The organism is Arcticibacter pallidicorallinus (assembly GCF_003002875.1).
GTDB classification, from domain to species: Bacteria; Bacteroidota; Bacteroidia; order Sphingobacteriales; family Sphingobacteriaceae; genus Arcticibacter; species Arcticibacter pallidicorallinus.
The window spans coordinates 1-230,686 of sequence record NZ_PVTH01000004.1 but is presented as its reverse complement, the minus strand read 5'-3'; the positions used below and the strand labels follow the sequence as shown (position 1 = coordinate 230,686).

The 230,686-nt window shown below is 45.0% G+C and carries 193 protein-coding genes, 2 tRNA genes, 1 other RNA gene and 1 pseudogene (1 of these 197 cut by a window edge); 112 read left to right on the top strand and 85 right to left on the bottom strand.

What is annotated here, in order from left to right:
- The 3 genes in view from B0I27_RS08285 to xseB are tightly spaced (at most 7 nt apart) and all read left to right on the top strand, a layout consistent with a single transcriptional unit that may run on beyond the window.
- Window positions 1-2,535, top strand: partial view of a M16 family metallopeptidase gene (locus B0I27_RS08285; RefSeq protein ID WP_106292768.1) — the 3' portion only. It extends 285 nt beyond the left edge of the window; the window shows 2,535 of its 2,820 coding nt (coding positions 286-2,820); the start codon falls outside the window, past its left edge; its stop codon occupies window positions 2,533-2,535.
- 7 nt (window positions 2,536-2,542) lie between these two features.
- A complete protein-coding gene (gene xseA, locus B0I27_RS08280; protein ID WP_106292767.1) occupies window positions 2,543-3,868 on the top strand; it encodes an exodeoxyribonuclease VII large subunit in 1,326 nt (441 codons plus the stop codon).
- Window positions 3,869-3,870: 2 nt separating this feature from the next.
- Complete coding sequence (gene xseB / locus B0I27_RS08275) at window positions 3,871-4,077, top strand: exodeoxyribonuclease VII small subunit (RefSeq protein ID WP_106292766.1); 207 nt, start codon at window positions 3,871-3,873, stop codon at window positions 4,075-4,077.
- Here the strand turns inward: xseB and B0I27_RS08270 are convergent.
- The gene (locus tag B0I27_RS08270; RefSeq protein ID WP_106292765.1) at window positions 4,074-4,628 is read right to left on the bottom strand and encodes a hypothetical protein; all 555 of its coding nucleotides are present in this window, start codon (window positions 4,626-4,628) and stop codon (window positions 4,074-4,076) included. The genes xseB and B0I27_RS08270 overlap by 4 nt on opposite strands.
- A 71-nt stretch (window positions 4,629-4,699) precedes the next feature.
- The gene (locus tag B0I27_RS08265; protein WP_106292764.1) at window positions 4,700-5,137 is read right to left on the bottom strand and encodes a DUF6526 family protein; all 438 of its coding nucleotides are present in this window, start codon (window positions 5,135-5,137) and stop codon (window positions 4,700-4,702) included.
- A 139-nt stretch (window positions 5,138-5,276) separates the two neighbouring features.
- On the opposite strand from B0I27_RS08265, the gene B0I27_RS08260 reads away from it, so the two are divergent.
- From B0I27_RS08260 to B0I27_RS08205, 12 genes are all read left to right on the top strand, one after another.
- Entirely contained in the window at window positions 5,277-7,313 is a 2,037-nt protein-coding gene (locus tag B0I27_RS08260) for a BatA domain-containing protein (RefSeq protein ID WP_106292763.1), read from the top strand.
- A 15-nt stretch (window positions 7,314-7,328) separates the two neighbouring features.
- On the top strand, window positions 7,329-8,597 hold the full coding sequence (locus B0I27_RS08255) for a dihydroorotase (RefSeq protein WP_106292762.1): 1,269 nt from the start codon (window positions 7,329-7,331) through the stop codon (window positions 8,595-8,597).
- A gap of 5 nt (window positions 8,598-8,602) precedes the next feature.
- Window positions 8,603-9,277 carry a hypothetical protein gene (locus tag B0I27_RS08250; RefSeq protein ID WP_106292761.1) on the top strand — a complete coding sequence of 225 codons (675 nt, stop codon included), beginning with the start codon at window positions 8,603-8,605 and terminating at the stop codon, window positions 9,275-9,277.
- Window positions 9,278-9,862, top strand: a complete 585-nt coding sequence (locus B0I27_RS08245) for a DUF4199 domain-containing protein (RefSeq protein WP_106292760.1) — start codon at window positions 9,278-9,280, stop codon at window positions 9,860-9,862.
- Window positions 9,863-9,881: 19 nt separating this feature from the next.
- A complete protein-coding gene (locus tag B0I27_RS08240; protein ID WP_106292955.1) occupies window positions 9,882-10,832 on the top strand; it encodes a glycosyltransferase family 2 protein in 951 nt (316 codons plus the stop codon).
- Window positions 10,832-11,803 carry a glycosyltransferase family 2 protein gene (locus B0I27_RS08235; RefSeq protein WP_106292759.1) on the top strand — a complete coding sequence of 324 codons (972 nt, stop codon included), beginning with the start codon at window positions 10,832-10,834 and terminating at the stop codon, window positions 11,801-11,803. The genes B0I27_RS08240 and B0I27_RS08235 overlap by 1 nt, the downstream gene beginning before the upstream one ends.
- Window positions 11,800-12,588, top strand: a complete 789-nt coding sequence (locus tag B0I27_RS08230; protein WP_106292758.1) for a hypothetical protein — start codon at window positions 11,800-11,802, stop codon at window positions 12,586-12,588. Before B0I27_RS08235 ends, B0I27_RS08230 begins: the two co-directional genes overlap by 4 nt.
- Before the next feature lie 7 nt (window positions 12,589-12,595).
- Complete coding sequence (locus B0I27_RS08225) at window positions 12,596-14,095, top strand: GH3 auxin-responsive promoter family protein (RefSeq protein ID WP_106292757.1); 1,500 nt, start codon at window positions 12,596-12,598, stop codon at window positions 14,093-14,095.
- A 14-nt stretch (window positions 14,096-14,109) separates the two neighbouring features.
- Window positions 14,110-15,264, top strand: coding sequence for a 1-deoxy-D-xylulose-5-phosphate reductoisomerase (locus B0I27_RS08220; protein WP_106292756.1), 1,155 nt, complete (start codon window positions 14,110-14,112; stop codon window positions 15,262-15,264).
- 30 nt (window positions 15,265-15,294) lie between these two features.
- Window positions 15,295-16,617, top strand: coding sequence for an RIP metalloprotease RseP (rseP, locus tag B0I27_RS08215; protein ID WP_106292755.1), 1,323 nt, complete (start codon window positions 15,295-15,297; stop codon window positions 16,615-16,617).
- A 96-nt stretch (window positions 16,618-16,713) separates the two neighbouring features.
- Window positions 16,714-16,793 (top strand) — tRNA-Leu (locus B0I27_RS08210).
- A gap of 260 nt (window positions 16,794-17,053) precedes the next feature.
- A complete protein-coding gene (locus tag B0I27_RS08205; protein WP_106292754.1) occupies window positions 17,054-21,214 on the top strand; it encodes a hybrid sensor histidine kinase/response regulator transcription factor in 4,161 nt (1,386 codons plus the stop codon).
- A gap of 108 nt (window positions 21,215-21,322) precedes the next feature.
- Here B0I27_RS08205 and B0I27_RS08200 read toward each other — a convergent pair whose 3' ends face one another.
- Window positions 21,323-22,930 carry a RagB/SusD family nutrient uptake outer membrane protein gene (locus tag B0I27_RS08200; protein ID WP_106292753.1) on the bottom strand — a complete coding sequence of 536 codons (1,608 nt, stop codon included), beginning with the start codon at window positions 22,928-22,930 and terminating at the stop codon, window positions 21,323-21,325.
- A gap of 10 nt (window positions 22,931-22,940) precedes the next feature.
- Window positions 22,941-26,027, bottom strand: a complete 3,087-nt coding sequence (locus B0I27_RS08195; RefSeq protein ID WP_106292752.1) for a SusC/RagA family TonB-linked outer membrane protein — start codon at window positions 26,025-26,027, stop codon at window positions 22,941-22,943.
- Window positions 26,028-26,505: 478 nt separating this feature from the next.
- Here B0I27_RS08195 and B0I27_RS08190 point away from each other — a divergent pair, with 478 nt between their 5' ends.
- The 5 genes from B0I27_RS08190 to B0I27_RS08170 all read left to right on the top strand — a co-directional run bounded on the left by B0I27_RS08190 (window position 26,506) and on the right by B0I27_RS08170 (window position 34,708).
- Window positions 26,506-28,416, top strand: a complete 1,911-nt coding sequence (locus B0I27_RS08190) for an alpha/beta hydrolase-fold protein (RefSeq protein WP_106292751.1) — start codon at window positions 26,506-26,508, stop codon at window positions 28,414-28,416.
- Between the two features lie 36 nt (window positions 28,417-28,452).
- The gene (locus B0I27_RS08185; RefSeq protein WP_106292750.1) at window positions 28,453-30,969 is read left to right on the top strand and encodes a glycoside hydrolase family 95 protein; all 2,517 of its coding nucleotides are present in this window, start codon (window positions 28,453-28,455) and stop codon (window positions 30,967-30,969) included.
- Window positions 30,970-31,020: 51 nt separating this feature from the next.
- A complete protein-coding gene (locus B0I27_RS08180; protein ID WP_106292749.1) occupies window positions 31,021-31,875 on the top strand; it encodes a sialate O-acetylesterase in 855 nt (284 codons plus the stop codon).
- A 61-nt stretch (window positions 31,876-31,936) separates the two neighbouring features.
- Entirely contained in the window at window positions 31,937-33,283 is a 1,347-nt protein-coding gene (locus B0I27_RS08175; RefSeq protein WP_181276720.1) for a family 43 glycosylhydrolase, read from the top strand.
- Window positions 33,284-33,349: 66 nt separating this feature from the next.
- Window positions 33,350-34,708 carry a glycoside hydrolase family 28 protein gene (locus B0I27_RS08170; RefSeq protein WP_106292747.1) on the top strand — a complete coding sequence of 453 codons (1,359 nt, stop codon included), beginning with the start codon at window positions 33,350-33,352 and terminating at the stop codon, window positions 34,706-34,708.
- 51 nt (window positions 34,709-34,759) lie between these two features.
- Here the strand turns inward: B0I27_RS08170 and B0I27_RS08165 are convergent, their stop codons facing one another.
- From B0I27_RS08165 to B0I27_RS08120, 10 genes are all read right to left on the bottom strand, one after another.
- Window positions 34,760-38,482, bottom strand: coding sequence for a PAS domain-containing protein (locus tag B0I27_RS08165; RefSeq protein ID WP_106292746.1), 3,723 nt, complete (start codon window positions 38,480-38,482; stop codon window positions 34,760-34,762).
- Window positions 38,483-38,690: 208 nt separating this feature from the next.
- Window positions 38,691-39,104, bottom strand: a complete 414-nt coding sequence (gene mnhG, locus B0I27_RS08160; protein WP_106292745.1) for a monovalent cation/H(+) antiporter subunit G — start codon at window positions 39,102-39,104, stop codon at window positions 38,691-38,693.
- A gap of 1 nt (window position 39,105) precedes the next feature.
- The gene (locus tag B0I27_RS08155) at window positions 39,106-39,372 is read right to left on the bottom strand and encodes a monovalent cation/H+ antiporter complex subunit F (protein ID WP_106292744.1); all 267 of its coding nucleotides are present in this window, start codon (window positions 39,370-39,372) and stop codon (window positions 39,106-39,108) included.
- Entirely contained in the window at window positions 39,369-39,827 is a 459-nt protein-coding gene (locus B0I27_RS08150; protein WP_281260337.1) for a Na+/H+ antiporter subunit E, read from the bottom strand. The genes B0I27_RS08155 and B0I27_RS08150 overlap by 4 nt, the downstream gene beginning before the upstream one ends.
- Before the next feature lie 24 nt (window positions 39,828-39,851).
- Window positions 39,852-41,354 carry a proton-conducting transporter transmembrane domain-containing protein gene (locus B0I27_RS08145; RefSeq protein WP_106292742.1) on the bottom strand — a complete coding sequence of 501 codons (1,503 nt, stop codon included), beginning with the start codon at window positions 41,352-41,354 and terminating at the stop codon, window positions 39,852-39,854.
- Entirely contained in the window at window positions 41,351-41,707 is a 357-nt protein-coding gene (locus tag B0I27_RS08140) for a Na+/H+ antiporter subunit C (RefSeq protein WP_106292741.1), read from the bottom strand. The genes B0I27_RS08145 and B0I27_RS08140 overlap by 4 nt, the downstream gene beginning before the upstream one ends.
- A gap of 1 nt (window position 41,708) precedes the next feature.
- Window positions 41,709-42,122: a Na+/H+ antiporter subunit B gene (locus B0I27_RS08135; protein ID WP_106292740.1), complete on the bottom strand. Its 414-nt coding sequence runs from the start codon at window positions 42,120-42,122 to the stop codon at window positions 41,709-41,711.
- 2 nt (window positions 42,123-42,124) lie between these two features.
- Window positions 42,125-44,440, bottom strand: a complete 2,316-nt coding sequence (locus B0I27_RS08130) for a putative monovalent cation/H+ antiporter subunit A (RefSeq protein WP_106292739.1) — start codon at window positions 44,438-44,440, stop codon at window positions 42,125-42,127.
- 193 nt (window positions 44,441-44,633) lie between these two features.
- On the bottom strand, window positions 44,634-45,032 hold the full coding sequence (locus tag B0I27_RS08125) for a nuclear transport factor 2 family protein (RefSeq protein ID WP_181276719.1): 399 nt from the start codon (window positions 45,030-45,032) through the stop codon (window positions 44,634-44,636).
- Between the two features lie 240 nt (window positions 45,033-45,272).
- Window positions 45,273-45,935, bottom strand: coding sequence for a hypothetical protein (locus tag B0I27_RS08120; RefSeq protein WP_106292737.1), 663 nt, complete (start codon window positions 45,933-45,935; stop codon window positions 45,273-45,275).
- A 296-nt stretch (window positions 45,936-46,231) separates the two neighbouring features.
- Here B0I27_RS08120 and B0I27_RS08115 point away from each other — a divergent pair, with 296 nt between their 5' ends.
- A complete protein-coding gene (locus B0I27_RS08115; RefSeq protein ID WP_106292736.1) occupies window positions 46,232-47,269 on the top strand; it encodes an aldo/keto reductase in 1,038 nt (345 codons plus the stop codon).
- Between the two features lie 174 nt (window positions 47,270-47,443).
- Here the strand turns inward: B0I27_RS08115 and B0I27_RS08110 are convergent, their stop codons facing one another.
- Complete coding sequence (locus B0I27_RS08110) at window positions 47,444-48,079, bottom strand: DUF4468 domain-containing protein (protein ID WP_106292735.1); 636 nt, start codon at window positions 48,077-48,079, stop codon at window positions 47,444-47,446.
- A 164-nt stretch (window positions 48,080-48,243) separates the two neighbouring features.
- Between B0I27_RS08110 and B0I27_RS08105 the strand changes: the two genes are divergently transcribed.
- From B0I27_RS08105 to B0I27_RS08095, 3 genes are all read left to right on the top strand, one after another.
- Entirely contained in the window at window positions 48,244-50,277 is a 2,034-nt protein-coding gene (locus B0I27_RS08105; protein ID WP_106292734.1) for a M13 family metallopeptidase, read from the top strand.
- Window positions 50,278-50,352: 75 nt separating this feature from the next.
- Window positions 50,353-52,716, top strand: coding sequence for a glycoside hydrolase family 127 protein (locus tag B0I27_RS08100; RefSeq protein ID WP_106292733.1), 2,364 nt, complete (start codon window positions 50,353-50,355; stop codon window positions 52,714-52,716).
- Window positions 52,717-52,852: 136 nt separating this feature from the next.
- Window positions 52,853-53,170 carry a hypothetical protein gene (locus B0I27_RS08095; RefSeq protein WP_106292732.1) on the top strand — a complete coding sequence of 106 codons (318 nt, stop codon included), beginning with the start codon at window positions 52,853-52,855 and terminating at the stop codon, window positions 53,168-53,170.
- 17 nt (window positions 53,171-53,187) lie between these two features.
- Here B0I27_RS08095 and B0I27_RS08090 read toward each other — a convergent pair whose 3' ends face one another.
- The gene (locus tag B0I27_RS08090; RefSeq protein ID WP_106292731.1) at window positions 53,188-54,450 is read right to left on the bottom strand and encodes an MFS transporter; all 1,263 of its coding nucleotides are present in this window, start codon (window positions 54,448-54,450) and stop codon (window positions 53,188-53,190) included.
- 104 nt (window positions 54,451-54,554) lie between these two features.
- Between B0I27_RS08090 and B0I27_RS08085 the strand changes: the two genes are divergently transcribed.
- From B0I27_RS08085 to B0I27_RS08070, 4 genes are all read left to right on the top strand, one after another.
- A complete protein-coding gene (locus B0I27_RS08085) occupies window positions 54,555-54,989 on the top strand; it encodes a MarR family winged helix-turn-helix transcriptional regulator (protein ID WP_106292730.1) in 435 nt (144 codons plus the stop codon).
- A gap of 8 nt (window positions 54,990-54,997) precedes the next feature.
- Window positions 54,998-55,447, top strand: coding sequence for a GNAT family N-acetyltransferase (locus B0I27_RS08080; protein ID WP_106292729.1), 450 nt, complete (start codon window positions 54,998-55,000; stop codon window positions 55,445-55,447).
- A 62-nt stretch (window positions 55,448-55,509) separates the two neighbouring features.
- Window positions 55,510-56,082 carry a helix-turn-helix domain-containing protein gene (locus B0I27_RS08075; protein ID WP_106292728.1) on the top strand — a complete coding sequence of 191 codons (573 nt, stop codon included), beginning with the start codon at window positions 55,510-55,512 and terminating at the stop codon, window positions 56,080-56,082.
- Window positions 56,083-56,093: 11 nt separating this feature from the next.
- Entirely contained in the window at window positions 56,094-56,705 is a 612-nt protein-coding gene (locus B0I27_RS08070; RefSeq protein ID WP_106292727.1) for a hypothetical protein, read from the top strand.
- Between the two features lie 3 nt (window positions 56,706-56,708).
- Here B0I27_RS08070 and B0I27_RS08065 read toward each other — a convergent pair whose 3' ends face one another.
- Window positions 56,709-58,568 carry an Nramp family divalent metal transporter gene (locus tag B0I27_RS08065; protein ID WP_106292726.1) on the bottom strand — a complete coding sequence of 620 codons (1,860 nt, stop codon included), beginning with the start codon at window positions 58,566-58,568 and terminating at the stop codon, window positions 56,709-56,711.
- A gap of 101 nt (window positions 58,569-58,669) precedes the next feature.
- Here B0I27_RS08065 and B0I27_RS08060 point away from each other — a divergent pair, with 101 nt between their 5' ends.
- Complete coding sequence (locus B0I27_RS08060; protein WP_106292725.1) at window positions 58,670-59,140, top strand: Lrp/AsnC family transcriptional regulator; 471 nt, start codon at window positions 58,670-58,672, stop codon at window positions 59,138-59,140.
- Here B0I27_RS08060 and ung read toward each other — a convergent pair.
- Window positions 59,137-59,811 (bottom strand): uracil-DNA glycosylase, encoded by a 675-nt coding sequence (ung, locus tag B0I27_RS08055; protein ID WP_106292724.1) that lies wholly within the window; start codon window positions 59,809-59,811, stop codon window positions 59,137-59,139. The genes B0I27_RS08060 and ung overlap by 4 nt on opposite strands.
- A gap of 69 nt (window positions 59,812-59,880) precedes the next feature.
- On the opposite strand from ung, the gene B0I27_RS08050 reads away from it, so the two are divergent.
- Complete coding sequence (locus B0I27_RS08050) at window positions 59,881-60,432, top strand: hypothetical protein (protein WP_106292723.1); 552 nt, start codon at window positions 59,881-59,883, stop codon at window positions 60,430-60,432.
- Window positions 60,433-60,443: 11 nt separating this feature from the next.
- Here the strand turns inward: B0I27_RS08050 and B0I27_RS08045 are convergent, their stop codons facing one another.
- The 5 genes from B0I27_RS08045 to B0I27_RS08025 all read right to left on the bottom strand — a co-directional run bounded on the left by B0I27_RS08045 (window position 60,444) and on the right by B0I27_RS08025 (window position 66,134).
- On the bottom strand, window positions 60,444-60,656 hold the full coding sequence (locus tag B0I27_RS08045) for a hypothetical protein (protein ID WP_106292722.1): 213 nt from the start codon (window positions 60,654-60,656) through the stop codon (window positions 60,444-60,446).
- An 87-nt stretch (window positions 60,657-60,743) separates the two neighbouring features.
- Window positions 60,744-62,465: a lysine--tRNA ligase gene (gene lysS / locus B0I27_RS08040; RefSeq protein WP_106292721.1), complete on the bottom strand. Its 1,722-nt coding sequence runs from the start codon at window positions 62,463-62,465 to the stop codon at window positions 60,744-60,746.
- Window positions 62,466-62,524: 59 nt separating this feature from the next.
- Window positions 62,525-64,438, bottom strand: a complete 1,914-nt coding sequence (locus B0I27_RS08035) for an AMP-dependent synthetase/ligase (RefSeq protein ID WP_106292720.1) — start codon at window positions 64,436-64,438, stop codon at window positions 62,525-62,527.
- Window positions 64,439-64,538: 100 nt separating this feature from the next.
- The gene (locus tag B0I27_RS08030; RefSeq protein WP_106292719.1) at window positions 64,539-64,865 is read right to left on the bottom strand and encodes a HesB/IscA family protein; all 327 of its coding nucleotides are present in this window, start codon (window positions 64,863-64,865) and stop codon (window positions 64,539-64,541) included.
- A 75-nt stretch (window positions 64,866-64,940) separates the two neighbouring features.
- Window positions 64,941-66,134, bottom strand: a complete 1,194-nt coding sequence (locus B0I27_RS08025; RefSeq protein WP_106292718.1) for an IscS subfamily cysteine desulfurase — start codon at window positions 66,132-66,134, stop codon at window positions 64,941-64,943.
- 219 nt (window positions 66,135-66,353) lie between these two features.
- On the opposite strand from B0I27_RS08025, the gene B0I27_RS08020 reads away from it, so the two are divergent.
- The 6 genes from B0I27_RS08020 (at window position 66,354) to B0I27_RS07995 (ending at window position 71,196) form a co-directional block, all read left to right on the top strand.
- Window positions 66,354-66,602: a type B 50S ribosomal protein L31 gene (locus B0I27_RS08020; protein WP_106292717.1), complete on the top strand. Its 249-nt coding sequence runs from the start codon at window positions 66,354-66,356 to the stop codon at window positions 66,600-66,602.
- Window positions 66,603-66,666: 64 nt separating this feature from the next.
- Window positions 66,667-67,860, top strand: coding sequence for a putative sugar nucleotidyl transferase (locus tag B0I27_RS08015; protein ID WP_106292716.1), 1,194 nt, complete (start codon window positions 66,667-66,669; stop codon window positions 67,858-67,860).
- A complete protein-coding gene (gene tpiA, locus B0I27_RS08010; protein WP_106292715.1) occupies window positions 67,857-68,624 on the top strand; it encodes a triose-phosphate isomerase in 768 nt (255 codons plus the stop codon). Before B0I27_RS08015 ends, tpiA begins: the two co-directional genes overlap by 4 nt.
- 3 nt (window positions 68,625-68,627) lie before the next feature.
- On the top strand, window positions 68,628-69,464 hold the full coding sequence (gene prmA / locus B0I27_RS08005; protein WP_106292714.1) for a 50S ribosomal protein L11 methyltransferase: 837 nt from the start codon (window positions 68,628-68,630) through the stop codon (window positions 69,462-69,464).
- A 15-nt stretch (window positions 69,465-69,479) separates the two neighbouring features.
- On the top strand, window positions 69,480-70,850 hold the full coding sequence (locus B0I27_RS08000; protein WP_106292713.1) for a UDP-N-acetylmuramate--L-alanine ligase: 1,371 nt from the start codon (window positions 69,480-69,482) through the stop codon (window positions 70,848-70,850).
- Between the two features lie 4 nt (window positions 70,851-70,854).
- Window positions 70,855-71,196 (top strand): helix-turn-helix domain-containing protein, encoded by a 342-nt coding sequence (locus B0I27_RS07995; RefSeq protein WP_106292712.1) that lies wholly within the window; start codon window positions 70,855-70,857, stop codon window positions 71,194-71,196.
- Window positions 71,197-71,224: 28 nt separating this feature from the next.
- On the opposite strand, the gene B0I27_RS07990 is transcribed toward B0I27_RS07995, so the two are convergent.
- The 9 genes from B0I27_RS07990 to ffs form a co-directional block, all read right to left on the bottom strand.
- Window positions 71,225-72,343, bottom strand: coding sequence for an N-acetyltransferase (locus B0I27_RS07990; RefSeq protein WP_106292711.1), 1,119 nt, complete (start codon window positions 72,341-72,343; stop codon window positions 71,225-71,227).
- Between the two features lie 75 nt (window positions 72,344-72,418).
- Window positions 72,419-72,553 (bottom strand): hypothetical protein, encoded by a 135-nt coding sequence (locus B0I27_RS17800; RefSeq protein ID WP_281260335.1) that lies wholly within the window; start codon window positions 72,551-72,553, stop codon window positions 72,419-72,421.
- 164 nt (window positions 72,554-72,717) lie between these two features.
- Window positions 72,718-73,263, bottom strand: a complete 546-nt coding sequence (scpB, locus tag B0I27_RS07985; protein WP_106292954.1) for an SMC-Scp complex subunit ScpB — start codon at window positions 73,261-73,263, stop codon at window positions 72,718-72,720.
- A gap of 179 nt (window positions 73,264-73,442) precedes the next feature.
- Window positions 73,443-76,370: a sensor histidine kinase gene (locus B0I27_RS07980; RefSeq protein WP_181276718.1), complete on the bottom strand. Its 2,928-nt coding sequence runs from the start codon at window positions 76,368-76,370 to the stop codon at window positions 73,443-73,445.
- Window positions 76,371-76,375: 5 nt separating this feature from the next.
- On the bottom strand, window positions 76,376-77,146 hold the full coding sequence (locus tag B0I27_RS07975; RefSeq protein ID WP_106292709.1) for a LytR/AlgR family response regulator transcription factor: 771 nt from the start codon (window positions 77,144-77,146) through the stop codon (window positions 76,376-76,378).
- 53 nt (window positions 77,147-77,199) lie between these two features.
- Complete coding sequence (gene mqnC, locus B0I27_RS07970) at window positions 77,200-78,324, bottom strand: cyclic dehypoxanthinyl futalosine synthase (RefSeq protein WP_106292708.1); 1,125 nt, start codon at window positions 78,322-78,324, stop codon at window positions 77,200-77,202.
- 69 nt (window positions 78,325-78,393) lie between these two features.
- Complete coding sequence (locus B0I27_RS07965) at window positions 78,394-79,377, bottom strand: YpdA family putative bacillithiol disulfide reductase (protein ID WP_106292707.1); 984 nt, start codon at window positions 79,375-79,377, stop codon at window positions 78,394-78,396.
- A 58-nt stretch (window positions 79,378-79,435) separates the two neighbouring features.
- Complete coding sequence (gene fsa / locus B0I27_RS07960; protein ID WP_106292706.1) at window positions 79,436-80,098, bottom strand: fructose-6-phosphate aldolase; 663 nt, start codon at window positions 80,096-80,098, stop codon at window positions 79,436-79,438.
- 125 nt (window positions 80,099-80,223) lie between these two features.
- Window positions 80,224-80,321: signal recognition particle sRNA small type (ffs, locus tag B0I27_RS07955), an RNA gene on the bottom strand.
- A 282-nt stretch (window positions 80,322-80,603) separates the two neighbouring features.
- On the opposite strand from ffs, the gene gltB reads away from it, so the two are divergent.
- Window positions 80,604-85,124, top strand: a complete 4,521-nt coding sequence (gltB, locus tag B0I27_RS07950; protein WP_106292705.1) for a glutamate synthase large subunit — start codon at window positions 80,604-80,606, stop codon at window positions 85,122-85,124.
- A 2-nt stretch (window positions 85,125-85,126) separates the two neighbouring features.
- On the top strand, window positions 85,127-86,596 hold the full coding sequence (locus B0I27_RS07945) for a glutamate synthase subunit beta (RefSeq protein ID WP_106292704.1): 1,470 nt from the start codon (window positions 85,127-85,129) through the stop codon (window positions 86,594-86,596).
- An 82-nt stretch (window positions 86,597-86,678) separates the two neighbouring features.
- On the opposite strand, the gene B0I27_RS07940 is transcribed toward B0I27_RS07945, so the two are convergent.
- The 4 genes from B0I27_RS07940 to B0I27_RS07925 all read right to left on the bottom strand — a co-directional run bounded on the left by B0I27_RS07940 (window position 86,679) and on the right by B0I27_RS07925 (window position 90,859).
- Window positions 86,679-87,665, bottom strand: coding sequence for a hypothetical protein (locus B0I27_RS07940; RefSeq protein ID WP_106292703.1), 987 nt, complete (start codon window positions 87,663-87,665; stop codon window positions 86,679-86,681).
- 395 nt (window positions 87,666-88,060) lie between these two features.
- The gene (locus B0I27_RS07935) at window positions 88,061-88,597 is read right to left on the bottom strand and encodes an RNA methyltransferase (RefSeq protein WP_106292702.1); all 537 of its coding nucleotides are present in this window, start codon (window positions 88,595-88,597) and stop codon (window positions 88,061-88,063) included.
- A gap of 6 nt (window positions 88,598-88,603) precedes the next feature.
- Entirely contained in the window at window positions 88,604-89,755 is a 1,152-nt protein-coding gene (locus tag B0I27_RS07930; protein ID WP_106292701.1) for a galactokinase, read from the bottom strand.
- A gap of 84 nt (window positions 89,756-89,839) precedes the next feature.
- Complete coding sequence (locus B0I27_RS07925; protein WP_106292953.1) at window positions 89,840-90,859, bottom strand: LacI family DNA-binding transcriptional regulator; 1,020 nt, start codon at window positions 90,857-90,859, stop codon at window positions 89,840-89,842.
- A gap of 164 nt (window positions 90,860-91,023) precedes the next feature.
- Here B0I27_RS07925 and B0I27_RS07920 point away from each other — a divergent pair, with 164 nt between their 5' ends.
- From B0I27_RS07920 to B0I27_RS07905, 4 genes are all read left to right on the top strand, one after another.
- Complete coding sequence (locus B0I27_RS07920) at window positions 91,024-92,508, top strand: xylulokinase (RefSeq protein ID WP_106292700.1); 1,485 nt, start codon at window positions 91,024-91,026, stop codon at window positions 92,506-92,508.
- Window positions 92,509-92,514: 6 nt separating this feature from the next.
- Window positions 92,515-93,846, top strand: a complete 1,332-nt coding sequence (gene xylA / locus B0I27_RS07915) for a xylose isomerase (protein WP_106292699.1) — start codon at window positions 92,515-92,517, stop codon at window positions 93,844-93,846.
- A 177-nt stretch (window positions 93,847-94,023) separates the two neighbouring features.
- Window positions 94,024-94,833, top strand: a complete 810-nt coding sequence (locus B0I27_RS07910) for an EamA/RhaT family transporter (RefSeq protein ID WP_245925458.1) — start codon at window positions 94,024-94,026, stop codon at window positions 94,831-94,833.
- Window positions 94,834-94,972: 139 nt separating this feature from the next.
- Entirely contained in the window at window positions 94,973-97,756 is a 2,784-nt protein-coding gene (locus B0I27_RS07905; protein ID WP_106292697.1) for a PAS domain S-box protein, read from the top strand.
- 5 nt (window positions 97,757-97,761) lie between these two features.
- Here the strand turns inward: B0I27_RS07905 and B0I27_RS07900 are convergent, their stop codons facing one another.
- Entirely contained in the window at window positions 97,762-98,442 is a 681-nt protein-coding gene (locus B0I27_RS07900) for an arylesterase (RefSeq protein ID WP_106292696.1), read from the bottom strand.
- Window positions 98,443-98,491: 49 nt separating this feature from the next.
- Here B0I27_RS07900 and B0I27_RS07895 point away from each other — a divergent pair, with 49 nt between their 5' ends.
- The 11 genes from B0I27_RS07895 (at window position 98,492) to B0I27_RS07845 (ending at window position 109,189) form a co-directional block, all read left to right on the top strand.
- Complete coding sequence (locus B0I27_RS07895; protein ID WP_106292695.1) at window positions 98,492-99,190, top strand: ABC transporter ATP-binding protein; 699 nt, start codon at window positions 98,492-98,494, stop codon at window positions 99,188-99,190.
- Entirely contained in the window at window positions 99,187-101,727 is a 2,541-nt protein-coding gene (locus tag B0I27_RS07890) for an ABC transporter permease (RefSeq protein WP_106292694.1), read from the top strand. The genes B0I27_RS07895 and B0I27_RS07890 overlap by 4 nt, the downstream gene beginning before the upstream one ends.
- Window positions 101,728-101,774: 47 nt before the next feature.
- A complete protein-coding gene (locus B0I27_RS07885) occupies window positions 101,775-103,085 on the top strand; it encodes an MFS transporter (RefSeq protein ID WP_106292693.1) in 1,311 nt (436 codons plus the stop codon).
- Window positions 103,086-103,127: 42 nt separating this feature from the next.
- The gene (locus B0I27_RS07880) at window positions 103,128-103,856 is read left to right on the top strand and encodes a (Fe-S)-binding protein (protein ID WP_106292692.1); all 729 of its coding nucleotides are present in this window, start codon (window positions 103,128-103,130) and stop codon (window positions 103,854-103,856) included.
- Between the two features lie 105 nt (window positions 103,857-103,961).
- On the top strand, window positions 103,962-105,887 hold the full coding sequence (thrS, locus tag B0I27_RS07875; RefSeq protein WP_106292691.1) for a threonine--tRNA ligase: 1,926 nt from the start codon (window positions 103,962-103,964) through the stop codon (window positions 105,885-105,887).
- Window positions 105,888-105,901: 14 nt separating this feature from the next.
- The gene (infC, locus tag B0I27_RS07870) at window positions 105,902-106,477 is read left to right on the top strand and encodes a translation initiation factor IF-3 (RefSeq protein WP_106292690.1); all 576 of its coding nucleotides are present in this window, start codon (window positions 105,902-105,904) and stop codon (window positions 106,475-106,477) included.
- Between the two features lie 20 nt (window positions 106,478-106,497).
- Entirely contained in the window at window positions 106,498-106,698 is a 201-nt protein-coding gene (rpmI, locus tag B0I27_RS07865) for a 50S ribosomal protein L35 (RefSeq protein ID WP_106292689.1), read from the top strand.
- Window positions 106,699-106,768: 70 nt separating this feature from the next.
- Window positions 106,769-107,113, top strand: a complete 345-nt coding sequence (gene rplT, locus B0I27_RS07860) for a 50S ribosomal protein L20 (protein ID WP_106292688.1) — start codon at window positions 106,769-106,771, stop codon at window positions 107,111-107,113.
- 65 nt (window positions 107,114-107,178) lie between these two features.
- Window positions 107,179-108,099 (top strand): DUF72 domain-containing protein, encoded by a 921-nt coding sequence (locus B0I27_RS07855; RefSeq protein WP_106292687.1) that lies wholly within the window; start codon window positions 107,179-107,181, stop codon window positions 108,097-108,099.
- Between the two features lie 109 nt (window positions 108,100-108,208).
- Complete coding sequence (locus B0I27_RS07850) at window positions 108,209-108,847, top strand: peroxiredoxin (RefSeq protein ID WP_106292686.1); 639 nt, start codon at window positions 108,209-108,211, stop codon at window positions 108,845-108,847.
- A gap of 144 nt (window positions 108,848-108,991) precedes the next feature.
- A complete protein-coding gene (locus B0I27_RS07845) occupies window positions 108,992-109,189 on the top strand; it encodes a cold-shock protein (RefSeq protein ID WP_106292685.1) in 198 nt (65 codons plus the stop codon).
- 60 nt (window positions 109,190-109,249) lie between these two features.
- On the opposite strand, the gene B0I27_RS07840 is transcribed toward B0I27_RS07845, so the two are convergent.
- From B0I27_RS07840 to B0I27_RS07825, 4 genes are read right to left on the bottom strand one after another with little or no spacing between them, the layout of a single operon-like run.
- Window positions 109,250-110,431 carry a THUMP-like domain-containing protein gene (locus B0I27_RS07840; protein WP_106292684.1) on the bottom strand — a complete coding sequence of 394 codons (1,182 nt, stop codon included), beginning with the start codon at window positions 110,429-110,431 and terminating at the stop codon, window positions 109,250-109,252.
- Between the two features lie 7 nt (window positions 110,432-110,438).
- Window positions 110,439-111,698 carry an aspartate kinase gene (locus tag B0I27_RS07835; RefSeq protein ID WP_106292683.1) on the bottom strand — a complete coding sequence of 420 codons (1,260 nt, stop codon included), beginning with the start codon at window positions 111,696-111,698 and terminating at the stop codon, window positions 110,439-110,441.
- A complete protein-coding gene (locus B0I27_RS07830) occupies window positions 111,691-112,182 on the bottom strand; it encodes a GNAT family N-acetyltransferase (protein WP_106292682.1) in 492 nt (163 codons plus the stop codon). Before B0I27_RS07830 ends, B0I27_RS07835 begins: the two co-directional genes overlap by 8 nt.
- Window positions 112,183-112,926 (bottom strand): YggS family pyridoxal phosphate-dependent enzyme, encoded by a 744-nt coding sequence (locus B0I27_RS07825; protein ID WP_106292681.1) that lies wholly within the window; start codon window positions 112,924-112,926, stop codon window positions 112,183-112,185.
- Between the two features lie 40 nt (window positions 112,927-112,966).
- On the opposite strand from B0I27_RS07825, the gene B0I27_RS07820 reads away from it, so the two are divergent.
- Both B0I27_RS07820 and B0I27_RS07815 read left to right on the top strand, forming a co-directional pair.
- Entirely contained in the window at window positions 112,967-113,548 is a 582-nt protein-coding gene (locus tag B0I27_RS07820; RefSeq protein WP_106292680.1) for a DUF4296 domain-containing protein, read from the top strand.
- The gene (locus B0I27_RS07815; protein WP_106292679.1) at window positions 113,545-115,911 is read left to right on the top strand and encodes an endonuclease MutS2; all 2,367 of its coding nucleotides are present in this window, start codon (window positions 113,545-113,547) and stop codon (window positions 115,909-115,911) included. Before B0I27_RS07820 ends, B0I27_RS07815 begins: the two co-directional genes overlap by 4 nt.
- 1 nt (window position 115,912) lies before the next feature.
- Here B0I27_RS07815 and B0I27_RS07810 read toward each other — a convergent pair whose 3' ends face one another.
- The 3 genes from B0I27_RS07810 to B0I27_RS07800 form a co-directional block, all read right to left on the bottom strand.
- Window positions 115,913-116,446: a pyridoxamine 5'-phosphate oxidase family protein gene (locus B0I27_RS07810; protein WP_106292678.1), complete on the bottom strand. Its 534-nt coding sequence runs from the start codon at window positions 116,444-116,446 to the stop codon at window positions 115,913-115,915.
- 78 nt (window positions 116,447-116,524) lie between these two features.
- The gene (locus B0I27_RS07805) at window positions 116,525-116,824 is read right to left on the bottom strand and encodes an Rdx family protein (protein ID WP_106292677.1); all 300 of its coding nucleotides are present in this window, start codon (window positions 116,822-116,824) and stop codon (window positions 116,525-116,527) included.
- 6 nt (window positions 116,825-116,830) lie between these two features.
- The gene (locus tag B0I27_RS07800; protein ID WP_106292676.1) at window positions 116,831-117,280 is read right to left on the bottom strand and encodes a hypothetical protein; all 450 of its coding nucleotides are present in this window, start codon (window positions 117,278-117,280) and stop codon (window positions 116,831-116,833) included.
- A gap of 161 nt (window positions 117,281-117,441) precedes the next feature.
- On the opposite strand from B0I27_RS07800, the gene B0I27_RS07795 reads away from it, so the two are divergent.
- The 9 genes from B0I27_RS07795 to B0I27_RS07755 all read left to right on the top strand — a co-directional run bounded on the left by B0I27_RS07795 (window position 117,442) and on the right by B0I27_RS07755 (window position 125,459).
- Window positions 117,442-117,888, top strand: coding sequence for a protein-disulfide reductase DsbD domain-containing protein (locus B0I27_RS07795; RefSeq protein ID WP_106292675.1), 447 nt, complete (start codon window positions 117,442-117,444; stop codon window positions 117,886-117,888).
- 16 nt (window positions 117,889-117,904) lie between these two features.
- Window positions 117,905-119,608: a protein-disulfide reductase DsbD family protein gene (locus tag B0I27_RS07790; protein ID WP_106292674.1), complete on the top strand. Its 1,704-nt coding sequence runs from the start codon at window positions 117,905-117,907 to the stop codon at window positions 119,606-119,608.
- 70 nt (window positions 119,609-119,678) lie between these two features.
- Complete coding sequence (locus tag B0I27_RS07785) at window positions 119,679-119,858, top strand: histone H1 (RefSeq protein WP_106292673.1); 180 nt, start codon at window positions 119,679-119,681, stop codon at window positions 119,856-119,858.
- 149 nt (window positions 119,859-120,007) lie between these two features.
- Window positions 120,008-120,814, top strand: a complete 807-nt coding sequence (locus B0I27_RS07780; RefSeq protein ID WP_106292672.1) for a DUF2249 domain-containing protein — start codon at window positions 120,008-120,010, stop codon at window positions 120,812-120,814.
- Entirely contained in the window at window positions 120,811-122,094 is a 1,284-nt protein-coding gene (locus B0I27_RS07775; RefSeq protein WP_106292671.1) for a hypothetical protein, read from the top strand. The genes B0I27_RS07780 and B0I27_RS07775 overlap by 4 nt, the downstream gene beginning before the upstream one ends.
- Window positions 122,091-122,423, top strand: a complete 333-nt coding sequence (locus B0I27_RS07770; protein WP_106292670.1) for a metal-sulfur cluster assembly factor — start codon at window positions 122,091-122,093, stop codon at window positions 122,421-122,423. Before B0I27_RS07775 ends, B0I27_RS07770 begins: the two co-directional genes overlap by 4 nt.
- Window positions 122,424-122,519: 96 nt before the next feature.
- The gene (ric, locus tag B0I27_RS07765; RefSeq protein ID WP_106292952.1) at window positions 122,520-123,473 is read left to right on the top strand and encodes an iron-sulfur cluster repair di-iron protein; all 954 of its coding nucleotides are present in this window, start codon (window positions 122,520-122,522) and stop codon (window positions 123,471-123,473) included.
- Window positions 123,474-123,688: 215 nt separating this feature from the next.
- On the top strand, window positions 123,689-123,940 hold the full coding sequence (locus tag B0I27_RS07760; protein ID WP_106292669.1) for a YtxH domain-containing protein: 252 nt from the start codon (window positions 123,689-123,691) through the stop codon (window positions 123,938-123,940).
- A 133-nt stretch (window positions 123,941-124,073) separates the two neighbouring features.
- Complete coding sequence (locus tag B0I27_RS07755; RefSeq protein ID WP_106292668.1) at window positions 124,074-125,459, top strand: sensor histidine kinase; 1,386 nt, start codon at window positions 124,074-124,076, stop codon at window positions 125,457-125,459.
- Here B0I27_RS07755 and B0I27_RS07750 read toward each other — a convergent pair.
- Complete coding sequence (locus B0I27_RS07750) at window positions 125,456-126,772, bottom strand: chloride channel protein (protein ID WP_106292667.1); 1,317 nt, start codon at window positions 126,770-126,772, stop codon at window positions 125,456-125,458. The genes B0I27_RS07755 and B0I27_RS07750 overlap by 4 nt on opposite strands.
- A gap of 288 nt (window positions 126,773-127,060) precedes the next feature.
- On the opposite strand from B0I27_RS07750, the gene B0I27_RS07745 reads away from it, so the two are divergent.
- The 4 genes from B0I27_RS07745 to B0I27_RS07730 all read left to right on the top strand — a co-directional run bounded on the left by B0I27_RS07745 (window position 127,061) and on the right by B0I27_RS07730 (window position 130,784).
- Window positions 127,061-127,639, top strand: a complete 579-nt coding sequence (locus tag B0I27_RS07745; RefSeq protein WP_106292666.1) for a YceI family protein — start codon at window positions 127,061-127,063, stop codon at window positions 127,637-127,639.
- Between the two features lie 7 nt (window positions 127,640-127,646).
- On the top strand, window positions 127,647-128,216 hold the full coding sequence (locus B0I27_RS07740) for an NADPH-dependent FMN reductase (RefSeq protein ID WP_106292665.1): 570 nt from the start codon (window positions 127,647-127,649) through the stop codon (window positions 128,214-128,216).
- 219 nt (window positions 128,217-128,435) lie between these two features.
- On the top strand, window positions 128,436-128,720 hold the full coding sequence (locus B0I27_RS07735) for a hypothetical protein (protein WP_106292664.1): 285 nt from the start codon (window positions 128,436-128,438) through the stop codon (window positions 128,718-128,720).
- A gap of 492 nt (window positions 128,721-129,212) precedes the next feature.
- Entirely contained in the window at window positions 129,213-130,784 is a 1,572-nt protein-coding gene (locus tag B0I27_RS07730) for a calcineurin-like phosphoesterase C-terminal domain-containing protein (RefSeq protein ID WP_106292663.1), read from the top strand.
- Window positions 130,785-130,844: 60 nt separating this feature from the next.
- On the opposite strand, the gene B0I27_RS07725 is transcribed toward B0I27_RS07730, so the two are convergent.
- A complete protein-coding gene (locus B0I27_RS07725) occupies window positions 130,845-131,714 on the bottom strand; it encodes a UbiA family prenyltransferase (RefSeq protein ID WP_106292662.1) in 870 nt (289 codons plus the stop codon).
- A 40-nt stretch (window positions 131,715-131,754) separates the two neighbouring features.
- On the opposite strand from B0I27_RS07725, the gene B0I27_RS07720 reads away from it, so the two are divergent.
- Genes B0I27_RS07720 through B0I27_RS07710 form a run of 3 tightly spaced genes read left to right on the top strand, consistent with a single transcriptional unit; the run spans window position 131,755 to window position 134,670 of the window.
- Complete coding sequence (locus B0I27_RS07720) at window positions 131,755-132,858, top strand: type III polyketide synthase (RefSeq protein ID WP_106292661.1); 1,104 nt, start codon at window positions 131,755-131,757, stop codon at window positions 132,856-132,858.
- Window positions 132,851-133,546: a methyltransferase domain-containing protein gene (locus B0I27_RS07715; RefSeq protein ID WP_106292660.1), complete on the top strand. Its 696-nt coding sequence runs from the start codon at window positions 132,851-132,853 to the stop codon at window positions 133,544-133,546. Before B0I27_RS07720 ends, B0I27_RS07715 begins: the two co-directional genes overlap by 8 nt.
- Window positions 133,543-134,670 carry an NAD(P)/FAD-dependent oxidoreductase gene (locus tag B0I27_RS07710; protein ID WP_106292659.1) on the top strand — a complete coding sequence of 376 codons (1,128 nt, stop codon included), beginning with the start codon at window positions 133,543-133,545 and terminating at the stop codon, window positions 134,668-134,670. Before B0I27_RS07715 ends, B0I27_RS07710 begins: the two co-directional genes overlap by 4 nt.
- 5 nt (window positions 134,671-134,675) lie before the next feature.
- Here B0I27_RS07710 and B0I27_RS07705 read toward each other — a convergent pair whose 3' ends face one another.
- From B0I27_RS07705 to B0I27_RS07690, 4 genes are all read right to left on the bottom strand, one after another.
- On the bottom strand, window positions 134,676-136,034 hold the full coding sequence (locus B0I27_RS07705) for a TolC family protein (RefSeq protein WP_106292658.1): 1,359 nt from the start codon (window positions 136,032-136,034) through the stop codon (window positions 134,676-134,678).
- Window positions 136,024-139,128, bottom strand: a complete 3,105-nt coding sequence (locus tag B0I27_RS07700; protein ID WP_106292657.1) for an efflux RND transporter permease subunit — start codon at window positions 139,126-139,128, stop codon at window positions 136,024-136,026. The genes B0I27_RS07705 and B0I27_RS07700 overlap by 11 nt, the downstream gene beginning before the upstream one ends.
- Before the next feature lie 7 nt (window positions 139,129-139,135).
- The gene (locus B0I27_RS07695) at window positions 139,136-140,173 is read right to left on the bottom strand and encodes an efflux RND transporter periplasmic adaptor subunit (protein WP_219904997.1); all 1,038 of its coding nucleotides are present in this window, start codon (window positions 140,171-140,173) and stop codon (window positions 139,136-139,138) included.
- 102 nt (window positions 140,174-140,275) lie between these two features.
- Window positions 140,276-140,836, bottom strand: coding sequence for a Crp/Fnr family transcriptional regulator (locus B0I27_RS07690; RefSeq protein WP_106292655.1), 561 nt, complete (start codon window positions 140,834-140,836; stop codon window positions 140,276-140,278).
- A 163-nt stretch (window positions 140,837-140,999) separates the two neighbouring features.
- On the opposite strand from B0I27_RS07690, the gene B0I27_RS07685 reads away from it, so the two are divergent.
- Window positions 141,000-142,799 carry a mechanosensitive ion channel family protein gene (locus B0I27_RS07685; protein ID WP_106292654.1) on the top strand — a complete coding sequence of 600 codons (1,800 nt, stop codon included), beginning with the start codon at window positions 141,000-141,002 and terminating at the stop codon, window positions 142,797-142,799.
- 52 nt (window positions 142,800-142,851) lie between these two features.
- Here the strand turns inward: B0I27_RS07685 and B0I27_RS07680 are convergent, their stop codons facing one another.
- The 3 genes from B0I27_RS07680 to B0I27_RS07670 form a co-directional block, all read right to left on the bottom strand.
- Entirely contained in the window at window positions 142,852-144,072 is a 1,221-nt protein-coding gene (locus B0I27_RS07680; RefSeq protein WP_106292653.1) for a Bcr/CflA family efflux MFS transporter, read from the bottom strand.
- 153 nt (window positions 144,073-144,225) lie between these two features.
- A tRNA-Ala gene (locus B0I27_RS07675) sits at window positions 144,226-144,299 on the bottom strand.
- A gap of 158 nt (window positions 144,300-144,457) precedes the next feature.
- The gene (locus tag B0I27_RS07670) at window positions 144,458-144,877 is read right to left on the bottom strand and encodes a toxin-antitoxin system YwqK family antitoxin (RefSeq protein WP_106292652.1); all 420 of its coding nucleotides are present in this window, start codon (window positions 144,875-144,877) and stop codon (window positions 144,458-144,460) included.
- A 205-nt stretch (window positions 144,878-145,082) separates the two neighbouring features.
- Between B0I27_RS07670 and B0I27_RS07665 the strand changes: the two genes are divergently transcribed.
- The gene (locus B0I27_RS07665; protein WP_106292651.1) at window positions 145,083-146,087 is read left to right on the top strand and encodes an LLM class flavin-dependent oxidoreductase; all 1,005 of its coding nucleotides are present in this window, start codon (window positions 145,083-145,085) and stop codon (window positions 146,085-146,087) included.
- Between the two features lie 17 nt (window positions 146,088-146,104).
- The gene (locus B0I27_RS07660; protein ID WP_106292650.1) at window positions 146,105-146,854 is read left to right on the top strand and encodes an ROK family protein; all 750 of its coding nucleotides are present in this window, start codon (window positions 146,105-146,107) and stop codon (window positions 146,852-146,854) included.
- Between the two features lie 5 nt (window positions 146,855-146,859).
- Here the strand turns inward: B0I27_RS07660 and B0I27_RS07655 are convergent, their stop codons facing one another.
- Together B0I27_RS07655 and B0I27_RS07650 are read right to left on the bottom strand one after the other, a co-directional pair.
- Entirely contained in the window at window positions 146,860-147,918 is a 1,059-nt protein-coding gene (locus tag B0I27_RS07655) for an endonuclease/exonuclease/phosphatase family protein (protein ID WP_106292649.1), read from the bottom strand.
- A 113-nt stretch (window positions 147,919-148,031) separates the two neighbouring features.
- Window positions 148,032-148,721, bottom strand: coding sequence for a uracil-DNA glycosylase family protein (locus B0I27_RS07650; RefSeq protein WP_106292648.1), 690 nt, complete (start codon window positions 148,719-148,721; stop codon window positions 148,032-148,034).
- A gap of 36 nt (window positions 148,722-148,757) precedes the next feature.
- Between B0I27_RS07650 and B0I27_RS07645 the strand changes: the two genes are divergently transcribed.
- Window positions 148,758-149,759 (top strand): TerC family protein, encoded by a 1,002-nt coding sequence (locus tag B0I27_RS07645; protein WP_106292647.1) that lies wholly within the window; start codon window positions 148,758-148,760, stop codon window positions 149,757-149,759.
- An 89-nt stretch (window positions 149,760-149,848) separates the two neighbouring features.
- Here B0I27_RS07645 and pncB read toward each other — a convergent pair whose 3' ends face one another.
- Together pncB and purU are read right to left on the bottom strand one after the other, a co-directional pair.
- On the bottom strand, window positions 149,849-151,036 hold the full coding sequence (pncB, locus tag B0I27_RS07640) for a nicotinate phosphoribosyltransferase (protein ID WP_106292646.1): 1,188 nt from the start codon (window positions 151,034-151,036) through the stop codon (window positions 149,849-149,851).
- A gap of 6 nt (window positions 151,037-151,042) precedes the next feature.
- Window positions 151,043-151,882: a formyltetrahydrofolate deformylase gene (purU, locus tag B0I27_RS07635; protein ID WP_106292645.1), complete on the bottom strand. Its 840-nt coding sequence runs from the start codon at window positions 151,880-151,882 to the stop codon at window positions 151,043-151,045.
- Window positions 151,883-151,993: 111 nt separating this feature from the next.
- On the opposite strand from purU, the gene B0I27_RS07630 reads away from it, so the two are divergent.
- On the top strand, window positions 151,994-152,332 hold the full coding sequence (locus tag B0I27_RS07630) for a hypothetical protein (RefSeq protein WP_181276717.1): 339 nt from the start codon (window positions 151,994-151,996) through the stop codon (window positions 152,330-152,332).
- A 28-nt stretch (window positions 152,333-152,360) separates the two neighbouring features.
- Here the strand turns inward: B0I27_RS07630 and B0I27_RS07625 are convergent, their stop codons facing one another.
- The 4 genes from B0I27_RS07625 to trpS form a co-directional block, all read right to left on the bottom strand.
- Window positions 152,361-153,683, bottom strand: a complete 1,323-nt coding sequence (locus B0I27_RS07625) for a M23 family metallopeptidase (RefSeq protein WP_106292644.1) — start codon at window positions 153,681-153,683, stop codon at window positions 152,361-152,363.
- Window positions 153,684-153,853: 170 nt separating this feature from the next.
- On the bottom strand, window positions 153,854-154,615 hold the full coding sequence (gene kdsB / locus B0I27_RS07620) for a 3-deoxy-manno-octulosonate cytidylyltransferase (RefSeq protein WP_106292643.1): 762 nt from the start codon (window positions 154,613-154,615) through the stop codon (window positions 153,854-153,856).
- 28 nt (window positions 154,616-154,643) lie between these two features.
- On the bottom strand, window positions 154,644-155,258 hold the full coding sequence (locus B0I27_RS07615) for a deoxynucleoside kinase (protein WP_106292642.1): 615 nt from the start codon (window positions 155,256-155,258) through the stop codon (window positions 154,644-154,646).
- Window positions 155,259-155,276: 18 nt separating this feature from the next.
- Window positions 155,277-156,272: a tryptophan--tRNA ligase gene (gene trpS / locus B0I27_RS07610; protein ID WP_106292950.1), complete on the bottom strand. Its 996-nt coding sequence runs from the start codon at window positions 156,270-156,272 to the stop codon at window positions 155,277-155,279.
- 137 nt (window positions 156,273-156,409) lie between these two features.
- Between trpS and B0I27_RS07605 the strand changes: the two genes are divergently transcribed.
- From B0I27_RS07605 to B0I27_RS07580, 6 genes are all read left to right on the top strand, one after another.
- Window positions 156,410-157,135, top strand: a complete 726-nt coding sequence (locus tag B0I27_RS07605) for a lysophospholipid acyltransferase family protein (protein WP_106292641.1) — start codon at window positions 156,410-156,412, stop codon at window positions 157,133-157,135.
- 47 nt (window positions 157,136-157,182) lie between these two features.
- Window positions 157,183-157,476, top strand: coding sequence for an Asp-tRNA(Asn)/Glu-tRNA(Gln) amidotransferase subunit GatC (gene gatC, locus B0I27_RS07600; RefSeq protein ID WP_106292640.1), 294 nt, complete (start codon window positions 157,183-157,185; stop codon window positions 157,474-157,476).
- A gap of 36 nt (window positions 157,477-157,512) precedes the next feature.
- Window positions 157,513-158,274: an ABC transporter ATP-binding protein gene (locus tag B0I27_RS07595; protein WP_106292639.1), complete on the top strand. Its 762-nt coding sequence runs from the start codon at window positions 157,513-157,515 to the stop codon at window positions 158,272-158,274.
- Window positions 158,275-158,276: 2 nt separating this feature from the next.
- A complete protein-coding gene (locus B0I27_RS07590) occupies window positions 158,277-158,825 on the top strand; it encodes a cob(I)yrinic acid a,c-diamide adenosyltransferase (protein WP_106292638.1) in 549 nt (182 codons plus the stop codon).
- A gap of 80 nt (window positions 158,826-158,905) precedes the next feature.
- Window positions 158,906-159,127, top strand: a complete 222-nt coding sequence (locus B0I27_RS07585; protein WP_017258669.1) for a DUF2795 domain-containing protein — start codon at window positions 158,906-158,908, stop codon at window positions 159,125-159,127.
- 219 nt (window positions 159,128-159,346) lie between these two features.
- A complete protein-coding gene (locus tag B0I27_RS07580; protein WP_106292637.1) occupies window positions 159,347-159,499 on the top strand; it encodes a lmo0937 family membrane protein in 153 nt (50 codons plus the stop codon).
- Between the two features lie 50 nt (window positions 159,500-159,549).
- Here B0I27_RS07580 and B0I27_RS07575 read toward each other — a convergent pair whose 3' ends face one another.
- Together B0I27_RS07575 and queA are read right to left on the bottom strand one after the other, a co-directional pair.
- The gene (locus B0I27_RS07575) at window positions 159,550-160,224 is read right to left on the bottom strand and encodes a 2-C-methyl-D-erythritol 4-phosphate cytidylyltransferase (RefSeq protein ID WP_106292636.1); all 675 of its coding nucleotides are present in this window, start codon (window positions 160,222-160,224) and stop codon (window positions 159,550-159,552) included.
- Between the two features lie 7 nt (window positions 160,225-160,231).
- A complete protein-coding gene (queA, locus tag B0I27_RS07570; protein WP_106292635.1) occupies window positions 160,232-161,281 on the bottom strand; it encodes a tRNA preQ1(34) S-adenosylmethionine ribosyltransferase-isomerase QueA in 1,050 nt (349 codons plus the stop codon).
- Window positions 161,282-161,477: 196 nt separating this feature from the next.
- Here queA and B0I27_RS07565 point away from each other — a divergent pair, with 196 nt between their 5' ends.
- Window positions 161,478-162,725 carry an ABC transporter permease gene (locus B0I27_RS07565; protein ID WP_106292634.1) on the top strand — a complete coding sequence of 416 codons (1,248 nt, stop codon included), beginning with the start codon at window positions 161,478-161,480 and terminating at the stop codon, window positions 162,723-162,725.
- A 32-nt stretch (window positions 162,726-162,757) separates the two neighbouring features.
- Here the strand turns inward: B0I27_RS07565 and B0I27_RS07560 are convergent, their stop codons facing one another.
- The 4 genes from B0I27_RS07560 to B0I27_RS07545 all read right to left on the bottom strand — a co-directional run bounded on the left by B0I27_RS07560 (window position 162,758) and on the right by B0I27_RS07545 (window position 166,582).
- Window positions 162,758-163,732, bottom strand: coding sequence for a bifunctional heptose 7-phosphate kinase/heptose 1-phosphate adenyltransferase (locus B0I27_RS07560; RefSeq protein ID WP_106292633.1), 975 nt, complete (start codon window positions 163,730-163,732; stop codon window positions 162,758-162,760).
- Complete coding sequence (locus B0I27_RS07555; protein WP_181276716.1) at window positions 163,729-164,925, bottom strand: pyridoxal phosphate-dependent aminotransferase; 1,197 nt, start codon at window positions 164,923-164,925, stop codon at window positions 163,729-163,731. Before B0I27_RS07555 ends, B0I27_RS07560 begins: the two co-directional genes overlap by 4 nt.
- Window positions 164,926-165,334: 409 nt before the next feature.
- A complete protein-coding gene (locus tag B0I27_RS07550) occupies window positions 165,335-165,733 on the bottom strand; it encodes a hypothetical protein (RefSeq protein WP_106292632.1) in 399 nt (132 codons plus the stop codon).
- Window positions 165,734-165,805: 72 nt separating this feature from the next.
- Complete coding sequence (locus B0I27_RS07545) at window positions 165,806-166,582, bottom strand: XRE family transcriptional regulator (RefSeq protein WP_106292631.1); 777 nt, start codon at window positions 166,580-166,582, stop codon at window positions 165,806-165,808.
- An 89-nt stretch (window positions 166,583-166,671) separates the two neighbouring features.
- Here B0I27_RS07545 and B0I27_RS07540 point away from each other — a divergent pair, with 89 nt between their 5' ends.
- Complete coding sequence (locus B0I27_RS07540) at window positions 166,672-167,016, top strand: GIY-YIG nuclease family protein (RefSeq protein WP_106292630.1); 345 nt, start codon at window positions 166,672-166,674, stop codon at window positions 167,014-167,016.
- A gap of 48 nt (window positions 167,017-167,064) precedes the next feature.
- On the opposite strand, the gene B0I27_RS07535 is transcribed toward B0I27_RS07540, so the two are convergent.
- The 3 genes from B0I27_RS07535 to B0I27_RS07525 form a co-directional block, all read right to left on the bottom strand.
- Window positions 167,065-170,262, bottom strand: coding sequence for a DPP IV N-terminal domain-containing protein (locus B0I27_RS07535; RefSeq protein ID WP_425428134.1), 3,198 nt, complete (start codon window positions 170,260-170,262; stop codon window positions 167,065-167,067).
- Between the two features lie 47 nt (window positions 170,263-170,309).
- Window positions 170,310-172,760, bottom strand: a complete 2,451-nt coding sequence (locus B0I27_RS07530) for a penicillin-binding protein 1A (RefSeq protein WP_106292629.1) — start codon at window positions 172,758-172,760, stop codon at window positions 170,310-170,312.
- A 64-nt stretch (window positions 172,761-172,824) separates the two neighbouring features.
- Window positions 172,825-173,604, bottom strand: coding sequence for an amidohydrolase (locus B0I27_RS07525; RefSeq protein ID WP_106292628.1), 780 nt, complete (start codon window positions 173,602-173,604; stop codon window positions 172,825-172,827).
- Between the two features lie 127 nt (window positions 173,605-173,731).
- Between B0I27_RS07525 and B0I27_RS07520 the strand changes: the two genes are divergently transcribed.
- From B0I27_RS07520 to B0I27_RS07495, 6 genes are all read left to right on the top strand, one after another.
- Window positions 173,732-174,505, top strand: coding sequence for a queuosine precursor transporter (locus B0I27_RS07520; protein WP_106292627.1), 774 nt, complete (start codon window positions 173,732-173,734; stop codon window positions 174,503-174,505).
- A 122-nt stretch (window positions 174,506-174,627) separates the two neighbouring features.
- Window positions 174,628-175,434 (top strand): PorV/PorQ family protein, encoded by an 807-nt coding sequence (locus B0I27_RS07515; RefSeq protein ID WP_106292626.1) that lies wholly within the window; start codon window positions 174,628-174,630, stop codon window positions 175,432-175,434.
- Between the two features lie 22 nt (window positions 175,435-175,456).
- Window positions 175,457-177,463: a helix-hairpin-helix domain-containing protein gene (locus tag B0I27_RS07510; protein WP_181276715.1), complete on the top strand. Its 2,007-nt coding sequence runs from the start codon at window positions 175,457-175,459 to the stop codon at window positions 177,461-177,463.
- A complete protein-coding gene (locus B0I27_RS07505; protein ID WP_106292624.1) occupies window positions 177,460-179,622 on the top strand; it encodes a ComEC/Rec2 family competence protein in 2,163 nt (720 codons plus the stop codon). The genes B0I27_RS07510 and B0I27_RS07505 overlap by 4 nt, the downstream gene beginning before the upstream one ends.
- Before the next feature lie 261 nt (window positions 179,623-179,883).
- Window positions 179,884-180,192, top strand: coding sequence for a YgaP family membrane protein (locus tag B0I27_RS07500; RefSeq protein ID WP_106292623.1), 309 nt, complete (start codon window positions 179,884-179,886; stop codon window positions 180,190-180,192).
- 95 nt (window positions 180,193-180,287) lie between these two features.
- Window positions 180,288-181,649: an NAD-dependent succinate-semialdehyde dehydrogenase gene (locus tag B0I27_RS07495; protein WP_106292622.1), complete on the top strand. Its 1,362-nt coding sequence runs from the start codon at window positions 180,288-180,290 to the stop codon at window positions 181,647-181,649.
- Window position 181,650: 1 nt separating this feature from the next.
- Here B0I27_RS07495 and B0I27_RS07490 read toward each other — a convergent pair whose 3' ends face one another.
- Window positions 181,651-182,547: an aldo/keto reductase gene (locus tag B0I27_RS07490; protein ID WP_106292621.1), complete on the bottom strand. Its 897-nt coding sequence runs from the start codon at window positions 182,545-182,547 to the stop codon at window positions 181,651-181,653.
- 102 nt (window positions 182,548-182,649) lie between these two features.
- Here B0I27_RS07490 and cobA point away from each other — a divergent pair, with 102 nt between their 5' ends.
- Window positions 182,650-183,384: a uroporphyrinogen-III C-methyltransferase gene (gene cobA, locus B0I27_RS07485; RefSeq protein ID WP_106292620.1), complete on the top strand. Its 735-nt coding sequence runs from the start codon at window positions 182,650-182,652 to the stop codon at window positions 183,382-183,384.
- Window positions 183,385-183,455: 71 nt separating this feature from the next.
- Here cobA and B0I27_RS07480 read toward each other — a convergent pair whose 3' ends face one another.
- Both B0I27_RS07480 and B0I27_RS07475 read right to left on the bottom strand, forming a co-directional pair.
- Entirely contained in the window at window positions 183,456-184,475 is a 1,020-nt protein-coding gene (locus tag B0I27_RS07480; RefSeq protein WP_106292619.1) for a glycosyltransferase family 2 protein, read from the bottom strand.
- Window positions 184,465-185,349, bottom strand: coding sequence for a lysophospholipid acyltransferase family protein (locus B0I27_RS07475; protein WP_245925457.1), 885 nt, complete (start codon window positions 185,347-185,349; stop codon window positions 184,465-184,467). Before B0I27_RS07475 ends, B0I27_RS07480 begins: the two co-directional genes overlap by 11 nt.
- A 52-nt stretch (window positions 185,350-185,401) precedes the next feature.
- On the opposite strand from B0I27_RS07475, the gene B0I27_RS07470 reads away from it, so the two are divergent.
- Window positions 185,402-186,010 (top strand): WbqC family protein, encoded by a 609-nt coding sequence (locus B0I27_RS07470; RefSeq protein ID WP_106292618.1) that lies wholly within the window; start codon window positions 185,402-185,404, stop codon window positions 186,008-186,010.
- A gap of 123 nt (window positions 186,011-186,133) precedes the next feature.
- Window positions 186,134-187,483, top strand: a complete 1,350-nt coding sequence (gene mgtE, locus B0I27_RS07465; RefSeq protein ID WP_106292617.1) for a magnesium transporter — start codon at window positions 186,134-186,136, stop codon at window positions 187,481-187,483.
- Window positions 187,484-187,512: 29 nt separating this feature from the next.
- On the opposite strand, the gene B0I27_RS07460 is transcribed toward mgtE, so the two are convergent.
- Entirely contained in the window at window positions 187,513-189,642 is a 2,130-nt protein-coding gene (locus B0I27_RS07460) for an FUSC family protein (RefSeq protein WP_106292616.1), read from the bottom strand.
- Window positions 189,643-189,754: 112 nt separating this feature from the next.
- On the opposite strand from B0I27_RS07460, the gene B0I27_RS07455 reads away from it, so the two are divergent.
- Both B0I27_RS07455 and B0I27_RS07450 read left to right on the top strand, forming a co-directional pair.
- Window positions 189,755-191,011 carry a putative DNA modification/repair radical SAM protein gene (locus B0I27_RS07455; RefSeq protein WP_106292615.1) on the top strand — a complete coding sequence of 419 codons (1,257 nt, stop codon included), beginning with the start codon at window positions 189,755-189,757 and terminating at the stop codon, window positions 191,009-191,011.
- Window positions 191,008-191,760: a TIGR03915 family putative DNA repair protein gene (locus B0I27_RS07450; RefSeq protein WP_106292614.1), complete on the top strand. Its 753-nt coding sequence runs from the start codon at window positions 191,008-191,010 to the stop codon at window positions 191,758-191,760. Before B0I27_RS07455 ends, B0I27_RS07450 begins: the two co-directional genes overlap by 4 nt.
- Here B0I27_RS07450 and B0I27_RS07445 read toward each other — a convergent pair.
- From B0I27_RS07445 to B0I27_RS07435, 3 genes are read right to left on the bottom strand one after another with little or no spacing between them, the layout of a single operon-like run.
- Window positions 191,754-194,039, bottom strand: a complete 2,286-nt coding sequence (locus B0I27_RS07445) for a penicillin-binding protein 1A (protein ID WP_106292613.1) — start codon at window positions 194,037-194,039, stop codon at window positions 191,754-191,756. The genes B0I27_RS07450 and B0I27_RS07445 overlap by 7 nt on opposite strands.
- A gap of 11 nt (window positions 194,040-194,050) precedes the next feature.
- Entirely contained in the window at window positions 194,051-194,803 is a 753-nt protein-coding gene (locus B0I27_RS07440; protein WP_106292612.1) for a metallophosphoesterase family protein, read from the bottom strand.
- A gap of 1 nt (window position 194,804) precedes the next feature.
- On the bottom strand, window positions 194,805-195,548 hold the full coding sequence (locus B0I27_RS07435) for a nucleotidyltransferase (protein WP_106292611.1): 744 nt from the start codon (window positions 195,546-195,548) through the stop codon (window positions 194,805-194,807).
- 118 nt (window positions 195,549-195,666) lie between these two features.
- Here B0I27_RS07435 and B0I27_RS07430 point away from each other — a divergent pair, with 118 nt between their 5' ends.
- Both B0I27_RS07430 and B0I27_RS07425 read left to right on the top strand, forming a co-directional pair.
- On the top strand, window positions 195,667-196,047 hold the full coding sequence (locus tag B0I27_RS07430) for an SRPBCC domain-containing protein (protein WP_106292610.1): 381 nt from the start codon (window positions 195,667-195,669) through the stop codon (window positions 196,045-196,047).
- Window positions 196,048-196,053: 6 nt separating this feature from the next.
- Window positions 196,054-196,446 (top strand): (deoxy)nucleoside triphosphate pyrophosphohydrolase, encoded by a 393-nt coding sequence (locus tag B0I27_RS07425; RefSeq protein ID WP_181276714.1) that lies wholly within the window; start codon window positions 196,054-196,056, stop codon window positions 196,444-196,446.
- A gap of 5 nt (window positions 196,447-196,451) precedes the next feature.
- On the opposite strand, the gene B0I27_RS07420 is transcribed toward B0I27_RS07425, so the two are convergent.
- Entirely contained in the window at window positions 196,452-196,838 is a 387-nt protein-coding gene (locus B0I27_RS07420; protein WP_106292609.1) for a hypothetical protein, read from the bottom strand.
- 162 nt (window positions 196,839-197,000) lie between these two features.
- Between B0I27_RS07420 and B0I27_RS07415 the strand changes: the two genes are divergently transcribed.
- On the top strand, window positions 197,001-198,977 hold the full coding sequence (locus B0I27_RS07415; RefSeq protein WP_106292608.1) for a heavy metal translocating P-type ATPase: 1,977 nt from the start codon (window positions 197,001-197,003) through the stop codon (window positions 198,975-198,977).
- Between the two features lie 24 nt (window positions 198,978-199,001).
- Here the strand turns inward: B0I27_RS07415 and B0I27_RS07410 are convergent, their stop codons facing one another.
- The 6 genes from B0I27_RS07410 to B0I27_RS07385 all read right to left on the bottom strand — a co-directional run bounded on the left by B0I27_RS07410 (window position 199,002) and on the right by B0I27_RS07385 (window position 205,451).
- The gene (locus tag B0I27_RS07410) at window positions 199,002-200,021 is read right to left on the bottom strand and encodes an acyltransferase (protein ID WP_106292607.1); all 1,020 of its coding nucleotides are present in this window, start codon (window positions 200,019-200,021) and stop codon (window positions 199,002-199,004) included.
- 120 nt (window positions 200,022-200,141) lie between these two features.
- Window positions 200,142-200,588 (bottom strand): KTSC domain-containing protein, encoded by a 447-nt coding sequence (locus B0I27_RS07405; RefSeq protein WP_106292606.1) that lies wholly within the window; start codon window positions 200,586-200,588, stop codon window positions 200,142-200,144.
- A 142-nt stretch (window positions 200,589-200,730) separates the two neighbouring features.
- Window positions 200,731-202,014: a family 8 glycosyl hydrolase gene (locus B0I27_RS07400; protein WP_106292605.1), complete on the bottom strand. Its 1,284-nt coding sequence runs from the start codon at window positions 202,012-202,014 to the stop codon at window positions 200,731-200,733.
- Window positions 202,015-202,028: 14 nt separating this feature from the next.
- Window positions 202,029-203,156, bottom strand: coding sequence for an alpha/beta hydrolase-fold protein (locus tag B0I27_RS07395; RefSeq protein WP_106292604.1), 1,128 nt, complete (start codon window positions 203,154-203,156; stop codon window positions 202,029-202,031).
- Window positions 203,157-203,192: 36 nt separating this feature from the next.
- Window positions 203,193-204,266, bottom strand: a complete 1,074-nt coding sequence (locus B0I27_RS07390; RefSeq protein ID WP_106292603.1) for an esterase — start codon at window positions 204,264-204,266, stop codon at window positions 203,193-203,195.
- Between the two features lie 6 nt (window positions 204,267-204,272).
- Window positions 204,273-205,451, bottom strand: coding sequence for an esterase (locus tag B0I27_RS07385; RefSeq protein ID WP_219904996.1), 1,179 nt, complete (start codon window positions 205,449-205,451; stop codon window positions 204,273-204,275).
- 345 nt (window positions 205,452-205,796) lie between these two features.
- Here B0I27_RS07385 and B0I27_RS07380 point away from each other — a divergent pair, with 345 nt between their 5' ends.
- From B0I27_RS07380 to nrdF, 6 genes are all read left to right on the top strand, one after another.
- Entirely contained in the window at window positions 205,797-206,366 is a 570-nt protein-coding gene (locus B0I27_RS07380) for a hypothetical protein (RefSeq protein WP_106292601.1), read from the top strand.
- Window positions 206,367-206,394: 28 nt separating this feature from the next.
- Entirely contained in the window at window positions 206,395-208,557 is a 2,163-nt protein-coding gene (locus tag B0I27_RS07375) for a cation:proton antiporter (RefSeq protein ID WP_181276713.1), read from the top strand.
- 173 nt (window positions 208,558-208,730) lie between these two features.
- On the top strand, window positions 208,731-209,033 hold the full coding sequence (locus B0I27_RS07370; protein WP_146133101.1) for a glutaredoxin family protein: 303 nt from the start codon (window positions 208,731-208,733) through the stop codon (window positions 209,031-209,033).
- A 48-nt stretch (window positions 209,034-209,081) separates the two neighbouring features.
- On the top strand, window positions 209,082-209,402 hold the full coding sequence (nrdI, locus tag B0I27_RS07365; RefSeq protein WP_245925456.1) for a class Ib ribonucleoside-diphosphate reductase assembly flavoprotein NrdI: 321 nt from the start codon (window positions 209,082-209,084) through the stop codon (window positions 209,400-209,402).
- Window positions 209,399-211,489 (top strand): class 1b ribonucleoside-diphosphate reductase subunit alpha, encoded by a 2,091-nt coding sequence (gene nrdE, locus B0I27_RS07360; protein WP_106292599.1) that lies wholly within the window; start codon window positions 209,399-209,401, stop codon window positions 211,487-211,489. The genes nrdI and nrdE overlap by 4 nt, the downstream gene beginning before the upstream one ends.
- A 100-nt stretch (window positions 211,490-211,589) precedes the next feature.
- Window positions 211,590-212,573, top strand: coding sequence for a class 1b ribonucleoside-diphosphate reductase subunit beta (nrdF, locus tag B0I27_RS07355; protein WP_181276712.1), 984 nt, complete (start codon window positions 211,590-211,592; stop codon window positions 212,571-212,573).
- A 100-nt stretch (window positions 212,574-212,673) separates the two neighbouring features.
- Here nrdF and B0I27_RS07350 read toward each other — a convergent pair whose 3' ends face one another.
- On the bottom strand, window positions 212,674-213,189 hold the full coding sequence (locus tag B0I27_RS07350) for a plastocyanin/azurin family copper-binding protein (RefSeq protein ID WP_106292597.1): 516 nt from the start codon (window positions 213,187-213,189) through the stop codon (window positions 212,674-212,676).
- 179 nt (window positions 213,190-213,368) lie between these two features.
- Between B0I27_RS07350 and B0I27_RS07345 the strand changes: the two genes are divergently transcribed.
- The 8 genes and pseudogenes from B0I27_RS07345 to B0I27_RS07310 all read left to right on the top strand — a co-directional run.
- A complete protein-coding gene (locus tag B0I27_RS07345) occupies window positions 213,369-217,514 on the top strand; it encodes a hybrid sensor histidine kinase/response regulator transcription factor (RefSeq protein ID WP_106292596.1) in 4,146 nt (1,381 codons plus the stop codon).
- A gap of 263 nt (window positions 217,515-217,777) precedes the next feature.
- Entirely contained in the window at window positions 217,778-220,777 is a 3,000-nt protein-coding gene (locus B0I27_RS07340; RefSeq protein ID WP_106292595.1) for a SusC/RagA family TonB-linked outer membrane protein, read from the top strand.
- A 10-nt stretch (window positions 220,778-220,787) separates the two neighbouring features.
- On the top strand, window positions 220,788-222,407 hold the full coding sequence (locus tag B0I27_RS07335) for a RagB/SusD family nutrient uptake outer membrane protein (RefSeq protein WP_106292594.1): 1,620 nt from the start codon (window positions 220,788-220,790) through the stop codon (window positions 222,405-222,407).
- Window positions 222,408-222,462: 55 nt separating this feature from the next.
- Window positions 222,463-224,286, top strand: a complete 1,824-nt coding sequence (locus B0I27_RS07330) for a glycoside hydrolase family 2 protein (protein ID WP_106292593.1) — start codon at window positions 222,463-222,465, stop codon at window positions 224,284-224,286.
- A 9-nt stretch (window positions 224,287-224,295) separates the two neighbouring features.
- Entirely contained in the window at window positions 224,296-225,381 is a 1,086-nt protein-coding gene (locus tag B0I27_RS07325; protein ID WP_106292592.1) for an endo-1,4-beta-xylanase, read from the top strand.
- 5 nt (window positions 225,382-225,386) lie between these two features.
- Window positions 225,387-227,639 carry a glycoside hydrolase family 3 N-terminal domain-containing protein gene (locus tag B0I27_RS07320; protein WP_245925455.1) on the top strand — a complete coding sequence of 751 codons (2,253 nt, stop codon included), beginning with the start codon at window positions 225,387-225,389 and terminating at the stop codon, window positions 227,637-227,639.
- 15 nt (window positions 227,640-227,654) lie between these two features.
- The gene (locus B0I27_RS07315) at window positions 227,655-230,060 is read left to right on the top strand and encodes a glycoside hydrolase family 3 N-terminal domain-containing protein (protein ID WP_106292591.1); all 2,406 of its coding nucleotides are present in this window, start codon (window positions 227,655-227,657) and stop codon (window positions 230,058-230,060) included.
- Window positions 230,061-230,465: 405 nt separating this feature from the next.
- A pseudogene (locus tag B0I27_RS07310) lies at window positions 230,466-230,686 on the top strand (hypothetical protein); the annotation flags it as partial.

Here is a 230,686-nt window from a genome sequence, read left to right as displayed (position 1 = left end):
CTTGTCAGTTATTTGCAGAAGTCGGGAGTTCGATTTGGTGCTGATCTAAATGCGTATACCAGCTTTGACGAGACGGTATATCAGCTTCCCCTGCCTACAGATGATCCTCAGCTTCTAAAGAACGGAATGCAGATTATGCGTGACTGGGCGCAGGACGCTTTGCTGGATGCAGATGAGATTGAGAAGGAGCGGGGCGTTGTGCTGGAAGAAAAGCGACTTGGAAAAGGCGCCCAGCAGAGAATGCAGGATAAGTATCTTCCAACGATTCTTAACAGTTCCCGTTATGCGAACCGCCTGCCAATAGGCACTGACGAGGTGTTGAAAGGTTTTAAGGCCGAGACCATCACTCAGTTTTATAAAGACTGGTACCGCCCGAACCTTCAGGCTTTGATCGTTGTGGGGGATATTGACGTTGCACAGATCGAAAAGATGATCATGGATAAGTTCGCTGATCTGAAGAATCCGTCCAAAGAACGCAAGCGAATCGACTACAAGATTCCCCTGCTGAATAAAAATCAGTTTGTTGCTGTTACCGATAAGGAGATGCAGTACACGGTTGCTCAGGTAATTATCAAGCATCCGGAAAAAGAAATTAAGACGACGTCTGACCTTCGACATAATATCATACGTTCCCTTTATAATCAGATGATGGGTGCAAGATTTGGGGAGCTGATGAAACAGGCGGAACCACCGTTTCTGCAGGGTGGGAGCAGTATCAGCTCATTCCTGGCGGGTCTTGACGCCGCAAGTGCTGTGGTTGTAGCGAAACCAGGTGAGCTTGAAAAAGGCTTTAATGCCGTGTTTACCGAGGTCGAGCGTGTAAGGAAGCATGGATTTACAGCAACTGAGCTGGAGCGTGCAAAGGCATCGTATATGAGTGGTATGGAAGCTGCACTGAAGGAAAAAGATAAGACCAATTCGGCGTCTTATGTTCAGGAATACCTTCAGTTGTTTTTGAAGGGAACGGCAAGTCCGGGTATCGACTATGAATACAACTTTGCGAAGAAGGAAATTCCGCGTATTGCGCTAAATGAAGTGAATAGTCTTACCAGGCAGTACTTGACTGAAAACAACCGGGACGTGATTATTATGGCTCCGGATAAGGAAAAAGAGAGTCTGCCTACGGAAGCTAGGGTACGTTCATGGATCCAGTCGATCGCCGGTTCCAGTATTGCAGCATATGTGGATCAGGTATCGGATAAGCCGCTGATGGCACAGGCGCCTGTGGCAGGGAAAGTCGTTTCTGAGACGAAAAATGAAAAGTTGGGCTTTACCGAGCTTACGCTGAGCAATGGTGTAAAGGTTGTGCTTAAGCCGACCGACTTTAAGAATGACGAGATACTGATCAGTGCTTTCAGTCCGGGTGGTACTTCATTATATCCCGATTCACTGTATGAGACTGCCTCTTTCGCCAGTTCAATTGTGGCAAGAAGCGGTATCGCATCCTTCAATTCTATTCAGCTGCCGAAATTGCTAAATGGAAAGAGGGTGAGCGTAAGTCCGTATATTACTGAACGCACGGAAGGCATATCTGCATTCGCAGCCCCAAAAGACCTGGAAATCGCTATGCAGCTGATTCATCTTTATTTTACGGAGCCGAGGATGGATAAGGATATTTTCCAATCGACCATGCAGCAGCAGCGGGGCGCTTTGGCTAATCGGGCTAACGATCCGAACAGCGTATTTGGTGATACGATATCCGCGGTGTTGGGCAATTACAGTATTCGTAGAACCGGACCAAGCATTGAGAAGCTTAACATGGTTAGGGAAGGCAAGCTGCTTAATATCTATAAAGATCGTTTCGCTGATGCGAGCGACTTTACATTTACATTTGTAGGGAATTTTGAACTTGAGCAGATAAAGCCTCTCCTGGCTACTTATCTAGGATCATTGCCGTCCACAAGTCGTGTTGAGGAAGCAAGAGATCTCAATATCAACACACCGGAAGGGCTTATCACAAAAAAGGTATATAAAGGACAGGAGCCTAAAGCTACGGTACGACTGGTATTCAGTGGCTTTTATGAATATAATGAAGATAATAATAATCAGATTCAAGCCTTGGGCGAGGTTCTGCAGATTAAGCTGATTGAGCGCCTGCGTGAATTGGAAAGTGGCGTGTATAGTCCCGGGGCCAGAGCAGGATATAGCAAGTTTCCAAAAAATAGGTATTCTTTCACTGTGTCTTTCGGTTGCGGACCAGAGAATGTCGAGCGTCTGATTGCCGCTACTCTGGATGAAATCGAGAAAATAAAGACCAAGGGCGCCGACGCTTCAGATGTTGACAAGTTTCTTGCAGAAGAAAGAAGGACCACGGAGCTGCAGTTAAAGCAAAACAGCTTCTGGTCAAGTTACCTGAGCTCAGCCTATCAGCTTAAAGATGATCCTGAAGAAATCCTCACTTATCTGGATTCGTTAAAAAAGATCACTCCAGAGAGCCTGAAGGCAGCTGCGAACAAATATTTAAGCGGGAAAAATATGATCAAGCTGATTTTGCTTCCTGAATCTGAGACCGCAGTGAAGGCTAAGGCTAACTAGTTTTTGCATGAATACCTACCTTACCCTTCAACAGTTATTGCTTAACGTCCAGGGGCAGCTCCGTCAGGCTTTCCCCGGAAGTTACTGGATTAAGGCCGAGCTGGCAGGGGTGAGGCGTGTAGGAAGTCATGTTTATTTCGAGCTTATACAGATCAGTAGCGGGCAGAAGGTTGCGCAGATTAAGGGGACGGCTTTTTTTGGTGAAGGGACGCAGGCGATTCAAGCCTTCGAGCAAATCACAGGGCAGAAGTTTACAGAAGGGATTAAGATAGGGCTAAGAGCTTCTGTAAACTATCATCCTGTTTATGGTCTGAGCCTGAATCTCCTGGAGTTGGATGCGGAGTTGACCCTTGGGGGTATTGAACTTCAAAGGAAGGAGACTCTCGACTTACTATTGCGTAATAATTCAGCGTATTTATCGCTCCAAGACGGGGTGTACATTACGCCGAATAAGCGATTACCATTACCTGCCGTTATTCAAAAGGTTGCGATTATTACCTCACGAACCTCGGATGCCCATGCTGATCTGAAGCATTGTCTGAATACGAATGATTATGGCTACTGCTTCCATGCAGATCTCTATGAAGCGCTGGTTCATGGATATAGTGCGGCTGCATCTATAATGGATGCGCTTGTGAAGATCAAGACCTCCGGGGTTTGTTACGACATGGTTATACTCACGAGAGGGGGAGGTGCTCCTGCAGATTTTCTGCCTTTCGATAACTATGATCTGGCTTTGAGTATCGCATTGTTCCCAATGCCTATACTGACTGGTATTGGGCACCAGACGAATCAGGGAATTGCGGATTTTTTCGCAAGAGTTCATATGAAGACACCTACCATGGCGGCTCAGTTCATGATAGACCATAATCACTCGTTTGAAAAGCGTCTTAGCACGCTGTCAGATTCTGTCAACCAAACAGCCACCTCCCTGCTAACCGAAAAGAAAAACCGCTTTATCATGTTACAGTCCCGATTCGGATCGACGACGAGGGAAGCCCTTCAGCGTAAACGCTATCAGCTGCAGCATGTGCAGTCGGGTGTATATCCGGCGGCCTTTCGCCTGATTAAGAGCCTGAACTCGAAGCTCATGATGAAGTCAGCGCAGATCAGTTTTCGTTTGCCTTTTTATTTCGCCTCCACTCAGAAGAATCTCCTGCATTTGAATGAACATATACAGAGCCTTAGTCCCGATCGTCTACTGCGAAGGGGCTTTGCCATGATTCGAAAAGACGGTAAATATGTGATTGGAAGTGAATTGGGGGAAGGGGATAACGTTGAAATTATACTACACAAGCAGAGCTACGAAGCTGCTATTACAAAAAAAATATAGTTATGACCGAAGAGATGACATACGAGAGTGCGTTTGCAGAGTTGGATAAGATCTATCAGGAAATAAATAATGAAGAGGTATCGGTGGATGTGCTCGCGGAAAAAGTAAAGCGGGCGGCTGTGCTGATTAAATTTTGTCAGACCAGACTCCGCTCTACTGAAGACGAGGTGAATATTATAATATCCGGGATGCCGGGTGGGGGCGACTAGTCCAGAACTTGAACGGCCCGCATAAAAACGGTGTAGATTTCTCTCAAAAGGGCAGGGTCTGTGATCCCGGCTTGAATCTTTAGCTCCAGGAATGGAGCTTTCTCTTCGTTTTCTTCGAGGGCATAGTCAACGATGCCAAAGCTCAGATCCTCGTATGCGATTAGGATACGTCTTAGCTGATCATCAGCAAAAAGGGTAGCGGCTTTCAGTTCACTATTCGTTTTGACAATGAATTTTTCGTCGAACTCCAAATAACCCAGTACGGCATCCTGCATGCCGAAGAACTTGCCTATCTCATCAATAAATCCTTGTCTATGTATGGAGAAGCGAAATGCGTCGCGACCGTATAAGTACGAACTGAACGTGGTGTAAGCGCTTCCGCTTTCGAATCCTCCTCCGAGATCAATTCCTATATCGAGTACAACCCTGCGGCCTGCCTGATCCAACACTGCGTGATAATCAAGAAGGTCCTTATTTGTAATAAAGTCTGCGTTTACCAGCGACCAGATCTGATCTTCTGTTTCTCCTGAAATGATATGTTCTCGCTCCATTAAGTTCTTTTCTAAAGTAAACCGATATCTGTGGGGTTAAGTTTTGAGATGTGTCATATCTATATTAAAAACTAAACCCTCATGTGGTCTGGTTGCCAGTTTTGGATAGATTTCTTTATTGTTTTGGAGTCCAGGTCTTCTTCGAGGGTTCTTTCGATAAGCGCGACAAGTTCTGGATCCGATGCGAATCGTAATGCCGATAGCTGAGAGAACGACAGTTGGTTTTCAACCTGATCGAAAGGTGTGCCGGTCAGCTGAAAGTAGCGAAGACGCATCTCCAATCTTACAGTACGATTTTGATTCGTCAAGGCATAGTGCTGCCGGGTCATGTAAGACAGCCAACATACGAGTATCAGTACAGCAGTGATAAAAGAAAAGACTACTCGGTTTTCGCTGTCAGTGATCGTATAGTAGACCGCGGATATGATCAGTAGCAAAATTACGGGATAAAAAATGAAGTGGTGGGGGGCGTAGAAACGAATGTGATTGCTGATGTTCTGTTTTTCCATGTTGATGTTCGTTTTATGGTGTCTTTGCAGTTATTTCCGTTGCGAAAGTAAACATCCATATTTCATGGTACAACGTCTGGAGGCACGCAGGTGTTTCATCCTGATGGGAGATAGTCTTATTTATATGTATTTTTGACTGATGCGATTTCTTTTTCCCGAGTTTCTGTTTGCGCTTGGCTTGATTGCAGTTCCTGTAATTGTTCATCTTTTTAATTTCAGGCGTTTCAAGAGGGTCTATTTTTCGAACGTATCGTTGCTGAAGAAGGTTGAGCTAGAGACAACGGGGTCAAGACAGGTTAAACGCTACGCTTTATTGTTGTGTCGATCGCTCGCGGTGGCATTTTTAGTACTCGCTTTTGCACGGCCATATGTTGCTGATCATGAAGGTGCTGCTGGAGCTGATGCTAAGTATGTCAGCGTCTATATCGATAATTCATACAGTATGGAAGCTGTCAGCCGTGAGGGTAGCTTATTGGAAGAGGCAAAGAAGAAGGCTAAGGATATCGCGGCCGTATACGGCGCAAATACGAAGATTCAGCTCGTGACAAATGATTTCGAAGGACTTCATCAGCGGCTGATGACAAAAGAGGAATTTCAGGAGGCGGTCGATACTATTCGTATAAGCGCACGTAGCCGTAGCGTCAGAGAAGTGTTAGACCGGCAGAATATGTTGTTCAGCGGAAAGCCAGTTAATTCGAAAGTCGCCTATTTTCTGTCGGATTTTCAACGTAACCTCTGGGACGGGCAGCAGGTTGGTACCGACTCTTTGAGCCGCTATTCGTTAGTTAAACTTAAGGCTGAAGGTCTAACTAATATTTCAATTGATTCTTTATGGTTTGTGTCGCCACTGCATAAACCCGGGGGACCGGAACAACTGGTAGTTAGACTGCGCAATAACTCTGATAACAAAGCGGAGCAGGTAACCGTCAAATTGCAGGTAGGAGGTCATCAGAAGGCGCTCTCAAGCGTTGATATTGAAGGGCGGCAGGATGCTTTGGATACATTGGCTTTCAACTCGCCGGCGAGCGGCTGGCAGGAAGCAAGTGTAGCAATAGTTGATAATCCCTTTACTTTTGATGACCGGTATTTCTTCACTTATCCCGTCAGGGAATCCTTACCCATTCTCATACTTGACAACAAGGAACCAAACGTATATGTTGATGCAGTATATCGGTCCGAAGCGTTTTTTAAGGCGGAGCATACCGATGTGGGCCATGTAAACTATTCGTGGCTCGATGCCTATCCGATGGTTGTCTTACCTGGTTCGGCAAGCATCAGTGAAGGTCTGATTCAACGGTTGACAGAATATGTTCGTAAAGGAGGGACTCTGTTTCTTTTTCCTCCTTCGGAAGGAAAGCTGTCTGAGTTGGAAAGTCTTAGCTTGCGTCTCGGTATTGATAAACCATTGGGTAGGGTTGAAGAGACGGTTAAAACGGACTATATGGATCGTAGCCATTCGATCTTCAGAGACGTTTTTCAAGCGATACCCAGGAACATGGATCTCCCCGAAGCGAAATCGTATGTGCGGTATTCGGATATGATTAGAAGCAGTCGCCGGACTCTACTTAAATTTGAGAATAAGCATCTGCTTCTGGCTCAATACGCAGTAGGAGCAGGGCAGGTATTCTTGTCGGCCGTTGCAGCCGATGAAGAGAGTTCGAATCTTGTAAGGCATTCACTCTTTGTCCCAATTATGTACCAGTCTGCATTTTCCAGTCTTCGAGATCAGCCTCTCTATTATACCCTTGGGAAGGATGAACTAATTAACTTGAAGAGTTCGGATTCAGGTAGCAGGGAAGGACTTAGATTGAGGGATGGGGACAGCGAAATCATTCCCGATATCAGGCAAACAGAAAGCGGTGTCAGAATGTTTATCTCGGACCAGGTAATCCAGCCTGGAATTTACGATTTAACACGCGGTGACCGTTTAATAAGCAAGGTTGCTTTTAATATCAATCCATCCGAATCTGACTTAAGCTATTTGAGCGACGACATGCTTGAGAAAGTTTTCCCAGACGCGGCTTCGAAGCTGTATGACACAGCTGACAATATGTTGGCATCAGAAATAAAAGCCGAAAATTATGGTGTGCAGTTGTGGAAACTTTGTCTAATTTTATCCCTGATTTGCCTTGCTGCGGAAATCCTGCTCCTGCGTTATTATGGGCAGAAGACTTAATAGATTAACGATCAAATGAATACACTACTCTTTCGCTCAGCTACTCTTATCTATCCAAGCTCTGAATATCATAAAAAGTCTGTTGATGTATTGATTAAAGACGGTAAGATTGTGGAGCTGTCTGTGAATATTGACGCCAACATGGAGGGGCTGCAAGTAATAAACTCAGAAGGGTGCTACCTGGCTCCCGGATTTTTTGATCTTAACGCTAGTTTTGGCGAACCAGGTTATGAGACCCGTGAGGATCTGATAAGTGGAACCCTGGCAGCTGTTGCCGGTGGATTTACGGGATTAGCTCTTCAACCCTCTACCCATCCGCCCGTGCATTCCAAGTCGGAAGTTTCTTACATAGTAAATCGCAGTTCCAGCTTTCTGGCAGATATTCATCCTTTAGGTTGTATTAGTCAGGGAAGAGAAGGTAAGGACCTTGCCGAGCTCTACGATATGAAGCTTGCAGGAGCAGTCGCATTTACTGACGGTAACCGGCCGATAAATGACTCGGGACTTATGAGCAGGGCTTTACTTTATGCAAAGGGATTTGGCGGACTTGTATTTTCTTATCCTGAAGATAGCTCAGTAGCAGGGAAAGGTAAAATGAACGAAGGAATCGTTAGTACTTTTTTGGGAATGAAGGGTATTCCGAACCTTGCGGAAGAGATTGCTATTTCGAGAGATTTGTATTTAGCAGAATACAATGACTCGAGAATACATTTCAGCACCATTTCTTCAGCGGGAAGCGTAAGGCTGATCCGCGAAGCAAAAGCGAAGGGAACCCGTGTGACCTGCGACGTCGCGGCTCATCATTTGGTACTTACAGATGAGGTTCTGAAGGGCTTCGATACCAACTATAAAGTTAAACCGCCGTTGAGAGCTAAGGAAGATGTCGATGCACTTTTGGAAGGCTTAAGAGATGGCACGATTGACGCGATAGTATCGCAGCATACGCCGCACGAAATTGAGTTTAAAGATGTGGAGTTTGAAATTGCCTCGTTTGGAATCATAGGCTTGCAAACGGTTCTTCCGTTGGCGCTTAAAACCGGACTTCCGATTGAACTGCTGGTGGAAAAGCTAGCTGTAAATCCGAGGAAGATATTGAATTTGCCTTTACCGCCTCTGGAAGAAGGACAGGTTGCCAACTTCGTTCTCTTTAGTGAAGATTTGGAATGGGTCTTTGAGGCAAGCAGCAATAAATCTAAATCGGCCAATTCACCTTTTATGGGTCAAATATTAAAAGGAAGGGTTTTGGCCGTGTGTAACAATGAACAGTTTTATTATCAACAATAAGGACTATGGAAAAACAGATCGAAAAGGCAGTCAATGCCGCGTTAGCGCAATTTGAGAGTATCTCAGGAAAATCAGTTGGCGAGTTTCAGGACAAGATCAGTGCTGTCTTCGATTCTGAGAAAGGTTTTATGGAAAAGGTTGCGGATCTTGACGCCGCGTTTGACGATGAGCCATCGTTGGAGAACCTTCGGGAGGTGTTCTTTGATCTGCTGATGGTCAACTTCTTTTCAGAAGATGTGCATAAGCTGGAGGAAGACTATCTGGAGACTCCTGAGTGGGAGGAAATTGAAAACCAGACGATCGACCGTGGGACAGAACTGCTGAACGTATTACTTTATATTCAGGAGTGCGAAGATGAGGATATTCAGCCGGAGCTTGAAGACTTTTTGAAGGAGTTCCTGTTGGTTGATGAGGATGAGTTCCAGGATGAGCATCGCATCTATGAAGATATGATAGCCAACCAGGTACTTATGGAAAGTAATGTTGAGGAGATCAGCAAAGTTTCTGCAAGTTTGTCTGAAGAGTCTGAAATAGGAGATTTGTTTTATCCGGTGATGTGCTTCTTCCTACAGACCACTCCTGAGGATGATGAAGTCCAGGAGGTCATCAACTACAGTCAGGATCCGGAATTTGATGCTGTAGTCTACTCTATGTTAGTAGCGTTTAATGAAGGAGAATAGGTGGCCGAAATATCATTAGATCAGAGAGAATTGAAAAAAGGTGGGGCCATTAATGGCCTCATCTTTGGTATTATCGTGCTGCTTGCCGGAATTATATCGGTATATATGCTGGCAAATACAGCGCGTTTTGCCTTTGTTGTTGCAACGCCCTTAATTGTGTCATTACTGATACCCCTTGGAGCTGCCGTGTTTTTGACACTGAATTTGAGGAAACGGGTTGGGGGGTACTGGACTCTGAGGCAAGCAACAACAGGGCTATTTATCATGTTTATCGTGGCCTATACCTTTTCAACCGTGGGCAATTCTATTTTTTACAAAGTAAGCGGACCAGGGTTGAAAGCTCAGACCAAGGAAAACCTTATTAGAGTCACCACCTCGTTCCTGGAAAGTCAAGGAGCAAATCAGGATGAAATTGATGCATCATTGGAGAAGGTAAATGCCGGATTTGCGGAAGGAGCTGAGCTGAGTACCGGACAAATGGTTCAGGGATATTTGCAAGCTATCATAATAATTTTTGTAGTTGCGCTTATCTTTGCAGCGATATTTAAAAAAGAGCCTCCTGTCTTTATGAGGGCAGAGGACTAATACTATGTTGAACTCACATATGGATATATCTGTAGTCGTACCGCTATATAACGAAGAAGAATCTCTGCCAGAATTAGTTGAATGGAATCGCCGAGTTATGGAGACCCATAACTATTCTTACGAGATAATTCTGGTGGATGACGGAAGTACAGATCGCTCCTGGGAAGTAATAGAAGACCTGAAGAAACTACATCCGCACATTCGCGGGATTAAATTCAGAAGGAATTACGGCAAGTCTGCCGCCCTAAATGTCGGGTTTGAGGCTGCGCAAGGCAGGGTGGTGATTACGATGGACGCAGATCTGCAGGACAGTCCAGATGAGATACCAGGTCTTTACAGCCGAATCGTTGACGATAAATACGATCTTATTTCTGGGTGGAAGAAGAAACGGCATGATCCCATCACGAAAACAGTACCGACCAAGCTCTTCAACTCGGCTACCAGGAAAATGTCGGGAATCCACAATCTTCATGACTTTAATTGCGGATTGAAAGCTTATCGCCGGGAAGTGATTAAGAGTATCGAGGTTTATGGGGAAATGCACCGTTATATACCGGTGCTTGCGAAATGGGCTGGGTTTAAAAAGATAGGAGAGCAGGTTGTAGAACACCGTCCAAGGAAATACGGAACTACGAAATTTGGTCTGAGCCGATTTATAAATGGTTTTCTGGATTTGGTGTCTATCGTTTTTGTCGGGAAGTTTGGCAAGCGTCCTATGCATTTTTTCGGTGCTATGGGTGTTCTGAGCTTTTTTGCAGGAACCGTTATATCGGTATGGTTGATTGCTGAAAAGCTTTATGATATATCTCAGGGGCACAAGTTCAGAAACGTTACTGACCAGCCCTTATTTTTTATCGCACTCGTGGCCATAATTGTTGGTTTCCAGTTGTTTCTGACCGGCTTTGTTGCGGAACTTGTAGCGCGTAATTCGTCTGAACGTAATGCTTACCAGATAGAAAGAGAGGCCTGATGTTCTTTTCGATAATCATTCCGTTATACAACAGACCCCAGGAGGTAGATGAGCTTTTGCATACACTTACCCTTCAGACCTATACTCAGTTTGAAGTTCTTGTTATCGAAGACGGATCTGTCAAAGATGCCCGTGAAATTGTTGAGGGCTACCGGGATAAGCTAGATGTCCGATATTATTTTAAAGAAAATGAAGGACAAGGCTTTACTCGCAATTATGCGTTTAAACTAGCCAAGGGCGACTATTTTATTATGTTTGATTCTGATTGTCTGATTCCTTCAGATTATCTCGAGATCGTTTATCGTCATTTATTGAAATACCAGCTGGACGCCTTTGGAGGTCCTGATGCGGCGCATTCGTCATTCACTCCCGTTCAGAAAGCGATCAGTTATTCGATGACATCACCCTTTACGACGGGGGGTATCAGGGGTAACAGGAAGCGAATTGGTGGATCATTTCATCCGAGAAGCTTCAATATGGGGATTTCCAGGAGGGTATGGGAGGCGACGAATGGCTTTATTCTAACCCGTCTGGGGGAGGATATAGAATTCAGTATCCGCATACAGTCGATGGGCTTTAAGAGCGGCTTGATTCCTGAGGCAAAAGTATTTCATAAAAGGCGTACAGATTTTAAGCAATTCTACAAGCAGTTGCATTTTTTTGGACGTGCGAGGATAAATATTTATACATTTTTCCCGTCTCAGTTGAAAGCAGTCCATTTCTTTCCGGCATTGTTTACATTATTTGTTATTTTTACAGTGCTTGCAAACGCGCTAAGCATCAAACTGGCAGATGTATGCAATTTTCTGATTGCTGTATATATCCTGCTATTGTTCTTTCATTCATGGAATGCGAACAAATCAGCTAAGGTTGCGTTTTTAAGTATAGCAGCATCCTTTGTTCAGCTAATGGCTTACGGCTTAGGTTTTATGCAGGATTTTTGGAAGAGAATAATTCTTAAACATTCATGATTGAATTTCTAAAAGAAAGCACATTTGGCGTAAATGATGTAGTTGCAACGGCATGGAGAGTGCTGAAACGCCAATATTTCAAGGTATTAGGTTTGTGCCTTCTTATGTTTGTTATATTTAACCTCTCGGGCATTCTGGCCATGTATATCGGAGGATTTAACATTGGGTTGAGCATATTCATGATGTTAATCTTCATCGTTGCCTACTTCGGATTCCAGCTTACACTATTCAAATTTGTACTTCGGGTGCTCGATAAGCCTGATGAGGACGTTTACGTAAAGGACTCCTTTCCGACCACAAGGCAAATTCTGAGGTTTCTATTGGCTACATTTTATTTCGTACTCTGTATCCTTGTGGTTTATGGGCTTATCGTCTTAGTGATACTTCCGTTGGCCTATGTACGCATACCGATGGTTATTCTTACTCAGGTGGCAACGTCGCTGGGAGTGCTTGGTATCATTTTTACCTGGATACGGATTTCTTTTTTTCCGTTTTTTATTATAGACAGGAACTGCTCGCCGTTTAAATCTATCCGACTGAGTATGGCGATCACGAGAGGGAACTTTACAAAGTTATTGATGCTGCTGATGCTTCTTGCAATTTTTCAGGCGCTATATTTGAAAATTTACTCTGAGCAGGACCTGATTTCCGCTGCGATGATTAACCTGGTCAATTCGTTACTGATCATCCCTTTGTCGAGTGTGGCCATAGCGGTGGCCTATCGCCAGATGATGAATGAGTATCATGGAGAAGACAATCCAGGGTTAATGGGGAATATCATTTAATACATTTATGGGACTTAAGGCGAAACTTAGCAAGCCCTTTGCTGCGTTGGCAGTTTACCAAATTAATAAGTGGAAAAAGAGGTCAGTGGAAGTGCAACAGCAAGTCATGGCTACGCTTGTGGATGAGGCGCGCTATACTGCGTTCGGCAAAGATCACAACTTCGATGAAATTCGGACTTACGAGGACTTCAAAAAGAACGTACCTGTGCGTGATTATGAAGATCTTCGGCCTTATATAGAGCGGGTTGTAAAAGGAGAAGCAGATATATTGTGGAAAGGTAAACCTGCTTATCTTGCAAAAACTTCTGGTACTACGTCGGGCGTTAAATACATTCCCATTTCAAAGGAATCCATGCCTGAGCATATCAAAGCAGCGCGGAGTGCACTGTTAACTTATATACATGAAACCGGAAAAACTGATTTTGTAAATGGAAAGATGATTTTTCTGCAGGGGAGTCCGGTGTTGTCAGAGAAGCATGGCGTTGCTACAGGTCGGCTTTCGGGTATCGTTGCGCATCATATTCCGCAATATTTGCAAAAGAACCGGCTTCCGTCTTATGAGACAAATTGTATCGAAGATTGGGAAGAAAAGGTCGATGCGATTGTCGAGGAGACATTTTCTGAAGATATGACGCTTATTTCAGGTATACCGCCCTGGGTGCAAATGTATTTCGATCGATTGTCTGCGAAGGCGGGAGGGAAGAAGATAAAGGATATATTCAAAAATTTTAGCCTCTTTGTATACGGAGGAGTAAATTATGAGCCCTATCGGCAACGGATGGAGGAGGTAATCGGAAGAAAGATTGATTCTATTGAGACATATCCGGCTTCCGAAGGCTTTATTGCCTATCAGGATTCGCAGAATGAAAGAGGTTTGCTGCTTCTGACAAACGCCGGAATGTTTTATGAGTTTATTCCTTCGGAAGAATATTTTAATGAAAACCGACGCCGTTTGAGTTTGGCAGAAGTGGAGCTTGACACTAACTACGCTTTGATCCTCAATACGAATGCCGGACTTTGGGGATATAGCATTGGTGACACGATAAGGTTTGTTTCAAAAAATCCATATCGAATTGTGGTGACAGGCCGGATTAAACACTATATTTCTGCTTTTGGGGAGCATGTGATAGGGGAAGAAGTAGAGAGTGCGTTGCTGGAAGCGGCAGCAGAATCTCATCTGGAAATTACCGAGTTTACGGTTGCACCGCAGGTGACGCCATCCGCAGGTGAACTTCCATATCATGAGTGGTTTATTGAATTCGCTAGTCAGCCAGATGATTTAGTTGCATTTAGCAAGCAGGTAGACGAAGCAATGCAGAAGAAAAATATTTACTACTTTGATCTGATTAAGGGAAATATATTACAGCCGCTCGTTATACGTTGCTTGATTAAGGGAGCATTCCAGCAGTATATGAAGAGCGAGGGTAAATTGGGAGGTCAAAACAAAGTGCCCAGGTTATCAAACGATCGTAAGATTGCAGAAGGTCTGGCACCGTTTATTTTATAATAGAATTATTACACTTGAAACATATAGCAATATTAGGATCGTCTGGCAGCATTGGTACCCAGGCTCTTGAAGTGATCAGGGATAACCCTGGCCGGTTTAAAGTTTCGGTGTTGACTGCGGGGAATAATGCCGGGTTGCTTATTGAGCAGGCGCGGGAATTCAAGCCCTTACAAGTGGTTATTGGGGACGAGCGGAAGTACGACGAAGTACGTTCGGCTCTCGAAGGATTGGGGATAGAGGTTTTTGCCGGCGAGCAAGCGTTGACAGAAGTTGTTCAGCATCCCGTGATAGACGTGGTATTGACTGCTGTTGTTGGCTTTTGCGGTCTGAGACCTACTATAGCGGCAATCCAGGCTGGAAAACATATCGCTCTGGCAAACAAAGAGACCTTGGTTGTGGCAGGCGAGCTTGTGAATGCTCTGGCTAAGAAGTATCAAGTATCCATTCTGCCGGTGGATTCTGAACACTCAGCAATATTTCAATGTTTGCAGGGAGAGCAAGGGAATAGGATTGAGAAAATTTATCTCACCGCATCAGGGGGACCGTTCAGAGGGAAGAGTAGAGAATTTCTTACTTCAGTAACTAAGGTTCAGGCGCTTAAGCATCCGAATTGGGTTATGGGAGCTAAAATTACCATTGACTCTGCTTCTTTGATGAATAAAGGTCTGGAGGTCATAGAAGCTAAGTGGCTCTTTGACTTGGAACCGGCACAGATTGATGTTATTGTACATCCCCAGTCTATCATCCATTCCATCGTTCAGTTTCAGGACGGATCTATGAAAGCGCAGATGGGTTTACCCGACATGAAGCTTCCGATTCAATATGCACTTGGGTATCCTGACAGAATATTAAACACTTTTCCACGTTTTGATTTCTTGAAACATACTGAAATGACGTTCGAGCAGCCAGATCGCCGAACTTTCCGCAACCTTGGATTTGCTTTTGACGCAATGGCAAGGGGAGGTAACAGCCCTTGTGTACTTAATGCTGCAAATGAAATTGTTGTTCAGGCATTCCTTACTGATCGACTAGGTTTTCTGGAGATGAGTGACGTCATCGAAAAGTGTATGAGCGAAGTTTCCTATATTCGTGATCCGAATTTAGACGATTTCATTGAGACGGATGCGGAAACGAGGAAGTTTGCCAGTCAGTTGGTAACAAATTATTAAAGAATTATTCTAATAGATTTTATAAGTACTATGGATGGATTGGTTATGACGGGCCAGCTTTTGCTGGGCCTATCAATATTGATTATACTACACGAGGCAGGTCATTTTTTCGCAGCCCGTGCTTTTGGTATAAAGGTTGAAAAGTTCTACTTATTCTTTGACGCCTGGGGGTTTAAGCTTTTTAGTTTTAAGTATAAAGGATGCGAATATGGTATGGGATGGCTGCCACTTGGTGGTTACGTGAAGATCGCCGGAATGATTGATGAATCGATGGATACAGATCAACTTGCCGGCCCGCCACAGCCCTGGGAGTTCCGTTCAAAGCCAGCCTGGCAACGCCTGATTGTGATGTTGGGAGGCGTAGCAGTAAATATCGTTCTGGGAATGTTTATCTTCTGGATGCTTACTTTCAAAACGGGAGAGACCTATATCCCCAATGATAAGCTTGTCAGCGGAGTCGTTCCAGGAAAAGTAGGTAAAGCCATCGGAATTGAAACAGGAGATCGTATCGTTGCCGTTAATGGGGCTAAAGTGGTTAGGTTTGACGAAATAACCAGCTCCAAAGTGTTAATGGGAGGAGGCACCCTAAGTATATTAAGAAATGGAGAATCCAAGGATATACACGTTCCTGGAAATATCCTTGATGAAGTTGCTGATCATGGAGTAACTGAATTTGTTCAGCCCAGGACCTCAATAAGCCGTGTAGCAGAGGTACTGCCCGGCAGTAAGGCCGCGGCGGCAGGTTTTGAAAAAGGTGATAGCATATTGAGTGTAAACGGAAAGCAGATCACTTATTTTGATGAGTTCCAGCAACAGTTGATGGCGAGAAAGAACAATAAAATCAATGTTAATGTCTATCGCAATAGGCAGGTGGTAACTTTAATGCCTGTTGTTGGCGAAGAAGGAACTATTGGTGTTTCACTCGATATGAATGTTCCGACGGAAAGTCTGGATCATGGATTATGGGCTTCTTTACCTATAGGTGCTTCCAAGGCCTGGGGCATGTTCACGGACAATGCCAAAGGTATAGGTAAAGTTGTTACGGGGCAGGTTAAGGCACAAAAGGCATTTACGGGACCTGTAGGTATAGCCAATATGTTTGGTGCAGAAGTAAACTGGCTGAAGTTTTGGACCCTGGTTGGACTCCTTTCTATGGCTTTGGCATTGATGAATCTGTTGCCTATTCCTGCATTGGATGGTGGACATGCAGTTTTTCTAATTATTGAAATGGTAAAGGGAAGTCCGCTGAGCGATAAGTTCATGGAGCGTGCTCAGTTAGTAGGTTTTGTCATTATCGTTGCTTTGATGGTGTTTGTACTGGGTAATGATATTTTTAAATATGTGCTTAATTAGTTATTTTACTGAGTATCAAGCTGCTCAACATATTCTATTTTTTTGTTGTAAATATCAGGTGTAATAAATAGATTTGCATCCCGTTAACGAAGGAATGCCCAGCTGGCGGAATTGGTAGACGCGCTGGTCTCAAACACCTGTGGGAAACCGTGCCGGTTCGACTCCGGCGCTGGGTACGATTGACGATAGAGACCCCTCTTATTCATATTAAGAGGGGTCTTGTTATTTCTAGGGTTCTTGACTTCAGGTTTGGCGGAGCTTAAGAAGTTTGTTCGGCGAAAGAGAACGTTAAGAAGTGGATACTGGAGGTTAGTACGCATTGAAGTCAACCAGTTACTTCACCAATAAATAGCAAATTAATTCCAGGAGATCGTTTGGGGTTTTCTATGAGGATGTTTAACTTTATAAAAACCAGTTATATCGATAACACCTCTACATGTGGAATAAATTGTTTTCAATAAGGACCGCCCTATTGTCTTTGGGTTTGATCTTGTCTGCGCAATTGTTCGGGGCAAGACCGGATCTCAGCTTTACTACATTTACCTCCAGGGATGGCCTATCCTCAAATACAGTCTTCGCTATACATAAGGACCGTTTCGGCTTTCTTTGGATTGCTACCGATGATGGTCTTAATCGCTTTGACGGCACTACCTTTAAAGTTTACAGGCACGTTAATGGAAGTTCGGCATCGTTGCCTGCAAATCATGTAACGTCTCTTTTTGAAGATTCCGAAGGGTCTTTGTGGGTTGCGACAAACGGTGGTTCGGTTACTATATACGACCGTAATAGGGATGAATTTATCGAACTAAGTAAGTATAATCAAATCGCCTTGGGAGTTGCGGTTAACTCAGTGTCGGAAGATGGCAGAGGGAATATTTGGATTGCATCTTACAGTGGCTTATATGTCGTGGATCGGAAAACCCGCAAAATAAAAGCGGTTTATCAGTACAGCAATAAACGTGGCAGGCTGAACACCAATACCGTCACTTCTGTATTTAAAGATTCAAGAGGAACAATGTGGGTTGGGACCGATGCGGGTCTATATCGATACAACAGGAACAATGATAGCTTTACGAGATTCTTATATGCAAAAAACGGACCGGCAATTCAGTTTCCAGCGTTTGTTCTGTCTCTTAGTGAGGATAAGAAAGGACATCTTCTCGCCGGAACCCAGGGAGGGCTACATGTTCTCGGTTCCAAGGGGGAAATGATTAAAACGCTCAATAAGAGCAACGGTAGCCCCGCCGGAATTAGCAGCGATATTATTTATGCTGTTAAAGTCGCCAAAAATGGACTTGTATGGCTAGGAACAGAGGAGGGCCTGAATGTGGTGAGCATTGACAGTGGACTGGTCTATAAATACCGCGCAAATCGTCGTGACGAGAATAGTCTGAAAGCAAAATCTATTAGATCAATTTGCTTTGATGAACATGGAATCAGCTGGGTCGGTACGTTCCAGGGTGGCGTTAGTAAGTACGATCCCAATTTTACGCGGTTCAAACGTGTAGAAAGCAATCCTTTCGATTCTGAGGGGTTAAGTGCACCTGTGGTAACTTCATTTGCTGATTATCCGGGCAAAGGGGTATTTGTTGGTACAGATGGTGGGGGTGTTGACTTATTTAATCCCCTAAACGGCCATGTTTCGCATTTCTCCATTTTATCAAATGCCAACACAAGGAATAATAATGCGCTGTCGGTGCTGGCTCTTGAGATTACTAAAGATAAAAAGCTATGGATCGGAACCTTTCTGGACGGGGTACATGTAGTCGACCTTAACACGGGCAGTCGCCGACATTATGTCAAAGGAAATGGGCAGGCAGATCTGAACTTCAGCGATGTGTTTTGTATTCAGGAGGACAAAGATGGTTTCGTCTGGATAGGCACTAACGGAGGAGGTGTAAATCGCTATAATCCTAATACGGGCCGAATCGAGAAATTACTCAATAACCCGCAGAATGTGGAGGATGTGAATCATCCTTCGCACCCTGTTATCAGGGCGCTTACAGTCGATAGGGCCGGGAACATGTGGATTGGGTCTTTTGGAGGAGGTATCTCCCTATGGAACCAGTCAACAAAGAAGTTCAGTTTCTACACAAGAGAGAAGAGTGGGTTACCAACAAATTATATCACTACTATTCATGAAGATAAAAAGGGCAATATCTGGGTAGGTACTTATGGAGGGGGACTTAGCCTGTTAAATCCAAAAACAGGCCGATTTATTAGTTATTCGGAGAAAGATGGACTGGCAAATGATGTGGTTCAAAAAATTGTTGAAGATAAAAAGGGAAAAATTTGGTTGAGCACCAATATCGGAATAAGCAGTTTTGATCCAGTAAGCCATGTTTTCAAAAACTATACGCATCATAACGGACTCCAGAATAGCCCATTTGTTCTGGGGGCCGGCATTTGTTTACCGAATGGTGCCGTATTCTTTGGCGGACAAGAAGGATTTAATTATTTTGATCCTTCCATGCTGAGAATGAATCGCAACGTTCCCGCAGTAGTTCTCACAGATTTAAGGGTAAACAATGCACCGGTAACCCCCTCGGAAGATGGACCTATAAAGCAATCAATATTACTCTCAGAGCGAATAAACCTCAAGCATAAAGATAACTTTTCACTCAGCTTTGTTGCTTTAAACTATACAATTTCTGAGCAAAATAAGTATGAATATCGGCTCAAGGGTGTAGACAGAGACTGGATTCAAGCAGGGAAGGAGCATACCGCTTACTACACGAATCTTGATCCCGGCGAGTATATATTCGAAGTTAGAGCGAGTAACAACGATGGCATTTGGAATTTAGAAGGTCACTCAGTAATTATTCATGTTTCTCCTCCGTTCTGGCGCACTGTGTACGCTTATATTTTTTACATAATTAGTATAACAGGTTTGATCGTTTGGTTTCGTCATCGAGGGATCAAACGGTTGGAAGCAAAGTTCGCACTGGAGAAAGAGCGGATGGCGGCCAGGCAGCTTATCGAGCAGGAACGCCATCATGCGGAGCACCTTCATCAGATGGATTTAATGAAGATCAAGTTCTTGACTAATCTAAGCCATGAGTTTAGAACGCCGTTATCACTTATCGTCGGCCCTGTTGAAACACTGATCGATAAAATCAAGGAGCCTGCCTATTCCACTCAGCTCAACATGATTAAGCGGAATGGCCGTCGTCTCATGAACCTGGTGAATCAATTACTTGATTTTCGGAAAATGGAGGAGCAGGAGCTACGGCTTCATCTTTCAGGGGGGGATATTGTTTCTTTTATAAAGGATGTTGCTGATTCGTTCGGAGATGTCGCTTCGAGAAAAAACATATCTTTTACATTCTCATCTAGTGTTGCGGCTGTATTCGTCTTCTTTGACCATGACAAAGTAGAGCGTATACTTTTCAATTTGCTCTCAAATGCCTTTAAGTTTACGCAGGAGGCCGGTGCAATAACACTCAAAGTTGTAGCTGAAGAGCACCAATCACCCGAGGATAGGATAGTGTTGAATATGACTGTGTCTGATTCAGGAATCGGTGTTCCACAGGAAGTGCAAGAACGAATATTTGAGAGGTTTATTCAGCATGATCCGGGAACTTCTGTACTTAATCAGGGCACAGGTATTGGGCTGTCGATTGTGAAAGAGTTTGTTAAAATGCATGGAGGGACTGTACGCCTCGAAAGTCAGGTAGGGCGAGGAAGTAGCTTTATCGTGTCTATTCCGTTTAGATTACTTGATTCAGAAACACCATTGGATCCAGGTGAACAGCCTCAAATGACAAATCTGGATGAAGTACCAGATATTAATCACGAATCCGCTCAACTGCTATCAGAAGCTGGCACATCTGTGCTCGTTATAGAAGACGACGACGATTTTAGATTTTATATTAAAGATAATCTGAAGTCATTGTACAAGATCTATGAGGCAACCAATGGAAAAGAAGGCTGGCAAAGGGCTCTGTCCATGCATCCTGATATCATAGTTTGCGACGTCAACATGCCTGAAATGAACGGTATTGAACTCAGTAGAAAGATTAAGTCAGATAAAAGGACAAGTCATATTCCGATAATTTTGTTAACCGCTTCAACCGGCGAGGATGAGCAAATAAGAGGCCTTGAGTCAGGAGCAAATGATTATATGACCAAGCCGTTTAACTTCGCTGTCTTGAACGTTAAATTGAAAAATCTCCTTACGTTGAACCAAAAATTAAAGGAAACATATGCGAAGCAGGTTAGGGTGTCTTCGACAATTGCTGAAGTAGAGTCAGAGAACGAGAAGCTCATTAAAAGGGTACTTCTCTATATTGAAGACAATCTAAACAACCCGCAGCTTTCGGTTGAAGCCATGGCACGAAATCTTTCGATGAGTAGGGCTTCACTCTACAATAAGATCCTGGAAATAACCGGTATGAGTCCTGTTGAGTTTATCCGGTCTGTCAAGCTCGAAAAAGCCATTGTTTTGTTGGAGCAAAGCGATCTCTCTATCGCACAAATTGCTTACCATGTAGGATTTTCAACGCCGAACTATTTTGCCAGGTCCTTTAAGGCTAAATATAATATGGTTCCCTCTGAGTATTTAGCAAATCGAAGAAAGACGCAACCGACGGAGTAAGGCACTTGACGGCGTCGGAGGGCTTCATTACAGAAATTGCCGATAGCTACAAAAAGGGAAGGCGAGTGCGTTAACGCACTCGCCTTCCCTTTTTGATTTTCCGAAAATCTAATTGTTCATGGCATTGCCTGTGAGATTCTTGTTGTTATCCAGTTCGGCTTGAGGGAATGGATAGTAGGTGGAACGTTCGGTCCAGCCTAACTTCTTCAATGGCTCCAACCATTGAGGATCTGCAAATCCCCAGCGAAGCAAATCGAAATAACGAAGATATTCACCCGTAAACTCAACGTAACGCTCATGGGCAATAATATTTTTAATATTATTTAACCTCACCCCATTGATAGTGGTGTCTTTGGCAAGCAGACCGTCCACGTTAGGAATCGTACCTCGTGAACGCTGATACCATAGATGAGGCTGTTCTGTCGGAACGACGTTATTAGCCCGGTTTCTTACCAGATCGATATACGTTTTTGCTCCAGCAACGTCGCCTCTCTCATTAAGACATTCAGCATACATCAGATATACGTCTGAATATCTCAGCAAGCGGTCGTTGTTTCCATTGTCAATGTCTGGCACCTGCACATCCGGACAGTATTTCCTTGTACCAAATAAGTCTTTGTTAGTAGCCAGATTTTTAATCCAATCCTGATAGCTTGTCACTTTGCCATCCAACTGGGTAAAGTAAGCTCCATTTTCACACCAAAGAGTCATGAACTTTCTCGGATCTCCAGGTTCAAATTCATCGTTGGTCTTCTTATTTGGTGCGAGGTTCCACCAAGCACCTCCGGTACCGTCAAACATTCCGATTTCCTGCCAGCGCCATGAGCTGGAAATATCATCTCCCAACCATCCAGGACCGTTGAACATCTGAACTTCGAACACAGACTCGGCGTTGTTTTCTTTTGTTTCCAGAAAATTATCTCTGAACTGATCAACCAATCTGTATTCGTTGCTTTCGATAACCTTTTTAAGTTGTGCCTCGGCTGCAGCAAAGTCGGCACGCTGACCGCTTTCCAGAATAGGACGGTACATATACGCCCGGGCGAGATAAGCTTGTGCAGCTCCTTTTGTCGCTCTTCCAATCTGCGCCGTATTAGCATACAATGCACTTCTCAGGGGTAATAGTTCCGCTGCTTTGGTAAAGTCGCTGATGATAAGTGCATAAACCTGGCCCTTGGTTGAATTAGTTGGATAATAGTCTTCATCCGATGCAACGGGCTTATCAATCAGTGGCACTGTCTCGCCGAACATGGCGGCAAGATGCATGTAATGAAAAGCTCTGAGGAAGTGAGCTTCGCCTAAAAGTCGGTTCTTGCGTTCTTCATCAATAGTACCTTCAAAGTTTGTGATTCTGTCAATTGCAAGATTCGACGCAGAGACGCCGTTCCATAGATCTTTCCATGTTCCTGATGCCATTCCATCACTGGCGGGCGTATTATAGGTGTCCTGATACATCGGCTCCCATTTAAATGTATGATCAAAATCATCGCCGGGAGCAAGGAGTTCGTAATATAAAGATCGGCCATAGCCGCCCTGAACTCTCCCCACTATGGCTTGATAGGCCGGAATAACTGACGCTTCCAGCTGTTCAGCGGTTTTATAGTAAGTGTCCGTTGAAAGTTCCTGCGGATTTACGAGCTCTAGCTCAGGCTTACAGCCTGAGGAAAGGGCCAGGGCAAGCGATGTTATGTATGCAAGTTTTGTTACGTTTTTCATCTTTAGTCAATTAGAATGTGAACTGTGCTCCTAAGAAAAATTCTTTAGAATTCGGGAAGGTACGTCCCCAAGGTCTTTGGGCATCAATACCCCTGCTCAGGTTATATCTTGCATCATCTGAGCCAACTTCAGGATCATATCCGGAGTATTTCGTAAATGTTAGAAGATTCTTTGCTCCTACGTAAACGCGCAGGCGATCAATTTTCATTCTTCTTGTAACGTCTTCCGGAAGGGAATAGCCCAAATTAAGCGACTTCAGTCTCAGGTAAGAACCGTCTTCAATAAAGCGACTTGAAGCACGAAGATTCTGGTTCGGATCGCCAAGTATTGCTCTTGGAACATTGGTGTTGACGTTCTTTGGATAAACTGTTCTTGCGCCGGATACCGGGTTAGTGAAAACAACCTCTTCGGCTCTGTAACGATCAAGTGTTGTTGCAAAGTTGTTGTAATAGTGGTACATACCTTCACCCCAATATTTACTATTGTTGTAAATCTCGTTACCTTGAACTCCCTGCCATATCATGGAGAAATCCAAAGTTCCAAACCGTGCGGCATAACTTGCGTCGAAATTGAAGCCGTAGCTGAAATCAGGGATTGGACTGCCGATAAATGCTTTATCACGATCGTTCAAAACATTATCACCGTTTAGGTCATTAAATCTAACGTCTCCCAAGCCGGCTCTAGGAGCAAAGGCTCTGTCTTGTTGTAGTTGCTCCTGGGTAGTATAAAGACCGTTGCTTACATATCCCCAGAATTCTCCAATAGATTGGCCTACTGCAGTTCTGGTTACGTTTTCACCGCCAGGATTCACATTACCAAACAAGATTTCGTTGTCATTTCCGAGACTCAACACTTCGTTATCTACCAACGACAAGTTCGCTGAAGCAGAATAGCTGAAGTTGCGAATGGAGTTTCTATAAGTAGCAAGCATATCCCAACCCCGGTTACGCAGGCTTCCTGAGTTCAGAACCGGAAAGTTGTCGATATATCCAGCCACGTAAGAAATAGGAACGTTCACCAACATATCTTCCGTTTTCTTATCATAATAGTCTACGGTAAGTGATAATTTGTTGCCAAACATAGAAAGGTCTACTCCCAGGTCGGTTGAATATTGACTTTCCCACTTCACATTCGGATTGGAAGGTGTAAGGGGTAGTGCCCCTGTAACCATAACACCGTTTAGATAGTACCATACGTGGTCAAAGCTCACTGTTCTCTGATATTGGTACTGGGCGATATCTGAATTCCCAAGTAGTCCGTAACTACCTCTCAGCTTCAAGTCATTGATGAAGGTCACATTTTTCATGAAGTTTTCCTGACTTACGCGCCAACCAGCAGAAACAGAAGGGAAGTTACCGTATCGGTGCGTTTTGCTGAAATTTGCCGATCCGTCACGACGAAAGTTCAGGGTCATCAGATATTTACTGTCGTAGCTGTAGTTAAGGCGTCCGAGCATGGAATACATGGCAAATTGCCCAATTCCTGATCCCACTATTCTTGACGAAGACATGGTACTTAAACCTAGGATCATTAGGTCAGGGCTAGGAAGTGCTCTCGCACCTGCGTTGACCGACTTGAATCGCGATTCCTCAGAAGTGATACCGGCCAGAGCACTAAAGCTGTGCTTTCCTACCATCTTATCGTAAGATAAGGTATGCTCAAACAGCCATCTGTTATTTTGGTTGCTTGAAATGTTAAGCTCATCCGGGTCATGGTTTTGATACTGACCAACTGAGTAAGCAGAGATATAGCGGTCATCTCTGTATCTGTTTAAGTCTAATCCTAAATTGAACTTATATTTAAGGCCGGGTATAATTTCATAAGATGCCCAGATATTACCGTTAGCGAAAAAGCTTTCACTGTTGTTTTCGTTAAGATAAGCATTGGCCAGGGCACTCGCTACGTCTGTTCCGTTTCCTGCGCCGGCGAAACCAGTTGAACTGTTAGGGTCATAGAGCGGTAATGTGGACGACCATCTTTGAGCGTCAATGAGGTTTTTGTCGCTCCATGTCCGCTTGTTAAAACTCAACAAAACGGTTTCTCCAACTTTTAACTTACCCTTGGTGAAATCTGAGATAAACTGAGTACCGTAGGATTTTGAGTTGTCCCGAATCAGGATTGGCTTGTCTGTTGAATAGATTCCGTTGATGCGGAAGTTAGCATTTTCGCTACCGCCGCTAAGAGATAAATTGTGCTTTTGATAGGAACCGGTACGAAGTAAGGCATCAACCATGTTATATCCCTCGCCGATATTGGCGGGATTAGACAAAGCAGGAAGATAATCCGTCCTTGACGGATTTTGATTGTACATTTCTTCGTTAATAAGCTCTGCCAGCTGCTGACCATTAAGTGTTTCTACATTATTTGCGATGGTTTTTGTGCCACCATAACCAAAGTAGTCGATTTTAACAGGCCCTGAGGTACCACGTTTCGTGGTGATAAGAATTACACCGTTTGCTCCGCGAGATCCGTAGATAGCACTGGATGCTGCATCTTTCAAGATCTGGATGCTGGCGATATTATTATCGTCTGGAACCGCACCTCCGATCATTCCGTCGACAACGTATAATGGGTCAGTATTGTTAATCGAGCCGACACCTCGAATACGTATCGTTCCGGCGTTCACCTGTACTCCCGGTACGGTACTTTGCAAGGCAGCCTGAAAGCCACCAGGTACCTTCAGCAGGTCTTTCGTTTCTACTGTAGCAATGGAAGATGTAAGGTCGACCTTTTTCTGGGTTCCATAACCGATTACTACGACTTCGTCTAATGCTCTCTGATCTGCTTTAAGTTGAACATTAATGACAGTCCGGCCCCGAACCGCGATTTCCTGACCGGTAAAACCGATGCTCGTGAATTCAAGGGTAGCAGTTGAGGGAGATGAAATTCGGTATCTTCCCTGGGCGTCGGTCATCGTACCGATCGAAGTGCCCTTAACCTTCACGCTCACGCCGGGAAGAACACCTGACGTGTCGCTCACGGTTCCGGTAACGGTAGTTTGATTTCCCTGCGCCATTGTTTGACGGGGATATAGCATAGATATTGCTACTATAAAGAATGCTATAAAAGCTCCTGAGCTTGGTTTAAGTTTTAGCATAGTTTTGATTTGAGAATTAATTTCGATTAGTTAGTTTGCTTCATTGAGCTCTGAGGACTCCTTGTCTTTAGTGTCAACCATCACGGATAGCCACGGTGCCGCTAAAAATGGTGGCAATCGGGGACGTGATGTTGGCCGCTAAAAACAAGTACCTTTTCTTGCGAGCAAGTTGTTTAGGTTTCATGTCTAAATTGGTTAGTTTATATTGTTGGTTAGACGTATGTTGCACCGGTTAGTGAGTACAGATCTAAATTATCCCAACTGAAGAACCTTTATATGATCCTTATGTCCAAAAGAATAGGATAAATGTCTAGCGATCACGAATGGGGGATAAACTTATAGAAAAGGCCTTTTTGGACAAATCTGCTATTTTTTTAATGATTCTTATACCTTGTGAAGCTACCGATACTTTAGTTTTGATATTACGGCCTCTCAGAAGGACGCCGACTAACCTCTAAAATTGTAAACCGTTATTTGTATGAAGTATATATTTCTCTCTCTCTTGCTGTTATTTGGGTCACCCACAGTATTCTCCCAAACTGATGCAAAGCGAGCACCGGAAGGCTTTGATTCTTTGCGTCCGGAGATTCCGCACGGTAAAATTGATACTGTTTCCTACTCATCAAAAACCGTTGGTTCGGTACGCAAAGCTTTGGTATATACTCCTCCAGGTTTCTCAAAAAGTAAAAAATATCCGGTGTTATACCTTCTTCATGGCATAGGAGGTGATGAAAAAGAGTGGTTCAATAACGGCCAGCCTCATCTGATCCTGGATAATCTGTATGCACAGAAAAAGCTTCAGCCAATGATTGTCGTACTTCCCAACGGAAGAGCAATGAAAAACGACCGTGCCGTTGGCAATATTATGGATGCTGAAAAGGTTCAGGCTTTCGCTACGTTTGAGAAAGACTTGCTGAACGATCTGATACCGTTTATTGAAAGCAAATACCCTGTAATTAAGAATAGGGAAAACCGGGCGATAGCAGGACTTTCCATGGGTGGGGGGCAGTCTCTGAACTTCGGACTTGGAAACCTCGATAAATTCGCATGGGTTGGTGGGTTCTCTTCTGCACCCAATACCAAGACTCCCGAATTACTGGTTCCCAATCCGGAGGAAGCAAGGAAACGTCTCAATTTGCTCTGGATATCCTGTGGCGATAACGATAACCTTATTTCGTTCAGTAAGCGTACCCATGACTATTTGAGGAAGGAAAAAGTTCCTCATATATTCTACATCGAACCAGGTAATCATGATTTTAAGGTGTGGAAAAACGATCTGTATATGTTCTCGCAGCTCCTTTTCAAACCAGTAGACAAAACCTCATTCTCGAAATATACAGAGCTGGGTTTTCCCGCTTCGACCAATATCAGATCTGCCAAATACCCTCAGGTATTGCCAGACAGCCGTGTTTTATTTAAAATAAAAGCTCCGGAAGCACAAAAGGTGCAGATTGATCTCGGCAGAAAATACGACATGATAAAAAGTGATGACGGATTCTGGGAGGTTACTACTGACTCCATGGGAGAAGGATTTCATTATTACTCTCTGTTAGTGGATGGCGTTGCTCTTGCTGATCCGAACAGCGAAACGTTCTATGGGATGGGACGGATGGCAAGCGGGATAGAAATCCCTTTCGATGGGGGAGATTATTACGCGGAAAAGAACGTACCTCATGGCGAGGTTAGAATGAAGCGATATTTTTCCAGAATTTCCAGTTCCTGGCGACGCGCTTTCATTTATACCCCTCCTGGTTATGATCAAAACACAAGCGACAAGTATCCCGTTTTATATCTGTTACACGGAGGAGGTGAAGACGAAAGAGGTTGGTCAACGCAAGGCAAGACGGACTTAATCATGGATAACCTTATCGCAGCTAATAAGGCCAAGCCAATGCTTGTTGTCATGATGGACGGAAACGTTGGTCAAGGCGCGTTTGGCGAGCAGTCTCTGCGTGCTTTTGAAGGCGAATTGAAAGGGCTGATTCCATTTATTGAGAGCAACCACAGGGTAGATACGCGGCCCGGAAATAGAGCTCTGGCCGGTCTATCTATGGGCGGGCTTCAAACTCTTTACACGGGTATTAAGAACTCCGAACTGTTTCCTTATCTCGGCGTCTTCAGTTCTGGCTGGTTCTCCGGCCGTAACGAACTTTCCAGTCCACAGTATGATTTTATCCGGGATAACCATTCAAGTATAAATAGTAACTTGAAGGCTCTCTGGATTTCGATGGGCGGAAAAGAAGACATAGCTTATAATAACTGCAAAGAGATGATGTCAAAATTTGACGAGCTAAACCTAAAGTACACCTATACAGAATATCCCGGAGGGCATACATGGCCGGTATGGCGTAATAATCTCTATAACTTTTCTCAGGTGCTGTTTAAATAAGCACTTTGAGGTATTTAAAGCATCATTCGAATCAATATGTACATTTTCAGAAAGGCCAAAAGCCAGTTATTCATCTACCTTGGATTCTCCTTTTTTTTCTTAAGCTTGGGAACAAGCGCCAGCCAACCTGCGTCCGCACCGGGATCTGCAATGAAACTCTGGTATAATAAGCCTGCAGGTAAAGTATGGGAGAGTGCTCTGCCCCTTGGTAATGGCAAATTGGGTGCAATGGTTTATGGGAACGTTCAAACGGAAAGAATACAGCTAAATGAGCATACCCTTTGGAGTGGCAGTCCGAATCGCAACGATAATCCACTGGCATTGGACTCTCTGGAGACAATCCGCAGGCTCATCTTTGAAGGAAAACAAAAGCAGGCAGAGAATCTGGCGAACAAGGTCATCATTAGTAAACAGTCTCATGGACAGATCTTCGGACCCGCCGGCGAACTTCATCTGTCTTTCCCTGGACACGATAATTACACCAATTATTACAGAGAGCTCGATCTTGAAAGGGCAGTGGCCAAAACATCGTATACGGTGGCAGATGTCACCTATACAAGAGAGGTAATAGCCTCTTTTGCTGAACGCGTAATAGCGGTTCGGTTGACAGCCAGCCGCCCTGGAAGTATTTCATTTACAGCATCCTTTACCTCACCTCAACCGAATGTCAAAATTCAGACGCCGCATTCCCGGCAACTAACTTTTTCAGGCACAACAATCGATCACGAAGGGGTGAAGGGCATGGTGAAATATAAGGGAATTACGCATTTTAGTCCTGAAGGCGGCGAGATATCTTCATCCGACACTTCGATTACAGTCAAGAGTTCGAATGCGGTAACAATTTATATCTCTGTCGCTACCAATTTCAATAATTTCCAGGATATCAGTGGAAATGAAAATAACCGGGCAACTTCACATTTGACTTCTGCCCTGAGAATGGACTTTTCCAAAATCCTCAAAGGGCACATTTCTTCTTATCAAAAGTATTTTAACCGTGTAAAAATTAATCTGGGAGCCACTAATGTTTCCGAGGCATCGCTTCCGACCAATGAGCGGTTAAAAAACTTTAGTTCAGTTGTTGATCCCGAATTTGCTGCTTTATACTATCAGTTTGGCCGGTATCTTCTGATTTCATCTTCGCAACCAGGTGGACAGCCTGCTAACCTCCAAGGTATCTGGAACGGAAGCTTGCGTCCGGCATGGGACAGCAAGTACACCATCAACATAAACGCGCAGATGAACTACTGGCCGGCCGAAAAAACGAACCTGTCTGAACTGCACGAGCCATTTTTAAGGATGGTCAAAGAGCTTGCTGCTACCGGCCAGAAAACAGCAAAAGATATGTATGGAGCGCGCGGATGGGTTGCGCATCATAATACGGATATCTGGCGCACTACAGGGGCCGTAGACGGAGCATTCTGGGGTGCATGGACAAATGGAGGCGGCTGGACAAGTCAGCATCTTTGGGAACATTATTTATATACCGGAGACGTCGCATTTTTAAAGAGTGCATATCCCATACTAAAAGGGGCCGCCTTGTTTTATATTGATTACCTGATTGAACACCCCAAACTCGGCTATCTGGTTGCCAATCCCGACGAATCTCCTGAGAACGCGCCTGCGGCACACCAGGGTTCATCACTGGATGCCGGAGTAACGATGACTAATCAGATCATTTTCGATGTATTCAGTTCTACCATTCGTGCCGCCGAGCTGTTGAAAAAAGACAAAGCATTTATTGATACACTGGTGCGGACCCGAGATCGTCTTGCACCTATGCATATTGGTCAGCACGCCCAGATTCAGGAATGGTTAGATGATATCGATGATCCCAGAGATAATCACAGGCATGTATCGCATTTGTACGGGCTATTTCCTTCTAATCAGATTTCAGCTTATCGCACACCTGATTTATTTTCTGCCGCCAAGACTACGCTCCTTCATCGGGGCGACCTGTCTACAGGCTGGAGCATGGGATGGAAAGTAAATTGGTGGGCCAGATTACAGGATGGAAATCACGCATACAAACTGATTCAAAACCAGCTAACACCTGTAGGAGTGAACAGAGGGGGCGGCGGTACATACGATAATCTTTTTGATGCGCATCCGCCTTTCCAAATCGATGGTAACTTTGGATGCGTGTCAGGCATGACTGAAATGCTGATGCAAAGTGCGGATGGTTCTGTTCATCTTCTCCCGGCTGTTCCCGACGTATGGCGTGCTTCTGGTTCGATCAGCGGCATCAAGGCTGTCGGAGGTTTTGAAATAGTCCAAATGGAATGGAAAAACGCTCAATTAACGAAGCTGGTGGTGAAATCCCTTCTGGGCGGTAATCTTCGGCTCCGGGTGCCAAACGCCCTTAAGACTTCAGGAACTTCTATGGTCCGGGCGACAGGCGAAAATACCAATCCTTTCTATAAAGTGGAAACCACTCCAAAGCCTGTTATTTCCAGCAAAGCGAAAGTTGAGTTAATAGAAACCAGCGAATCACTTCTGTATGACGTAGCCACACGAGCGGGCAAAACGTACACCTTCCAGGCTCAGGATTTATAAATTGCTCTAGAAAATTGCTAAACCAATCAAGAAAACTAATCTAAAAATAGTATGAACAACAAAGGAATTCTCAAAAGGCTGTGTGTTGTCCTGTGTCTTGCATTTACAAGCTCCCAAGCCTTCTCTCAAGATCCCGATTTTTACGTATTCCTGTGCTTTGGTCAATCCAATATGGAAGGCAGCGCCAAATTTGAACCAAGAGACACGGTTGTTAGTGATCGCTTTCAAGTGATGGGTGCGGTAGACTGCCCCACGCTGGGCAGAACGAAGGGGAGCTGGTATAAAGCTGTACCCCCATTGACACGTTGCAAAACCGGTTTAACCCCTGTAGACTATTTCGGTCGTACATTGATTGAAAATCTTCCCAAAAAAGTAAAAGTAGGAGTAATCAATGTGTCTGTAGGCGGATGTAAAATTGAATTATTTGACCGTGACGGTTATCAAGCCTACCTTTCTGATGCTCCCGCATGGCTTTCAAACATTGTTAAGGAATACGACGGAAATCCCTACGGTCGCCTTCTGGAGCTAGCCAAACTGGCCCAGCAGAAGGGGGTTATCAAGGGCGTGTTGCTTCATCAGGGCGAATCAAATACAAATGATAGCAAATGGCCTGAGAAGGTGAAAGTGGTTTATGATAATCTGATGAACGATTTGAATCTTAAACCGAATGCTGTTCCCCTGTTGGCGGGTGAGGTGGTGCACGCTGATCAAGGTGGGGTTTGTGCCAGCATGAATAATATCATTGCTACTTTGCCAACAGTCATTCCTAATTCCCATGTAATATCTTCCAGTGGATGTGAAGATGGTCCCGACAATCTGCATTTTTCAGCAGAAGGTTACAGAGAACTAGGAAAGCGTTACGGGACAAAGATGCTTTCCCTCTTAAGTGATAAAAAAACGAAATAACCGTACGCTATTTTATCAAAAAGACACACAATCTTTTCAGCTTATATACATCACCATAGATATGTGCAAAATACATTTCCGAGATACCCTCGCAATGGCTCTAAGTCTGGTTGCAACCAGCCTCTTTGCCCAAAACCCAATCATCACCGATCAGTTTTCCGCAGACCCAACTGCGCGTGTATTTGAAAATAGAGTATACGTATATCCATCTCACGACATCCCACCCTCTCCCGGCAAAGGCAGGCCTAACTGGTTTTTGATGGAAGACTATCATGTTTTCTCTTCAGATAACTTAACTGACTGGACGGATCACGGGATGATCGTGCATCAAAACAAGGTACCTTGGGTGAAGCCTGAAAGCTATAGTATGTGGGCTCCCGACTGTATATACAGGAATGGCAAATACTACTTCTACTTTCCAAGTGTTCCATCTGATACCACTGGCGGAAGGGGATTTAGAATAGGAGTCGCCATATCAGATAAACCTTCCGGACCGTTTGTTCCGGAGGCAGGCCCGATTAAAGGGGTAAACGGTATAGATCCCAATGTATTGATTGATAAAGATGGTCAGGCGTATTTATATTGGTCTGGGGGACATATTTACGGAGCAAAGCTTAAAGAAAATATGCTCGAACTGGCTTCCGAACCGGTAATACTTCAGGAGCTTCCTACAAAGGGCTTGAAGGAGGGACCATTTGTGTTTGAACGGAACGGCATTTATTACATGACTTATCCGCACGTGGAGAATAAGACAGAGAGACTCGAATATGCTATTGGCAGCAGTCCCCTCGGCCCCTTTAAGTTCACAGGCGTTATAATGGACGAATCACCCGACGGGTGCTGGACCAATCATCATTCCCTTCTGAACTTCAAGGATCAATGGTATTTATTCTATCATCATAATGATTTGTCGCCGCACTTTGATAAAAACCGTTCTGTCAGAATTGATAGCCTGTTCTTTGAACCTGATGGCAAAATTAGAAAAGTCCTGCCTACCTTACGCGGGGTTGGTGTGAGTAACGCTTTGCAGAAGATACAATTAGACAGGTACAGCATGATCAGTGATAAAGGAGTTACTGTTGATTTTCTGGATAGCACAGACAGGTTCAAAGGTTGGAAAGCACAATTTACTTCGCCCGGTGCTTGGTTACAGTATAACACGGTTGACTTCGGAACCAGTGCACCTAAGAAGATAAACCTTATGATCGCCTCAAGCCGTGGAGCAACATTGCAATTACGAACAGGCTCACGTTCTGGCCCGGTGATCTCTGAGATTACCATTCCGAAAAACACCGCCTGGAAAACAATGCAAGCAAAATTGACACTGCCAAAGACAGGTACTCAACATCTTTTTGTGACGATGAAAGGAGCAGGTGATGCTGATGTTGACTGGGTGAGATTCGAATAATTCTGCCCCAATGTTGCGTTTTTGAGGAACAAACGTCTTACCTTAGTTCTCAATATTGTCAGAGATATGAAAAGATGTTTGTTCCTTTTAGTTGTTTTATTTTACTGCTCCTCCTGCAGCCGATCTCCGGAAAAGGCACTTTCCCGGGAGGAGAAACTTGAGAATGTTCTTAAAAACATCGTTCCACCAAAGATTTCAGACAATATTCTTTTAATCACAGACTTCGGCGCAGTTGGTGATTCTCTCCATGATAACAAACCGGCGTTTGACAAAGCAATTCAGGCCTGCAAGGAGCAAAATGGCGGCAAGATCGTAGTTCCCGCAGGAATATATATTCTCAATGGTCCCATTCATTTAACGAGTAACCTGTGCATAGATCTACAAAAGGGTGCCAAACTTGTGTTCGGAGCAAACCCTGCTGATTATCTGCCGGCAGTTCTGACGAGCTGGGAAGGTACTTTTCTATATAACTACAGTCCACTTATCTATGGATACCAGCTTGAGAATATTGCAATAACAGGGGACGGGGTGATTGATGGTAACGGACGTGATAATTTCAGTAAATGGGCCGAAAACCAAAAAGAAAGCCAGCTGCTTAGCCGCAAAATGAACAAAGAAAATACCCCGTTAAAGGACCGTATTTTCGGCGAAGGTCATTTTTTGCGTCCCCAGCTCATCCAGTTTTTCGAATGTAAAAACGTACTTATTGAGGGAGTTACCATCAAAAACTCGCCCTTCTGGTGTGTGCATATTCTGAAATCAGAGAACGTCACGGCGCGGAAAGTTAAGTTTGATGCTTTCAATAGAAATAATGATGGATTTGATCCGGAGTACTCCAAAAATGTTTTGATCGAAGACATCGACTTTAACAACGCTGATGACAACGTAGCAATAAAAGCAGGACGAGATCACGAAGGGAGAAGGACTGCCATCACTTCAGAGAACATCGTCATCCGCAATTGCAGGTTCAAAGGCCTGCACGGGGTGGTAATTGGGAGCGAGATGTCTGCGGGGGTGCAGAATGTATTCGTGGAGAATTGCAGCTTCGGAGGCTATTGCAAGCGCGGCATATATTTAAAATCCAATCCCGATCGCGGGGGTTTTATTCGCGACATTTACGTAAATAACGTAACTTTCGGTGAAGTAGAGGACTGCTTTTTCATTACCTCATACTACCATGGTGAAGGAAAAGGATTTGAAACGGATATAAGCAATGTGTTCGTCGATAATGTCAGATGCCGGCGGGCGACCAATGCAGGTGTCGTCATTCAGGGATATCCGTCGAAGAAGGTGAGAGACATCCACTTCTCTAACGTCAAGATAGACTCTGCAGCTACCGGTGTCAGCCTGAGTCATGCTGAGAATATTGTTTTCAATGACGTAATTATTGGTGAAGAAGTCAAAGTGCCATCCCACGCCAAATAGCTGTCTGGTTATCTTTCATGTCAATATCAGATAATCATTTCCAGGAACAGGTCATTGCAGGTTCTGGCTTTTGCCGATGATTCCCTTGATAATGTCGTCAAGTTCTGCTGCCGAAACTGACAGATACGATAACAACTCATCTATCTGGTCCTCGCTGTTTCCGCCTTCAGCTAAAATGTCCGTGATGCCTAATATCCTTGCAAGGGGCGCTCTTACCAGATGCGATTGCATCCATGCAATTTCACGTAACTGTCTGTTGTGGTTTTCAATAGCATGCACATAAGCAACCCGCTGAGTAACATCCTGCATACAGCCAATCATTCTTAAGGGTTTACCTTCATCCGAAAAAATGATAAATCCCCGGTCAAGCACAGTCTTATACGTGCCGTCTGCACATCTGAAGCGGTACTCGCTCATCCATCTGGTTTCACCTGAGGCTAGCCTGGACTCGATCAGCCTGTTAACCCGGTCCACGTCTTCGGGATGTACGTGCTCTCTCCACCACCCAACTGAAGTTTGTGTAATATCATATCCAAAAATCTTCGCCAAAGAGTAGTTCCAAATGATCTTCCCTGTCACGATGTTTGAATCCCATATCGTGTCACTCGTTGCCTTTGCTACGGCGTTATAACGCTCAAGCAGTTCCTTGTTTTTCAACATAACCTTCATGCGGGCCGTAACATCCCTGGAATTAGCAATTATGCCTGCAATCGCCGGATCGTGAGATTTATTGGTGATAATAGTCTCCAGCCAGCGGATTTCTCCGCCTTTCAATCTTACTCTAAACGGAGATACCTTCAGCGTTTCATCTTTTCGGATGTTTAACAAATGGCTTTTTATAGCCGCGTGATCATGCTTATGTATGTAGTCAAAGGGACTGGTCAGCATCATATCCCTGGGGTTCAGATTGAAAAGTCTAAATATGTTAGGGCTGATGTAGGAAATTTTTCCTGTTTGATCTAATATGACAATGAGGTCTGAGCCTTCCTGGATCATCGTCTTAAACCGTCGTTCGCTTTGTCTAAGTGACTCTTCAGCCTTTATTCTTTCAGAGTTGTCAATAGCAACCACAATGCGGGCATTACGTCCCTTATAAGCTATGGAATTACCTTTCGTGCTGACCAAAATAATTTTGCCCGATTTCTTTACATGACGGGTAAAGCTGCTGTTCACATGACCTGCCTTTACATGTTTCTTAATTATCTCATCCAGGATCGCTATGTCCTGAGGCGGCCTAATATCCCTTAATGTGAACGAAAGAAACTCTTCGAAAGAATAACCGTAGTTTTCTATTGCGGCTTGGTTAACGTCCAGGATTTGCAGTGATTCCAGATCATACACAAACAGAGGTAGGGGGCTCAGATGGAAAAGATTACTATACTTTTCGTTAGATAACTGCAAATTTCTTTCCGCTTCCTTACGTTCCGTGATATTGCGAACTACGCCAATCATTTTAAGGGCGTTGCCACTCTGATCTCTAAGTATGTAGGCGTTCTCTTCCACAAAGATATATTCCCCGGTTTCCTTTCTAATCCGGTATTCTGCCCACCAGTGATGCTGATTTCTATTGGCGAGAGATTTCTGAAGAGCAGATTGCATTACTATCAGGTCTTCCGGATGTACCAGTTCAAACCACTTATTTAGTGTGTAAATTAATGGAAGCTGACTGTACCCAAATAATCTGGTGAAGCTCTCTCCCCACTCAATGTAATCATCCTGAATGTCCCAGTCGAAAATGGCGTCGTTTGTGGCTTTATCGACATAAAGATACCGATCCAGCATTCTTTGAAGTTCAGACTTACTTGCCTGGAGTTCATCCTCGACCTTTTTACTTTCGGTAATGTCCAAAGATGCCCCAAACATCTTTTCGGCAACACCTGATTCCCCGTAGATAACTTTTGCCCATGTTTTTAGCTGTCTCACTTCTCCGTCCGGACGGACTATGCGCTCTTCAAAGGTTCTGTCTTTGCCATTTATCAGCAGATCCTGAATAATATTGAAGCTGTTCTCCTTGTCTTCAGGATGAACTAAATTCAAATAAGACTCGAAGGAGGGAGCGACGTATTCTGATGATAATCCATAGATGGAATAAAGCGTGTCAGACCATTTGACCACATCGGAAACCCTATCCCAGGACCAGTTTCCGAAACGTGCCAGTTCCTGACTTTGAAGCATCATTATGGTTGATTCCTTCAATGTTTTGGAATACCCGTTCCTTTCCAGGACTAATTGTAGCAAGGTAATAACCCGTTCCAGGGTATTTGCTTCTTCCGATAGAAGCGCAGCCTCACGGTTGTGATAAACAAAGAAGACAGCAACGACCTCGGCATCCTTATCATGTACCGGATAATGTACAACGGATTTATATCCGTTTTTTGACGCGGTCTCTCGGAAATGGCTCCATGCTGATTCTGCGTCAGATGCATTCCCGCTTTCAAGTTCTGATGGATAAGGCAAATCCTCCGCTGATGTTATAATTGTTCGGGGTATGGAAGGAGATGCAAGATCTGATAGCTTCCCAGTGCCTATTGACATCATGGCAAAGAACAACCCCTGGAATTGATTTTCCAATCCTCTGAGGTAATTGTTGAGTACCTCCTGAATGGAGTTCTCCTCTTTTGAGCTGTTCGTCAATATCTCCTTGTCCAGCTGATCTATAGCCATTGCTCGCTTAGCGATGCTTACGTCGACCATTAGCCCACGAAGCCAAACCTTCTCGTCCTGAATGATCGGTGTATAGGTATCCCTTATCCAAACGATATTATTCTCAGCGTTAAGCATCCGGTATTCAGCTGAATAGGTTTTTCCGATCTCAAGGTTCGGATCACGGGCTTGAAGAACCATATTGAGGTCTTCTGGATAGATGTGGTTTTCCAGGAAGCCAGGCTCAGCCAGCCACTGAGAAGGGGCATAGCCAAGAACTTTTTCTGCGTATTCGCTTACATATCGAAAGTGATGGTTAGCCGAGTCCGCCTCCCATACGATTCCGTTTGTCGTCTTCAACAAAGACTCCAGCCGGTCGCGGTGCATTTTTATCGCCTGCTCATTTTTAAGTTTTTCGGAGACGTCGATTGCCGTTACGATCCTTGCATGCTTCCCCCAGGAGGGAAGCCGTCTGCTGTGTATATTAACAGAGATAATTTCTCCTGATCTTTTCGCGTGCCTCACGGTAGCTTCGTTCGGACTGAACTTTTCAACTTTTGCTGCCACCATCTCCTCCATGCGTGGCAAGTCATCAGCAGGCCACAGAATTCGCACAGTAGCGTTCAGAAATTCGCTCAACGTATATCCATAATCTGCCAGTGCGGCCTTATTTGCAGCAAGGATGCGAAGCGTGTAGATATCATACACCCACATGGGTACAGGGCTGAAGTCAAACAGGTCGAGATCCGGTCTGGAGGACAGGAAGTTTCCAAGGCGAGACGACATCGGTTCGGGTGGCACGCTCAGTTGTTGAACAAGGAAAGCTACCTCCTCATGCTCGTTCAAAATGGGGTAAGTGCTTATATCTCCGGCTGAGCTGCGGATCATACAGCTGCTTTTGGTGTTCAAAACAGAATGCAAGGCCCTGGCATAATCATCTATCTCCGGAACATGTTTGTATGTTTTAAGGAAGTCTTCGCCTACGATTTTTTCTGTAGTCCCAATATTCTTCACAGATCGGTATGCTGCATTGGCTACCATGATATGAAAGACAGAAGTCTTGACCTGTAAAATTATAGTCGGTATGGGGCTGGAGCTAAATGTTCTCTCCAAAGCATCTATTCCGGTCATCACTACTTCTTTGAATTATATAATTGGTTATCTGCCCATCTCAATATAACTCATTATTTCCCACCAGATAAATAAATGATGAAAAAAATGAGTAAGTTTGTGTAATCCTGTACATTATCGCTCAAATTGCAGAAGAGGGAAGGCTAGACGTCTTCCCATTTTTTTTTGCTGGTTGTTCATCTTTATCTTTCCTATTAGAAGCCTGGCCTTACTCCGAATCATCCTCTTTAGAGCGCCGTACCTCGGCCGCCGCGGCCGCTTCCTTATTCGCATCTTCCAGCATACCCGCACGCTGTTTCTTATAGTCTTCGTCCAGCTCATCGAGAAGCGTTCCTTCCCAGGTAGGTGTACCCGAGTGATAGGCAGTACGCCCGATCATGTGGGCAGCGACCGGAGCAGTTAGGATGAGGAAAAAGACAATCGCCATTGCCCGGGTTGTTACCGAAACATCCGGAAAGAAGAATGCCGCGCAGGCCAGCAACAGTCCTACACCAAGAGTAGCTGCCTTCACCGTAACAGAGAGCCTTAAATAAAAGTCGGGCATGCGTACGATACCTATAGAAGCAAATAGGATAGAAAGAGCCCCTATGGTGCTAAAAATGCAGATTAGAGTATTTGTCATATTATTTTTTCTTATCTAAATAAAAGGCAAAGGCAATCGTTCCTAAAAATGCGATAAGGGCAAGTATCATTGCAACATCGAGAAACAGGGCCTGTTCCGAACGTATGCTGTAAGCAGTGATGAATCCAATTCCTATAGTAATGATCAGATCAAGGGCGATGACACGGTCGACCACTTCCGGCCCCTTAAACAGCCGATAAAAAACCAAAATTACAGATACCGTCAGCAGCGGAAAAATTACATAATCGAAATATAGGTCCAACGTCATCTTAGTACTTCTAATAATCGTTTTTCAAAACCATTCTGTATCTGTGTTATAAAATCGTCCTTACTCTTAAGGTACATCACGTGGATAAAAAGCGACTTTCTGTCTTCGCTGATGTCCAGTATAAGCGTGCCCGGGGTCATGGATATAACCGTGGAAAGCAGATGTATTTCCAGATCTGTTTTCGCTTCCATAGGAAAGCGTACTATGCCTGGCTTTGAGAAATGCCTGGGTGTAATAACATCATAGGCTACATGGATATTTGCCATGATCATCTCATACAGGAAATAGAAAACAAAGCCGATCGTTTTCGGCACCCGATAAAAATACCGCTGATCAACTTCATTTCTGTTCATGATCCAAAGGATAAAAAAGCCCAGTAAGAATCCGAATAGGAAATTTGAATAGTACATTGACCCTGTGAGTGCTACCCAGATAAAACTCAACAGAAGATTCATTAAAAATAGTTTAATCATATTGTGTTAATTACCCAGTACTGCTTGTATGTATGGAGTGGTATCTAACATCTCCGTCGATATTCTGTCAGCAACCTGTATGATGATTTCCGCGTTTAGTCCAGTGTACAGCGTCGTTGCCGCAAGTATTCCAATCGGGAGCACCAACAACATTTTTTTAAATGGTTTAAGCGGCTTGAAACTGTCTGTGACGATCTCTTCCGCCGGATCATTTTTCCAGAAAACCTCCGACCAAAGCCTCGCAATCACGTATAGCGTTATAAAGCTTCCAATGATAACGCTCAATACGAAAGCATAATTGTTGGCGGAGAATCCTGCTTCGATGAGATAAATCTTGGGCCAGAAGCCAGACAAAGGAGGGATGCCCGCAAGCGAAAATAGCACCACTGCAATAAGCAATGAAATCTTCGGATAATGTGCATAAAGTCCACCTAGCTTCTCCATGTTCATTGTCCCCCGAAGTTGTCGTATCAATCCGGCGATCAGGAAAAGGTTGGTTTTCACAATCATATCGTGTATAAGATAGAAAACGGCACCCAACAGTGCTACTTTAGTATATAGACCCAATCCGCCGATTATAAAACCGATGTGGCAGACGATGAGATAGGAAAACAGACGGCGGATATTATTTTTTATAATCGCCCCGAAGGCTCCCGTAAGTATTGTCAGAATTCCCATTACAATGAACAGCGTTTTCATGAACTCATCAGGTGTAAAGACGAGTGTGAAAACCCGGAACAGCGCATAGATACCAACCTTGGTTAATAATCCCCCAAACGTAGCTGCAACTGCTGAGGGGGGCGTGTGGTAGGACGAAGGTAGCCAGAAATATAGCGGAAATACGGCGGACTTAATACCGAACCCAATAAGGAAGAACATCGCAGTCAGGTTGACAATCGACTGGTTCTCTACCTCAGGTATTTTAAGCGCAAGATCAGCCATATTCAATGAGCCGGTGATTCCATATAGGAGTCCCACACCTGTTAAAAAGAAAGTGGACGCAAGGATATTCATCGCCATGTACTTAACAGCACCTTCTAGTTGGGCTTTTCGGCCCCCGAGTGTTAAAAGCACAAAAGAGGCGATAATGACCACCTCAAACCAGACGTAGAGGTTAAAAATGTCACCCGTCAGAAACGCTCCATTCAAGCCCATGACCAGGAAATGAAATATCGGGAAGTAGCCATAAAGCATTCTCGCCCTTCCAACACCCGTAGCCGAAAATATGGAGACGGCAAGCGCCGCGATAGAGGTCAGCAACACCATGGTAGCGCTCAGCATGTCAGCTACGAAGACGATCCCGAAAGGCGCTTCCCAGTTTGAGGCATTCATGGTCAGAATACTGCCGGTATAAACTTTAGTAAATAGATTTGCTGCAAACAGGAAGCCCGTTAGCGTCCCCGCGATACTCAGGATTCGCTGCGTAACCGTCTTCCTCCAAAAAGCCAATTGAAGCAGGGCCGTAAAAAGATGAACCAGTACTGTTGCAATAATTTGATTGTCGATCATATATCTTCTTCTTCCGGGGTGTTTAAGTCATCGAGATCATCAGATCCAATTAATGCGTATACTCGCTTCAATAAAACAATCGCGAAGGACGTCAGACCAAAGCTTATCACAATAGCCGTCAGTATCAGTGCCTGTGGTATGGGGTCTGCATATATGTCGGCAAACACCTTCAGGTCGGCATCAATAATAGGCGGTTTGCCTTTGGTGATATTTCCGAGGAGAAAAATGAGGATATTGGTGCCATTCCCCAGCAGCATGATCCCCAGCAGGAGGCGTACCATGCTCCTTCTCAGGATAAAGTAAACTCCTGCAGCGTATAAGACACCGATTAACATCACTAATAGTAACTCCATATTAATGTGTATATAATGAAATGGTAAATAAAATGGTGAGTACCACCCCTATAACCACCAGGTAGACTCCCAGATCGAAGAACAATGCCGAGCCGATCATGCCAATTACCGGTATAGGTTGGTCAAACCATAAGCCCGTCATTACGGGAAGGCCGAATAAAACCGGGGCAAACATGGCCGCACTGGCGATCATCAATCCTATAGGGATCAACGTCAGCGGTTTGTACCAAAGAAGTTTCATCGTGTTATCCGTCCCATAAGCAAAGCTGTGGAGTACAAAAGCTATTGACGCTACGAGTCCTCCAACGAAGCCTCCCCCGGGATGATAATGCCCTCTCAACAACAGAAAAGCAGAAAATAAAAGTAATATAGGCAGCAAGTACTTTGCCGCTGTTTGTAATATCGGACTTCTCATAACTATTCTTTTTCAGATGATTTCAATCTCAACTTCAACAGACTATACACGCCAAGGGCCGCGATACTCAGTACCACAATCTCAAACATGGTATCAAACCCTCTGAAATCTACCAGGATCACATTTACCACGTTTTTGCCTTTTGCCAGCTCATACGCATACTTGCCATAATAATTGCTGATATCAATCGATGTGGGCTGCTGCAAAACTTTGATTGCGATAATAGATAAAATGACACCGAAGCTGATCGCTACAAAAGCATCCCTCACAACGGTAGCTTTATTGTTTGTCGAGAAGTTAAGAAACGAAGGGAGATTGAACAGAACGAAGACGAATAAAACCACTGTTAATGTGTCAATCGTGAATTGTGTAATTGCCAGGTCAGGCGCGCTATAGAATACAAACATCAAACAGATGGCGTAACCAATAACACTGGTTCCTACAACGGCCGTTAAGCGCGAAGAGGTTGTTACTGTCATAATCACCGCGCCGATAAGGATGAAGACGTTAGCGGCTTCATAAAAGGTTATGGGCGATAACTGACTGTAATCGATGAAGATAGGGCCACCAATAAGCAGCTCATATAGAAGAAGTATTTCTGCGAATACAATGATCTTGAGGAGATAGGATCTCAGGAAACCGTTGTGGAACAAATTGGTATATCTTTCAGAAAACGATACAAAGAAATGTGAGATATCGCCAAATACAGCTTGAGGAGATAAGCGGTTAAAGCGCTCCAATAGTTGCAGCGATCCGGCTCGCGGTTTATTGAGCAGGTATAAAACTGCGCCCACTACAAGCGTTCCTATGCTGAGCAGAAGAACCAGATTGAAGCCGTGCCAAATCTTCAACTCTACAGCGGCGGGCATTCCCGTCATTCCGTTGAGGACTGCTGTGACGACATATTTGCCGAGAATTCCAGGAAAAAATCCCAGAATGAATCCAAGAATCCCCAGAACGAGAGGGGGTATCCACATCGTGGCATGAGGCAGATGAACTTTCTCAAAAGCCGGATTCAGTTTTCCGGTGAATGGTCGTATACCCGCCATGAAGCCTGCTGCGACCAGACATATATTGGTCAGGATCGCTGCTGCTGTAAGATACATGGACACCGTGGCGTCTGCATGCAAGGTTGCTTCGTAAATAAGGTCCTTGCCAATAAATCCAACCGAAAGGGGTAAGCCGGCACTGGAAAGAGCAGCCAGCAAGCCGGCAATGAATACCGGAACCAGAACAGCACGAAGTCCGGATAACTTTGTCAGGTCCCTGGTGCCTGTTTCATGATCTATTATACCTGTAACCAAAAATAGGGTTGCTTTATAAAGTGCGTGCACCACGATGAACGTGCAGGCCGCAATAAGAGCTTCTTCAGATCCCATACCTATCAGGAAGGTCAGTATACCCAACGCAGAAATTGTGGAGTAGGCTAAGACGCCTTTAAGGTCTATGCGGAATAAGGAATGGAATGCAGCGTAAATCATCGTAAATCCGCCCACGGCCATCAACGTCCATGACCACGCATCTGTGCCTCCAAGAACCGGTGTAAACCTTGCCAGAAGGAATATACCGGCTTTAACCATGGTAGCGGAGTGAAGATAAGCTGAAACCGGGGTTGGGGCTTTCATCGCCCCCGGCAGCCAAAAGTGAAAGGGAAACTGGGCAGATTTGGTAAAGGCACCGACAAATACCAGTGCGATTATGATCGGGTAGTATTGATGGTCTGTGATGACTTGTGCAGACTCAACCAGCTTACCTATGGAATAAGTACCGGCAACCTGACTCATCAAAATCAACCCGGCCAGCAGGAAGAATCCACCGAGGCCAGTGATGCTCAGTGCTGTTATTGCACTCTTGCGGGATTCCGAATTGTCGTTATTAAAACCAATAAGGAAGAAGGAGCTGATACTGGTAAGCTCCCAGAATACAAAAAGAAGTAAAATATTGTCTGAGAGCACGACGCCCAGCATAGCTGACATAAAAAGGCATAGATAACCTAGAAAGCGGTCCTGGTAAACGTGCCCCTTCAGATAAGAACTGGCGTATATAAAAATAATGGATCCGATGCCTGTGATGAGTAAAGAAAACAACAGCGACAATCCATTTAAACTAAAATCAAAGTTAACGGAAAGTGAGGGAACCCATCTATGGCTTTCAACGATCGTATTCCCCTGACTGATAAACGGTATATGTCCCGCAAAGTACATGAACAAAGCGAGAGGCAACACCGCAAGGGACAGACTCCACTTCGAACGGAAAAACTTTCCGAATGGAATTAAGAGACACGATGTAATTAATCCTGACAGTACAATTAATAGCATTTAAACTTGTTTGTTTTGTAGAAGAAGCTTCCAAATTAGCAAGAATTATCAGATTTTCTCTGTTTTTTCCGTATTCACGGACCCAATTCTTTAAAATTGTTACTTCCGCTACGCAACAATAAATGTGTTTCGGACGCCGAAATAAGAGATCATGCGACGCTGTGAAACTGCTTTCGCATGATCTTATTTCGGGTCATTCATTTATAAACGATGTGGAGACATTAGTGATCTTCCAGCCTTTTTTGGTGTTCGCCAGCGACAATAAATTTACCTTTAAAAATGTGTCATACGTCATGGTGATTTTAACTACCGCCTGAGAAGCATCCATTTCAATTATCTTAAAATCGGTCGAACAATTTTGTCGGACGCCTTCGCTGCTTTTCATCCAGTTCAATGTTTCATAGCGACTAAACTTAACGATCCTCTCGCCCTGTGTTAATGTAAATTTGGCGTCACTCTCCAGTACCGAGGCCAGATCACTGACTTTACCCAGCGTCACCGCGTCAATATATGTCTTCACGGTATAGTCCATCCTGAGCTTTTCGCTACTTTTTTCGTCCTCTGCGAATGCGCTTACTGAGATTGCTGCCATCAGTATTACTGTTAAAATTCTTAAAGATTTCATTGCCTTAGTTTTTGAGTTTATCTGTTTTGTTTGTTTAATGACTCAAAAGTATAGGCTGAAGGCTTCCGGTAAAATGGTTAATAGGCCAACTATGGGCGTTTTTCGGTAAACCACCGGATGCTGTCGGTAAACAGTCAGAAATACTCACGACATAAAAAAAGGCCCTTTAAAGGGCCTTTTTAAATAAAATATAAAATTCCTATTCCGTTATGGAGTGGGAGGAACAGTAGTTCCTGATCCAGAGCCGCTACTACCCGCTCCTGTACCTGTACCTGTACCTGTACCTGTGCCAGTTCTGATACCAGTGCCAGTTCCAGTATCAGTTCCTATTCCGGTACCAGGCGTGGTAGTAGTTCCAGTACCCGTACCCGATCCCGGAGCTGTAGTCGTACCAGTTCCGTTACCCGAAGAAGGTGATGTCCCGGTTCCCGGAGATGGCATAGTTCCTGTATTTGGTTGAGGATAGCTGTTTGTGCCGGTACGCGTTTCAGGAAAAGTAGAAGTTCCGACACCTGGAGAAGTAGTAGTACCAGTACCCACCCCTGTTCCTGGAGAAGTGGTTGTGCTTCCCGATCCAACTTCTGCCCCAGAGCCTGGAATAACTCCCATTCCGCTTCCTACTCCCGTCTCGGTACTCACCCCGGGCGACGAGGTTGCACCGCTGGTGTCAACCCCTGAGTTGGTGCCAGTGCCTGTGGTGGACTTGTCCGACTTTTTCTTCTTGCCCGACTTGGATTTGCCTGTGTCAGTCTGGTTGGTTCCTACAGTCGATCCCTGGTTATTGGTTCCGGTCGTACCCGTTTGGGCGAATCCTTCGCTAAAAACAAAACATGTTAAGGCGAAGCTCAATAATACACACACTTTTTTCATAATATTTCTCTTTTGGTAGATGAGATTAATAATAGTTATCGTACAATCGATGTGCCGCTGATCGAATCCGATAAAATGCGCGCAAACTTGTTACAATACTTACAAATAACTAGGGGATTTCTTTTTTGGGGAAGGAATCAATGGAGCTGGCCCAGTGTATCTGATTATAGACACTATGTTGGATTTGTGAACACTTCTACGCAGGAAATATCGACTAATCAAGCGCTTATGTCAGGAAGAATAGGGTCAAACAAATCGCCTTATCAGCCGTATTGTTATTCAAATCAGATATCAATATGGAATATAGACAACTCAGCAATTCCGGGTTGCGTTTGCCTGTTCTGAGCTTCGGAACGGCAACTTTTGGGGGAGGAAATGAATTTTTTAAAACTTGGGGTGATACGCAAGTCAAGGAAGCCAGCCATATGCTTAATTTATGCCTGGACGCAGGGGTCAATCTTTTTGACACCGCAAACACTTATTCAAATGGCCTGGCCGAGGAAATTCTCGGTAAGGCCGCCAGGGGCTTGCGCGATAAACTGCTCATCTCCACGAAAGCTACATTTCCAACTTCCGAAGCCGTACATGACTACGGTTCTTCCAGACATCATCTTATAAAAGCTTGCGAAGATAGTTTGCGGAGATTGGATAGCGACTATATCGATATCTATCATATGCACGGCTTTGATGCCAATACTCCCGTAGAAGAAACACTGAAAACACTCGATATGCTTATCCAAAGCGGTAAGGTAAGATACATCGCCTGTTCAAACTTTTCAGGCTGGCATCTCATGAAGTCACTTTCTGTTTCTGAGCGCTACGGCTGGTCGAAATACTGCGCGCACCAGGCATATTACTCCTTATTAAACCGCGATTTCGAATGGGAGCTTATGTCTTTGGGAGTCGATCAGGGAGTAGATACCATCGTTTGGAGCCCTTTGGCGAGCGGACTTCTTAGCGGAAAGTATCGCCGCAATCAGGCTCTTCCCAAGGATTCCCGTGTCACTCAAGGCGGAAGTCCTGTCTCCAGCGGAACAATTAATTACGATCGTTTATATGACATCGTGGAGGTGATGGACGAACTCTCGGAAGAAACCGGTAAGTCGCATTCTCAGATAGCGCTTAACTGGCTATTGCAACGGCCAACAGTTTCAAGTGTGATCATTGGGGCTAGGGACGAAACGCAGCTAAAGGAAAACCTGGGATCCATAGGCTGGAACCTGAGCGAAGATCAGGTTAAACGGCTCGACAGGGTAAGCGATGCTTTCCCGGCATACCCATACTGGCATCAACGGCAATACGGCATACTAAACGCTGCACCTGATCTATACTAGCTTGTGGTCTGGGTATGGTTACGTAGTGGGTGATGCCAGGGTGAGGCCGCAGTGATGCCACGTTGAGGCCACCTTTTTCCGGAAAGACCTGGCCTCAACGTGGCATCACTGTGGCTACATGGCGGCTACACCTAGAACCTGGTCAGCAGCAGACCTCACCGTGACTAGCAGCAATTACCAGTCGTCCTTTTTTACAGGATTAGCAGCGTTTGTCATAAAGCTTTTGACGGACGAAACGGTTGCTTTAGCAAATTTGTCGGCGGTGGTCAGGATAGTCTTGGCAGAAAACAGCTGTGTCCGCTCTAAAGATGTCAGTTTACTGAAAGTATAGGAGTCCGGAACCTGATTGTAATATTTTTCGATCGCATGGGTGGACGAAGGAAGGTAAGAGTTGCCCACTCTGGCGGCAATATTCTCAATGGTGAAAGAGCTCAGTATCATTCTGTAGCGGCCTTCTTTAATATTGAACTCCATTTTCATGTTTTGGTAATACTTTTTAGGAACGAGAACGCCTAAAGTTTTTACACTGTATTTTTCTTCGGTGGATCCTTCGACGATAATCGTTCCTGCATCTTTGTCCTGAAGCTTAATGACGCCGGTATCGTTCTTGAACGCTTCCGAGATCCACGCAAGTGCTTGATTATAAAGTTGATCTTTTGTGGCGTTTGGAACTTCTCCGACCAAAGTATAGGATACTTTCCTGTCGTCGTTCAACGGGATGCTTTTCTTATTGAAGGGTAAATCGCTGTCCTGAGCGTTCACGATACTGAAAAGACAAATTGATAGAGATAAGAGAAAGAAATGTTTCATGGCTATTATTAAAGGGGGCAAAAATAGTAAAATCTCGCGGGCTGGCCGGTTTATCCGGCGGGCAGACGGGAACGAATGGGATAATAAGGAGAATTAACGGTGTGGGGATTCGCTTATTGCTAAAAAAAATGTAAATTTCTGCGGTCATTTAATCAGACGATAGTATGTTTTTAAGGAATCTTTCTTGCGTAGCGATGGGTGTGGCACTTATTTCGCTTGGAGCGTGTAACACTGAAAAGCCGAGCAGTGCACAAAAATTCATCGATGTGTCCAGTTTGGATTCTTCGGTCGCCCCCGGAGACAATTTTTTTAAATATGTAAACGGCAAGTGGCTGAAGACTGCGGTCATTCCTCCAACGCAGACGAGTACCGGTTCCTTTGATGAGCTATACAATAAGACCAAGGCTAATATCAAAAAGCTTCTTGAGGAGGCGGCAAATGCGCGTGCCGACAAAGGATCAGTCGAACAGAAAGTTGGCGATTTCTATGCCTCAGGAATGGATTCGGTTGCGATCGAAGGCTTGGGATATCAGCCCATCGAACCGTATCTCAAAAAAATAGAAGCGATCCGGAATGTACAGCAGTTGCTGCGTTTTGAGGCAGAAATGGATAAACAGCAGTCTGCCATTTTCACAGGATTGTATATCGGTCCTGATGAAAAAAACAGCTCCACCAATATCTTAAGCCTGTATCAATCGGGACTTGGATTGCCTGACCGCGATTATTATTTCAGAAACGATGCGGAAACGAAATCCATCCAGGACGCTTATAAGAAATGTATATCGCAGATGTTCGTTTTAACCGGTACCACCGATTCTATTGCAACGGAACAGGCCGAATCGGTTTACAAATTCGAAACGGAGCTGGCAAAGAGTCATCGCGTAAATGTTGATCTGCGTAACCCCCAGATAAACTACAACAAGACGTCGGTGGCAGATCTCGATAAAAAATTACCCTTGTTCAAATTTGGCTCTTACCTGAAGAATCTGGGGACCAGTACTGATTCAATCAATATTGGTCAGCCGGCTTACTATGATAAGGTAAATGAATTGTTGAAGACAGCACCTCTTGATACCTGGAAGCTATACATGAAGGCTCACGTCATCCGCGGTGCGGCGTCAGCCTTGAGCTCGCCTTTTGTAAATGCGGGCTTTGAATACAGTAAAGCGATTTCCGGACAAAAGCAGATCAAGCCGAGATGGGAGCGGATTTACAGAAGTTCTGATGCTAACCTCGGCGAGTTGCTGGGCCAGCTTTATGTTAAGAAGCATTTTTCTAAGGATGCGAAAGAGAGAATGCTGGATCTTATCGATAATCTGGAGAAGGCTTTTGATACCAGGATTGGCCAGGTGGACTGGATGAGCGACACTACCAAGAAGGTTGCAAAGGAGAAGTTGCATGCTATCATTAAGAAGATCGGCTATCCCGACAAATGGAGAGATTATAGCAAAGTAGAGATAGACAGGGCTAAGTACTTTGAAAATATAGTGTCATGCAGTAAGGCTGACTTTGAGTATCATATGGCTAAGGTTGACAAACCTGTTGACAAGGATGAGTGGGGCATGACCCCTCCAACCATTAATGCCTATTACAACCCTACGATTAATGAGATCGTATTTCCGGCAGGGATTTTACAGTTTCCATTCTTCGATCTTAGTGCTGATGATGCTGTGAATTACGGAGCGATAGGGATGGTTATCGGTCATGAAATGACTCATGGTTTTGATGACCAGGGTTCGCAATATGACAAGTCGGGTAACCTGAAGAACTGGTGGGCTCCATCGGACAACAAAAGATTCAAAGAGAAATCAAAGCAGGTTATCGATCTGTACAATAGTTTCTTGGTGATCGATTCGATGCGCATCAACGGGGCGCTGACTACCGGCGAGAATATGGCCGATATCGGTGGTATTGCGATTGCCTACGATGCGTTTAAGCTGACGAAGCAGGGAAAGGATACGACCAAGATAGACGGACTGAGCCCTGATCAGCGATTTTTTATCGCTTATGCCCAATCATGGAAGGATAAAATGGAAGATAAATCGTTAAGACTTCAGCTAAGTACAGATCCGCACTCGCCAGCCGAGTACAGGGTTAACGTTCCACTGATGAACTTTACACCATTTTATAAAGCGTTCAATGTACGCGAAGGGCAGAAGCTTTTCTTGCCTGAAGATAAGAGAATTAAAATCTGGTAATACACACTTAATCGTTTAGGCGCCAGGCTCCGGTCTGCCGCCGAACGATTTTATATTAATAACAAACTAACCATAATGAACAAGAATTTCGTCAACTTAATATTTTCTGTTGCCTTATTAAGTCCCGCTTTTGCTCAGGAGAAGCCGTTAAAAGCTTTCCCGCTTTCTGCAGTTCGTCTAACCGAAAGTCCTTTCTATAACGCTCAACAAACAGATATGGCCTATATTCTGGCTATGGATCCTGACCGCTTGCTGGCTCCCTACCTGCGGGAATCCGGCTTGAAACCTCTGGCGGCAAGTTATGGAAACTGGGAGAACACGGGTCTAGACGGACATATAGGAGGCCATTATATCAGCGCGCTGGCGGATATGTATGCCAGCACGGGAGACAAGGAGATTCTGAGACGGTTAAATTATATGGTCGACTGGCTGGACAAATGCCAGCAACAAAATGGTGACGGCTATGTATCGGGTGTTCCCGGCGGCCGCGCGATGTGGAAAGACATAGCAGCAGGAAAAATCAAGGCGGCAAGCTTTTCATTAAACGATAAGTGGGTGCCCTGGTATAATATTCATAAAACATATGCCGGGCTGAAGGATGCGTATCTAATAGGCGGCAACGAGAAAGCCAGGGGGATGCTATTGAAGCTATCGGACTGGTGTTTGAATCTCGTGTCGGGATTAAGCGATACGCAGATTCAGGATATGCTTCGTTCCGAGCATGGAGGGATGAACGAAATCTTCGCTGATGTATATGAGTTTACCGGTGACAAAAAATATCTTACTCTGGCGCGCCGTTTTTCAGATATGGCCATCCTGACTCCATTGCTGAACAAGCAGGACAAGTTGAACGGGATGCATGCGAACACTCAGATCCCCAAGGTTATCGGTTATATGCGGGTTGCACAGGTAGCCGGAGATGACTCCTGGCGGGATGCTTCTCGTTTCTTCTGGGAGACAGTAGTTAATAACCGGACGGTATCGATTGGCGGCAATAGTGTGAGTGAGCACTTCAACCCCTCAGGCGATTTTTCTTCGATGATTGAGTCGAAAGAAGGCCCGGAGACCTGCAATACATATAATATGTTAAAGCTCAGTAAAGAGCTGTTTTTGAATGACCGTTCGGGCAAGTACCTGGATTTTTACGAACGGGCTTTATATAATCATATCCTTTCATCGCAGCACCCGGATAAGGGGGGCTTTGTTTATTTCACGAGTATGAGACCGAATCATTACCGTGTATACTCAGAACCTCAGGAAGGGTTCTGGTGCTGTGTGGGTTCAGGGCTTGAAAATCATGCAAAATATGGCGATGTTATTTATGCTCATGACGATCAGAGCCTCTTCGTAAACTTGTTTATACCTTCCACTTTAAACTGGAAGGAAAGGAAGCTCAGCCTAACGCAGCGCACCAAATTTCCTTATGAGGAGCAGACCGAGATTTTAGTAAAAGTGGCACGTCCTCAGGAGTTTGCACTGAAAATACGGGTTCCAAAATGGGTTCAGGGTGGATCTATGAAGGTTCTTGTAAATAACAAGGCGGTTGATGTTCAGCATCAGGAGTCGGGGTATGTATCTGTAAAAAGACGCTGGAAGACTGGTGATGTGGTGAATGTTCATCTCCCGATGGAGACCAGGGCGGAGCAACTCCCTGACGGATCTCCATGGGTTTCCTTTGTACACGGTCCGGTGGTTCTCGCAGCTGCTACACAAACAGCCGACCTGCCCGGCCTGAGGGCAGATGGCAGCCGTATGGGACATGTCGCCAATGGACCCTTGTATCCTCTGGATGAAGCGCCTTTCGTGGTTTCGAACTTAGCCTCAGCCGCGGGTGCTCTAAAGCCCGTTGATGGTAAGCCACTTTATTTTACCGCTTCAGACATTATTTCAGATGAAAAATACCGCAATCTCCAGCTTAAGCCATTCCATGAAGTACACGACGCCAGATATATCGTTTACTGGCCGATCGCTTCGCCGGACGCGCTCGGGGAGATGAAAGCAACTTTGAAAGGTTCAGAGGCGCGAAAAATGGAGACGGACAAGAGAACGGTCGACAGAATAAACCCCGGACAGCAACAGCCGGAGTCTGATCACGGTTTTAAGAGCGAAAACTCGGAGATGGGCATTCAGAGCAACAGGCACTTCAGGAACGCAACCGGCTGGTTTAGCTATGACCTGAAGAATCCGGCAAAGGATGCGCGCAGCCTTCGTTTGACCTACTACGGGAAAGATACCAACAGGGCGTTCGATATCTATCTGAACGATGTTAAGCTGGCATCTGAGACTTTCGGGGGTGAAAAGGGGGACAGGTTCTTCGACGTCGATTACGAAATTCCAGAGGCTGTAATTCGTCAGGGTAAGGATAAATTGACTCTTCGGTTTGAAGCAAAGAGCGGTTCCAGAACGGCGGACATTTACTTCGTCAGGCTGCTTCGGTAAATGGTAATATTCACTTAATCAGGAGGTAAATACTCGTTGAATCGTATAAACACGTGTTTTGAAGCTGCGTTGGAGTATGCTAAAACCATTTCATCAGATTTTTATTATAGAATAGAAATAATCTAAAAAACTATCTATGAAATACAAAATCTTAGCAGTGCTGGCAGTGGCGGGTGTGTCACTTGCGAGCTGTGGGTCCAACAATCAAAACAGTTCAGATTCGGACACATCGATGATGGAGAACTCCAGCATGGATACAGTTGGAGGAACCTCAACAATGACTGATTCTATCAGTACCGATAATAGCGGTGTAAGCTCTGGTTCAGGCTCAGCGACTGGAATGGATACTACTGGTGGCACCGGAACAGGTGGAACCGGAACTAACGGTAGCGGAACAGGTACTGGAACAAGTTCTGGATCGAACGGAAGCGGTTCTGCACCGACTCCGAGATAGTTAACGAAGGCTGCAGCTTAGGAATAATATGCAGCCTTCTCCCTTTGTCTCAACTTCATTTTTATAGCATGGAACCGGCTTTGCAGCTGGTTCTTTTTGTGTAGTAGTAGTCCGCCTGTTATAAGCAATCCTGCCAGTCCCTCAATAAAAACAACCGTTTGAGTACCCCATCGATGTGCAAGAAAGCCGATCAGCAGGCTTCCTAGCGGAAGTATGCCTTGATTTGCCATGATGTAGTAGCTAATGATGCGTCCTCTCATATCGGGATGCGAGTGCGTTTGTATGTAAGTGTTGATGGAGGAGTTCTGGACCATTAAGCCGGTTCCCGCAAACGCTGTGAAGATTAGCGCGGTGATTAGTGAAGGCGAAATAGCCAGGGCCAGAACTGAAAATGACAATATGAATCCAGAGATGATAGTCACTTTGTTCAGATCGGTTTTAGACGTTAATTTCGCCATATAGATCGCTCCGATAAGGGCGCCAAGTCCCGCGGCACTTTCAAACCAGCTGAAGGTAGTTGCATCACCACTGAAGATATCTTTTGCAAACACAGGAAGAAGGGTGATGAAGGGAATAATCAGCAGGCTGGAAGCGGCCATAGTCAGAATCAGCGGAAAGATATCCCTGGAGGATACCACGTGCTGGAAACCTTCCTCCAGGTCTATCCAAATGTTCTGCTTGGGTTTGATCTCCTGTTTGATCTCCAACTTCATCAGCATGAGACATACCAATACAGCAATAAAGCTGAGGAAGTTAACGAGAAAACACAGCTCTTCGCCGAGGGTACTTAAAACAATACCGGCAAGCGCAGGTCCGATGAGTCGCGCCGAGTTAAAGACTGTGGAATTGAGCGCGATAGCGTTTGGAAGGTCTTCTTTTTTGTCAACAAGGTCTATCATTAGCGATTGTCGTGCGTTTACGTCGAATGAGTTGATAATTCCCTGGATCAAGCTCAATGCTCCGATCCAGAGGATGTTGTAATACTGAAACCAAACCATGAGCGCCAGGATTCCTGCCTGAAGCATGAGCGCTACCTGTGTAAACATCAGAACCCGGTACTTATTATACCTGTCAACGAGGCTCCCGGCGAAGGGCGAGAGGAACAGCGAAGGTATCAGGCTCAGAAAGGTAACGGCACCAAGAAGAAACGCCGAACCGGTAATTCTGTAGACGAGCCAGCTTATTGCTACCCGCTGCATCCAGGTGCCGATAAGTGATATAGCTTGTCCGGTGAAAAATAAACGATAATTGGGATATTTAAGTGAACGGAATATATGCATAGAAGACTATAGTAAAGTAGATTTACAAATTTAACGCTTTATTAGTCCGTTATGATAATTATATAGTCATATTATAATTACCTTTGCAGTGTAGTTTGATTGTTATGGGATACCCGGATTATGAATTAGCCGCTCAATTACGAAGCGTTGCTACAAGGCTGACGAGGCAAATTAGAAAGCAGAATATCCGTACAGATTTCTCCAATAGCGAGATTTTGACGATGGCTTTGCTGGACCAGTATGGCGCACTGTTGCCATCCGATCTGGCCGATCTGGAACGAGTATCCAAGCAAGCAATATCTCAAACTATCAATCGTTTGTTTGAAGCGGGATATGTTCAGCGGAATTATATAGAGACGGATAAACGTAAGGTTGTGATCTCTCTGACGGAGAAGGGCTCTACGATGTTGGCCGAAACCCGGCGTATAAAAGAGGAGTGGCTCGCCAAAGCGATGTCAGAAGTATTCTCAAATGAAGAACTTGCATTAATTAAGGCATTTTTACCCTTGCTGCAACGTATTACAGATTATAACGGTTAATTTCGGCAATGTCATATATCAAGATAACAAAGAGGTTTCAGGATCTCAGTCTCGAGCAACTCTATCAGATATTACAGCTTCGCAATGAAGTGTTTATCGTTGAACAGAGATGTGCCTATCAGGACCTGGATCATCTGGATGGGCAGTGCCATCATCTGATGATGTATGATGAAGGTCGTCTGATTGCGTATGCGAGGATCATTCCACCGGGCATAGCGTACAAAGAAGCTTCAATAGGACGTATCCTGACGCACGCCAATTACCGGGGGAAGGGGGTTGGCGCTATGATGATGAAGCTGATTTTATCGGACCTGGAGGATTTGCTTGGAAACCGCCCTGTTAAAATCGGCGCCCAGTTATACGCTGAAAAATTTTATGAGAAGTTTGGGTTCGTTAGGAGCAGCGATGTATATGATGAAGATGGGATTGAACATATTCAGATGATCAAATCATTCTGAAGTACATAGAAAACGTTTTCTTCGTTATGTAATTATAATAATAATAAGTCCAGCTTATCCGTATGACAGAGATCTACATTAAAAATATGGTTTGTCCGCGTTGTATATCAGCCGTCAGGCAGATCATTGAAGAACAGGGCCTGCTTATTGAATCGGTCGTATTGGGTCACGCGCGGATAGGCAGTGTTGTTGACAACGTTAAGATCGCGGATATAGCCAGGGCGCTCCAGTCTCAGGGTTTCGAACTGATTGACAGTGGCCAGAACAGGCTTGTGGAAGGTATCAAGACCTTGATCATCGATACCATCTTCCATCAGGCTGACGCTGTGAGACGATGGAACTGGTCTGCAATGATAGCCGATTCCCTGTCTCATGACTACAATTACCTGAGTACTTTATTCTCTGCCACGGAGGGTATAACCATTGAAAAATATATCATCAGGCAGAAGGCTGAGCGTGTTAAAGAGCTGCTATGCTATAATGAACTTAGTTTAAAAGAAATAGCTTATACGCTTGGCTATAGCAGTGCTGCGCATCTTTCGACGCAGTTTAAGCGCGTAACATCTTATACACCCGGACAGTTTAAGGCCATGCAGCATAAGCGCGATAACCGCATTCCTCTCGACGCCATTTGAAAAAAGACGTAATGAAATATTCCCGGATCATTTTTACATTCCTCTTTGTTGTTTCTGTTTTCTCTTGTGGGCTGAAGACTCAGGTTAATCAGCTGGAAGCCCTTCAGTACTGTGTCTTTGGGGTCAATTCTATAGACAGTGTTTATATTGCTAACGTTCCCGCTGACCGGTTGGTAGGGAAGAGCGGATTTAACATAAGCCGGGCTCCGCAGCTTGCTTTCGCCTTCTTGCAGCAGAAAGTTCCCTTGAAAGCGCGCCTTGATCTGGGAATTAGCAATCCGGGAACGGAAGACGCCGGTATAAACGATTTTGAATATATACTGATGCTGGCAGATTATGAATTACTCCGTGGCGTTTATGAGCAGGCGATATTAGTGCCGGCTAACGGAGCTGAAGTGGTGGTGCCTTTCGCTATAAATACGGATATATATCCCGTCATTTCTAAACCTGAGAATCAACGTGTACTGGCTGACTTCTTTTCTGCTTCAAAAGATACATCAGTCACTATTACACTGAAAATTAAGCCGAATATTATTGTAGCGGACCAGAAAGTTTCCTATCCGGGATATATAGACATCAAAAAGGAGCTGAGTAACCGCGAAGTGATGAATTATTTGAAGTAGGATTTATTCTCTTACGATCAGAATAGGTATCTTAATCCGGTGCCTCACCGCATTTACGGTTGTGCCAAAGATCATGTCTTTCATCGTTTGATGGCCATGTGCTCCCATAACCAATAAATCAAGCTGGTTATCGATTGTCAGTTTCACAATTGCCGGCGCCACGTTCCCATAACCTACACGTATCTGAGCATTGTAGCCTAACTTCTCCAGATTGAGACGATATATGTCGAGGTTATCAGTATCACTCTTTGTCTCAAAGTCCATAACCGTGTCTCCATGATAGCGTGCTCCGGCTGTTTCGACGATATGGATAAGAAAGTAGTTGGCATTCTTGCCCCCCTGCATAAGAGCATGCTCGATCGTGGCTTTATCATTCTTGGAAAAGTCTACAGGAATACCAATGGCAGTGTAAGAAACATTTTCGACACTCGGGATTTCCAGTGCCTTTCCGTGAGGAACGTTGGAAGGGATCATAGCCGGTGTTTTGAAGAAGGGATGGAAGGACACGTAGAACAGCAAGGCGATTACTGCCAGAACTAAGGGCACGATGAAAATATATAACCACCAGTTATTGTTGGTGTGCATCCATGCATAGATCTCTTCGTAGACGAGTTTTATATTCAGGCTTACAATGATGATAGCACTCAGCCAGGCCAGAACTTTCACCCAGGGCTTAATGGCAAATTCACCCATCTTCTTTTTATCTGACGTAAAATGGATCAGTGGAATTACGGCGAAACCGAGTTGCAGACTAAGAACGACCTGACTGAGGATAAGCAGTTCGCCCAATGCTCCCTCGCCGAAGTAAAGTATGGTAAAAAATGCGGGGATGATAGCCAGCAAGCGCGTGAGCAGCCGCCTGAGCCAGGGTTGAATGCGAAGCTTGATATGGCCTTCCATTATTATTTGTCCGGCTAAAGTTCCGGTAACGGTAGAACTCTGTCCAGCGGCAATCAACGCGATAGCAAAAAGGGCAGGAGCAAGGGATCCAAAGATATTGTCGAGCAACTTATGTGCATCCTGGATTTCCGCGACTTCGAAGTAGCCATTTTTGTGAAAGGCGGTAGCTGCAAGGATCAATATGGACGCATTTACGAAGAAGGCCAGGTTCAACGCAATGCTGGTGTCGATTAGGTTGTACTTCAGCGATTCCTTGATGCCTTTGCTCGTTCTTTCGATCTTTCTGGTCTGAACCAGGGAGGAATGGAGATAAAGATTATGGGGCATGACTGTTGCGCCCAGTATTCCGATGGCGATGTATAATGCGTCGCCACTCAGCATGGAGGGTTCTAAACCGCCGATGACGTCTTTCATTTCAGGTTCGATGATGAACATTTCCACCAGGAATGAAAGACCTACAATAAAGACCATAGAAAGGATAAAGCTTTCCATGACCTGCATTCCCTTGTTTAACAGAAAGAGTAACAAGACTGTATCGAGGATGGTAATGGAAACGCCCCAAATCATTGGGAGACCAAACAGGAGGTTCAGTCCGATAGCCATACCAATAATCTCCGCGAGGTCGCAGGCTATGATAGCGATCTGCGCAAGTATAAACAGCGGAAAGTTGGCCCATTTAGGATAAGCATTTCTTGATGCTTGCGCCAGATCGAGCCCCTGAACTACGCCCAGACGCACGCTGAGCGACTGCAAAAGGAGTGCGATTAAATTAGACATCAGCAACACCCAGATCAGTTGGTATCCAAACTGGCTGCCTCCGGCGAGGTCGGTTGCCCAGTTGCCAGGGTCCATATAACCAACACTGACCAAGTATGCGGGTCCCAAAAATGATAAGAGCTTCCGCCAGCCTTTTTTGCCGGCAGTAATTACAGAGGAATGTACTTCTCCAAGTGATTCGTTCATGTTTAAGTTGCGCGTTAAGCAAACCTAATAAAAAAATTAGATTACTCTAAAATAAAAATTCTTTCTAAATTGTTTTAAATTGGCTCCATAATTAGAATAATATGCCGTTCCAACCCGATAAAACAGATTTGCAAATTCTGAAGCGACTCCAGGAAAATGGACGAATCACCAATTTGCAGTTATCAAATGAGATTGGTCTTTCGCCTGCGCCCACGCTTGAGCGTGTAAGAAAGCTCGAGAATTCGGGAATGATCAAGAGCTATCATGCGGTAGTCGATGAAGAAGAACTCGGGCTGGGTATCAAAACTTTCATACAGATCCAATTAGATTTTCATCATAACAACACCATACAAACTTTTGTTGATGAGGTGAAAAAGATTGATGAGATAACGGAATGTCACCATGTTACCGGTGGTTGTGATTTTATTCTGAAGGTTTATGTCAAAGACATCAAATCTTACGAAAAGCTGATTATGGAGAAGATCGGTAAGATTCAGGTTGTGAAAACATTCCAAACCATGATGATCCTTTCAACCAGCAAAAAGGAAGCCGTGCTCCCTTTTTCCTATTAGATCTGCCAGTTGATGGGCGTCTTTCCCTGATTCTTCAAAATCTCATTGGTTTTGGAGAAATGCCGGCATCCGAAGAATCCGTTATAGGCAGAATAGGGGGAGGGGTGTGCTGCAGTCAGGATGGTATGTTTTTTCTCATCGATCAAAGGGATTTTAGCTTGAGCGTTTTTCCCCCACAGCAGGAATATTACTCCTGAACGCTTTTCGGACAGGGTTCTAATAACCTGGTCTGTGAAGATCTCCCAGCCTTTTTTATGGTGTGAGGCGGGCTCAGCTTTCCTGACAGTGAGTGTGGCATTGAGAAGAAGTACTCCCTGGTCTGCCCATTGAGTAAGCTCGCCGTGTTGAGGTATGACGAAACCGGAAATATCACTTTGAAGCTCTTTGTAGATACTTCGTAAGGAAGGAGGGATGCCCACCCCCTTATGTACCGAGAAAGAGAGACCATGTGCCTGTCCGTTCCCATGGTAGGGGTCCTGTCCGAGGATTACAACTTTCACCTCTTCAAAGGGGGTGTGATCAAAAGCGTTAAAAATCAATGGACCCGGAGGAAAGATTACTTTTCCTTCCTGCTTTTCTCTTTGCAGAAAAGCTCTCAGATTTTTCATGTAAGGCTTTTCAAATTCATCTGCAAGAACAGCTCTCCAGGATTCATTTATTAACGCAGTCATAATGGTATATTTTTGGTTTTAGGATCGAAATAAGCGATATTTGCCAACTATTTAATAAGAAATACAAATATGCCAAATTTCGTCAGATTAATAATCGCCTTCGCCTTGTTAGGGGCAACCGTTGCCTTAATGTTCTTTAGTTATTGGGGCTGGGGAGTGCTGGTGCTTTTACTATCTATTATCGTCTTTGTTACCTTTTTCTTCAACGAGAAGATGCTGATAGCACAATATTATCTGAGAAAGGAAAATATGGAAGCTTCGGAGCTCTGGTTAAAAAAGATTAAAAATTATGAAAGCGAACTTTTGAAAGCGCAGCATGGTTATTATCATCTTTTAATCGGTTTAATTGAATCACGAAAAGCGCCTTTACAGTCTGAGAAATATTTCAAGAAATCCCTTGCTCTGGGAATGACGATGGATCATAACATTGCCCTGGCGAAGCTTAGCCTGGCGGGTATTGCCATGGCAAAGCGCAACAAGCGCGAGGCTACGATGTACCTGCAGGAGGCCAAAAAGGCGGATAAAAACAAGTTGCTGGCTGAGCAAATTAAAATGATGCAGGGACAGATGGGACAGCTGGACAAGCAGCAGGTTCAGACGAGAGGCTTCAGACCGAGATAGGTCTTTGCCCTTTATTTATCGTCCAGGTGGTCGAATAGGTTGTTCCTTTGATCGTTTGCTCTTCTGCTGATGATATCTTCTTCATCTTCGTTAAGCATCGATTTGAAAAATGTTTCGGCCTGAATACGCTTGATAAGCGTGTTGATCAACGAGAGGTCAAAGTCTTGCTTGTTTAGCTTAATGAGATATTCGTTTTCTGTTATCTCGATACTGGATAAATTCATAGTTATTCTTTTGATAACGAAAATAAGAAAGCCCTGTAAACTTAATGTTTGCAGGGCTTTATCTTTATGTTAAGCTATGGGGAAGGTTTATTCAAACCATTCCATTACGGCTTCCTTTGACGGAACTGAAATATCGAGTTTTAGCTTTTTGCGCATTCCTCCTAAGTCGTTGAAGACTTTATTTGGATTGGCGGCCTTGAGCTCTTCTATGGTATTGAATCCCATCTTTAAAAGTACAGGTACCCATTCTTCCGGTACGCCTATCGCTACGTAGTCGCTTACAGAAGCTACTTTCAATTTCTTTTCGGCGCGCATCTGAGGGAAGAAAAGAACTTCCTGAATAGTGCTTTGGTTGGTCATCAGCATGACGAGACGGTCGATTCCGATACCCAATCCGGCTGTAGGCGGCATGCCATATTCAAGTGCCCTTAGGAAGTCTTCGTCCATTGCCATGGCTTCTTCGTCGCCCCGGTTGGCCAGCAGGAGCTGGTCTTCGAAACGTGCTCGCTGATCTATAGGGTCGTTAAGTTCCGAGTATGCGTTACCGATTTCCTTGCCGAGAACGAAAAGTTCAAAGCGCTCGACCAGGCCTTCTTTGCTTCTGTGTTTCTTGGCAAGCGGGGTCATTTCGATAGGGTAATCGGTAATGAAGGTAGGCTGGATCAGGTTGGCTTCCACTTTTTCGCTGAAGATCTCGTCTATCAGCTTTCCTTTGCCCATTGATGCGTCTACCTCTATATTTAAGTCACGGCATACCTGACGTAGTGAGGCTTCGTCCATGCCTGATACATCGATACCAGTGTATTTCTGTATGGATTCGAACATGGACAGTTTTTCATACGGTCCGGTAAAGTCAATTACATGTTGTCCGACAGTCACTTTGGACTGGCCGTGAATAGCGAGGGCGATCTTCTCCAGGCATTCCTCTACCATACCCATCATCCACACGTAGTCGCGATAAGCGACATAGATTTCCATCGCTGTGTATTCTGGATTATGTGTGCGGTCCATACCTTCGTTACGGAACATCTTACCGAATTCATATACTCCATCAAAACCGGCAACAATCAGACGCTTCAGGTAAAGTTCGTTCGCGATGCGGAGGAACAGAGGCATGTCCAGGGTATTGTGATGAGTTTTGAATGGTCTCGCTGCTGCACCTCCGTGTATGGATTGCAGTATCGGCGTTTCCACCTCCATCCAGCCCTGGCTGTCGAAATAGTTACGCATGGTGCTGATAACCTTGGAGCGATTGATGAAAATCTGCTTAAGCTCTGGGTTCACAGTCAGGTCTACGTAACGCTGGCGGTAGCGCATTTCAGGATCTGTAAATCCGTCGAATATATTCCCTTCTTCGTCGCGTTTCACCACAGGGAGTGGCTTAAGTGACTTTGAAAGTAATGTCATTTCGGTAACGTGGATCGATATTTCGCCAGTCTGAGTGGTAAACACAAAGCCTTTCACACCGATGAAATCACCTATATCCAGTAGTTTCTTAAATACGGTGTTGTAAAGTGTTTTGTCTTCTCCGGGACAGATATCGTCACGCTTGATATAGACCTGCATTCTTCCGGTTGAATCCTGTAATTCGGCAAAAGATGCGCTACCCATGATTCGGCGGCTCATGATTCTGCCGGCGAAGCTGATATTTTTGTACGAAGTTTTATCTCTTTCGTAGTTTCTCAGAATATCTTCAGTGGTAACATTTATTTGATATGCCTCTGCGGGATAAGGATCTATTCCCAGATTGCGTAGCTGCTGCAGTGCCTCACGGCGTATAATTTCCTGTTCGGATAAGCCAATACTCATTCTTTGTAATTTTTGCAAATATAGATATTCGAGCGTAGTGTACCAATCTATGCCGGTTTTTACTCGTTAAAACTTTCCTCGGTATAAAGCATGTTTATATCGTCGGCATATTTCTTCTCTATCACCTTACGCTTTGCTTTGAGCGAAGGAGTCATTTCTCCGGCCTCTATAGAGAAAGGAAGGCGTTTGACTTTAAAATTTTTGATACGTTCGAATTTAGCCAGTTCTCCGGATAGTCTTTTGATATCGTCAGCAATCCAGGAGATGACCTCGGCTTCTGATATAAACATCTCGGGGCGTTCGAAGAACTCTTCCGTGAAGCCAAAAGCTTCCTGTAGCGATTCTTTCGAAGGGACGACAATGGCGGTAATGTATTCCCGTTTGTCGCCGATGAGGAATATCTGTTCGATCTTCTGGCTTTTCAGGTACGTGTTTTCTACCGGGGTAGGATAGATGTTCTTACCGAAAGAATTTACCAGAATGTTTTTTATTCTGTCTGTTATTTTGAGATTTCCCTTGAAAAACTGTCCAATATCCCCTGTATGAAACCAGCCGTCATGATCGATCACCAGAGCTGTTTCTTCGCCTTTGTTCCAATATCCCTTCATAACGCAGTGGCCTCTGACAATAATTTCTCCTTCGGGTGATTGGAGGTTTTCGTCGAAGGACTGATGTGTCTGAACCGTATGTATTTTCTTCGTATCTACATCCTGGATGCCGACTTCGATACCCGGAAGGATGCGGCCAACGGTTCCGTAGATCTGCCTGTCATACTCGGTAACAGACATCACCGGGGAGGTTTCGGTAAGCCCAAAACCTTCCAGTACTTTGATTCCAAGGTTCCCGAAGAATTCACCAACATTTTTTGGAAGTGCTGCTCCGCCTGAGATAAAGAACTTAAGGTTGCCCCCTGTTTTTTCCTTTATTTTGCTGAATACCAGCCTGTCTGCCAGTTTCTGCTGAACTGATAATAAAATGCCGGGTGATTTGCCTGCTTCGATTACTGTCCGGTATCTTTCCCCGGTTGCCAGAGCCCAGTTGAAGATTGCAGCTTTTGGTCCACCGCCCTGTGTGCCACTCTTTATTGCTTTGTCATGGATGCGTTCGAGTAGTCGCGGTACGCAGGCCATAATACTTGGCTTCACTTCTTCCATGTTGCGTGCCAGCAGCTCCAGGCTTTGTGAAAAGGCAATGCGACATCCTGCGGTACAGGAGATGTGATAAGTTGCGGTGCGTTCAAATACATGTGAAAGCGGCAAAAAAGACAAGAACATGTCATCTTTGGTGACGACCGGAATTTGTAGCAGGCTGGCTTTCGCGTTTTCCACGAAATTGGCGTGGGAAAGCATGACTCCCTTGGGGATGCCGGTAGTGCCGGAAGTATATATTAATGCAGAGAGGTCAGATGGAAGGATGGCTTCCCGACAGGCGTCAATCTGTTTTTTACGCTCAGTAAGAGATTTTTTTCCTTCTTCTATCAGCTGTTTAAAACCGATGATTCCGGCGCTGATGTTGACGTCCTGAACGTGTTTTTCGAACTGATCGAAAGCGGGGATGATACGCTGGAGCGAGGGACAGTTATTGGCCACCTTGAATATCTTCTTCAAAAGAAACGCCGTTCCCACGATGATTGTTCGAATACCTGCATCGTTGATAATGTATTCGATTTCGTTTTCCGTAAGGGTAGGATATATGGAAACATTTACAGCGCCTATCTGCTGCAGGCCCTGATCATAAAAGATATACGACGGTGAATTCTCCAGTATGAGCCCCAGGCGGTCGCCTTTCCGGATGCCCATGTCCAAAAAATAAGAAGAAATCGCGTCGGCAGTGTCCAGCGTCTCTTTATAGCTAATTTCCTTCCATGAATCGCCCGCCTTATGTAAAAGGAAAGTATGGTTCTCCGGATGAATACCAGATACTACATTGCGAAGCAGAGAAGGAACGGTATTGGGTTCTTTGGTATGATGCATCTAAGTTATATTGGTTGCCAAAACAATTTACTGATATTATGACAGATATACAAAAAGGGGCTTTAGGCCCCTTTTTACATCACAAAGATATTATTTTGTGTTAAACTGAAAAACTTTCTCCACACCCGCACGTACGTGTCGCATTTGGGTTGTTAAAGCTGAAGCCCTTACCATTGATCCCGTCGGAAAAATCAAGTTCAGTGCCTGCCAGATAAAGAAAAGACTTCATATCTAATGCTATTTTGATGCCTTTGTCTTCAAAGAATTGATCATCAGCTTTAGTTATGTTATCAAAATCCATATTGTAAGACAAACCTGAGCAGCCACCGCTTTGAACAGAAACCCTGAGGAAGTAGGATTCATCGTAATTTGAGTCTTTAACCAAATCTTCGATTCGCGCTTTTGCTTTTTCTGTTACTGTTATCATTGTATTGGTGTTTTGATCATTAATTTAACAACGAGCTTATGAACATGTTTGTTGTGTAATCGTTGTCCGGATGTATTATTTGGATGAATTGTTTGTTTCTTGTTTCATTATCCAGGCCGGGGAGATACTTCTCAGATGGTTTACAGCTTTGGTCACCTGTTCGATGCTGAAGTCTATTTCTTCTTCAGTATTGAAGCGGCCCAACGAGATACGTATGGCGGAGTGTGCAAGTTCGTCGCTAAGGCCAAGCCCTTTTAGTACGTAAGAGGGCTCCAATGATGCAGAGGTGCAGGCTGATCCGGACGAAACCGCGATACCTTTCATGGCCATCATCAGCGCCTGTCCGTCAACGTGTTCAAAGGAGATGTTCAGAACGTTCGGTAATCTGGCGGACCGGTCTCCATTGATATAAGCTCCTTCGATCTTTTGAAGTGCCGACTCTAGTTTATTGCGGAGATGAAGGATTTTGGATTGCTCTTCAGATCCGATAGAAGCGCACAGTTCTGCCGCTTTCCCTAGTCCCACGATACCGGGGACATTCAGGGTCCCTGAGCGAAAGCCACGTTCATGCCCCCCTCCGTGAATCTGTGGCGAGAGAGTCACCCTAGGATTCCGTCGCCTTACATAAAGGGCGCCAACTCCTTTCGGGCCATACATCTTATGTGCAGAAAGTGCAAGCATGTGAATGCCGTCGTCTACTACGTTCACCTGAGTTTTACCGATGGCCTGGGTGGCGTCTGAAAAGAACAGAATATGGTGATCAGTCGCTATTTGCGCGATTTCCCTCATCGGCTGTATGACGCCTGTTTCATTATTAGCATACATAATTGCTATCAGAATAGTAGCGGGAGTAATAGCAGCCCGGAGATCCTGAAGGTCGATTAGGCCTTCTTTGTTTACAGGCAGGTAAGTGACATCAGCACCCATTCTTTCGAGGTACTTGCAGGAATCGATCACTGCCTTATGCTCCGTAACGCAGGTGATGATATGATTGCCTTTGGAACGGTAGCTCTCAAAGGTGCCTTTAAGTGCCAGATTTATTGCTTCGGTTGCTCCGGATGTAAAAATTATTTCTGTGTTGTTTGCGCCTATCAGATCGGCAATCTGTTGCCTGGCTTTATCTATGGCTTCCTCAGCAATCCAGCCAAAACTATGGTTGCGGCTAGCTGCATTACCAAACTTATTTGTAAAGTACGGCAGCATTGCATCCAATACCCGCTGTTCCACCGGAGTTGTTGAATTATTGTCGAGATAGATAGGGAGATTCATAGTTCTGTCTGGAGCGTAGCTGTGCAAAGGTAGCAAAAGTTTGAGGGGTCAGAAGATTTTGGTCAGATTCAACCCACTTTAATACGTCATTTTTTTGACATAATGAATGATTGTTCTATATTTGCCACTTGAACCGGTAAGCGATGCTAAATAAAGTGAAATTACATTTTGATGTAATGGAAAATTATTTCATATTTGCGCCCTGAAAAAGTTTAGATCATGAAGGCTGATTTGCACCCAAAAAATTATAGATTAGTTGTTTTTAAAGACATGTCAAACGACTATTCTTTCATTACAAAATCTTGTATTGAAACTAAGGAATCCATTAAATGGGAAGACGGTAACGAGTACCCTCTTATTAAATTGGAAATCTCTCACACATCTCACCCGTTCTATACAGGAAAGATGAAACTGGTAGATACTGCCGGTCGTATTGATAAATTCCGCACACGTTACTCTAAGAAGTAATATTTCTCAAAATATTTTTGAAAGTCCGGGTGTACAGCCCGGACTTTTTTTATTTTTGCCCTTAATGACCATTACCTTATTTGACGATTCTGCCCGCGATAGCTTATTGCCTCTGACGTTTACAAGGCCTGTTGCCAGACTAAGAGTCGGAATTTTGACGATAGCAGAAAAATGGGCGAAGCGACTGGATAGCGATGTTGCCTTTCTGACGGTAGCATATCTTCAGGAAAAGTTTCCTTACCATCATGATCCTGTTAGTTTATTTATAAACGGTTCTGTATGTCCGGACGAGTACCTGGTTGAAGCGATCAGTAAGCTTGAAACCGGCGAAGCGCTATATGCTTCCGATCTTTTGCTCGCAGCAAGGGGAGCTACAGCAGAGTCGGGCATCCCCGTCATAGACCTTGAAGGTTTTAAACTGATTTCCTATGCCCGGGACTTCAGTAGGATTATGCATCCGGAGCACATATTCATGCAAAACGAAGAAGAGATTCTTCGCGATTTCGAATTAGTAACCTCCGGTAGGACTTCTGCTTCGCTAAGCTCCACTAATACTGTTCTGGGCGACCAGATTTTCGTGGAGGAAGGAGTGGAAGCAGAGTGCAGTACTTTCAATACCCTGAAAGGTCCGATTTATCTGGGCCGTAACTCCGGTGTATGGGAAGGATCCATGGTTCGAGGAGCTTTTGCATTGTGTGAGGGCGCACAGCTAAAAATGGGTACCCGGATCTATTCCAAAACAACCATTGGTCCATACTGCCGTATTGGAGGCGAAATAAATAATGCCGTTATAATGGGCTATTCATCAAAAGGACATGACGGTTACCTCGGGAACTCGGTTATTGGGGAATGGTGTAATCTGGGGGCGGATACGAATAATTCAAACCTAAAAAACAACTATGCTTCGGTGAAGCTTTGGGATTATGCGAACGACCGCTATAGAGATACCGGTTTGCAGTTCTGCGGCCTTATTATGGGTGATCACTCCAAGTGCAGCGTAAATACGATGTTTAATACAGGAACAGTCGTCGGTGTCAGTTCCAATGTTTTCGGAGCAGGCTTTCCCCAACATTTCGTGCCCGACTTTTCATGGTACGAAATTGGGAACAATGCCGAGTATCGTTTAGATAAGGCTATTGAGACAACGGAACGTGTTTTCGCCCGGAGAGAAAAAGAGCTGGATACAGTAGAAAGGGGTATCTTTGCAGCGATATTCGATTTAACCAAACATTACAGAAATATAAAAACTAAATTATGAGAAAAAAGATCGTTGCAGGAAACTGGAAGATGAACCTTGACTATTCAGCAGGGCTAAGTTTATTCTCTGAAGTGCTTAACATGGCGAAGGATGAAATCCGTGGAGATCAGAAACTGGTTGTATGTCCGCCAAGCCCTTACCTGTATAGCCTTAGTCAAATGGCAGGTCAGACGACGAACGTGAGCATCGGCGCACAAAATAGCCACCAGGCAGAAGCAGGAGCGTATACAGGTGAAATATCAGCATCTATGGTGAAGTCGGTTGGCGCGGAGTATGTTATTCTGGGTCATTCAGAGCGACGTCAGTATTTTGGTGAGACCAACGAGCTTCTGGCTGAAAAGACCAGGGCCGCTATAAAAGCAGGTTTGAAGCCGATCTTTTGTATCGGAGAAACATTGGAAGAAAGAAATGGAAATACGCATTTTGACGTAATTAAAAGACAACTTTCGGAAGGTGTTTTTGAACTCGGAGTGGGAGATTTTTCGACTATCGTTCTTGCTTATGAGCCCGTTTGGGCAATTGGCACAGGGGTGACAGCAAGTCCGGAGCAGGCTCAGGAAATCCATGCGTTTATCCGCAAGGAAATTGAAGCAAGATACGGAGACGCGGTTGCCGAAGACACGACCATATTATACGGAGGTAGTTGTAACCCGAAAAATGCGGCAGAGCTCTTTTCGCAGGCAGATATTGATGGTGGACTGATAGGAGGTGCATCTCTTAAATCAAGGGACTTTCTTGACATTGCAAAAGTTTTTAATAACTAAGATTTGAATTACTACGAGTTTGTTTTTAAAATAGAACAAGACGAAGAAGTTTATCGGGACCTGCTCATCCATTCTCTGGGTGAAGCAGGTTTTGATACTTTTGAGGAGACCGAAGGCGGCTTTAATGCCTACATAGCGGAGAGCCTGGCCGAAGGGGTAGATGTTGAAAAGCTTCTTTCTTCGTTCCGAAATATGGTCACTTTTTCGTATGAGAAAAGATTTGTGCCCCAGAAGAATTGGAACGAGGTATGGGAGAGCAATTTTGAACCGCTAACGATCGGCAACCAATGCTATGTTCGGGCTACGTTTCATGAACCGCGGCCGGAGTTTCCCATCGAGATTGTCATTGATCCCAAAATGTCGTTTGGTACGGGACACCATCAGACGACTTCGATGGTTATGGAGTTTATTCTGACGATGGATTTTGTTGGAAAGTCGGTGCTGGATATGGGATGCGGAACTGCGATTTTGGCGATACTTGCGGGGAAAAGAGGGGCCAGAGATATTACAGCGATTGATTATGATCCGGTTTGCTACGAAAGTACACTGGAAAATATTACGTTGAATGACGTGAGCTTCATTAAGGCCCTGTGCGGGTCCAAAGAAGTGATTCCTGACCGAAAATATGATGTTGTACTAGCGAACATCAACAGGAATATCCTGCTGGATCAAATTGAGCGCTATGCAGAGGCGCTCGACTCAGGAGGAATCTTGATCTTAAGCGGCTTTTACAACGAAGATTGCGAGATACTGCTGCAGAAGGCGGCGGAATTCGGTATACAATTTTCTGAAAAACAACTGTCGGATAACTGGGCATCACTTAAATTGGTGAAAGCCTGATCTAATCATTTATATATGCGCCTACATTTTATAGCAATAGCGGGCAGCGCCATGCACAATCTGGCAATCGCTCTGAAGCTAAAGGGATATGAGATATCTGGTTCAGACGATGCAATCGTTGAGCCTTCATCATCCCGGTTGAAGAAGCACGGAATTTATCCAGACGAACTGGGTTGGAATGCAGAGCGCATTCAGCCGAATCTTGATGCAGTAATTTTAGGAATGCATGCGCGGGTAGATAATCCTGAATTGCTGAGAGCGCAGGAGCTGGGGATCAAAGTTTATTCCTATCCAGAATATATCTTCGAGCAGTCAAGAGACAAGCAGCGGGTGGTGATTGGAGGGAGTCACGGAAAGACTACCATAACCTCGATGATTCTGCATGTATTACAAAAATGTGATATCGATTTTGATTATCTGGTAGGAGCTCAGCTGGCCGGCTTTGAAACAATGGTTAGAATCACAGATGCAAAGGTCATCGTTATTGAAGGGGACGAATATCTGGCTTCGCCAATAGATCGGCGACCGAAGTTCCATCTGTATCACGCACATATAGGGGTTATTAGTGGAATCGCCTGGGATCACATCAACGTGTTTCCAACTTTTGAGAACTATGCTGAGCAGTTCGGCCTGTTCATAGACAGTATGGAACCAAGAGGGACACTGTTCTTTAATCAGGACGATGAAGCGGTGAAAGCTGTTATCAATAATAATCAATCAAATATACAGAAGATTGGATATTCAGCTATCGAGAGCGTAACGAGAAATGGGGTAACCTATCTACAAAACGGGAACGAGGAAACGGCTCTGCATGTTTTTGGAGAGCATAATTTATACAATATGCAGGCGGCTTTCTCAGTTTGCGAGAAGCTAGGTGTTAGTAATCAGCGGTTTTATGAGGCCATGGGGTCTTTCAAAGGAGCATCGAGAAGGCTGGAACTTCTGGCTTCTAATGAAAATACCTCGGTGTATAAAGATTTTGCTCATTCACCCTCGAAATTGAAGGCAACTGTTCAGGCGGTAAAGCGTCAGTTTCCAGACAGGGAGCTTGTTGCGGTGATTGAACTTCACACGTTTAGCAGCCTTAATCCTGATTTTCTTGGTGAATACAAAGGAAGTATAGACCATGCTGACATCCCGGTGGTGTATATCAATCAAAAAACTTTTGAGCAAAAAAAACTTACACCATATGATGAAGACATTGTAAAAGCAGCATTTGGTAATAATAAGTTGATTTTTTTTAATAATTGTGAAATATTGGACGAATTTTTGAGTTGTATTAATTATAAGGGTAAAAATTTGCTTCTTATGAGCTCAGGTAATTTTGGCGGACTGGATCTTGATGCAGTTGCCAAGAGAACAGCACATTATACACCTAAGAATTAACAAAATGAATACATTAGGAAAAAAAATCAGGCTCCTCCGCCATCAAAACGGCTGGAGTCAAGAGGACGTAGCCAAAAGGCTGGACATCTCTATTCCAGCGTTTTCCAAAATCGAAACAGGAATTACGGATATCAACTTGTCGCGGCTTGAACAGATCGCGAAACTATTTGATTTGTCTGTTATTCAGCTTCTGACGTATAACGACTCGGAAGAGCAGGAGAAATATGTTTCTGATCTGGAGGTAAGTAACAAGAAGCTCCGGGAGCGGGAGACGGAAATTATCGCGCTTCAGAAAAAGATCATCGATTTGTTTGATGAATTAAGACAGTCGAAAGTGCTGTCCTGAGGCCGCGGTAAAATTGCGGCTATCGCTATTAAAAGACCTTCCTTAGGGTCACGTGCTTTTTTCCGAAGGAAGCACCTGTAGCTTCATGGAGTGCGAGCATCTTGTCGTTAAAATCGCCTACCCATGACAGCTCGAGCTCTTTGTACCTACCAAGAGGTAGGACATATTCTTTCAGCTTAATAAACATTGCAGATTCCAGACCATGCTTCTGATAGGCGGTTTTCGTTCCCATTACGATGGCCCGCATTCTCGATACGCCCTTCCATCGAAGATAAAGGAATTTGATCTTTTCGATGAGGCCAAGCTTTCCGTTGAAAGATTTAATTATTTGATTAGCGTCAGGAAGAATAATAACGAAAGAAGCAGCTTCTCCGTTAACGTAAGAAAACCATATCAGGTTGGGATCCATGATTGTTTTCATCTTCCGAAAAGTTTCAATTATAGTGGCGTTATTAATTGGGACGAAATTATCGAAGTCTTTCCAGGCGTCGTTATATATTTCCATGAAGTCGCTGGCAAACTCGTCGATCTTCTTCGGGTCGAGTGGTTTAAAGCTATAGCCAGGCTTTTTGATCACCCAATTTGCAATCCGCGTGAAGCGTTCAGGAAAAGGCTTATTTACGTCGAGATGATTGGTTATTTGTTCGTAAAGAGGCTGAAAACCATAATTCTCAAATAATGCTTTGTAATAGGGGTGATGATAGTTCATGCCGTAAGACGGTTGAGTGAAACCTTCTACCAGCAGCCCCCAGAAAGTGTCGTTCTCTCCAAAGTTAATGGGACCATCCATCGCTTCCATACCATGTGATTTGAGCCATTCCCTGGCCGTGTCAAACAAATAGTTGGCCGCGTGCTGGTCGTTTACACATTCAAAAAAGCCTATTCCACCGGTTGGCTGTGGATACGTAAAAGCTTTGTTGTCGTTAATGAACGCTGCAACACGTCCCAAAGGGTCTCCGGAAGAGCTTTTTAAAGTCCACCTGATGATCTTACCGTGTTTGTGAAAATTGTTCTGTGAGGGATTAAACACTGCCTCCACATCGTTGTCAAGAGGAGAAACCCAAGCCTCAGCATCCTTATATATGATTCTTGCTATGTCTAGAAATTCCTTTCTGTCTTTTTTTGTCTTTACTTCAGTAATAATCATATTTACAAGGTTGTCAGGCTGTAGCTGTAAGCTATGAATTACAGCTACAGCCTGAATTAAGGCAGCGGAGCGCCTTTAAAACTCATCGTCGTCAAACTCATTTAAATCGTCGAAGCCACCAAGATCTTCAATCGGATCGGTAAATCCTTCCTCGTCTTCATTAAAAAGCTCGTCATCTAACTCTTCCGGTTTTGTCACTGAATTTTTCATGTTTCTATTTGCTCTAAAATTATTTTTTGCTTACCCACTTTAGGAGATATTCCCTCCTTTAAATTTAGAAAAATTTTGCTTCAGCTTGTTTTATTTTGGAGTCAAAAATAATAGAAAAATGGGCTTCTGAGAAACGTATTCATGCATTCTCATTCAGATGCATTTTAAATAATCTCCGTCTCCGACGGTAGATCCTTGATTTGAGGTAGTTCCGCTGCAGAATTAATTCCAAAGTAGTCCATAAATGTAGCGCTTGTGCTATAGAGTAAGGGCTTTCCAATAGCTTTAGACTTACCAGAGATGGCAATCAGATCTTTTTCAAGCAGCTTTTGTATCGTGTAGTCGCAGTTCACTCCGCGAATCTGTTCGACATCAAGCTTAGTGACAGGTTGTTTATATGCTATAATCGATAATGTTTCGAGAGCAGCCTGACTGAGCTTTTTCTTTGACCGCTGGATCTGCAATTTATGTACACTAAGATGATAAGCTGATTTCGTTAGAAACTGATATCCGCCGTTTATTTCTACGACTGAAAATGGAAAGGCATCATCACTGTATTTTCTCACGATCGTGTTAAGATGTTTCTGAAGGTCTGTCAAGGGTATGCTTACTTGGAAGATTTCCTGTAAGACGAGTGAAATATCTTTTTGGGTAATGCTTTGCTCCGATGCAAAGATCAGGGCTTCGATATGTTGTGCTATATTTTCCAATGGACTGCAAAGGTAGGCAAAGTAAAATTTAAGCAAAAAAAAAGCGGTGAAACTTTTGGGAAGCTTCAACCGCTAAACACACACTTAGATAAAAATATTTTTGTTTGTTGATTTCAGGTTAACAGCACAATAATAATGAATGGATCGATAGTCTATTCGGTGAATTGAGCTATCGGCTGCTATGAATGAGTAAACGGTTTCAAAGGAATCGTTACCGTGACAATTGTACCACCCGTAGGCTGTTGTGATACCGAAATGGACATCGTGCTTCGGCTGATTTTGTTCATCAGCCCAATTCTTTGTTGAGTTAGCTGCATGCCTCTGCTGATATGGTCGCTACTTTTTGATTTTAATGATTCATTGATGCCTATACCATTGTCACGAATAGTTAAAATCAGATTATCTTCGGCACTGATGATCTCGACATATATCTCCCCGGGATCATCCATCGGCATAATACCATGCCATATAGCGTTTTCCACGTAAGGCTGAAGGAGCATCGAGGGAATATAGGTATTGGCCAGATCAACGTCTGTATGGGTGGTGATGCTGTAGCTCATTTTTTCTCCAAAACGAAGCTTTTCCAGGGAAAGATATAATCCGAGGTAAGTGATTTCTTCCTCAATGCTGATATAGCTTTTATTGCAGATGTCGAGGTTTTTGCGGATCAATCTGGCAAAGCCGGTAAGCACCTGGTTTGCCATGGCATTATCTCTGGTATTGATGAAATATTGGATAGAGTTCATTACATTGAAGATAAAGTGAGGATTCATCATCGCTTGTAACGCCTGTTGCTCCAGAGATATCAATCTGGTTTTCGTAACTAACTTCTCTTTCTCCTTGACTTGTTTAACCCGGTAATACTTTCTCATGAGTAAAAAGAGTGAAAAAAACACAAAGGCAGTCGCGAGCGTAATGAACCACCAGCGCATCCATAAAGGTTGCTCAATATTCAGACGGATCTTTGTTGGGTTTGTCCAGCCCGTATACATGCTCTTCGCCCTTATTTCCAAATTATACCGGCCTGGTTTTAAGGAACTGAATTCTATTGTTTGCTCGTCCGTTTCGATCCATGGTTCTTTTAGGTTAGTTCTGTAGCTATACATCACTCGTTTAGGATTTGCATAATCCATAGAGATGTAAGTGACGCTGACATTATTCTCGCGGTGAGAGAGGTGTTTGATCTTCTCAAAGCTGGAGAGCTTATTGTTTACGGATACGGAACGTATAATCACGGGCGTCAATGACGTTGTTTTTGCTGAAGCTGTTTCTTTAAAAATGGTCAGACCGGTGTTACTGGCAATATAAGCGGTGTCTTTCAGTACATAAATATCGTTGATCTCATTTGATAAAAGCCCTTTTTCAGTATCGTAGTTATTGATCTTTGCAATATCGGCTTGAAAGCTCATCTTGCTTATTCCTTTTCCTGTCACGACCCAGACGTTTGTTCCCTCAACAAAAAGTTTTTTGCAGATGTTGCTTGGCAAGCCATCGCTCGTAGTTATTGTCTTGATGAGTTTACCACCTTTCACGACAAAAATGCCAAAGCCATAAGAAGAGCATAGAACTGTATTATCCGACAGCGTAGCGATATCGGTAATCCGATGTCTGAGTTGTGGGTACTTAGTATAAAGCTCAATCAGATTCTTTCCTTTTAAGTAATGGAGTCCCCGAATATTTGAAAACCATAAGTTACCGTCGCTGTCGTAGTGCACAGCGAAAGCACGACCAAGGACGCGCGACGAGGATGAGAGATTGGAGTAGGCACGTTGGCCGGTATCTTCATCTTTCAAAATGTAGACGCCTGAGGCTAACGCCACAGCCAGGCTGTTCTTGTTGTTCAGGCTGAACGACTTTAGGGCATAACGACTCCATTGAGGATCGTTGAGCAGATTGATTCGTTTTCCGTTACTGAGGATTTTTAGAAGGGTATTGTCGGATGCGTACCAGAGTGATCCGGAAGACGCCTGATAATATAGCTTTTTTACCGGGTCATAATTATTCGGAGGTTGGGAAAGGATGTTTTCAACTGTCTCACCCTTCAGGATGTCCAGACTTCCGTTGCTGTATCCGAGTAAAATTTCATCCTGAGTTTTGGCAATACTCGTTATAGCATCTGCCGATAGGCCATCTGATTTCGTGATGTGTCTTGTAAAGTTTCTCTGATAGGGTAGAAGGTAAACCCCTTTGCCTATAGTAGAGATCCAAATGTTCCCCTGTTTATCTTTTAGAATGTGAGATATGTTAAGATTCTTCAAATGAACTTCAGAAAGTTTGCTCTGGTTATTATAGACTATTAAACCGAAACCCATGGTTCCAATCCAGGTATTATTTGTTTCCATAAGCAGTCCGCTAACAACTGATGGGATTTTCTGCTGAGTATCACCTGCCTTCTTGGTAGTGTAGCCGTCGTATTGCATCAGGCCCGAAGCGCTCAGGAAGAGGATCTTATTGCGCTCATGATCTCGAAAGATTGCTTTTGGCGATGATGGGAAATCTTTTAGTGGCATTCGTACAAAGCCTTCCCGAGTTAGTTTAAAGACGGAGTGTTCCGAAAAGGCGATTAGTTCTTTTTGAGGGGTTTCTGTTACGAAGGCGTTGAGGAGAGAATGGTCTGAAGATGAGAAGATGCGGATTTTTCTATCTGCATCGATTTGGATCAGCCTATTTTGATTCGTTGAGAACCAAAGTCTTGACAATGAATCTTCATAAAAGGAGGTGAGGCTTCCGTTCCCTATGCTCTTTTTCAACCAAGGGTCAGTTGTGGTATTAAAGAAAGTTTCGTTGAAAAAGTAACTGAGTTTTCCGTTGAGTGTAAGGAACCAGATTCTTCCGGAGGAGTCCTCATGTATCTGAAGGACCTCATTGTCTGACAGTCCGTTGTCCATTGTGAATAACTCAAATTTATTACCGTCGAACCGGTTCACACCACTTTCCGTTGCAATCCAGATGAAATCTTTGCTGTCTTGAAAGATATAGTATACTGTTGAGTTAGCCAGACCATCGTTCACTGAATAGTGTCTGAAGTTTAGTGTCGCTGAAAAGCCGCTGATGCAGGATATCAACCCTAGGACGATCAAGGCTAGCCTGAGGTAGTTGAATTTCATCTTACTCATCTTTGGAAGTACAGTCGTGACCGCTCCTGAAACTCATTTGATTTTCTTCTCGAAACCGGCAGCGCCCTCCCGTCTTTCAAGATGACCTGGGTTCCATTTCTGGTGGAATACTCACTTACAAATCGGAAGTTAATTATTATCGATTTATGAATGCGCATGAAGCTGCCCTCTTCCAAATAGAGTTCAAACTCTTTGAGTGGTTTGGAGATCACGATCTTGTCGCCCTTCTTCAGGTGGAATACCGAATAGTTACTATCAGCTTCGACGTACACGATATCTTCGAGCTCGATAACATGATATCCGTGAGCATGCGGCAAAGTGATTTTGGATTTCGAGTCAGCTGTTTTTGTCCAATCTTCTGCTTTTTGTTCTTGTTTTGATGAAGCAGGCTGAGCGCTGATAAGCTCCGCCCATCTTACTGCTTTGTTTACAGACTCCTTTAGTTCGGAAATATCGATGGGTTTCAAAAGGTAATCTACTGCGTTTGACTTGATAGCTTTGAGTGCATACTGGTCATACGCAGTAGTGAAGATCACCATGACATTCTGCTTCTGCAATGCGGGGAGCAGGTCGAAGCCCGTTTCTCTTGGCATGGCGATATCCAGGAATGCGAGGTCTATACGATTGCTAGCGACAAAATCCCGGGCTTCCTGAGCGGATTGGGCAATATGGCTGACATGTACATCCGGACAGTTTTCCTGGATAAGAAAGAAGAGTGATTTTCTACTGTATTCTTCGTCGTCGACAATAATTGCTTGAAGAGTCATTTAGGTAATTTTGTTGAAAATACCTAAAATAACAATTAGTGGTGAATATGTCTTTAATACGTAATAGTTTGCTGTTGTAATTCTTGAGGAATTTCTCTGAAGCCATACTGCTGATTACGCAGCTGAGGTTCAAATCCTGCCTCACGTATCGACTGCTGTATGCCGGCTGAAGTGAAGCGGTGGGGCGCACCGGCGGCACTGACGACATTCTCTTCAATCATGATCGATCCAAAGTCATTAGCTCCAGCGTGGAGGCAGATTTGCGCTACTGCTTTTCCGACTGTTAACCAGGAAGCCTGGATGTTTTTGATATTTGGAAGCATGATACGACTCAACGACAACATTCTGATATACTCGTCAGCAGATACGTCGTTTTTAATTCCTCTCACCCTTTTAAGTAGGGTGCCATCATCCTGGAACGGCCATGGTATGAATGCGATGAAACCTTCTGTTCCCTCTGGCTTTTCGGACTGTACTTCTCGTATCCACACCAGGTGTTCAAAGCGTTCTTCAATTGTTTCCACATGGCCAAACATCATAGTTGCAGACGAACTTAGCCCCAGCTGATGTGCGGCCCGCATGACGTCGAGCCATTCTTTTCCGCCGCACTTGCCTTTTGATATCAGACGACGAACACGGTCATTTAATATTTCGGCTCCTGCACCAGGAAGCGAGTCGAGCCCTGATGCCATTAATTCTCTTAAGACCTCTGTATGACTTATTCCCTCGAGTTTTGCGATGTGAGCAATCTCCGGTGGGCCCAAAGAATGTAGTTTGAGAGTAGGATAGAGTTCTTTAAGCTGCTTAAATAGGTTAGCATAAAAAGCGAGACCCAAATCAGGATGATGTCCACCTTGTAAAAGGAGCTGATCTCCGCCGAGACGAAACGTTTCCTCGATTTTAACCTTGTAGGTTTCTATGTCAGTAATATAGCTTTCGGCATGACCGGGACGCCTGAAAAAATTACAAAATTTGCAATTGGCAATACACACGTTTGTAGTATTGACATTGCGGTCTATCTGCCATGTGACTTTTCCGTGAGGAACCTGTTTTTTACGGAGCTCATTAGCCGTATACATCAGTTCATTGGTAGTCGCATGTTTAAATAGGTAAACACCCTCTGCCTGACTAAGGAAATCAAAGTTGAGTGCTCTCTGCAATAGCTCCTGTATGTTCATCGCTGCAAAGATACTGAGTGTTTAACCGATTATTAAGAGAAATTTGGAAATGGGGTCATGAAAGGGTAATTAAATCTTCTGCGAGCGTATGTGTCTGATGATTTTTTCTGCATGCACACGCGAGTTTTCGATAAAATAGCTGTGCGTGTTCATTCCGCCGCACACCACGCCTGCAAGATAAATGTTCGGAACGTTGGTCTGCATGGTTTCTTCGCTATGAGTCGGCAGTTGCAGTTCGTCCCTTGAGCATTCGATACCGATATCTTTAAGGAAATTGAAATTGGGCAGGTAGCCCGTCATGGCAAGTACAAAATCGTTAGGAATCGAGACCGGGCCTTCTGGCGTGCGGATGGTTATATTCGTGGGTGTAATTTCTTCCAGAGACGAGTTGAAATATGCCTTGATGCTCCCTTCTTTGATGCGGTTTACAATATCCGGTCTAACCCAATATTTTACTCGATGGCTGATCTCTGAACCACGAATGATCATAGTAACATTCGCCGACTTTCGAAACGTTTCAAGAGCTGCGTCTACAGAAGAGTTTCCTGCTCCCACTACTGCCACATTCTGAAATGCGTAATAGTGCGGATCTTTATAATAATGCTTGACTTTAGGAAGCTCTTCTCCGGGTATATTCAATTTTACAGGCACGTCGTAAAATCCGGTAGATATAATTATGTTTTTCGCCAGGTAGGAACCTTTCACACTCCTTACTGAAAAAATGCCATCTGACTGCCGAAGCACATTCATGACCTCTTCAAAGAGTCGAATGTTCAGGTTAAAGTGTACAGCAGCACGTCGGTAATACTCAAGAGCTTCAGCCCTTGTGGGTTTCAAATTTACAGAGACAAAGGGGATACCACCAATTTCCAATTTCTCTGAAGTGGAGAAAAAGGTCATGTTTGACGGGTAGTTATAGAGGGAGTTTACCAGGCATCCCTTTTCAATGATCAGATAGGATAGACCAGCTTTCTGAGCCTCAATTCCGCAGGTTAGTCCAATTGGTCCTGCGCCGATTATAAGAACATCAACTTGGGTGGGGGTGTCGGACATTAGAGGAAGGGTAGAGTTAAAAAGAAACGTCCGTATTTTACACGGACGTTCAGGATGATTATTGCTTGCCAGCTGCCTTTGCGTGATCCGCAAGGAACTGAGTGAGTCCACTGTCTGTAAGAGGATGTTTAAGTAAGGCTGCGATTGCTGATAAAGGAGCAGTAATTACGTCAGCACCTACGGTTGCACATTGAACAATATGCATTGGATGACGAACAGATGCCGCGAGGATCTGAGTAGTGTATCCATAATTTGCGTAAATGGTAGCTATTTCCTCAATCAGCGCTATGCCGTCTGTAGAAATATCATCAAGGCGTCCTACGAAAGGAGACACGTATGTTGCGCCAGCTTTAGCAGCCAGGAGTGCTTGACCAGCAGAGAAAACAAGTGTGCAGTTGGTCTTAATTCCTTTTGAAGTGAAGTATTTAATAGCCTTTATACCATCCTTAATCATAGGAACTTTAACAACAATTTTTGGGTGCAATTTTGCCAGGGCTTCTCCTTCAACGATGATTTCGTCGAATGTAGTAGCGATGACTTCAGCGCTTACATCACCGTCTGTTATTTCACAAATAGCTTTGTAATGATTGATTACGTTCTCTTGGCCCGTAATTCCTTCTTTTGCCATCAAGCTTGGATTTGTGGTCACACCGTCAAGAACTCCCATGTCGTGAGCTTCTTTAATCTGAGCCAGGTTGGCTGTGTCAATAAAAAATTTCATGTTAATATTTAATTAGTTATAGCCGCTGGGATTGAGATTTACTTATGTGAAACCAGTAGCCGGTCTAAAGGTAAACTTTTGATATCTGGTTAGGAAAAAATAGTGGAATTTTTGGAATAAAAAAAAGGGGCTAGCCCCTTCTATCGCACCGCTACGACTTTTTACCCTTGCTGCGTTCCCGCCCTGGGGGAGTTCAAAAGGAGCTGGTCGTAGAAGACTAACCCTTGGCACAAAGGTATGAATTAAAACAAAACATGAAAATCATTTTGAAAAAAAATAAGAATTTGCTAACTTGGATAAAAAATTCCCCCAAGCATTTGAAGATTCTGCGAGATTGTTTGGAGGAAGGATTGAATTAGGAGAATTCTAAAAAATCCCAAATCGTTTTAAAAACTTGTTAAGAAAAGTTATGTTTGCTTTTGTTAACTTGAATGTTTTGTAACTATTGTTGATGAATTCAACTTGTGAGGTAGGACCTTAATACGTAATTTGCACTGTATATCTGATGAAACAAACTGAAAATGACCAGATGGGTTTATACCGCCCGGAATTTGAACATGATTCTTGTGGGGTGGGTTTTATCACCCATATTAACGGACAGAAAACACACCAAAATGTCTCTGATGCGCTGACGATCCTGGAAAATATGGAGCACCGGGGAGCGTGCGGTTGCGACCCCGAGACGGGAGATGGAGCAGGACTCTTAATACAGATTCCTCATGAATTTCTGATGGAAGAATGTATTTCCCTCGACATTCATCTCGCCGAGCCTGGTCATTATGGTGTTGGTATGGTGTTCTTCCCCAAAGATTCCGGCTCGAAAGAAGCTTGCAGGGTTGCCCTGGTCAATGCCGTTGAAAAACTAGGTTTACCGTTACTGGGTTTTAGAGCACTTCCTGTTGATCCATCGGTTGTAGGTGAGTCTGCACTTGCTGTGGAACCATCGGTTGAGCAGTTTTTTGTAGGACGACCGTCTTCGTATGTCAATTCTGACGATTTTGAGCGTAAGTTGTATGTATTAAGAAGACTTATCACCAAAACTATCAACGAGACTACCAGATACGGTAACGATTTCTATATAGCATCGTTGTCGAGTCGCATTGTCGTATATAAGGGGCAGTTAACCACTTATCAGTTAAGAACTTATTATAAAGATCTTGGAGATATAAGACTGACTTCGGCTTTCGGGATGGTTCACAGTCGTTTTTCGACCAATACATTCCCGTCATGGAAGCTTGCACAGCCTTTCCGTTTTATGGCGCATAATGGTGAGATTAATACGCTGACAGGAAACCTTAACTGGTTTTACTCTGGGTTAAGATCATATGCATCATCGTACTTCTCGAAAGAGGATATGGATATTATTTTGCCAGTTATAGACAGCAATCAGTCTGATTCTGCATGTCTGGATAACGTTGTTGAGATTTTAGCCCATACAGGCCGTTCACTGCCGCATGTCATGATGATGCTTGTCCCCGAAGCCTGGGATGGAAACGAACAAATGGATCCCTTGAAAAAGGCCTTCTATGAGTTTCATGCAACATTGATGGAGCCCTGGGACGGACCTGCGGCGCTTACTTTTACTGACGGAAGTCAGATCGGCGCACTTCTTGACAGAAACGGATTGAGACCACTTCGTTATGCGATGACGAACGACAAACGTATCATCGTTGCTTCAGAAGCCGGTGCTCTTCCCATTCCGGAAAGCATCATCATTAAGAAAGGTCGCTTACAACCAGGCAAAATGTTTCTCGTCGACCTTAAGGAAGGAAAGATCATAACCGATCAGGAGATCAAGCATAAGATCGCTTCAGGTCAGCCTTATGGGGAGTGGCTGGAGAACTACAAAATCAATATGGAAGAGCTTCCGGAGCCGAGAGTAGCTTTTACTAATCTCGCTAAGGACGCTGTGCTAAAATATCAGCAGGTATTTGGTTATTCCAGAGAAGATATAGAGACGATCATAAAGCCAATGGCTATTGATGGAAAGGAGCCTATAGGATCTATGGGGACTGATGTTCCTCTGGCTGTACTTTCGGATCGTCCGCAACATATTTCAAGTTATTTCAAGCAGTTTTTTGCGCAGGTGACGAATCCTCCAATTGATCCTATCAGAGAAAGGATGGTTATGAGCCTTGCGACGTTCATCGGAAGCAATGGTAACTTGCTTGATGAGGATAAGATGCATTGTCATGTTGTCGCTTTGAAACATCCTATTCTAACCAACTACGAATTAGAAAAGCTAAGGAGTATCGACACAGGTATGTTCCATGCAAAGACCTTGCAGACGTACTTCAAAGCTGACGGACAGGCAGGTGCCCTGAAAAACGGTCTCGAGCGCTTATGTCGCTATGCCGAAGATGCTGTCAATGACGGATTCGAAGTATTGATTCTTTCTGACCGGGCGATCGACTCTGAACATGCGCCGATTCCGTCTCTACTGGCTGTTTCAGCCGTCCATCACCATCTTATTCGGTTAGGTTACCGCGGCCAGGTTGGCCTGGTAGTTGAAGCCGGTGATGTTTGGGAGGTTCATCATTTTGCATGTCTTCTGGCATTTGGAGCGACTGCCATCAATCCATACCTGGCATTGGCCACCATTCATACGCTTAAAGAAGAAAGTAAGCTGGAGACGTCTTTAGACTACCCATACTTATCTAAGAATTATGTCAAGGCGATCTGCGACGGCTTGCTGAAGATCTTCTCTAAAATGGGGATTTCTACCTTGCAGTCCTATCAGGGGGCTCAGATCTTTGAGATTCTCGGCATAAATAAAGAAGTCGTTGACCGCTATTTTTCGGGAGCTGTCACACGTATCGGTGGCCTTGGCTTAGACGAAATAGCGAAAGAAAGTTTATTTAAACATAACCACGGGTTTATTCATTCCAAACCTGAGGAGCAACTGTTGTCTGAAGGCGGCATTTACCAGTGGAAGAGAAGAGGAGAGGCTCACCTTTTCAACCCGCAGACCGTTCACCTTCTTCAACAGGCAACCCGTACGAATGACTATTCCGTTTACAAACAATATGCTAAGCATGTAAACGATCAGTCGCAGAAGATGTACACACTACGCGGTCTGTTTGATTTTGCTCATCACCGCGAGGCTATTGCGATTGAAGAAGTAGAATCTATCGAATCAATCATGAAAAGATTCGCGACTGGCGCGATGTCCTTCGGGTCTATATCCCATGAAGCTCATAGCACTCTTGCCATCGCGATGAATCGTATAGGTGGAAAGAGTAATACAGGAGAAGGAGGTGAAGACGATATTCGCTATCAGCTTCTACCCAATGGAGATTCTATGCGATCAGCTATCAAGCAGGTTGCCTCGGGAAGATTTGGGGTGACCTCTTACTACCTTGCTAATGCTGACGAGCTGCAGATTAAGATGGCTCAAGGTGCGAAACCAGGGGAGGGCGGTCAGTTACCTGGACATAAGGTGGACGAATGGATCGCTAAGGTTCGTCATTCAACCCCGGGGGTTGGATTAATTTCACCTCCTCCTCACCACGATATTTACTCTATTGAGGATTTGGCTCAGCTCATCTTCGACTTGAAGAACGCAAACCGCGCCGCCCGTATCAACGTTAAGTTGGTGTCTAAAGCAGGAGTGGGAACTATTGCTGCCGGCGTTGCCAAAGCACATGCGGATGTGATCCTGATTGCGGGTTACGATGGCGGTACAGGTGCTTCTCCAATAAGCTCCATCAAGCACGCTGGATTACCCTGGGAACTTGGTTTGGCAGAAGCGCACCAGACGCTGGTACGCAACAAGCTGAGAAGTCGCGTTGTATTACAGGCTGATGGTCAGCTAAAGACCGGAAGAGATATCGCTATCGCTGCGCTTTTAGGTGCTGAAGAATGGGGAGTTGCTACTGCTGCATTGGTTGCAGGCGGATGTATTATGATGCGTAAGTGTCATCTGAATACTTGTCCGGTTGGTGTTGCCACTCAGGATCCTGAACTGCGCAAGCTATTTACCGGTAAGCCGGAGCACATCGTGAACCTGTTCCGTTTCATAGCTGAAGAGCTACGCGAGATAATGGCAGAACTGGGCTTCCGGACCATCAACGATATGGTAGGCAGATCTCAATTCCTTAAAGTTCGCGAGAACAACACTCATTGGAAAACGAAAACCCTGGACCTTTCGTCTATACTTTATCCTGTTACTAATCCTTCTAATCTGACGCTTTATAACAGTGAGTCTCAAGATCACGGGATGGATAATATCATCGACTGGAAACTCTTGGAGCATGCGCAACAGGCTTTAGAGAATAAGACACCGGTGTTTGGAACGTTCCAGGTGAAGAACACGGATAGAACAATAGGTACATTGCTGTCGAATGAAGTTTCTAAAATTTATCATTCTGCCGGTCTACCTGATAATACGATCAACTACAAGTTTACCGGTTCAGCCGGACAAAGTTTTGGCGCATTTACTGCTAAGGGTCTGTCTTTTGAGCTGGAAGGTGAAGCCAACGACTATGTAGGTAAAGGTCTGTCAGGGGCCAGGTTAGCGATTTATCCGTCTTCGGAAAGTACGCTTGTTCCTGAAGATAATATTATCATCGGTAACGTAGCGCTTTATGGCGCAACCTCAGGAGAACTTTTTGTAAGAGGACAGGCTGGAGAGCGTTTTGCCGTTCGTAACTCTGGTGCTACAGCAGTGGTAGAGGGCGTTGGAGATCATGGCTGCGAGTATATGACCGGGGGAAGGGCCCTTATTTTAGGGAAAACAGGACGGAATTTTGCTGCGGGTATGAGCGGTGGTATAGCTTGGATATATGATACCGATGGCACGTTTGCTGAGAACTGCAATCCGGAGATGGTGGATCTTGATCCGCTTTCAGGCGAAGATGAGGAACAGATCCTTGCTTTACTGAAGACACACATGCAGCTTACCAAGAGTCATCTTGCGCTGTATGTTCTGAGCAATTGGGCAGAAGAATCGAGGAAATTTATCAAAGTGTTTCCTAAAGAGTATAAAAGAGTATTACAACACGCACAATATCAACCAGCTAATTGATTATGGGAAAAGTGACAGGCTTTAAAGAATTCGACCGGGAGCTTCCTTCAAAAAGATCTCCAGAAGAAAGAATTAAAGATTATAAAGAGTTCAATTTAATGTTCACGGAGGACAAGCTGAATAACCAGGCTGCCCGATGTATGAATTGCGGAATTCCATTCTGCCATTCAGGTTGTCCGCTTGGGAATATAATTCCTGAGTTTAACGACGCAGTATATAAGGAGAATTGGGAAGAGGCTTACCGCATTCTTTCCTCTACAAACAATTTCCCTGAGTTTACTGGTAGAATTTGTCCCGCTCCATGCGAATCAGCATGCGTGCTGGGGATCAACAAGCCTGCCGTAACGATCGAAGAGATTGAGAAGCATATCATCGAAATAGCTTACGCAAAGGGTTTGGTCAAGCCCAAAGTTCCGCTAATACGCACAGGCAAAACTGTTGCGGTGATAGGTTCGGGTCCCGCAGGATTAGCAGCCGCTGCTCAGTTAAATAAGGCAGGGCATCTGGTTACGGTGTTCGAAAGAGATGATCGTGCCGGCGGACTGCTGCGCTATGGAATTCCCGACTTCAAACTCGAAAAGTGGGTTGTAGAACGCCGGATCGACATCATGGAAGAAGAAGGCGTCGTATTTAAATATAATACGGAAGTAGGTAAAGATATTCAGGCGAATCAATTACTTGCCGATTTTGATGCAGTTGTGCTTGCGGGCGGATCGACAATTCCGCGTAACCTGCCGGTTCCGGGACGCGAACTAAAGGGGGTTTATTATGCCATGCAGTTCCTGAAGCAGCAAAACAAGCGTGTTAGTAATATAGAGGTTCAGGAAGAGGAAATTACTACAGCTGAAAAGGATGTTATCGTGATAGGAGGGGGTGATACAGGCTCCGACTGCGTTGGTACATCCAACAGGCAAGGAGCTAAATCTATCGTTCAGTTTGAACTGATGCCTAAACCGCCTGTTAGTCGCACTGAAAGCATGCCTTGGCCTACTTACCCGATGGTGCTGAAAACGAGTTCTTCCCACGAAGAGGGTTGTGAGCGCTCATGGGGTGTAAACACTAAGGAGTTTATTGGAGATGCAGAAGGAAATTTGACAGGGATACGTATTGTTGATGTATCCTGGGAGACGGACATCTTCGGACGAGCTATTAAATTTTCAGAAGTAGAAGGCTCCGAACGGATTTTACCGGCACAGCGCGTATTTCTTGCGATGGGCTTTTTGCACCCACAGAAAGAGGGACTTCTCGAGCAGTTGGGTGTTGAACTTGACGAGCGGGGCAATGTTCGTGCTCAGGAAGGACTTTATCAAACCAGCGTCGACAAAGTGTTTGCAGCCGGCGATATGCGTCGCGGACAATCATTGGTAGTATGGGCAATCTCAGAAGGACGTGAGGCAGCACGACGCGTTGATCAGTTCCTGAGCGGTTATACAGCTCTGGAAAGCAAGGATGCTGAGAATATGTATGCTTAAATAGTAACTCAAGACTATAAAATGTGAAAGAGGCTGTATCATGAAAGAAGTGAGCAGCCTCTTTTTTCTTTAAGAGACTAACCTAAGGTTTAGAAGAAAACGACACCCGCTTCCCTGGTTGTAAGTCGGCTTTGTTTTCCTCTTCTTTCGGTAGTCGCTTCGTGGCTGATGTCGTCGTCTTTGAGAGCATTTTCTCTTTTCTTCGCTCATGCTCCCGCAGCAGCCTGTTGCCCTCGTAACACATGTTATTAATGGATGCTCCTCTTACTTGCTGCGCCCCGTCGAGTTCCATATTCACCGGACCTGCCGGGTATTCTCCCGGTTCTTCAGCGTGGAAAGCAGCGATAATCGAACAGGGACTGAATTCCTTACTATTGAGCAATACATAACCTTCTTCCATCCGGGTTTCACTATAGGCCAGCAGTGACACGCTGAGCATCAGCAGCTGATCGGGTTCCGGCAGGGTTTCAAAGCGGATCTCCCGGGCTTCCAGCTGAGCCTGCCAACGAAACTCCACATCTTTCACTTCCAGATATTCGTAGTACTCCTTTCTGAAATTGAAGCCGATCAGGCTGAAACGGAGGCGGTACTTGCTCACTGGTTTACTGATGCTTAGCGGTACCTTAAGGTCAGTTTTGGCGTTTAAGGTGCCCATGAACACGCTTAGGCGACCCTCATCATCCCGCTCTACCCGCTGACTAACCTGCAATACTTCGCTCAGCCGGCTTCGGATATTGAAGTCCATCCCGATGAGGCTCTCCAGATCCGCATCATGCAAGTCGCGCTGACCAACGCTTCCGCGTAAGCTATTGCGAAGACCGCGGTACACCAGCTGTGTGCTGCGGCTCACCGCCTCGCCATCCCGGTGCACGTAGGCCGGCTCAAAGGCCTGACGGATCACCGCCGCCGTGGTACTGGAGAGACCGAACTCCGTGGAGGCCCGGATGCTTGCGCTGGTCTGTTCGAATTTACGGGGTTTCCCCTGGATGATGTTCAATTCGCGGTAGCCGCGATATACAACGGAACCTGCCTTGCCGCGTACGATTCCTTTCTTGTCTACTTTTGCCATAACCTTGTTTGATTTAGAGAACAAGGTAGCGCGGCAGAAAACCTGTGACGATTTTTTCGCCAAAATCGACAAAATTTTATGGATTTTTTAAAATTCCGTACCTCAAAAGCAGTCAAGCCCTGCTTAGGCTGAGCTTCGACCTTCTTTATATGAAGAGCTATATGTGCAGCTGAAAGGCAGTAATACGTCCGACTTTAAGCTGCTCAGGTCGGACTTATCACGGAACAATGAGCGCCTATTATGGGCTGCATATAACGGTGTCTTTGATAGAACCAGGAATGTGCAATACCAAATGCTCAGGAGGCAGCTCCAACTATCCTTCCCTGGCTATCTGACTAATAGTATTCCAAACACAAGCCGCCCGGGGCTTGTCAGGAGCGAACAGCCTGTTCAGACTAGCTGCCGGATTTCATTTTGGAGAACATATCCCAAAGTACTATGCCTGCTGACACTACGATATTAAAAGAATGTTTGGTGCCGAACTGAGGTATTTCGATACAGGCATCAATCTTCTGCATGACCTCCTCAGAAACGCCGTTTACTTCGTTGCCGAAGATCAGTGCATAGCTGGAGCCCGGAGCGGGTTTATATTCGTCGAGCATTATGCTATTGCTGGCTTGTTCAATTGCCAAAATCACCTTACCTTCTTTTTTTAGCCATTCAATTGCAGCTGTAGTAGTATCGAAATAACACCAATCTACAGATTGAGTAGCTCCTAAAGCGGTTTTTTCGATCTCCCTGTGAGGAGGTTGCCCGGTTATACCACAAAGCACTATTCTTTCCAGGGCAAACGCGTCTGAGGTGCGAAAGATAGATCCGACATTGTGCATGCTCCGTACGTTGTCTAGTACGATGGTGAGAGAAAGCTTCTCCTGCAATTTAAATTCGTCTACACTTACCCTGTTTAACTCATCGAGCTTTAATTTATGCATATCTCTTTACAGTTCTACTACCCCGGTACCTATCTCTGAGCTATAGACAGCAGGCGCGTAGCCAATGTTTGCAGAATAATGATCGGTGATCCTTTCTTTGAAATCCTCAAATCTATCTTTTTTAACCAGAGCAATAGCGCATCCACCGAATCCGGCGCCTGTCATGCGCGCACCGGTGACTCCAGGGTACGTTTTGCAGAACGCGACGATAGTATCGAGTTCTACGCCAGACACTTCATAAAGGGTCTGTAAGGAGTCGTGCGAAGCGAACATCAACTTCCCAAACTCATCCAATTTATGAGCAGCCAGTGCCACTGCCGCCAATTGAACTCTGTCATTTTCTTCAATCACATGTTGTGCCCGGTTCTGAACGGTAGGATCTGTGATCAAATGTTTGTGAGATTCAAACGTCCCGGCGTTGATATCACATAAATTATCAATGCTTAGTTCTGCCTGGAGAGCCTTAAGTGCTTGCGCACACTCGCTCACGCGCTCGTTGTATTTGGACTCCGCGAGTTTTCTCGGTTTATTGGTGTTTATTATGGCTAAAAGATTGTCTGCTAAATCACACTCGACAGCTTGATATTCCAGGGATTCGCAGTCCAGCTTTAAAGCCTTATCCTTCTCCCCGAAAGTTACTGCGAACTGGTCCATGATACCTGAATTGACACCTATGAACTCATTTTCCACTCGTTTGGTAAGCTTAACCAGGTCGAGCTTCGAGTAGCCGGTCTGAAAGATTGTATTTAAGGCGTAGGCGATCACCACTTCTACCGAAGCAGAAGACGACAATCCAGCGCCGATAGGAAGGTCTCCATAAAATAAAAGGTCCAGACCCTGAACTTCTTTTTTATCCGAAACGAAATTATGGATTACACCCAAAGGATAATTGTACCATTCTTTTCCTGTTTTAGAATATTCATTCAGTACCGGAGTTTCATATTTCTCAGGAAAGTTTACGCTGGAAAAGCGGAAGACACCCTCTTTATTTGGAGCCGTTAGCAGATACGTTCCGTAAGTGACAGCGCAAGGCATAACCAGGCCGCCGTTATAGTCGATGTGTTCGCCGATGAGATTTACTCGTCCGGGAGCGAAAAAGGTACGCTGACATTCCTGACCAAACTGATCGGAGAATGTTTGTTTTAGGTTATTTAGCATAGCAGTCTTTGTGGTACGCGCAAATGTAATAATTTAAGCGATTTCGCGAGTTATGCTATGTGTATTTCCCACACTCTATGAAGACTATTTTAATTTCATGGATGATTCCCTGACTATCAGGATAGGCTCAAGCTTAAGCTCTTCAGCAATCGGGGCAGCTTGGTCGTTTTTTATACGCTTGAGGAACAGTTTCGCTACCTCTTTACCCATCGTGAGGGTTTGCTGGTCGATTGTTGAGAGTTTAGGAGTAACCAAACTTCCGAAAGATTCGTTGGCGAATCCAATCACCCCGACCTCGTCCGGTATAACAATCTTGTATTCCTGGAGCTGTTGCATAACTCCCATGGCCGTAAAATCTTCGAGGGCGAAAACAGCGTCGAATTGCAGGTGTTTGGATTTTGCGTCCTGAATCACTTCCTTTCCGAATTGCAGGGAAAACTTTCCCTTTATTATCAGTTGTTCATCTACCTCCAGGCCGTAATGTTTAAGTGCATCAATATAGCCCCTCAAGCGATCTTTAAATATCGGGATGTCCTGTTCCGCTGTAATGTGTAATATGCGTCGGTATCCTTGCTTGATCAGATGCTCGGTGGCAATGAATCCACCTTTATAATCGTCGATCGTAACCGAGGGTGCGTTCAGTTCTTTGGGGTTTCTATCGAAAAAAAGTAAGGGTGTTTTACGGTTGATGATTTCTTCGTAATGGTCAAAGGAAGTAGTTTCTGTAGTAATGGAAGCAATGATCCCGTCCACTCGCGATTGAAGGAACGTTTCTATGCCGCCTGCCTCCTGATCCATCTTTTCGTTCGACTGGTATAACAAAATATTATAACCGTTGGCGTTCATTACCTGTTCAATTCCGTAGACAACGGAACTGAAAAATGTAACCTGCAAACTTGGAACTATAACACCTATCACGTTGGTTTTGCCGGAACGTAAGGAAGAAGCAATCTTATTCTGTCGGTAATTAAGACGCTCCGCGACCTCTCTCACTGCTTTTTTTGTGTTCTCGCTTATAGCGGGATGGTCATTGAGCGCACGAGCCACTGTTGAAAACGTGATATTTAGCTCCTTGGCTATGTCCAGAATCGTTACTTTCTTCATTTTGATCATCATTTTGCCGGGAATTCCTAAACTTTAGGTCCCGAGCTCGCTCAGCGCCGAAGGTATTGATAAGCTGAAATGTTTTTAAAAATATATTTTTCTAATATCATAATTTATTTCTACAATTGTGCAAACGTTGGCATTAGTCTTTTAACCAGTTTATAATGTTATTATTAGGAATAGATGTAGGTACATCCTCAATTAAAGTTTCTGTAGTTGACTCTCAGTCGCAAGCGGTTTTAAAATCTGTGCAATATCCAGATACTGAAACCGAGATCAGTTCACCTCAGCCGGGCTGGGCCGAGCAGTCACCGGAGATGTGGTGGGAGCATGTCAGCATGGCCATCCAAAAAGCAGTTTCCAGTGGTCTGTTTAATCCATCAGATGTGAGTGCAATCGGCATAGCCTATCAGATGCACGGACTCGTAGTTGTGGATAAGGATCAAAATGTGTTGAGGGATTCTATTATCTGGTGTGATAGCAGAGCGGTTAAGATAGGAGACGATGCTTTTAACGCAATCGGCGAGGAGAAGAGTTTATCGAGGTTATTGAATTCGCCCGGAAATTTCACAGCTTCTAAGCTCGCCTGGGTAAAGCAAAACCAACCAGAGCTGTATTCGAAAATTGACAAAGTAATGCTGCCCGGTGATTTTATCGCCATGAGGCTTACAGGTGAGGTAACATCCAGTCCCTCTTCGCTATCGGAAGGTATTTTCTGGGATTTCCGCAGTGATGAAATATCGAAAGACATTGTTGAGTACTTTGGATTTGACAGAAGCCTGTTTCCGGAAGTAAAGCCTGTTTTTTCGACGCATGGATATCTCAAGACTGATATCGCTGCAGCTTTAGGACTTAAATCGGGAATCCCTGTAAGCTACAAATCGGGCGACCAACCCAATAATGCCTTATCATTGAATGTTTTAGAACCCGGAGAAGTAGCGGCAACTGCAGGTACTTCCGGAGTAATTTACGGAGTAAGCGACGAATTATTCCGTGATCCAAAATCTCGGGTCAATACATTCGCTCATGTTAATCATTCGCTGGCAGACCGTCGTTTGGGTGTGCTTTTGTGCATTAACGGGACAGGTATTTTAAACAGATGGTCAAAGAATACATTCGGTAGTCATTTGACTTATAACGAGATAAATCAACAGGCTGCTTCTGTAAAAGTCGGTTCGAACGGTGTAAGAATACTTCCTTTCGGAAACGGTGCAGAAAGAATGTTGGGCAATAAAGTAGTGGGTGCTCAAATCCACCATATAGACTTCAACATACATCATTCGGCGCATCTTTTCAGAGCGGTTCAAGAGGGCATTGCATTTGCCTTCCGCTACGGGCTGGATATCATGAGAGAAAACGGTATGAATCCAACCGTGATTCGTGCCGGGAAAGCTAATCTTTTCCAAAGCGAGCTTTTCACGGAAGCGTTTGTCAATGCAACGAACGTGCCGGTAGAACTATATCATAACGATGGCAGTGTAGGAGCAGCCTTAGGAGCAGGTATTGGTGCTAAAGTCTTTAACTCAGAGAAGGAAGCATTTCTGAATGTTAAGTCTATTAAGCTGATAACGCCTACTATGACAGAACAATACGAACCGGTTTATGAAGACTGGAAAGGCATATTAGAAGAACAATTAACTATAAAATAAACACAAATGGGAAAGATCATTACTGGCGATAAAGAATTCTTTAGCGGAATAGGCCAGATTCAATTCGAAGGCTTGGAGTCTGATAATCCACTAGCTTTCAGATGGTATGACGAAAATCGGGTAGTTGCCGGAAAAACTTTAAAGGAGCATTTTAAGTTTGCATGTTCTTACTGGCACTCGTTCTGCGGCGACGGGGCTGATCCATTCGGAGGACCGACTCATATTTTCCCTTGGGATCAAAAAAGCGATCCTGTTGAAAGAGCCAAAGATAAAATGGACGCAGCTTTTGAGTTCATAACCAAAATGAACCTGCCATACTACTGTTTTCATGACGTGGATTTGGTGGACTATGGAAATGACATTCTTGAAAACGAGCGTCGCTTACAAGCTATCGTAGAGTATGCACAACAGAAGCAACAGGAAAGTGGCGTAAAACTGCTTTGGGGAACAGCCAATTTGTTCTCTCATCGCCGGTATATGAACGGAGCGTCTACTAATCCAGACTTCCATGTGTTATCTCATGGAGCAGCGCAGGTGAAGGCAGCATTGGATGCTACTATTGCTCTGAAAGGTGAGAATTACGTATTCTGGGGTGGAAGAGAGGGATATATGTCTCTATTGAATACCAACATGAAACGCGAACAGGAGCATTTGGCGAAATTCCTCCACACTGCTAAAGACTATGCTCGCAGCAACGGCTTTACAGGTACTTTCTTCATAGAGCCTAAGCCATGTGAGCCTACTAAACATCAGTATGACTATGATGCAGCAACAGTTTTAGGATTTCTGCGTCAGTACGATTTGTTAGGCGACTTTAAGCTAAACCTTGAAGTAAACCACGCTACCTTAGCTGGTCATACTTTCCAGCATGAGATGCAGGTGGCTGCTGACGCGGGACTACTTGGATCAATGGATGCTAACAGAGGAGATTACCAGAACGGCTGGGATACCGATCAGTTCCCGAATAATGCATCGGAGCTTACTGAGTGTATGTTGATATTCCTGGAAGCAGGCGGTTTGCAAGGTGGAGGCGTAAACTTTGATGCCAAGATCAGAAGAAACTCTACGGACAAGGAAGATCTTTTCTATGCTCACGTAGGTGGAATGGATACTTTCGCAAGAGCTTTGATTGCGGCGGACAATATTCTGCAAAAGTCTGACTATAAAAAGATCAGAGAAAATCGTTATTCGTCTTTCGACTCGGGTAAGGGTAAGGAATTTGAAGAAGGTAAACTAACTTTGGAAGACCTTCGTGCGTATGCTCTTGAAAATGGAGAGCCAGCTACTATTAGTGGCAAGCAGGAGTATCTTGAAAATATCATTAACAGATTCGCTTAATTGAATCTTTGATCGTTAAAGGGTCGTCTTTTCAATTGTTCATTGGAATAGACGACCCTTCTATATGTGATAGTTCAGAATAGATCAATATGCTATCTTTGAGACTTACGAATCGGTGTTAGTACAATGGTCTTTATCTTTCTTAGTATACTCTGTAATATCATTGTATCGATACTTTTGAAGGTTGCAAAGCGATATGATATCAGCGTTCCCCAAGCAATCGTTTGGAACTATGCAGCCGCTGTGGTGTTGACATATAGTCTCTTTAGGCCGGAAATCTCTATTCCTCAGATAAGGGAATCCCCCTTCAGTATCTATTTGTTATTGGGTATTTTGCTCCCTTCTCTATTTGTTATACTTGGACTGTCCGTGCGGTACACGGGTATTGTCAGAACAGATCTTGCTCAGCGATTGTCATTGTTTATCCCTTTACTTACTGCCTTCATTATTTTTAAAGAGCAAATGTCTTCTTTGAAAATCTTAGGTATTCTAGTAGGCTTTCTGGCAATAATATTTTCCATTCCCTGGCACAAAGCGCCACTTGGAAATAAAAATACAACGCTCGGGTGGCTGTATCCGTTGATTGTCTTTGTAGGTATGGGCATTATAGATATCTTATTTAAGCAAGTGGCCTCGTTTCAGGCAATTCCCTATACTTCGTCTTTGTTTATTATTTTTGTTCTGTCTTTTTTACTGGCTGTTGTTGGACTGATCCTGGCTATCATTTCCGGAAAAACATCTTTCGGTTTTAAAAATCTGATCTGCGGGATAATACTTGGTGTTTTTAATTTTGGGAACATATTGTTTTATTTAAAAGCCCACAGAGCGATTCCTGAGAATCCTTCGGTTGTGTTCTCCGCGATGAATATTGGTGTCATCATTGCAGGATCAGTGGTAGGTGTTTTTCTTTTTAGGGAGAAGTTGAGCAGGTTAAACATCTGGGGAATAGGGATAGCTATTGTTGCTATCTTTCTCATATCAGCTTAAACGTACTAAGAGTCGTTAGTTTAATATTAAATCGGAGTGATGCAGAGTTCCAAAAGGGCGCGTTGAACAGTCTCTTGACCGGAACCATGTTGGTAAGCCCTGCAAATCTTTTTTGTAGTTTTATTGTTGTATTTGATTAATGGGAACGTTTTATATGCAAGGGGCAAATGCTGAAGAAGAAGAACTACGTAGGTTAAAAGGATTGGAAGCTTATCAAATTCTTGATACTGAGGAGGAACGTTCCTTTGATGCTATTGTCGAACTGGCTGCAGAACTTTGCCAGATGCCAATGGCAATGATAACGCTTTTGGATTCCAAGCGGCAATGGTTTAAAGCCAAAGTGGGAATCGACCTGAGCGAAACATCAAGAGATTTTTCTTTCTGCAACTATACCATTCAGAGTAATGAGATATTTGAAGTAAATGATACCTTATTAGATGGGAGATTCGTAAGTAATCCTTTTGTGACTGGATACCCGATGGTTCGTTTCTATGCAGGCGCTCCTCTTATTTCGGAGGACGGATACAGGTTGGGGTCATTATGTTTAATGGACACCATTCCTAACACGCTGAATGATTTGCAGCGAAAGACTCTTCGTCTTCTTGCTAACGAGGTAGTCATGCGGTTTGAATCAGCTAAGAGAAACCGCGAATTAAAGTACCATCTTGACGCTGCCCAGGAATATCAGGAAATGTTTAATCATTCCGGGGATTTACATTGTATAGTGAGTGAAACGGGGCAGATAGAGTTTGTCAATAATTCGGTGGTTGATATCATCGGCTACACGGCGGATGAAGTTAAAGGGAGGTATATTTGGGATTTTTGTCCCCCTGACGAAAGGAGTAAACTTCTACCCGATATACATAAAGCCATATTAAGCGGACTGGACCATTTTAAGCTTGAAGCCAGTGTAGTAACTAAAAGCGATGGTATTAAGGTTTTCAGTTGGAATAATGTGATCAGGAGTGGCAGGTGGTTGATTAACGGAAGAGACATCACGCACCAAAAAGAGAATCAAAGGGTGCTGGAACAACTTTCCCTGGTAGCCAGTCACGTGAATAATGGTGTGGTTATCAACGATGCTGATAGCAAGGCGATTTGGGTGAATAAGGCGTTTGAAATAATTACGGGATATTCTGCAGGTGAAGTTCTGGGAAAGAGGATCGGTGATTTACTGCTCAGAAACTATATGGACAACCCGACTTTGATGTTTGCAAGGAGTCGAACCGCTAGCAGGGAATCGTTTTCGGTCGTTCTTCCGGCACACCGCAAAGACTCAAGTCCTGTTTGGCTATCGATAATGAACACAATCGTGCTTAACAAAGATGGAGAGGCGGATAAGTCTATTGAGATCCTAACAGACATAACCCAACAAAAGGAATCAGATAGTCAGAACGAAACGCTCAACGTGGCTCTCAGTAAATCCAGTGTTGGAATTGTCGTCCGTGATAATAGGAATAAAGTTGTATGGTTTAATGATGCGTTTGAGAAAATCACAGGCTATAGTCTGGAGGAGTTTAAGGGAAAGCATCTTGGAGATATCCTGATAGGTCCGGATACTTCCATGGACGACTACAAGGTGGCGAAAGACGCGTTTGCAAATCAAACAACATATGAAATAGAGAACCTTTTTTACACAAAATCCGAAGACAGGGTTTGGCTTTATCTGTCTAATACTCCGCTTTTCAATGCAAGCGGACAAATGGAACGGCAGGTGTGTATCGTTGTCGATGTTACGGAACGGAAAAAAGCGGAGAAGGAAATTATAGCAACGCGGGAAGCAGCTATCAAGTTAGGAAAAGCTAAAGAGACATTCTTGTCGGTAATGAGTCATGAAATGCGTACGCCTTTAAACGCTATTATTGGCATAAGCCGCATTCTGTTAGAAGAAGATCCGTTGGAAAGGCAATTGGAAAATCTCGACGTGCTGAGATTTTCGACTGAGAACTTGCTTACTTTGATCAACGATGTCCTCGACTATACAAAAATGGAAACGGGTAATCTTGAGTTGGAACTTAGAACGGTAAATCTTAAAAAGATCGTATATTCTACAGTGGAATCCTTGCGATTCAAAGTCGATCGTGGAAGGGTTTCAATGAAAGCCGAAATTGATGATAGAATTCCGGAACTATTGATGGCCGATAATACACGAGTATATCAGGTTCTGATGAATTTATTAGGCAACGCCATTAAGTTTACTGAACAAGGTGAGATCAACTTAAGACTTGATCTTATTTCCGAGGATAGCGATTCAGTATTTATTCAATTCAAGATTACGGATACTGGCATAGGTATCCATTCGGACAAACTGGACTATATATTCGAATCATATACTCAGGAAGGTGCCGATACAACCAGAAAGTACGGAGGTACAGGCCTGGGCCTGGCCATCACAAAAAAGTTAGTTGAGCTTCATGATTCGAAAATAATTGTAGAGAGTGAGAAAGGAAAGGGTTCCTCTTTTTATTTCACTATTCGATTTACGCGCCCCGACGAATCCGAGATAGAGGAAACAGCTTTTGAACAGCAGCCACTATCCATTCCTTCGTATATCCTGATTGTTGACGACAACCCTATGAACAGGATGGTTGCTCAAAAGACGGTAATGCGCTGGGGGATAAAATCAGATCTCGCCGAGAACGGGCAAGAAGCTCTTGAGATGATAAAGCGTAAAGACTATGATCTTGTGCTTATGGATTTGCACATGCCGGTAATGGATGGTTATGAGGCCACCCGAAAGATCCGAATGTTACCTGACGGTAAATACAAAAACCTTCCGGTGATTGCTCTTACCGGAAGTGATCTGGTCGTTCGTAAAGAAATGATCCTGGATGCTGGTATTAATGATACGGTTTTGAAGCCGTTTGTGCCCATGGATCTGTTTAAAAAGATGCGTACCTATCTTAAAAAGGGAGAAGCTTAAACGATTTAAAGAATCGTTTTCAGTTCTTCCCAAACGTTTTCCGCCAAAATCTTTTGACCTTCTGCTGTAGGGTGAATTCCGTCCTGTAGATTTAATTGCGGTATACCGGCTACATTTTTCAATAAAAATGGAACCAGCAGCATTTCGTTTTTCTTAGCAATGAGGGGGAAGATCTCATTAAAGTCTCTGGCGTACTGGCCTCCCATATTCGGCGGCACCTGCATACCCAGGAGCATTAACTTTGCATCGGGATATTTTTGCTTTACGGTATCGACAATAGACTGCAGGTTCCTGGCGGTTTCAGTAACGGGCACTCCCCTTAAGCCGTCATTGGCTCCCAGTTCCAGGACAAAAATGTCTACCTTATTCTTCAATAGCCATCCGATACGGCCCTTTCCTCCGGCGGTTGTTTCTCCACTTAATCCCGCATTTATAGCGTTATATTTCAGACCCATTGAATCAATTCTTGCTTGAATTAACGATGGGAATGATTCACTGGAAGGGTCGTCCAGACCATAACCGGCAGTTAGACTGTTCCCGAAAAATAAAATGTTTTTAGTTTCCTGATTCCCGGAGGTTTCTTTGTTCTTTAAGTTATCTTTAGTTTCCTGGTTTTCTTTCATGGTGCTATTGGTGCAGCCCGACAGAGATATCAGAATTAACAGGCAGCTGTATAATTTGTTCATAAGATGACGTTTGTTAAAAATCAAACAGTAGTCGACTAAGTTAGTTTAAATGACCGAAAATATTCTATCAGTAAATAATCTAAGCAAGGTTTATAAAGCAGGCGGGCATGATCTGACCGTACTAAGAGACGTTACCTTTTCCGTAAAAAAGGGATCTATGGTTTCCATAGTTGGTCCGTCGGGAAGCGGTAAGACGACTCTGTTAGGTCTTTGTGCGGGCCTGGATAATTCCTCCGCTGGATCAGTTTATATAAATGACATCCGCATTGACAACCTCAGTGAAGACGAAAAGGCTGGGATCAGAAGTAGATACACGGGTTTTATTTTTCAGAATTTCCAGCTTCTGCCTACTTTGACGGTTTTGGAAAATGTAATGGTTCCCCTGGAACTTCGGGGAGAGAAGGATATTAAGCGGGGAGCGCTCGAACTTCTTGAGAAGGTTGGACTGGGGGAGCGGTCGCATCATTATCCGACGCAATTATCAGGAGGAGAACAGCAAAGGGTTGCTTTAGCAAGAGCTTTTTCGAACCGTCCTGACATACTTTTTGCAGATGAACCTACGGGCAATCTTGATGCAGAAACGGGTGAAAAGATAGTAAAGCTCATTTTTGAGCTGAACAGGGAATCTGGAACTACCTTGTTACTCGTTACGCATGATCTCGAACTAGCTTCCAGGACTCAGCGGATCATCAGGTTAAAAGGTGGAGAATTGATCTCAGATTTATCTACTCAGCCAAATCAGCAATGAGTAAGCAATCGGAAGTTACCTGGTTATTCCAGATGGCATGGAGGGACAGCCGTCGAAGTAAGTCGAGGCTATTTCTATTCATCTCATCGATCATTCTTGGAATAGCAGCACTTGTAGCGATCTATTCGTTTAACGATAATCTCAAAAAGGATATTGATCATCAGGCCGCAAGCTTGATCGGTGCAGATCTGGTATTGTCGACAAACAAACAGCCATCGGAAAAAACAGAGGAATATCTTAAACAGCTTGGGGACGAGCGTTCGAGCGAAAAGAGCTTTGTTTCGATGATATTATTTAACCGAAGCGGAGGAAGCAGGCTGGTACAGGTTAGAGCCCTGGAAGGAAAATTCCCGTTCTATGGCCAGATCGAAACGGTACCTAAAGGTGCCGCACAGGAGCTTTCGAACAGTAATAGTGCGCTCGTAGACAAAACGGTGATGTTGCAGTTTGGAGCCAGTAATGGTGATTCCATACGTCTGGGCGAACAATCGTTTATTATATCAGGTACCCTAGAGTCGGTGCCAGGACAAACAGGACTATCCTCTTCCATTGCACCTGTAGTTTATATTCCCATGGCTTACCTGCAGGGTACGGGCTTAATGCAAAAAGGCAGTCGGGTCAATTATAGCTTCAGATATCGTTTCGGTGATCCTGAACGGTTAAGAAAAGAACTTAAATCGATAAAGACATTTGCCGAGAACGCATCGATGGATGTGGACACTATCGAGTCAACTAAAGAGGAGACTGGAAATACGTTCCAGAACATGACGGAATTTATGTCTCTCGTAGCTTTTATAGCACTTCTTTTAGGCTGTATTGGAGTCGCAAGCGCTGTGCATATCTATGTTAAGGAAAAAGTAGCGTCGGTGTCCATTTTGAGATGTCTTGGAGCAACAGCCTCTCAGACCACGCTAATCTATCTTATACAAATCGCATTAGTCGGCTTGGCCGGATCTGTCTTTGGCTCACTATTGGGGTTGCTAATACAGCAAGTTTTACCAGCCGTTATGAGAGATTTCCTCCCAATCGAGATCACCGCCAGCGTGTCATATCCTGCTGTTTTGCAGGGAATCTCCACAGGTTTGCTCGTTTCAATCGTTTTTTCTATTCTTCCGCTCTTAACTGTAAGAAAAGTTTCACCTCTCAATACGTTAAGGGCATCCGTTGATACCTCGAACAGTACACCCGATCGGCTGAAGGCACTTGTATATTTCATCATCATCATCTTCCTGGTATCTTTCGCTTATCTTCAGTTAGGAGATCTTAAGCAAGCGGGTATTTTTACAGCGGGGATAGCGCTCTGTTTCCTGATCCTCGTAGCGATAGCAAACTTGCTGACAAAGCTTGCAAGGCGTTATTTCCCATCAAACTGGGCTTACCTTTACCGGCAGGGATTCTCCAATTTATTTCGCCCAAATAACCAAACGGTGATCCTAATTGTCTGCATAGGCCTTGGTACCGCGCTGATCAGTACACTTATGCTTGTAAAGGATATGCTGATTGACAAGGTAACAACGTCATCCGCTGAAGGTAAAGCCAATATGGTGCTTTTCGATATTCAGTCTTCCCAAAAAGAAGCGGTTGCAGAATTGACCAGAGGGCGTGGCCTGCCTGTTATGCAACAGGTGCCGATCATTACGATGCGTATCGAGGAAATTAGGGGAGTAACGGCGTCGGAGGCCAGAAGAGACACCACTCTCGATGTGCCGGCAAGAGCGTTTAACTCCGAAATCCGAAGTACCTTCCGCGATAGCTTAACCAGTTCAGAGAAGATCGTCGATGGTGCATGGGTGGGAAAGGTAGCAGCCGGGAACGCTAAAGTCTACGTGTCACTGGAAAAGAGATATGCGGAGCGGCTTCGGGTACGCGTAGGTGATGAAATGACTTTCAATGTGCAGGGAGCTTTGGTGCCTGTGATAGTAGGAAGTTTCAGAGAAGTAGACTGGAACAACATACAAACCAACTTCAGAGTCGTTTTTCCTTCCGGAGTTTTGGAAAATGCGCCGCAGTTTCATGTGCTTATGACAAGATTAGAATCCCCTCAACAAGCAGCCGAATTTCAGCAAGCAATCGTTCTTAATTTCCCTAATATATCTATCATTGATTTAAATCTTGTATTGAATGTCCTGGATAATCTCATGGATAAGCTAGGATTCGTCATCCGGTTTATGGCGGGCTTTAGTATTATAACAGGAATTATTGTATTGATAACTTCGGTTCTTATAAGCAGATACCAGCGAATGAGGGAGAACGTATTGCTCAGGACGCTTGGAGCGAGTACGAGACAAGTGTTGACCATAACGGCGCTGGAGTATTTTTTTCTCGGAGCTTTAGCGGGTATCACAGGAATCCTCCTTTCATTTATGGCTGGTTGGGGTCTTGCGCGGTATAACTTCAAAATTGCATTTTCACCTGATTTGTTGCCATCCTTACTGTTGCTGATAAGTGTCTGTATGATGACTGTTGTGATAGGATTATTGAACAGCAAAAGTACTTTGAATGCACCTCCGCTTGAAATACTCCGAAAGGAAGGGTGATTTAAGTATCATCGGATACATTTATTTTTTATCTATTTTCGGCTCAAATGCAGACAATAAAGAATGATAAGAAGACGATCCGCTCCTGGGCGATGTTTGATTGGTCGAATTCAGCCTATAATCTGGTCATAACATCCACTATATTTCCAGCTTATTATACGATAATCACTACCACCGAGGAGCATGGGGATAAGGTTAGTTTTTTTGGATTTACGTTTGTTAACACGGCTCTTTCAAACTATTCGTTATCAGTTGCCTATCTCATAATGGCGCTGCTGCTCCCTTTTCTTTCGTCTAGCGCTGATTATCATGGGAATAAGAAAACGTATATGAAGTTTTTTACCTACATGGGTAGTTTGGCATGTATGTTACTTTTCTTCTTCAAGTTGGAGACCCTTGAGCTGGGGATCATTTGTTCTGCGATTGCTGCGATGGGCTATATTGGAGGCGTCATGTTCAGCAATTCCTATCTGCCTGAAATCGCCAGCGTTGACCAGCAGGATAAAGTAAGTGCCCAAGGCTTCGCTTATGGCTATGTTGGGAGCGTCTTGTTGCAAATAATCTGTTTTGTATTTGTATTGAAGCCTGATTGGTTTGGCATCACAGACTTATCCTTTCCTCCCAGATTTTCCTTTTTACTGGTAGGCTTCTGGTGGATATTATTCGCTCAGATACCGTTTTCCAAGCTCCCCAAAAACAGTGTCGCAAAAACGACCCATGTTCGTAAAAACGGCTATCAGGAGTTACTTCATGTTTTTAGGCAGGTTAGAGGCATGAACGTACTGAAACGTTTTCTTCTGGCTTTCTTTTTCTATTCGGTCGGAGTTCAAACGATCATGCTGGTGGCCGCCAGTTTCGGAGAGAAGGAACTTCATCTCGGGACGGAAAATCTGATCATGATCATCCTGGTCATTCAGGTAGTCGCTATTGGCGGCGCCTATCTTATGTCGGCATTGGGACGGAAGATTGGAAACATCATGGTTTTGATTTTGGTTGTTTCTGTCTGGATTGCGATTTGTATATCTGCGTACTTTATAGCTACCGCACAACAGTTTTACCTACTTGCCGTTGTGGTAGGATTAGTAATGGGGGGGATTCAAAGTTTATCACGCTCCACTTATTCTAAGTTTCTTCCGGAAAATACACCAGACACTGCATCGTTTTTTAGTTTTTACGATGTGACAGAGAAACTTGCCATTGTACTCGGACTAGCCTCATTCGCCTTTATCGAAGAAAGGTCGAATATTCGTAATTCTGCTCTCACGCTTAGTCTGTTTTTCTTTATTGGGTTGGTAATTCTTGTATTTCTGTTCAGAACTAAGGAAAAGACAAAAATTTCGTCAATCTCTGAAAATTAAATTTGGCTTTTCCTCAATACAAATTACCTTTATGCACTGACTATGACTGTAGAACTATTCATTCCATGCTTCATGGATCAACTGTATCCGGACACTGCTTTTAACACAGTGAAGATTCTCGAAAAAGCCGGTTGTAAAGTTTCATATAATCCCGAGCAAACATGTTGCGGACAACCAGCTTTCAATGCCGGTTTCTGGGACGAAGCAAAGGCTGTTGGCGGTAAGTTTTTAAACGATTTCTCGGAAAATAATTACATCGTTTCTCCTTCTGCATCCTGTACAGGTATGGTTAAAAATTACTACAGCGATCTGTTCACAAACACCGCTGTACATAATAAATGCAGATCCATACAGTCAAATATTCATGAACTATCTGATTTTCTGATTAACATACTTCAGAAAGATTACTTTGGGGCTGAGCTTGACGGGCGTGCTGTCTATCACGATTCTTGTGCCGGTCTGAGAGAATGTAAGATCAAAGATGAGCCTAGAGCTTTATTATCGAAGGTTCATGGCCTTGAGCTACTGGACTTGAAAGATAATGACACCTGCTGCGGATTCGGCGGAACCTTTGCGGTTAAATTTGAGGGTATCTCCAGCGCTATGGCGCAACAGAAGATAGATAACGCTCTGGCGGTAGGTGCAGAGTATATTATTTCCACGGATGCATCCTGTCTGCTGCATATGCAAGGTTATATTGACAAGCATCAGCTCCCGATTAAATCCATGCACCTTGCAGATGTGCTGGCACATGGCTGGGGAAATGTATAATACTCCGGAGTTTTATTTCTAAAACTTTACCTTTGCAATTCATTTGGATCACCTCTGTACGTGATCTTACAATTTTCATATAAGAATATAAAATCATAGTTGTAGATGATTAACATTACACTCCCCGATGGTTCCATTCGTGAATACGAAGCTGGAATAACTCCCTATCAGATTGCTTTGTCCATCTCAGAAGGCCTTGCCCGGAATGTCCTCGCCGCAGAAGTGGACGGTCAGATCTGGGACACTTCACGTCCCATTGACGCAGATGCCCATTTACGGCTGATCACCTGGAACGACAAAGAAGGTAAGTCAACGTTTTGGCACTCTTCTGCACACTTGATGGCAGAAGCGCTAGAGGCACTTTATCCGGGTACCAAATTTGGTATCGGTCCGGCTATTGAAACCGGATTTTACTACGACGTAGACTTCGGAGATCGGGAATTCTCTTCCGATAATTTTAAGGAAATCGAGAACAAGATACTCGAACTTGCAAAGAAGAAATCAACTTTTGAACGCAAGCCCATCAGCAAAGCAGATGCTATAGCTTATTTTACTGAAAAAGGAGATGAGTACAAACTTGATCTGATCAAGGATCTTCCCGACGGCTCTATTACATTATATACACAGGGCGACTTTACAGACCTATGCCGCGGGCCCCATATTCCCAACACCGGGTTTATAAAAGCGGTGAAACTGATGAATGTAGCAGGTGCTTACTGGCGTGGGGATGAAAATCGCAAGCAGCTTACGCGTATCTATGGAGTAACGTATCCAAAGCAAAGCGAGTTGACAGACTATCTGAAAATGATAGAGGAAGCAAAGAAACGCGATCACAGAAAGCTGGGTAAGGAACTGGAGTTATTTACTTTTTCAGAGAAGGTAGGAATGGGTCTTCCTATGTGGTTGCCCAAAGGAGCTGCATTACGTGAGAAGTTGGTGCAATTCTTGCAAAGAGCTCAGATGAAGTCCGGTTATGAGCAGGTTATAACTCCGCATATCGGTCATAAGAATCTGTACGTAACATCCGGGCATTACGAGAAATATGGAGCCGACTCGTTTCAGCCAATCAAGACGCCACAGGAGGGAGAGGAGTTCTTCCTGAAGCCGATGAATTGCCCGCATCATTGTGAGCTATATAAATTTAAACCGCGCTCCTATAAAGATCTACCGGTTCGATTTGCAGAGTTCGGTACGGTTTATCGTTACGAGCAAAGCGGAGAGCTCCACGGTCTTACCAGGGTAAGAGGCTTCACTCAAGATGATGCACACTTATTCTGTCGCCCCGATCAGGTAAAAGAAGAGTTTAAGAAAGTGATCGATCTGGTCCTTTATGTGTTCAATGCTTTAGGATTCAATGATTATACCGCACAGGTATCTCTTCGCGATCCGGAGAACAAAACGAAGTACATCGGTTCAGACGAAAACTGGGCTCTTGCAGAGGCTGCTATCATTGAAGCTGCAGAAGAGAAAGGTTTGCCTACGGTGGTTGAATTAGGCGAGGCTGCGTTTTACGGACCGAAGCTGGACTTCATGGTCAAGGATGCTCTTGGTCGCAGGTGGCAGCTCGGCACTATACAGGTTGACTACAATTTACCTGAGCGTTTTGAACTGGAATATACAGGAAGCGATAACCTTAAACACCGTCCTGTAATGATTCACAGAGCGCCATTTGGATCGCTGGAGAGGTTTGTTGCGGTGCTTATCGAACATTGCGCAGGCAATTTCCCGCTTTGGTTGACACCAGACCAGTTTATCGTGCTTCCCATATCGGAAAAATATGAAGATTACGCAAAAAAAGTTTTAGAATCTCTTAATAATTCCGATATTCGCGGCTTGATTGACTTACGCGACGAGAAAATCGGTAGAAAAATCAGGGATGCGGAAATCAAAAAGATTCCGTACATGTTAATAATCGGTGAGAAGGAAATGAACGAGAATTTGGTCTCTGTTCGTAAGCATGGTGAAGGCGATTTAGGAAGCATGACGGCAGAAGCATTTGAAAAACAATTAATTACAGAAGTAACAGTTTAAATAAAGAATAACATTTGGCATTAGGAAGACCAGGTTTTAATAAGGGTCCACGCGGACCGAGACCTCCGTTTAAGAAAAAAGAGGCTGAGCACAACATTAATGAGTATATCAGAGCTCAACAAGTACGTCTTGTTGGTGACAATGTTGAACAGGGTATCATGTCTTTGGCTGAAGCCAGAAAAATTGCTGAAGAGCAAGAGCTGGATCTAGTCGAAATATCTCCTAATGCTGATCCTCCCGTTTGTAGAGTAATAGACTACAATAAATTTATCTATGAGCAGAAGAAAAAGCTTAAGGAGATAAAGGCCAACGCAAAGCAGACGGTTATTAAAGAAATTCGTTTTGGGCCGAACACCAACGAGCATGACTTTCAGTTCAAGTTGAAACATGCCATTGGCTTCCTGGAAGCGGGAGAGAAGGTTCGTGCTTATGTTCACTTCAAAGGTAGAGCTATCGTTTATAAAGAGCAGGGGGAAATTCTGTTGCTTAGATTTGCTCAGGCTTTAGAAGAAGTGGGTAAAGTAGAGCAATTACCAAAACTAGAGGGAAAACGTATGTTTTTAATCGTTGGCCCGAAAGCAAAAAAATAAAACAATTAATAAATAGAGTTATGCCAAAAATGAAAACCAATTCCAGTGCTAAAAAGCGCTTCAAGCTTACTGGAACAGGTAAAATTGCAAGGAAGAATGCGTTTATGAGCCACATCTTAACCAAGATGTCTACTAAGCGTAAGCGTAACTTGAGTCAGACAAGCTTAGTTTCTGAAGCTGACTTAGGAAACGTGAAAAGAATGCTTTGCATCGGAAAGTAATTTAATTAAGTAACCAGACACCCGGTACCTAAGATTGCATTAGCAACACCGCTGTCAAAAATCAAACAACATGCCACGTTCGGTAAACGCAGTAGCGTCAAGAAGAAGAAGAAAAAAGATCTTAAATTTAGCCAAAGGCTATTACGGATCACGCAGCAAGGTCTATACTGTTGCTAAAAACACAGTAGAAAAAGGTTTACAGTATGCATACCGTGACCGTAAGACCAAGAAAAGAGAGTTTAGAGCTCTTTGGATTCAGCGTATCAATGCAGGTGCACGTCAACACGGAATTTCGTATTCTCAGTTGATCGGTAAATTGTCAGCGAAAGAAATCGGTTTGAACCGTAAAGTTCTAGCTGATCTTGCAATGAACGAGCCAGCTGCATTCAAAGCTATAATTGATGCTGTGAAATAATATTGTTTTTATTACAAATTGGAAAGGGAGTCACACAATGGCTCCCTTTTCTCGTTTTATATAATATGGATTTTGGTAAAGTACCTGAACAAGAATTGCCGACTATTGATTTTAGCTTACCTAAGGATGGTATATTAACGGGTGATGTGCTTAAAGAGCAAACGCGTGTCAATGAACTGCTGTCTTACGTCGGCTGCGCTAAATGGGGTAGAAAGGAATGGAAGGGGTTAATTTATCCGCCCAAAACCAAAGAGAGCATATTTCTGGACGAATATGTTAAGCATTTTAATGCTATTGAGCTTAATGCGGTATTCTATAAAATGCCTGAAAAACAGCAAATAGTAACCTGGAGACAAAAAGCGGAAGCAGAGAGGCTGGATTTTAAATTCTGTCCAAAAATTACTCGAACCATCAGTCATATAAAAAGGTTAAAAAACGCTGAGGATACCACCTCGCAGTACCTGGAAAGTATTATGGAGTTTGGTCCATATTTAGGCCCATGCTTTCTTCAGCTTGGTGATAATTTCGGACCGGCGAACTTGTCGGTTTTGTCTGATTATTTGGAGTCTTTACCAAAGGACTTCAATCTCTTTCTTGAGGTGCGGCATCAGGCATGGTTTGCTGACCCGGAAGCAAGATCTGCTTTGTTTCAGATATTGAGACAGAACCACGTTGGTGCGGTAATAACAGATGCCAGCGGTCGTCGCGATTGCCTGCACATGGAGCTACCAACGCCGCATGCCTTCATTCGCTTTGTCGGTAACGGTCTGCACGAAAGCGATTTTAGCAGGGTAGATGACTGGATCGAGCGCATCAGATCGTGGAAAGAGCAGGGGCTTCAGTCTGCTTATTTCTTTTTGCACCAACACGATGAAAAGGATACACCGATATTGGCTGACTATACAGTCAGGCGCTGGAATGAGGTTCTGGGTACGAAGCTAGCCAGGCCAATGCTTCTGAACAAGCAAACGAACTTGGGATTCTGAGACGGGCCGTCAGGAGAAAACATGATGTTAAACAGACACTAATTTTCTTTTTCTTGTTTGAAATCTATTAAATTAGTAGACTTAAAACGAAACGCTAATATCAATTACTATGAGCTTAAGACTAGGAGACACAGCACCAAATTTTACTGCCCAAACATCACAAGGCGAAATTAACTTCTATGATTACGTAGGAGATAGTTGGGTTGTTTTATTTTCGCATCCAGCAGACTACACTCCTGTGTGTACAACAGAATTAGGGAAAACAGCTTCCTTAAGTGATGAGTTCGCCAAGCGTAATGTTAAGGTTATAGCTTTGAGCGTTGATCCGGTAGGAAAACATGAAGGCTGGATTCAGGATATAAATGAGACTCAGGGAGTGGAAGTAAATTTCCCTTTGATAGCCGATGAGAGTAAAGAGATCTCAAACGCGTATGGTATGATTCATCCGAATGCGTCTGATACGCTGACGGTCAGATCATTATTCGTGATCGCCCCTGATAAAAAGGTAAAGTTGATCATTTCTTATCCTGCGTCTACCGGTAGGAACTTTCAAGAGATTCTTCGAGTAATTGACTCGCTGCAACTTACTGCTAAACATAGCGTCGCTACGCCGGCTGACTGGCAGCAGGGAGAAGATGTTGTCGTTGCTAACTCCATTAAGACAGAAGATATTCCTGAGAAATTTCCGAAAGGCCATCGTATAGTAAAGCCATATCTGAGGTTCACTCCACAGCCTGACAGCGAATAGCTTTTGACTACTTGATAGAATTGCATATCTTACTCTAAATTTATACATTTGGTTAAGAGTTTTGTGCCATACATCTTGATAAATTAATGAATATTTCTTTTTCAGTAGTTGCACATTATCAGTACCTAAACAAATCTTATTATTATGAAAACTGGAAAAGTTAAATGGTTTAATGCCGAAAAAGGTTATGGTTTTATCGTAGGGGACGACGGTAAAGAAGTTTTTGTTCACTTCAAGGATGTTGAAGGCGGAGTGAATGCTCTTGGAGAAAATGATTCGGTCGAATATGAAGTTGCGGAAGGTAAAAAAGGCCTACAAGCAGTTGACGTAAAGAAAGCTTAATTTTTTATTGTATCCTTTTATACTAATTAGTAAGCCCCAGCCATGGGGCTTTTTTTGTTATTAAAAAGTCCGTTCAGCTCTGACGGTCACCAGTTGATTATTTGACCTCGTGAATATTAGGAAGTCGCTTCCGCCGTCACTAAGCTTATGTTTTTTTTTAAGCTGGTCGGGCGATAATGGAAAATTCCGGCTCACTATATTAAAGTTGCCTGAGATCTTTTGGCGGGAAAACTCACTATAAGAATCCGAGGAAATAATTTTGAAGATTTTCCCGGGGAAAGCCTCTTTAAGAGTTCCGGAAGTATACAGATGGGTATTGACATCTAACTTGAGCAAGTCGAACCGCGCAGCAATCGTCTTGAAGGCACCCGCCTTCAAGACAGCGACATCAGGTTCATACAAATAACTCATAGGGGTGGTATATTTGCTAATGACTTCGCTGCGTTCATCAGATAGTGTAAATACAAATTCGATCATTTGCTCTCCGCCCAGCACAGAGCAAATGATCCTTGGCTCCTGAGTGTTTCCTGCAGACAAGACCCAAAGTAATTCCTTGCAATCGTTTTTTACACTCATAACGTGCAATTCTTCTGTCGTGCCTCCAAAAGCCTTCAAACCGGCCTGTATGTCCAACATAGGGGATGTCTTCACTACAACCCTGTCCGCCATGTTGAAAAAAAGAGGCAGACTGCTTACAACGTTCGGTTCTGTGTCTTCAAGCAGAAAAACCTTCTTGTTTTCAACTCGCCTGGAAGGGTCGACATAAATGGTATCAAATCGCCCGGGATATCGTTCAAGGAAGGATAGGGAATCCTCGGTTAGGAAAGAGATGTTAGTTCTGCCTAAAACCTGGAGATTGTGTTTTGCTATCTCCGACAAGTCTTTATTTCGTTCTACATGAATCAGGTGATCAGTGGCTTGAGAAAAATAATAGCTGTCAACACCAAATCCACCTGTTAGATCGATAGCATGTGAACCTTTCAGTAATCTGGCTTTATAAGCAGCTGTCGTTTCTGATGAAGTTTGCTCTATCGAAAGTTTTGGGGGGTAATAAATCCCTTCGTTTACAAACCAGGTAGGTAGCTTTTTCTCCGACCGCCTCTTGCTGTCAATCTGCTCGGCTAGTTCCCGTGCGCTTATTCCATCGAACGGGCTCTTACCCAGCATGACTTTGTGAACGTCAGCATGGAGATTGTCTGCAATATATTTCTGAACGGCAGGACTAAGGAGGGCAGCATTCATTTCATACTTATTTTAAAACCACCTGGGCAGTTACGCGGCTGCTTTGTTCGAGCATAATCGTTCTGCCCTGAGTGAATTCATGTAAAAGATCCCTCTCATAATGCCTCATCGTTACAAGCTGGAGATCCCCGTTGTATTTTACAATAAACTTCTCCTCAAGTAAAGCAATCAGTCGGGTAAACGTACGTTGATCACTATCAATACATCCTGATAAGCTGGTTGCCGAAACCTGCACTACGTTCATTTTAATCGCAAAATCAGCAAAGCTTCTGTATATCATACTGATGTGCTCTTCTGTGATGAACGATAGATCCTTTGTTGTAAGCGAAATAAGGATCTGATTATTCTTAATGATGACCGCAGGCTCTGTGATTTTAAGATCAGTATTCGTAATGCGAGTACCACTTTCCTCAGGGGCATTAAAAGGTTTTACGTACAGCGGAATATCTTTATTCTGGAGCGGCTTGATTGTTTTGGGATGAATGACCGTTGCCCCGTAATAGGTCATTTCAATGGCCTCGCGGTAAGAAAGCTCCTCATACTTTTTCGTGTTAGTGAATAGCTTTGGATCCGCATTGAGAACTCCGGGGACATCTTTCCATATCGTAACTGCCCGAGCACCCAGACCTGTAGCAAATATGGCTGCCGAATAGTCAGAACCTTCCCGACCAAGCGTGGTAGTGAAATTTTCTGAAGTTCCACCAATGAAGCCCTGCGTTACAATATATTGGTTCCGCAGCACTGGGATGAGCTGTTCTTTTATCCTGTCAGAGGTTTTCTCCCAGTCTACCTTTCCTCGGCGGTAGGTATTGTCAGTCTGAATATAACTGCGTGCATCGGTCCATTGATTTGCCATTCCGGAGCTGTTCAGATAGTGACTCACAATTTTGGAAGATACCAGTTCACCAACAGATACGATCTGATCGTACAGGTAATCGTAACTGTCATACGGTTCCTCTTCCAGAATCCACTCGATCTCCACGAAAGCATTAGCGACATCGTCATAGACAGGATGAGCTTTGTCATCAAATAAGTCATCAATAATCTTTTCGTGGTACACTTTGATCGCGTCCAGAATATCTATGGTATTATCCTTCCGGTCGACATAGGCGTTCAGGAGCTCTTCCAATGCGTTCGTAGTCTTTCCGATAGCTGAGACCACAATAAGTAGCTGGAGCTCGGGTTTTAATGACAATATATAGGCTATGTTTTTGATGCCTTCTGCATCTTTGGATGATGCTCCTCCAAATTTATATACTTCAATCATGTAGCGGTGGTGTAACGAGGCATTCGGAAAGCTGATCACTGCTTAACGAAACATTGATCCATTCGCCTTCAAAACGCGCATTGTATTTTTTATAAAAGTTGATAGCAGGCTCATTCCAGTCGAGTACCTGCCAGCTTATGCCATTAAATTTCTTCTCCCTGGCCTCCTGCAAGATGCGCTCAAACAGCAAAGTGCCGACTCCATTTCCTCTCAGACTTTCATTTACATAAAAATCTTCCAGATACATCCTGCAGCCTTTCCAGGTCGAGAAGCGCACATAGTACAAGGCGAAGCCTTCCAGGCGGCCATCTACCTCAGCAACGAAGGCAGTCCATACCGGATCTGTCCCAAAGCCTGAATCAGTAAACTCTTCTAACGTTACGGTTACTTCCTGCGGAGCCTTTTCATACAGAGCAAGCCCTTTAACCATTTCAAGTAGATGCCCGCAATCATCCCTGCGGGCACGGCGAATAGCTATATCCATTTAGTTTGATGTTGCGTCGGAACTATCAGAAAGGGGAGTGGTCGCATCGGAGCTATCCTTGTTTTTCCAATGCGGAATAACACGCTTACCGAAGATAGAGCTCCCCACACGAATCATGGTGCTTCCCTGCTCTATAGCAATCTTGTAATCTGACGACATTCCCATGGATATCTCTTTAAAAGAATCCGTTTTACGGAAAAACGACGCCTTTAGTCCGTCAAACAGTACCTTCAGTTCATTGAATTCGTCTCTTATCTGCTTTTCCTGGTCTGTATTGGTAGCTATCCCCATAACACCTACAATACGCACATGTTTCATAGCCGAAAACTCTTCAGACCGCAGAAGCTCAATTGCTTCATCGAAACCAAGTCCAAACTTCGTTTCCTCATCCGCAATGTAAATTTGAATCAGGCAGTCAATAATCCGCTTGTTCTTTTCCCCCTGCTTGTCAATTTCCTTGAGAAGCTTCAAGCTATCCACAGAATGGATCAGGCTGATGAAGGGAGCGATATATTTTACTTTATTCGTTTGCAGGTGCCCGAGCAAGTGCCATTCAATATCATGCGGAAGCTGCTCGTGCTTTTCTACCAGTTCCTGCACTTGATTCTCCCCGAAAATTCGCTGTCCAGCCTCGTAAGCCTCCAGGATATCGGCTACCGGCTTGGTCTTTGAAACCGCGATCAGCTTCACCGCCGAAGAGCTCACTTCATTCTTTAATTTCGTCAAGTTGGCTGCAATGCTCATTTATGTGTATTTTTAACCCCTAATCTGGCTAAATTACTAAATGAAGCGTTTATTGTTACTGTTTTTTATAATCATTTTTCTTAGCGCCTGTAAATCTGGTGATCGTCCTGAGGGCATAATGGGCAAAGAGGAGATGATCGATGTGCTCACCAGTGTGCACCTGGCAGATGGCTATGCAAGCTCACTTTACGCAGACAGCAACAGAAATAAGATTGCGACTTTATATGGCGCCATATATAAGAAACATGATACTGATTCTGCCGGTATCCGGAAGAGTCTGGAATATTATTCCCGAAATCCTGCGGAATTGAAAACCATGTACGAAACGATCATCAAAAACCTGGAGAATCTCGAAAAGGAACAGCGTTTGATGGAAGAGAAAAAACAGCAGGAACAGCAGGATAAGTACAATAGGGAACAGCAACTTATAGCACAAAAACTGAAGTTGAAGAACGACTCTTTGCGAAATGATTCACTGAATAAACAATATATTAAGATCGATACGTTTAAGGTTATTCCGATGAAGAAATGGACGTTTCAGGGACTGCTGGAGAGAGAAAATTGGAAGAAACAGGATTCCCTGAGACGGGACTCATTGATGAAAACGAGAGTTAAAAAATGATCTACCCCAATAATGCTGCTGATAAACTAGGGTTTACAGACGTAAAAATACATATACAATCGCTTTGTCTGAGTGATATGGGTCGTCAAATGGTCGATAAAATTCAGATGATGTCGAATTATGATAACATCTATAAGTTCCTTCGGCAGACGCGGGAGTTTAAGGAGATACTCGAGAACGACTCCCCACTGCCTATTCGCCACTTGTTCGATATCAAGTCGCTGGCCGAGAAGATCCGCGTGGAGGGTGCATTCCTCACTGAAGCAGAGCTCCATCAGGTTTTGCTGTCGCTGCAAACCGTTTTCTCCGTTATTAGCTATTTCAATGAGAGGGAGAGCAGGTACCCTACTTTAGAAGCCCTTTTCGAGCATTTGCCGATCGAGAAAAAGATTTTGAAGAGCATTGAATCTGTAATCGATGAAAAAGGAAAGATCAGGGCAAATGCTTCCCGGGAGCTGCAGGAAATAGTGGCAGGTATCGCTCGGGCTGAACAGGAGGCAAGGAAAAAGATCGACCATATTTTCAAAACAGCGCAAAACAGCGGATATACAGCCGACGGATCCCTCACCATTCGGGATGGCCGACTTTGTATTCCCCTTCTGGCGGAAAACAAAAGAAAAGTAAAAGGCTTCGTTCATGATGAGTCTGCATCCGGACAAACTGTTTATCTGGAGCCTGAAGAGGTATTCCAGTTAAATAACAAGGTCAGGGATCTCGAGTTTGATAAGCGAAGGGAGATTATTCGTATCCTGGTTGCGCTTAGCAATGACCTACGACCTTATGTTCCTTTGTTCATGGCCTATCACGGTCTGCTTACAAAGCTCGATTTCGTCAGAGCCAAGGCACTGTTCGCTATCGAAACCGAATCGGAGATGCCCGTGCTTGTCAATAAAGCAGAGCTCAGCCTCGTCAATGCCCGGCACCCCTTACTGTTGCTTGCGCTTCGTAAGGAGAAACAAACCGTCGTGCCTCTCAACATCAACATAGATGAAAAGCAAAGAGTCGTCGTCGTGTCAGGACCTAATGCCGGAGGGAAGTCGGTCTGTATGAAGACTGTAGGATTGCTACAAATCATGGTACAGGCAGGTCTGCTTGTGCCTGTTGACGAACATTCCGTCTTCGGTGTTTTTAAGCAGGTATTTGCAGATATCGGTGATGATCAGTCAATAGAAAGCGACCTGAGTACCTACAGTGCCCATCTATCCAAGATGAAATATTTCGTCGAAAATGCCGGCGGTAAAACGCTTGTGCTCATTGATGAGTTTGGTACAGGGACAGATCCTCAATTTGGCGGACCTATCGCTGAGGCGGTTCTTGATGCCCTCAACAGGAAGAAAATCCGCGGCGTTGTTACCACTCACTATTCGAACCTCAAGCTGTTCGCCAATGCAACAGAGGGACTGGAGAACGCCTCCATGATGTTCAATAACCTGGAGATGCAACCCATGTATATCCTAGAGATGGGCAAGCCTGGTAGTTCTTATGCTTTTGAAATTGCTCAAAAGATCGGTCTGCCCGAGCAGGTACTTAACGCCGCTAAAAATAAAATCGGAACCCATCAGAAGAAAGTTGACACCCTATTGGTAGATCTTGAACGGGATAAGAAAGAACTGCTTGAAAAGAAGGTTGTGCTTGACAAGCAGCAACGTCGCGTCGATGTACTGCTTCGTGAAAATGAACAGCTGAAAGAGTATCTTGATGAGAATAAGAAAGCCATTTTGAAAGAAGCTAAGAAAGAGGCTCAAAATATCATCCTGAATGCCAATAAGCTAATAGAGAATACGATATCTGAAATTAAGGAAACCAAAGCTGAAAAGGAAGGTACGGCGAAGCTTCGCCAGAATCTTCAGCAGGAGCTGAAAAAACACCAGATCGCCAAAGAAGCTCCTAAGCAGGTTTCAAAAGCCGACGAAGAGCTGAAACACGGTGACTGGGTTAAGCTAACGGATTCCGAAACTGTAGGGCAGGTTATCGACGTGACGAAAGATAATGTTATCCTTGCCATTGGGGAACTTCGTTCAGTTGTCAAGAGAAAAAGGGTTGAACGTATAACGAAGAAAGAGGTGCCAAAGGAAATACGAAAGTCTTACTCCTCCCAATTAACAGATACTTACGCGTCTTTTAGTCCGGAGATTGACATACGGGGAATGAGGGGAGAAGACGCGGTACAGGAAATTGAGAAATACCTCGACAGGGCACTGATGATGGGCATGTCAAGTCTTAAAATTATTCACGGAAAAGGCGATGGTATCCTCAGGAAATTGATCCGCGGATACCTGAGTAAATATTCCCAGGTATCGCGGATGGAAGATGAGCATGCCGATCGGGGCGGCGACGGCATCACTTATGTATATTTAAGCTGATTTAAAAGTCTATTTCCTTGTGTTCACCTTCTTCATTCGCCTTGCCCTGGATGGTGTTCTTCACCAGCGAAACGATCTGTGCAAGGAGGAGGTCGGGTGTATCCCAGTACTCAGCCTTTTCTGGCTGCACCCTTAAAAGACATAATTCCGGATCTTCTTTTCCATATGGGAACCAGGTTTTATAGCGGTCATTCCACAGCTCATCGATTTTCAGAGGATCGCTGGTAATGCTCGCCGTACCTTTAACGGTGACATATAAATCGTTCGCAGGGTCGCTGTAATTGAGTACAACCTTAGGGTTCAGCTCAATCTCTGTAGTTTTCCTCGAACTCTTTCTCGCGAACATCCAGATCAGGCCATCGTCCTCAACTTTAAAGGTGTACATGGGCCTGCTATCTATACCGCCATCTGGTTCTATCGTTGTCAGCATCGCAATCTTGATGTCCGCAATCTTGGACGACAGCTCGCGGGCCTTTTTGATATATTCGATCTCGTCAAGCTGTTCTTTAACGGTGTTTCCTGTAAGTTGTGTCATAGGTGCTTGTTTTTATAATGATATAAATAACAAGACTTTCCAGCCGATTTTGTTTAAAGAAATTTATATTGTCTGAACCTAACGGTCAGAATGTCCGAGGCTTTTACCTGGGTTAACGCGGTCGCGAATCAGCTGCTTCAACTCTTTGATCTCAGGAAAGCGACCTTCTCTCTTTCGGTCGAAGATTACCTCGTCGTCCAGACGTACGGAAAAGGTTCCGCTCGTTTCAGAGGGTTTTAACAGAACTCCCTCCAAATCGGTTGAAAATGTCGTCAGCAACTCTTGGGACATGTAAGCCGACCTTAACAGCCAGCCACACTTGGGGCAATATTCAATACTCACAGTGCGCTTAGTTTCTGTGATCAAAGTTTCCGTCATAAGATTTTAGTTTATAGACACATGTAGCTTTTTACCTGTTAATTCAAAATAGGTGTTCTGCAGCTGATGCAGGTATTCTACTTTGCGTTCATCAACGTGTCCCAGTATTCCAGACCGACCCAAAAAGCGAAAGGGTAGCAAATCGTCCGGCCCCAGCCATCTATCCATCTCATCCGGATCCTGTCTGAACGACGCCTTCACCAACCAATCATTCGACAATCTGATCGGGTTGATTTCATTCAATAGAATCCTGAATTGATATCCGGCCCTCGGACTCAGCATATCGCAAATAACGCTCTTCTGATGCATTTCTCTTATAGATAAAATGCCTTCCTGGTTTTCTCTGGGGTAGACAACGATGATATTGCCTTCTCTTAACTGATCGATATCCATACAGACTAACATGTTTACAATAGATTGCTTCACACTTAAATCATCCTCCGGGAGATTATTCATAACGATGTTACACCTACGAATATAAAAAATAACTAGTTTCGTTCTGAACATGGCTTCATTTTGTTAGCCAAGCGTAATAAAAGCTATAATATTCCTTTATTACTTTAATAACAAGCGTAAAAGCAGGATATTTGAATCTTTACAAATTCCGAATAAAAATTATGAAAAAATATATTCTCGTTCTCCTCACAGTGCTTATAGCAGGAGTTACTCAGGCACAGGTTCTGGAACCGGTAAAATGGTCTTATGCGTCAAAACGTATCAGTAGCACTGAAGCAGTTGTGTTAATCAAAGCGACGCTGGATAAGGGTTGGCATATTTATTCACAGAACGTTGCAGACGGGGGCCCCGTTGCTACATCCTTCTCCTTCGCCCCATCAAAGGCTTATTCACTTGTTGGTAAGACTATTGAGCCCAAGCCGGTAGCTAAGTATGAGAAAGCTTTCAAAATGAACGTAAGCTACTTCGATAATTCTGTTGTTTTCCAGCAGAGAATTAAGATCAAGGCCGGACAACCGGTAGTAAAGGGAACATTAGAGTTCATGGCCTGTAATGATGAAAAGTGTCTTCCTCCAGATGAAGTCAGCTTCAGTATTCCGGTAAAATAGTATTTCCCTTCTAATGATGAGATTAAGACAATTAAGTGTTCTTTTTTTATTTCTTGTAGTCCTCTTTTCTGTCCGGGTTCAGGCACAGGATAGCGCCAAAGCCATAGACTTTAGTGACATCGAATTTACTGATATCGAACAGGGTGCTGTTGTAGACAGTCCGATAGTATCTAATGCCGAGCAGGTGGGCGAATCTCTCGATTCCGGGTCTTCCGCATCTTCCGGAGCAGCACCTGTAGTTGATGGGGCATCTGTCACCCGGCAGGATAATAACCGTTCACTATGGGCCATCTTTCTCGCCGGCTTTCTCGGTGGGATCGCAGCCTTGATCATGCCATGTATCTTCCCGATGCTTCCGCTAACGGTCAGCTATTTCACTAAGAGTGCAGCAAGTAAGTCTGGAGCAGTAAGTAAGGCTTTAGTTTACGGCTTTTCTATCATCGTCATATATGTCATACTCGGTCTCATTGTAACCGTTATCTTTGGTGCAGACGCACTCAATAGACTCTCTACTAACGGTGTTTTTAACTTCTTGTTTTTCTTGATGCTGGTTGCTTTTGCAGCCTCATTCTTAGGTGCTTTTGAATTGACGCTTCCTTCTTCATGGGTGAACAAGGCAGACGCAAAATCAGACAATAAAGGTTTTGTGGGCATATTCTTTATGGCGGCCACACTGGCCCTGGTATCTTTTTCCTGCACTGGCCCTATTATTGGTTATTTGTTGGTAGAAGCGGCTACGATGGGCGCTCTATTGGGTCCCGCGGTAGGTATGTTTGGCTTCTCTTTAGCCCTCGCCATACCTTTTGCCCTATTTGCGATGTTCCCCTCACTGATGCAGTCGCTGCCTAAGTCTGGTGGTTGGCTAAACAGCGTCAAGGTTGTTCTAGGATTTCTGGAGCTTGCACTTGCTCTGAAATTTCTTTCTAATGTTGATCTCGCTTATCATTGGGGATGGTTGGACAGAGAGGTGTTCCTGAGTCTATGGATAGTGATATTTGGTTTAATGGGTCTGTATCTGCTCGGTAAACTCACCTTTTCCCACGATTCTCCCCTAAAGTTTCTTTCGGTGCCGCGACTGTTTCTGGCGATTATTGTGCTGTCTTTCACCGTCTACATGGTGCCGGGCCTATGGGGGGCTCCGTTGAGCTCTATATCCGCATTTCTGCCACCTCAGCATACGCAAGACTTCGATATGTACACATCATCGCTAAGGGCTGAACATAACGCCGGCGCGCCATCTGATCGGGGAGAACCAAAAAAATATACAGATCTTTTTGAGGCACCTCTGGGGCTTACTGCATTCTTCGATTACGAAGAGGGGCTTGCCTACGCCCGGAAGGTAGATAAGCCCGTGCTTATCGATTTTACCGGCCATGCCTGCGTTAATTGTCGCAAAATGGAGAGTTCTGTATGGCCCGACAAACGGGTGCTTGAAACGATCCAAAACGATTATGTACTTATACAGTTATATGTTGATGATAAAACAGCCTTGCCAGAAAACGAGCGTTTTACTTCTTCGAGAGGTAAAAAAATAAAGACTGTTGGTAACAAATGGAGCGATTTCCAGACGACCCGTTTTAACGCCAACTCACAGCCGTTCTATGTACTGCTTAGTCCTGAAGAGAAAATCTTGGTAGACCCGATTGGAGCTGATTATAATATCGACAGTTATCTCGAATATCTAAAAAGCGGTTTAGAAGCGTTCAAGGGCATAAAATAAGTTTAATAAAAATCCTTTTTCAGTTCTTTTTTCCTTGAAAAATATATATTTGCTGCAAAAGAATATTATTATGGAAAAATTCACAAAATTGAAAGAGCTTGTTGCTTCTATGGAAGTTGACGCTGACAAATTTTACACTAAAGGTAGCGGTGCTGCTGGAACACGTGTTCGCAAAGCATTGCAGGAGATCAAGACATTGGCTCAGGAAATTCGCAATGAAGTAACTGAAATTAAAAACAAAGAAGCATAGTTCAGCTTATAAATACATTTGAGGCTGCCCCTGGGGCGGCCTTTTTTGTTTTCTGTCCTTTTCAGCGAATATGATCCTCGTCACACCTTATTCTATAAAAGATCTTAGTGTCTTTTATTTGCTAAATTTGGGATATAAAACCAACAGACATGGTAATCACCCGAAAGACGCCTATCGCCGAACTGTTAAAAGTAGATAAAGATGCCGTGATCCGGCAACTGGTGGAACTTAATCCCAATTTTGCCCGACTTAAGAATCCGCTCCTCCGAAATACCCTTGCTAGAATGGTGAACATCGAATCTGCCTGTAATATGGCAGGCTGTGAGATCGCCGCCTTTCTGGACGCAATGAAACACATAGGCTTTGTTGTTCAGGATCAGGCGACAGATACCGTTCAAATCCGACCACAGGCCACCTCTGCAGGCAGACTATTTCATCGGGAGCTGGACGTGCGTCCCATCTTAGCGCAGAAAGAGGACCCTATTAAACTTATCCTGCAAACCATCCACTCACTTAGCGATGAACATACGCTTAAGCTTATCGCTCCCTTCGAACCCATTCCTCTCATTCACATGCTAAGCGGGAAAGGCTATGCTCATTCAGTCCAGCAGGAGGAAGGAAGCTTTATTACCTACTTCTGGAAAGATCCGAACGCCGCCAAATCGCAGGCGACGCCCTCTGATACGCAGACTAAACCAAGGGGAGCAGATTTCGAAAGCCTGGCGTTAAAATATAAAGATCGGTTGCGTACCATCGACGTCCGCAACCTCGAGATGCCTCAACCCATGATCATGATCCTAGAAAACCTCCAGCAAATGCCGGATGACGAAGCGCTATTTGTTTACCATAAAAAGCTGCCCGTTTATTTGCTCCCACATCTTCAGGAGAGAGGTTATGAACATAGTACACAGCCTACGGAAGACGGGAAAATGAACTTGATTATCTACAAGCCATGAATCCTCTGCCAAAGAATACGCCGGGTATGTACCGTCTCATCGTAACGCATTACCTGATTTCCGGGATATGTTTTGCCATGCTCGCCTTGCTACTGCTGGTTCTGAGCGGAAACTTTCCCAGCCACTATTTTGCGCCAGGCACTCTGGCCATCACGCATCTCGCTGCCCTCGGATGGGGTACTTTGATCATCTTCGGAGCTTGCTACCAGCTGCTGCCTGTGTTGCTCGAATGCGATCTGTATAGCAACAGGTTACCTTGGGTCGTATTGAGTTTGTTCTTGCCCGGTCTGTTTTGTCTTGTTTATTCCTTTTGGGTATTCGACCCCGGTATTCACATGCAGGCTGCAGGAGTACTTCTTACCTCGTCCGTCATTCTCTTTTGTGTGATTGTCTTCAAGACAGCAGCCAAAAGCACGATTGCTTCCGCTCACAAAGACTTTATCCTGACTTCCTGTATATGGCTCGCAGCCACCGCTGTCCTGGGCACCTTAATGGTATTCAATTTTAAATATGCTTTTCTGCCCAAGGACCACCTTCATTTTCTCCGACTTCATGCACATATGGGTATTGCCGGGTGGTTTCTGATGCTGATCATTGGCGTAAGCGCCAAGCTCATACCGATGTTTCTGGTATCCCGGAGTCAACCCTCTAAGCTCCTTTCCTGGAGTTTTTACCTGATCAACATCTCGCTTCTGCTGTTTATGGTCGATGGATATATTCATGGACTGAATTTGAAAACACATCTGGTCGTGGCAATGATGTTATGCGGACTGACCTTATATTTACTTTATATACGAAAGTGTTTCCAGTCAAGACTCAAAAAAAAGCTTGACATACCTATCACAAAAACCGTCCTTTCCATTGTATTCCTTTCATTGTCGGTCTTACTACTTCCTCTCATTGTCCAGCTTTCGGTTCAACAAAGTGCCTGGGCGGTCAAGCTATCCAGCCTCTACGGTATGCTGATCTTTATGGGCTGGATTACCGCGCTCATCATGGGACAAACTTTTAAAACACTTCCATTTATCATCTGGGTGAAGAAATATGAACACCTTAGTGGCAAAGCCAGAATCCCGATGCCGGCAGACCTTTATCACACCTGGTTGTTAAAAGTTCAGTACTTCGCATACATTTCCTTCTGCGCGTTTTTTTTCGCAGGATTCCTGCTTTCAAACAACGTATTGATAATCGTCGGAGCTGTCAGTATAGTCATTGCAGCGTTCTCCTACCTTGGGAACGTAATCATTCTTCTTACTCACAAAACCACTATCCAACTATGAAAGAATTTAACATTACCAACCAATCCTCATTTAAGGAACTTCAAATCATCGAGTCTCTTAGGACCGTGCTTGATCCTGAATTGCAGATAAACGTTATCGATATGGGGTTGATATATCATATCGACGCGAATCCACAAAGCGATAGCATAAAAATCCAAATGACCTTATCTTCATCTCATTGTCCGATGGGAGAAGCGATTCTTAAATCGGTACAGAACCGTATTGAAACAGACTTTCCAGGTTCGGAAGTCCATGTAGAGCTTGTGTGGGAGCCGCAATGGACTTACGAGAAAATTACCGAAGAGGGACTCAAGCAGCTAGGACGGTAATCAAAATTATCCCTGCCAATTTAACAATTATGATGAAGGTCATTTGTTAGCGGGTTATTAAGAGATACATTTGTCTTCTATTGAATTATGAACAGTATGGAAACTATAACCACTCTTAACGTTACTGAAATTGAGCCTCGTTTCAGACATCCTATAATATTCGAACAATTCGACTCCCTCGAAGCAGGAGACAGCTTTATCATCTCTATTGATCACGATCCCAAGCCACTTTACTATCAATTGATTGCAGAGCGGGGAAATATTTTCAGCTGGGAATATCTGGCGAGCGGCCCGGAAAACTGGCAGGTTAAGATAGAACGTACAAAACCCGAAGAGGCTGAAGCTACCATAGGAGAGATCGTCGCAAGTGACTACCGCAAGGCCCAGGTCTTCAAGAAATTCGGAATAGACTTTTGTTGTGGAGGAAAGAAAACGGTAAGTGAAGTGTGTAACAGAAAGGGAATCGATATTTCCGAAGTAAAACAACAACTTGCTGCAATGGATGGCGATCAGGGGAGTCCTTCTCAAAACTATCAAAGCTGGGAGCTTGATTTCTTATGCGACTATATCGTGTCTACCCACCACAGGTACGTCAAAGATACTCTTCCATTCTTATCTGAGATTTCCGCTAAAGTGGCCCGTGTTCACGGCTATTCGCACCCCGAGGTAGTTGTCGCTGCCAATGCCTTTGCAGGAGTAGCCGCAGATCTCAGCGCTCACTTGCTTAAAGAGGAAAAAGTCCTTTTCCCCTACATTAAACAACTGGTAGCAGCGAAGCGCGAGAATTCCGCCCTACCTCAGGCACCGTTCGGCGAAGTATCGAATCCGATCCAGATGATGGAAGCCGAACACGAACATGCAGGAGAAGATATGTCAGAAATCCGAACCGTTACCAACAACTTTACCGCACCTGACGACGCATGTACCTCTTATCGCATATTGTATAAAATGTTGCAGGAGTTTGAAAGCGATCTTCATCAGCATATTCATCTCGAAAACAATATCTTGTTCTCTAAAGCGGTAGAGTTAGAGAAAACATGGAATAACTAAAACCTGCTTCTAAGGAACGGCCAAAGATGAATTCAAAATCATGCATTCATCCTTTGGCCGTTTCAAAAGTGCCGGTACTTCCTTAGCTATATATTGAAATAATTGATTCCTAGTATATTAAAAAAAACATCGGCTCAATCTTTCAAAAGGCCTCAACACTTCAGCATTCTTTTTGTTATACTTACAATTCGGAACGATAAATTAATGTATGGTCTATGAATAATCAATCAAAAATAATAGCTGCATTGCTGGCGGGAGTTGCCGTGGGGGCTGTAGTAGGTCTTTTATTTTCTCCAGACAAAGGTGAAGAAACCCGGGACGGCATAGCCGGATGGTTTAAAGATGTGTATGATCTTTCCAAAGAAAAAACGAGTGACCTGGCTGAGAAGGGTATGAATGCCGTTAAGTCTTCTAAAGACTCTGCAGAAAGTAACATCGATCATGCTGAAAGCGCTTTGGGCGTTTAAGTTAAACTGAAATATAAGTTTTTGAAGCGAGATCCTGCTGTTTACAGCGGGATCTCGCTTTTTTTATATAGATTAGAATTAACAAGCCAATTATGCGCTCCAGCGCCTTCGATAATCATTGTTAGGTATTGATATGGATAAGTCAGCCGTATTGAAATATGTTAGTAGCTTTATCTCGATCTTGTGTGCCAGTTATCTGGAAACGCTCATTCTCGGTAGCAGGTTTGCTACCCCGTCATTGCTCTTGTTTACGGGTGTTATCATTTTGTCCTTCCGCTTTTTAGGCAAAGGACCCGCCATCTTCGCCCTTGTCGTCTCGGTCATCTTTTCGTTTAACGCGCTTCTAATAAGAGATGGGGAGTTTGAGTGGGCACTTTCAGACTTTCTGAAATTGCTCCTCTTCGTTCTGGAAAATGCAATGATCATATACATCATTGACTCCTATATTAAGCAAACGGAAGAAGGGCTTTTGAAAGAAAAACGGTTTAAAACACTCATCGAAGAAAGCTCCGAGGGCTTCATGCTTGTCAAGCTCAATGGTTCCATTCACTATCATAATCAGGCTGTCGATCGGATCACGGGCTATCATCAGGATGAATTGAAGCGGATATCGATCTGGAGCTTGATTAAAGATGATGACCTAATTACGGTTAAAGAACACTATTTCAAAGTAGCTTCCCATGCTGGTTCTGCAGTCACAATACAACACCGTATGAAAAAAGCAGACGGCACTGTCATCTGGGTCGAGAATACTATTGCCAACCATCTTGAAAATAAGTCTATCCAGGCCGTCGTTATGAATTTCAAGGATGTTACCGCCCGTATCAACCACGAGCAGGAGATGGGTGATTTTCTGGGAATCGCCTCGCATGAGCTAAAAACCCCGCTGACGAGCCTCAAAGCTTATACGCAGGTACTTGAAATGCGTCTGAAAGCTGAAAAAAATACCAACACCATCCAGCTGGTTAACAAGATGGACAAACAGATCAACAGAGTTATCGCTATGATCTTTGACTTGCTTGATGTAACGAAGCTGCAATCGGGTATTATGTATCTCAAAAAGGAGACTTTTCAGATCAACGATCTGGTATCTGAAGTCGCCGAGAATCTCGCCAACGTACATCATAGCCACCGGATTGACTTAGATCTTGACGAGAACATTGCCCTCCGGGGAGATCGCGCAAGGATTAATCAGGTGCTTGTCAACCTTGTTACGAACGGAATTAAGTATTCGCCGGGCAGCGATAAGCTGATCGTTCGGACAGCTATTATCGATAATGCGGTGACGGTATATGTTAAAGATTTTGGTATAGGCATATCCCAGCTCGAGGTTAAGAATCTGTTTAGTCGCTTTTACCGCGTCAGCAGTGTGCGGGAGGCTTATCAGGGACTGGGACTCGGGTTATACATATCCAATCAAATCATTGAACAACATCACGGAAAAATGGGTGTCGACAGCGTAGAAAATCAAGGTTCAGTTTTTTGGTTTCGTCTGCCACTTGCCTCAGAAGAAGATTAAGTCTTCGGCGATCTTTTTGGTATGGGCCAGATGTAGCGGGAGGACTTACGCGACAGATACTTCTTTCTTGAATCGTTATCAGCTGCAGAGCTTTTTTCATCTTCCATATATATGCCTGAGTCACCACTGCTTAAGTAGGCAACAAAACACGCAATAGCAAAATAGAATAGATACTCCGGTCCAAATAGCTCAGCTCCCATAATAGTGCATGCAAAAGGTGTGTTCGTAGCTCCTGAGAAGACAGCCAAAAAGCCCAGAGCAGCAAACAATCCGGCGGGCGCATTCATAAGTTCCGACAGGGTGTTGCCCAGAGTAGAGCCAATGAAGAACAAAGGGGTAACCTCGCCGCCTTTGAAGCCCGTTCCCAGAGTTATTCCGGTATAGATGGTTTTCCAGAGCCAGCTCCAGGTATCTGCACCACCAGTCACAAAGCTGGAAGGTATGGTTACTGCGCCAAGATACTGCGCTTGTACCCCAAGACCGAGATAATCGGGCTTTCCGTTTAATATCGTCAGCAAAATAATTGCAGTGCCTCCTGCGAGGGGAATCATCCATTTTTGCGGAGCCATTTTTAGGGTCACCTCTTTAACGGTCCTCGAGAAAAGCAGAAACCCATAGCTGGCAAATCCGAAGCCAACCGATGCCAGAATCACCTTAGCCACAAGATAAAGCTCATCCATGTCGTCGAATGACGGAAGCTGACCGATCTGGTAATGTGTATGTGAGATCCCCAATAGCAATACCGTTTGATCGGCCACCACGCTGGCGAGCAAGGCTGGCAGAAGGAGGTTTATTTTCAGTCGTTTGAATGTTAGCACTTCCACGGCAAAGAGGGCGCCGGTAAGTGGTGTGCCAAAGACCGCACCAAATCCCGCAGCTATGCCTGCCGTAAGTAAGATATGGCGCTCTTGCTCGGGCAACTTAAATACCCTGCAGAATGCAGCCGATATGCTTCCGCCGACTTGCACTGCCGTACCTTCACGTCCGGCAGAACCTCCGAAAAGGTGAGTAATTACCGTAGTTAGTATGATGATCGGCCCCATCTGAGAAGGGACACCTGCCCCTGGTTTATGTATTTCTTCTATAATCAGTATGTTTCCTTTTTCGGACGATTTGCCTATGGATTTGTAAATGAAATGTATCAACAGCCCAGCCAACGGCAGCAAATACAGCAGCCAGTCATAGCGAAAGCGGATTTCCGTTGCAGTCGACAAGAGCACGAGAAAAAGACCCACCATGCAACCTATCGCAATCGATGTGGTGCATATCATCAGGATCCATCTCGGCAATTTTCCAATGGTGGTTAACGTCATGATTGGTGACTAATTATTTGCGGTTGTTTTTTGAAGAGGGTCTTTAAAGCGAAGTAAAACATTATTGTCCATTTTTTCTTTATAAATTGCGAAGATGTTTAAACATGTATTCGGCAGATGAAGAAGTCTTTTGTGCGTCATGTTTGTTTTGCTGGTTTACTGGAAAGGAGAAGATCGTAGCTTTAGGTATATGAGCTGCATCAAATTGAAGCTGGCTGCCAGCATTCGTCTTTAACAATTTAAATTATCTGTTATTTAACATCTTTTAAACTCATAAAACAAAAAACAATGAAAAAAATGATCCTGTTGCTGTTTATGATAGCAGCATCTGCGACAAGTTTCGCTCAAATGAACTGGAAGTCAGATCCCATGCACTCCCGGCTCGGATTTAAGGTGACGCACCTGGGTATCTCTGACATTAGCGGTGCCTTTGACAAGTTTGATGCCACGGTATCTTATTCAAAGCCCGACATGTCCGACGCGGTAATAACCCTTAGTGCCGACGTGAATTCCATCAATACCGCCGTAGAGATGAGAGACAATCACCTGAAGAGTGCAGATTTCTTTGATGCGGCTCAGTATCCAAAGCTAACTTTCAAAAGCACATCGATAAAATCTGCCGGTAAAGACAAATTTAAAGTTACCGGCGACCTTACGCTCCACGGCGTAACGAAACCGGTTACTATGGATATGCTGTTTAGGGGAGTCGGAAAAAACCCGGCAGCCAACAACGCAGAAGTAGCAGGGTTCCAGGCGACAGGAAGCATTAAGCGTTCAGACTTCGGCATAGGCGCCAAGTTTCCAGCTCCGATGATTAGTGATGAAGTATGGATACAGGCTGACGGCGAATTCGGAAAATCTAAATAAATAATCAATGTACAAACTTAAGATCATAAACTCCACTGTAAGACCAGGAAGGAAAGGCCCTATAATTGCGTCGTGGGTGGCTGAATTGGCGAAAAATAGCGGAAAGTTCGAAGTCGAAGTACTCGATCTGGGCGAGATAAACCTTCCCTTGATGAATGAGCCTAAGCATCCGGTGATGAGGCAGTATGAGCATGAGCATACCAAGCAGTGGTCTGCTAAAATCGAGGAAGCTGATGCTTTCATTTTTGTAACGGCCGAATATGACCATGGTTATCCTGCGGCCTTACGCAATGCCATAGAATATCTTGTACACGAGTGGGCTTATAAAGCTGCCGGACTGGTAAGTTATGGGGGCATTTCGGCGGGTACCCGGGCAACCAACGACCTTAAACGTGATCTTTTAACGATGAAGGTTGTGCCTTTAAGTGAGCAGGTAAACATTCCCATGTTTACCCAGTTCATCGTCGATGAAAGCGTATTCAACGCAAACGATGTCTCCCTTAAAGCAGCAGATGCTATGCTTAAATCCATCGTTCGGTGGACTAAAGGTCTAAAAATTATCAAAGAGGATCAGTAGGTCGTCTTGTCTTTTAGAATAAGTCAATCAACCGGATAAGTTAATTCTTATCCGGTTTTTTCATTTTGCCACATCCTTTGTGATAAAAAAAGCAGCATTTTCGTTATTTTCTCATAATTTCACAGAAATGCAAAATATACAGAACCTTTTTATTCCATTCATGGTATAAGGATATAGATACGTCAGAACGAGTACATCAAACTTTAGTCCTAATTGATTGTGAAAAATACCAATTTTCTTCAGCGGTTGATCAACTTTATCAGGCCTTCTTTCGTGGAAAAGAAGAAAAGGAGAGCTATTATCCAGCGCCTTGAAGAAATCAATGCAGAACTCATTGATGTATCACATACTTGCAAAATGTACGGCGATCTTGACATGTCTTATGAGCAGGCCATGAAGTATAAAGACTACGTAGCCCTTAATTATGAGTATGTTAGATTAGAAAGAGAACTTTACAGTCTTCCTGAGACAGACAAAATCAAAGTTGCCGTTTCTCAGAGCTAAAAATTGGGCGTAGAATTTCCTAAAAACTGGGCGTAGCCTTTCCTCTTTTATCCAAGAGATTTCCTTAACACTGTTGGTTGGGAGATATTTTCTTGTGATCAGAGAAGGATCGTCCCCTTATTCCATCCAACGTGCGTCTATCCCGAGTCCAGGTTTGCTCAATAAAACATGGACCTATGTTCCAGTATATGGTTTATCGCTGCTTTCGCAGGCCTGCGGCTAGTCACGAGATTGAACTCCATAAACCCCGAAGAGGCTGTTGATTAGCAGAGGAACTTGTCCCTGCGACGGCGAGAGAGCCACTAAAGTCCCGAAACTCCGCTCTGTTTGGTGATCTCGTCGACCACGAACTTTCGATGCACAGGAAAACGTATGTTCATGCCGCCTGTCCGAAAATGATTAAGTTTAAATATTTGTTAACGTTATCGAAACATTGCTGGGCTAGTTTCGCTGAGAATAGCGCAACATGTTGATGCGCTCATACAGATTTATATGAGAAGAATTTATTTGGTTACAGCGGGGCTTTTACTCTCAACAGTTTTACTGGCCCAGAACACGGTGAGAGGTTATGTTTATGCCGATATAAACGCGAATCGGAAACAAGAAAGAAACGAAAAAGGAATTGGCGCTGTTGCGGTGACGAACGGTAGAGAAGTAGTACTGACGGATAAAAAAGGCTACTATGAACTCCCGCTGAATAATGATCAGATTATTTCTGTCATCAAGCCTACGGGCTATAAGGTGCCGGTTAACGAGGATAATCTGCCGCAGTTCTTCTACAATCATAAACCAGCTGGCTCGCCCAGATTGAAGTACAAGGGGGTGCCACCTACCGGTGCTTTGCCGAAGTCAGTAGATTTTCCTCTGAGTCCTTCAAAGGAAGATCCGAATTTCACGGCACTTGTTTTTGGCGATCCCCAGCCGTATACGCTTCAGGAGGTAGATTATTTTGATAAGGGCGTTGTTGTCGAGGTGGCAAATATAAGGAACGTAGCGTTTGGATTGAGTATGGGCGACCTTGTCGGGAATGATCCGGAACTTTTTAGTCCCTATACCAAGGCCATCAAAAAGATTGGTATCCCCTGGTATAACCTCATGGGAAATCATGATATTAATTTTGATGTAACAGAAGACGAACTGTCTGATGAGTCATATGAAGCGCATTTCGGTCCAGCAAATTACGCTTTCAACTATGGCAACGTGCATTTCATCGTATTGGATGATATCTTATATCCGGATCCGCGAGATGGAAAGTCTTATTGGGGCGGACTAAGAAAAGACCAGCTGGAGTTTGTAGCCAATGACCTGAAGCATGTGAATAAGGATAAGCTTGTTGTACTGGCGTTCCATATTCCCCTCGGAGAGGCGGGCAATGATGAAGGATTCAGGGAGCAGGATAGAATAGCCTTGTTTGAATTGTTGTCTGACTTTCCTCACACGCTGTCGCTGTCTGCACATACCCATAACCAAAAGCAGTTGTTCTTCACCGAAAAAGATGGATGGAAGCAAGAGAAAGCGCATCATCATTATAATGTGGGTACCACATCAGGTAACTGGTACTCCGGGGAGCTCAATGAGCTTGGAGTTCCGGTATCGACGATGAGCGATGGTACGCCAAAGGGTTATGCATTTATCAACTTCAAGGGTAATCAGTATGACGTGGACTATAAAGTTGCGGGAAAAGCGAAGGATTATCAGATCGAAATTTCTGCGCCGAAAGTAATTGAGCACGATAAAAAGACCTCAGCCGCTATTTACGCCAACTTCTTCATGGGATCAGCGAAAGATGACGTACGTTTCCGGGTAGATAACGGAGAGTGGAATAAAATGACTTATGTTGAAGAGTATGATCCGGGATTTCTGGACGTATTGCACAAGTTCGATCATACAGAGAACCTCCTGGATGGAAAGCGTCCGAGCGCACCATCGACCTCAAAACACCTATGGAAGGCGCCAATCCCCTTTAAACTTGCCCCTGGTGAGCATGTCATAGAAGTTAAAGCTACCGATATGTTCGGCAAAAGCTATATCCAGCGGAGTAGCTATAAGATTGTTAAAAAATAAGCGCTCCAATTCTAAATATGTAGCCGGTGGCAGCGTAAGTTGCCAGCCGGCTTTTTTTGCTTAACGAAAAAGCAGAAGCCAGCCGAAATATACCAGCATGAACAGGCCGCTAACAAGCGTCATTACTGTTGCACGGCCGAAGGAAGCCTTGGCAGGATCTCTAACGCAGTTATAGAACCAGTGGAAAAAATAGATCAGCGCGGGTGTCAGACAGATGAGATAGACTCCGAAATTTTCCGACAGCTTGCAGCTAAACCAATAGTAGTACAGGAGGGCACTGCCTAACAGGAAAAGAATCCCTGCGAATATAAACGAACCGCGTACCCCCAGCAGCATGCTCAGGGTACGATCTCCCCGTCGTGCATCTTCGTCATGCTGATAGATCTGCGTTAGCGGGTAGGAGGCTCCGATCAGACACGAGCAGACAAGCCCTGCTATCCAGACGGAATGTGTTTCGGGTGTACCCTCCGGAGCCAGTGCCCGATAACAGCTGTAGTAGATAAAAAGCCCCTGAAACACGAAGACAATGAAGAAGCTCAGCAAGGGATATTTCTTTATCCTGACCGAAGGATGGCTGTAGGCTTTGGAGAACGAATTGTAGATGATGGCGCAAAGAGCAAACTCCATGCTGACCAGCAAGGCAAGCAGCACGCCGGTCCACTCTAGGATAATTGAAGTGTAAAATAGATTGCTGTTGACTTTCGGCGGATTTTTCAGCAATCCGATGCTGCCATCGTCCTTATCAAAGAAGCTGTTGAAACCGTTACTCGCCGGGTAAATGAACAAATGCAATACGATAAAAACTACCAGGGCATGGTAAGTGTTAGGATTAGGTACTTCGCTCAGGGCAAACAGATACACAGGGAGTAACAGCAGGGAGAAAGGAAGTCGCAAATGCGTTAGGGTTGACCTGATATGTAATTCCGCCATGATGCTGCCTGTGTAGATAAATTTAAAAAAACAATTGCAGATGAACAGCATCATTTCGGCCATAGGCACAAGTAATCCGGTAAACAAATTTCGTCAGGATCGCATCCTCCAGTTCATGATTGATGCACATGAGTTGGATGAGCATAACTCCCGACGTTTGGAGAAGTTATACCACGTCTCGGGGATCGACTACCGGCACTCCGTGATTGACGATTTCGGGAAGGATAGGGGACAATACGAGTTTTTCGGTAATGAGGATGGGTTGATGCCATTCCCGACCACCTCTAAGAGAAGTGATCTTTATGAAAGCACCGCACTCAACCTGTGTCTGCGTGCAGTAGATAGTTGCCTGGGTTCAATTTTATTTAATGCGCAGGATATCACCCACTTGATAACCGTAAGCTGTACAGGCATGTATGCTCCCGGACTTGATATTGAGATCGTAGAAAGCCTGCGGCTTAACCCTCATGTTGAGCGCACCTGTATCAATTTTATGGGCTGCTACGGTGCGTTTAATGCGTTAAAAGTTGCCGACTATATCTGCAGGGCTCAGCCGGATGCAAAGGTGTTGATTGTGGATGTAGAACTTTGTACACTTCATTTCCAGAAAGAGAATACGCTGGACAACTGGCTGGCAAATTCCCTTTTTGCTGATGGGGCCTCGGCAGTTCTGGTTCAGCACGAAGATGCCACAGATGTGCAGCTTTTTAAGATCAAATCGTTTTATACGGAGGTTATTACCAAGGCCAGAAAGGAAATGGCCTGGAAAATTGGTGATTTCGGTTATGAGATGCAGCTCACGAATCAGGTTGCCAAGCAGATCAAGTCGGGTATCCGCGACGTTGCAGACAAGCTTCTCAAGAAAGCAAACATAGCGTTCGATGACATCAGCCAGTTTGCCATCCACCCCGGTGGCAGGAGGATATTGGAGGTCTGTGACGAAGTCTTTAGTTTAAATGCAGAGCAGAATGCGCACGCTTATAAGGTATTACGTGATTTTGGCAATATGTCTTCTACAACAGTTCTGTTCGTTTTGGATGAGTTGAGTAGAAAGCTAAAAGCAGAAAAACGCGAGCAACAGGTGCTGAGCTTCGCTTTCGGTCCGGGTTTAACCTTTGAAAGTATGGTGTTAAGCTATGCCTGATTTCAGTCGGCGAAGCAAGGAGGTGGAAATTATGGATAATTTTGCCCTCGACCATCGGGAGCTTGACCCGGTGTTGAAGGAATTGGAAGTAATCAATAAACTTCTGGGTGGTTTCAGCGTATTTTATGACGCCTTTAGGCAGCTGAAGCTACAGAACGGCGACACGGTCAGCGACTGGGGTTGTGGTGGAGGCGACAGCTTGAGGGTCTTACAAGGATATTTCAGGCGCCAGAGCCTTGACTTGCGGCTTATCGGCATAGACGCTACCGCCGCCGCAGTGGAATTCGCCACCAAGCGAAATAGTGCATTTAAAAATATGGAATTCCGGCATGCCGATGTGCTGGAACATGAATTCGACGATGCTGAGTTTGATGTCGTGATCAGCAGTCTGTTCACCCATCATTTCGATGATGAACAATGGATTGTTCTGATCAGGAAGATGGTTCATTCTGCAAAGAAAGCCGTCATCATCAACGATCTGCACCGGCATTGGTTCGCCTATCATGCTATAGGGGTGCTGACAGGACTGTTTTCCAAATCTCCCATGGTGAAACATGATAGCAAAATATCCGTTTTGCGCAGCTTCAGAAGGGCTGAGCTGGAGAATCTGATTAGGCGCGCAGGTTTCAGTCTCTTTACAATCAAATGGATGTGGGCTTTCAGGTGGCAGGTAATCATTTACAAATGAAACAAAAGCCCTCTATCTGTATCATAGGAGGTGGTTTGGCGGGGCTGACCAACGCCATACTGCTGGCTCGTTCGGGTTTTCCAGTCACGCTGATCGAGCGGAAAACTTATCCCTTTCATAAGGTTTGTGGAGAGTATGTAAGTAACGAAGTGCTGCCTTTTCTCAAGGCGCTGGGTATTGTTCCGGAACAACTGGGGTCTTCCCGTATCAGTAAACTGGCGCTGAGTTCGCCGAGTGGAAGGACACTAAGTGCTGCGCTTGATCTGGGCGGATTCGGACTGAGTAGATTTCGACTGGATCATACTTTATACAAGATGGCTTTAATTGATGGTGTTCATATTGTTGAAGGTGAGAAAGTTAATGATGTGCTCTATAGTGGGGGGAAGATTAAGATCACGATCGCCGCAGGCGAGCTTGAGGCAGATCTCGTGATCGGCTCCTTTGGTAAGCGTTCGAACCTCGACCAGAAGTTGATGCGCCCGTTTTTTTATAGGCGTAGCCCTTATATGGCTGTAAAATATTTCGTGAGGGGTGACTTTTCACACGATACCATTCATCTGGACAATTTCGACGGCGGGTACTGTGGCTTCAACAAGATCGAGGAAGATCTTTTTTGCCTCTGTTATCTAACCGAGAACAGACATCTTCGAACCTATGGTTCCATTCCGGCGATGGAGCAGGAGGTCTTGATGAAGAATCCTGTTCTGAAGAGGATTTTTGAACGCGCAGAGTTTGTTTGGGACAGGCCGGAGAGTATTAACGAAATTGCCTTTGAACGGAAGACACTCGTAGACAGACATATCCTGATGTGTGGTGATACGGCTGGGATGATTGCTCCGCTTTGCGGCAACGGTATGGCCATAGCCTTTCATTCGGCAAAGATTTTGTCGGGTCATATTATACGCCTGTGTAAGGATGGAATAAACGAGAAGATCCGGGTGCAGCTCGAGCACGAGTACATGGATAGCTGGCGCCAGGAATTCGCTTTTCGTTTGAAAGTGGGCAGAGGTATTCAGCGTTTGTTTGGAAGACCTCTGCTCTCTGAGCTCGTGCTGGGCGCCATGGCTGGCGTTCCCTCAGCGATTCCAGCCTTAATGTCCAGGACACATGGCAGGCCGTTCTGATTACTTTACCGCAGAGTCTCTCCTTTGGTTAACGTATTAAGTTCCGACTGAGCAAGCCTGTAGTTTAGCAGTGCCCCGTAAAGATCAGCTTCGGCCTTAGCCACGGTAGAGCGGGTACTCAATACGTCAGCAAGAACGTTTAAGCCGGCAGCTTGTTTATCGAGCTGGACTTTCAGCTCTTGCCTTCTGAAATTCAATACTTTTTGTGCGGCGTTAACCAGCGCCTCGGCCTGGCTGATTTTTCTTACCGCTTTCTCCACATCAGCCTGTAGTTGCTCGAGCGCATTTGCTTCGTTTTCTTTTGCCTGCTGCAGTTGTAGTGAGCGCTGGTTGAGCACCTGTTTATTAGCAAAGAGATCCTGAATGTTCCATTTAAAGTTGAGTCCTGCAAAAGGATTATTGGTAGGGTATAGGATATTTCCTTGCTGATAAGTATAGCCTGCGATTATTCCTACCTCGGGCAGATAATTCTGCCTGGCGGCTTTTAAGGCAAGTCTCGTTTTGTTTACTGTGAGTTCTGCTATACTAAGGTCGGCATTTGCTGAAAGTGCTGAGGACTGGTAGTCGGGCATTTCCTCAGGCTGGCTCGGGTTGATATCAATCGGATTCAGGTTAAACTTCAATACATCGATCCCCGTAAGACGCCTTAGGTCTGCAGCATAGTCTTCGCGCTGGATGATCAGCTTCAGTAATTCCTGCTCCTCATCTGCCCGGCTTGCCTGCAGTCCTTCTTTGCTGAGATGGATGGCTTTTCCTGATAATAGAGCACTTTCTACATCATACAGTCGCAACTTTGACAGCTCAAGTTTCGCTTTAAGTTCATCTTCTTTCCTGCTGTTTATCAGTATTCCAAAGTAAAGCTTTTCTACAGCCTGCTCAATTTGCAGTGCAGCTTTCCTTTTTTCCTGGGCTGCAATCAGAATATCTGTTTTGCCAACTTCCAGGCCGGTTTGGATCTTTGGCTGATGGGTGAGCGGCTGATAAATCGTAGCCCCGGCATTAAAGTTTTGATGTCTACCAAGCTCGAAAGACCTGTCCGCGTCGGGAAGTTGTATAACCGTGCTGGCATTAAGAGGCAGTGCGGCAAAGGAGCCCCGGGGAATGACCAGCTCACCAATGTTGGCGTTATACTGCCATGTAGAGTTCAGGGTAACGGCCGGATATTTTTTGATTGCATCTTCTTTGACCTTTGCTTTCTTCTCTTCAATCTGTAGTGATTTGGCTTTGAGCAGATGATTATTCGCCAGCGCAGCGTCAACCGCTTGCTGAAGTGTCAATGTCTGCTGCTGGGCCAGGGCCGGTCTTTCTGAAAGCGTAACCAGCAATAGTGCCGCGATGCAATGTATGATGTGCTTACTTTTCATGTTGTTCTTCCTTTTTCAGACTGATTGCGTCGAACTTGTCTTCAGGTTTAATCCAGCTGATATACATCACCGGAACAGTAAGGAGCGCCATGACCATGCTCCAGATCACCCCAACAGAAATAACGCTGGCCAGGGGGCTCCACATAGGCGAGCCGGATATAATCATCGGCAGAACTCCGATTGCTGCGGCCATGGCTGTAAGGAATATCGGACGAAGGCGGCGCTTTCCTGACAACAGGGCAGCATTGCGAATGTCCAGGCCGCTATGCAAAAGATCGTTGGTGTGATCGATGAGTATAATGGCGTTGCGCACTACTATCCCTGATAAACTGATGAGCCCCACAAAAGCGGTAAATCCAAAAGTGTTGCCTGTAATAAACAAACCGAATAATGCTCCAAACAAGCTCATAGGTATGGTTAACATAATGATACCTGCTTCTTTGAGGTTTCTGAACTGTATAAGCAGAATAAAGAAGATCAGAACAAGACTGACCAGCAGCACAATAATCATCTGACTGAAAGTCTCCTGCTTATTAGCAAACTCGCCACCATAATCAATTTGATATCCAACGGGAAGCTGTAGGTTGTTGATCTCTGTCTTTACGCTGTTCAGTAGTTCTGAGGGAAGTACATCGTGTTGTGTTTCACTTTGGACCGTGAGGGTTCTGACCCCGTTTCTTCTCATCAGTTTACCAGTCTGCCATTCCGGACTTATATCCGCTATTTGCCTTAAAGGGATGCGTGCTCCGGTTACAGGTGATTCCAGATAGATGTTCTGAAGATCTGTAAAGTTTCTGCGCTCATCTTCTTCCAGACGTAGAACGATCTCCAAGGGATTACTGCCTTCGTACATGGTAGAAACGGGGGCCCCGGAAAAGCCGGTGTAGACCATTTTAGATATACTTTCGGTAGTGAAGCCAAGCCGGCCGGCCTCACTGCGAAGCTTGATGCTGATACCATAATGGTCTTCATGAAAATCGCTTCTTACCATCGCGCTTCCGGGGGCATTTTTGAGAATGTCCTGCACTTGATTACCCAGTTTCTTGAGTGTATTGAGGTCATCGCCACTAATGCGCACTTCAACAGGCGCTTTCAATGGCTGGCCTTGTTGCATGAGCTTTACCTGCGGCATACCTTCGGGGATAAGTCGCTCGATAAGTGGCTGAAGTTCCGCTGACAGCGATTCGGTTGTCTCCTCTGTGGTCGTGTTGATCAAAATCTGCGCATAGTTACCCACAGGTACTTCCGGCGAGAAATTATAATAGAACCGAGGGGCGCTGGTTCCGCTGAAGGTGGCGAAAGAGGTGACCCGATCATCCTTTTCGACGAGACGCTGCACTTTCATGATGGCCTGTTCGGTTTTCTCCAGCTTTGTGCCGGTAGGCATCCAGAGCTCTACAACGAATTGATTCCGCTCTGCGGCAGGGAAGAACTTCTGTTTTATAACACCGAAGTAGAGCAGTCCCGCCAGCGGTATGGTGAGCATACTCATCCAAATGCTGAACTTAGGGCGCCTGGCGCACCAATCAAGTGCTGCATCGTAGGCTTCCTGCATCTTATCGAGAAGAGATTCTTTCTTTGTCTCGTCCCGCACTTCTGAGTGGTCATGGAGGCCCTTTTTGATAAAAACGTAGCATAAGAGTGGGGTAAGCACCATGGCAACAAGGAACGATGAAGCAAGGGCGATAGCAACGGTAAGTGGCAGCGCCTGTATAAATTCGCCGACCGCACCCGTTAGCAGAACCATTGGGAGGAATGCAGCGATAATGGTAACGGTGGCGGCAAGCACCGGGATCAGGAGATCAGTCGCGCTACGCCAGGCGGCAGTCCAGCGGTCAACGCCCTCGTCCAGCAGCTCCACATAGTTATCGGCAATTACGATAGCATCATCAACAACCATCCCCAGGACGACAATAAGTGCTGCCAGCGAAACCTGATGGAGTTCTATACCGAAAGCGTGCATCAGCGCAAAAGTGATGGCGATAGTCATGGGGATAGCCATGGCTGCAACAGTGGCAATGCGGAATGGGAGCAGGAGAATGACCACGATCACTACGGCTACGATAGCAAGAAAGAACTCCTTTATGAAGTGGGATATATTCTCGTTAACCAGCTGAGGTTGGTTGATAATCGTGGTAAGCTTCACGTCGGGGGGCAGCAGTGCGGAGGCTTCGGACAGTTTAGCATTCACCGCTTCACCAAACTTTACGATGTTGTTCCCCTCCAGCATCTGGACGGTAAGAATCAGCGCTTTGTTGCCGTTGACGGTGGTCCTGGAGCTCGGCTCCGCGTAAGCTCTCTTTACCGTGGTCAGATCCCCCAGGCGTAACACGGCTCCTGATCTGGAAGTGCCCACGATTTGATTGCGTATTTCCTGTTCGGTATTGTAATACCCACGTGTATATAGCGGTGTATTGTTGTTTTCCGTTTTTATGTCGCCCGTCGCACTGATGGTGTTCTGAGATTGCAGTACCTTAACAACTTGCTGGAGACTGACGCCATATTGGGATAGCTTTTCAGATCCGGAGGTTACCTGAATCTGTTCTTTCTGTTCGCCGAGGCGTTTTATCTTGGATACGGATTTAACGCTCCTGATATAATCTTCCACTTTTTCCGCATAGTTTTTCAGTTCCGAATAGGTAGCGGTATTGCTCTCAATGCCAATGACCAGAGCTTCGGTATCTCCGAAATCGGAGTTTACTATCGGACCTTTGACGCCGGGGGGCAAATCAATTTGCCGCGCCAGAAGGAGCTGATGGCGCAGTTTGCTCCAGAATACATCCGGCTCACGAACTTTCTCGCCAAGTTCCACATTTACGACGACCATTCCGTCCTGCGTGGTAGAATAGGTTTTGTCTTTGCGGACCTCTTCAAACTGGAAAAGGTATTGCTCCAGTTTTCTGGTAACCTGATCTTCAACCTGCGCTGCATTAGCTCCGGGGTAGTACGCAATTACCAGACCCTGTCTGACAGTGATCCTGGGGTCTTCGCGCCGGGGCATATTAAGCAGTGAATTAATGCCGACTGCAAATAATAGCAATAGAACAGAGAGAGTTACCTGCTTGTATTTAAGTGATGCTTCAATAAAGTTCATGAGTTCTCTATTTGTTCAGGGATATGGCTATGCCTTCTGATAGTTTCTGTTGACCGCCGGTAACCACCAGTTCTCCTTTCTGGATTCCAGAGGTCACTTCAACCTGATTATTGACCAGCTGACCGACTGTTACGTTTCTTTTGTAGGCCTTTTGGCCGACGCTGTCGGTGACAAAAACATAGGCTTGGTTGTCTGTGTCATGAAGTATCGCTTCTGCGGGCAGAGTCAGCATCTGATTTGTTGACCGGCTCTCGAAAAGAACTTCAGCTATCATGCCGGGCCTTATTTGCAGTCCGGGATTATCCAGGTCTACCTTCAGGGTGAATGCCCGGGAGGTAGCGTCTGCTGCTGAACCGATCTCCGTAACTTTCCCTGTATAGGTTTTGTCGAGCGATGAGATATAGACTTTAGCCTCTTCACCCAACCTGACCTTGTTTAGTTCCGTCTCAGGGATGAACGCACTTACTTTTACGCGACTGATATCTGATACGACGAACAATGGATTTCCCACTCCAACGATTTCGCCTGTTTCGGCCATTTTCTTTAATAAAACACCTGCAATGGGCGAATATAGGCGAGTATCCGCCAGGTTTTTCGCCTGCATCCGTTGTTGCTGCATAGCCTGCTGAAGGTTGAAATTTACCTTATTAAAGTCGCTCTGACTTACGCTATTGCGCTCAAACATGAGCTTAATCCGCTGATATTCATCCTTGATTTGGTTGACCTGTATGTCGGCCTGCGCCTTTGCAATTTGATAACTTGTTGGGTCAAGACTTGAAAGCAACTGCCCCTTTTCGACTTTTTGACCCTCCTGATTGGAGATGAAGTTGATTTTGCCGGCCACCATAAAACCGAGACGGACTGTTGTGTATCCTTCGACGTTGCCGCTAAGTGGCAGGGTGGAAGTGCCTTCAGTGCTCGAAACCTGATGCGCAATGACCGGTATTGGTGCGTCGGAAACTCTTAAAGATTCTTTTCCCTTCGGCTGGCAGGAGGCGAATGCTAGGCTGAGCGTTAGCACAGCTATGTATGGTTTTGGCTTCATGATCGCTTATTTGATATGACTACAAAATTCATCAAATAAGCTTCAGGCCTTTTTAATCTATCTTAAAAAAGAATACCGTAACCGTCTGGTATCAATGCGCGATTATTTTTGAGCACGGATAACGCTGAGAGTTTGTTGCGTTATTCCAAGGTATGAAGCGATATGTCCGAGCGGTGCACGCAACAGTATGTTTGGGTTTTGCTCAAGCATCGTCTGATAGCGTTCATGGGCCGACTGAAACTGCAGCGCTGACAGGCGATCTGAAAAAGTCTTGAGCACATCTATAAGCAACATCCGAATGAATTTTTCAAGTGCCGTAGAGCCGTCTATAAGTTCTTCCAGGCCAGGAAATCTAACAGAACGGATGATACTGCTTTCGAGTACCTCGATACCATAAGGTGACCTGCCGTTATAGAAGATGCTTTCTATGGGCATCGTGAACTTATCCTCAGCGAAGAAATGGTGGGTAATCTCTTTTCCGTTCTTGATGTAATAGGTTCTTACCAAGCCTTTTTCGACAAAGTACACCTTGTTTGAAAGCGTGCCGGGCTCAGTTATTTTATGGCCTTTGGAGTAATAGTCGCGGCGGAAAGCCTGTTCCAGTTTTCGCTCCAAACCCGGATCAAGCTTCATTTGCTCTTTTAAGTAACTGATTAATTCCATCTCCGGACTTTTGGCGATAAAAGTAGAGAATTATCCGCTAAGCTGAGGTATCTATTACTTTCTGTTCACTTTCTGAAGGGTGTTACTGAAACAATAGACTTTCTACTGTGTTTACGAAAAGTCGGACGCCGTTCGCATATAACTTGCAAATCGATAGATTTTTATGATTTTCAACTTTCGTCTTCTCGAGAAACATTACACATATATTTTATTCTATTCACTCTTTTTCTTTAGTTCTGGTATCAATACGGGCCAGGCACAAGACCTAGGTTTTAGTAAGGATACAACAACGGCAGTTGTTCCGGTATTGCCGCCTGATTCACTGGGAAGAAGCACACCCAGAGGAACCGTCGAGGCGTTTATCAGTGCGGTCGCCGGCGAAAACTATGAAAAGGCTGCCATGTATTTGCGGCTCGATAAGGTTCTAAAGAAAAATCGTGATAAGGTAAGGCTCGCCAAGGCCCTTGAAAGTTTATTGAATGATGGAACAGTATTTCCGTACTCACTGATGAGCAATGACCCAGCAGGGAAAACGGATGATAACTTGGGTCCAAACCTGGAGCGGATCGGTACAGCAACAGTCAATAATGAACCATTTGACATATTATTGGAAAGCACCAACGGCAAAAATGGTGAGGTCATCTGGTTGTTTTCTTCAGAGACCATACAGCGTTTACCCACGCAGGTTGAGGCGGCACCCATTGCGCCGTTAATAGAGAGAGTGATGCCGGACGCGTTGAATGCAAGCAAATGGGGCGGAGTGCCGGCAGGGCACTGGTTCGGACTGATATTTTTAGTCCTCCTTGCCTATCTGCTGGCCTGGGCAATTACGAAAGCAGTGCTGTTTTTTATTCCTCTGGTCTGGAGAAGAGCTCGCAACGATCCTCATGCGGGGATCATAAAGGCGTTCTCGCTGCCTATCCAGATATATCTAACGGTCGTATTTTTTGTAGTTTGTAGTCAGGAAGCAGGCATATCCATCATCGTCAGGCAGCGTTTCAGCAATCTGACGGTGGTGGTTGGCTTAGTGGCCCTGTTGCTTCTTCTATGGCAGTTACTTAATACCTCGACCCGGTATGTCGAGAAACGGATGGGGAAGAAGCGCAACCAGGCAGCCGTTTCAGCCGTTCTTTTCTTACGACGCGCAGCAAAGATCGCGCTTGTTTTTGTCGGCATTATTATGGTGCTGGGAACTTTTGGTTTCGATGTTACAACGGGTATTGCTGCGTTGGGTATTGGTGGTATCGCGTTGGCTCTCGGTGCACAGAAGACAGTAGAAAACTTTGTAGGCAGTGTTACGCTGATTGCTGATCAACCGGTTAGGGTCGGCGACTTTTGTAAGGTTGGAGATGTGGTGGGCACGGTGGAGCAGATCGGAATGCGCTCTACACAGATCCGGACGAACGACCGGACTGTCGTTACCATTCCCAACGGCGAATTTTCTTCTTTAAAGATTGAGAACTTCTTTCATCGTGATCGCTTTTGGTTCCATCCGGTATTCAGGATACGTTTCGACGCTACACCCGATCAGATTCGCTACCTTCTGGTCGAGTTGCGTGCCATACTTTATGCACATCCGAAGGTCGATCCATCCTCAGCCCGAGTTCGTTTTATTGAGATAGGTACCGATGCCTTTAAACTGGAAGTATTTTCATACATACTGGCAGCTGACTTTGATCGTTTTCTTGAAATCCAAGAGGATATCTATCTCCGGATGATGGATGTTGTAGCATCCAGCGGTACGGGCTTTGCATTATCGTCCCAGACTGTTTATCTGGCAAAGGAAAAACAGCCGTCTGAGGAGAAGGCCGCAGAAGCACACGAAAAGGTCAGGAAGTGGGTCGAAGATGGAGACCTGCAAATCCCGGCCTTTGATCCTGAATATATCAAAGACTTGCAAAATAAGATCGTGTATCCGCCGGAAGGTTCCAGTGTGTACAAGAACGAACAAAAGGATATCTAGATGGCTAAAGGACTGCCTAGCGGTAGCCGTTTGTTCTTTCTTTCCTGCCAGATCAGACTGTAACTTCCCGTCGCGAGCTCTTGTAAACCATCCACATAACAAACACCGATAGTACGGTTACCAGAAGGTAACTATATCCAAGGTTGAGTTCGTCTTTAGCCGGAAGCAAGCTAACGACTCCGTAGCTTAGGAAGGAAACGATGACATAGGTGATTCCTCCGGTAAGTCCACTGGCGATTCCTGCGTTATTGGGGAACCTTCCCAGGCAATAGGTGAAATAATTATTGAAGATATAGCCCGCGGTTACGTGAATAATAAAGGCAAAGAAGATCATGCTGTAAAGATTGGACACGATTGGAATACTCAACAGCATAGTGGCCACGAAGAGTAACTGCAGACCGATATTGACAACCATTTTTTTGACAAAAGGGCGGTTGATTGTTGCTTTTCCTATAAACCCTCCTGTCATCCAGGCGAAACCGAGAATCAATGAGCTATAACCAGCGATAATAGGCGTGCCGTTAAAATGGTGTTCAATGATGAAGGGCCCAGTCATATTAAATACCATTACCATACAATAGGCGAGGCCAAGCATAATCAAGCCCAGGCTGAAGCTGGGCGTTTTAAGCATATCACCGTATACGCCAACCATCTTACTGACGCTGAACTTGCTGAAGTTTTTAAGCGTCTCGCCGCTATAAATAAACTCCAGAATAGCCAGGATCGATGCCATGCCTGCGAGAAAATAGAAGTTAGACTCCCAGCCAAAGGCATTTTGAAGGTAGCCCCCAACGAACGGCGCAATGATCGGTCCGGTTGACCAGATGATGGAGAACAGACTCAGATAATGCTTCAGCTTTTCGCCTTCATATACATCCACAAAGAAAGCCCGCTTCGCCACGATAACTGCGGCTACGGTGAATCCATGTATGATCCGCATCAGGTAAATGATATAGATATTGCTTGTGGTCGAAATGACGATGCAGGATAGGGCGAATACGATGAGACAGATAAGGCTGATCTTGTATCGTCCGAAGCTGTCGACAATACTGCCGATAAATAATTGCGAGATACCATAGGTAATCAGGAACAATGTCAGCGTTAGCTGAATTCTTGTGCTGCTAACGTTTAAAACCGCCGACATCGAGGGCAGCGATGGCAGGTAGATGTCTGTTGCAAAACCCGACAAAGGGATGAGTGCAAAGGCAAGTATCGTCGATATTCGTTGATTGCTGTCTTTAAGGCGTTTCGTAGAGGTAGATTGTGGAGCCATAATTTTTGCAATTATACGTCATCGGCAATTGTAACATTTCACACGATTGTAAAAGAATCTGAAGTTTCGATTGGAGGACTGATAAAGAGATGACACACCGGGAGCGGGTGCTTAAGCATAAAAAAAGCGGCTTTTAGGCCGCTTAGGAAGGGGTGGAGAATATCGGAGTCGAACCGATGACCTCTTGCATGCCATGCAAGCGCTCTAGCCAGCTGAGCTAATCCCCCGTTCAACTGCGTCGCAAATATAGAATATTCTCTAAAAATGAAAAGGTTTTTGTGGAATATTCTTGAAATTATCTGGTGCCACCTTCTTGAAACACATTATTTTTTTTTAAATTAGTTAGAATCCAAGTAGATACGTTTTTAGCCTTGAAATGATTTGGTTACTCTACCGCTCGCGCGGCACTGACTAATTCTCCTTTATTGAAGATTTTAATGGAATCGAGTTTTCCATCCTCAGAATAAAACTTCCATTTTCCGTCATAGTACCAATGAATCATCTCGGCAGATCTATCTAGACCGGTTGTGCCGAGGGATTCAACCGTTTGATCAGGATAGTAGTTAACGACCTTGGCCCTGTCACCTTTGAATTTCTCCAGACGGAAAAGGACTCCATTGTTATAATGCTTCCACTTACCGATTTCATTTCCGCCGCGGTACCTGCCTTTTGATATTAATAAATCATTCGATGTTGAATCTTTGTAGACCCATCTGCCATGACGTAGATTGTCCTTAAACTGGTTTGTTCGGCATGATGCTGTCAGAAGACACAAGACGATCAGATGTAAAGGTTTGATTTTCATGTTAATAAAGTTATAACTATTTAATTAGTTATCAAACAGGAGTTTTTCTGAAAGGAGATTGTGGTAATGCGAAAAAAAATACACCCTCTTCGAAAACGAACAGTGTGTACGGGCAAAGTCATTTAATGAGTTCTCCAGAAAGAAAACATATCAGAACAACTATTTTTAGAGTTTGAATGTTAAATACATTTAGGATTAACAAATAATGAATACAAAGAAACTTCAAGATATTCCATATTCTGTTTTAGATCTGGCCACAGTAGTAGAGGGACAGACTCCTGCCAATTCTTTTCGACATAGCCTGGACTTGGCCCGAAAAGTGGAAGAACTAGGGTACAAGAGGTACTGGTTGGCCGAACATCACAATATGCCGAGCGTGGCCAGTTCTGCAACATCAGTCTTGATTGGCTTCATTGCAGGCGGTACAAGGACAATCCGTGTTGGTTCCGGCGGAATTATGCTTCCCAATCATGCGCCGCTTATTGTAGCTGAACAATTCGGGACACTCGCTTCCTTGTATCCTGACCGCATCGATTTAGGGCTTGGACGCGCTCCGGGAACCGATCAGTTGACTGCAATGGCCATTCGTGGCGAGAATATGCACGGGGCGCATCATTTTCCAACTGATATCAAAAGGTTGCAGCAGTTTTTTTCAGAAGATAACTTTGACAGTAAAGTTAGAGCGATACCGGGCGAAGGCTTGGATATCCCGATTTGGGTTTTAGGTTCAAGTACCGACAGTGCCCGCGTGGCTGCTGCGATGGGTTTGCCATACGCTTTTGCCAGCCATTTCGCTCCCACGTATTTCATGGAAGCGATAAAACTATACCGAGAGAACTTCCAACCCTCTAAAGACCTTCAGGAGCCTTATGTTTTGGCTTGTGTGAACGTTATTGCGGCAGATACGGATAGTGAGGCAGAAAGGCTTTCTACTTCAATTAAGCAGCTCTTTATGGGTATCGTTACCGGAAGGAGAAGTTTGCTACAACCCCCGGTAGATAATATGGAGGATATCTGGAACATTTATGAAGAGCAGGCCGTTAACCAAATGCTCACTTATTCGTTTGTTGGTGGTCCTGAGAAGCTCAGGAGCGAGGTGCTTTCCTTTGTTGAAAAAACCGGAGTAAATGAGATAATGGCAACCTCCCACATATTCGACCACCAGGCGCGTCTGCATTCTTATGAAATCTTCTCAGAGGTATTCAGCTAATCGTAAAACTTATTTTTATGGGAGCAACATCACCAGGTGCCAGAATTTTATCGATCGATATCGGAGGATCAACGATCAAAGCGACAATCCTTAGTGAGGAGGGGGAGCTTATTCAGGAATACAAGAAGGTAAAGACTCCAAAGCCCGCAACGCCAGATGCTGTTTTGAAGGCCATCAGCACCTTAATAGAGAACTTTCAAGCCTATGATAAGGTCTCCGTCGGTTTTCCGGGATATATAAAGAATGGAGTCACCTGCACTGCTCCGAATCTTGGAACGGATCTATGGAGGGGGTTTGATTTGGCTTCACGTCTTGGAAATCATCTGCAAAAACCGATACGGGTTGCCAACGATGCGGACCTCCATGGCTTGGGTGTTGTCAGGGGGGCTGGCCTTGAGCTGGTTATCACCCTGGGTACCGGATTTGGAACGGCGATATTGATGGACGGTGCTTTGCTGCCTCATCTTGAGCTCGCCCATCATCCTATCAGCAAGAAGCGTACTTACGACGGATTTATCGGAGACAAGGCTTACATTCAGATAGGCAGAAAGAGATGGAACCGACGGATGAAGCAGGTTCTTAAGGTGTTAAAAGTGGTGTTCAATTATGACCGCTTGTACATCGGCGGCGGCAATGCGGATGAGCTTGATTTTAAGCTTGACGACAATATCGAGATTATCACTAACAAGGATGGCATCAAGGGCGGAGCCCGCCTCTGGCAGTTGCACCGTGAAGACGCATTGCGCGTGGAGAATGTTCGATCTTAAGCTTCTTAGTTGTTATTAGTAGGGGCATTCTTCTTCTCTTCGGCCAACTTGATGTCGTCTGCGTCGGGCTGAAGCGCTTCATCCGCGCCTGAACCATCCGGTTCATACTGCACATAAATAAAAATAGGAAAGTGGTCTGAGTTGAAATTCGACAGGCGCTTCATCTGCTTTAGCTTGAAATGCTCCGAAATGAATGCATGATCAAGCGGAAAGCGAAGGAAGGGGTAGTGGGCATGGAAAGAGTTGAAAAAACCTCTGCCTCTTCGAGGATCCAGAAGTCCGCTCATCTTGAGGAACAGCTCGGTAGTAAAACTCCATGCTACATCATTAAGGTCTCCAACAACAATAACAGGCGCTTTTGAAGCCTTCGCATGTTCGGCAATAAGCAACAATTCTTTATCTCTTTCTGTAGCCCGCGGATTTTCATTTGGTACTGGAGGAGTAGGATGGACCGCATAAAGCCTGATTAATGTTCCATCTTTTAAAACGATGCCCGTATGTATAGAAGGAACGTCTTCTTCAACCATATACTTTACCTGCGGGTCTTGTAGCTCAAGCCTGGAGTAAAGTAGCATTCCATATGTATTCGAAAGAGGGACACGCACATAATGAGGATAGTCTTTTTCCAGTTCCAGGGTTTCTTTTTCCCAAAAGGAGTCGGTTTCCAGAAGGACCACCACATCCGGATTATGTTTCCTTATCTCATCCAAACAGCCGCGTGTGTTACGGTTGTCCTGAAAAACATTGGCTGTCATGACGCAAATGCTTTGTTCGTCTATTCCTTTTGTCGCTTTTTTAACCTGTATCTTACCGAGACGAGTAAATGGGATAATTTGTGTGCTCAGATAGACGATGTTAATTGCAATCAGTAAGCTCAGTACCCAACTGAGCGTGCTTGAACCATCGAAATAGATCAAAAGTAAAACCATGCACGCAATGGATAGCACCAGTTTTTGAAGTCTGGGGTAGTCGAACACTCTGAAAGTCCAGTAGTCATGTCTGATGAGCGATAGTGCGGTGAAACACAGGAGTAGAGAGGAGGAGACTGCCAGAAAAATATTCATGTTATGTTTGAGCGCGGTTATTTTAAGTTAATATGTTCAAGACCAAAATGGGCAATGTTTGATTTTTTAACGGCAGGCTTTCGTTCAAATAAGCCTGTAAAAGGCATCGGCTGCTATGGCTTTAAGCAGGTTTTCTTCGAGACTATCGTGTCCTTCCATTGCTGCAGCTTTTCAGGACTATAGAATTTAGCAGGCGTCTCCAACTTACAAACTCTGATATTTTTTTGTCTGCAATATTCAACAATAGGAATCAGGTGCTTTTTTGCATTCGGAATTCCGTTGAAAGTCTTTCTTGTGAAATAAACGGCTTTCAGTTTAGAAAGTGATTCCATTATCTGTATGATGTCTTTCCATTCTATCGCGTGGGCGTCTATGAAAGCGTCATCCACATTTTTTTCTTCTCCTTCGGGAACATCGATTGCGTGTATAAGGTCGGCAAAGTCTAATTTATATTCTGCCATAAACCGCCTTTTCTCAGCGAGGCCGGTTTCCTTCAGCGGTTCCTTTCCCCAGCACTGAGGCAGCAGATGCCATAGAAAGTTGCGGGACCGTCCGTAAAAAAAATCAGTTCCCTCTTCGGTGTCGCCGCTAAAGGTGCCCAATATGAGAATCTCTGTATCTGCTGCAATCTGATGGTCTCTGAACTTATGTAGGATAGGCATAATGAATCGTTTGTGATATAAATCGCCAAGATAATACAATATCACCAGCAATCTGTTGTAAAGCTGGTTTCCCTGCTGCTGCCAGATGTAATTATTTAGCTGAAAGTGCGCAATATGCGTCCTGAGGATTAATAATATCATTTTTAGTTATTAGGTTTGCGACAAAAAGTTCAATAAATGGATAATTTATTATATCACCCCGGACTCATTGCCAGTTTCGGCGTATTGGTGTTGATCATGTTGGCGCTTGATCTGGGGGTTTTTAACAAGAAAAGCCATGTCATTTCGAGCAAAGAGGCCATGTGGTGGTCTATTGCCTGGATCGGTCTTTCGATGGCTTTCAGTGGTGCTATTTATCAGTTTGCAGGGTTTGAGAAATTCACTCAATACCAGTCTGCCTATTGGATTGAAAAGGCACTTTCCGTAGATAACCTCTTTGTATTTATCCTCGTGTTTTCTTTCTTCCGAGTTCCGCGGGAGGTTCAGCATAAAGTGCTTTTCTGGGGAATACTGGGCGCGTTATTCTTTCGTGCCATATTCATTTTCGCGGGTGTTGCCCTGATCGAAGCTACGTATCTAAATAAAATTTTAAATTATTTTGGGCGGGAAGGCTTTAAATATGATATCAACATCGTTCTTTTCATATTCGGTATATTCCTTTTATACGCCGGTATCAAGTCATGGGGCGGAGGCGGCCACGACGACGAGGATAAAGATTACAGCCAAAGTCCCGGTGCTCGTTTGATCCACCGTTTCTTCAAAGTGAGCAAGAACTTTGACGGCGACAAATTTTTCACCGTACAGAATGGTGTGAAAATGGCGACGCCACTACTCGTGGTCGTTACCGTTATCGAGTTCTCTGACCTGCTCTTTGCGGTAGACTCTATCCCGGCGATATTCGCTATTGCGCCTGACGATCCGTTTATTCTCTATACGTCTAACATTTTTGCTATCCTCGGTCTAAGATCACTCTATTTCCTTTTGGCAAACTTCATGTATATGTTCAGTCGTCTGAGCTACGGATTGGCTATTATTCTTGCCTTTATCGGTTTCAAAATGGTGATCGGTCCGTTTTATCATATAGAATCTTCGCATTCACTTATGGTAGTGGTAGGGGTACTGATCGGTTCGGTGTTAGCCTCTATCTGGTTCCCGGTGAAGACGGAGCCTAAGGATTAATACAACGTATCTACAAAAGAAAAGCTCCCAGAGATTCATTTCCGGGAGCTTTTTATGTATAAACAATACTTGAACTATAGTTTCAGGAGCTATTGCTCAATTCCCAGAATTTCTTTTGCGAGACGGATCATTTTGGGATCTCCGGTATACTTGCCTTTTTCGTCCGATAGCTTTACCACGGATATCCAGGTTTGGTTCTCCGGCATGGTCTCCGTCATCTTGATAACGATGTTTAAGGGTTTTAGTCCCACATCGTTTGTGAAGTTTGTCCCGATCCCGAAAGACATTCCAATCTTACCTCTGCAAAAATTGGCAATCCTTTCAACTTTGTCATAGTTAAGCGCATCCGAAAAAATAATGGTTTTTGATAGCGGATCGATACCTAATCGCTTGTAGTGACTGATCGTTTTCTCCGCAAACTCAATTGCGTCGCCGCTATCATGCCTCACACCATCGAAAAGTTTAGAGAATTTTTTGTCAAACTGTTCGAAAAATATCTCCGTCGTATAAGTGTCCGCCAGCGCAATTCCCAGATCTCCGCGGTAGACGGAAGTCCAGTGCTCGAGTCCCAGGGAATTTGACATTTTGAAGCCGTATTTGGCTGCATGGAACATAAACCATTCGTGTGCGTGAGTGCCAATCGGTTTGGTATTGTGCAGCATGGCAAAATGAACGTTGCTTGTTCCGACGAAGGTACCTGCGCCGAACTCACTAAGCGCCTGCACCACCTTATCGTGCACAGCATAGGAATGCCGCCTGCGCGTACCGAACTCTGCAATGGTCACACCCAGTCGTTCATATTTTTCGATCTTCTGTTTGTTAACGGCGTTCACCAGTTCTGGCGTGATTGGCTCAGTGTCTGTTACATAATAATACAGCTCACAAATCAGCGCCATAATGGGCACTTCCCATAAGATCGTACGGTACCAATAGCCTTCGATGCTCACTTTTAAATCTCCACCATCTTGTTCGATCTTCACTTCTGAAGGGTCATAACTATAGCCCTGGAGGAAATCCAGGTAGGTAGGCTCCAGATAGGGGCAGGCCCTGGCCAGGTATTTCTTTTCCTGATCGCTGAGACGGAGCTCAGCCATTTTGTCTACAGCTCTCCTCAGTATTTCTGCAAAACCTTCCGGGAACTCATGTTTGCCCCGGTTGATAAACTCATATCTCGCCATAGACTGCGGGAACAACTTGATAACCCCCTGCTGCATTGTGATCTTGTAAAAGTCATTATCAAGTAGAGAGGTTAAATAAGGCGTTTGATCAGTTATCATATGCGTTTATTCAAAAATGATCGTCTTGTTTCCGCTTCTGAAAACCCGGTCTTGAAACACCAGCTGCATGGCTTTGCTCAACACTGATTTTTCGATTTCTTTACCCGCTACAACCATGTCAGACACGCTGAACGTATGATTTACCGGAATCGTTTGTTGCACGATAATAGGACCCTCATCCAAATCATTGGTAACAAAATGAGCAGTAGCACCGATAAGCTTTACCCCCCGTTCAAATGCCCGGCGGTACGGGCTGGCACCGATAAATGCGGGTAGAAATGAGTGGTGAATATTGATGATTTTTCCCTCGAAATCAGCTATAAACTCGGGTGAAAGAATGCGCATGAATTTCGCCAGGACGATATAATCGGGATTTTTTTTGTTTAAAACTTCTTTAAGCTCAGTTTCAAACTCCTGCTTGGTCTTGTTTTCGTGTGAAACGTGATAGAATGGGATGTCGAAACGCGTAGTAATATCTTTCAGGGTATCGTAATTTCCGGCAACGCAGCAGATTTCTGCATCCAGGGTGCGGAAATGATTCCTGATCAATGCGTCTCCTAAGCAATGATATTCCTTGGTCACTAAAACGGCTATTCGCTTAGAACTTTTTGGATTTATAGAAATCCTGGCGCTATCCGGTAGGTCTGAACTTAGTTCAGCAAGAAGGTTGTTTTCATTAAAGGATGAACCTATGCACTCGATTCGGGCGAAGAACTGATTTTCAACTTCATCCACAAACTCACGCATCGCCGTGATGTTTAAATTATGGTTTGTAAGCACCCGTGCAATTAACGCAACCAGTCCCACCTTATCATTGCACTGAATGAGTATCAGATTTTTATTCATTTTCGAAGATAGTAAAACAGTTTTATTTCCAAATTATGAACAAAATATAGGTAAAACTACAAACACTTGTATCGAATGTGTTGTTACAGTTTAAATCTTAATACAATAGATATGAAAAAATTAATTTACAGCTTATCACTTACAGTTGCCATGACACTGGCTCTGTTTTCTTCATCCGCAAACGCAGCAACAGAAGTCGCTAAAGATCCGGCAAAGCTCGAAGAGACCATGACTGCAGAGCAGAAAGAAGCAAAAATCAGACAGATCAAACAAAGGGTGGAAGAGATTAAGGCGATGGACAAGTCTCATCTTTCTAAACAAGAGCGCAAGGAATTAAAAAAGGAAGTGCGTGAGATGAAGAAACAAGCCAATGCTATTGGTGCCGGTGGTGTTTATCTTTCAGTAGGTGCTATCATCATCATCATTTTACTTTTGATCCTGATCCTATAATTTACCTACTATTTTCTTACAAAAGCCGCTATAAACCAGCGGCTTTTGTCGTATTTACCCATCCGTCAAGCTCACCAGACCTTACGTACATATAGCCCTGAAACCTTGCGAGGATTTGCAGGTTGTCGCCCGGCAACAGTTTTTTCTTACTTCCCCTGGAGTCGTCGGGGTCATCTAAAAGCCGGCTTTCGGCTGTCACCCTGTAATTATTTAAAGATTTATTCAGTGCTCTGACATTGCCTGAGCCAATATAGCCCGTCAGTCCATCGGGCAGTGCGACCTTGTACCAGGATGAACTGGCAGACAAGATGCGTACAAAGGTATTTGCGTCAAGTGTAGCCACGGAAGCAGCTGATCTGGACGGGCTAACGAGCAATTTCCCGGCAGAACTTGTGCGATATGCTTTTCCCAACGCACCGAGCTGGCTGCTAACTTCTGCCGGCTTTTTTACCGCCGGATTGATGAAATGAAAAGGATCTAGTGCTCCGCCATTTCCATAGATTCCGAAATGAAGGTGAGGATTGCCTCCGCGTGCGTTACCGGTATTACCTACCAAACCTAGAGTGTCACCGGTCTTGACAGTTTGTCCGACAGCTACCAGCTGCGTATCCAAATGCGCATAGTAGATGCTAACGTCTTTTTTCTCCGGTCTAAGAAAAACCACTTTTCCACCCAGGTTATTAGTGCCTACCCGTCTGACCAAGCCGTCTGCTACTGCCAGGGTGGGCGTGCCTTTAGGGGCGAAGATGTCAATTCCTTCATGCTGACGTGCCCCCGCATCTCTGGCGGCACCCCAAAAGCTCTGCATTTTCCCCCCTGCAACCGGAAAAGCAAGTGAGGGCCCGCTGGTGATCGTAAGTGTATACTCCCCCGCACTCAAAAGTTCTGGCTGCAGGCGCAGAATATAAAAAGTGTCATCATCTACTTCGTGGTGGAAGGGGGTGCCGTTGGTGTCTGCGTAAGCAAGAAGTCGCTTATCATGGCCCTCCTGATCCTCCCAAAGATCGATGTAAACGGTAAAATCCTTCGACGGTTTCTTGCTGAAGTCAATGCTGATCTTCGAGCCTCTTGCAGCCTGAAAGCGAAAGGCAGTAGCCATCGCCTGACTGGCAGGGAAGTAGCCGGTTTCCTTATACGGAATACTCACCGTAAGTGGGCTTTGTAAGCTTTTCTCTGCCGCCGCAAGCCAGTCCCGGCCCAATGCTGTCTGTAGCAATCCAGCGTCACGCAGGTTGGCCGCATACTGCTCGTGCGGACTCACCTTTTTGAATAATCCTGCAGGGCCGTTCTGGCTGCATGAGCTGAGGACCAATAGCCAAAGCAAATACGTCTTTCTGAATAATGGTAGCATTGCCTGATAACACCTCCGAGGGAAATATTGTTGGCTTTACCTGAAAATGAGAGCTCCCGAGTCTTTTTTGATTCGGGAGCTCAACAGGGTCTAATTGAAAAAGTCTTTTGGTTTAGTACCGAAAACAATGTCACGATTTAGTTCGTGGACTATACTCCCAGCGACGTATGTTATTTGTTTTGTTTTAATACTGCTTTTAGATCTTCAGGAGTATCTATAGCTTTAGTTTCTATATCAGTAACGGCGACCTTGATTTTATAGCCATTCTCAAGCCAGCGAAGCTGTTCTAGCGATTCTGCCTTTTCGAGAAGCGAGACCGGCAATTTGGTGATTGCCTCCAGAATATCAGCTCTGTAGCCGTAAACGCCAATATGCTTATAGAAGGTATGCTCAGATAGCCAGGCGTCGCCCTCTTTATCCCGCAGATAAGGAATAGGAGTGCGGCTGAAATATAACGCTTCCGAAAGTGTGTTGAGAATGACCTTCGGAGAGTTTACGTTGTGAAGCTCTTCAGTGGAGTTTATAATCTTAACGAGAGTTGCCAGTTCTGTCTTAGGGTCGCTGAAACACTGACCGAGCAAATCTATCTGCCGGCTGTCGATATACGGTTCATCGCCCTGGATGTTGATGACTACATCAAAGCCTGGTAGCTGACGTGCAGCTTCCGCACAGCGGTCGGTGCCACTTTGATGCGTATTAGCAGTCATGATAACCTTGCCCCCAAATCCTTCAACATGCGCCCTTATCCGCTCATCATCGGTTGCTACGGCTACTTCACTTAAGGTTGCCGACGTAGATGCTTGTTCATAGACCCGTTGGATCATGCTCTTTCCGTGAATGTCGATTAACGGTTTTCCCGGAAAACGCGTAGAGGCATATCGGGCTGGTATCAGACCAAGAATGCGTACAGGAGTTGCTGAGCTTAGAGACATTGTTTGCTGGTTTTATTAGGTTAGTTCGTTAAAATAGACCGTGGATCTCACGCTCAATACTTTGAATAATGAAGCCGAGGTCTTCAGGATTATTTGAGAAATCAAGATTGTCTTTATCCAGAATAAGTAGCTTGCCTTCTTTATATCCGTCTATCCACTTCTGATACTTGTCGTTTAATTTCGACAGATAATCCAGTCGTATTCCTGCTTCATAATCGCGGCCTCTGCGCTGTATATTGTTCACAAGCGTAGGTATGGAAGCTTTGAGATAGATCAGCAGATCGGGAGGTCTGATAAAGGAGGTCATATTGTCAAAAATAGACCTGTAATTCTCGTAATCCCGGGCAGTCATAAGACCCATCTCATTGAGGTTCTCTGCAAAGATGTATGCATCCTCGTAAATAGTTCGGTCTTGAATCACGTTATGCTGAAGCGCCTGGATTTCCTTAATCTGGTTGAACCGACTGTTGAGAAAGTATATCTGAAGATTGAAGCTCCATCGCTTCATATCGTTGTAAAAGTCTTCCAGATAGGGGTTATTATCCACAGCTTCGTAATGCGCCTCCCAACCCAGATGTTTTGAGAGTAGCTCTGTAAGTGTAGTCTTCCCGGCGCCGATGTTGCCAACAATTGCTATATGCATGATTTCCTGAGCTCTGCTTTAAAAGGATTTGAAACCAATGATTTCCCGAACTTCCCTCACCGTCTTGCCTGCGCTTTCACGTGCTTTTTCCGCACCGAGCTTTGATACTTTTCTCAGATATTCTGTGTCAGCGGATATGTCATTTATTCTCTCCCGGATAGGAGCGGTAGAGAGGATCATGTCTTCAGCCAGTTGTTTCTTTAAGTCGCCATACCTGATCTGACAGCTGTTATACAGGTCATCAAAATGGCGGTAAGTGTCTTCGCTCGAAACCACCTGAAGCAGACTGAAGAGGTTTTGAATTACCTCCGGCTTCTCCTGGTTCATTTCAGTGGGACCACCATCCGTCACTGCCCGCATAACTTTCTTTTTGATCAGTTCCGGAGAGTCTGACAAGTATACCGCATTAGCCTCGCCCTCGGATTTGCCCATTTTACCTTTTCCATCTAAGCCGGGAATCTTTACCAGATTTTCTGAAAACGTAAACGCGTATGCTTCAGGAAAATAATCAACGTTATATAAACGATTAAAGCGGTTTCCAAAAGTACGTGCCATCTCCAGATGCTGCTCCTGATCCTTGCCCACAGGAACCTTCGTTGCCTTGTGGATGATAATATCGGCAGCCATCAGAACGGGATAAGTTAGCAAACCCGCATTCACATTATCCGGATGTGCCCGCACTTTATCTTTAAACGAGGTGCTTCTTTCAAGCTCACCCATATAGGCGTTCATATTCAGGTAGAGATACAATTCGGTCACTTCAGGGACATCCGATTGAACATAGATCGTTGCCTTTTCCGGATCAATGCCCGAGGCGAGGTATTCAACCAACACCTGCTTTACATTGCCATGAAGGTTAGCAGGAGTAGGATGTGTGGTTAGAGAGTGATAGTCTGCAATAAAAAAAAAGCAATTATATTCATTCTGCATTTTCACGAAGTTCTTTACCGCTCCGTAATAATTGCCCAAGTGAAGATTTCCGGTACTGCGTATTCCGCTTACAACTGTTTCCATAACTCGGCGAAAGTAACGATTTTTTATATTTTCCTTCGATAAAACTGCCATTGGAAGTGTTACCCTGAAGATAAAAAATCAGGCATGGAATGCAGGTGATTTTCGGATATTCCTGAATTTATCTATGTTTGGAAAGAATGAAGCGATTTCTTAAGCAAGTACATCGGTTTCTCTATCATTTGATAGTGATTTTTTTTCTCACCGTACTTTATCCTTTCCTGTATTACTTTTCGCGCAAGCCCCAACGCTATCCGCAGTTGAACAAATGGAGGAGATTTTATTCGCACATAACGTCCGTCACCGCAGGGTTTTTCTTTCGTTACCATTTTGAGGCGCCCATCGATTGGACAAAACATTACATTATATGCGCAAATCATACCTCCAACCTGGATATTCCGTCAGTATCTTACCTCGTCAAAGGTGACTTTTCGTTTATGGGAAAAGATGAGCTGCTCGGCAATCCCGTTACCGGTCTGTTCTTCAAGACGATCGATATACCGCTTAACCGCGATAGTAAGATGTCGGCATTCCGGGCATTCAAGCGGGCGGGCGACTATCTTCGTCAGGGCAGATCACTGGTGATTTTTCCGGAAGGAGGCATTTCCGATGCCTATCCTCCGCAACTGGCTCCCTTTAAGATAGGCCCGTTTCGGCTGGCTATCGAGCAGAACGTGCCTATCATCCCCGTCAGCATTCCCGATAACCATGAAAAAATGTGGGATGACGGATCAAGGTATGGAACCCGTCCCGGAATTTCGCATATTTACGTACATGCTCCTGTATTTACCGATGCACTCGATCCGGGAGACGCGGAGATCCTGCGAAACACGGTATATAATATAATAAATAGTAAATTAGCATAACAAAACGGCCGAATTAAGATCCGGTAGTTGAAAAGCAGCAATAAAAAATGAAATTAGATAATCAGACTATAGAGCGGATGGCTCATTTAGCCAGACTTGAAGTAAATGAAGAAGATAAGGTGTCTTTATTGAAAGATATGGAGAACATCCTGAGCTTTATGGAAAAACTTAACGAGCTGGACACGAGTGGGGTAGAGCCCCTGATTTATCTTACCGATGAGTTAAATGTCTTCCGCGAAGATCGTGCTTCAATAGACATCCGGCCTGCTGATGCCCTGCAGAATGCACCTCACCATGACGATTCCTATTTTAAGATAGCCAAGGTGATTGAAAAGGCTTAGGCTGTAACAATCGCCCTGTCTGATAATCTAACGTTTATGCAAAACGAGCCACTAATCAGTATTAAAGACGTTGGAAGAAAGTACGTTATCGGTGCAGAAATCATTCATGCGCTGAAATCTGTTACCTTAAGCATAGAAAAAGGTGAGTTTGTTGCTTTAATGGGTCCTTCAGGTTCGGGCAAGTCAACGCTGATGAACATACTCGGCTGCCTGGACACGCCAACTAAAGGCGAGTATATCCTGAATGGCATCCATGTTAGCGAAATGAGCGAGAACGAGCTTGCAGAAGTACGAAACAAAGAAATAGGCTTCGTTTTTCAAACCTTCAACCTGCTGCCGAGAGCCAGTTCTCTCGACAACGTCGCTCTTCCCCTGGTATATGCAGGCGTTTCAAAAATCGAGCGTAACGAACGCGCATTCAAAGCGCTGGAGAACGTAGGTCTTGGAAATCGTGTGGAGCATAAGCCTAACGAGCTTTCAGGGGGACAGCGTCAGCGTGTCGCGGTGGCGAGGGCCCTTATTAACGATCCCTCCATTATCCTGGCAGATGAGCCAACCGGAAATCTCGATACCCGTACTTCTGTGGAGATTATGGGACTACTGGAAGAGATACACTCCAAAGGAAATACCATCATTCTGGTAACGCATGAAGAAGACATCGCGCAACATGCGCATCGCATTGTACGTATGCGCGACGGGCTTATTGAGAATGACTACCCAAATGAAAATATTAAATCTGTTTCGCCACGCTTGCAGGATATGAAAGATAAAGGGGTCGACTTCGAACAAATCAACTAAAGATGAAAATTTATACGAAAACAGGTGATGCAGGAAGCACCATGCTTATCGGCGGACTGCGTGTGCCTAAATATGACATCCGCATAGAGGCCTACGGAACTGTCGATGAACTAAACGCATATATAGGACTGATCCGGGACGAGAATATTTCGGATCATCAAAAGCAGATACTCAGACAGGTTCAAGACCATCTATTTATCATTGGGTCAAATCTAGCGGCAGCGCCCGGCAAGTCCAAAATGAAATTACCGCAGGTGCTCCCGGAAGATATAGACTTGCTCGAACAAGAGATTGACGCCATGCAGGATATATTAAGTCCACTACGCCATTTCATTTTACCAGGTGGATCGAAGGCTGTATCGCATTGTCACATCGCGAGATGTGTATGTCGCCGGGCTGAGCGTATAACCGTGCACCTAAAGGAAGAAAGTTTCGTTGAAGACATAATTATAATCTATTTAAACCGTTTGAGTGACTACCTGTTTGTGCTCTCAAGAAAGGTAGCTCATGATAATCAAATAGAGGAAACCATCTGGTTACCAAGAGGATAGAGGGCTTATAAAAAATACTTGACAAACTTAATATTTTTATTATATTTTTGCGAAAAAGTAAATCTTAAACTCTAAGAAATATGTATTGGACGTTAGAATTAGCATCTCACCTTGAAGACGCCCCCTGGCCAGCGACTAAGGATGAATTAATCGACTACGGGATCCGTTCAGGAGCACCTGTAGAAGTAATCGAAAACTTGCAGGCGCTAGAGGATGATGGTGAGCCTTATGAAAATATTGAAGAGATATGGCCGGACTATCCGACTAAAGACGATTTCTTCTTTAACGAAGACGAGTATTAAAAGCCTTGCCCTCCAGCAGGGCTTTTTTTGTGCGCCGGCGTTCTCAGCCGAAAATGGCCTGATAATCAGGAAGTATAGGGTTTATTATAGTGTCCTTTTAATAATTTAAAAACGTTTTAACCACTAATCCAAATATTTTTTGTAAAAAAAACTAAACAAAGATCCGTTTTTTACATTCTTATGGTATAATTAATTATCTATCACGAAAACTACAATACTATGGGAAATCTACTTTATGTCATCGCGGTCATTTTGGTTATAATTTGGGCGGTGAGTTTCTTAGGCGGATACGCAACTGGTGGTATCATCCACATTTTACTAGTTATTGCAATCGTTGCAGTTTTATTACGGGTTATCAGGGGAGCGGCGTAGACACACACTAATAGTACTAAAAAGATCTGCTTTCATAGGCAGGTCTTTTTTTATGCTTTCATGCCAAGGTATAGCGTTGCTATCGCCAGGTCTTCCGGGTAGGTTATCTTGATATTCGACGGTGCGCCGGCGGTAGTTGATATCCTAAAGCCTGCTTTTTCAACGACAGATGCATCATCTGTAAATACGGAAGAAAAGGTCTGCTGATAGGCTTCTTTCAGGACATCACCTCTGAATACCTGAGGGGTTTGTACAATCAAAATATCAGCCCTGGACAATGCTTCAGTACCCGATCCACGGATAATTCGCAGGGAGTCGCGACTTTCAGTTACCGGAATCACTGAACCCTTTACTTCTGCTTCGTTATAACAGCGGGTAATCAGTTCGTCGGTTATCACCGGTCTTACCGCGTCATGCACTGCAATAAGTGACTCGCCGGGGCTTATACAATCCAATGCATTTTTTACTGAATGAAAACGCTCTGTACCGCCCGCAATGAGTTGGTGGGGTATAAAAAAATTGTGCTGAACGCATAGTTCCTTCCAGTAGGAATGAAAATCTGCATTCAGCACAATTATAATTTCAGGACTCATGGCAGAGCCGGCAAAAGCTTCGATGCTGTGCATCAAAACAGGTTTCCCCTGCAATAAATGAAATTGCTTAGGCAGGTCTGCGTTCATACGCTTTCCCGAGCCTGCGGCAACTATTATTACGTAGCAGTCCAATTTTAGCTTAGATAATCAGCATCGCATCGCCGTAACTGTAGAAGCGATATTTCTCCTTTACAGCCACTTCGTAGGCATTCATCACATTCTCGTATCCTCCAAAGGCCGAAATCATCATTAATAATGTAGATTCAGGGGTGTGGAAGTTGGTGATCATTGTATTGGCAATGCTGAACTCGTAAGGAGGGAAGATGAACTTGCTGGTCCAGTCATTCGTCGCTTTCAATCTCTTGTTCGCAGAGACGGCTGACTCGATAGTACGCATGCTCGTTGTGCCCACAGCACAGATACGGCGTTTTTCGTCGATAGCTTTGTTTACAAGATCGGCTGTCTTTGGCTCGATAATGATCTGCTCTGAATCCATTTTATGCTTGGTCAGATCTTCAACCTCAACAGGTCTGAAGGTACCTAATCCAACATGGAGGGTTACTTCAGCGAAGTCAACACCTTTAAGCTCAAGTCGCTTCATTAACTCACGACTGAAGTGCAAGCCTGCAGTAGGAGCAGCAACGGCACCTTCATTCTTCGCAAAAATGGTCTGATAACGCTCTTTATCTTCTGCTGTAGCTTTACGCTTGATGTATTTAGGTAGAGGCGTCTCTCCAAGGATCTCGATATTGCGTCTGAACTCTTCATCCGTTCCATCGAAAAGGAAGCGAATTGTACGCCCACGTGATGTCGTGTTATCTACCACTTCGGCAACCAGAAGGTCATTCTCACCAAAATATAGCTTATTTCCCACCCGGATCTTACGTGCAGGGTCCACTAGAACATCCCATAAACGCAATTCTTTGTTCAGCTCACGTAGTAAAAATACTTCAATAGTCGCACCGGTTTTTTCCTTGTTGCCGTACATACGTGCAGGGAAAACTTTGGTGTTATTCAGAATCATTACGTCTTTTTCTTCGAAGTAATTGATGACGTCTTTAAAGATCTTGTGCTCTATCGCTCCAGTATTGCGGTCAAGTACCATTAAACGTGCCTCATCCCGCTGATCCGAAGGATTATGTGCTATTAAAGAATCAGGTAGATTGAATTTGAACTGGGATAATTTCATATACGTATACTCAATTTAGGGCGCAAAGTTAGTGAAAAATAAAGTCAAACATGAATATTTTGTAAGCCTAAGCTGTTTAAGCCCATGAATATGAGATTAAGATGGTATCCGTTCAGGAGTACCGGCCCGGAAAAGACCTCGCAATTTTAGTTGAAGTAATGTAACTAATTGATCGAAGCTTTGTCTAAATTCACGTATGATCGTCTTAAAGCTGATACTGGAGAGTTTTAACTTTGCTTTTTCTTCGCTGAAGGAGAATAAGCTTCGCACATTTTTATCCCTGATCGGAATCACGATAGGGATTATGACGATCATCGGTGTTTTTTCTGCCGTTGATACACTTCGGAACAATCTCCAGAGTAGTGTCGATAAGCTTGGCAGCAATACGATTTATATTCAAAAGTGGCCCTGGGAGTTCGGTGGCGACTACCAGTGGTGGAAATACATGAACAGGCCAAGTCCAACACTCCGTGATTTCGAAAAGGTAAAGGAGCGGATAACGAATGCCGAGGCTGTGTCTTATAACGTATGGGCAGGAAATCGCACCATTAAGTATAAGAGCAGCAGCGTGGAGGGCGCACAAATATCGGCGGTGACACATGACTTCTATATGACCTGGAACTTTGACCTGGACGATGGACGTTACTTTTCCGAAGCAGAATCCAAAGCCGGCAGTCCCGTTACTCTCATAGGTTACTCTGTAGCGGAGGGCTTGTTTCCGGGTCAGAGGGCGGTGGGCAAAGTAATCAATGTTTTGGGTCGTAAATTGGTGGTAATTGGTGTTTTCGCAGAAGAGGGCGAAGATATGCTTGGTACTTCCGCAGATAAGACCGTGTTGCTGCCTTTAAACTTCGCGCGTAATGTTATCGATATTCAAAGTGAACAATACGGGCCTGAAATATCGGTACGTGGCAAACCTGGTGTTCCTGTAGAGGAGTTGGAAAGCGAACTGCGTGGAATAATGCGTTCCGTTCATCGCCTCAGTCCCCTGCAAGACGATAGCTTTGCGCTCAATAAATCAACCATACTCACAGCGCAGCTGGATAGTATGTTCGCAGTGGTGAACCTGGCGGGCGGCGTGATCGGAATCTTCTCGATATTAGTGGGTGGATTTGGAATTGCAAACATTATGTTCGTTTCTGTAAAAGAGCGGACTAATATCATTGGTATCCAGAAGTCGCTTGGAGCGAAGAATTACTTTATTCTGTTGCAGTTCCTGATTGAGGCGGTTGTATTGTGTTTGATGGGCGGGCTTATCGGACTCGCCATCGTCTATCTTCTGGCGTTTGTGCTGCATTTGGTCGCAGACGTAGATATCATTGTAGACATCAGCAAGGTAGTGCTGATGTTTATCCTGTCCACAGCCATCGGTCTTATTTCCGGAATCATTCCTGCGTTTATGGCCTCCAGATTGGACCCTGTGGAAGCGATAAGAAGCAAGTAAGAGCAGTAAGGAGATGCTCTTACTTTATTGTGTTAAAGTTTTAGTGCTTCTCGGAGGAGTTGCTCTCTGCAAATCGACACAACACCTACATGCTCACAAACCAAGCCTCCTGCCAGATTTGCTACCGCAGCCGTTTTAAAGGGCTCCATCCCGCTGGCCAAACATACCGCGGCAGTCGCAATCACGGTGTCTCCGGCACCGGAAACATCGGCAATCTTGCGAACGTGTGCGGGAATCAGTTGCTTGTGATCGTTTGACTGCAAGAAAACTCCCCGTTCAGAGAGCGTAACCATGATATAATCTGCCTGCAGACGGCTTTTGATCTCATTGGCGGCCGATTCCATATCACTATTCTTACGCATATCGATTTCGATCTTAAGCCCCTCACGCAGTTCCTTCAGGTTGGGTTTAAATAAAGTAACACCCGAATAGCTTAGGAAATTTCGTTTCTTTGGATCAACAACGGTGATGATCTGCCTTGCTTTTGCTTCTGCAACAACTGTCGCAATCAAATCATCGCTGATGACACCTTTATCGTAATCTTCGAAGATAATCGCATGTATTTCAGTACTGGAAAGAACTTGTCTGATTTTCGAAAGCAGTTGTTCGCTGTGCTCTGGATCAAGCGGCGCATCTGTCTCCTCATCAATACGAAGCATCTGCTGATTCTGACCGATGACACGGGTTTTCACCGTGGTAGGTCGGTCTGCCACGGAAATCATGCCCTCGGCCGAAAGATCGTGCTCCTTCAGCAGCTGAAGAAACGTTATACCTTCTGCGTCGTTGCCGATTACAGAACAAATTATGGGTTTAGCACCGAGAGACTGAACATTGAGGGCAACGTTAGCCGCGCCACCCAGACGGTTTTCCCTTTTCCTGACCGAAACTACGGGTACAGGAGCCTCCGGGGAGATGCGTTCTACAGCTCCCCAAAGGTATGAATCCATCATGACGTCTCCGATGATCAGAATATTCAGTGTGTCGAATTTTCTGAATATGTCTGTCATTTTAATTTCGCTAATGTATTTTTAATGCGTAAGCAAGCTTCTTTTAGTTTGTCTTCAGACGCCGCGTATGAAATTCTAATGGAGTTCTTGTCGCCGAAAGCATCCCCGCTTACTACCGCAACATGTCCCTTGTTCAGGATGTGTAATGCCAGCTCGTCTGAGGTATTTATCACTTCGCCATCCTCAGTAGTCTTTCCGAAGAATGAGCTTACATCCGGGAAGAAGTAGAACGCGCCTCCAGGAAGATTCACCTTTAGTCCCGGGATATCCTTTAACAGATCGTAAACCAGGTTACGGCGTTTCTCAAAAACAACCTGCATCTCTTTAACGCTGTCAAGGCTGCCGTTATAAGCTGCGATTCCGGCTTTTTGAGTGATCGAGCACGTTCCTGATGTCATCTGACTCTGAAGTTTGTCACATGCATTGGCAATTTCCTTGCTGCTTGCAGAGAATCCCAGTCTCCAACCTGTCATCGCATAAGCTTTTGACAATCCGTTGATAATGATCACACGGTCTTTGATGCTCTCGAACTCGGCTATCGAAACGTGCGCATCAAGGAAATTGATGTGTTCGTAGATCTCGTCTGAGATAATATAGATATCCGGATATTTTTCGAATACCTTAACCAGAGCCGCCAGCTCATCTCTTGTATAAACGGTACCGGTTGGATTATTTGGAGAAGAGAACATGAAAAGTTTGCTCTTTGGAGTAATCGCGGCTTCCAGCTCTTCAGGTGTGATCTTAAAATCACTCTCTAATGTAGTATCGATAAATACCGAAGTTCCCTCCCCTAACTTAACCAACTCGGAGTAAGATACCCAGTAAGGTGTCGGGATGATAACCTCATCGCCAGGATTAACAAGGCAAAGGATCGCATTTGTGAGCGATTGTTTTGCTCCTGTCGAAACCACGATCTGATCGAAGTTGTAATCCAGATTGTTTTCCCGCTTCAACTTTTCTGCAATAGCCTTCCTCAGCTCCGGATATCCGGGTACGGGAGTGTAATAAGAAAAGTTGTCGTCGATTGCTTTTTTCGCTGCATCTTTTACAAAGTCAGGTGTGTAAAAGTCTGTTTCCCCAAGACTAAGGCTGATTACGTCAACCCCTTTTGCTGCCAGTTCACGACCGAGTTTGGCCATTTTTATAGTTGCCGACTCGTCGAGATTGTTAATGCGGTTAGATAAGATACTCATACCACAAATATATATTAATTGTGGTTTAATGGTAGGGCTGATTATAAAGAAACACCTGTGGTTAGTACCTTTTCGCTCCTTGCCGTTTATGAATGCCTTGCCTACAACCTTTATCACGTTTTGGTCTTATCTAGATAAGCTTAGGATCTGCTGGTGGGTGATGCCAGAGTGAAGCCACAGTGAGGCCACGTTGATGCCACCATTTCCTGATAAAACGTGGCCTCACTGTGGCCTCACTCTGGCTACAATGCGGCTACACCCACTAGCAGATCACCAGCTGCCTACCGGCTTATCACCAGGCGGTATCAGATTAATAGAAACTCAATAATCCGGGGGATATAGGATCTCTTATCCGGACTATTGGGTTTACTTAAAAATATAGTTTTTTGATTATTTTCGATTCTTCAACCTAGTTGGCTGGTGTTTCGCGGACACGGCGTTGGCCGCCATTGCCCATTCTGTTGCGTTGCTCAGTTAGAAGAGTCTCGTAGCTTTCTTTCTGTACATCCGTAAGTACTCCCTTTATTTTTTGCTGGTTCTCCTGCTGGAGCGACTGCATCTTGCTGCGCATTGCCTGTCGGTCGCCTTCAGCGCCCGTTGCATTCCTGAGGCTGTCAATCGATTTACTTTGCGAAAGGAGGATAGCCGATACCTTTGCCTTCTGGTCGTCCGTAAGCGATAGTCGCTTATCGATCATCTCGAGGTTGCGTTTTGCCATCTCTTCGGGGTTAAACTGCGGCCGTTGCTGGGCCTGACTAAGTGAAATCGTTCCCGCCAGAAGAGCGATTAACAAAAGATTCTGTTTCATAATGGTTCTTTTGTTTATATAGACTCATGACCGCCCAACTGGTTTAATCGCTGGAAAACAAATTTTTATCTCTTAGTTTTTCGACTGGTTGATCTGGGCAATGGACTTTTGCATCTGAGCCATCATAGCAGTGAGACTTTCCATCGTTGGTTCGGGGGCAGGGTCTGGGAATGTCGTCGATATATAGGCCTTAGCCTTCCATACTTCCAGTATGTCTTCTGCCTGAACCGGATAAGGATCGTAAACAGGATTGTCTGAGATCAGCTTTATCGTTTTATTTTCGCGGTACCTGTTACCTGCACGTTTGTATACAATGCCATCAGATTTAGTAATAAAAACATAGGTTTCGCCAACTTTCACATCCGTCCAGTTTTCAATATATTCTCCAATGATGAGTGTGCCTGGCTGCAGAGGAAGCATCGAATCCCCCTTCAGCTCGAATGCGCGAAACGTACCCTGCGGGAGGAAGGGGAGCCTGAATTTAGGAAGCTCACTGATATATTCAGGGTCTGCATAACCGTTAAGATAACCCGCACTCGCTTTCACCGGAACAAGTTCGATATTCTCGCGATCTTCTGAATCTACTGAAATGCTAAGCACGCGAACGCCCGAAGGATCAACTTTTGGCTTAGGTTTCCACTTATCATTGATCGTTTCGTTGATGAGCTCATCCATGCTCAGTTCGTAAAACTCTGCGAATTTTTTTAGCAAATCATATCTGGGCTCCGCGCGGTCTTCTTCATAGGCTCCGACCAGAGATCTCTTAATCTCCATATTATCAGCAAATTGCTGCTGTGTAAGGCCTTTGTTTTTCCGTAGGTATCGTAGATTGTTAGAAATGTTCCGCATTTTAAAATAAATTTTGAATTACTAATATTGTTAGTATATTTATGCCAATAAAATTAGCAAATAATTCTAATATATAAAGGCGAAAAGTCATGAAAAGATTTGTTTATGTAATTACAGACAGAAACCGTACATCCCTTCATGTGGGCATGAGCTCCGATTTGTTAAAGACGATCAGTTTTTATAAGGAGATGCCGAACTTGTTTTTCGATAATGCCAGCCAACTTAGCAGACTGATCTATTTCGAGGAGCTTTTAAATGAAGAGGACGCTTTACAGCGTTTCAACGAGATCTGCAAATATACAAGAGCTCAAAAAGAGAAACTGGTTCGTGATGTTAATCCGGATTGGATTGATCTTGCAATTGGTTTAGAATATGAGGAGCAAGCTATGAAGGCAGATATCTCATCGCTTCTCAGAATAAGAAAAGCGGCCTAAATTAACCGCTTTTCTTATTATTCGTTCCTATATGGATGACTGGTATGCTTACCAGCCCGGGGCGAATGTCAGACCAAATACTCCGGCCTTGATGTCTTTGCGTTGGAAAGGAAACGCATAGTAAGGCTCCAATACAAAATAACCGAACATATTTACCCTGAGTGAAATACCCGCACTCATGGCTGGTATCCGCTCGATGACCGACCTGTTTGAGTTGTTGTACGTAGGATCGGTAGAAGGGATGTCAATTACCTGGCCGCCATCAGAGGCTTTCCATCTTAACTTGGAATTTTGGTTATACGCGATACCGATATCAAAAAACAGGTTAAGATCACTAAACAGAAACTTTGACTCCAGAGCTGCAAGCTTCTCAGGACCGGTAAAAGGCAGGCGCACTTCAAAGTTAGCTACTGCAATTTTGGAACCGGATAGTTGATCAAATGAAATACCCGCATTATTTACTCCATTGTTCGCATAAAGTGAGCTTGATTCATAACCTCTGATCAGATACGGATATCCGATGAAGAGGGGATATAGTCCTGTTTGATCTTTTCCAAAGCGTGTATAGCTGTAAAAACGGCCTGCAAATGTCACTGGCTTAATTCTGACGTATCTGCGAAGATCCGCACTGAAGGCGTTGAACGTGTAATCACCTACATAGCTTTCGATCCCTATGCGGAAGCGGAAGCCGCTTAAGGGCGACGTTACACCGGAGAATGAGTTGTCTCCCACGAAGGCTGCATTCGTTTGATAGATGGTAAAGGCGTTGAAGCTGTATCCCGGATAGGCACGCTCAAGGCTTTCTCCTTTTAATTTCCGACGGTCTGAGTCGAACGGATAACGGTCAATGCCAGTAACCTGGCCGTTAGGATTTACGGTTGCGGCATAGTAATTAGCTAAACGATCAATTCGATAGCTGTAATAAGCAGCACCTAGCCCTACCTCAAAACGGAAAATCCGGGAGAAGGGATATATTCCAAACAGCTGGACCTGATCTTCAAAAGTACGCATCAGGTCAGTCCCCTCAACATAATTATAACCTGTTTTAAGCGGATTGTCACCTTCCTCTATCTGGCTGACATAGAAGCCTGACAAATAAGGAATATGGGAGATTGAAGTACCAAAGTTTATACGTCCTTGCTGATTGATGTATGCCAGCTGCGCACCGAAGTCCTGAACTTCTCCATTAACAGCCGCAGTGGCAAAGATTTGATTGCGTCCCAGGATATCGCTGAATATTCCCTGCACTCCGCTGGAGAGGCCCGTACCGAAACGCCCTACAGAAGCACCGACTCCATTACTTGCCAGATAATCCAGCTTGAACTGTGGCCTGTATTTTTCATCCGTTATCTGTTCTGATCCGAGCAACTCGAAACGCTCGAAGTTGGCAAGGTTTGCATTGATCAGGTCTACACCTGTTTGCTTTAAGGGCGGGAGCGTGGCTGCATCGAAGTTGATCGCCTTAGGGTCTACGGGCTGAGCCGTAAAATCACTTACCCTGGCATTATAGATCGTGTATTTTTGAGAACGGTAGTAGGAGTAGAGAACATCGTCGTTCCTTGATACGCTCAAGGCTGGGGAATACTCCGTGATACCGCTGATCCCCGTGAAATAATCCGTAAGCTGCTCCACCTGCTTAGTGGCGATGGTATAGCGGTATAGGTTCCTGAATCCATCACGGTTGGATAAGAAAAAGATCTGTTCACCGGTGGACGAAAATTGCGGATTCAAGTTGTTGGCGCCATGAAAGACGTCGATATTGGTGATGGCTTTAGTTGCCAGGTCCATTACGGCCAGACTGTAGGTGATCTCTACGGATGTAGGTCCGTCTTCCAAAGTAGTTCTGTCGCTTGTGAAAAGCAGATACTTTCCGTCAGGGGAAAATGAAGGCTGGTAATCTGAGTATCTGTCATCCGTCAGCTGAGTTACCTTTTTGCTTTTTGTATTAAAGAGATAAAGGTCGCTATAACCTTCCCGCAGACCGGTGAGCGCGATGTCTTCGCCGTTGGGCGACCAGGCCAGATTACTGAATTCCCTGACGTCACCGAGTGATTCGGTCATGAGGAGCTTCCCGTTGCTGATATCTACAATCATCAGTTTGTTTCGGCCTTGCGCGAAGATGGTAAAGGCGAATTTCTTACTGTCCGGAGACCAGGCCCCGGCAGACTCAATGAAGCTGAATTCGTCAATATGCGTGTTTGAAGTCCTGCTTGTCAGCTTTCTGATCACCTTGCCGGTTTGGGCATCTGCAAGGAAGAGGTCAATACTAAAAAGCTCTTTTTCTGATAGGAAGGCTACGTACTTGCCGTCGGGAGATATGGCCGGAGCCACGTTCATTTCCCCTCCGTTTTTATTGTCGATAAGCTTACGTCCCACAGGTACCTGGGAGGTGTCCTTCAGCATCGGACGATATGCGTTTTCTATACTGGTGCGCCATAAGCCCGACAGCGTCCGTTCATCATATCCGAACGTTCTTCGAATGGCATTTTGATAGCCGAACTTGGCGGTTGCTTTGAAGAAAGGGACGATAATAGTATCGCCATAAGTTGAGCCAATGTAGGACCAGAATGCCTGACCATATCGATAAGGGAAATATTTATTGCTTTCGGTAAGATCACGTAAAGAGGGGATATCTTTATTGAGATATGCATCACGCATCCACATGGCGGTAAATGCATCAACCTTTCCGATAGACAGGTATTCGGCCATACCTTCTACCATCCACAGCGGAAGATTGCCGATGTTCTCGAGATTGGTGGAGTCGCCCTCTATTAGCGAGTGATATTGGAAGGCGTGTACGAGCTCGTGTCCTAAAACATGTCGTGTTTGCTGGTTAAGCTGCATCATCGGCATGACCACGCGATTTTTTAATCCTTCTGTAACCCCCCCGGTTCCAACACTGATACTGCCGGAGATGGCGGTAGTCTGCTGGAAGTCCGCATGATTATTGTAAAGGATTAATGGGTTTTTCTTAGAGAAAGTGTCTCTGAATACCTGTTGATGAAGGTCGTACCAAAGTTCACTTTCCTGCATGAAGCGCTTAACGAGGCTATCGTTCTTCAGGTAGTAATATAATTCGAAGTGTGGTGATTGGTTGACCTGGAACTTGAGGTTTTTGTATCGAACTTTATTCTGTCCGAAATATTGCGCCTCTGCGGGCACCGCCAGCATGAATAGAAACAGCATGAGAAGGCAATAGAAACCTCCTTTTGGAATATTCTTTACGTTTAGGTCGAAGTGTTTCATATATGTTGATTTATATGGATGCTTATTAAGAACTGACTTCCAGAAGTTTAATTGTTCTGGTCTTTGTTTTGTTTTCTTTCTTCACGTCTCTCTTGTCTTTTTCTTCTTCTTTCTGCGCGGGAATCTTCCGGCTCATTCTCCTGGGTTGTATTTCTGACAGCCGGAGTTTCGTTTCGCACTGGCGGCACGGCAGTATCTTCATGATCATATAAGGATTCGTCAATGAGCAGAGAATCGGGAGTAGCGAGTGAATCGGTTGCAACGGTGTCAACAGAAGAGGTGTCTACCACATACCGTGGAGAAGGGCAGTTGTATTCCCGGTTGATCTTTACGCCTGCTGCGGGAAATGCGCCGTATGTGTACCCGGAGTTGGGGTCTTTGTAAACTTTTTCCATGAAGCGGCCGAATATCGGCAGGGCAGTGTGCGAGCCTTCTCCGGTTCCGGATGTACGGAAGTGAACGCTTCTTTCATCACAACCCACCCAGACGCCGGTTACGAGGTCTTTGGTTATTCCCATATACCAGCCATCTACAAAGTCAGAGGAGGTGCCCGTTTTACCGCCTATCTGGTTGCCTTTTTTCCAGAGGTCCCACTGCCATAAATTTTGGGAGGTCCCTCCGGGCTCTTCCATGCCCCCACGGAACATATATAGCATCAGCCAGGCGATCTCTTCCGTAAGCGTTCTTTTTTGCTCCGCTTTGAATTGCTCCAGCACGCGGCCATCATGGTCCGTTATTTTATCGACGAGGATGGGCTCTGTACGTACTCCCTTATTCAGGAATGTGCCGTAGGCTTTTACCATCTCAAATACAGACACGTCAGCCGAACCTAAACTGATAGAAGGGACCGACTTCAGATCACTTTCAATCCCGCATTCATGGGCGTACTTCACGACGTTGTCCCAACCCACCTGTTCCGTGATTTGAGCGGTAATCGAGTTAACAGATTTTCCCATTGCCCACCGCATGCTCATCTCCATTCCGGAGAACGAGTAATTTGAATTTTTAGGTTCCCAATATTTAGTAGAATCTTCTTCCTCGTATTCGATGCGCACAGGCTTATCGGTGAACTTGTCGCAAGGTGACATGCCGCTTTCAAGCGCCGCAAGATAAGCGAAGGGTTTGAATGTGGAGCCTGCCTGGCGTTTAGCCTGGTTGACGTGGTCGTACTTAAAGTGGTTAAAGTCAATTCCTCCGACCCAGACTTTGATGTGGCCGTTAAACGGATCAAGGGTCATCATACCGGTATTGAGGATACTGGCATAGTATTTAATGGAGTCTATGGTTGAAAATTCAACCTCTTTGTCGCCCTCCCAGCTGAAAATTTTCATTTTCTTGGGAGTGTTCAGGTAATTGTCGATAGAATCCTGGTTGCCGTTATACTTCTTTTTGAGCGCCGCGTATATCGGGAGACGTTGTGCTGCTTTCTGAGGAAAATCTTCAATAACCTTACCGTCGGAGGTTCGCCAGGGCTCCTCATTGCCCCATGCATTGTCAAGTCTCTTTTGCAGGATCTTCATCTGTTCACCTACTGCTTCCTCAGCATACTTCTGCAGTCGGGAGTCGATGGTTGTATAAATTTTCAGTCCTGATTCATAAAGGTCATATCCGTTATCTTCCGCCCATTTGCTGAGGTAGCGTTCGACCGCAGAGCGAAGGTAGGAGTCTCCGCGTTCCTCTTCTGTAATCTGGCCTTTGCGAATCTCGAGAGGAATTTTGCTGTAACGTGTGTATTCGTCTTTTGTCAGATATCCGTACTTCTCCATCTGAGAAAGAACAACATTGCGTCTCTCCAGAGCTCTTTTCGGATGGTTTTCCGGATTGTAGGTAGTGGTCGCTTTAAGCATACCAACAAGAAGGGCAGACTGCTCTATTTCAAGATTTTCAGGCTCCTGGTTAAAGTAAAGCTTTGAGGCTGTTTTGATGCCATAGGTGTTGCTTCCGAAAGGGACGGTGTTCAGGTACATCGTCAGGATCTCTTCCTTGCTGTATTCCTGTTCCAGCTTCATGGCCGTAAGCCACTCCTTAAATTTATAAATAACCGTTCTGACGACAGGGACCTTGCGGATCAGGCCCTGCTGTTTGTTATTCCGGGTACGGTAGAGGTTTTTTGCAAGCTGCTGGGTGATGGTACTGGCCCCGCGTTTATCGCCGGAAACCGTAGAGACTATGCTGGACAAAAGAGATCTGAGGTCAACGCCTGAGTGGTTGAAAAAGCGGACGTCTTCGGTCGCCACCAGCGCATTGATGGTGCCTTTGGGAATCTGATTAAACTCGACCGGAGTGCGGTTCTCTTTATAATATCTGCCTATTAGCGTGCTGTCTGCTGTATAGAGTTCAGACGCGATTCGCATATTGGGTGTCTGGATATCCTTGATAGTAGGTGAGTACCCAAACAGCCATAGGAAGTTCACTTCAATAGCGCAAAAAAAGATGATGATAAAATATAGGAGTATTATAAGATATCTTAGGGGCTTAATCTTGATTTCTTTAAACATATATGTGTCGGAAATAGCTTATCCTTCTATGCAAAAATAGATATTATTGTGTTCGTTGAATGTACTAATCTTTAATGTCAAACCGGTCTGCGTCTTTCAGGAACGGAAGGGTTCTCCTCACTCTGTGAAGTTCGTCGTCTGATATGGAGAAGGTGTACAGGTCCTCATCATTGGGCTTGTAATAGACAGTCTTTCCGTTTGGATCGATGCACATGGAATCACCTGCATGGTACACCTCATTGCCATCATGACCAACGCGGTTTACCCCGATAACGAAAGCCTGATTTTCAACAGCCCGGGCTGGGATTAGGGTTTTCCAATGGGATGACCGCTTTTCGGGCCAGTTTGCCACGACCAGTAAGATATCGTATCCGGCATCAGTATTGCGCAACCAAACCGGGAAGCGCAGGTCATAGCAGATAACAGGACATATTTTCCATCCGTTCAGCTCAACGAAGAGCTTTTCTTTTCCAGGAGAGTAAACACGGTCCTCTTTTCCAAGACCAAAGAGGTGTCTTTTGTCGTAATGCTCGAAGCTTCCGTCGGGCCTCATCCAGATTAGACGGTTGAAGTATTTTCCATCTTCTTTTATTGGAAGGCTACCGGTAACCACGCAGCTAAACTTCTGAGCTTGCTCCAGCATCCACTGCATCGTAGGGCCGTTCATTTCTTCTGCGAGCGTTTCTGCGTTCATGGTGAAACCGGTGCTGAACATCTCAGGTAAGACGATCAGATCAGTCTTTTCGCGGATAGATGATAACCTCAGCGACAGGTTCTTCAGGTTCTTTTCTACGTTTTCCCAGAACAGATATGCCTGAAAAGTGGTTATTTTTAATATGCTCATCAATAATATTCAGATCGTAAATGTAATGACTATGTTAACGTTTTATTCTGATGATTGGTCTGTTGCAAAATCGAAAGTGTAAAAATGGGGAAAAATTATAGCTTTACTGTTAAGAAAGACGATTATTATGATAAAAGGAGGTCGGCAAAGTAAGCTGTTTCTGATGCTCGGAGCCTTTCTGGTGGCCAACACTATCCTGGCTGAATTGATAGGCGTGAAGATCTTTAGCGTTGAAGAATCGCTGGGCATGCAGAAATTCGATATGGATCTTTTTGGTGTACCTGGATTATCTTTTAACATGTCGGCGGGTGTGTTGACCTGGCCCCTTGTGTTTATCACTACTGACCTGATTAACGAATATTACGGACCGAAGCAGGTTAGGTTTTTATCGGTTCTTACGGCTTTCTTAATTGCTTACGCCTTTATTGTTATCTTCTTTGCTATGGATCTGGTGCCTGCAGACTTTTGGGTGAAGCAGGTTGTTGAGGGACAGGAGATCGATATGAATCTCGCTTTTTCGGGTGTTGTAGGGCAGGGAATGTGGATAATTGTTGGATCTATCATCGCCTTTCTCGTTGGGCAATTTGCGGACGTAGCCATCTTTCACAGAATAAAGCGCGCTACCGGAGAAAAGAGCCTCTGGTTACGGGCTACAGGATCAACTGTTGTATCGCAATTCATCGACAGCTTCGTTGTGATCTTTATTGCCTTTTACCTTAATCCGCAATACAACTGGAGCTGGCAAATGGTTGCTGCCATAGGTTTTGTCAACTATTCCTACAAATTTATTGTAGCGATAGCGATGACGCCCATCTTATATCTGCTCCATGCGTTCATAGACCGGTTTCTTGGTAATAGTCTTTCTATGCAGATGCGCAAGGAAGCCGCCAGAGCTGCTTAGTGTGCTTCTTAAAAACAGATAAGTTTAGATTTTCTGGAAAGTAAAGCTAGTTAAAAATATTTTGCAAGTTTTTTTCTCCAGATTATTATTTTTCTATTTTGGGCGGACCAATTATCGCTCATATGAAGGTTATCAGGCTTTCATTTTTATTATTTTTGTTTACCGGGACATCGGGCGCACAGGATATAAACCCCGGATCACGCCTTCTCTCTATGGGGAATACGGGCGTGGCATTACAGGATGTCTGGTCGATGCAGGCTAATCCCGCCGGTATCGCTTCTCTCGCCTGTCCCGCTGCGGCGCTTACCTATCAAAAGAACTATCCGGGTACATCCCTCAGTACGGAAGCCGCTGTCATGGTTTACCCCTTAAAAAAGCATGCTTTTGGCTTAGCCTTTCAGAGCTTTGGTTTCTCAGCCTATAAAGAGCTTCGTATGGGTCTGGCTTACGCCAGGAAGTTCGGTGAAACTGTCTTTACAGCGGTTGACTTCCATTATCATCAGATTTCAGTACCTTCTTATGGTGAGACCAGAGCGTTTTCAATCGACGCAGGTTTCCAGTACAAGCCTTCAAGCGAGCTAATTATCGGGGCGCATATTTCCAACCTCTCCAACAGCTCCTACGACCAGTCTGCGGGAGCCGATATCCCCGTTCAGCTCAGTGTTGGTGCATCCTACCGCTTTTCTGAAGAGCTACTCCTGAGTAGTTCGGTCGTTGCGGCGAACGGCGACAGAGGGGGAGACTTCAGGACCGGTCTGGAATATTGCCTGATGAGTCAACTCGCGTTTAGAGCAGGGGTGGGTATACATCCCTTCAATCAGTATGCGGGGATGGGCTACGTTTTTAAGCGCCTGAGTGTTGATATGGCAGTGAGCAATCATCTGGTGTTGGGCTATAATCCTCAGATATCTCTGGCTTATGTCTTCTAGAGCTTTCATTTTATGTTTAGGAATGAGTTTTTTGATCTCCCGGGCGAGTGCTCAGACAGAGAGTGATCCCTTAATTGAAACGCTGCTCGAGACGATTGCAGAGAACAAAGAGCAGGATAATGACTATTCGGAACTCTCCGAAAGATTGTATTTCATTAGGGAAAATCCGTACGACCTGAACACGGTTACTGCCGAACAGCTCAACGACCTGGTATTTATAAGTCCGATTCAGGCAGCCAACCTGATCAGATATCGTCGGGAAAACGGGGATTTTACAGACATTCAGGAGCTGCAGCTTATTGATCTGTTCGACTGGTCACTTATTGAGCGCTTGTTACCTTTTGTTTTTATCGCTAAGCATGCGCTGCTGGAGAGGCGGGATGTACCTGAGTCGTCGAGGCTTGAGTGGATGACCACCTATGGTCGAATCCTGGAAAGTCAAAAAGGTTATGAAGGCGGCGATTCAATGCGTCATTATGAGGGTGCTGCTTACCGGCTCGTATCGCGTTTGAGGTACTATAGCGGAAACGGGATCTCGGCGGGCCTCACCATGGAAAAGGATGCGGGTGAGTCTTTCTCCTTCGGTAGTGGCAGATATGGCTTCGATTTTTATTCGGCTAACGTCTTCTTGAAGGGTGGACGTACGGTGAAAAAGCTGGTGATCGGTGACTATTCGTTACAGTTTGGACAAGGCGTAGCTTTATGGTCGGGCCTAGGCTTCGGCAAGGGGGCGAGTATCAGCGGGATTGCCAAGGTTCAGTCGGGACTTAAGCCGTATTCTTCAACCAACGAGTCCGGCTTCTTCAGGGGGATCGCCGCAACCGTTGGTCTGCGAAAGTTCGAATTCACACCGTTTGTTTCTTTTAGAAAAATTGATGCTGCCTTGATAGCGGGAGATTCACTGCAATCGACTTCTATAAGTTCGATAGCTGAGAGCGGGCTTCATCGCACGGCATCAGAGTTGAGTAAAAAAGGCTCCGAAAGCCAGTTAAGTTTTGGAGCTGCGTTGCAATACGAGAACAAAGGTTTCAGAGCGGGAACTTTGCTGTATCAAACTCACTTCAGCAGGCCATTACAGCAAAGCGAAACGCTCTATCGAAAATTCGACTTTGCGGGATCTGATCTGATCAACGGCTCTTTGTATTATAATTATACCTGGAAAAATACCTATTCATTCGCGGAACTGTCTCACAGCTTCGGCACCGGCTTAGCCATGATTGGCGGTCTTATGGGCAGCTTATCAAAGCAGGTATCTGCCATTGTTCTTTACCGCAACTATCAACCGGACTATCATTCATTTAATAGTCAGTCTATAACGGAGGGGACCGGTGTTTTCAATGAACGGGGACTTTATGCCGGCCTTCACATCCGGCTGAATTCCAGTATGGAATGGTCTTTTTACACGGATTGGTTTAAGTTTCCGTGGATGCGGTACCGGGTTGACGCGCCGTCTCAAGGGAAAGAGGTTTTGACCCAGGCGGTTTGGTCGCCCAGCAGGCAAACCAAACTAAGTCTGCGTTTCAGGTCAGTTTCTAAACAGCAGAATGACGATATGAAAAACGCTGTGAATTATCTGGTTGTGGTCGGGAAAACGAATTACAGGTTTGATCTGAGCTATAAGATCGGCAGATCATGGACGCTCAGAAACCGGGCGGAACTGACCAGATTCCAAAAGGATAACGAAGCGCAAAGCGGGATTCTGCTGTATCAGGATGTTATTTTCAAACCTCTGGGTGCTCGTCTCAGCGGTAACTGCAGAATTGCTTTGTTTAATACCGGGGGTTTTGATTCCAGACTTTATGCTTTCGAGAATGATGTGCTGTATAGCTATGCGATCCCCGCCTATCAGGATAGTGGACTGAGGTATTATCTTAACGGCAGGTATCGCGTGGGCAAAGCGATAGATTTCTGGCTGCGTTATGCGATGACCGTTTATAGTGGCAAAGAGGAGATTGGAAGCGGACCTGATCTCATTTCCGGAAGGAGCAAGTCTGATATCAAGTTCCAGATAAGGTATGTCATGAAATGAACCCAGTTGATAAACATGTGTTCCTTAGATTGCTGCTGCCTATGACAGCAGGCATCTGCGCCTGTTATTATCAAGCACCGATCCCCACTGCTCATCAGTGGATATTGGTTTTGACACTTCTGCTGATGGTATTCATGCTGATCGTCCATATAAAGTACAGGGAATATCAGCTTTTTTTGAAGCCGTGGCTGCCTGGATTACTTTTTCAGATTTTCGTATGCGCCGCAGCGTTTACCCACACCGGTTCGTTCCTGCTTGGTCAGCAGAAGCAACACTTCAGTAAGCTGCATGCTGAGCAACTTTTGGTGGAGATTTGCTCAGAGCCACAGGAGAAGAGCTCCGTGATCCGATTTGAAGCGCTTGTTCGTTCGGCAGTCTATAGTTCCTCTCATTCGCATGCTGAGGGGAGGTTGCTTATATCGTGTTTGAAGGATTCCTCTTCGAAGTTGAATTTGACGATAGGAGAGCTATTGCTGGTGCCTGCTAACTTTTCTGATATTCAAGGCCCGGCAAACCCCGGAGAATTTGACTATCGGTCGTATATGGGGAATAAATGTGTCTGGCATCAGACTTTTTTAACAACCGCAGAGCTAACGCGCGTCGGAGAGACGTCCGGCAACTTATTCTATGAAGCAGTTAAGCTCCGACAAAAAGTGGTCAGAAAGCTCGAGGGTTATATCGTCGACCGGGAGGCAGCGGCAGTGATCTCTACGTTGCTGCTTGGATACAAGGCCGACTTGAGCCGAGAGATCCTCAATACGTATAGTGCTACCGGCGTGATGCATGTGCTGTCTGTTTCAGGTATGCATGTTGCGATTGTTGCCGCTCTTGCCGGATATTTATTTGGCTTCTGGAAGGGACGTAAGATAAACATCGTTCAAGCCTTGCTAATCGTTCTGTTTGTCTGGCTTTATACCTTGCTTTCGGGTCTTTCTGCAGCAGCATGCAGGTCAGCGGTTATGATCAGCTTCGTGATTGCCGGCCGGCTAATTAACCGCAATGCAGATATGATAAACTGTGTGTCTGCTGCTGCATTTTTTCAGCTTCTCATCAGGCCTTTCTGGTTATTCGACGTCGGTTTCCAGTTGTCATATATCGCGGTATTCGGATTGGTAATATTTTATCCGCCAATCCATGCAAAGCTTAAGTTCAAGTCTGCGGCAATTCAGGCTATATGGTCATATATTGCTTTTTCTCTTGCCGCGCAAGTCGCAACTTTCCCTCTCTGCCTGCACTACTTTAACCAGTTTCCGGTATATTTCCTGGCAAGCAATCTTTTCATTATGCTGCCCGTCACAGTGGTAATGTATGCCGGCGTGGGATTTCTGTTGATGGCATTTTTTCCGCCGTTTGCTAGTATGCCCCTTCGATGCCTGGCCTCGGTGATGGAGTACGGCATCTCTCTGCTGAACGCAGGTTTGCGGTTTATAGAGAAATTGCCTTTCTCAAGCCTGCATGGCTATCATCTTCATATTACGTTCTATATGCTCATCTATGTTCTGATTGGTTTCTTGTTTGTTGTAATGACAAAGAGGAGTAAGATGGCTATTTGGTGTACGCTGATTCTGTCTTTGTGTATTGCTTCGATTTATACAGTAAGCGGATTGACCATCTGGAAGAAGAAATCAGTGGTTTTTTACGCAATTAGAAATCACGTCGCCGTGACCTTCAATCGAAGAGGTATAGCGACAGTTCTCTCAGACATGGAGGTCGATGATAAATCTTTAGCTTACTCAGTGATGCCTCTTTTACGCAACAGAAACCTGCGTATAGATAAATTTGTGCACCTGGATGGTTTCTTAGAGGAAACTGACAGGAGGGCGTCTGCCCGGAGGGTACGCTTTCAGAATCTGGAATTTGAAATTATTGATGACGAGTGTTTAATCCCGGGTACGCCCGTTCCCACAAGCATTTTGGATAGAAGTCAGCATCAGGTAGCGAACTCGTTGTCGCGAAAAAGGATCATCTTTCTGCACAATAATCCTGCACTGGCGCTTCCGTTGTTTATAAAAACCCAAAATATCGGGTACGTGGTGATCGGAATGAAGAATACGGAAAGAAATATTGATAGATGGTTAACACAGGCAGATTCTCTGGGAATTCCCTGTCATTCACTAAAGCGATCAGGAGCCTTGGAGCTTGATACTGAGTACTTTTAAGGAAAAGATTGGAAAAACCCTTATCTTGGTGAGATAAGGGCTTGGTTTATAATTAGCCAGATGAGCTTGATCAAATATATGTAAAAATCTTGTGTGTCAAAGTTTTTTTTGAATTAAATGAAAATAATTTTGTCCGATGAGCGTTGCCGGTCAATTCAGCCAGCTTTGTCCAATAAAATAATAATAAAAGCTTTTTTGAATTCTTTTTAAACAGTGTTTCTTTCCAGGTGTTGTTGTTCTAAACATCTATAAAACTCAGCTATGAACAATCAATTAATTGACACATTGAAAGACTCTTTAAACGGTCCGCTTCTTCAAGATAATCCTGATGCCAATGTCAGCAAGTCGGAGCGCATCATTTCATTGGGTACCGGAGCATTTATTCTTTTCAGCGGGATAACGAATATTTTCTCGCATCCTCTCATTTCGCTAGGCAAGATCATGATTGGCGGGTCTCTTTTACAACGTGGCCTCACGGGATACTGTCCTCTTAAGTCTTCGATAGACGATTCGTTCGAGAGCCCTGCGCCACTACCTTTAAATTCGCCTCAAGCCTATCCGAATTCTTAAGTTTGAAGTGAACTTTCTATAATAACCTTTACGTTTCGAGGCCTTAACTCACCGAGCTATGGCCTCTTTTTTTTGCATCATTAAAGCCGTTTGACATGAAAGCCATCAATCCCTTTACAGGAGAGCTTATTAGAGAATACCAGACCCTTTCAAAGCCGGAAATAGATCGTAAACTGGAGACGTCACAAGAAGCCTTCCTTAACTGGAAAACCTTGTCGTACGGCGTCCGTGCCGCATACCTGATGCGGGTAGCTGAAGCACTGGAGCTTAAAAGCCGACAGCTTGCAGAGCTGATGGCCGCTGAGATGGGAAAGCCCCTGAAGGCGGGGATGGGCGAGATTGAGAAGTGTGCGTTGGTATGCCGCTATTATGCCAGACACGCAGAAGAATTTCTTAAGCCGGAAGCCGTTGATACTGGCGCCAGTTTGAGCTATATCGCTTTCCAACCGCTGGGAGTCATCCTCGCCGTGATGCCCTGGAACTTTCCCTTCTGGCAAAGCTTCCGATTTCTGGCACCGGGACTCATGGCCGGCAATACCGCGGTTCTCAAACACGCTTCCAATGTTCCGGGTTGTGCGCTGGCTATCGAGGAAATACTGCGTGATGCAGGTCTTCCGCAGGGCGTTTTTCAGACGCTGTTGGTTAAAAGCACTGAGGTCGAAGAGATCATTAAGAATCCAATCATCAAGGCAGTGACACTTACCGGAAGTACAGGTGCGGGAATGAAAGTAGCAGGACAAGCGGCTTCTTTATTGAAGAAAGCAGTCCTGGAACTCGGTGGAAGTGATCCTTATATTGTTTTAGAAGATGCTGATATCGAACTCGCCGCTGCCAAATGTGCGGAAAGCAGGCTCATTAATACAGGCCAGAGTTGCATTGCTGCAAAGCGCTTTATTGTAGTGGAGCAAGTTGCAGAGAGCTTTACAGCAAGCTTCAAAAGGAAGATGGCAGCGAAGCAGCCAGGTGATCCGATGGACGAAAATACGGAAATAGGTCCTATGGCTACAGTAGAATTGCGCGACGAGTTGCATGCACAAATTCAGAAAAGCATAGAGGCAGGTGCAGTCTGCATTCTGGGCGGCAAGATTGAGCAGGGATCCCATGCACTTTATCCCCCGACCATTCTTACTAAAGTAAAAAAAGGGATGCCTGCCTACGATGAGGAAATGTTTGGACCGGTAGCATCCGTCATCGTAGTAAAAGACGAAGATGAAGCAATCCGGGTGGCGAATGATACGGTCTTCGGTCTGGGATCGGCGGTTTTTACGGAGGACCTGCAGCGCGGCTCCAGGATCGCTGAAAGGATGATCGATGCTGGTTGCTGCTTCATCAATGACTATGTTCGCTCCATCCCCGAACTTCCTTTCGGTGGAATAAAGCAGTCTGGTTACGGTCGGGAGCTAGGCGTCTATGGCATTAAAGAGTTTGTCAACGTGAAGACGATTTACCGTCCCTGATCTAGCGGAACTTGTCATACGTGCCTGGCTTGACGCTTTCGCTGAGGAAGTGATGCTCTGCGCCAGTTAGCTCGGTGGCGGAGGTAATGTCTACTACATCACGCAGCTGTTCGAGGGTGCGAATGCCCACTACGGCGGAGGCTACAGGCTGCTTCTTCAATGCATACATGACGGCCGTCTGGGAAGCGGACCGCTTTGTGCCTGCTACGAAGCGGACCGCCTTGGCTGCAGCTTCTACTTCTTCGGCCGAATAACTGAGATATTCTCGCGCCGGCTTGCCTGAAAGCAATCCCTGAGCGAGGCTGCCTCGTGCAAGTACGGATATCTGATTCTCTTGAAGTAGTTTGATTACGCTTTCTTCAGGCCGTCTGTCAAGCAGACTATATTGCATCATTACGCTAACGATAGCTGATCTGTTCACATACTCCTGTATTACCTGCGGACGGATTGAGGATATTCCGTACGCCCGGATTTTGCCCTGCTCTACCAGGATATCGAAGGCTTCTATTATTTCATCTATTGGGTCTTCTATAGTGCCCCCGTGCAGCTGGTACAGATCGATATAATCGGTTTCCAGCCTTCTGAGACTGTCTTCCACTGCGCCTATTATATAGTCTTTTCCAGGCGCCCAGTCCCATCCGCTTCCGTCAGCCTTCCACCTGTTTCCTACCTTAGTTGCCAGGATACATTCACTGCGTCTGCCGTGGAGTAACCTTCCGATCTGCCTTTCATTTTCTCCCTTATCATACAGGTCTGCGGTATCAAAAAAGTTGATTCCCGCGGCGATAGCTTCGTCAATAATGCGCTTGTTTACCTGCTCATCATTCTCAAGAGACATGCATCCGAACCCAATGTCGCTGATGTGGAGATCTGACTTTCCGACTTGATTGTATCTCATACCGTTCTTCTATACTTTCTAAAATAAGCTTATTTAATCTATTCTGCGCCTGAAATAGGGATATTTCAAAATTGTTGCTAATTTCCCTGTCTAATAACAGATATGCAGGAAAAAGAGTTTAGACCAGAGTTATATGTTGTGGGAGCAGGCCCGGGAGACCCCGAATTGATAACAGTAAAAGCCCTGAAGGTCATCCAGCGAACACCGGTAATTCTCTACGATAATCTTGCGAATAAGGAGCTTCTCGACTTTGCACGCGCCGATTGCGAACTGATTTATGTGGGGAAACACCCTTACGGTGATTATACGGCCCAGGAAACGATACACGAGATCATCCGCGATAAGGCCTTTGAAAAGGGAATGGTGGTACGGTTGAAGGGAGGTGACCCCTTCATTTTCGGAAGGGGCTTTGAAGAGGTGCTTTTTGCCAGAGAGCTGGGAATTACTACTTTTTACATCCCGGGAATTACGAGTATGCAGGCCTCTGGTTTTAGTGATATTCCACTCACGCACCGTGCGATCAGTGAGGGGATCTGGGTGTTGACGGGGACTAAAAAGGATGGAGGACTGTCGTCAGACCTGAGGCTCGCTATGAAGAGCAATGCGACCGTGGTAATCTATATGGGCATGAAGAAGGTTCATGAGATTGCAGAAACCTATATCCGGGAAGGGCGGGGCGACACGCCCGCGGCGATCATTCAACATGCTACGCATTATAAAGAAAAGTCTGGAAGTGGCTTAGTTAAGGATCTTCCGGCTATCGCAGAACGCAACCAGCTGACCCACCCTTCGATCATCATTATTGGAGGTGTAGTGGCACTGAAAGACGCTAAATAAAGTCGGTAGAAGCTGCTTAGCGCTTCTTATTGATTGCTAAGCCATAGTTTTACCGTCTGATCAGATTCAGGCTATTTCGGAAGACCGCTGAAGTATTTTCTTCCCCTGACGAAATACTGCCAGACAATTGATTTCCTGTAAAGACCTTTATCATTAAATGGCCGGTTACCTTTACCCCGTTTTCCTCTGTTTTTGCGAAGATCAGCGAAAAATGACCGGTGTGCCTTACTTATTGCCATTGCGTGCTTGAATTTCCCCGCAGATGCGAATTTTAGAAGGCTGATGAAATCCAGCCAAAAGCGCATGAAAATGACGTAGAAGCACTTGTCGGCGTCTAGATTCTTTAATAGCATGGAAAGGTTGTTCCGGAAGTTGAGATAAGTCTTATAAGGATTCTCTGTTTCCAGCGTCCCGCCGCCAACATGAAATACCGTTGAATCAGGGCAATACATAATCTTCAGACCCTGCCGTTTCAGACGCCAGCACAGATCGATTTCCTCCATATGCGCGAAAAAATCTGCATCAAAACCCTCAGCATCTTTCCAGTAACGGCTTTTGATAAACAGAGCCGCGCCGCTCGCCCAGAAAATTTCAGATGACTGAGCATATTGCCCTTCATCCTTTTCGACGGTGTCAAATATTCTTCCCCGACAAAATGGATATCCATAAGTGTCTATAAAGCCGCCTGCCGCTCCGGCATGCTCAAAGAAACCGGGACTGTAGTACGCTCTTATCTTAGGCTGCGCAGCGGCGATAAGCTCATCGCTCTCCATTAATGCGATAACGGGCTCAATCCAGTCGGGGGTTACCTCAACGTCAGAGTTAAGGAGTACGTAGTAGTCAGCTTCTACCTGTTTTAAAACGGTATTATACCCTGAAGCGAAGCCTTCATTGTAGCTGTTCTGAATAATCTCAATAAAAGGAAAATTGGTCCTGACATAAGTCACGGAGTCATCGGTAGAGGCATTATCGGCTACCACGATCCGGAGATTGGTGTATGTCGAATTCACTACTGAAGGGAGAAATTTTTCCAGAAGGGCCTGGCCGTTCCAGTTTAAAATAACGATAGCTACGCTCGGTTTATCTGACATCGCCTTGTAATTCGTTAAACTTCCAGCGTTTATGGGACCATAGCCACATCTCAGGCTTTTTAATTATAATTTGCTCCAGAAAGCGAGTGTGACCTTCTGTGATTTGATGTTCCTGTGTTTCTTTCGGGTTTTCGAACAGTGTGGTGAGATGACATTCATAAAAACCACGTTTGACACGGTCAAGATGAGCATACACCACCGGAATATTCATTTTCATGGCGATCTTTTCGATGCCTAGAAATATCGCGGTACGCTGATTTAAAAAGTTAATAAAATATTGTGTTTCACTGCGCACAGGTGTTTGATCGCCCACCAGGGCCAGGCAAAAGGTGTTCGACTTATTCGTCATCAGTGCCCGTAGTGTACTTTTCATCGGTACCATGATCGCGCCGAACCGGGATCGCCAGCCATTGAGAATTTGTTCGAAGTTCTTATCCGATATCGGCTTGTATACCACCATGCAGGGATCCGGGTAAAGAGATGATATAATAGGACTGCCCCATTCCCAGTTCCCGTAATGCGCCGTTACGATCATAACGGGACGCCCCTGGTTGTAAAAATTCTGGATCAGTTCTTTATTGGTAATATTCAGTCTCTTTTGAAGGGTGGATGCAGACATAGATGCCATTTTTAGCGTCTCCACCATGATATCAACCAGGTTCAGGTAAAACTTTCTCTCGATGCTTTTAAGTTCCTCTTCAGTTTTCTCAGGAAATGAATTCTTTAGATTTACGCGGACTACAGTTCTCCGATATTTTAGTACATGGTATATGACGACGTAAAGAAAATCGGCAAGTAAATACAGTACCCGGAACGGAAGTAATGAAATAATATATAGCGGATATTGGATAAGGCTTTTAAGAACCTTCTTCATCTGTATTTTTATAGTTAATTTCGTGCCAGCAAATACAAACATAGTACATCGTATGCACAAAGGCGCAATCTTTCCTTTATTTTACCTTCCACCCATAGAGTTTTTCAGCCAGATGAAGGCTCACAAAGAGCAGATCGTCATCGAGGCTTATGAGCATTTTCCTAAGCAAACATACCGTAACCGGGCGATCATCCACTCTCCGCAAGGAAAACTTGATCTGATTGTCCCTGTAATCAAGGGTTCCAAGGTGCATACGAAGGTGAAGGATGTGAAGATCAGCTATGACTTTAATTGGCAGCGACTGCATTGGCTGAGTATTCAAACATCTTACAGAAGGTCTGCGTACTTTGAGTTTTATGAAGATGCCTTCGCGAGGTTTTATGAAGACAAGTGGGATTTTCTGTTTGATTATAATCTGGAGCTGCTGCAACTTATTTCGAAAAGCCTGAAGCTTGATTTGCCACATACGTTCAGTAACAGCTATGAGGAATCATATGACGACAGGAATGACTATCGGAAGTCAATTCATCCAAAGATGCCTTCCAGCCGCCCATTTAAAGAATACTTCCAGGTCTTTGACGACAGGAATGGCTTTTTGCCAAATCTGAGTGTCGTAGATCTTCTGTTTAATCAAGGTCCGCAAAGTGCTGCGTTCCTGTAAGCTACCGCTGTCGCCAACCTTGTTACAGGCAGGCGTTCTAAATAACTTTCTGTGAAAAAAACTCTATCTCTGTTCTGAAGTTTAAACCAGTATGCCGAATTCATTTTACTACTTTAGCGATAAATGCAATCATTTGAACTGAACAGAACGGATATTCAGCGCCTTAAGCAAGCGCTTGAAAGTGGGGATGAAGAATTAAAAGCCCTGCTTTCGGAATACCATGCTTCAGAAATTGCTATTCTGTTTGCCAGTCTCCCCCAGGAATCCCGGGATCACATCATTAATATACTTCCTTCAGAAACGGCATCTGAAATCATCGCTGAAATGGATGCTGAGATACATCCTGAGCGTATCCTGGAGAACCTTCACCCCGAACGTCGTTCGGAGATCATGGAAGAGCTGGATTATGATGATGCAACCGACATCCTTAGTCAGCTTTCTGAAGATACCCAGAATGAGATCCTGAGCGACCTTGATGAAGAGGACGCCTCGCATATTCGTAACCTTCTTACATTCGAAGAAGACACGGCAGGGGGATTAATGAACACCCAGGTGCTCAAAGTGAACAGCCGCCTGACCAAGACAGAGGCGCTTGATCAGATCATCAGACAATCTGAAGAGATGGAGGAGTTTTACACCATTAATGTGGTGGATGACAAGAATCTGCTGTTGGGAATCGTATCGCTTAAAGATATTATCAAATCTCGAAACACCGTCCTTATCAAAGATCTTATCAAAGAAGATTTTGTATATGTGAAGGCTAATACGGACCAGGAAGAGGTCGCCCGTCTGATTTCTCAGTACAACCTGACCAGTATTCCGGTAGTCGATGACCGTATGCATCTTCTTGGACGCATTACTTTCGATGACGTGATCGACGTTATGGAAGAAGAAAATACGGAAGATATCTTGAAAATATCCGGGGTTTCTGAGGATGAAGCACTATCAGGTAATTGGCAGGAGGCTGTAAAGAGTCGTCTTCCCTGGCTGGTGGTGAATCTGGGAACGGCTTTTTTGGCTTCATCGGTAATCAGACATTTCGAACCGACAATCAGCAAACTGCTGTTGTTATCCGGCTATATGACCATGATTGCAGGTATGGGTGGTAATACTGCCACTCAGGCACTTGCCGTTACCATCCGACGTATTTCTCTGAGTGATCTGACGGATAATCAGGCTTACCGTACGGTACTAAAGGAATTTACAGTTGGTCTGATCAATGGGGCCTGCATAGGTCTGGTAGTCTTTCTCTTTGCCCTGTTTTATGACGGTAATCTCATGCTGGGACTGGTTACCTTCATTGCGATGACCGGCAACCTTCTGCTGGCCGGTATAGCAGGTTCTTCCATTCCTTTGATCCTGAAACGTATCGGTATAGATCCGGCGATAGCCTCGTCGATCATCATCACGACATTTACTGACGTTTTTGGATTCTTGTTGTTATTGGGACTTGCTTCCAAGCTTCTTTTGTAGCTGGGTGGGCAAATAGGTGGTTCTTGTTATTAATCTTCCGCAATTCTTTGTGTGGTCTTCAGGATATCACCGGCAGTTTTGTTTATAAATCCCAGCTGATCGGCAATCAGCCTGCTATCCTTATTGTCGTCTGCCGGAGAAAGTTGAGGATCAGCTGCGAGATGGTCTGCTTCCCGAAAAGGCTCATCATCTCCCTGCAGCTGAGTAATTCCCTCGCAAAGCTGGTATAGAGCTCTTCGGATCAATTTAATGTGTGCGTGGTTCGCCTGTCGTGTACCGTCATTCCGCAAGGCGGAAATTAGGGTGGCGATATACGAAGAAAGCATATGATTCAACACCATGAATTTGCTCGCTTCGCGTACTTTGATTTGTTTGCTTTTCGGTTCAGAGAGCATGCGCTGATAAGCTGACGCAAGATTAGCCGAAGATACATACAACTCTTTCCTTATCAACTTATATTCAGTTAGGTCAAGCTCTTTACCTAGCAGGCCTTCAGCAACTTTTGTTAAGTACTGATAGTTGGCAATCAGTAACTTCCGCATGTGTTTTCTCAATTGAGGATACTCCCATGAAGGGAAAAGGAGATAGCTGGCAATGAAGGCAATGAAGGATCCGATGAAGGTGTCCATAATTCTTTCCTGCACCAGGCTTAGATTTCCCAGTCCGATAAAGCTGAACATCAGCAGAATATACGGGGTCATGAACAGTACGCTCACTACATAGTTTAGCCTTTGAAAGCTGTAGGCCCCGATCATAAATATCATTAGAAAGAAGAAGCGTATCGTTGTATCCTTTACGTAAAATACAATGAGTGCTCCAGCAATTCCGCCAATGATGGTTCCTATTAAACGTTCATAATTTCTGGTCTTCGTCAGGCTGAATCCGGGCTTCAGGATCACGACGATTGTCATCAGAATCCAGTAGCTATGATGGCCCAGCGGAAGGAGCTTGGATACGCAATAACCCAGCATCGCTACAATTGCCACACGAAGTGCATGCCGGAAGGTAGAGGATTTAAAGCTCAGGTTTTCAATGAACAATTTAAGGTCTATTGTTTGTGTTTTGACGAATCTGCCTAAATCTTTTTCATTACTTACCCTAACATTTTCCAGGCCTTTCTTGCTGAAATAGCTGTACATATTTTCAATGCGGCTAACCATGTTCCGCACATTGATCAGGATCTTTTTCAAGACCAGGTTGTTTTCGGTCTGATCAATTTTCAATTTCAGGCTTTCGAGCTGTTGCTGGAAATCCTGAACTGGCCTTGGTCTTTCGTTCGCGTTGATATCGAAGCTCATATTGTCGAGCTCTCGGGCAAGGTTAAAGATGATTTTATTAAAGTCTTTTAAAATACCGCTCGAAGCGTAGTTGTTGCGTATGGTCGTGTAGTCGTAGTGAGTGGCCATCGTCTGTTCGAACAGATCAATGATATCAATAAACACCAGCGTGAGTACTCTCGCCGTGTTGGTTGGATCTTTCAGAAACATCTTGTTTTTGAAGATGATTTCCCTGACATTATCCTGTTGCTGATGAACAATGATCTGCTGGTCGATTAGCTTTTTGTAGGTATCATCAAAATCTGCCTTCTCGTCATAAAAAAGGGCCTTGAGCTTCACATATTCAGCAACCTGCTCGATGCATTCAGCGATTGCGTGCTGAGCGATGCGGTAGGGGCGAAACTGGGAGACAGCTAAACTCAGTCCCATATACCAAATTCCGCCTGCCAGAAGAAAGCCGGTATACTCAAAGATAGTCTTGACGGTAAAGTCCTGGTCAATATTAATAATCATAATCAGCAGGACTGCTGTCCCTATGGCTGACGCACGATTTCCGAAGATATTGAACATGGAGAAGAAGAAGCACAGGAAGAAAACCTCCGCCACGATAAGCAGTGGGTAGTCGTTTATAAGTCCGGTGAGAAGGGATACGATTACCATAAAGAGTATGCAAAAAAGCATACCGTTTCGTTTATGCACTACCGGGCCGGGATTATCGGGAATACTCGTTGTAATAGCTCCCATAGACACCGCAATCCCGGTTTCCAAATGTCCTAACTGGGAGAGCAGGAGCGGGGGAAGTAAGACTCCGAAGGAAATTCTGAGGCCGTCTGCAAAATATTGGCTGTAAATAAAATTCTTTATTTCACGCGTCTGCTTCATAGAAAATTTTGTGGCGTGACGAAGTTAAAGAATGTAATCGTTATCGCGCCTGACTCTAGATATTTGTTTATATAATTTCGTGGATTGCTAATAATATTAGTAATTTTACTCTATGTCAGAACGGGTAAGAGAGAAGTTGAGAATACTGGCTGATGCAGCTAAGTATGATGTATCCTGCGCATCGAGCGGGAGTACACGAAAAAATAAAAACAAGGGCTTGGGGGACACAGGAAGTGGGATCTGCCACACCTATACTGCTGACGGTCGTTGCGTATCCTTGCTAAAGATATTGCTAACCAATTTTTGTATTTACGACTGCGCTTATTGTGTTACGCGTAAAAGTAATGATATCGAGCGGACAGCTTTTACCGTGAAGGAAGTGGTCGACCTGACGATTAACTTTTATAGAAGGAATTACATTGAAGGACTGTTTCTAAGCTCGGGAATTTTTAAGAATGCCGACTACACCATGGAACGTCTGGTTCGCGTCGCAAAAGAGCTGAGGCAGCAGCATAAGTTCAATGGTTATATTCATCTGAAAACAATCCCCGGCGCTAGTGATGAACTAATGAAGGAAGCCGGATTGTACGCAGACAGATTGAGTGTGAACATTGAAATTCCTACAGAGAGCGGACTCAAGCTTTTAGCACCCGACAAGGATCGGCAAGACATGATTCGTCCGATGAATTACCTCAAGAACGAGATTATTCAAAATAAAGAGGAACGGAAGCTTTTTAAAAAATCTCCCTTATTTGTTCCTGCCGGGCAGAGTTCTCAAATGATCATAGGAGCTACCAGGGAGACCGACAAAGATATTATGTACACGGCCGATAGCATGTACCGTAATTTTAGTCTTAAAAGAGTTTATTACTCCGGATACGTCCCTATCAGTAACGACAGCCGCCTGCCTATGCTGAATACTGCAGTTCCGATGGTTCGGGAAAACCGCCTGTATCAGGCAGACTGGCTTATGCGCTTCTATGGTTTCAATGTGCGCGAGCTGCTCAATCCGGCGACTCCACACCTGGATCTGGATATCGATCCCAAACTGGGTTGGGCCTTAAGGAATCTCGACAAGTTTCCAATAGATATCAATAAGGCGGATCTTCAGCTTATTCTGCGCGTTCCCGGTATTGGTGTCCCGTCTGCCCAAAAGATAGTCTCTGCCCGCATCTATCAGCGCTTAAATTGGGATCACCTGAAAAAGCTTGGTGTTGCCCTTAACCGCGCCCGGTTCTTTATAACCTGTAGCAGTCGGGAGTTTGAGCGTCGGAACCTCTCCGCTAACCAGATCAAGCAATACATCCTGTCCACATCGGCTAGTAAATATCTTAAAAGTCAGCCGGCACAACTCGAATTATTTACATGACGCTCTTAACATTTGACGGCAGCTGGTACGGTCTTCTATGCTGTATCTTTGATGTCTATGACTATAAACTGGGTGCTGTGTATGTAAGTGCGGATACGCATAATCAGACAGACGCCTTCGGTTCCGAAAGAATCGTTTATACGGATCCGGAACACGCGGCACGTGTATCCAAAGGCTTAGCCGGGAAGCTCTCCGCAAAAGCGATGGGCGACTTATATGCCTGCTTTCTTTCCGAACTCCCGGAGGCTCCATCTTTGATCGTTCGCTATGCGCGGGCTGTGTTTTCGAATGGCCTGACTGAAAATGCGTTTGGTAATGCCGATTTGTTAAAAGTCACGCAGATCGCAAAGATGGTAAGCCGGGAGAGACACCGGATGAAAGCGTTCATACGTTTCCAGCTTACCTCAGACAATATTTTTTTTGCAGAGATTGAACCGGACTTCAATGTCATCCCTTTAATTGCCGGACACTTTAAGGGGCGCTATGCCGATCAGGAATGGATCATCTATGACAAGAGAAGAAAGTACGGTATCTATTACGATTTGCAGAAGGTAGAGGAGGTGCAGTTCACTTTTAGTGAGGGTAAAATAAATTCCAACGTCTTTGCAGAGTCCGAAGCATTATATCAGAATATGTGGAAAGATTATTTCAAACACGTTTCTATCGACTCCCGTAAAAATACAGCCCTGCACTTGCGCCACGTTCCTAAAAGATACTGGAAGCACCTGATCGAGAAACAGGTTTACTGAGTTTGTCCAGGCTCATTTTGGTCTTTCTTTTTCTTCTTAAATATGCCGATTCCTTTTTTAAATATCCGCTTGAAAAAGCTTTCTTTCTTTACAGGCTCTTCAATGATTTCATCCTCAATAAAAAGCGGACAATTTAGTCGCGCGGCGACATCTGCGTTCAATGGCTTAAACTTACTGTAACGATAAGACGAGAACTGTGGCTTAGCCGTTAAGCTTTTCATAAATGTAGCCCAAACAGGCAGTGCAGTATTCGCACCCTGGCCGAGCTTCAACGACCTGAATCGAACCAAAGGGTTTTCTGCTCCCACCCAAACACCTGTTACCAGCTTGGGCGTAATGCCTATAAACCATCCATCAGCCTGATTTTGCGTCGTACCGGTTTTGCCTGCCATATCCATGCTCAAACCAAAGTCTGTCTTTAGGCGTGAGGCACTGCCGGCGTCGACAACGCCTCTCATCATCTCCAGCATCGTTGCTGCATTTCTTGCAGAGATGACCTGCTTCCCTTCAGATTTTTTCGCCGCATGAATCACTCTGCCATCCCGGTCCTTTATCTGCGTAATAGAAACCGGTTTGACAAGGCGGCCCGTATTGACGAAAACCGTATAAGCGCCCACAAGTTCCAAAAGCGATAGGCTGGCTGCTCCCAGAGAGATGGAAGGCACCGTGGGTATCTCACTCGAGATGCCCATTCGATGTGCTAAGGAAATCGTTTGAGAAATCCCGGTTTGCATCATCAGCTGTGCGGAAACGGTGTTTACTGAATAGGCCAGCGCCCCTTTCATGGAGTATTTTCCGGAATAGCGCCCATCCGCATTTTGAGGTGACCAGTTCTCGAACTGCGGATAGGTCACGCGTTTATTTTCAATCAGGATGCAGGGATCGATTCCTTTCTCTAAGGCCGCAGTATATAAGATGGGTTTGAACGTGGAGCCAACCTGGCGCCGCGACAGGATATGATCGTAGTTGAATACCTGGTGGTGGATGCCGCCTACCCAAGCTTTTACATGACCCGTCGCCGGTTCAATGGAGATCAGACCCGTATTCAGAATCTTTTGATAGTATTTAATGGAGTCGAGGGGACTCATCGTGACCTGTTTGTTTCCTCCCCAGGCAAAGAGCGTCATAGCTCGCTTTTTGTTGAAAGTTTCACGGATAGCCTCTTCGGACTTGCCGGCTTCCTTTAAAAGCGTGTAGCGATCTGACTTCTGCATAGCGGAGGTGATTACTGAAGTATTATTTCCCCATGGAGCTTGGTTGCGCCAGTGAGCGTCAAATATTCGCTGGAGTTTGGTCATCTGCGTACGAACCGCGCGCTCCGCTTCAAGCTGTATGCGCGAATCTATCGTTGTATAGATTTTCAGACCGTCGGTATAAAGGTCATAGGGCTTCTCGTCTTCATCCAGATGAGTCTCGGTCCATTTAAGAAGTTCCTTTCGTAGGTATTCTCTTAGATAGGGGGCTATTCCTTGTCCGGCCCTGTTTTTATTATAGCTTAGAACAAGAGGTTGAAGCCTGATCGAGTCAGCTTCAGAGTTGCTGATATAGCCCTCCCGAAGCATTTGCCCAATAACGACATTCCGGCGTTCCAACGAGCGTTGTGGGTACCTTGCCGGGTTATAAGTGGTATTTGCCTTGAGCATACCAATCAAAACCGCTGCCTCCTCCATCTTCAAATCTGCGGAGGCTTTGTTGAAGAACACTCGCGACGCCCGTTCAATTCCATAGATGTTTCCTCCCATGGGCACGGTATTGAGATAGAGCTCGATAATTTCTTCCTTGCTGTATACCGATTCCAGTCGTATCGCCGTGATCATCTCACGAACTTTATTAATAGGAGTGCTAAAGAACCTGTGAGATGTTCTCGGGTAAAGGTTTTTCGCTAACTGCTGACTTAAGGTACTTCCGCCTCCCGAGCTTTCGTCCTGCAGAAGAATCGTTTTAACGATAACGCGCAGCAAGCCACGCATATCAACACCCCTATGCTCATAAAAACGTGCGTCTTCGGTTGCAACCAGCGCCTTCACAACAAAGGGAGAAATAGACTCATAACTTACGTTGGTACGATCTTGAACGAAGTACCGGCCTATCAACACACTGTCTGCAGTATAGATCTCGGATGCGCTGTTATTCTGAAGCGATTTAAGCGTTTTCTTCGTCGGCACTTCGCCAAAAAAACCGAAATAAATGCACAGGTAGAATAGAAAGCCGGCCACAATGAGGGCCAGCACTATTTTGACGAAGATCCGGAGTGCGAAGGAGGTAGAAGTACGCATCATGGATGCAAATATCAGACTTCCAGAACAAAGAAAGGAAATTCATATCCTAGACGTGACAAAATTGGTTTGGCCACATTATAAACGGGCACGCCGCCAGAAGTCTCACCCTTAAGCTGCCCAACATGTGCGTGACCGTGAAACGCTGCTACAACGTTTCGCCTTGTAAGGGGTTCCGCCAGGCGGGAAGAACCAAGGAAAGGAAATATCTGTTCTGGTTCTCCTTTTACCGTTTCCTTAATAGGGGAGTAATGAAGCAGCACTATTTTTTTGATGCTCTCATGGTCCTGATCCAGTCGCGCCAGAGCCCTGTCAAGATGTAAGGCCTCATCTACAGCTTCCTGGACAAAGGCTTTCATGGCTCCCTCGCCAAACATCGACAGCATATGTCCGTCGAACCCACCCCCAAAGCCCTTAACACCTGCAAAACCCACCCCCTCAACAACAACGGCCTCCCCGTCAAGAATAGTCATATTATTGTTCTGCAGTATTTGTCTGATCAGCTTATGCCGGCCTTTTTCATAATCGTGATTGCCCAGAACGCCAATAACAGGAATAGTGCATGACTTCAACTCCTGAGCCAGGACTTCGGCCTCACCTTCATCACCTGTATCTGTCAGATCACCGCAAATCAGCAATACATCTGCCTGCCGGGATACCTCTTTGAAATATTCAGACCATTTCCCTTTGTCAGACTCCCTGATATGGATATCACCAACAGCAGCTATACGCACTTTTTTATTTCCGTATTCAACTTCGTTTTCCATCCTAAACAGTTTTGATAGTACACACTTTATAATCCCATTCTTTAATATCGATCTTATACTGCGTCTGATCGATTATAGGTCCCCGGCAGACCTTCTCCAGTGATGCAGGGATGTCATATTGTTCCCTGGCCCGTTCCATAAGTTCATCGAATAACCACCGGGGGATGATATCGTAATAATCGGAAGGATAGACGAACTGGAAAATAAGGATTTGAGACAATAAGAGGTGCCAGTGTTGATCCAAACGGAACAGTAGCCTCTTCCAGTCCAGATGTTTTCCATATTTCAACAGCGTATGATTGATATCTGCACTATCATGCCTCTCTCTGTTCTGTACATAGATCTTGCACCAGATCAGTTCTTCTGCCGGCAGAAACTTTACCGGGATACCCTCAAATTCTCCGCTCGGCGCGTGCTCATACCAGGTATCGTCAACAGTACAGATATTGTTTACCGTATCGAATATAATGTCTATAAAAAAATCACCCTTATAAACCTTTGCCAGCCATCTGATGTCCGTCAGTTCAGTCTCATAACCGTTGTCGGCAAAATGCTTGAGAATTCTGGTATACTCACTCGGCTTGCAAAAAATATCCAAGTCCTTCGTATCTCTGAATATTCCCGTGTAGTTGAACATGGCGAAAGCCCCGCCAAGCATGTAGTTCGCGCCGCTGCTGTTCAGTATTTCAAGAGCTTCTCTGTATATTTTATTTGATTCTATCTTCTGTTCCTCGGTTTCAATCATAAAAGTATGCGCTATAAATGCAGTATCTATAACCCGCTATGCCGCTATAATGTTTGAATCGCAAATCATCGATCTGTCATGGATATGATTATCTTTGATGCTGGTATTAAACAGACAGATGAAAGACTTTTCGAAATATTACATCATTCCTGCCTCGCCTGAGGAGATTTATACGGCACTTACGAATCCTGTAACCATCCATTTATGGAGTGGGGAAGAGGCGGAGATGTCTACAGAGCCGGGTTCTGAATTTTCTCTGTGGGAAGGCAGTATCGTAGGTAAAAACCTGGAGTTCGAGCCTGGAAAGAAAATCGTTCAGCAATGGTATTTTGGCGAGCAGCCGGAAGAGTCTATCGTCACCATTAAACTCCATCCTCACAAACAGGGAACCTCCGTTGAGCTAAAACATACCAATATATCAGAGGATGTCTATGACGATATTGTAGAGGGATGGAACGAGGTGTATTTTCAGTCACTGGAAGATTTCTACAGCGAATAGAGGTGTATGATCATCCCTGTTGTTTGCGCCCTGATCGTCGACGATGATGGACGAGTGCTTGCTGCGCGCAGAAGCCTCTCCATGGATCTGCCCGGTAAATGGGAGTTTCCCGGAGGGAAAGTCGAGCTTGGCGAAACACCCGAAGAGGCGCTCATCAGGGAAATAAAAGAAGAATTAGATCTTGTGGTGAGGGTCTCTGCTACACTGCCTGATTATGTTCACCACTATAAAGAAAAAAGTATAAAGCTTATCCCATTCGTTTGTTCAGTGGTGTCAGGAAAGGTAAGCCTGAAAGAACACGAATCCTGGAACTGGTTTAATCGCAACGAGCTCCAACAGCTCGATTGGGCAGAAGCAGATATCCCTATACTAAAGGAATATCTGCTTATAGTAACTTAACACTTTTATTTTCTTAGCTCGAGAACCTGAACACCATCAGATCCGTCGGTAGACTTTAGGATCTGGAGCTTCCGTGAGTTTTCAACTTGTATCCAGGTTTTATTAAACTCATCATCTGCCCCGTGTATGGTAACATAGTTATCGAAAAGATTCCATTTGAATGACGTCAGACTCTCCACCTTATTGTTCAGGATAGAATACTTAACCTCTTTTTCCCCGGTCTTGTTACTCTTAAACTTCATCGTGCCGATATTGGTAACCGTTACTTCATTTTTACCCCCGGGTACGATCCGCTGATACTTCGCAATGTCCCAGGTACCGACAATCTTTTCAGAGCAGGAAGAAAGAGAGACAAGGAAAACCGCTAAAGTGAGGTAGGAGATGTTTTTCATATGTATATATTTTGATCAATAATACGCATTTCGGTATTATTATCAGCGAACAACAGAATCTGATGATTGTTTGTCGCTCTCTGGCATGTAAATAAAAGCCTGAAGGAAAAGTATACAGTATCTCCACTATATCAATATCTTTGACTATAAGCGTTGCATAACATGTCTGAACATCATCATCACGACCATTGCCACAATGGCGCAGCTGGTCACGATAGTATCTTCGGCTCAAAGACTGAACTTCAATTCAGTATCCTTGCCGGATCATTTCTTCTTGTTGGTTTTTTGCTTTCATTTATTCCCGGCGTCAGCACCTGGGTCCCCCTCATTATTTACGTCGCATCTTTCTTCTTCGGCGGGTTTTATGCCCTGAAAGAAGCGGCGGGAAGTTTGGTAAAGGGACGCTTCGATATTGACTTCCTCATGATTGCCGCGGCTTTAGGTGCCGCTTCTCTTGGCGAATGGGCAGAGGGCGCACTACTGCTTTTCCTGTTCAGTCTCGGTCATGCACTGGAGCACTCGGCCATGGATAAAGCGAGGAAGTCGATCTCTGCGCTCTCTGATTTAAGTCCGAAGACGGCCTTCGTCAAGCGAGCAGAGGGAGTTGAAGAGATCCTAATTGAAGAGCTTAGGATCGACGACATTGTCATTGTAAAGCCCGACTCAAAGATTCCGGCTGACGGCGTTGTGGTAAAAGGGAGCGGAGCGGTTAACCAGTCACCCATTACCGGGGAAAGTATTCCAGTAGACAAAGTGCCGTTGGATAGTACCGGTGTTAATCATATAGATATCAATGATGTAAATGCCGAAAATCGTGTGTTTGCCGGCACCATCAACGGAAGTGCAGAGCTCCATATCCGAGTGCTCAAACTATCCGCCGACTCTACACTTTCCCGCCTTATTAAGCTTGTCAGCGATACGAAGGCCAAGAAGTCAAGGACTCAGCGCTTCACAGACGAGGTACAAATACATTACGTGCCTGGGGTTCTCGCGTTGGTCGCTATTCTTCTTTGTGCCTTTCTTTTCATCGATGAAAGCTTCAGTGAGAGTTTTTACCGGGCAATGGCTGTACTCGTTGCGGCGAGCCCCTGTGCCCTGGCCATCTCTACTCCAAGCGCGGTGCTTAGCGGTATTGCCCGGGGGGCACGAGGCGGCGTGCTCTTCAAAGGCGGCGGTCCGTTGGAGGAACTAGGTGGCCTCCGGGCGATTGCTTTCGACAAAACAGGGACACTTACAGAAGGGAAGCCCCGGCTGACATCTGTAACGGCATTAAACGAGTCTTCTGAAGACGAGGTACTGCTCCTTGCCGCCGCCGTGGAACGTCATAGCAACCATCCTATAGCGGCGGCAATCGTAAGAGCAGCGGATGAACGGACTGATCGACCCCTCACCAGGGTCAGCGAAGTAACCTCCGTTCAGGGACATGGCTTAAGTGCCCTGGTGGATGGTTCAAGGGTTCTAATCGGTAACATCTCCTTTTTTGACGATCTTTCCGAAGATGTAAGGAAGCTCGCCTTAGGCAAAGAGAGTGAGGGAAACACGACTATACTCATCAAGAAAGACGATCACCCAATAGGGATTATCACGGTCATGGATACACCACGCCCTGAGGCGGCCGAAACAATCAGCCGATTGAGGAAGTTGGGCATCAAAAGAATGGTCATGCTCAGCGGGGATAACCAACAGGTTGCAGATTCGGTGGCTGGGCAGATTGGGATGTCGGAAGCCTGGGGGGGACTGTTACCCGAACAGAAGCTCGATTCCATAGCCGCATTGTTAAAGCGGGAGGAGCATGTTGCTATGGTTGGCGACGGGGTCAACGATGCGCCGGCTATGGCAAAGAGTAGCGTCGGTATTGCAATGGGGGCCGCAGGGTCAGATGTTGCGCTCGAAACTGCCGATGTCGCACTTATGAGCGACAAGCTCAGCAGCCTGCCATTCGCCATAGGATTAAGCAGGCAGTCTCACCGCGTGATCAAACAAAACCTATGGATCAGTCTCGGGATGGTCGCCATCCTCGTTCCGCTAACCATCCTTGACGTTGCCAGTATAGGTTTCGCCGTTGTTGGTCACGAAGGCTCAACTCTTCTGGTAGTGTTTAACGCCCTGCGTCTGCTAAACTATCAATACAAGGCTTAGAACTGCAACTAAATTTCCACTGGCTTATCCAGAGACATATTTTCCTCCGGGGAACTTATTGATCAGGAAGATCACGGCACCCGATACGATCAGGCAAATGAAAACCGTAAGAGGTATACCAATCAGTGGATATTCATTTAGCCATGGTAGTTTTATTTGGCTAAGCACTAAAACGTGTACGAGATAGATTCCGTAGCTATAACGGTTAATAAATAAGCCTGCTTTATCAGACGGATGCCCGTTCAAACTTTTGAAGAGCATAAACACCCCTACGGAAAAGAGCAAAATACTCGGATTGGCATAACCATACAGCAGAGCATTGAATTTTGAGCTATGGTCTGAAAGCCAAAACGTTCCAATAACGGTAATCATGACTCCCAGGACAGTTAAGCCCAGAGGAACAATCCTGTGGATCCTATTCATGTCAATCTTTCCAAGATAGTACCCCAAAGGCAAATATCCCAGGTACCGAAGCATGTCCGGAATCTTAAAACCCGGGTCAGTAATATCTATCCAGAAAACAAGCGAGAACCAGACTCCGGTAAAGCTCAAGAGCGAGCTGTCTTTAGCACGTCTGATGAGCCCCCCGATAAAAGGGATAAGCAGGTAAAGTCCCATGATCATATAGACATACCAAAAGTGATAGGAAATACGGTCTCCGGACAGCTGTCCCAAAAAGAAGGTAAGGTATTCCAATGCCGACATCTCCCACAGCCGACTAGTCTTAAGTGTGAGTTGTAAAACGCTGTAAGTAAGGCTCCAGAAAAGGAATGGAAATACAATTCTCAGGAAGCGTTTCCGGAAGAATTCGGCGGGCCTGCTAGGCTTGCGTAACAGCAGTGCGCCCGATAGCATGACGAATACCGGAACACAGAAGCGGGCGATGCAGTCAATAATGTGTGCGCTCCACCAGGTGCCTGGAGATACTTGTCCGAACAGCGGAGGTATCGAGGCTGATGCATGGACAGTAATTACACCTATCGTAGCGGCTACACGAAGCTTATCTGCCCAGACAAATTTTTCATTTCTTCCGTTAATACTCATACCAGCGGGTCTCAGGAGCCGAAAATAAAGAAAACCCTGCGTTTGCGCTCTCTCACAAGGAAGAAAATAAAAAGGGCTGTTGCTCCACAGTCGTAGAACAACAGCCCTCCTGAAAAAATACTAAGCAGTTGCCAGTTTGCTTACGTTGCGGTAAACGAACTCATTGTAAATATGTCTTCTCGCGAAACGGCCCGGAGAATCAGCATTGATCAACTTGGTATAAACACCCTTAGGTACGTCAAAATACTCATAAGCACTTCCATCGGCAAACGTAATCTTCAGCGTTTGTGCTTTGTATTCAAAGTCCGCTATACCGCTTGTACCCGTAGTCATGGTGTATTCTTCTTTATTTGCAATCCGTGTTTCCGGCGCTATGCTAACCAGAAAATGGTATGCTTCAATGATCTCCTTGCTCTTTGCTTCCGCCTGTAACTGTTCTTCGGGATTGTCCTGGAATTTATCAGGATGACAATCCTTCATAAAATTCCGGTAAATCGTTTTTAACTCTTTTAACTCAGTACTCTCATTAACTCCTAGGAGCTTTCTAAAATCTACAATCTTCTTCATGAATGTTTTTGGTGATTATTGCCTTTGAAGAAAAAAGGCAAACACGATGCGATATGCTTAATTTTCAAGGAATAAGCCGCAAAGGTAAGAAAATTTCTCGTACCACCAGAACTGCGTCAGCAATTGTTTAGCCAACGACCTCTTAATTCATGTTGACCGAAGGTTTAATGATTTGATATTTTCCGCTTAACTGCATTAAACTGAACATATAAAGAAGTCCATCATAATAAGGATCGAAGTAGCCGTCGGCATAAGGTTCGAGCTTTGCGTTCCATATTTTGTGTACAAAGTCGGCACTGTTTTTCTCCTTGTTCATGAACGACGCAGTCGCAGCAGTGGATATCAATCCGAGGGAGTGTCTAAGTTTTTTAAAGCCTCCGGCCTGCAGGATATACTCCGGAAGGGTACCATCCATATTGAACTGATCTTCGAAAGTGTCCATGCCTCTTGAACGTAAGAAACCTTGAAAACGCTTCGCATAATCCTCCTGCCAGGCTTTATCTTTACCAAACCAGGTGTAATCCATCGAAATGTTCATAGGTACTCTCCAGGAATCGTACCGAAACGCAACAGGGGCCCATGGTGTAGAATGCGGCGCACCGCTGAATTCTGCATAGTCTGGATTCAAGCCTGTAACCGGGTGACAGGTTCTGTGCAGGAAAGCCCGCGCTGTATCGGCGCAGTCTTTGTAAAATTGTTCATGCCCGTCTCTGGCATATAATGCCCAGATCTCATAAAACGCCGGTAGGTGATAGGAGGGGTCAGTCCACTTATAATTCCTGCCCTCGGGTACAAACGAGATCTGCTTACTGTCGGTGTTGATTAGGTTGTAAATGTTACCCGTGCCATCTTTCTTCCACATCTCGTCCAAAATGAACCTCGCTTCATTGTAATAATGGATTCCGGTATCATTACCCCACTTGTTGGCGGCAAATAACAAACTCGTAACATAGTAGAGCTCGCCGTCGGATGCAGAGCCTTCCGAGTTTTTCTTCAGTGTCTTTGGATTGATGCTCCAGGCAAAATATGCTTTCCTGGGTCCATCCTGATGCTGAAGGTACTTCTTCGACCATCTCCAGATGCGGTCAAAGACATCTTTCTTATCGAGCTGTACCGCTACCATCATCCCGTAGGAAAGCCCCTCGGTTCTGGCGTCATTGTTCTTTAGATCCGACACATAGGCCATCGTATCCCCAACTTCAAAGTAGATGCGGTTTGGTCCTTCAAACAAATCCTGATAAGCTTTATTCAGCTTTTTGTCAATATCTGCTTGTTTATAGCCAGCCTCGAGGAACAAACTTGGGTAAGTATTGGAATAAAATGCAGGCTTATCGGTTGATTTCCTGCGTTTTATTACGTTCTGGGCATCTGCATAATTGGATAGCAGAACCGCCGAGAACAGTAAAATGATAGATATGCGCGTCATAAATACGTTGAATACTAATCTTTAAATAATAAAGGTGCTAATACATGTAGGCTACGGCGCCAGGTTTGAAACTCGTGACGGGTATTGGGAGAAACGTAAGAAACCGCGTTAAAGCCGGCAGTTTTCAGAGCCTCTGTTGCTTTTGAGATTCCATCAGGATTTTCGAACTGACCAGTGCTCAGGAAGATCAGCTTAACTTTTGATTTGTCTTTAATTTCCTCCGGTTTATAAGTGCCACCACTCAAAAGGGCATAATGAGAAAATACATCCGGACGCGCAAGGGTAATGGTATGCGTTTCAAACCCACCCATTGACAGACCTGCCATCGCCCGGTTTGCCTGGTTAGGTATAGTGCGGAAAGTGGCGTCTACATAAGGCATCAGTTCGTCCAGCAGAACGGTTTGGAAAGGTTTAATGTCGAAACTTCTTAATCCTCCGGCTCTTGGTCTGACCACATTCGTCATTCCATAAGTCATCACGATGATAAATGGTTTGGTCTTACCTTCCGCGATCAGGTTGTCCATGATCAGATTGGCACGTCCCTGATTGCTCCAGGCCGTTTCATCTTCACCCCAACCATGTTGCAGGTATAATACCGGATAGCGTTTGCTGTTATTCTTTTCATATCCTGGTGGCGTATAAACGAACGCTCTCCGCGAAGTATTGGTGCTTTTAGACGGAAACAGGATCTGATGAACATGTCCGTGTGGCACATCTTTCAACGCATAAAAGTCCTGATCGTGAGCAGGTATTTCTATACCGCTTTCCCACCTGGTAGAACCATAAAAGTTTAAAGCGCCGGGATCATTAAATACTCCGCCGTCGACGGTTACATGATAGTAGTGAAATCCTTCTTCCATCGGCCCCTTGGTTGTGCCTGTCCAAACGCTGTCAGCGCCTTTGCTTAGGACGGTTCCGCCGCTGGTTCCACCAAGCCCCAGACTCACTACCACACTTTGAGCTAAAGGTGCCACGATCCGAAATCGAGCATATCCCTGCGAATTTACCTGGGGATATTCTTGTCCGGGCTGATTAAAGGTGGAGGGTTTAAAGTCGTCCTTGATGGATGGACTGGTTTGTGCGAAACCTGTTCCGCTGAATAGTATCGTTGCTGCAACGATCGCCAGAGTTTTTAAGTTCATGTGATGATTCTATTTCGGTTTATAATAATGGGTTGTTTATTTGAAAATTTCCTGCAGACTGGTAGCCAGAAAGAGTCGGCAGTTCATCCAGGTATGGTAGCCGGGAACAATGTAGGTTTTGAGATTAATCCCTTTTTCCTGATACATCGCGATGTTCTGTTTCACACTTTCGTAGAGAAAATCTTGCGTGCCCACACTGATGGTAAACAATTTCAGTCTGCTGTTGATCTGATCTTTGTCGGGCGACCAGTTGCCGAAGTTTTCCTTAAACTCTTCTGTAGCAGTGTAGGGAGCATAAGAACACACGTAGGCGAACTTGTCTGTATGGGTAAGGCCGATATTCAGCGTTTGTCCGCCGCCTACCGAAAATCCGGCCACAGCCCTGTTCTTGCTATCCTTTAATACCCGGTAGTTGGCTTCCACAAATCCAATCAGATCATTTACCACATCCTGAGTGAATGAAGGCATAGGACGGGGGCGGACATTGCCATAAGGCATCACGATGATCATCGGTACGGCCTTGCCTTCAGCGATCAGATTGTCGGCAATCAGGTTGGCCCGTCCAACTTTCGTCCAGGTCTCTTCAGTATCCGAACCGCCATGGATAAGGTATAACACCGGATAGCTTGTATTACCACTTGCATCATAGCCGGGAGGCGTATAAATGAGTGCTCTTCTGAGCGTATCGAGCGTGGCAGATTTGTAATACCTGTAGTCTATTTTCCCATGGGGTACGTCTTTTAACGCATGTACCATCGGTACCTTCCCAGGAATATCAACAATACTGCGTTTAAACCGCTCGTTTGCAAATAGATATGTGTTGTTTGGATCTGCGACCTGAATGCTGTCCACCAAAAAGCTGTAAGGGTATATGTCCGGTGTAACAGGCCCCACAGTAATGCTCCACAAGCCCGCTGCATCTTTGGTCATCGCTTGTGGAGAAGCCATAAACTCCCCGTCAAGTACTACACGCTTCGCAGTCGGACTAAAGTATCTGAACGTAACCCGGTTGTCACTATGCACTTCAGGCGAATTAGGGGGGACAGGACGCTGAGCTGAGGCCGCGAAGGGTATTAAAAATAAGGCAATAATATAGAGGTATGTTTTCATTCTGAACTATTTAAATAGAAGTTGTGCGGTTTCAGTAACATAGGTTTTAACGTTCATCCAGGTATGTCCGCCCGGCGTAATCAGGCTGGTATGCTTTACCTTTTTTTCCTTCAGAAAATCGATGAACTTGACAGCATCCTGATAGAGGAAGTCTTCGTTTCCTACGCCTATCCAAAACAGTTTCAGATCCTTATTCGTCTTGGCGGGATTTTCGTACACATGCTTAAATGTCTTTTCCATTTCAGGAGTAGACAGGTATGCGCTGTAGCAGCATATCCAGGCAAACTTATCCATATTGCCGAACGCGCTGCGAAGCGTTTGACCGCCGCCTCTGGAAAAACCACCGATTGCACGGTTCTCGCGGTTATTCAAGGTACGGTAATTCTTCTCTACATAGGGTATAACCTTGCTTACCAGGTCCGTTTCAAACATCTTGGCACGATTCACCGCATCGTCACCGTCCCGCGACATCAGATCAGTGGGTTTTGGCAGTCCTTTTTGTTCAGCAATTCTTGCGGCAGGGTTTCCGTAAGGCATCACCACGATCATAGGCTTCGCCTTTCCTTCGGCGATAAGGTTGTCCAGTATGAAATTAGTTCGGCCAACCTTGAAAAAGGTCTCCTCTGTATCGGTGGTTCCGCTGATCAGATAGAAGACAGGATACTTGGTTGATTTATTTTTGTCATAACCCGGAGGGGTGTAAATTACCACTGAACCAGTACTTCCCTCAATAGAAGGATAGAGAGCATAGCTCACCGCCCCGTGTGGAATGTCTCGTACCGCATGTATCAATGGCTGGTCGCCCGGAACATCCAGCAGGCTGCCCTTAAAACGTTCATTGGGAAAGAAATCGACGTTTGCCGGATCCATAACGTTAACGCCGTCTACCCTGAAGCTGTACGGATAGATGTCAGGCTTTATCGGCCCTACAGTTACACTCCATATACCCTGACTATCTTTCACCATCGGCACCTTTCCCGGAGGAAACTGGCCGTCTAGTATCACCTCTTTCGCATTAGGCGCCCGGTAACTAAAGGTGACTTTTTTGTCGGCATGTACTTTTGGCGACACGACCTGTGGTCCGGTTGGCGGTTGGCTCATGGCAAAGCCTGAAATACAGAGCATCGCTCCGATAAACAATAAGCGTATGATTGGCTTAATACGCATAGCTCCTCTTAAATGCATAGGGTTTCTTAAAGGGTAGGTTAAAACTATTGGTTAGAAACAAAAATAGGTACGAGTAATGGTAGTATATCGCACGTTTGACTAAAACTATATACCAAATGTCAAATAGGGACATGATACGCATGAAATGCAGCGATGTCAAGCACTCCCAAAAAAGTTAAACCAAAGTATGCCTCTTAGGCATTTTCAACGACTTGCGGCTTATGAACAGGCTTCCCGGTCACATTCCAAGAACAAAAGCCGATTAATTTCAGTTTAGAGGCTACAATCGATAACTTTACGGCGCACAAGCCCGCCTGACGATTTGTGACACTTCATCACCATTAGATAACAAACCATATTTTGATGAGAAATATTTGCTTTTTACTGGCCGTTTTACTGCTCTCCAGCGCTTGCTATGACAAGAAGAAAGAAGATTCTTTACGCAGAAAAGAGATTGAGCTTTCTCAAAAAGAGCAGGAACTCCTGCTGAAAGAGAAAACACTCCAGATAAAGGAGCAGGAGTTATCTGAGCGCGTAAAGCAACTGGACACCAGTAGCGTGAATCCTGCCGATACGGCCGTATACAACGAAGCTCTGGTGGGTAACTGGGCGGTGAAGATGATATGTACAGAGACTAGCTGTCCCGGATCCGCCATTGGCGATACCAAAAACGAGCAATGGGAAATCGGCTATCAGAACGATGTTTTAATTGCTAAAGCTACGGTAAGGGGAAAGCTTGTCCGTGTTTACTCCGGTGCTTCTACCGGCCGGGGAATAGAGCTGGTTGCCAGACCAAGCGAGGAGCAGGCAGATGCCTCGACCCGAATGGTCGTCAGAATGCAGCTGACCTCGAACGGTAAGCTTACAGGCATCCGTGAAATAATGCGTGCCGGCGACTGCCGGATTGTTTACGCCCTGGAGTTGTCCAAATAATTCGACCCCTTAAGACATGCTTATGTTGATGGTTATTTTATCCAATCTTGAATTTACATTGCCCCTGAGAAATCCGGTCATGATCTTCTCTTTGGTATTGTTTATTATACTTTTTGCGCCTATCCTGTTTAATAAGATCAAAGTACCGCATATTATAGGTCTGATCGTTGCTGGAGTGATTGTAGGTCCTTACGGACTAAATCTGCTTACCAGAGACAGCAGTATAGTGCTGTTTGGAACTGTAGGGCTCTTGTATATCATGTTTCTCGCAGGATTAGAGATAGACCTGAGTGAATTCAAAAAGAACAGGAACAAAATCATTGTGTTCGGGCTTACCACGTTTCTTTTGCCACTCGTGATCGGGTCGCTCGCCAGCTATTACGTCCTGGGATATGGATTCCTGTCTTCGGTTCTTCTCGCCAGTATGTTTTCCACCCATACCCTGATCGCGTATCCCATAGCGAGCCGTTACGGAATATCGAAAAACAGGGCGGTTACCCTGACCATTGGGGGAACAATGATTACTGATATCCTGGCTTTATTGATCCTTGCCGCCATAGCGGGTATGAGCAAGGGCGAAGTGACATCATCATTCTGGGTCCAGCTCGGGGGATCGTGTATTGTATTCGTCTGCGTTGTCTTCTTTCTTTTTCCACCGGTCATCCGATGGTTCTTCAAAAAATTCGAAGACAGTGTCTCTCAGTATATCTTCGTTCTTGCTATTGTATTCCTCGCTTCATTTTTAGCAGAAGCAGCAGGTATCGAGGCGATCATAGGCGCCTTTTTCTCCGGACTCGTCCTTAATAAGTTCGTTCCTCACTCTTCTCCATTAATGAATAGGATCGATTTTGTGGGAAATGCCTTGTTCATTCCCTTCTTCCTGATCGGTGTCGGGATGCTCGTCGATATTACCGTACTGTTTAAAGGGGTAGGTGCTCTGAAAGTTGCCGGTATAATTGTATTGGTGGCGGTATTAACGAAATACCTCGCTGCCTGGATAACCCAGAAAATATTTAAGCTTTCTTCAGCAGAAGGTAAAATGATCTTTGGTCTAAGCACCTCTCATGCCGCTGCCACGCTCGCCATCATCCTGGTGGGTTATAATATTATCGTGGGCGAAACAGCCACAGGTGAACCTATCCGTTTACTGAATGAAGATGTTTTGAACGGAACAATTATACTCATCCTGATCAGCTGCGCCATCAGCTCATTCGTTGTGGAAAAGGCCTCTCAAACCCTTGCACTTGAAGAAGAAAGTCTGGATCAGAGTCTGGATAATCCGGATGAAAAGATCATGATTTCGCTGGCTTACCCCGAAACCGTGCAGGACCTTGTGGATATGGGACTCATTCTCAAACCCCGAAAAAGCAGCATCCCGGTATACGGACTGCATATCGTCAGCGACGAAAATACTTCCGGAAGCAATCAGGTGGCAGGAAAGAAGATGATGGATAAGGCCATCAGTCATGCCGCGGCTTCCGAAAATACGCTGCTTCCTCTCACCCGATATGATATCAACGTTAGTAACGCCATCACCTATACCATCAAGGAACACGGTATTACGGACGTGCTGATAGGACTGCACCGCAACAGTAGTCAGCTGCAGTTCCTTGGACCTGTGGCCGGTAATATCCTTCAGCGAATCAATGAAACGGTATATATCTATAAGCCGCTTCAGCCCATTAATACCTTGAACAGAATTGTCGCTGCCGTTCCGCCGAAGGCAGAGCTCGAGCCCGGCTTCATTCACTGGATCGGTAAGATATACAATATCGCCAGGGAGGCGGCGCTACCGCTGGTGTTCTACGCGAATACGGATACGATCGAGGCTATCCAGACTGTAGACCAAAGCCGGAAGACCATGCTTCAGAAAACGTTCAACGCTTTCGAAAACTGGGAAGACTTCCTCATCCTGAGCAGAGAACTGAAACAAAATGATCTGTTCCTGATCATCTCGTCCCGCAAAGGACACATATCTTATTCCAGGGAACTCGATAAGCTGCCTTATTACCTGCATCAGTACTTCAATAATTTCAGCCTGCTCATCATATTTCCGAAGCAGCTCGAAAGTGGTATCAATATGAAAGATATCGAACAGACGGATGGCAATCTGATTGAAGTCATTGCCGACAAGATCGGAACGGTTAGCAGGGCCGGCTCATTCCTGAGAAGGTTGCTTCGCGGAAACTAAGGGACAGACTCCTTGCTTCTCATAGCCGGAGCTTAAGTATAAAACCTCAGAGTTTCCGTCGCGACTCTGTCATAATTGCGCGCACGGGAATTACTTATCAACACGGTGTCGATAACTATTCGATTGCAATGCGGAACGATATCGCAATTTTGTGACCCCGCTTAAAACGATGGATGCTTTCCCTTTCATCACTTAAGTTCGCTAATTCACAAAAGAAAAAATATCAAACATCTCTGGCAATGAAGAAAATTATCAAGTTCGAAAAAAATGACTGCGCTCCCTGCAATATGGTATCTGCATACCTGGACCTGAAAGGGGTTCAATATGAAACCGTCAATCCATTTGAACATCCCGAATTGGCTATGAAATATAAGGTACGTTCTGTCCCCACAGTCATCGTAGAACAACAGGATGAGATCCTCCACCGCATCATTGGATTTAAACCAGAAGAACTTCAAAGAGCACTCGCGGTTTAGAATATGTGGATTTATTACGATTCCAAAACCGGTAATGTTGAACGGTTTATGGAAAAGGTGAAGGAACTGCGGAACTGGCACCTGCAGCGAATAAGTCCCGATCTGCAAGTCGAACACCCCGGACATCTGGTAACTTTCACAACCCGTATCGGACAAGTGCCCGAATCAACCATGCAGTTTATGCAGCAGTATGCGTCCTGTATCAAAACGGTATCCTCCAGCGGAAACCGGAACTGGGGGCAAAACTTCGCGCGGGCGGCAGATTATGTTTCATGGCACTACCAAATTCCCGTGTCGATGAAGTTTGAGCTTTCGGGGACCAAGAACGATGTAACTAATTTTATTGAAATTTTAGAACAATATACATGATTGCAAAAAAGTGGATCTTACTGAATAACGAGATCATGAGGAAGCAGGACGACGAGTACAGCCTGCATAAAGATAAAGAAGCAGTAAGATCTTATTTCCTCGATTACGTCAATAAGAACACCGTGTTCTTTTACACGTTGAAGGAGAAGGTTGACTACCTGATTGAGAACGACTATTACATCGATTTCTATCAGTGGTACACCTTCGAGGAGATGCAGCAGGTGTACGATATGGTATATGCGCGCAAGTTCAGATTCCCTTCGTTCATGAGCGCCTTCAAGTTCTTCCAGAGCTATGCACTCCGTGATGACTCAGGCGAAAAGTTCCTCGAACGCTACGAAGATCGCGTTGTAGCCGTAGCCCTGTTTTTGTCCAGAGGAAACCTGGAAGAAGCAATGTCACAAGCCCTGATCCTGATCAACCAGGAATACCAGCCCGCCACGCCAACCTTCCTGAACGCCGGCAAAAAGCGTTCCGGTGAACTTGTATCCTGCTTCCTTGATGAAGTAGGCGACAACCTGAACGGGATCGGCTATGCAATCGATTCAGCCATGAAGCTCTCTTCCATTGGCGGAGGCGTATCATTCAATATGTCGAAAGTGCGCGGTCGTGGCGAATCCATTAAAGGTGTAGAAAACCGCTCAAGCGGTGTTTTGCCGGTCATGAAGATCATGGAAGATACCTTCTCCTACGCTAACCAGCTCGGACAGCGTGCAGGGGCGGGGGCAGTATACCTGAATATATTCCACACCGATATCGAAGAGTTCCTGGACTGCAAAAAGATCAATGTGGATGAAAAAGTCCGCATCAAATCCCTGTCTATCGGTGTCATAGTTCCTGATAAGTTTATGGAACTAGCAGAGAAAGACGAGGCCTGTTACCTGTTCTATCCGCATACAGTAAAGCTCGAGTATGGTCAGTATCTCGATGAAATGGATATGGACCAGATGTATGAAGCGCTGATTACCAACCCGAACGTCAGGAAGAAAAAAATTAACGCCCGTCACCTGCTGGTGAAGATCGCGCAGACCCAGAAAGAAAGTGGGTATCCGTATATTTTCTATAAAGGAAACGCTAACCGCGGACACGCTTTAAACGGACTCGGCAACGTGAAATTCTCCAACCTGTGCACGGAGATCATGCAAGTATCAGAAGTCTCAGACATCGAGAGCTACGGCAAGGAAGATACCATACGCTACGGGATCTCCTGTAACCTGGGTTCCCTGAATATCGTGACGGTGATGGACAATAGGCGTGTAAAGGAAGCCGTGAAAACAGCCATGACATCGCTTACTGTAGTGTCAGATATTACCAATATCGAAATGGTTCCTTCCATCAGGAAAGCAAACGAAGAGTTACACAGTGTGGGTCTTGGGGCGATGAACCTCCATGCATTTCTTGCCCGCAACTTCATTATGTATGAGAGTGATGATGCGCTTGATTTCTGCAACGTCTTTTTCATGATGGTAAACTTTTACTCCATTGAGCGCTCCATGGAGATCGCTAAAGAGAGAAAGAAAACCTTTAAAGGGTTTGAATCATCTGACTATGCATCAGGCGTTTATTTCGACTCTTATATCCGTGATGATATCAAGCCAAAGAGCGAAAAAGTAGCTAAGCTGTTTGAAGGTATAGAGGTCCCTTCAAGGGAAGATTGGGAAAGACTTAAGGCCCAGGTTGCCGAGCATGGTATTTACCATGCTTACAGAATGGCGATCGCACCCAACCAGTCGACCTCTTACATTATGAATTCTACGGCCTCTGTCATGCCGGTTGTAGACGTGATCGAAGTACGGGAGTACGGTGACAGTACCACCTATTACCCAATGCCGTACCTGACTAACGATAACTACTTCTTTTACAAGTCCGCTTACGATATGGATCAGAAGAAGGTCCTCCGGCTGATTTCCGTTATTCAGCGTCACGTAGACCAGGGGATATCGACCATCCTGCATACCAATACAAAAGACAGTACCCGTGATCTTGCCGTCTATTATATCTATGCACATAAACTGGGATTGAAATCGCTGTATTACACCAGAACGCGTAAAGCTGGAATTGATGAGTGTGTATCCTGTGCAGTTTAAAAGCAAAAGAAAATACGATGAAGCTATCATGGGGCATTTCACCCGGTAAAATTCACCGCGCTCCCCGTGATAGCTTTAACCTAAAAAATTTAATATCCTGATGAAACAATACACCGCAGTTAACTGGAACACCCCGGACAATGATTATGCAGGATTATTCTGGGAACAGAATATCCGTCAGTTTTGGGTGGATACCGAATACATCCCATCCAAAGATATAGACAGCTGGAAGAGCCTGGAGCCGGGCATTCAGGATGCCTACAAACATGCGCTTGGCGGGTTAACCCTGCTTGACACCTTGCAGAGTCATACAGGCATGCCCAAAATTATCGATCATATTGATTCTCTGCAAAATAAGGCAGTACTGTCGTTTATGTGTATGATGGAGGCTATTCACGCCAAGTCGTACTCAACCATCTTCACTACCGTCTGCAGCACTCCCGAAATTAACGATCTTTTCACCTGGGTTCAGGAGAATAAACGCCTGCAATTTAAGGCCGCAACGATCGACAAATATTACCGGGCGCTGGATAAGTCGCAGATAACCGACCACGAGCTGTTTATGTCGCTCGCTGCATCTGTACTGCTGGAGTCTTTTCTGTTCTATAGCGGCTTTTTTATGCCTCTATGGTTGTGCGGACAAGGGCAGATGGTGGCCAGCGCCGACATCATCAAAAAGATCGTTGCCGATGAGTCTATTCATGGGGTTTTTGTCGGATTGCTGGCACAGGACGTCTATAAGAGACTCGATGATAAGGAAGCAGCTAAGCGGGAAATGAACGAGCTGATGCACGTTCTGTATGAAAACGAACTGAAGTATACGGACGAAGTATATACCGATATCGGCTTAACTGCAGAGGTGAAGGAATATGTTCGCTATAATGCAAACAAAGCGCTGATGAACCTGGGCTTTGACGAAATGTTCGAAGTGAAAGAAATTAATCCTATCGTACTGAACGGTCTGAATGTAGACACGACACAACACGATTTCTTTTCCAAGAAATCTACGAACTACGAGAAGGCAACAGAGATAGTCCACTTGCGGGATGAAGACTTCCAGTTAGCAGTAGAGAATTACATTTAATATCAACAAGAAAAGGGAGGTCGAAAGCTATACACTGCCCCCATAAAGTTAGACACTTTATGGGGGCAGTCCACTATGTTGACCTCCCTTTTTTAAGCTATTATTCAGCTATAAGCGTTCCGCGCATAATGCCATAGTGGCCCGGGAAACTGCAAATAAATTCATATTCACCTTTCTCGACAGTAAAGGTGATGGTATCCGATTCGTCCGGTCCCAGTAACTTAGTATGGGCTACAATGGCGCCTGAACTAGCCGGAATAAATTCATTTTTTTTGTTCGACATGGCTTCCATCGCAAAAGCAGCAACATCGGTACCCGGTTTCAGAAGTACCCAGTTATGCCCCATCGCTTCTTTCGATAAAACGCCAACATTTTTCAGAGTCAATGTTACCTGCTGACCTGCCTTAACCTTAATCTGATCCAGGTCAAATCTCATTTGATCGTTAGAAGTAATAACAACAGTATTGGAGTTTTCTGTGGCAGAAGATCCATTGTCTGATGATACAGATTCAGTACTTGCCGTTGTCTCGGTTTGCTGCGATTTTTCTTGATTTCCTCCGCAAGACCAAAGGAATAACGGAAGGGCACAGGCTGTTAAAGCAAATAGTTTTCTCATAATGTTTTATATGTGGTTACCCTCAAGTTTACAAAATAAGAGCTAAGCTATAAATGACATATGTCATATTTGGGCTTTCTGACAATACAATTATAAATGCTTTCGCCGAACCTCGGTGATTATAATGGGATGATACCTCCGAATATTTCTTATTTTTAGCCGCCGTTATAAATAAATCTATGTTCGAATTCCGCATCCGGCATATAGCATCCATCTTATTGCTACTTCTGTCTTTTGCTAAATCATCGGCGCAAACCGCCTCTATTAGCTTTAAGCACATATCATACGAGCATGGTCTTGCACAGAGTCCCATATTTTGCATGGTTCAGGATCATCTCGGCTTTGTGTGGATCGCCACCAGCGACGGTTTGCTCAGGTATGATGGTTACGAATTCAAGAGTTACCGGCGCAATGACGCCGATAGCATGAGCATCAGCTCCAATAGGGTCCAGGTTATCTTACAGGATTCCAAAAAGCGCCTTTGGATCGGTACGGCAAACGGAGGCTTGAACTTGTTCGACCGTAAGACGGAGAGCTTCCGCCGCATCAGGCTGAATGATGGTACCGGGACAGATTACGTCACCTCCATTACGGAGGACCGCAGCGGTCAGATATGGGTGTCAACGCTCAAAGGCTTAAAGTTGGTCGAGCATGGATCGGCTAAGCTCCTCTCTATTTCCCGGCTTTCCCGTGCCTCTGGAGCCTCTGACGGAAAAACCTGGAGTGCTTTTCAGGACCGCGACAATTCAGTCTGGATAGGCCTCGATGCGGGACTTACACGGATTGACGTGCTGACAAAGGGTGTCTTGTCGATTCCCGAGGTTCTTAAAGCCAATCAGGAACTGATGAAAAGTAAGGTTCTCACCATACGTTCTGACAAAAAGGGTAATTTATGGTTCGGTACCGAGAAATCAGGCGTCTTCAGGTATGACCCTGTCAGAAATACCTGCGTGAATTACAGGTACCGCGGACCGGGTTTAAACGGCCTTCGGTCTGACGGCATCAAAGACATATTTATCCATGAAGATGAAAGTGTGTGGATCGCTACAAGAGAAGGGCTTAGTATATTCAATCCTTCCACGGAAAAATTTGCCAACTATGAGCATGATAAGTCAGATCCTAAGAGTCTGAGTTATAACTTGATCTGGAATTTCATGCGCGATCAGGCAGGTAATATATGGATTGGAACCTTCGCGGGCGGCATAGATATCTACTATCCCGGAAATTCTAATTTTACGAATATCGGCGAGCGGATAGGCACGGAGAAACTGGGCTTGAACAATCCTGTAGTTACATCGATGTTGGAGGAAGATAATGGAGAACTCTGGGTAGGCACGAATGGCGGAGGGCTTAACTACCTCGATAGAAAAGCGGGGATATCGAGATACTACCAGGTAAATGACCACAGGCTCAACAAGTCCAATAATATCGTCAGAGCTCTCGCAAAAGATAATCGGGGTAACCTGTGGGTCGGCACTTTTGACGGCTTGTATCGTTTCGATAAGTCCAGCGGTCGTTTTGGCTACGTAAAGTTGGCGTATTCCAAGGATAGCCGGGTGATTTCGCTTCTGGAAGATCCCGAGGGTGTGTGGGTTGCAACAGTGACGGGTGGTATTCAATTTTTGGGCTACAATGGTGCAAACCGGATCTATCTGGCGGATGCGAAGGCGAAGGACGCATTGAAAGACAACAATATTACGGTCCTCAGGAGGGATGCTAAGAACAATATACTGGTTGGGACGGAGAACGGACTCAACTACCTGGATACCAAATCCAACAGCTTCACTAGCTATCGTAATGAGAAGACCGAAGGATCAATAAGCAACAATTCTATCCTTTCCGCTTTCCAGGATTCTAAACAACGGATCTGGATTGGGACTGAAGGGGGACTCAACTATTTCGATGCTGCGAAGAAGCGATTTTACCGCTTTAAGCTGGACGCTGGCGCCTCCAATGATGTGGTGCTGGCGATAGTCGAGGACAAAAGAGGACACTTATGGCTTAATACTAACAAAGGGATAGTGGAGCTCATTATACAAACCCCAGGATCGCCTTCAGATAAATCGAGCGTTCAAACCGTCAACTATACCGTAACAAGCGGCTTGTCGAGTACGCATTTCCTTGGCGCTGCAATCCGCTCAAGGGATGGGGAGCTGCTCTTCGGCGGAATGAGTGGCATTACCCGTTTTTTCCCTGATAAGATCGTCAAAAATAATCACGGGCCTAATGTCGTCCTTACAGAGTTCCTGATCGAAAACCGGCCGGTGCGCTTTGGCGTTGAAGGCTCGCCACTGAAACAGTCAATCACCGAGACCAGGGAGATAACCCTGAAACACAATCAGAATTATATCAGCTTCCGCTATGCGGGATTAAACTTTATCAATCCCCAGCATAACCAGTACGCTTATAAGTTTAAAGGTATTTCTGGTCATCAGGATTGGAGCTATGTCGGTAATCAGCGCGTCGCTAGTTTTACCAATCTTGAACCGGGAGAGTACGTTTTTATGGTGAAGGCCTCCAACAATGATGGCGTCTGGAACAACCGGCCGACGGAGATCAAAATAACCGTTCTCCCTCCATTATGGAAGACCTGGTGGGCCTATCTTATCTATTTTCTGCTTTCCGCAGGTGTCCTTTTTGTTATCCTGAGATTCATCAGAAACCGGGCATTATTGAAGCGAGACTTATATCTTGAACATGTTCAGAACGAAAGACAGCAGGAGTTGTACCAGATGAAACTGAATTTCTTCACCAACATCTCACACGAGATCCGAACGCCTCTGACACTGATCATCGGGCCGCTCGAACGTTTGCTTCAGGATGGAAAATATGAGGGAATCCATAAGCAGCTAAACGTGGTAAAAAATAATGCCGACCGCTTAATGAAGCTGATAACGGAGCTGCTTGACTTTCGCAAGGCCGAAGAGGGCCATATGAATGTACGCTGTTCTTCTCTGGATCTCATTCCTTTTTGTCGGCGGATTTTTGACTCTTTCACCGAGTTGGCCTCGGAAAGAGGTATTCGGTATCACTTCCAGTCCGAAGTGCAAGAACTCGAACTTTATATCGACGAAGCTCAGATGGAGAAGGTGATCATGAACTTACTGTCGAACGCCTTTAAGTTCACCGATGATAACGGAGAGGTCAGTCTTCGTATTTCCACAAGACAGGACCAGGATGAATGGGTGGACATCCGCGTTACGGATAATGGCCGGGGTATTCAGGAGGACTTTCATGAAAAGCTCTTCGAAAGCTTCTTTCAGGTCGACGACAGAGGCCGGCAGAACATCGGAAGTGGAATAGGTTTAGCCCTTTCTAAAAGTATCGTTGAAAAGCATAAGGGGACCATTTCTGTGCAAAGCCATGAGAACGGCTTAGGACTAACCGTCTTCAGCATTTCGCTGAGACGAGGACGCCTTCATCTGGAAGACTCAGAAATACTGGCAAATACTCCTGTGATCCTGAAAGCGACTCAGCAACTGCCGGATAAGACTGGGCAAGCCAACCCAGCTTCTGAAATGGTCAGCGAAGTCGTAACCAAGTCCCATACCATTTTGTTGGCTGAGGATAATGAAGAAGTACGCGCGCTTATTGCTGATTGCCTGAAGTACGATTACAATATCGTTGAATTTTCAAATGGTGCTGAGGCCTTAAAATACATGGAGCAAGAAATCCCGGACTTGATAGTAAGTGATATCATGATGCCGGAGGTAGACGGATTGCAGCTCTGTGATGCGGTTAAATCTACCGAAAGTACAAGCCATATTCCGGTGATACTACTAACAGCGCGGGCATCGCTGGACCATCAGGTGGAGGGTTTAAGTACCGGTGCCAACGCCTATATATCCAAGCCTTTCAATCCGCAGATTTTAACCTTGAATATTCGCAATCTTTTGGCGGCCCAGGAGCTTATGCGGCAAAAATTCACTCAGCAGCTTATTCTGGAACCATCCGTAATAACAGTGGAATCCCCCGAGCATAAATTCCTGAATAAGCTTATGGGAGTTATTGAGGCACGCATGGCCGAATCTGACTTTGGGGTGGAAGAACTGGTTATGGAAATGAACATGAGCCGTACGGTCCTCTACAAAAAAGTCCAAAGTATTACCGGCTTTTCCGTGGGGGATTTGGTTAAAAACATGCGTTTGAAGAAAGCAGCCATGCTCTTCTCTCAAACGTCCATGAATGTATCAGAGGTCGCTTATCAGGTCGGTTTTAACGATCGCAAGCACTTTAGCCGTGAGTTCCGAAAGTTCCATGAGTTGTCACCATCCGAGTACATAAAGAAGGTTAAAGATGAATCTCTCAACGGTTCAGATCTGTAGCAAAAAAAGTCGTCTAGCAGGGCTAAGACGCCTTAAATCGCCATTATTGGTATAATTACAACCCCATTTACGTACGCTCAGACACCCTCCCGGGTGGCATATGGGAGATATTTGTACAGTCGTTCGAAGCATCGACTTAACCAAACAGATGTAACCTATTAACCAATAACGAGTATGTAAGAAAGGAAACCGTTGATTTACTACAGCGCCATTGGGCTAACACATGGCAAAACACTAATCGAATAATATAAAACCAATTAACAATGAAAGATTTTTACTGGAAGAAAGATCTCGCAGCTCTGCCTATCAAGAGAGGGCTCCGGGTGATAATGACCCTATGCATGTACCTGATATGTGTTTCTTCATACGCACAGCAAAGAGTTATAAAGGGTACAATTAAAGACCAGCAGAGCGAAACCCTCCCGGGCGTTAGCGTAAAAGTTAAAGGAACAAATCAGGGTACCATGTCTAATGCGAATGGTGAGTACAGCATCCCTGTCTCAGGAAGCAATTCCATTCTGGTATTCACTTATATCGGATTCCAAAGCAAGGAAGTTCCCGTGGGTACAGGGCAGACGCTTAACGTCACCCTGGAGATGGGCGATAACGCCTTGTCAGAAGTGGTGGTCGTCGGTTACGGTACGCGCAAGAAAAGTGATGTAACAGGTGCGATAGCCAGCTTCAAAACGAAAGATCTGGAAACCATGCCGCAAACAAACGTAGGCCAGGCTTTGCAGGGTAAGGTTGCAGGACTTAGCATTGCTACCAATGAGCCCAGCGCCGAGGGTGGTAACAATAATATCCAGATCCGTGGACGGCGCTCTATTAAGGCGTCTAACGGTCCGCTGATCATTCTGGATGGTATCCCATACTTCAACAGCTTCTCTGAAATCAATCCTAACGACATTGAATCTATCGATGTGCTTAAAGATGCGTCTTCAGCAGCTATATACGGAGCCCGCGCAGCAAATGGAGTGATCATTATTACTACCAAGCGCGGAAAACCGGGTAAAGCCAGGATCACGTATGACGCCAACTATGGAATCGATGAAATTGCCTCACTACCGGATATGATGGATGGACCAACCTTCTATAAGAACAAGGTTGACCGCATAAACCAGGCAGCGATTTCTCCAACCGAGCAGGCCTCTTTTGATCAGGGACTTACTACCGACTGGATAAAGCTGGCTACCAGGACAGGTTCCAGACAGCAGCACAGCGTTGGGGTTTCAGGAGGTACGGAGGATACCCGTTATTACCTCTCGGGAACCTTCAACGACGCCAAAGGTATCGCAAAGAATGACGACTTTACAAGAACCACGCTCCGCCTGAACCTGGATTCAAAGATCACTCCATGGTTAACTCTTGGAACAAATACACAACTTGCATCTGCAGACCGTGGTGGAGAGCCGGTGCGCTTCTCCGATGCATTCGGCATGAACCCGCTGGTGCCAGCATTTAATGAAGACGGTTCTATCAATATCCGCCCGTGGCCGGAAGACCCTTTTTGGGCAAATCCACTAGAATCGCTGAATATCATCAATAATGATGATGCCAAATCTGTAGTTAGTACCAACTTTATTAAAATCGACTTCCCCTTTGTTAAAGGCCTGTCGTATAAAGCAAATACGGGCTATACTTATAGAAACAATACCATCGAAACATATTACGGCAGAGATACGAAACGCGGTTTTGAAGGAAAAGGAGAGGCCCTCACTTCAAATGACAATACCTCCGACTGGCTGATTGAGCACATCGTTAACTATAACAGAAAGTTTGGAAAGCACGATTTCGATTTTACCGGACTGTATAGTGCACAGGAGCGTACGAAAAAAGTCCATGCTTTAAGTTCCGTGGGTTTTCCAAGTGATCTTCAGACGTTCTTTCAAAATGGTATTGCCACAACTGCGGTTGGCAGAGATGAATACGTAAAGCAGGCAAATATCTCACAGATGGCCAGGGTAAACTACACGTACAACGGCAAGTATCTGTTGACAGTGACTGCAAGACGTGACGGCTTCTCCGGCTTCGGTGCAGATACCAAATTCGGGGTGTTCCCTTCCGTAGCATTAGCCTGGAATATGTCCGGTGAAAAGTTTATGGAAAAGTATGATTGGCTGGACAATCTGAAACTGCGTGCCTCTTACGGGGAAAACGGTCAGCAGGCCATCGATCCTTACTCTACTTTGCCTCAGCTTTCCCCGCAGCATAACCTGACTACAGGTAAAACTCCGGCCCTGGGATATTATCCTAACCGCCTTGGCGACCCTTCTCTTGGATGGGAAACGACCCTCGGATTCAATGGAGGACTTGACTTTAGCTTCCTGTCCGGACGAATCAGTGGATCCGTAGATTATTTCAGAACGAGTACAACAGACCTCCTGTTGGATAAGCTTATTTCGCCGGTAAACGGAGTAAAGAGCATCCGTCAGAACATCGGAAAAACAAGCAACCAGGGAATCGACTTCACCGTTTCCAGCGTCAACATCCGGAAAACCAACTTCAGCTGGAGCACGGATCTGAACATTTCACGCGCTATTAACCGGATAGACAACGTAGGTCTGACTGATGCCAGCGGAAGTTACATCAGCGACATCGGAAACAGATGGTTCGTAGGTGAGCCGATCGATGTTAACTATGGCTATGTTTTCGACGGTATCTGGCAGCAAAACGACATCGTGGAAGGATCGGCACAGCCGCAGGCTAAGCCAGGTGATGTCAAACTTCGCGATGTAAGCGGTCCGGACGGCGTTCCTGACGGAAAGATATCTCCGGAGTATGACCGCGTTGTCTTAAGTTCTCAAGTTCCTTCCTATATCGCGGGATTAACGAATACATTCAGCTATAAAAACTTCGCGTTTAGCTTCTTTATCCGCTCTGTTCAGGGTGTAAGAAAATCAAATTCTCTGCTGAATACCTATTTCGACGGAAGAAACGGTGCACTGGACAGACAATTTTGGACACCTGAAAATCCGATCAACACGTATCCTGCGAACAGGGATGATGCCAATCCATACGGACTGCTTTACTTTGATGACGAGACAACAGACGCAAGCTTTATCAGGCTTCAGGATATTTCCCTGAGCTATACTTTGCCATCTCTCGTGCTATCAAAGCTTAAGCTGGAACGTCTGCAGTTCTTTGTCAACGCTAAAAACGTCGCTACCATTACCAAATGGGATGGTCTTGACCCTGAGTTCAACACCCAGACTACCAGACCTCAAGTGAGATCATACGTTTTCGGTTTACGCACACAATTTTAAACATCAAACAATGAAGAAGATATATATCGCATTCCTTTCGCTTGCCCTTGCTTTTAGCTCATGCAACGAAGCGGAGTTTCTTAAAGAAGAACCGCAGGACAATATCTATGCAGATAATTTATTCACCAAATATGAAGGCTTCAGGCTTGCAGTCAACGCCCTGCTTGATTTTCCAAGGCAGGAGCGCGCTGATATGATCCAGTCGGCTGAGTTAGGTGTCATCTGGAAAATCGGTACCGACAATGGCTGGGCTAATGCCGAGCTCTCCTGGACCCGTGGTCTGAACAGGTATACAACGGCAGACTTCAACTCCACCATGCAGTTCGTGAATGGTGATACAGAAGGTCGCGACGGAGTGTTCCTGATTCTTTACAAGGCGATAAGCTCTGCAAATACCATTATCACACGCGCACAAAATCCGGACGTGGATTGGCAGGGGGGCTCTCAGGTGCAGAACGAAATCAATAAGAATCTAATGTTGGCACACGCACACCTGATCAGAGCCTGGGCATACAAACATCTTGCCTATACGTTCGGTCCTGTGCCCATAACCACAGAAGAGATCACGGGTATCAACTTCAGAAATGACTGGGAAAGAAGACCTGTTGCCGAAGTTCAGGCATTGATCGTGTCGGACCTCGAGTTCGCTGCGGCACACTTGCCGGACTATTCAGACGATGTTTTGGTCATTGCCAATGTCGTTGCCAATCACTATCTGGCTGAGATGCATTTATGGATGAACGAGCCCGCGAAAGCAGAAGCCGCAGCCCTGAAGGTTACTAACAATTCACGCTACAAACTGATTACTCAGCGTTACGGAAGCAGCGCCGGCTCTGCCGGAAGTGCCTTCATGGATCAGTTCAAGAATGGAAACATTCTTCCTTCACAAGGTAATACGGAAGCCCTCTGGGTATTCGCAAACTCCGATGTATTGAAGCTGATCGGAGCAAGACCCAACTCCATGAGAAGAACATGGGTGATCAACTACAGTTCTTACGCTCCTTATAACCCGGAGAATGGGGGAAGAGGTATCGGAAGAGGTGGTATAACCGCATGGGCATTCAGTATTTACGAACCTCAGGATGATCGCTTCAGCGAACATGCAGTACGTAAATACTACTTATCGGCGACAGGAGTACGAACCAATACGCACATGCTGCAATCGCAGATGACCGTCAACAGTACCAAATGGGCAAGCACACGTAAATGGGACTGGGTGTCTGCTGACCCTGCACGATGGGGAGATACACATTCTTTTGCAGATCAAACGTATCTGCGCTTAGCCGACACCTATCTGCTATTGGCAGAGGCTTACTTCAAGCAGGGTAAACTGGCTCTTGCTGCTGACTTCATCAACCGTGTTCGCACAAGATCAAATGCTACGCCTATTGCTGCGGATGGCTCCACCATCACCCTGGATTATATCCTCGATGAGAGATCCAGAGAGCTTGTTACGGAAGAACTAAGAAGGGAAACGCTTGTACGCACCGGCAAGCTGCTTGAAAGAACCAAAAAACATAACCCTTTCACCGCTGCTAACATGAAGGAGATCCATGAGCTATTACCTATTCCCCAAAAGGTAATCGATGCCAATACAGGCAGAAAAATGGAAAATAACCCGGGCTACTAAGTCCGCCATCTCACGCACCCGACGCCAGGCTTGCCTGGCGTCTTAACTAGCAATAATGATAAAAGCAGCTCTTAATCTTTTCATCCTTGTCCTGTTGAGCTATGCAGCAGCAGGGCAATCGGGGCCGGTTCAAAACAACAAAGCAAGGGTCGCACTGAGTTTGAACGGTAAATGGAATTATATTGTTGACCCTTATGAAAACGGCTTCTACGACTACAGAAGAAAAGCTTTCGATGCTTCAGCATCCGGAAAGGGCGGCTTCTTCGATGATGTAACCAATACCGACCAATCGGAGCTCATTGAATACAATTTCGATTATTCGCCTGCGCTGAATGTGCCGGGAGACTGGAATTCACAGGTTGAAAAACTGGAGCTCTATGAGGGTACGGTCTGGTACCGAAAGAAGTTTAATATGTCTCCAGATAAGGGGAAGAAGTATTTCCTCTATTTTGCCGCAGCCAACTATGAGGCGCATGTTTACCTCAATGGTAAGAAGCTGGGCGTACATAAGGGTGGTTTTACTCCCTTCCAATTCCAAATTGATAAACACCTCATTAATGGAGAGAATTCCGTTGTAGTTAAAGTTGATAACACCCGTAAACAGGATGAGATACCAACCATCAACACCGACTGGTGGAACTACGGAGGTATTACCAGGGATGTGTTCATCACAGAAACACCTCAGTCCTATATCGCTGATTACAAGATTCAGCTTAGTGCTGCAGACCGCGGAACTATTGAAGGCTACATACAGCTGGCCGGGAACACCCAGACTGAAAATGTCAAGGTCCAGATCCCGGAGCTCGGAATAAGCCTGCAGGTAAAGACCGACGCGAGCGGCAAAGCGCATATCCGCATCCCCTCGAGGAAGATCAGCTACTGGTCACCAGAAAACCCGAAAATATATGGCGTGACGATTAGTTCCGCTTCCGACCAGGTTCACGATCGGATTGGCTTTAAAACCATCGAGACAAAGGGGCAGGATATCCTCCTGAACGGCAAGTCAGTCTTTTTACGGGGTATATCCATTCACGACGAGAACCCACTGCTTGCGGGTCGTCTGAGGTCAGAAGGTGATATGCGGATGATGCTCCAATGGGCGAAGGAATTGGGCTGTAACTACGTGCGGCTGGCCCATTACCCGCATAGCGAAGACATGGTGCGCCTGGCCGATGAAATGGGTCTGATGGTATGGGCTGAAGTGCCCGTTTACTGGACGATCTCCTGGGATAATCCCGACACCTATAACAACGCGAAACAACAGCTTACTGATTTGATTTCCAGGGATAAAAACCGTTCGAGCGTTATTATTTGGTCAGTTGGAAATGAAACGCCTTTGAGCGAACAACGGCATGCCTTCATGGGCAATCTCATCAGCCACGCACGGAGTCTCGACAACACCCGCCTGATCGCCGCCGCGCTTGAAGTACACAGAAACGGAACGGAAGTTATTGTAGACGATCCCCTTGGTGAGAAGATCGACCTGGTAAGTTTTAATGAGTATGCGGGATGGTACTGGGGTGGAACTCCGGATGAGATTGGAAAGTACCATTTCAACATCAAATACTCCAAGCCTGTAGTCGTTTCCGAATTTGGTGCTGATGCGCTGGGAGGCTTCTACGCCGACAATAAAACCAAATTCTCGGAAGAGTATCAGGAAGCATTGTATGAGAGTCAGATCGCCCTGCTTAGCACGATCAAAGGACTTCGCGGTATGACGCCCTGGATACTGGCCGATTTCCGTTCTCCCCGCAGGCAGCATCCCATTTATCAGAATTTCTGGAACAGAAAAGGACTGATCTCCGAAACGGGTAGCAAGAAAAAGGCTTTCTATACCCTTAAAAGCTTCTACTCCAAGAAACAAGAGCAATACAAATAACCTAACCTCATGATGAACACTAAACTTAACGCAACCATAATTTGCACCTTCTTACTTCTCGCTGTCTCTGTCGGATGCCAGGGAAGTAAAGATCGTGATGTAAAACCCGTAACAGAGGAGCCACCTGCTGAAGATGTAAGTCTGCAGAAAAATTTACCTTTCAAGTTTGGCGCTGCAATCAGTCCGGGACTTATGAAATCGCGCGCGGCATACAGAGACGTTGTAACCAAGGAATTCAATAGCATTACGACTGAAAACGCCATGAAGATGTCTTTCATTCATCCTTCCGCGAATACGTATAACTGGGCGGATGCCGACTACCTCGTAGACTTTGCCGCACAAAACGGTAAACGACTGCACGGCCATACGCTTAACTGGTATAAGAATGTCCCAGCATGGGTAGCGAGTTTTCAGGGTGATTCTACAGCTTGGGAAGCATTGCTAAAAACGCACATCCAGACGATCGTTTCACGATATAAGGGAAGGGTAGCCTCCTGGGATGTAGTGAATGAGGCCTTTGAAGAGAATGGAAAGTACAGGAACAGCATCTGGATACAGAAGCTTGGCGAGGATTACATAGCCCGGTGTTTTCAGTACGCACACGAGGCTGATCCTCAAGCCCTGCTTTTCTACAATGACTACGGCCATGAGTACGGGCCTACGAAGCGGACAGCAATTCTAAATCTCGTCACAGGTTTAAAAAACCGCGGTATACCTATTCATGGTATCGGCATGCAGATGCATACACGGGTCAATCGTTCTGACGCGGATCTGGCTAAGGCAATTGAGACCGCTGCTGCAACGGGACTACTGGTGCACATCTCTGAACTGGATATAGCTGTTAATCCCGACAATGATAAGAACATGGTTTGGACGGCTGCCCTCGCAAGCCAGCAGGCTCTGAAGTACAAGAGCATTGTCAAGGCATACAATGCGATACCGAAAGCGCAGCAATTTGGTATAACTACATGGAACGTTTCAGATGCCGACTCCTGGATTCCAGGCCAATACGACCGTCCCGACTGGCCGCTTCCGTTCGATGCAAACTATGAAAGAAAACCAGCCTATCAGGGTATTCTTGATGGTGTAAAATAATAAAAATGAAGTTCATAAGCACTAAAATGTTAAAGCGATCATGTATATACCGTGCAACGGTTTTGATCGCTTTTTCAGGTACTCTCACAACCTATGCCCAGGACAGGAAAATAGACTGGCGCGTAGATTCTCTAATGAAGCTGATGACCCTTGAAGAGAAGGTCGGTCAGTTGAATCAGTACTCAGGTCGCGAAGTTACCGGCCCCGTCAGTGAAAAGAAGACGGATCTTCTTCAGGATATCAGAACCGGGCGGGTTGGCTCTATGCTAAACGTCCGCGGCGTAAAAGATACCCGGGAAATCCAGAAAGTCGCTTTAGAGTCGCGACTCAAAATTCCGCTCCTGTTTAGTCTGGATGTCATACACGGTTACAAAACCGTGTTTCCGATTCCATTAGGAGAAGCAGCATCCTGGGACCTGGGCGCCATGCGTTTGTCCGCACAGATTGCAGCAAAAGAAGCCGCTGCGGCGGGCATCCACTGGACCTTTGCACCAATGGTCGATGTGGCCAGAGATCCGCGCTGGGGCAGAGTGATGGAAGGAGCAGGGGAAGATGCCTACCTGGGAAGCCTCATTGCAGAAGCCCGGGTTAAAGGCTTTCAAGGCGAGCAGCTCGGAAGTGTGGAGTCGATCATGGCTTGCGCCAAGCATTTTGCCGGATATGGCGCCTCTATCGCAGGTCGCGATTACAATGCAGTCGACATGAGCAAGCAGCAGCTATGGGAGACTTATCTGCCTCCCTTCAAAGCTTCCGTCGATGCAGGGGTCGCTACCTTTATGAATGCCTTCAATACATTGAACGGCGTACCCGCGACCGGTAATGCCTATCTGCAACGGGACATTCTGAAAGGTAAGTGGAACTTTAAGGGTTTCATGGTAAGCGACTGGGGATCAATAGGAGAGATGATACCTTGGGGCTATGCGGCTAATGAGGCCGACGCTGCGGCGAAAGCGATTACTGCAGGTTCGGATATGGATATGGAGAGTCGTGCTTATATTGACAATCTGGCACAGCTCGTAAAGGAGGGTAAGGTCAGCTTGAAGTGGGTAGATGATGCAGTCAGAAGGATACTGTACAAGAAATTTGAACTTGGCTTGTTTGAAGATCCCTACAGGTTTTCCAACTTCAAAAGAGAGAAGAAAGTTTTCAGTGATCCTGCTCATCGGGTAGCGGCCCGTGAGTTGGCTAAGAAGTCGATTGTGCTTCTGAAGAACGACCAAAATATCCTTCCGATAAAGAAGGACGTCAGGAATATCGCGTTGATAGGTCCGCTTGTACAAGCAAAACGAGACCTTGAAGGGAGCTGGATTGTGGAGTCAGATTCAGTCAATGTGGTAAGTCTGATGGAAGGCGTACGCAACCAGACTTCAAATAAAGCAAACCTGATCTATGCGAAGGGTGCCGGAGTTTCATCCTCATCCCAGGATGGTTTTGCAGCAGCAGTAGATGCGGCCAGAAAAGCCGATGTGGTAATCATGGCCCTTGGTGAGACATGGGACATGAGTGGTGAAGCGAAATCAAGAACGGATATACACATTCCCGGAAGGCAGGAAGCACTGTTTGAAGCCGTCAAAGCAACCGGGAAGCCGGTGATTGTGGTGCTTATGGCTGGTCGCCCTCTGATCTTTGATAAGATAGCTGCCCAGGCCTCCGCTATTCTTTATGCCTGGTGGCCTGGTACTGAAGGAGGAAATGCGATTGCCGATATACTCTTCGGCGCATACAATCCCTCAGCAAAACTCCCTGTCACCTTTCCGAGATCAGTAGGACAGATCCCACTTTCGTACGACGTATATAACACCGGAAGGCCCGTAAAGGATCCGGCCAATACACGCTATAAATCAATGTATATCGATTCTCCAAACAGTCCGATGTACGCCTTTGGGCACGGCCTGAGCTATACGACCTTTGCTTACTCTGATCTCAAACTCGACAGCAGTTCCATCAATCAGAATGGCGAGGCAGTCCTTAGTTTCCGTCTGACCAACACAGGTAAAGTCACCGGCGAGGAAGTCGTTCAGCTTTATATTCATGACGAAGTTGCCTCAATAGCCAGACCATTGAAACAACTGAAGGGCTTTCAGAAGCTCTCGTTGAAACCCGGCGAGTCCCGAGAATTGAAGTTCACAATAAAAAGTGAGCTGCTATCTTTCTACGACAACGATCTCAACTGGATTGCAGAACCCGGAAAATTCAAGTTGATGGTTGGCAGTGCCTCCGACGACATCCGCTTGCAAACAAATCTTACACTTAGATAAATACCGTACACACGCATGAACAAATCATATGTATTAGCCGCATCCCTGTTCCTTGCAACCCCGTTTTATAGTTTCTCACAGAATAACGGGATTTACAAGAAAGGATGGATCGATTTCAACAAAAATGGGAAGAAGGACATATTCGAGGATCCGAAGCAGCCGCTGGAGAAGCGAGTTTCCGACCTGATTTCCCAAATGAACCTCAACGAGAAGACATGCCAAACAGCAACGCTCTATGGATATGGGCGAGTTTTAAAGGACGAAATGCCGACTCCGCAATGGAAAAACGAGATATGGAAAGACGGCATAGCCAATATAGACGAACATCTGAATGGTTTAAGAAATCACCCGACAGCAAAGACTGAATATTCATTTCCCTTTAGAAATCACGCAAATGGCATCAATAAAGTGCAGCGTTGGTTTATAGAAGAAACACGCCTGGGCATTCCTGTAGACTTTACGAACGAAGCGATTCATGGCTTATGCCACGACCGTGCCACACCTTTCCCTTCGCCTATCAATATAGGCAGTACCTGGAATAAAGCTCTTGTAAGACATGCCGGAGAAGTTGCAGGGCGCGAGGCAAAGGCCCTCGGCTATACCAATATCTACGCACCGATACTGGACGTAGCCAGAGACCAGCGCTGGGGACGTGTTGTTGAATGTTATGGTGAAGATCCATTCCACATCGCCGAGCTCGGCAAACAGATGGTACTGGGCATTCAGGAGCAGGGAGTAGCCGCCACCTTGAAGCATTACGCAGTCTACAGCATTCCAAAAGGAGGCCGTGACGGAGATGCACGAACTGATCCGCATGTTGCCCCGCGTGAAATGCATCAGATGTACCTTTACCCGTTTCGCCGGGTGGTCAAGGAAGCAGCCCCTATGGGTGTCATGAGTAGTTACAACGACTGGGACGGCGTTCCGGTGACTGCCAGTCATTACTTTCTGACCGACCTGCTTCGCCATCAATTCGGCTTCAACGGCTATATTGTATCCGACAGTGAAGCTGTGGAATATGTATTCACCAAGCACCGCGTGGCAGATGATTACAAGGAGGCAGTCAGGCAGGTTGTAGAAGCAGGATTGAACGTCCGCACCCACTTTACCAAACCGGAAGATTATATTCTGCCCTTAAGAGAACTCGTTCAGGAAGGCAAGGTGTCTATGAAAACCCTTGATGAGCGTGTTGCAGACGTGTTAAGAGTGAAATTCAGACTAGGGCTTTTTGATGAACCGTATGTGAAGGACCCTTCTGCTGCTGATAAATTGGTGCACACCAGCCAGGACGAAGCATTTTCACAGCAGATGAGCCTCGAGTCTATGGTGTTGCTTAAGAACGAAGCGAACCTTCTTCCCTTGAACAAAGAAAAGCTCAAGAACATCCTGGTAACGGGTCCCCTTGCTACAGATGAGTCCTATGCTGTAAGTCGCTACGGACCTTCCAATAACCCTGTCACTTCCGTCTTGGATGGAATAAAATCTTACCTTGGAACTCAAGTGAAGGTGAACTATTCCAAAGGTTGTGATATCATTGATGCGACCTGGCCAGAAAGTGAGATCATTCCCACGGAGCTTACAGCAGCAGAAAAAGCCTCGATCCAGGCAGCAGTTGATCAGGCTAAGACAGCGGATGTTGTAATCGCGGTTGTAGGTGAGGATGATAAAAGAGTAGGTGAGAGTATGTCAAGAACCGGACTAAATTTACCCGGCAGACAACTCCAGTTGCTGCAGGCGTTGCACGCCACCGGCAAGCCGATAGTAATGGTGATGATAAACGGGCAGCCGCTTACCATCAACTGGGAAGATCGCTATATCCCGGCTATTCTGGAAGCCTGGTTCCCCGGTCCTCAGGCAGGGAAGGTAATTGCCGAGACGCTTTTCGGAGACTATAATCCGGGAGGTAAGCTGACAATGACCTTTCCAAAGTCTACGGGACAGATCCAGCTTAATTTTCCGTTCAAACCCGGTTCTCATGCGAACCAACCATCCAGCGGTCCGAATGGCTATGGTAAAACTCGCGTAAATGGAGCATTGTACCCATTTGGCTTCGGGTTAAGCTATACCACATTTGAATACAGTAATCTGGTTGTATCTCCCGATAAGCTGAACTCGCAGGATTTGGTGAACGTCTCTGTGGATATTGAAAATACCGGTAGCCGCAAAGGAGATGAAGTTGTTCAGTTGTATTTGAAAGACCTCGTTAGCAGCGTAACCACTTATGAGTCCGTTCTCCGTGGCTTTGAAAGGGTGACTTTGAATCCGGGTGAGAAAAAGACGCTGAAGTTTGTACTGCAGCCGGATGACCTCGCGATATTGGATAAGAATATGAACTGGACGGTTGAACCAGGAAAGTTCGTGGTGATGATGGGTAGCTCTTCGGAAGATATCCGTCTGAAAAAGGAGTTTTTGGTAAAGTAGACGATAATAGAATAGACCCTCTTACCAAGCGGCTAGCGTGAGTGCTGGCCGCTTTTATTTTAGGCTGTGTACCGGGCTTGTTGAGTCTGTAGTAAGTCCATGTTTTCGTTATGAAACATGGACTTACTGCTTACTGGACCTTGTCGTGTTAAGCCTTTGCAGGCGCTTTGTCAGAACCGGATCAGAGAAAGGAAAGGGGGGAATATCAGCCTTTTTTAGTTGTATTTAGTCGGTTATCGGCGAACTTTTTAAGCGTCTTTTTGAAAAACCGCCTTAATGGTATCAAGAACTGCATCAGTGTTATAACGCTGAAAATAAGTGATTTATTTCTTTGTTTTTTCTTTTCGGTGACTTAGATTTGATCTCAGGAGGCTCACAATGTAGAAAAAAACAGCAGGACAAATCATGGCAATTATCGATAACAAAGGCATCATCAGAGGAATAGTGGGACCAAGTGTTTTCCGCCGTAGCCGAGGCAAAAACATCGTCCAGGCCAAACCCCGCAAATTCATGCAAACCGCCGCCAGTATTGCCAGTTCTGCGGAGTTCGGACTGATCAGCTCTTCGGCTGCCGTGATTCGCCATGCCTTTGCACCGGCTTACCGCTATTACGATGGTCATGCGGT

What these genes read in the sequence shown, in the direction of transcription:
- B0I27_RS07395 (WP_106292604.1), bottom strand. Translation starts at nt 203,156, where the DNA reads ATGAACTTAAAAACTCTGGCGATCGTTGCAGCAACGATACTATTCAGC.
- trpS (WP_106292950.1), bottom strand. Translation starts at nt 156,272, where the DNA reads ATGGAAACAGTTGTAAGCGGAATACGCAGTACCGGAAATCTTCACTTG.
- B0I27_RS08115 (WP_106292736.1), top strand. Translation starts at nt 46,232, where the DNA reads ATGGAATATAGACAACTCAGCAATTCCGGGTTGCGTTTGCCTGTTCTG.
- B0I27_RS08075 (WP_106292728.1), top strand. Translation starts at nt 55,510, where the DNA reads ATGACAGAGATCTACATTAAAAATATGGTTTGTCCGCGTTGTATATCA.
- B0I27_RS08185 (WP_106292750.1), top strand. Translation starts at nt 28,453, where the DNA reads ATGTACATTTTCAGAAAGGCCAAAAGCCAGTTATTCATCTACCTTGGA.
- B0I27_RS07685 (WP_106292654.1), top strand. Translation starts at nt 141,000, where the DNA reads ATGATTTTCAACTTTCGTCTTCTCGAGAAACATTACACATATATTTTA.
- B0I27_RS07630 (WP_181276717.1), top strand. Translation starts at nt 151,994, where the DNA reads ATGAAAAAATTAATTTACAGCTTATCACTTACAGTTGCCATGACACTG.
- B0I27_RS07830 (WP_106292682.1), bottom strand. Translation starts at nt 112,182, where the DNA reads ATGGATATAGCTATTCGCCGTGCCCGCAGGGATGATTGCGGGCATCTA.
- B0I27_RS07725 (WP_106292662.1), bottom strand. Translation starts at nt 131,714, where the DNA reads ATGGCGGAATTACATATCAGGTCAACCCTAACGCATTTGCGACTTCCT.
- B0I27_RS08100 (WP_106292733.1), top strand. Translation starts at nt 50,353, where the DNA reads ATGAACAAGAATTTCGTCAACTTAATATTTTCTGTTGCCTTATTAAGT.
- ung (WP_106292724.1), bottom strand. Translation starts at nt 59,811, where the DNA reads ATGACTGCGTTAATAAATGAATCCTGGAGAGCTGTTCTTGCAGATGAA.
- B0I27_RS07615 (WP_106292642.1), bottom strand. Translation starts at nt 155,258, where the DNA reads ATGCATATAGCAATTGTTGGCAACATCGGCGCCGGGAAGACTACACTT.
- B0I27_RS08150 (WP_281260337.1), bottom strand. Translation starts at nt 39,827, where the DNA reads ATGAATCTTCTGTTGAGTTTTATCTGGGTAGCACTCACAGGGTCAATG.
- B0I27_RS07350 (WP_106292597.1), bottom strand. Translation starts at nt 213,189, where the DNA reads ATGAGAAAACTATTTGCTTTAACAGCCTGTGCCCTTCCGTTATTCCTT.
- B0I27_RS08060 (WP_106292725.1), top strand. Translation starts at nt 58,670, where the DNA reads ATGCCGTTCCAACCCGATAAAACAGATTTGCAAATTCTGAAGCGACTC.
- B0I27_RS07410 (WP_106292607.1), bottom strand. Translation starts at nt 200,021, where the DNA reads ATGAGTATTAACGGAAGAAATGAAAAATTTGTCTGGGCAGATAAGCTT.
- B0I27_RS08050 (WP_106292723.1), top strand. Translation starts at nt 59,881, where the DNA reads ATGCCAAATTTCGTCAGATTAATAATCGCCTTCGCCTTGTTAGGGGCA.
- B0I27_RS07995 (WP_106292712.1), top strand. Translation starts at nt 70,855, where the DNA reads ATGAATACATTAGGAAAAAAAATCAGGCTCCTCCGCCATCAAAACGGC.
- B0I27_RS07715 (WP_106292660.1), top strand. Translation starts at nt 132,851, where the DNA reads ATGCCTGATTTCAGTCGGCGAAGCAAGGAGGTGGAAATTATGGATAAT.
- B0I27_RS07545 (WP_106292631.1), bottom strand. Translation starts at nt 166,582, where the DNA reads ATGCGGAACATTTCTAACAATCTACGATACCTACGGAAAAACAAAGGC.
- B0I27_RS07530 (WP_106292629.1), bottom strand. Translation starts at nt 172,760, where the DNA reads ATGTTTAAAGAAATCAAGATTAAGCCCCTAAGATATCTTATAATACTC.
- B0I27_RS07825 (WP_106292681.1), bottom strand. Translation starts at nt 112,926, where the DNA reads ATGAGCATTGCAGCCAACTTGACGAAATTAAAGAATGAAGTGAGCTCT.
- B0I27_RS07800 (WP_106292676.1), bottom strand. Translation starts at nt 117,280, where the DNA reads ATGAATAATCTCCCGGAGGATGATTTAAGTGTGAAGCAATCTATTGTA.
- B0I27_RS07750 (WP_106292667.1), bottom strand. Translation starts at nt 126,772, where the DNA reads ATGACGTTAACCACCATTGGAAAATTGCCGAGATGGATCCTGATGATA.
- B0I27_RS08145 (WP_106292742.1), bottom strand. Translation starts at nt 41,354, where the DNA reads ATGATCGACAATCAAATTATTGCAACAGTACTGGTTCATCTTTTTACG.
- cobA (WP_106292620.1), top strand. Translation starts at nt 182,650, where the DNA reads ATGCAGGAAAAAGAGTTTAGACCAGAGTTATATGTTGTGGGAGCAGGC.
- B0I27_RS08125 (WP_181276719.1), bottom strand. Translation starts at nt 45,032, where the DNA reads ATGGCAGCAATCTCAGTAAGCGCATTCGCAGAGGACGAAAAAAGTAGC.
- B0I27_RS07525 (WP_106292628.1), bottom strand. Translation starts at nt 173,604, where the DNA reads ATGAGCATATTAAAAATAACCACTTTTCAGGCATATCTGTTCTGGGAA.
- B0I27_RS07940 (WP_106292703.1), bottom strand. Translation starts at nt 87,665, where the DNA reads ATGGCAAAAGTAGACAAGAAAGGAATCGTACGCGGCAAGGCAGGTTCC.
- nrdI (WP_245925456.1), top strand. Translation starts at nt 209,082, where the DNA reads ATGGAAAAGGTGAAGGAACTGCGGAACTGGCACCTGCAGCGAATAAGT.
- B0I27_RS07335 (WP_106292594.1), top strand. Translation starts at nt 220,788, where the DNA reads ATGAAGAAGATATATATCGCATTCCTTTCGCTTGCCCTTGCTTTTAGC.
- B0I27_RS07430 (WP_106292610.1), top strand. Translation starts at nt 195,667, where the DNA reads ATGAAAGACTTTTCGAAATATTACATCATTCCTGCCTCGCCTGAGGAG.
- B0I27_RS07815 (WP_106292679.1), top strand. Translation starts at nt 113,545, where the DNA reads ATGATCTACCCCAATAATGCTGCTGATAAACTAGGGTTTACAGACGTA.
- B0I27_RS07670 (WP_106292652.1), bottom strand. Translation starts at nt 144,877, where the DNA reads ATGAAAATCAAACCTTTACATCTGATCGTCTTGTGTCTTCTGACAGCA.
- B0I27_RS08270 (WP_106292765.1), bottom strand. Translation starts at nt 4,628, where the DNA reads ATGGAGCGAGAACATATCATTTCAGGAGAAACAGAAGATCAGATCTGG.
- B0I27_RS07925 (WP_106292953.1), bottom strand. Translation starts at nt 90,859, where the DNA reads ATGAAGAAAGTAACGATTCTGGACATAGCCAAGGAGCTAAATATCACG.
- rplT (WP_106292688.1), top strand. Translation starts at nt 106,769, where the DNA reads ATGCCACGTTCGGTAAACGCAGTAGCGTCAAGAAGAAGAAGAAAAAAG.
- gatC (WP_106292640.1), top strand. Translation starts at nt 157,183, where the DNA reads ATGAAATTAGATAATCAGACTATAGAGCGGATGGCTCATTTAGCCAGA.
- B0I27_RS08265 (WP_106292764.1), bottom strand. Translation starts at nt 5,137, where the DNA reads ATGGAAAAACAGAACATCAGCAATCACATTCGTTTCTACGCCCCCCAC.
- B0I27_RS07320 (WP_245925455.1), top strand. Translation starts at nt 225,387, where the DNA reads ATGAAGTTCATAAGCACTAAAATGTTAAAGCGATCATGTATATACCGT.
- B0I27_RS08045 (WP_106292722.1), bottom strand. Translation starts at nt 60,656, where the DNA reads ATGAATTTATCCAGTATCGAGATAACAGAAAACGAATATCTCATTAAG.
- B0I27_RS07720 (WP_106292661.1), top strand. Translation starts at nt 131,755, where the DNA reads ATGAACAGCATCATTTCGGCCATAGGCACAAGTAATCCGGTAAACAAA.
- B0I27_RS07480 (WP_106292619.1), bottom strand. Translation starts at nt 184,475, where the DNA reads ATGTCAGATAAACCGAGCGTAGCTATCGTTATTTTAAACTGGAACGGC.
- B0I27_RS07425 (WP_181276714.1), top strand. Translation starts at nt 196,054, where the DNA reads ATGATCATCCCTGTTGTTTGCGCCCTGATCGTCGACGATGATGGACGA.
- xylA (WP_106292699.1), top strand. Translation starts at nt 92,515, where the DNA reads ATGGGAAAGATCATTACTGGCGATAAAGAATTCTTTAGCGGAATAGGC.
- pncB (WP_106292646.1), bottom strand. Translation starts at nt 151,036, where the DNA reads ATGATAACTGATCAAACGCCTTATTTAACCTCTCTACTTGATAATGAC.
- B0I27_RS07690 (WP_106292655.1), bottom strand. Translation starts at nt 140,836, where the DNA reads ATGGAATTAATCAGTTACTTAAAAGAGCAAATGAAGCTTGATCCGGGT.
- gltB (WP_106292705.1), top strand. Translation starts at nt 80,604, where the DNA reads ATGAAACAAACTGAAAATGACCAGATGGGTTTATACCGCCCGGAATTT.
- B0I27_RS07775 (WP_106292671.1), top strand. Translation starts at nt 120,811, where the DNA reads ATGAATCCTCTGCCAAAGAATACGCCGGGTATGTACCGTCTCATCGTA.
- B0I27_RS07440 (WP_106292612.1), bottom strand. Translation starts at nt 194,803, where the DNA reads ATGGAAAACGAAGTTGAATACGGAAATAAAAAAGTGCGTATAGCTGCT.
- B0I27_RS07420 (WP_106292609.1), bottom strand. Translation starts at nt 196,838, where the DNA reads ATGAAAAACATCTCCTACCTCACTTTAGCGGTTTTCCTTGTCTCTCTT.
- B0I27_RS07805 (WP_106292677.1), bottom strand. Translation starts at nt 116,824, where the DNA reads ATGACGGAAACTTTGATCACAGAAACTAAGCGCACTGTGAGTATTGAA.
- B0I27_RS07785 (WP_106292673.1), top strand. Translation starts at nt 119,679, where the DNA reads ATGGAAAAATTCACAAAATTGAAAGAGCTTGTTGCTTCTATGGAAGTT.
- B0I27_RS07435 (WP_106292611.1), bottom strand. Translation starts at nt 195,548, where the DNA reads ATGATTGAAACCGAGGAACAGAAGATAGAATCAAATAAAATATACAGA.
- mgtE (WP_106292617.1), top strand. Translation starts at nt 186,134, where the DNA reads ATGCAATCATTTGAACTGAACAGAACGGATATTCAGCGCCTTAAGCAA.
- B0I27_RS08020 (WP_106292717.1), top strand. Translation starts at nt 66,354, where the DNA reads ATGAAGGCTGATTTGCACCCAAAAAATTATAGATTAGTTGTTTTTAAA.
- B0I27_RS07460 (WP_106292616.1), bottom strand. Translation starts at nt 189,642, where the DNA reads ATGAAGCAGACGCGTGAAATAAAGAATTTTATTTACAGCCAATATTTT.
- B0I27_RS07390 (WP_106292603.1), bottom strand. Translation starts at nt 204,266, where the DNA reads ATGAAAACATACCTCTATATTATTGCCTTATTTTTAATACCCTTCGCG.
- B0I27_RS08190 (WP_106292751.1), top strand. Translation starts at nt 26,506, where the DNA reads ATGAAGTATATATTTCTCTCTCTCTTGCTGTTATTTGGGTCACCCACA.
- B0I27_RS07900 (WP_106292696.1), bottom strand. Translation starts at nt 98,442, where the DNA reads ATGAACAAATTATACAGCTGCCTGTTAATTCTGATATCTCTGTCGGGC.
- B0I27_RS07400 (WP_106292605.1), bottom strand. Translation starts at nt 202,014, where the DNA reads ATGACGCGCATATCTATCATTTTACTGTTCTCGGCGGTTCTGCTATCC.
- B0I27_RS07345 (WP_106292596.1), top strand. Translation starts at nt 213,369, where the DNA reads ATGTTCGAATTCCGCATCCGGCATATAGCATCCATCTTATTGCTACTT.
- B0I27_RS08080 (WP_106292729.1), top strand. Translation starts at nt 54,998, where the DNA reads ATGTCATATATCAAGATAACAAAGAGGTTTCAGGATCTCAGTCTCGAG.
- B0I27_RS07840 (WP_106292684.1), bottom strand. Translation starts at nt 110,431, where the DNA reads ATGAATGCTGCCCTCCTTAGTCCTGCCGTTCAGAAATATATTGCAGAC.
- B0I27_RS07550 (WP_106292632.1), bottom strand. Translation starts at nt 165,733, where the DNA reads ATGAAACAGAATCTTTTGTTAATCGCTCTTCTGGCGGGAACGATTTCA.
- B0I27_RS07710 (WP_106292659.1), top strand. Translation starts at nt 133,543, where the DNA reads ATGAAACAAAAGCCCTCTATCTGTATCATAGGAGGTGGTTTGGCGGGG.
- B0I27_RS07565 (WP_106292634.1), top strand. Translation starts at nt 161,478, where the DNA reads ATGATCGTCTTAAAGCTGATACTGGAGAGTTTTAACTTTGCTTTTTCT.
- B0I27_RS07655 (WP_106292649.1), bottom strand. Translation starts at nt 147,918, where the DNA reads ATGAATATTTTTCTGGCAGTCTCCTCCTCTCTACTCCTGTGTTTCACC.
- B0I27_RS07890 (WP_106292694.1), top strand. Translation starts at nt 99,187, where the DNA reads ATGAGTAAGCAATCGGAAGTTACCTGGTTATTCCAGATGGCATGGAGG.
- B0I27_RS07475 (WP_245925457.1), bottom strand. Translation starts at nt 185,349, where the DNA reads ATGAAGAAGGTTCTTAAAAGCCTTATCCAATATCCGCTATATATTATT.
- tpiA (WP_106292715.1), top strand. Translation starts at nt 67,857, where the DNA reads ATGAGAAAAAAGATCGTTGCAGGAAACTGGAAGATGAACCTTGACTAT.
- B0I27_RS08205 (WP_106292754.1), top strand. Translation starts at nt 17,054, where the DNA reads ATGTGGAATAAATTGTTTTCAATAAGGACCGCCCTATTGTCTTTGGGT.
- B0I27_RS07945 (WP_106292704.1), top strand. Translation starts at nt 85,127, where the DNA reads ATGGGAAAAGTGACAGGCTTTAAAGAATTCGACCGGGAGCTTCCTTCA.
- B0I27_RS07810 (WP_106292678.1), bottom strand. Translation starts at nt 116,446, where the DNA reads ATGACACAACTTACAGGAAACACCGTTAAAGAACAGCTTGACGAGATC.
- B0I27_RS07375 (WP_181276713.1), top strand. Translation starts at nt 206,395, where the DNA reads ATGGTTATTTTATCCAATCTTGAATTTACATTGCCCCTGAGAAATCCG.
- B0I27_RS07385 (WP_219904996.1), bottom strand. Translation starts at nt 205,451, where the DNA reads ATGCATTTAAGAGGAGCTATGCGTATTAAGCCAATCATACGCTTATTG.
- B0I27_RS08175 (WP_181276720.1), top strand. Translation starts at nt 31,937, where the DNA reads ATGTGCAAAATACATTTCCGAGATACCCTCGCAATGGCTCTAAGTCTG.
- B0I27_RS07745 (WP_106292666.1), top strand. Translation starts at nt 127,061, where the DNA reads ATGAAAAAAATGATCCTGTTGCTGTTTATGATAGCAGCATCTGCGACA.
- B0I27_RS07520 (WP_106292627.1), top strand. Translation starts at nt 173,732, where the DNA reads ATGATAAAAGGAGGTCGGCAAAGTAAGCTGTTTCTGATGCTCGGAGCC.
- B0I27_RS07905 (WP_106292697.1), top strand. Translation starts at nt 94,973, where the DNA reads ATGGGAACGTTTTATATGCAAGGGGCAAATGCTGAAGAAGAAGAACTA.
- B0I27_RS07515 (WP_106292626.1), top strand. Translation starts at nt 174,628, where the DNA reads ATGAAGGTTATCAGGCTTTCATTTTTATTATTTTTGTTTACCGGGACA.
- B0I27_RS08170 (WP_106292747.1), top strand. Translation starts at nt 33,350, where the DNA reads ATGAAAAGATGTTTGTTCCTTTTAGTTGTTTTATTTTACTGCTCCTCC.
- B0I27_RS07450 (WP_106292614.1), top strand. Translation starts at nt 191,008, where the DNA reads ATGACGCTCTTAACATTTGACGGCAGCTGGTACGGTCTTCTATGCTGT.
- B0I27_RS07650 (WP_106292648.1), bottom strand. Translation starts at nt 148,721, where the DNA reads ATGATATTATTAATCCTCAGGACGCATATTGCGCACTTTCAGCTAAAT.
- B0I27_RS08165 (WP_106292746.1), bottom strand. Translation starts at nt 38,482, where the DNA reads ATGACCGGAATAGATGCTTTGGAGAGAACATTTAGCTCCAGCCCCATA.
- B0I27_RS07445 (WP_106292613.1), bottom strand. Translation starts at nt 194,039, where the DNA reads ATGATGCGTACTTCTACCTCCTTCGCACTCCGGATCTTCGTCAAAATA.
- B0I27_RS07665 (WP_106292651.1), top strand. Translation starts at nt 145,083, where the DNA reads ATGAATACAAAGAAACTTCAAGATATTCCATATTCTGTTTTAGATCTG.
- B0I27_RS08085 (WP_106292730.1), top strand. Translation starts at nt 54,555, where the DNA reads ATGGGATACCCGGATTATGAATTAGCCGCTCAATTACGAAGCGTTGCT.
- B0I27_RS08105 (WP_106292734.1), top strand. Translation starts at nt 48,244, where the DNA reads ATGTTTTTAAGGAATCTTTCTTGCGTAGCGATGGGTGTGGCACTTATT.
- B0I27_RS07740 (WP_106292665.1), top strand. Translation starts at nt 127,647, where the DNA reads ATGTACAAACTTAAGATCATAAACTCCACTGTAAGACCAGGAAGGAAA.
- B0I27_RS07920 (WP_106292700.1), top strand. Translation starts at nt 91,024, where the DNA reads ATGTTATTATTAGGAATAGATGTAGGTACATCCTCAATTAAAGTTTCT.
- rpmI (WP_106292689.1), top strand. Translation starts at nt 106,498, where the DNA reads ATGCCAAAAATGAAAACCAATTCCAGTGCTAAAAAGCGCTTCAAGCTT.
- purU (WP_106292645.1), bottom strand. Translation starts at nt 151,882, where the DNA reads ATGAATAAAAATCTGATACTCATTCAGTGCAATGATAAGGTGGGACTG.
- B0I27_RS17800 (WP_281260335.1), bottom strand. Translation starts at nt 72,553, where the DNA reads ATGAAAAATTCAGTGACAAAACCGGAAGAGTTAGATGACGAGCTTTTT.
- B0I27_RS07325 (WP_106292592.1), top strand. Translation starts at nt 224,296, where the DNA reads ATGATGAACACTAAACTTAACGCAACCATAATTTGCACCTTCTTACTT.
- B0I27_RS07795 (WP_106292675.1), top strand. Translation starts at nt 117,442, where the DNA reads ATGAAAAAATATATTCTCGTTCTCCTCACAGTGCTTATAGCAGGAGTT.
- thrS (WP_106292691.1), top strand. Translation starts at nt 103,962, where the DNA reads ATGATTAACATTACACTCCCCGATGGTTCCATTCGTGAATACGAAGCT.
- B0I27_RS07660 (WP_106292650.1), top strand. Translation starts at nt 146,105, where the DNA reads ATGGGAGCAACATCACCAGGTGCCAGAATTTTATCGATCGATATCGGA.
- B0I27_RS07380 (WP_106292601.1), top strand. Translation starts at nt 205,797, where the DNA reads ATGAGAAATATTTGCTTTTTACTGGCCGTTTTACTGCTCTCCAGCGCT.
- B0I27_RS08030 (WP_106292719.1), bottom strand. Translation starts at nt 64,865, where the DNA reads ATGATAACAGTAACAGAAAAAGCAAAAGCGCGAATCGAAGATTTGGTT.
- ric (WP_106292952.1), top strand. Translation starts at nt 122,520, where the DNA reads ATGGAAACTATAACCACTCTTAACGTTACTGAAATTGAGCCTCGTTTC.
- B0I27_RS07510 (WP_181276715.1), top strand. Translation starts at nt 175,457, where the DNA reads ATGAGTTTTTTGATCTCCCGGGCGAGTGCTCAGACAGAGAGTGATCCC.
- B0I27_RS08250 (WP_106292761.1), top strand. Translation starts at nt 8,603, where the DNA reads ATGGAAAAACAGATCGAAAAGGCAGTCAATGCCGCGTTAGCGCAATTT.
- B0I27_RS07340 (WP_106292595.1), top strand. Translation starts at nt 217,778, where the DNA reads ATGAAAGATTTTTACTGGAAGAAAGATCTCGCAGCTCTGCCTATCAAG.
- B0I27_RS07705 (WP_106292658.1), bottom strand. Translation starts at nt 136,034, where the DNA reads ATGAAAAGTAAGCACATCATACATTGCATCGCGGCACTATTGCTGGTT.
- B0I27_RS08000 (WP_106292713.1), top strand. Translation starts at nt 69,480, where the DNA reads ATGCGCCTACATTTTATAGCAATAGCGGGCAGCGCCATGCACAATCTG.
- B0I27_RS07895 (WP_106292695.1), top strand. Translation starts at nt 98,492, where the DNA reads ATGACCGAAAATATTCTATCAGTAAATAATCTAAGCAAGGTTTATAAA.
- B0I27_RS08135 (WP_106292740.1), bottom strand. Translation starts at nt 42,122, where the DNA reads ATGAGAAGTCCGATATTACAAACAGCGGCAAAGTACTTGCTGCCTATA.
- B0I27_RS07790 (WP_106292674.1), top strand. Translation starts at nt 117,905, where the DNA reads ATGAGATTAAGACAATTAAGTGTTCTTTTTTTATTTCTTGTAGTCCTC.
- lysS (WP_106292721.1), bottom strand. Translation starts at nt 62,465, where the DNA reads ATGAGTATTGGCTTATCCGAACAGGAAATTATACGCCGTGAGGCACTG.
- B0I27_RS08195 (WP_106292752.1), bottom strand. Translation starts at nt 26,027, where the DNA reads ATGCTAAAACTTAAACCAAGCTCAGGAGCTTTTATAGCATTCTTTATA.
- B0I27_RS07455 (WP_106292615.1), top strand. Translation starts at nt 189,755, where the DNA reads ATGTCAGAACGGGTAAGAGAGAAGTTGAGAATACTGGCTGATGCAGCT.
- B0I27_RS08260 (WP_106292763.1), top strand. Translation starts at nt 5,277, where the DNA reads ATGCGATTTCTTTTTCCCGAGTTTCTGTTTGCGCTTGGCTTGATTGCA.
- B0I27_RS07535 (WP_425428134.1), bottom strand. Translation starts at nt 170,262, where the DNA reads ATGAAACACTTCGACCTAAACGTAAAGAATATTCCAAAAGGAGGTTTC.
- B0I27_RS07835 (WP_106292683.1), bottom strand. Translation starts at nt 111,698, where the DNA reads ATGATTGAAGTATATAAATTTGGAGGAGCATCATCCAAAGATGCAGAA.
- B0I27_RS08015 (WP_106292716.1), top strand. Translation starts at nt 66,667, where the DNA reads ATGACCATTACCTTATTTGACGATTCTGCCCGCGATAGCTTATTGCCT.
- B0I27_RS08225 (WP_106292757.1), top strand. Translation starts at nt 12,596, where the DNA reads ATGGGACTTAAGGCGAAACTTAGCAAGCCCTTTGCTGCGTTGGCAGTT.
- B0I27_RS07730 (WP_106292663.1), top strand. Translation starts at nt 129,213, where the DNA reads ATGAGAAGAATTTATTTGGTTACAGCGGGGCTTTTACTCTCAACAGTT.
- B0I27_RS07500 (WP_106292623.1), top strand. Translation starts at nt 179,884, where the DNA reads ATGAACAATCAATTAATTGACACATTGAAAGACTCTTTAAACGGTCCG.
- B0I27_RS08255 (WP_106292762.1), top strand. Translation starts at nt 7,329, where the DNA reads ATGAATACACTACTCTTTCGCTCAGCTACTCTTATCTATCCAAGCTCT.
- B0I27_RS07470 (WP_106292618.1), top strand. Translation starts at nt 185,402, where the DNA reads ATGCACAAAGGCGCAATCTTTCCTTTATTTTACCTTCCACCCATAGAG.
- B0I27_RS07585 (WP_017258669.1), top strand. Translation starts at nt 158,906, where the DNA reads ATGTATTGGACGTTAGAATTAGCATCTCACCTTGAAGACGCCCCCTGG.
- B0I27_RS07580 (WP_106292637.1), top strand. Translation starts at nt 159,347, where the DNA reads ATGGGAAATCTACTTTATGTCATCGCGGTCATTTTGGTTATAATTTGG.
- B0I27_RS08140 (WP_106292741.1), bottom strand. Translation starts at nt 41,707, where the DNA reads ATGGAGTTACTATTAGTGATGTTAATCGGTGTCTTATACGCTGCAGGA.
- B0I27_RS07990 (WP_106292711.1), bottom strand. Translation starts at nt 72,343, where the DNA reads ATGATTATTACTGAAGTAAAGACAAAAAAAGACAGAAAGGAATTTCTA.
- B0I27_RS08200 (WP_106292753.1), bottom strand. Translation starts at nt 22,930, where the DNA reads ATGAAAAACGTAACAAAACTTGCATACATAACATCGCTTGCCCTGGCC.
- B0I27_RS07850 (WP_106292686.1), top strand. Translation starts at nt 108,209, where the DNA reads ATGAGCTTAAGACTAGGAGACACAGCACCAAATTTTACTGCCCAAACA.
- B0I27_RS08130 (WP_106292739.1), bottom strand. Translation starts at nt 44,440, where the DNA reads ATGCTATTAATTGTACTGTCAGGATTAATTACATCGTGTCTCTTAATT.
- B0I27_RS07560 (WP_106292633.1), bottom strand. Translation starts at nt 163,732, where the DNA reads ATGACAGACATATTCAGAAAATTCGACACACTGAATATTCTGATCATC.
- rseP (WP_106292755.1), top strand. Translation starts at nt 15,295, where the DNA reads ATGGATGGATTGGTTATGACGGGCCAGCTTTTGCTGGGCCTATCAATA.
- B0I27_RS07965 (WP_106292707.1), bottom strand. Translation starts at nt 79,377, where the DNA reads ATGTCCGACACCCCCACCCAAGTTGATGTTCTTATAATCGGCGCAGGA.
- B0I27_RS07975 (WP_106292709.1), bottom strand. Translation starts at nt 77,146, where the DNA reads ATGACTCTTCAAGCAATTATTGTCGACGACGAAGAATACAGTAGAAAA.
- mnhG (WP_106292745.1), bottom strand. Translation starts at nt 39,104, where the DNA reads ATGACAAATACTCTAATCTGCATTTTTAGCACCATAGGGGCTCTTTCT.
- B0I27_RS07505 (WP_106292624.1), top strand. Translation starts at nt 177,460, where the DNA reads ATGAACCCAGTTGATAAACATGTGTTCCTTAGATTGCTGCTGCCTATG.
- B0I27_RS07330 (WP_106292593.1), top strand. Translation starts at nt 222,463, where the DNA reads ATGATAAAAGCAGCTCTTAATCTTTTCATCCTTGTCCTGTTGAGCTAT.
- mqnC (WP_106292708.1), bottom strand. Translation starts at nt 78,324, where the DNA reads ATGAACATACAGGAGCTATTGCAGAGAGCACTCAACTTTGATTTCCTT.
- B0I27_RS07930 (WP_106292701.1), bottom strand. Translation starts at nt 89,755, where the DNA reads ATGCTAAATAACCTAAAACAAACATTCTCCGATCAGTTTGGTCAGGAA.
- B0I27_RS07315 (WP_106292591.1), top strand. Translation starts at nt 227,655, where the DNA reads ATGAACAAATCATATGTATTAGCCGCATCCCTGTTCCTTGCAACCCCG.
- fsa (WP_106292706.1), bottom strand. Translation starts at nt 80,098, where the DNA reads ATGAAATTTTTTATTGACACAGCCAACCTGGCTCAGATTAAAGAAGCT.
- B0I27_RS07405 (WP_106292606.1), bottom strand. Translation starts at nt 200,588, where the DNA reads ATGAAGAAGATTGTAGATTTTAGAAAGCTCCTAGGAGTTAATGAGAGT.
- B0I27_RS07415 (WP_106292608.1), top strand. Translation starts at nt 197,001, where the DNA reads ATGTCTGAACATCATCATCACGACCATTGCCACAATGGCGCAGCTGGT.
- B0I27_RS08095 (WP_106292732.1), top strand. Translation starts at nt 52,853, where the DNA reads ATGAAATACAAAATCTTAGCAGTGCTGGCAGTGGCGGGTGTGTCACTT.
- B0I27_RS07820 (WP_106292680.1), top strand. Translation starts at nt 112,967, where the DNA reads ATGAAGCGTTTATTGTTACTGTTTTTTATAATCATTTTTCTTAGCGCC.
- xseA (WP_106292767.1), top strand. Translation starts at nt 2,543, where the DNA reads ATGAATACCTACCTTACCCTTCAACAGTTATTGCTTAACGTCCAGGGG.
- B0I27_RS07760 (WP_106292669.1), top strand. Translation starts at nt 123,689, where the DNA reads ATGAATAATCAATCAAAAATAATAGCTGCATTGCTGGCGGGAGTTGCC.
- B0I27_RS07495 (WP_106292622.1), top strand. Translation starts at nt 180,288, where the DNA reads ATGAAAGCCATCAATCCCTTTACAGGAGAGCTTATTAGAGAATACCAG.
- nrdF (WP_181276712.1), top strand. Translation starts at nt 211,590, where the DNA reads ATGAAACAATACACCGCAGTTAACTGGAACACCCCGGACAATGATTAT.
- B0I27_RS08025 (WP_106292718.1), bottom strand. Translation starts at nt 66,134, where the DNA reads ATGAATCTCCCTATCTATCTCGACAATAATTCAACAACTCCGGTGGAA.
- B0I27_RS08230 (WP_106292758.1), top strand. Translation starts at nt 11,800, where the DNA reads ATGATTGAATTTCTAAAAGAAAGCACATTTGGCGTAAATGATGTAGTT.
- xseB (WP_106292766.1), top strand. Translation starts at nt 3,871, where the DNA reads ATGACCGAAGAGATGACATACGAGAGTGCGTTTGCAGAGTTGGATAAG.
- B0I27_RS07695 (WP_219904997.1), bottom strand. Translation starts at nt 140,173, where the DNA reads ATGAAGCCAAAACCATACATAGCTGTGCTAACGCTCAGCCTAGCATTC.
- B0I27_RS07755 (WP_106292668.1), top strand. Translation starts at nt 124,074, where the DNA reads ATGGATAAGTCAGCCGTATTGAAATATGTTAGTAGCTTTATCTCGATC.
- B0I27_RS07855 (WP_106292687.1), top strand. Translation starts at nt 107,179, where the DNA reads ATGGATTTTGGTAAAGTACCTGAACAAGAATTGCCGACTATTGATTTT.
- B0I27_RS07845 (WP_106292685.1), top strand. Translation starts at nt 108,992, where the DNA reads ATGAAAACTGGAAAAGTTAAATGGTTTAATGCCGAAAAAGGTTATGGT.
- B0I27_RS08180 (WP_106292749.1), top strand. Translation starts at nt 31,021, where the DNA reads ATGAACAACAAAGGAATTCTCAAAAGGCTGTGTGTTGTCCTGTGTCTT.
- kdsB (WP_106292643.1), bottom strand. Translation starts at nt 154,615, where the DNA reads ATGTCTCTAAGCTCAGCAACTCCTGTACGCATTCTTGGTCTGATACCA.
- B0I27_RS07680 (WP_106292653.1), bottom strand. Translation starts at nt 144,072, where the DNA reads ATGGCTCCACAATCTACCTCTACGAAACGCCTTAAAGACAGCAATCAA.
- B0I27_RS07980 (WP_181276718.1), bottom strand. Translation starts at nt 76,370, where the DNA reads ATGAAATTCAACTACCTCAGGCTAGCCTTGATCGTCCTAGGGTTGATA.
- B0I27_RS07625 (WP_106292644.1), bottom strand. Translation starts at nt 153,683, where the DNA reads ATGCTACCATTATTCAGAAAGACGTATTTGCTTTGGCTATTGGTCCTC.
- B0I27_RS08155 (WP_106292744.1), bottom strand. Translation starts at nt 39,372, where the DNA reads ATGACGTTGGACCTATATTTCGATTATGTAATTTTTCCGCTGCTGACG.
- B0I27_RS07770 (WP_106292670.1), top strand. Translation starts at nt 122,091, where the DNA reads ATGAAAGAATTTAACATTACCAACCAATCCTCATTTAAGGAACTTCAA.
- B0I27_RS07880 (WP_106292692.1), top strand. Translation starts at nt 103,128, where the DNA reads ATGACTGTAGAACTATTCATTCCATGCTTCATGGATCAACTGTATCCG.
- B0I27_RS08240 (WP_106292955.1), top strand. Translation starts at nt 9,882, where the DNA reads ATGGATATATCTGTAGTCGTACCGCTATATAACGAAGAAGAATCTCTG.
- B0I27_RS07885 (WP_106292693.1), top strand. Translation starts at nt 101,775, where the DNA reads ATGCAGACAATAAAGAATGATAAGAAGACGATCCGCTCCTGGGCGATG.
- queA (WP_106292635.1), bottom strand. Translation starts at nt 161,281, where the DNA reads ATGAAATTATCCCAGTTCAAATTCAATCTACCTGATTCTTTAATAGCA.
- B0I27_RS07645 (WP_106292647.1), top strand. Translation starts at nt 148,758, where the DNA reads ATGGATAATTTATTATATCACCCCGGACTCATTGCCAGTTTCGGCGTA.
- B0I27_RS07555 (WP_181276716.1), bottom strand. Translation starts at nt 164,925, where the DNA reads ATGAGTATCTTATCTAACCGCATTAACAATCTCGACGAGTCGGCAACT.
- B0I27_RS07935 (WP_106292702.1), bottom strand. Translation starts at nt 88,597, where the DNA reads ATGCATAAATTAAAGCTCGATGAGTTAAACAGGGTAAGTGTAGACGAA.
- B0I27_RS08120 (WP_106292737.1), bottom strand. Translation starts at nt 45,935, where the DNA reads ATGAAAAAAGTGTGTGTATTATTGAGCTTCGCCTTAACATGTTTTGTT.
- B0I27_RS08065 (WP_106292726.1), bottom strand. Translation starts at nt 58,568, where the DNA reads ATGAACGAATCACTTGGAGAAGTACATTCCTCTGTAATTACTGCCGGC.
- B0I27_RS07605 (WP_106292641.1), top strand. Translation starts at nt 156,410, where the DNA reads ATGAAGCGATTTCTTAAGCAAGTACATCGGTTTCTCTATCATTTGATA.
- B0I27_RS08110 (WP_106292735.1), bottom strand. Translation starts at nt 48,079, where the DNA reads ATGAAACATTTCTTTCTCTTATCTCTATCAATTTGTCTTTTCAGTATC.
- B0I27_RS08035 (WP_106292720.1), bottom strand. Translation starts at nt 64,438, where the DNA reads ATGCATCATACCAAAGAACCCAATACCGTTCCTTCTCTGCTTCGCAAT.
- B0I27_RS08235 (WP_106292759.1), top strand. Translation starts at nt 10,832, where the DNA reads ATGTTCTTTTCGATAATCATTCCGTTATACAACAGACCCCAGGAGGTA.
- B0I27_RS08090 (WP_106292731.1), bottom strand. Translation starts at nt 54,450, where the DNA reads ATGCATATATTCCGTTCACTTAAATATCCCAATTATCGTTTATTTTTC.
- B0I27_RS08070 (WP_106292727.1), top strand. Translation starts at nt 56,094, where the DNA reads ATGAAATATTCCCGGATCATTTTTACATTCCTCTTTGTTGTTTCTGTT.
- B0I27_RS07540 (WP_106292630.1), top strand. Translation starts at nt 166,672, where the DNA reads ATGAAAAGATTTGTTTATGTAATTACAGACAGAAACCGTACATCCCTT.
- nrdE (WP_106292599.1), top strand. Translation starts at nt 209,399, where the DNA reads ATGATTGCAAAAAAGTGGATCTTACTGAATAACGAGATCATGAGGAAG.
- B0I27_RS07700 (WP_106292657.1), bottom strand. Translation starts at nt 139,128, where the DNA reads ATGAACTTTATTGAAGCATCACTTAAATACAAGCAGGTAACTCTCTCT.
- B0I27_RS07590 (WP_106292638.1), top strand. Translation starts at nt 158,277, where the DNA reads ATGAAAATTTATACGAAAACAGGTGATGCAGGAAGCACCATGCTTATC.
- B0I27_RS07490 (WP_106292621.1), bottom strand. Translation starts at nt 182,547, where the DNA reads ATGAGATACAATCAAGTCGGAAAGTCAGATCTCCACATCAGCGACATT.
- B0I27_RS07595 (WP_106292639.1), top strand. Translation starts at nt 157,513, where the DNA reads ATGCAAAACGAGCCACTAATCAGTATTAAAGACGTTGGAAGAAAGTAC.
- B0I27_RS07780 (WP_106292672.1), top strand. Translation starts at nt 120,008, where the DNA reads ATGGTAATCACCCGAAAGACGCCTATCGCCGAACTGTTAAAAGTAGAT.
- B0I27_RS07370 (WP_146133101.1), top strand. Translation starts at nt 208,731, where the DNA reads ATGCTTTCCCTTTCATCACTTAAGTTCGCTAATTCACAAAAGAAAAAA.